Annotated in this window: 199 protein-coding genes, 1 tRNA gene, 3 pseudogenes and 1 riboswitch (2 of these 204 running past the window's edge); of the genes and pseudogenes, 82 read left to right on the top strand and 121 right to left on the bottom strand. The window is 70.3% G+C overall.

The window, feature by feature from the left end:
- Positions 1-665, top strand: the 3' portion of a protein-coding gene (gene pglZ / locus OG718_RS39410; protein ID WP_328846445.1) for a BREX-2 system phosphatase PglZ. 2,245 nt of this gene lie to the left of the window's left edge; the window shows 665 of its 2,910 coding nt (coding positions 2,246-2,910); its start codon lies off the left edge, out of view; its stop codon occupies positions 663-665.
- Between the two features lie 73 nt (positions 666-738).
- Here the strand turns inward: pglZ and OG718_RS39405 are convergent, their stop codons facing one another.
- Together OG718_RS39405 and OG718_RS39400 are read right to left on the bottom strand one after the other, a co-directional pair.
- Entirely contained in the window at positions 739-1,791 is a 1,053-nt protein-coding gene (locus OG718_RS39405; protein WP_328846444.1) for a CBS domain-containing protein, read from the bottom strand.
- A gap of 17 nt (positions 1,792-1,808) precedes the next feature.
- Positions 1,809-3,617: a GmrSD restriction endonuclease domain-containing protein gene (locus OG718_RS39400; RefSeq protein WP_328846443.1), complete on the bottom strand. Its 1,809-nt coding sequence runs from the start codon at positions 3,615-3,617 to the stop codon at positions 1,809-1,811.
- Positions 3,618-3,833: 216 nt separating this feature from the next.
- On the opposite strand from OG718_RS39400, the gene brxD reads away from it, so the two are divergent.
- The 6 genes and pseudogenes from brxD to OG718_RS39375 all read left to right on the top strand — a co-directional run bounded on the left by brxD (position 3,834) and on the right by OG718_RS39375 (position 10,651).
- Positions 3,834-5,165 (top strand): BREX system ATP-binding protein BrxD, encoded by a 1,332-nt coding sequence (gene brxD / locus OG718_RS39395; protein WP_328846442.1) that lies wholly within the window; start codon positions 3,834-3,836, stop codon positions 5,163-5,165.
- Entirely contained in the window at positions 5,162-7,297 is a 2,136-nt protein-coding gene (locus tag OG718_RS39390) for a DEAD/DEAH box helicase (RefSeq protein ID WP_328846441.1), read from the top strand. The genes brxD and OG718_RS39390 overlap by 4 nt, the downstream gene beginning before the upstream one ends.
- 125 nt (positions 7,298-7,422) lie before the next feature.
- The gene (locus OG718_RS39385) at positions 7,423-7,716 is read left to right on the top strand and encodes a Pepco domain-containing protein (RefSeq protein WP_328846440.1); all 294 of its coding nucleotides are present in this window, start codon (positions 7,423-7,425) and stop codon (positions 7,714-7,716) included.
- Positions 7,717-7,728: 12 nt separating this feature from the next.
- Positions 7,729-8,406: pseudogene (locus OG718_RS54480) on the top strand (caspase family protein); the annotation flags it as partial.
- Positions 8,407-8,520: 114 nt separating this feature from the next.
- A pseudogene (locus tag OG718_RS39380) lies at positions 8,521-10,293 on the top strand (DNA/RNA helicase domain-containing protein); the annotation flags it as partial.
- A 61-nt stretch (positions 10,294-10,354) separates the two neighbouring features.
- Entirely contained in the window at positions 10,355-10,651 is a 297-nt protein-coding gene (locus OG718_RS39375; protein ID WP_328846438.1) for a nucleoside triphosphate pyrophosphohydrolase, read from the top strand.
- Between the two features lie 59 nt (positions 10,652-10,710).
- On the opposite strand, the gene OG718_RS39370 is transcribed toward OG718_RS39375, so the two are convergent.
- The 3 genes from OG718_RS39370 to OG718_RS39360 all read right to left on the bottom strand — a co-directional run bounded on the left by OG718_RS39370 (position 10,711) and on the right by OG718_RS39360 (position 13,611).
- Positions 10,711-11,460, bottom strand: a complete 750-nt coding sequence (locus OG718_RS39370) for a nucleotidyltransferase domain-containing protein (RefSeq protein ID WP_328846437.1) — start codon at positions 11,458-11,460, stop codon at positions 10,711-10,713.
- Between the two features lie 151 nt (positions 11,461-11,611).
- Positions 11,612-12,046: a hypothetical protein gene (locus tag OG718_RS39365; RefSeq protein WP_328846436.1), complete on the bottom strand. Its 435-nt coding sequence runs from the start codon at positions 12,044-12,046 to the stop codon at positions 11,612-11,614.
- Positions 12,047-12,453: 407 nt separating this feature from the next.
- A complete protein-coding gene (locus OG718_RS39360; protein ID WP_328846435.1) occupies positions 12,454-13,611 on the bottom strand; it encodes a peptidoglycan recognition protein family protein in 1,158 nt (385 codons plus the stop codon).
- Between the two features lie 140 nt (positions 13,612-13,751).
- Here OG718_RS39360 and OG718_RS39355 point away from each other — a divergent pair, with 140 nt between their 5' ends.
- The 4 genes from OG718_RS39355 to OG718_RS39340 all read left to right on the top strand — a co-directional run bounded on the left by OG718_RS39355 (position 13,752) and on the right by OG718_RS39340 (position 16,783).
- Complete coding sequence (locus tag OG718_RS39355; RefSeq protein WP_143637600.1) at positions 13,752-14,168, top strand: MazG nucleotide pyrophosphohydrolase domain-containing protein; 417 nt, start codon at positions 13,752-13,754, stop codon at positions 14,166-14,168.
- A 253-nt stretch (positions 14,169-14,421) separates the two neighbouring features.
- Complete coding sequence (locus OG718_RS39350) at positions 14,422-15,564, top strand: asparaginase (RefSeq protein ID WP_328846434.1); 1,143 nt, start codon at positions 14,422-14,424, stop codon at positions 15,562-15,564.
- Between the two features lie 172 nt (positions 15,565-15,736).
- Positions 15,737-16,156, top strand: coding sequence for a RidA family protein (locus OG718_RS39345; RefSeq protein WP_328846433.1), 420 nt, complete (start codon positions 15,737-15,739; stop codon positions 16,154-16,156).
- Between the two features lie 9 nt (positions 16,157-16,165).
- Positions 16,166-16,783, top strand: a complete 618-nt coding sequence (locus OG718_RS39340; protein WP_306940559.1) for a gamma carbonic anhydrase family protein — start codon at positions 16,166-16,168, stop codon at positions 16,781-16,783.
- 43 nt (positions 16,784-16,826) lie between these two features.
- On the opposite strand, the gene OG718_RS39335 is transcribed toward OG718_RS39340, so the two are convergent.
- The 3 genes from OG718_RS39335 to OG718_RS39325 form a co-directional block, all read right to left on the bottom strand.
- Positions 16,827-17,837 carry a glycoside hydrolase family 6 protein gene (locus OG718_RS39335; RefSeq protein ID WP_328846432.1) on the bottom strand — a complete coding sequence of 337 codons (1,011 nt, stop codon included), beginning with the start codon at positions 17,835-17,837 and terminating at the stop codon, positions 16,827-16,829.
- Between the two features lie 268 nt (positions 17,838-18,105).
- Positions 18,106-18,822 (bottom strand): aspartate/glutamate racemase family protein, encoded by a 717-nt coding sequence (locus tag OG718_RS39330; RefSeq protein ID WP_143637610.1) that lies wholly within the window; start codon positions 18,820-18,822, stop codon positions 18,106-18,108.
- A 2-nt stretch (positions 18,823-18,824) separates the two neighbouring features.
- Positions 18,825-20,318 carry an NCS1 family nucleobase:cation symporter-1 gene (locus tag OG718_RS39325; RefSeq protein ID WP_328846431.1) on the bottom strand — a complete coding sequence of 498 codons (1,494 nt, stop codon included), beginning with the start codon at positions 20,316-20,318 and terminating at the stop codon, positions 18,825-18,827.
- A 240-nt stretch (positions 20,319-20,558) separates the two neighbouring features.
- On the opposite strand from OG718_RS39325, the gene OG718_RS39320 reads away from it, so the two are divergent.
- Both OG718_RS39320 and OG718_RS39315 read left to right on the top strand, forming a co-directional pair.
- A complete protein-coding gene (locus OG718_RS39320; protein WP_328846430.1) occupies positions 20,559-21,284 on the top strand; it encodes a GntR family transcriptional regulator in 726 nt (241 codons plus the stop codon).
- Positions 21,281-21,688 (top strand): (2Fe-2S) ferredoxin domain-containing protein, encoded by a 408-nt coding sequence (locus OG718_RS39315; protein ID WP_328846429.1) that lies wholly within the window; start codon positions 21,281-21,283, stop codon positions 21,686-21,688. The genes OG718_RS39320 and OG718_RS39315 overlap by 4 nt, the downstream gene beginning before the upstream one ends.
- Before the next feature lie 118 nt (positions 21,689-21,806).
- On the opposite strand, the gene OG718_RS39310 is transcribed toward OG718_RS39315, so the two are convergent.
- Positions 21,807-22,532: a uracil-DNA glycosylase gene (locus tag OG718_RS39310; protein ID WP_306940554.1), complete on the bottom strand. Its 726-nt coding sequence runs from the start codon at positions 22,530-22,532 to the stop codon at positions 21,807-21,809.
- A gap of 66 nt (positions 22,533-22,598) precedes the next feature.
- Here OG718_RS39310 and OG718_RS39305 point away from each other — a divergent pair, with 66 nt between their 5' ends.
- The gene (locus tag OG718_RS39305) at positions 22,599-23,105 is read left to right on the top strand and encodes an RNA-binding S4 domain-containing protein (RefSeq protein WP_143637618.1); all 507 of its coding nucleotides are present in this window, start codon (positions 22,599-22,601) and stop codon (positions 23,103-23,105) included.
- Between the two features lie 99 nt (positions 23,106-23,204).
- Here OG718_RS39305 and OG718_RS39300 read toward each other — a convergent pair whose 3' ends face one another.
- From OG718_RS39300 to OG718_RS39290, 3 genes are all read right to left on the bottom strand, one after another.
- Positions 23,205-23,675, bottom strand: coding sequence for a DoxX family protein (locus tag OG718_RS39300; protein ID WP_328846428.1), 471 nt, complete (start codon positions 23,673-23,675; stop codon positions 23,205-23,207).
- Positions 23,676-23,862: 187 nt separating this feature from the next.
- Positions 23,863-24,555: a class I SAM-dependent methyltransferase gene (locus OG718_RS39295; RefSeq protein WP_328846427.1), complete on the bottom strand. Its 693-nt coding sequence runs from the start codon at positions 24,553-24,555 to the stop codon at positions 23,863-23,865.
- A 135-nt stretch (positions 24,556-24,690) separates the two neighbouring features.
- Positions 24,691-25,632 (bottom strand): acyltransferase domain-containing protein, encoded by a 942-nt coding sequence (locus OG718_RS39290; protein ID WP_260695234.1) that lies wholly within the window; start codon positions 25,630-25,632, stop codon positions 24,691-24,693.
- Positions 25,633-25,763: 131 nt separating this feature from the next.
- Between OG718_RS39290 and OG718_RS39285 the strand changes: the two genes are divergently transcribed.
- On the top strand, positions 25,764-26,027 hold the full coding sequence (locus OG718_RS39285; RefSeq protein WP_143637625.1) for a DUF6343 family protein: 264 nt from the start codon (positions 25,764-25,766) through the stop codon (positions 26,025-26,027).
- 124 nt (positions 26,028-26,151) lie between these two features.
- Here the strand turns inward: OG718_RS39285 and OG718_RS39280 are convergent, their stop codons facing one another.
- The 5 genes from OG718_RS39280 to rpsA all read right to left on the bottom strand — a co-directional run bounded on the left by OG718_RS39280 (position 26,152) and on the right by rpsA (position 31,813).
- Complete coding sequence (locus OG718_RS39280; RefSeq protein ID WP_143637627.1) at positions 26,152-26,532, bottom strand: tetratricopeptide repeat protein; 381 nt, start codon at positions 26,530-26,532, stop codon at positions 26,152-26,154.
- Between the two features lie 49 nt (positions 26,533-26,581).
- Positions 26,582-27,190 (bottom strand): dephospho-CoA kinase, encoded by a 609-nt coding sequence (coaE, locus tag OG718_RS39275; protein ID WP_328846426.1) that lies wholly within the window; start codon positions 27,188-27,190, stop codon positions 26,582-26,584.
- 122 nt (positions 27,191-27,312) lie between these two features.
- Entirely contained in the window at positions 27,313-28,251 is a 939-nt protein-coding gene (locus OG718_RS39270; RefSeq protein WP_143637631.1) for a PAC2 family protein, read from the bottom strand.
- A gap of 166 nt (positions 28,252-28,417) precedes the next feature.
- Positions 28,418-29,944: a flavin monoamine oxidase family protein gene (locus tag OG718_RS39265; RefSeq protein WP_143637994.1), complete on the bottom strand. Its 1,527-nt coding sequence runs from the start codon at positions 29,942-29,944 to the stop codon at positions 28,418-28,420.
- A gap of 357 nt (positions 29,945-30,301) precedes the next feature.
- Positions 30,302-31,813: a 30S ribosomal protein S1 gene (gene rpsA / locus OG718_RS39260; protein WP_143637633.1), complete on the bottom strand. Its 1,512-nt coding sequence runs from the start codon at positions 31,811-31,813 to the stop codon at positions 30,302-30,304.
- Positions 31,814-32,058: 245 nt separating this feature from the next.
- On the opposite strand from rpsA, the gene OG718_RS39255 reads away from it, so the two are divergent.
- Complete coding sequence (locus OG718_RS39255; protein ID WP_328846425.1) at positions 32,059-33,063, top strand: class I SAM-dependent methyltransferase; 1,005 nt, start codon at positions 32,059-32,061, stop codon at positions 33,061-33,063.
- A gap of 4 nt (positions 33,064-33,067) precedes the next feature.
- Positions 33,068-35,692, top strand: a complete 2,625-nt coding sequence (gene hrpB, locus OG718_RS39250; RefSeq protein ID WP_328846424.1) for an ATP-dependent helicase HrpB — start codon at positions 33,068-33,070, stop codon at positions 35,690-35,692.
- On the opposite strand, the gene OG718_RS39245 is transcribed toward hrpB, so the two are convergent.
- The 3 genes from OG718_RS39245 to OG718_RS39235 all read right to left on the bottom strand — a co-directional run bounded on the left by OG718_RS39245 (position 35,682) and on the right by OG718_RS39235 (position 38,743).
- Positions 35,682-36,674, bottom strand: a complete 993-nt coding sequence (locus OG718_RS39245) for a DUF3068 domain-containing protein (protein WP_328846423.1) — start codon at positions 36,672-36,674, stop codon at positions 35,682-35,684. The genes hrpB and OG718_RS39245 overlap by 11 nt on opposite strands.
- Before the next feature lie 74 nt (positions 36,675-36,748).
- Positions 36,749-36,883, bottom strand: coding sequence for an SPW_0924 family protein (locus OG718_RS39240; RefSeq protein ID WP_143637639.1), 135 nt, complete (start codon positions 36,881-36,883; stop codon positions 36,749-36,751).
- Between the two features lie 153 nt (positions 36,884-37,036).
- A complete protein-coding gene (locus tag OG718_RS39235; RefSeq protein WP_328846422.1) occupies positions 37,037-38,743 on the bottom strand; it encodes a lytic transglycosylase domain-containing protein in 1,707 nt (568 codons plus the stop codon).
- A 324-nt stretch (positions 38,744-39,067) separates the two neighbouring features.
- Here OG718_RS39235 and OG718_RS39230 point away from each other — a divergent pair, with 324 nt between their 5' ends.
- Positions 39,068-39,922 carry a DUF4184 family protein gene (locus OG718_RS39230; protein ID WP_328846421.1) on the top strand — a complete coding sequence of 285 codons (855 nt, stop codon included), beginning with the start codon at positions 39,068-39,070 and terminating at the stop codon, positions 39,920-39,922.
- Here OG718_RS39230 and OG718_RS39225 read toward each other — a convergent pair.
- Together OG718_RS39225 and polA are read right to left on the bottom strand one after the other, a co-directional pair.
- Positions 39,843-40,952 (bottom strand): hypothetical protein, encoded by a 1,110-nt coding sequence (locus OG718_RS39225; RefSeq protein WP_328846420.1) that lies wholly within the window; start codon positions 40,950-40,952, stop codon positions 39,843-39,845. The two genes, OG718_RS39230 and OG718_RS39225, sit on opposite strands and share 80 nt — an antisense overlap.
- Positions 40,953-41,234: 282 nt before the next feature.
- Positions 41,235-43,961 (bottom strand): DNA polymerase I, encoded by a 2,727-nt coding sequence (gene polA, locus OG718_RS39220; protein ID WP_328846419.1) that lies wholly within the window; start codon positions 43,959-43,961, stop codon positions 41,235-41,237.
- A 188-nt stretch (positions 43,962-44,149) separates the two neighbouring features.
- Here polA and OG718_RS39215 point away from each other — a divergent pair, with 188 nt between their 5' ends.
- The 9 genes from OG718_RS39215 to OG718_RS39175 all read left to right on the top strand — a co-directional run bounded on the left by OG718_RS39215 (position 44,150) and on the right by OG718_RS39175 (position 54,102).
- Positions 44,150-46,429, top strand: coding sequence for an FdhF/YdeP family oxidoreductase (locus tag OG718_RS39215; RefSeq protein WP_143637997.1), 2,280 nt, complete (start codon positions 44,150-44,152; stop codon positions 46,427-46,429).
- Between the two features lie 62 nt (positions 46,430-46,491).
- Positions 46,492-46,980, top strand: a complete 489-nt coding sequence (locus tag OG718_RS39210) for a PaaI family thioesterase (protein WP_143637648.1) — start codon at positions 46,492-46,494, stop codon at positions 46,978-46,980.
- A 117-nt stretch (positions 46,981-47,097) separates the two neighbouring features.
- Positions 47,098-47,448 carry a hypothetical protein gene (locus OG718_RS39205; RefSeq protein ID WP_328846418.1) on the top strand — a complete coding sequence of 117 codons (351 nt, stop codon included), beginning with the start codon at positions 47,098-47,100 and terminating at the stop codon, positions 47,446-47,448.
- Positions 47,445-48,077, top strand: coding sequence for a Tat pathway signal sequence domain protein (locus tag OG718_RS39200; protein WP_328846417.1), 633 nt, complete (start codon positions 47,445-47,447; stop codon positions 48,075-48,077). Before OG718_RS39205 ends, OG718_RS39200 begins: the two co-directional genes overlap by 4 nt.
- A 280-nt stretch (positions 48,078-48,357) precedes the next feature.
- Positions 48,358-49,593, top strand: a complete 1,236-nt coding sequence (locus OG718_RS39195) for a branched-chain amino acid ABC transporter substrate-binding protein (protein WP_186001180.1) — start codon at positions 48,358-48,360, stop codon at positions 49,591-49,593.
- 111 nt (positions 49,594-49,704) lie between these two features.
- On the top strand, positions 49,705-50,637 hold the full coding sequence (locus OG718_RS39190) for a branched-chain amino acid ABC transporter permease (protein WP_143637658.1): 933 nt from the start codon (positions 49,705-49,707) through the stop codon (positions 50,635-50,637).
- Positions 50,638-50,642: 5 nt separating this feature from the next.
- Complete coding sequence (locus tag OG718_RS39185) at positions 50,643-52,472, top strand: branched-chain amino acid ABC transporter permease (RefSeq protein ID WP_143637661.1); 1,830 nt, start codon at positions 50,643-50,645, stop codon at positions 52,470-52,472.
- A 5-nt stretch (positions 52,473-52,477) separates the two neighbouring features.
- A complete protein-coding gene (locus OG718_RS39180; RefSeq protein ID WP_143637663.1) occupies positions 52,478-53,389 on the top strand; it encodes an ABC transporter ATP-binding protein in 912 nt (303 codons plus the stop codon).
- On the top strand, positions 53,386-54,102 hold the full coding sequence (locus tag OG718_RS39175; RefSeq protein WP_143637665.1) for an ABC transporter ATP-binding protein: 717 nt from the start codon (positions 53,386-53,388) through the stop codon (positions 54,100-54,102). Before OG718_RS39180 ends, OG718_RS39175 begins: the two co-directional genes overlap by 4 nt.
- Before the next feature lie 114 nt (positions 54,103-54,216).
- Here OG718_RS39175 and OG718_RS39170 read toward each other — a convergent pair whose 3' ends face one another.
- The gene (locus OG718_RS39170; RefSeq protein ID WP_055615813.1) at positions 54,217-54,873 is read right to left on the bottom strand and encodes an ANTAR domain-containing response regulator; all 657 of its coding nucleotides are present in this window, start codon (positions 54,871-54,873) and stop codon (positions 54,217-54,219) included.
- A gap of 103 nt (positions 54,874-54,976) precedes the next feature.
- Between OG718_RS39170 and OG718_RS39165 the strand changes: the two genes are divergently transcribed.
- Positions 54,977-55,051, top strand: a tRNA-Leu gene (locus OG718_RS39165).
- A gap of 106 nt (positions 55,052-55,157) precedes the next feature.
- Positions 55,158-55,918, top strand: a pseudogene (locus tag OG718_RS39160) (transcriptional regulator).
- A 10-nt stretch (positions 55,919-55,928) separates the two neighbouring features.
- On the opposite strand, the gene pyk reads toward OG718_RS39160, so the two are convergent.
- Together pyk and OG718_RS39150 are read right to left on the bottom strand one after the other, a co-directional pair.
- Positions 55,929-57,365, bottom strand: a complete 1,437-nt coding sequence (gene pyk / locus OG718_RS39155) for a pyruvate kinase (protein WP_143637669.1) — start codon at positions 57,363-57,365, stop codon at positions 55,929-55,931.
- Positions 57,366-57,497: 132 nt separating this feature from the next.
- The gene (locus OG718_RS39150) at positions 57,498-58,226 is read right to left on the bottom strand and encodes an SIMPL domain-containing protein (RefSeq protein ID WP_328846416.1); all 729 of its coding nucleotides are present in this window, start codon (positions 58,224-58,226) and stop codon (positions 57,498-57,500) included.
- A gap of 151 nt (positions 58,227-58,377) precedes the next feature.
- On the opposite strand from OG718_RS39150, the gene OG718_RS39145 reads away from it, so the two are divergent.
- Positions 58,378-60,189, top strand: a complete 1,812-nt coding sequence (locus tag OG718_RS39145; protein WP_328846415.1) for a bifunctional metallophosphatase/5'-nucleotidase — start codon at positions 58,378-58,380, stop codon at positions 60,187-60,189.
- 51 nt (positions 60,190-60,240) lie between these two features.
- On the opposite strand, the gene OG718_RS39140 is transcribed toward OG718_RS39145, so the two are convergent.
- The 6 genes from OG718_RS39140 to OG718_RS39115 form a co-directional block, all read right to left on the bottom strand.
- Complete coding sequence (locus OG718_RS39140) at positions 60,241-61,674, bottom strand: lysine N(6)-hydroxylase/L-ornithine N(5)-oxygenase family protein (protein ID WP_328846414.1); 1,434 nt, start codon at positions 61,672-61,674, stop codon at positions 60,241-60,243.
- Positions 61,671-63,053: a pyridoxal phosphate-dependent decarboxylase family protein gene (locus OG718_RS39135; RefSeq protein ID WP_328846413.1), complete on the bottom strand. Its 1,383-nt coding sequence runs from the start codon at positions 63,051-63,053 to the stop codon at positions 61,671-61,673. The genes OG718_RS39140 and OG718_RS39135 overlap by 4 nt, the downstream gene beginning before the upstream one ends.
- A 305-nt stretch (positions 63,054-63,358) precedes the next feature.
- Positions 63,359-65,866: an aminopeptidase N gene (gene pepN, locus OG718_RS39130; protein WP_328846412.1), complete on the bottom strand. Its 2,508-nt coding sequence runs from the start codon at positions 65,864-65,866 to the stop codon at positions 63,359-63,361.
- Positions 65,867-65,959: 93 nt separating this feature from the next.
- On the bottom strand, positions 65,960-66,433 hold the full coding sequence (locus OG718_RS39125) for a response regulator (RefSeq protein WP_143637681.1): 474 nt from the start codon (positions 66,431-66,433) through the stop codon (positions 65,960-65,962).
- A gap of 183 nt (positions 66,434-66,616) precedes the next feature.
- Positions 66,617-66,964: a chorismate mutase gene (locus OG718_RS39120; RefSeq protein ID WP_328846411.1), complete on the bottom strand. Its 348-nt coding sequence runs from the start codon at positions 66,962-66,964 to the stop codon at positions 66,617-66,619.
- 105 nt (positions 66,965-67,069) lie between these two features.
- Positions 67,070-67,960, bottom strand: coding sequence for a helix-turn-helix domain-containing protein (locus OG718_RS39115; RefSeq protein ID WP_143637685.1), 891 nt, complete (start codon positions 67,958-67,960; stop codon positions 67,070-67,072).
- Positions 67,961-68,073: 113 nt separating this feature from the next.
- Here OG718_RS39115 and OG718_RS39110 point away from each other — a divergent pair, with 113 nt between their 5' ends.
- Positions 68,074-69,870 carry a glycoside hydrolase family 35 protein gene (locus OG718_RS39110; protein WP_328846410.1) on the top strand — a complete coding sequence of 599 codons (1,797 nt, stop codon included), beginning with the start codon at positions 68,074-68,076 and terminating at the stop codon, positions 69,868-69,870.
- A 171-nt stretch (positions 69,871-70,041) separates the two neighbouring features.
- On the opposite strand, the gene OG718_RS39105 is transcribed toward OG718_RS39110, so the two are convergent.
- A complete protein-coding gene (locus OG718_RS39105; protein ID WP_143637689.1) occupies positions 70,042-70,839 on the bottom strand; it encodes a S1 family peptidase in 798 nt (265 codons plus the stop codon).
- Between the two features lie 174 nt (positions 70,840-71,013).
- Here OG718_RS39105 and OG718_RS39100 point away from each other — a divergent pair, with 174 nt between their 5' ends.
- A complete protein-coding gene (locus OG718_RS39100) occupies positions 71,014-71,910 on the top strand; it encodes a hypothetical protein (RefSeq protein ID WP_328846409.1) in 897 nt (298 codons plus the stop codon).
- A gap of 194 nt (positions 71,911-72,104) precedes the next feature.
- Here the strand turns inward: OG718_RS39100 and OG718_RS39095 are convergent, their stop codons facing one another.
- The 4 genes from OG718_RS39095 to OG718_RS39080 all read right to left on the bottom strand — a co-directional run bounded on the left by OG718_RS39095 (position 72,105) and on the right by OG718_RS39080 (position 77,990).
- A complete protein-coding gene (locus OG718_RS39095; protein ID WP_143637694.1) occupies positions 72,105-73,151 on the bottom strand; it encodes a hypothetical protein in 1,047 nt (348 codons plus the stop codon).
- 114 nt (positions 73,152-73,265) lie between these two features.
- Entirely contained in the window at positions 73,266-76,235 is a 2,970-nt protein-coding gene (locus OG718_RS39090; protein WP_328846408.1) for a LuxR family transcriptional regulator, read from the bottom strand.
- Between the two features lie 73 nt (positions 76,236-76,308).
- Positions 76,309-77,226, bottom strand: a complete 918-nt coding sequence (locus tag OG718_RS39085; RefSeq protein ID WP_143637698.1) for an SDR family oxidoreductase — start codon at positions 77,224-77,226, stop codon at positions 76,309-76,311.
- Positions 77,223-77,990 (bottom strand): SDR family oxidoreductase, encoded by a 768-nt coding sequence (locus OG718_RS39080; protein ID WP_328846407.1) that lies wholly within the window; start codon positions 77,988-77,990, stop codon positions 77,223-77,225. Before OG718_RS39080 ends, OG718_RS39085 begins: the two co-directional genes overlap by 4 nt.
- A gap of 86 nt (positions 77,991-78,076) precedes the next feature.
- On the opposite strand from OG718_RS39080, the gene OG718_RS39075 reads away from it, so the two are divergent.
- The 4 genes from OG718_RS39075 to OG718_RS39060 are packed head-to-tail and all read left to right on the top strand — an operon-like array spanning position 78,077 to position 81,561.
- The gene (locus OG718_RS39075) at positions 78,077-78,856 is read left to right on the top strand and encodes an enoyl-CoA hydratase family protein (protein ID WP_306940524.1); all 780 of its coding nucleotides are present in this window, start codon (positions 78,077-78,079) and stop codon (positions 78,854-78,856) included.
- On the top strand, positions 78,849-79,703 hold the full coding sequence (locus OG718_RS39070) for a CoA transferase subunit A (protein ID WP_143637704.1): 855 nt from the start codon (positions 78,849-78,851) through the stop codon (positions 79,701-79,703). Before OG718_RS39075 ends, OG718_RS39070 begins: the two co-directional genes overlap by 8 nt.
- Positions 79,700-80,506, top strand: coding sequence for a CoA-transferase subunit beta (locus tag OG718_RS39065; RefSeq protein ID WP_143637706.1), 807 nt, complete (start codon positions 79,700-79,702; stop codon positions 80,504-80,506). The genes OG718_RS39070 and OG718_RS39065 overlap by 4 nt, the downstream gene beginning before the upstream one ends.
- Positions 80,506-81,561 (top strand): NAD(P)H-dependent flavin oxidoreductase, encoded by a 1,056-nt coding sequence (locus tag OG718_RS39060; RefSeq protein ID WP_306940521.1) that lies wholly within the window; start codon positions 80,506-80,508, stop codon positions 81,559-81,561. Before OG718_RS39065 ends, OG718_RS39060 begins: the two co-directional genes overlap by 1 nt.
- A 112-nt stretch (positions 81,562-81,673) precedes the next feature.
- On the opposite strand, the gene OG718_RS39055 is transcribed toward OG718_RS39060, so the two are convergent.
- From OG718_RS39055 to OG718_RS39045, 3 genes are all read right to left on the bottom strand, one after another.
- Positions 81,674-82,831 (bottom strand): acetyl-CoA C-acetyltransferase, encoded by a 1,158-nt coding sequence (locus tag OG718_RS39055; protein ID WP_328846406.1) that lies wholly within the window; start codon positions 82,829-82,831, stop codon positions 81,674-81,676.
- An 80-nt stretch (positions 82,832-82,911) separates the two neighbouring features.
- The gene (locus tag OG718_RS39050) at positions 82,912-83,526 is read right to left on the bottom strand and encodes a TetR/AcrR family transcriptional regulator (protein ID WP_143637711.1); all 615 of its coding nucleotides are present in this window, start codon (positions 83,524-83,526) and stop codon (positions 82,912-82,914) included.
- A gap of 15 nt (positions 83,527-83,541) precedes the next feature.
- Positions 83,542-84,327, bottom strand: a complete 786-nt coding sequence (locus OG718_RS39045) for an SDR family oxidoreductase (protein WP_143637712.1) — start codon at positions 84,325-84,327, stop codon at positions 83,542-83,544.
- A 48-nt stretch (positions 84,328-84,375) separates the two neighbouring features.
- Between OG718_RS39045 and OG718_RS39040 the strand changes: the two genes are divergently transcribed.
- Positions 84,376-85,533, top strand: coding sequence for an acyl-CoA dehydrogenase family protein (locus OG718_RS39040; RefSeq protein WP_328846405.1), 1,158 nt, complete (start codon positions 84,376-84,378; stop codon positions 85,531-85,533).
- Positions 85,533-86,540 (top strand): acyl-CoA dehydrogenase family protein, encoded by a 1,008-nt coding sequence (locus OG718_RS39035; RefSeq protein WP_328846404.1) that lies wholly within the window; start codon positions 85,533-85,535, stop codon positions 86,538-86,540. The genes OG718_RS39040 and OG718_RS39035 overlap by 1 nt, the downstream gene beginning before the upstream one ends.
- A 39-nt stretch (positions 86,541-86,579) precedes the next feature.
- Here the strand turns inward: OG718_RS39035 and qcrB are convergent, their stop codons facing one another.
- From qcrB to OG718_RS39015, 4 genes are all read right to left on the bottom strand, one after another.
- Positions 86,580-88,211, bottom strand: a complete 1,632-nt coding sequence (gene qcrB, locus OG718_RS39030) for a cytochrome bc1 complex cytochrome b subunit (protein ID WP_143637717.1) — start codon at positions 88,209-88,211, stop codon at positions 86,580-86,582.
- Between the two features lie 261 nt (positions 88,212-88,472).
- Complete coding sequence (locus tag OG718_RS39025; RefSeq protein ID WP_143637719.1) at positions 88,473-89,195, bottom strand: vWA domain-containing protein; 723 nt, start codon at positions 89,193-89,195, stop codon at positions 88,473-88,475.
- Between the two features lie 36 nt (positions 89,196-89,231).
- Positions 89,232-90,335 (bottom strand): hypothetical protein, encoded by a 1,104-nt coding sequence (locus tag OG718_RS39020; RefSeq protein ID WP_143637720.1) that lies wholly within the window; start codon positions 90,333-90,335, stop codon positions 89,232-89,234.
- 18 nt (positions 90,336-90,353) lie between these two features.
- Entirely contained in the window at positions 90,354-90,572 is a 219-nt protein-coding gene (locus OG718_RS39015) for a hypothetical protein (protein ID WP_143637722.1), read from the bottom strand.
- Positions 90,573-90,647: 75 nt separating this feature from the next.
- On the opposite strand from OG718_RS39015, the gene OG718_RS39010 reads away from it, so the two are divergent.
- The 4 genes from OG718_RS39010 to OG718_RS38995 all read left to right on the top strand — a co-directional run bounded on the left by OG718_RS39010 (position 90,648) and on the right by OG718_RS38995 (position 97,514).
- Positions 90,648-91,487 carry a chitosanase gene (locus OG718_RS39010; RefSeq protein ID WP_328846403.1) on the top strand — a complete coding sequence of 280 codons (840 nt, stop codon included), beginning with the start codon at positions 90,648-90,650 and terminating at the stop codon, positions 91,485-91,487.
- Positions 91,488-91,585: 98 nt separating this feature from the next.
- A complete protein-coding gene (locus tag OG718_RS39005) occupies positions 91,586-96,745 on the top strand; it encodes an HD domain-containing protein (RefSeq protein WP_328846402.1) in 5,160 nt (1,719 codons plus the stop codon).
- Complete coding sequence (locus tag OG718_RS39000; protein ID WP_328846401.1) at positions 96,742-97,071, top strand: hypothetical protein; 330 nt, start codon at positions 96,742-96,744, stop codon at positions 97,069-97,071. Before OG718_RS39005 ends, OG718_RS39000 begins: the two co-directional genes overlap by 4 nt.
- Positions 97,068-97,514 carry a hypothetical protein gene (locus tag OG718_RS38995; RefSeq protein WP_328846400.1) on the top strand — a complete coding sequence of 149 codons (447 nt, stop codon included), beginning with the start codon at positions 97,068-97,070 and terminating at the stop codon, positions 97,512-97,514. The genes OG718_RS39000 and OG718_RS38995 overlap by 4 nt, the downstream gene beginning before the upstream one ends.
- Positions 97,515-97,656: 142 nt before the next feature.
- On the opposite strand, the gene OG718_RS38990 is transcribed toward OG718_RS38995, so the two are convergent.
- The 3 genes from OG718_RS38990 to OG718_RS38980 all read right to left on the bottom strand — a co-directional run bounded on the left by OG718_RS38990 (position 97,657) and on the right by OG718_RS38980 (position 104,807).
- Entirely contained in the window at positions 97,657-99,117 is a 1,461-nt protein-coding gene (locus OG718_RS38990; RefSeq protein ID WP_143637726.1) for a glutamate synthase subunit beta, read from the bottom strand.
- Entirely contained in the window at positions 99,110-103,702 is a 4,593-nt protein-coding gene (gene gltB / locus OG718_RS38985; RefSeq protein ID WP_143637728.1) for a glutamate synthase large subunit, read from the bottom strand. The genes OG718_RS38990 and gltB overlap by 8 nt, the downstream gene beginning before the upstream one ends.
- Positions 103,703-104,075: 373 nt before the next feature.
- Complete coding sequence (locus OG718_RS38980; RefSeq protein ID WP_143637730.1) at positions 104,076-104,807, bottom strand: VIT1/CCC1 transporter family protein; 732 nt, start codon at positions 104,805-104,807, stop codon at positions 104,076-104,078.
- A gap of 274 nt (positions 104,808-105,081) precedes the next feature.
- On the opposite strand from OG718_RS38980, the gene OG718_RS38975 reads away from it, so the two are divergent.
- The 6 genes from OG718_RS38975 to OG718_RS38950 all read left to right on the top strand — a co-directional run bounded on the left by OG718_RS38975 (position 105,082) and on the right by OG718_RS38950 (position 112,270).
- Positions 105,082-106,095, top strand: a complete 1,014-nt coding sequence (locus OG718_RS38975; protein ID WP_143637732.1) for an ADP-ribosylglycohydrolase family protein — start codon at positions 105,082-105,084, stop codon at positions 106,093-106,095.
- A gap of 128 nt (positions 106,096-106,223) precedes the next feature.
- Positions 106,224-107,426 (top strand): ADP-ribosylglycohydrolase family protein, encoded by a 1,203-nt coding sequence (locus tag OG718_RS38970; protein WP_443055370.1) that lies wholly within the window; start codon positions 106,224-106,226, stop codon positions 107,424-107,426.
- 7 nt (positions 107,427-107,433) lie between these two features.
- A complete protein-coding gene (locus OG718_RS38965; protein ID WP_143637734.1) occupies positions 107,434-108,579 on the top strand; it encodes an ADP-ribosylglycohydrolase family protein in 1,146 nt (381 codons plus the stop codon).
- Positions 108,576-110,123, top strand: coding sequence for an ADP-ribosylglycohydrolase family protein (locus OG718_RS38960; RefSeq protein WP_328846399.1), 1,548 nt, complete (start codon positions 108,576-108,578; stop codon positions 110,121-110,123). The genes OG718_RS38965 and OG718_RS38960 overlap by 4 nt, the downstream gene beginning before the upstream one ends.
- 87 nt (positions 110,124-110,210) lie before the next feature.
- Complete coding sequence (locus tag OG718_RS38955) at positions 110,211-111,419, top strand: CaiB/BaiF CoA transferase family protein (RefSeq protein ID WP_143637738.1); 1,209 nt, start codon at positions 110,211-110,213, stop codon at positions 111,417-111,419.
- On the top strand, positions 111,416-112,270 hold the full coding sequence (locus tag OG718_RS38950; RefSeq protein ID WP_328846398.1) for an HpcH/HpaI aldolase/citrate lyase family protein: 855 nt from the start codon (positions 111,416-111,418) through the stop codon (positions 112,268-112,270). The genes OG718_RS38955 and OG718_RS38950 overlap by 4 nt, the downstream gene beginning before the upstream one ends.
- 68 nt (positions 112,271-112,338) lie before the next feature.
- Here OG718_RS38950 and lgt read toward each other — a convergent pair whose 3' ends face one another.
- From lgt to hisI, 11 genes are all read right to left on the bottom strand, one after another.
- Positions 112,339-113,433, bottom strand: a complete 1,095-nt coding sequence (gene lgt / locus OG718_RS38945) for a prolipoprotein diacylglyceryl transferase (RefSeq protein WP_328846397.1) — start codon at positions 113,431-113,433, stop codon at positions 112,339-112,341.
- Between the two features lie 219 nt (positions 113,434-113,652).
- Complete coding sequence (locus OG718_RS38940; RefSeq protein ID WP_328846396.1) at positions 113,653-114,426, bottom strand: DsbA family protein; 774 nt, start codon at positions 114,424-114,426, stop codon at positions 113,653-113,655.
- A gap of 157 nt (positions 114,427-114,583) precedes the next feature.
- Complete coding sequence (gene trpA, locus OG718_RS38935) at positions 114,584-115,399, bottom strand: tryptophan synthase subunit alpha (protein ID WP_143637747.1); 816 nt, start codon at positions 115,397-115,399, stop codon at positions 114,584-114,586.
- On the bottom strand, positions 115,396-116,688 hold the full coding sequence (trpB, locus tag OG718_RS38930; protein ID WP_328846395.1) for a tryptophan synthase subunit beta: 1,293 nt from the start codon (positions 116,686-116,688) through the stop codon (positions 115,396-115,398). The genes trpA and trpB overlap by 4 nt, the downstream gene beginning before the upstream one ends.
- A 167-nt stretch (positions 116,689-116,855) precedes the next feature.
- The gene (trpM, locus tag OG718_RS38925; RefSeq protein ID WP_260695224.1) at positions 116,856-117,143 is read right to left on the bottom strand and encodes a tryptophan biosynthesis modulator TrpM; all 288 of its coding nucleotides are present in this window, start codon (positions 117,141-117,143) and stop codon (positions 116,856-116,858) included.
- 8 nt (positions 117,144-117,151) lie between these two features.
- Complete coding sequence (gene trpC / locus OG718_RS38920; RefSeq protein WP_143637751.1) at positions 117,152-117,961, bottom strand: indole-3-glycerol phosphate synthase TrpC; 810 nt, start codon at positions 117,959-117,961, stop codon at positions 117,152-117,154.
- A gap of 167 nt (positions 117,962-118,128) precedes the next feature.
- Positions 118,129-118,587: a DUF2752 domain-containing protein gene (locus OG718_RS38915; RefSeq protein WP_328846394.1), complete on the bottom strand. Its 459-nt coding sequence runs from the start codon at positions 118,585-118,587 to the stop codon at positions 118,129-118,131.
- A gap of 118 nt (positions 118,588-118,705) precedes the next feature.
- Complete coding sequence (locus OG718_RS38910) at positions 118,706-118,945, bottom strand: HGxxPAAW family protein (RefSeq protein ID WP_143637755.1); 240 nt, start codon at positions 118,943-118,945, stop codon at positions 118,706-118,708.
- 198 nt (positions 118,946-119,143) lie between these two features.
- Entirely contained in the window at positions 119,144-119,785 is a 642-nt protein-coding gene (locus tag OG718_RS38905) for a TIGR02234 family membrane protein (RefSeq protein ID WP_143637757.1), read from the bottom strand.
- A 112-nt stretch (positions 119,786-119,897) separates the two neighbouring features.
- Complete coding sequence (locus OG718_RS38900; RefSeq protein ID WP_328846393.1) at positions 119,898-121,391, bottom strand: anthranilate synthase component I; 1,494 nt, start codon at positions 121,389-121,391, stop codon at positions 119,898-119,900.
- Positions 121,392-121,402: 11 nt separating this feature from the next.
- Complete coding sequence (hisI, locus tag OG718_RS38895; protein WP_143637764.1) at positions 121,403-121,831, bottom strand: phosphoribosyl-AMP cyclohydrolase; 429 nt, start codon at positions 121,829-121,831, stop codon at positions 121,403-121,405.
- 132 nt (positions 121,832-121,963) lie between these two features.
- Between hisI and OG718_RS38890 the strand changes: the two genes are divergently transcribed.
- On the top strand, positions 121,964-122,599 hold the full coding sequence (locus tag OG718_RS38890) for a TIGR03085 family metal-binding protein (RefSeq protein WP_143637766.1): 636 nt from the start codon (positions 121,964-121,966) through the stop codon (positions 122,597-122,599).
- Between the two features lie 21 nt (positions 122,600-122,620).
- Here the strand turns inward: OG718_RS38890 and OG718_RS38885 are convergent, their stop codons facing one another.
- The 10 genes from OG718_RS38885 to hisD form a co-directional block, all read right to left on the bottom strand.
- On the bottom strand, positions 122,621-123,868 hold the full coding sequence (locus OG718_RS38885) for an MFS transporter (RefSeq protein ID WP_328846392.1): 1,248 nt from the start codon (positions 123,866-123,868) through the stop codon (positions 122,621-122,623).
- Positions 123,869-123,897: 29 nt separating this feature from the next.
- The gene (locus OG718_RS38880) at positions 123,898-124,485 is read right to left on the bottom strand and encodes an ArsR/SmtB family transcription factor (RefSeq protein ID WP_143637770.1); all 588 of its coding nucleotides are present in this window, start codon (positions 124,483-124,485) and stop codon (positions 123,898-123,900) included.
- Between the two features lie 142 nt (positions 124,486-124,627).
- Positions 124,628-125,383 carry an imidazole glycerol phosphate synthase subunit HisF gene (gene hisF / locus OG718_RS38875; protein WP_266503221.1) on the bottom strand — a complete coding sequence of 252 codons (756 nt, stop codon included), beginning with the start codon at positions 125,381-125,383 and terminating at the stop codon, positions 124,628-124,630.
- Entirely contained in the window at positions 125,380-125,778 is a 399-nt protein-coding gene (locus OG718_RS38870; RefSeq protein ID WP_143637774.1) for a RidA family protein, read from the bottom strand. The genes hisF and OG718_RS38870 overlap by 4 nt, the downstream gene beginning before the upstream one ends.
- The gene (gene priA / locus OG718_RS38865; protein ID WP_143637776.1) at positions 125,775-126,506 is read right to left on the bottom strand and encodes a bifunctional 1-(5-phosphoribosyl)-5-((5-phosphoribosylamino)methylideneamino)imidazole-4-carboxamide isomerase/phosphoribosylanthranilate isomerase PriA; all 732 of its coding nucleotides are present in this window, start codon (positions 126,504-126,506) and stop codon (positions 125,775-125,777) included. Before priA ends, OG718_RS38870 begins: the two co-directional genes overlap by 4 nt.
- Before the next feature lie 8 nt (positions 126,507-126,514).
- Positions 126,515-127,165 carry an imidazole glycerol phosphate synthase subunit HisH gene (gene hisH / locus OG718_RS38860; RefSeq protein ID WP_143637778.1) on the bottom strand — a complete coding sequence of 217 codons (651 nt, stop codon included), beginning with the start codon at positions 127,163-127,165 and terminating at the stop codon, positions 126,515-126,517.
- Positions 127,156-127,320 (bottom strand): hypothetical protein, encoded by a 165-nt coding sequence (locus tag OG718_RS38855; protein WP_186001182.1) that lies wholly within the window; start codon positions 127,318-127,320, stop codon positions 127,156-127,158. The genes hisH and OG718_RS38855 overlap by 10 nt, the downstream gene beginning before the upstream one ends.
- 4 nt (positions 127,321-127,324) lie before the next feature.
- Complete coding sequence (hisB, locus tag OG718_RS38850) at positions 127,325-127,918, bottom strand: imidazoleglycerol-phosphate dehydratase HisB (protein ID WP_055612125.1); 594 nt, start codon at positions 127,916-127,918, stop codon at positions 127,325-127,327.
- Positions 127,915-129,030 carry a histidinol-phosphate transaminase gene (locus OG718_RS38845; protein WP_306940500.1) on the bottom strand — a complete coding sequence of 372 codons (1,116 nt, stop codon included), beginning with the start codon at positions 129,028-129,030 and terminating at the stop codon, positions 127,915-127,917. The genes hisB and OG718_RS38845 overlap by 4 nt, the downstream gene beginning before the upstream one ends.
- Positions 129,027-130,349 carry a histidinol dehydrogenase gene (gene hisD / locus OG718_RS38840; RefSeq protein WP_143637782.1) on the bottom strand — a complete coding sequence of 441 codons (1,323 nt, stop codon included), beginning with the start codon at positions 130,347-130,349 and terminating at the stop codon, positions 129,027-129,029. Before hisD ends, OG718_RS38845 begins: the two co-directional genes overlap by 4 nt.
- 212 nt (positions 130,350-130,561) lie before the next feature.
- Between hisD and OG718_RS38835 the strand changes: the two genes are divergently transcribed.
- The 4 genes from OG718_RS38835 to ybaK all read left to right on the top strand — a co-directional run bounded on the left by OG718_RS38835 (position 130,562) and on the right by ybaK (position 134,654).
- Positions 130,562-132,145, top strand: a complete 1,584-nt coding sequence (locus tag OG718_RS38835; protein WP_143637784.1) for an oxidoreductase — start codon at positions 130,562-130,564, stop codon at positions 132,143-132,145.
- 151 nt (positions 132,146-132,296) lie between these two features.
- Positions 132,297-133,352 carry a hypothetical protein gene (locus tag OG718_RS38830; protein WP_260695225.1) on the top strand — a complete coding sequence of 352 codons (1,056 nt, stop codon included), beginning with the start codon at positions 132,297-132,299 and terminating at the stop codon, positions 133,350-133,352.
- 11 nt (positions 133,353-133,363) lie between these two features.
- Positions 133,364-134,104 carry an LON peptidase substrate-binding domain-containing protein gene (locus OG718_RS38825; protein WP_143637785.1) on the top strand — a complete coding sequence of 247 codons (741 nt, stop codon included), beginning with the start codon at positions 133,364-133,366 and terminating at the stop codon, positions 134,102-134,104.
- A gap of 49 nt (positions 134,105-134,153) precedes the next feature.
- The gene (ybaK, locus tag OG718_RS38820) at positions 134,154-134,654 is read left to right on the top strand and encodes a Cys-tRNA(Pro) deacylase (protein ID WP_143637788.1); all 501 of its coding nucleotides are present in this window, start codon (positions 134,154-134,156) and stop codon (positions 134,652-134,654) included.
- A gap of 143 nt (positions 134,655-134,797) precedes the next feature.
- Here the strand turns inward: ybaK and OG718_RS38815 are convergent, their stop codons facing one another.
- From OG718_RS38815 to OG718_RS38800, 4 genes are all read right to left on the bottom strand, one after another.
- Positions 134,798-135,430, bottom strand: coding sequence for an AAA family ATPase (locus tag OG718_RS38815; protein WP_143637790.1), 633 nt, complete (start codon positions 135,428-135,430; stop codon positions 134,798-134,800).
- Positions 135,431-135,464: 34 nt separating this feature from the next.
- Entirely contained in the window at positions 135,465-136,307 is an 843-nt protein-coding gene (locus OG718_RS38810; protein ID WP_143637792.1) for an ABC transporter permease, read from the bottom strand.
- A 70-nt stretch (positions 136,308-136,377) separates the two neighbouring features.
- Positions 136,378-137,409: an ABC transporter ATP-binding protein gene (locus tag OG718_RS38805; RefSeq protein WP_186001183.1), complete on the bottom strand. Its 1,032-nt coding sequence runs from the start codon at positions 137,407-137,409 to the stop codon at positions 136,378-136,380.
- A 370-nt stretch (positions 137,410-137,779) separates the two neighbouring features.
- Positions 137,780-139,006: an NYN domain-containing protein gene (locus OG718_RS38800; protein ID WP_143637794.1), complete on the bottom strand. Its 1,227-nt coding sequence runs from the start codon at positions 139,004-139,006 to the stop codon at positions 137,780-137,782.
- A 224-nt stretch (positions 139,007-139,230) separates the two neighbouring features.
- Here OG718_RS38800 and OG718_RS38795 point away from each other — a divergent pair, with 224 nt between their 5' ends.
- Positions 139,231-139,410, top strand: coding sequence for a hypothetical protein (locus tag OG718_RS38795; protein WP_143637796.1), 180 nt, complete (start codon positions 139,231-139,233; stop codon positions 139,408-139,410).
- A gap of 126 nt (positions 139,411-139,536) precedes the next feature.
- Here the strand turns inward: OG718_RS38795 and dnaE are convergent, their stop codons facing one another.
- Positions 139,537-143,076, bottom strand: a complete 3,540-nt coding sequence (gene dnaE / locus OG718_RS38790; RefSeq protein ID WP_143637798.1) for a DNA polymerase III subunit alpha — start codon at positions 143,074-143,076, stop codon at positions 139,537-139,539.
- 248 nt (positions 143,077-143,324) lie between these two features.
- Here dnaE and OG718_RS38785 point away from each other — a divergent pair, with 248 nt between their 5' ends.
- From OG718_RS38785 to OG718_RS38770, 4 genes are all read left to right on the top strand, one after another.
- A complete protein-coding gene (locus OG718_RS38785) occupies positions 143,325-144,653 on the top strand; it encodes a DUF2252 domain-containing protein (RefSeq protein WP_143637801.1) in 1,329 nt (442 codons plus the stop codon).
- 68 nt (positions 144,654-144,721) lie between these two features.
- Positions 144,722-145,405, top strand: a complete 684-nt coding sequence (locus tag OG718_RS38780; RefSeq protein ID WP_143637812.1) for a hypothetical protein — start codon at positions 144,722-144,724, stop codon at positions 145,403-145,405.
- Between the two features lie 46 nt (positions 145,406-145,451).
- Entirely contained in the window at positions 145,452-146,252 is an 801-nt protein-coding gene (locus tag OG718_RS38775; RefSeq protein WP_143637814.1) for a DsbA family protein, read from the top strand.
- A 139-nt stretch (positions 146,253-146,391) separates the two neighbouring features.
- Positions 146,392-148,050: an alkaline phosphatase D family protein gene (locus tag OG718_RS38770; protein WP_328846391.1), complete on the top strand. Its 1,659-nt coding sequence runs from the start codon at positions 146,392-146,394 to the stop codon at positions 148,048-148,050.
- 62 nt (positions 148,051-148,112) lie between these two features.
- Here OG718_RS38770 and OG718_RS38765 read toward each other — a convergent pair whose 3' ends face one another.
- On the bottom strand, positions 148,113-148,682 hold the full coding sequence (locus tag OG718_RS38765; protein WP_306940494.1) for a dienelactone hydrolase family protein: 570 nt from the start codon (positions 148,680-148,682) through the stop codon (positions 148,113-148,115).
- A gap of 180 nt (positions 148,683-148,862) precedes the next feature.
- Between OG718_RS38765 and OG718_RS38760 the strand changes: the two genes are divergently transcribed.
- The gene (locus OG718_RS38760) at positions 148,863-149,984 is read left to right on the top strand and encodes a mechanosensitive ion channel family protein (protein WP_143637820.1); all 1,122 of its coding nucleotides are present in this window, start codon (positions 148,863-148,865) and stop codon (positions 149,982-149,984) included.
- A gap of 157 nt (positions 149,985-150,141) precedes the next feature.
- Here OG718_RS38760 and OG718_RS38755 read toward each other — a convergent pair whose 3' ends face one another.
- The 5 genes from OG718_RS38755 to OG718_RS38735 all read right to left on the bottom strand — a co-directional run bounded on the left by OG718_RS38755 (position 150,142) and on the right by OG718_RS38735 (position 155,414).
- On the bottom strand, positions 150,142-151,728 hold the full coding sequence (locus OG718_RS38755; protein WP_143637822.1) for a Na+/H+ antiporter: 1,587 nt from the start codon (positions 151,726-151,728) through the stop codon (positions 150,142-150,144).
- Positions 151,729-151,934: 206 nt separating this feature from the next.
- On the bottom strand, positions 151,935-152,405 hold the full coding sequence (locus tag OG718_RS38750; protein WP_328846390.1) for a GNAT family N-acetyltransferase: 471 nt from the start codon (positions 152,403-152,405) through the stop codon (positions 151,935-151,937).
- Positions 152,402-153,346: an RluA family pseudouridine synthase gene (locus OG718_RS38745; RefSeq protein WP_143637827.1), complete on the bottom strand. Its 945-nt coding sequence runs from the start codon at positions 153,344-153,346 to the stop codon at positions 152,402-152,404. The genes OG718_RS38750 and OG718_RS38745 overlap by 4 nt, the downstream gene beginning before the upstream one ends.
- Before the next feature lie 95 nt (positions 153,347-153,441).
- A complete protein-coding gene (lspA, locus tag OG718_RS38740; protein ID WP_143637829.1) occupies positions 153,442-154,122 on the bottom strand; it encodes a signal peptidase II in 681 nt (226 codons plus the stop codon).
- Positions 154,123-154,232: 110 nt separating this feature from the next.
- Positions 154,233-155,414, bottom strand: a complete 1,182-nt coding sequence (locus OG718_RS38735) for a TraR/DksA family transcriptional regulator (RefSeq protein WP_143637831.1) — start codon at positions 155,412-155,414, stop codon at positions 154,233-154,235.
- Positions 155,415-156,036: 622 nt separating this feature from the next.
- Here OG718_RS38735 and ileS point away from each other — a divergent pair.
- Complete coding sequence (gene ileS, locus OG718_RS38730; RefSeq protein ID WP_328846389.1) at positions 156,037-159,189, top strand: isoleucine--tRNA ligase; 3,153 nt, start codon at positions 156,037-156,039, stop codon at positions 159,187-159,189.
- A gap of 214 nt (positions 159,190-159,403) precedes the next feature.
- Here ileS and OG718_RS38725 read toward each other — a convergent pair whose 3' ends face one another.
- The 16 genes from OG718_RS38725 to rsmH all read right to left on the bottom strand — a co-directional run bounded on the left by OG718_RS38725 (position 159,404) and on the right by rsmH (position 177,463).
- On the bottom strand, positions 159,404-160,591 hold the full coding sequence (locus tag OG718_RS38725) for a DivIVA domain-containing protein (protein ID WP_143637835.1): 1,188 nt from the start codon (positions 160,589-160,591) through the stop codon (positions 159,404-159,406).
- Between the two features lie 55 nt (positions 160,592-160,646).
- Positions 160,647-160,931, bottom strand: a complete 285-nt coding sequence (locus OG718_RS38720) for a YggT family protein (protein ID WP_055612103.1) — start codon at positions 160,929-160,931, stop codon at positions 160,647-160,649.
- Between the two features lie 50 nt (positions 160,932-160,981).
- Positions 160,982-161,623, bottom strand: a complete 642-nt coding sequence (locus OG718_RS38715; RefSeq protein WP_055612102.1) for a cell division protein SepF — start codon at positions 161,621-161,623, stop codon at positions 160,982-160,984.
- 128 nt (positions 161,624-161,751) lie between these two features.
- The gene (locus OG718_RS38710; protein WP_143637837.1) at positions 161,752-162,471 is read right to left on the bottom strand and encodes a YggS family pyridoxal phosphate-dependent enzyme; all 720 of its coding nucleotides are present in this window, start codon (positions 162,469-162,471) and stop codon (positions 161,752-161,754) included.
- 6 nt (positions 162,472-162,477) lie between these two features.
- Positions 162,478-163,215 (bottom strand): peptidoglycan editing factor PgeF, encoded by a 738-nt coding sequence (pgeF, locus tag OG718_RS38705; protein WP_143637839.1) that lies wholly within the window; start codon positions 163,213-163,215, stop codon positions 162,478-162,480.
- Positions 163,212-164,408, bottom strand: a complete 1,197-nt coding sequence (ftsZ, locus tag OG718_RS38700) for a cell division protein FtsZ (protein WP_143637841.1) — start codon at positions 164,406-164,408, stop codon at positions 163,212-163,214. Before ftsZ ends, pgeF begins: the two co-directional genes overlap by 4 nt.
- A 275-nt stretch (positions 164,409-164,683) precedes the next feature.
- A complete protein-coding gene (locus tag OG718_RS38695; RefSeq protein ID WP_328846388.1) occupies positions 164,684-165,478 on the bottom strand; it encodes a cell division protein FtsQ/DivIB in 795 nt (264 codons plus the stop codon).
- A 23-nt stretch (positions 165,479-165,501) separates the two neighbouring features.
- Positions 165,502-166,590 carry an undecaprenyldiphospho-muramoylpentapeptide beta-N-acetylglucosaminyltransferase gene (murG, locus tag OG718_RS38690; RefSeq protein WP_143637845.1) on the bottom strand — a complete coding sequence of 363 codons (1,089 nt, stop codon included), beginning with the start codon at positions 166,588-166,590 and terminating at the stop codon, positions 165,502-165,504.
- 6 nt (positions 166,591-166,596) lie between these two features.
- Complete coding sequence (ftsW, locus tag OG718_RS38685) at positions 166,597-167,961, bottom strand: putative lipid II flippase FtsW (RefSeq protein ID WP_143637847.1); 1,365 nt, start codon at positions 167,959-167,961, stop codon at positions 166,597-166,599.
- Between the two features lie 214 nt (positions 167,962-168,175).
- On the bottom strand, positions 168,176-169,615 hold the full coding sequence (gene murD / locus OG718_RS38680) for a UDP-N-acetylmuramoyl-L-alanine--D-glutamate ligase (protein WP_143637849.1): 1,440 nt from the start codon (positions 169,613-169,615) through the stop codon (positions 168,176-168,178).
- Positions 169,597-170,667, bottom strand: coding sequence for a phospho-N-acetylmuramoyl-pentapeptide-transferase (gene mraY, locus OG718_RS38675; RefSeq protein ID WP_143637851.1), 1,071 nt, complete (start codon positions 170,665-170,667; stop codon positions 169,597-169,599). Before mraY ends, murD begins: the two co-directional genes overlap by 19 nt.
- The gene (locus OG718_RS38670; RefSeq protein WP_328846387.1) at positions 170,664-172,076 is read right to left on the bottom strand and encodes a UDP-N-acetylmuramoyl-tripeptide--D-alanyl-D-alanine ligase; all 1,413 of its coding nucleotides are present in this window, start codon (positions 172,074-172,076) and stop codon (positions 170,664-170,666) included. The genes mraY and OG718_RS38670 overlap by 4 nt, the downstream gene beginning before the upstream one ends.
- Positions 172,077-172,080: 4 nt before the next feature.
- The gene (locus OG718_RS38665) at positions 172,081-173,769 is read right to left on the bottom strand and encodes a UDP-N-acetylmuramoyl-L-alanyl-D-glutamate--2,6-diaminopimelate ligase (RefSeq protein ID WP_328846386.1); all 1,689 of its coding nucleotides are present in this window, start codon (positions 173,767-173,769) and stop codon (positions 172,081-172,083) included.
- An 89-nt stretch (positions 173,770-173,858) separates the two neighbouring features.
- Positions 173,859-175,814 (bottom strand): peptidoglycan D,D-transpeptidase FtsI family protein, encoded by a 1,956-nt coding sequence (locus OG718_RS38660; protein WP_313904875.1) that lies wholly within the window; start codon positions 175,812-175,814, stop codon positions 173,859-173,861.
- Between the two features lie 5 nt (positions 175,815-175,819).
- Positions 175,820-176,410: an FtsB family cell division protein gene (locus OG718_RS38655; protein ID WP_143637857.1), complete on the bottom strand. Its 591-nt coding sequence runs from the start codon at positions 176,408-176,410 to the stop codon at positions 175,820-175,822.
- Between the two features lie 96 nt (positions 176,411-176,506).
- Positions 176,507-177,463 carry a 16S rRNA (cytosine(1402)-N(4))-methyltransferase RsmH gene (rsmH, locus tag OG718_RS38650; RefSeq protein ID WP_143637859.1) on the bottom strand — a complete coding sequence of 319 codons (957 nt, stop codon included), beginning with the start codon at positions 177,461-177,463 and terminating at the stop codon, positions 176,507-176,509.
- Positions 177,464-177,884: 421 nt separating this feature from the next.
- On the opposite strand from rsmH, the gene OG718_RS38645 reads away from it, so the two are divergent.
- The 4 genes from OG718_RS38645 (at position 177,885) to OG718_RS38630 (ending at position 183,435) form a co-directional block, all read left to right on the top strand.
- A complete protein-coding gene (locus OG718_RS38645; RefSeq protein WP_306940483.1) occupies positions 177,885-178,433 on the top strand; it encodes a beta-class carbonic anhydrase in 549 nt (182 codons plus the stop codon).
- 204 nt (positions 178,434-178,637) lie between these two features.
- Positions 178,638-179,675 carry an AAA family ATPase gene (locus tag OG718_RS38640; RefSeq protein WP_143637863.1) on the top strand — a complete coding sequence of 346 codons (1,038 nt, stop codon included), beginning with the start codon at positions 178,638-178,640 and terminating at the stop codon, positions 179,673-179,675.
- A complete protein-coding gene (locus OG718_RS38635) occupies positions 179,675-181,027 on the top strand; it encodes a DUF58 domain-containing protein (RefSeq protein ID WP_143637865.1) in 1,353 nt (450 codons plus the stop codon). Before OG718_RS38640 ends, OG718_RS38635 begins: the two co-directional genes overlap by 1 nt.
- A complete protein-coding gene (locus tag OG718_RS38630; RefSeq protein WP_328846385.1) occupies positions 181,024-183,435 on the top strand; it encodes a transglutaminase TgpA family protein in 2,412 nt (803 codons plus the stop codon). The genes OG718_RS38635 and OG718_RS38630 overlap by 4 nt, the downstream gene beginning before the upstream one ends.
- A 293-nt stretch (positions 183,436-183,728) precedes the next feature.
- On the opposite strand, the gene OG718_RS38625 is transcribed toward OG718_RS38630, so the two are convergent.
- The 3 genes from OG718_RS38625 to OG718_RS38615 all read right to left on the bottom strand — a co-directional run bounded on the left by OG718_RS38625 (position 183,729) and on the right by OG718_RS38615 (position 186,200).
- Entirely contained in the window at positions 183,729-184,139 is a 411-nt protein-coding gene (locus OG718_RS38625) for a DUF3040 domain-containing protein (RefSeq protein ID WP_143637869.1), read from the bottom strand.
- 289 nt (positions 184,140-184,428) lie between these two features.
- On the bottom strand, positions 184,429-185,256 hold the full coding sequence (locus OG718_RS38620; RefSeq protein WP_186001185.1) for a class I SAM-dependent methyltransferase: 828 nt from the start codon (positions 185,254-185,256) through the stop codon (positions 184,429-184,431).
- A 383-nt stretch (positions 185,257-185,639) separates the two neighbouring features.
- The gene (locus tag OG718_RS38615) at positions 185,640-186,200 is read right to left on the bottom strand and encodes an SAV_6107 family HEPN domain-containing protein (protein ID WP_306940481.1); all 561 of its coding nucleotides are present in this window, start codon (positions 186,198-186,200) and stop codon (positions 185,640-185,642) included.
- Positions 186,201-186,381: 181 nt separating this feature from the next.
- On the opposite strand from OG718_RS38615, the gene OG718_RS38610 reads away from it, so the two are divergent.
- The 5 genes from OG718_RS38610 to OG718_RS38590 all read left to right on the top strand — a co-directional run bounded on the left by OG718_RS38610 (position 186,382) and on the right by OG718_RS38590 (position 192,570).
- The gene (locus tag OG718_RS38610) at positions 186,382-187,197 is read left to right on the top strand and encodes an ATP-binding cassette domain-containing protein (RefSeq protein ID WP_328847908.1); all 816 of its coding nucleotides are present in this window, start codon (positions 186,382-186,384) and stop codon (positions 187,195-187,197) included.
- Positions 187,169-189,253 (top strand): YhgE/Pip domain-containing protein, encoded by a 2,085-nt coding sequence (locus OG718_RS38605; protein ID WP_328846384.1) that lies wholly within the window; start codon positions 187,169-187,171, stop codon positions 189,251-189,253. The genes OG718_RS38610 and OG718_RS38605 overlap by 29 nt, the downstream gene beginning before the upstream one ends.
- 11 nt (positions 189,254-189,264) lie before the next feature.
- Entirely contained in the window at positions 189,265-189,906 is a 642-nt protein-coding gene (locus OG718_RS38600; protein ID WP_143637877.1) for a TetR/AcrR family transcriptional regulator, read from the top strand.
- Between the two features lie 361 nt (positions 189,907-190,267).
- On the top strand, positions 190,268-190,882 hold the full coding sequence (locus OG718_RS38595; protein ID WP_143637879.1) for a DUF4126 domain-containing protein: 615 nt from the start codon (positions 190,268-190,270) through the stop codon (positions 190,880-190,882).
- A 176-nt stretch (positions 190,883-191,058) separates the two neighbouring features.
- A complete protein-coding gene (locus OG718_RS38590) occupies positions 191,059-192,570 on the top strand; it encodes a phytoene desaturase family protein (RefSeq protein ID WP_328846383.1) in 1,512 nt (503 codons plus the stop codon).
- A 57-nt stretch (positions 192,571-192,627) separates the two neighbouring features.
- Here OG718_RS38590 and OG718_RS38585 read toward each other — a convergent pair whose 3' ends face one another.
- The 6 genes from OG718_RS38585 to OG718_RS38560 all read right to left on the bottom strand — a co-directional run bounded on the left by OG718_RS38585 (position 192,628) and on the right by OG718_RS38560 (position 197,626).
- Complete coding sequence (locus OG718_RS38585) at positions 192,628-193,596, bottom strand: SCO2102 family sporulation regulator (protein WP_143637884.1); 969 nt, start codon at positions 193,594-193,596, stop codon at positions 192,628-192,630.
- 57 nt (positions 193,597-193,653) lie between these two features.
- Entirely contained in the window at positions 193,654-194,577 is a 924-nt protein-coding gene (gene metF, locus OG718_RS38580) for a methylenetetrahydrofolate reductase [NAD(P)H] (protein ID WP_143637886.1), read from the bottom strand.
- Between the two features lie 106 nt (positions 194,578-194,683).
- Positions 194,684-195,334 carry a thiamine phosphate synthase gene (gene thiE, locus OG718_RS38575; protein ID WP_143637888.1) on the bottom strand — a complete coding sequence of 217 codons (651 nt, stop codon included), beginning with the start codon at positions 195,332-195,334 and terminating at the stop codon, positions 194,684-194,686.
- A gap of 77 nt (positions 195,335-195,411) precedes the next feature.
- Positions 195,412-195,783 (bottom strand): helix-turn-helix domain-containing protein, encoded by a 372-nt coding sequence (locus OG718_RS38570; protein WP_143637890.1) that lies wholly within the window; start codon positions 195,781-195,783, stop codon positions 195,412-195,414.
- Between the two features lie 202 nt (positions 195,784-195,985).
- Positions 195,986-197,215, bottom strand: a complete 1,230-nt coding sequence (locus OG718_RS38565; RefSeq protein ID WP_443055214.1) for an NAD(P)/FAD-dependent oxidoreductase — start codon at positions 197,213-197,215, stop codon at positions 195,986-195,988.
- A 66-nt stretch (positions 197,216-197,281) separates the two neighbouring features.
- Complete coding sequence (locus OG718_RS38560; RefSeq protein ID WP_143637893.1) at positions 197,282-197,626, bottom strand: hypothetical protein; 345 nt, start codon at positions 197,624-197,626, stop codon at positions 197,282-197,284.
- Positions 197,627-197,678: 52 nt separating this feature from the next.
- Positions 197,679-197,792, top strand: a riboswitch (TPP riboswitch).
- Between OG718_RS38560 and thiO the strand changes: the two genes are divergently transcribed.
- The 5 genes from thiO (at position 197,790) to OG718_RS38535 (ending at position 203,052) form a co-directional block, all read left to right on the top strand.
- Positions 197,790-198,986: a glycine oxidase ThiO gene (gene thiO / locus OG718_RS38555; RefSeq protein ID WP_328846382.1), complete on the top strand. Its 1,197-nt coding sequence runs from the start codon at positions 197,790-197,792 to the stop codon at positions 198,984-198,986. Its footprint overlaps the riboswitch before it by 3 nt.
- 2 nt (positions 198,987-198,988) lie before the next feature.
- A complete protein-coding gene (thiS, locus tag OG718_RS38550; RefSeq protein WP_143638013.1) occupies positions 198,989-199,189 on the top strand; it encodes a sulfur carrier protein ThiS in 201 nt (66 codons plus the stop codon).
- Between the two features lie 3 nt (positions 199,190-199,192).
- Positions 199,193-199,987: a thiazole synthase gene (locus tag OG718_RS38545; RefSeq protein ID WP_328846381.1), complete on the top strand. Its 795-nt coding sequence runs from the start codon at positions 199,193-199,195 to the stop codon at positions 199,985-199,987.
- 142 nt (positions 199,988-200,129) lie between these two features.
- Positions 200,130-202,061: a Stk1 family PASTA domain-containing Ser/Thr kinase gene (gene pknB, locus OG718_RS38540; protein ID WP_328846380.1), complete on the top strand. Its 1,932-nt coding sequence runs from the start codon at positions 200,130-200,132 to the stop codon at positions 202,059-202,061.
- 121 nt (positions 202,062-202,182) lie between these two features.
- On the top strand, positions 202,183-203,052 hold the full coding sequence (locus OG718_RS38535; protein ID WP_143637899.1) for a deoxyribonuclease IV: 870 nt from the start codon (positions 202,183-202,185) through the stop codon (positions 203,050-203,052).
- Positions 203,053-203,102: 50 nt separating this feature from the next.
- Here the strand turns inward: OG718_RS38535 and OG718_RS38530 are convergent, their stop codons facing one another.
- Positions 203,103-203,735: a sulfite oxidase-like oxidoreductase gene (locus tag OG718_RS38530; RefSeq protein WP_200398804.1), complete on the bottom strand. Its 633-nt coding sequence runs from the start codon at positions 203,733-203,735 to the stop codon at positions 203,103-203,105.
- 184 nt (positions 203,736-203,919) lie between these two features.
- Between OG718_RS38530 and bfr the strand changes: the two genes are divergently transcribed.
- Complete coding sequence (bfr, locus tag OG718_RS38525; protein WP_143637901.1) at positions 203,920-204,399, top strand: bacterioferritin; 480 nt, start codon at positions 203,920-203,922, stop codon at positions 204,397-204,399.
- Here the strand turns inward: bfr and OG718_RS38520 are convergent.
- Together OG718_RS38520 and OG718_RS38515 are read right to left on the bottom strand one after the other, a co-directional pair.
- Positions 204,396-204,638: a (2Fe-2S)-binding protein gene (locus tag OG718_RS38520; RefSeq protein WP_260695227.1), complete on the bottom strand. Its 243-nt coding sequence runs from the start codon at positions 204,636-204,638 to the stop codon at positions 204,396-204,398. The genes bfr and OG718_RS38520 overlap by 4 nt on opposite strands.
- A 164-nt stretch (positions 204,639-204,802) precedes the next feature.
- Positions 204,803-206,155, bottom strand: a complete 1,353-nt coding sequence (locus OG718_RS38515; protein ID WP_055612067.1) for a class II 3-deoxy-7-phosphoheptulonate synthase — start codon at positions 206,153-206,155, stop codon at positions 204,803-204,805.
- Positions 206,156-206,250: 95 nt separating this feature from the next.
- Between OG718_RS38515 and OG718_RS54475 the strand changes: the two genes are divergently transcribed.
- Positions 206,251-206,364 carry a trp operon leader peptide gene (locus OG718_RS54475; RefSeq protein ID WP_143637905.1) on the top strand — a complete coding sequence of 38 codons (114 nt, stop codon included), beginning with the start codon at positions 206,251-206,253 and terminating at the stop codon, positions 206,362-206,364.
- 117 nt (positions 206,365-206,481) lie between these two features.
- Positions 206,482-208,374 carry an anthranilate synthase family protein gene (locus OG718_RS38510; RefSeq protein WP_328846379.1) on the top strand — a complete coding sequence of 631 codons (1,893 nt, stop codon included), beginning with the start codon at positions 206,482-206,484 and terminating at the stop codon, positions 208,372-208,374.
- 235 nt (positions 208,375-208,609) lie between these two features.
- Here OG718_RS38510 and OG718_RS38505 read toward each other — a convergent pair whose 3' ends face one another.
- The 4 genes from OG718_RS38505 to OG718_RS38490 form a co-directional block, all read right to left on the bottom strand.
- On the bottom strand, positions 208,610-209,638 hold the full coding sequence (locus tag OG718_RS38505) for a 6-phosphofructokinase (RefSeq protein WP_143637909.1): 1,029 nt from the start codon (positions 209,636-209,638) through the stop codon (positions 208,610-208,612).
- Positions 209,639-209,782: 144 nt separating this feature from the next.
- Positions 209,783-210,460 carry a response regulator gene (locus OG718_RS38500; protein ID WP_143637911.1) on the bottom strand — a complete coding sequence of 226 codons (678 nt, stop codon included), beginning with the start codon at positions 210,458-210,460 and terminating at the stop codon, positions 209,783-209,785.
- Positions 210,461-210,539: 79 nt separating this feature from the next.
- Positions 210,540-211,799: a MacS family sensor histidine kinase gene (gene macS, locus OG718_RS38495; protein ID WP_143637913.1), complete on the bottom strand. Its 1,260-nt coding sequence runs from the start codon at positions 211,797-211,799 to the stop codon at positions 210,540-210,542.
- A gap of 33 nt (positions 211,800-211,832) precedes the next feature.
- Positions 211,833-212,645, bottom strand: a complete 813-nt coding sequence (locus tag OG718_RS38490) for a lysophospholipid acyltransferase family protein (protein WP_186001187.1) — start codon at positions 212,643-212,645, stop codon at positions 211,833-211,835.
- A 308-nt stretch (positions 212,646-212,953) separates the two neighbouring features.
- Between OG718_RS38490 and OG718_RS38485 the strand changes: the two genes are divergently transcribed.
- From OG718_RS38485 to OG718_RS38475, 3 genes are all read left to right on the top strand, one after another.
- Positions 212,954-213,763 carry an alpha/beta hydrolase gene (locus OG718_RS38485; protein WP_143637915.1) on the top strand — a complete coding sequence of 270 codons (810 nt, stop codon included), beginning with the start codon at positions 212,954-212,956 and terminating at the stop codon, positions 213,761-213,763.
- Positions 213,756-214,421, top strand: a complete 666-nt coding sequence (locus tag OG718_RS38480) for a hypothetical protein (RefSeq protein ID WP_143637917.1) — start codon at positions 213,756-213,758, stop codon at positions 214,419-214,421. The genes OG718_RS38485 and OG718_RS38480 overlap by 8 nt, the downstream gene beginning before the upstream one ends.
- A 179-nt stretch (positions 214,422-214,600) precedes the next feature.
- On the top strand, positions 214,601-215,164 hold the full coding sequence (locus tag OG718_RS38475) for an RNA polymerase sigma factor (protein WP_328846378.1): 564 nt from the start codon (positions 214,601-214,603) through the stop codon (positions 215,162-215,164).
- On the opposite strand, the gene OG718_RS38470 is transcribed toward OG718_RS38475, so the two are convergent.
- From OG718_RS38470 to OG718_RS38445, 6 genes are all read right to left on the bottom strand, one after another.
- Positions 215,161-215,937 (bottom strand): endonuclease/exonuclease/phosphatase family protein, encoded by a 777-nt coding sequence (locus tag OG718_RS38470; RefSeq protein WP_328846377.1) that lies wholly within the window; start codon positions 215,935-215,937, stop codon positions 215,161-215,163. The genes OG718_RS38475 and OG718_RS38470 overlap by 4 nt on opposite strands.
- A 260-nt stretch (positions 215,938-216,197) precedes the next feature.
- The gene (locus OG718_RS38465) at positions 216,198-217,151 is read right to left on the bottom strand and encodes an ROK family glucokinase (protein WP_143637921.1); all 954 of its coding nucleotides are present in this window, start codon (positions 217,149-217,151) and stop codon (positions 216,198-216,200) included.
- Between the two features lie 53 nt (positions 217,152-217,204).
- On the bottom strand, positions 217,205-217,684 hold the full coding sequence (locus OG718_RS38460) for a DUF5304 domain-containing protein (protein WP_143637923.1): 480 nt from the start codon (positions 217,682-217,684) through the stop codon (positions 217,205-217,207).
- 92 nt (positions 217,685-217,776) lie between these two features.
- On the bottom strand, positions 217,777-218,958 hold the full coding sequence (locus tag OG718_RS38455) for an ArsA family ATPase (protein ID WP_328846376.1): 1,182 nt from the start codon (positions 218,956-218,958) through the stop codon (positions 217,777-217,779).
- A 154-nt stretch (positions 218,959-219,112) separates the two neighbouring features.
- Complete coding sequence (locus OG718_RS38450; RefSeq protein WP_055618724.1) at positions 219,113-219,556, bottom strand: SRPBCC family protein; 444 nt, start codon at positions 219,554-219,556, stop codon at positions 219,113-219,115.
- 138 nt (positions 219,557-219,694) lie between these two features.
- Positions 219,695-220,519: a metallophosphoesterase family protein gene (locus OG718_RS38445; protein WP_186001188.1), complete on the bottom strand. Its 825-nt coding sequence runs from the start codon at positions 220,517-220,519 to the stop codon at positions 219,695-219,697.
- A gap of 296 nt (positions 220,520-220,815) precedes the next feature.
- Between OG718_RS38445 and OG718_RS38440 the strand changes: the two genes are divergently transcribed.
- Positions 220,816-222,612: an AMP-dependent synthetase/ligase gene (locus OG718_RS38440; protein WP_143637927.1), complete on the top strand. Its 1,797-nt coding sequence runs from the start codon at positions 220,816-220,818 to the stop codon at positions 222,610-222,612.
- A gap of 221 nt (positions 222,613-222,833) precedes the next feature.
- Here OG718_RS38440 and OG718_RS38435 read toward each other — a convergent pair whose 3' ends face one another.
- Positions 222,834-223,976: a glycosyltransferase family 4 protein gene (locus OG718_RS38435; RefSeq protein ID WP_328847906.1), complete on the bottom strand. Its 1,143-nt coding sequence runs from the start codon at positions 223,974-223,976 to the stop codon at positions 222,834-222,836.
- A gap of 139 nt (positions 223,977-224,115) precedes the next feature.
- On the opposite strand from OG718_RS38435, the gene OG718_RS38430 reads away from it, so the two are divergent.
- Positions 224,116-225,348, top strand: coding sequence for a glycosyltransferase family 87 protein (locus tag OG718_RS38430; RefSeq protein ID WP_328846375.1), 1,233 nt, complete (start codon positions 224,116-224,118; stop codon positions 225,346-225,348).
- Positions 225,349-225,463: 115 nt separating this feature from the next.
- Here the strand turns inward: OG718_RS38430 and OG718_RS38425 are convergent, their stop codons facing one another.
- From OG718_RS38425 to OG718_RS38410, 4 genes are all read right to left on the bottom strand, one after another.
- A complete protein-coding gene (locus OG718_RS38425; protein ID WP_443055213.1) occupies positions 225,464-226,687 on the bottom strand; it encodes a hypothetical protein in 1,224 nt (407 codons plus the stop codon).
- Positions 226,688-226,719: 32 nt separating this feature from the next.
- Entirely contained in the window at positions 226,720-227,730 is a 1,011-nt protein-coding gene (locus OG718_RS38420) for a C40 family peptidase (protein ID WP_143637931.1), read from the bottom strand.
- Positions 227,731-227,994: 264 nt separating this feature from the next.
- Positions 227,995-229,026, bottom strand: coding sequence for a C40 family peptidase (locus tag OG718_RS38415; protein ID WP_143637933.1), 1,032 nt, complete (start codon positions 229,024-229,026; stop codon positions 227,995-227,997).
- Positions 229,027-229,448: 422 nt separating this feature from the next.
- Positions 229,449-230,686, bottom strand: partial view of an NYN domain-containing protein gene (locus tag OG718_RS38410; protein WP_143637935.1) — the 3' portion only. It continues 115 nt past the right edge of the window; only the last 1,238 of its 1,353 coding nucleotides appear in the window; its start codon lies beyond the right edge, outside the window; it ends in the stop codon at positions 229,449-229,451.

Raw genomic sequence — 230,686 nt, 5'->3', positions numbered from 1 at the left:
CCCTGTGGGACGCCGACTCGCGTTACACCTCCCAGAAGGCGGGCTACCACGGCGGCGTCGCCCTCTCCGAGTTCAGCATCCCGGTGCTGGCTTTCCTGCCCTTCGGCGCGGAACCGCCGAAGGGCTGGCGCGAGTTGGGCAGTCAGCAGCCCAGCTGGTGGTCGCTGACCCCGTACTCCCCCGAGCAGCCGCAGCAGCCGCCAAAGCCCGTGGCCCTCGCGGTGCCACCGAAGAAGTCCGCCCGGCGGGCCAAGGAAGAGGCCGAACTCGCCAAGAGCCACGACTCGCTCTTCGAGGTCGCGCTGGCTCCCTCCACCGAGGGTGCGCTGCTCTCCGCGGAACTGGTCTCACCGGACGACACGTTGGTCAGCGGCCTGCTGTCCTCCGAGGTCTTCGAGACCCAAGTGAAGCTGCTCGCCCGCAAGCCGGACCTGGCTCGGGTGGAGAGAGCCGTGCACGCCCTCCTCGACGCGCGCGGCACCCTGCCGATGACTGCCCTGGCCCAGCGCATCGGCCTGTCGTCCGCCCAGCGCCCCGACGGATTCGCGGCCGTCCTTCGGCAGTTGCTCAACCACGACGGCGTGCAGGTGCTGGAGACCCTGCCCGACGGTCGCACCCTGCGGCTGAACACCGGATTGCTGCGTGACCAGTTCGGGCTGAGGTGACGTGCGTGCAGTACAGGGAGCAGGGCAGTGGCAGGCATGAGCAGAGGCAACAACCGTAAGGCTACGGAAAGCCTCAGGTGAGCTGCCGCAACAGACCGACGAACTGGCGTAGTTCGTCGGTCAGTTGCTGCGACAGCGGATCAGGGTCGAAGTGCGCGATCTTGTTGCGGATCTGGCGCACCCGGTCGAGCTGATGCACGAACTGAACACGATCCACTCCCGGCCAGCCGAGGTCCAGCCAGTTCTGATCCGCTCGGGCCGCGCGCTGTTGTTCCCTCTGCTTGGCGCTCCTCGGATTCCCGTCGAGCAACTTCACGTAGTCGCCGAACATCAGGTCCGTGATCTGGCCGGTCTGCTTGTAATCCGGCTGAACGGCCAGGATGGCTTCCGGACCGAGCTTCGTACCGAGGCACTTGCGCAGGCGGAACTCAATGTCTCCCACCGCGAAGAACGGCCACGCCGTCGCGCCGAAGCGCTGGGTGACGTCCGCGGCCGTTACGATCCCGCGAAACTTTCCGCTGCTGTCCCGTACGAGGAGATAGCCGTGTTCGCTGACCATCGGGAGCAGTGAGAAGAAGTCCTGGTGCGCCTCGGCGACCGACCAGTGCTCCGCCATGGCGTTCGCCAGAATCGGGTCGGCACCGGTCTCGTACATCCTGGCCACCGAACTCCACGTGACTACTCCGCGCAGGGTGTAGTGCCCGTCGAGGACCGGGAGCTGGGAGTAGTTCTTGGTGCGCATGATGTAGGTCGCCGTCGTCAACTGATCGTCAGGAGTGACGGATTCGACGCCGTGGAGGGCGCCCGGGATGTCGCCGATTCGGAACGAACGCTGGGGCAGAGCTCCCTGCGACAGGCCATACCCGTCTTCGCTCTCGTCCGCATCGGCGCCTTCGATCTCACTCCCGGTCTCCTCGACGACGGAAGCCAGCGCCACGACGTGAATCTTCGCTCGGCGGTTGCAGGTGGCGAAGTACGGAACCGTCGAGAGACCTACGGTCTTGAGCGCTTGCGAGATGTCCAGCACCGTCTGGTCGTTGCGCACGCGTGTGCCGAAAAGCGCGAGGAGATCGGGCACGGGAAGCATGGTGCCCTTCAGGCCGAGAAGCTGCTCCTCGGTCGGCATCTGTGACACGGCAGCGCTCACCAGCCTTCAGCGGTGCGGAACACGGTGCGCTTGCCCATGGCGGACCGCACCAGTTCGAGCAGCTGCTTGGCACGGTTCTCGTAGAAGCGGTCGAAGTCGCCGTCGTGCAGGGCGGACGGGTCGATGAGGTGGGTGGTGATGACGTCGTCGAACCACTCAGGGCGCATACCCGACTCGAGGATGAGCGGTTTGAGATAGGAGGAGGGAGCCCCTGTCATGCTGCGGCTCGCTCGGAGAGACAGGGGGGTCTTGTTGACGATTGAGCTCGCGTGCGCGGCGTGGCTCGAACTGTTCTTGGCGATCCACGCCTTGGGGAAGATCTGCCGGACCTCCACATTGTGCTCGACGAGCCGGGCCGGATTGAGCGGAGCCTCGGTGAAGTACCAGTCCACCGCCCCCTGCTTGACCAGCAGCGCGTAGATCCCCTTGTATGCCGCGCTGTTGCGGGTCGTCAGCGTGTCGAGCCGGTCGGAGAGGAAGGCCGCCTCGGCGACCGTGTCGGGAATGACACCGTCCTCACCCCTGATCCAGCCGATCAACTGCTCCACGTCACGGGTGAACCGGCTCTCCGTCGACCCGCCGTACATCTCGCCCAGCACACCGCACCAGTACCAGTGAGCGATCCGCTCGTCGTCACCCGGACCACCCGCCTCCTCACCGAGAATGGCCCGTACGGCTGCCAGCGGTACAAGCTGTGTGCGATAGGGCAGGTCGGACGCACGGACGATGCACTGCTGCTCCAGGAACGCCCCCACCCAGGCGAATGCCTGCTCCACGCGCGGCGCCAGGCGCTGGAAGTCGGCGAGCGGCAGTTCCAACAGGTCACGTCGCTTACAGGACACCGCGGCCCCAGGACGGTCCCGCTTGCGTTCCCAGGTGCGGACCAGGGCCACGGCCTGCAGGAAGTCACTGCTGATCAGCCCGTCCTCCAGGCCGGCCTCCAGACGGCCCAAGACGGGGTAGGCCGATGCCAGGCCCGTCTTGATCCGCTGCCACTCCTCGGGAAGCCGGTAGTACTCGCCTGTCTCCGCGATGTGCTGTTGATTGCCCGCGTACGTGGCGGTCAACAGCTCAAAGACGTTCAGCGGGACGCCGCCGGTGTTCACCCGCTCGAACACGGCGCACACCGCGTCCATGGTGGTGGAGGCCGCGAGTTTGATCATCGGCACCTGGAACGACTGCACGTTGTTCAGGACGAGTTCTTCGAACTGCGACCAGAGGTCCCAGTTGGCCTCGTCGAGCTTCACAAACGCCTTGTGCCAGGCGTTCATCCGCTGGATGTCGAACACGAGATGGAGCGGGAAATACCCTGCGGCACACTCGAGTTCCGTCGTACTGAGGTCGAGAACGACCCGGCGCGCGAAGTTGGACTTGAGGATCCGCTCCTCGGGCACGGAGACCACCGCGTCGTCACGGTCCGCGGGCGATCCGACCGCCTTGGCGATGTCGATGTAGTACCAGCGTCGGAGGTTCTTGTTCCGGGCATCGACCGTTTCCACCGGATGTTCCCGATGCAGCGCCTGGAACAGTGATGTCAGCCGCTGCTGACCGTCCAGAAGGAGAAGGTCGGGGCCCCTGCCGTCCGCGTCCTCCGCGCCCTTCAACGTGCGGGCCCTGAACGGGGACGTTCCACCCGTCTCGAGCGTCATCACCACACCGAGCGGATAGTCCATCGTCACGGTTGCGATGAGCGCTCTGATCCGCTCGTCGTCCCATTTCCACTCGCGTTGGAAATCCGGAAGCTGCAGCACCCCGGACGCAACGTCCTTGAGGACATCTTTGAGCTTTGGACTGTCGAGCGCCACGCTGCGTATTCCCCCGGCTCATGCCTGAAACGATGTAGCTGACGATTGCACCAAGGTGATCAAACGGACGTCAAGGTTTTCACCCGCCTCCCCTCATACACCGAACAAATCCAGCCACTCAGAGTGCACGAGCGGAGCGTACGAGGGGTAGGAGTCCACAGAGAACGACCTGCAAGTCCGTGCGCCACGACACCAACCGGATGGAAGACTGGCGACGTGAGCACAGACCGCCCAGATCGAGCCCCCCTCGTCAGTCCCGCCCGGCGCCGCGACGTGATCGATGCTCTGCGACGAGGGGCTGTCCCCGAGCGCGGGCTGGACCTGCTGGCCACGGGCCTGGACCGCTTCGAGACCGCACTGGACTCCGAGCTGAACGCGGTGAAGTCGGGGGCTTCCGTCTTCAAGGCGGTGCGTGGCGAGTACGGATCCGGCAAAACCTTCTTCGCACGGTGGCTGGGCGAGCGCGCCAAACGGCTCAACTTCGCCGTCTCCGAGGTCCAGATCTCGGAGACCGAGACACCTCTGCACAAGCTGGAGACCGTCTACCGTCGCCTCACCGAACGGCTGGCCACCTCCGGATTCCCGCCGAGCGCGCTGCGACCCGTTGTGGACTCGTGGTTCTACACCCTGGAGGAGGACGCACTCGCCGACGGTGCCGCGGAAGAGGACCTCTCCACCAGGGTCGAACAGCTGATGACGACTCGACTCACCGAAGTGTCCCGGCACGCGCCCTCGTTCGCGACCGCCCTCCGCGGCTACCGCGCCGCCCTCACCTCAGGCGACGAAGCCACCGCCTCAGCCGTCATGGCCTGGCTGGGAGGACAGCCGCACGTCGCCGCCTCCGCACGCAAGGCTGCCGGCGTCCGCGGTGACCTCGACCACTTCGGCGCCCTGGGCTTTCTGCAGGGGCTGCTCACCGTGCTGCGCGACTCGGGCCATGTGGGCCTCGTCCTCGTACTGGACGAAGTGGAAACACTGCAGCGGGTCCGCTCCGACGCACGCGACAAAGCGCTCAACGCCCTGCGGCAGCTCATCGACGAGGTGCACTCCGGACGTTTCCCGGGTCTGTATCTGCTGATCACCGGGACCCCTGCGTTCTTCGACGGCCAGCAGGGCGTGCAACGCCTCGCTCCGCTCGCTCAGCGGCTGGCCACCGACTTCACGACCGACCCCCGGTTCGACAATCCCCGCGCTGTGCAGTTGCGGCTGTCGGGCTTCACACTGGACTCCCTCGTAAGCCTGGGTATCACCATCCGCGATCTCTACGCAGAGGGCGCCTCGTCGCCCGAGCGCGTCAAGGCTGTTGTGGACGAGGCGTACATCGCCGATCTGGCCAAGGCCGTCGGCGGGGCACTCGGCGGAAAGGTGGGGGTGGCACCACGGCTGTTCCTGAAGAAACTTGTCGGTGACGTCCTCGATCGCGTCGACCAGTTCAATGACTTCGATCCCCGTAGTCACTACGCGCTGACCGTGAACTCGGGAGAGCTGAACGAGATCGAGCGCAACGCGGCAGCAAGCCCCGACGACATCGAGCTGGAGCTGCCGTGACGGTGCCCGGGGCCCCGGATCCGCTTGACCGACTGCACCCCGGCCTGATCCACCACATCGTCAACTCTCTGGGCTGGCCGGGCCTGCGCCCGCTCCAGGAAGAGTCGATCACGCCTTTGCTCGACGGCTCGGACGCCGTGTTGCTCGCCCCTACCGCGGGCGGGAAGACCGAGGCCGCAGCCTTCCCGCTGCTGTCGAGGATGGCGCAGGAGAACTGGACCGGCACTTCGGTGCTGTACGTGTGCCCGCTCAAGGCACTGCTCAACAACCTGCTTCCGCGGCTTGAGACATACACCTCCTGGCTGGGGCGCACAGCCGCGCTCTGGCACGGCGACATCGGCCAGTCTCGCCGCAAGCTGATCCTGCGGGAGCGCCCGGATGTGCTGCTGACCACTCCGGAGTCTCTGGAGGCGATGCTCGTCAGCGTGAATGTCGACCACCGGGCCTTCTTCTCGGGGCTGCGCGCCATCGTGGTGGACGAGGTGCACGCATTCGCCGGCGACGACCGGGGTTGGCATCTGCTGGCTGTGCTGGAACGGTTGGAACGCGTGGTCAAGCGGCCGGTACAGCGGATCGGGCTCTCCGCGACGGTGGGAAATCCACAGCAGTTGCTGAGCTGGTTGCAGGGGTCGAGCGCCGGAACGCGCACGGCACATGTCGTTGCCCCGCACCTGCGGGACGAGTCACCGGTCCTGCCACCGCCAGGGGATGTACAGCTCGATTACGTGGGCTCACTGGCCAATGCTGCAACGGTGATCGCAGCTCTCCACCACGGCGAAAAACGGCTGGTCTTCTGCGAGTCGCGCAGACAGGTCGAGGAACTCGGCGCGAGCCTGCGTGCCAAGGGCGTGGCCACCTTCCTCTCTCACGCGTCGTTGTCCACCGACGAGCGGCGCCGAGCGGAGGAAGCCTTCGCCGAGGCACGCGACTGCGTGATCGTGTCCACCAGCACACTCGAACTGGGCATCGATGTCGGCGACTTGGACCGGGTCATCCAAATCGACGCGCCCGGTACCGTCGCCTCGTTCTTGCAGCGCCTGGGCCGAACCGGCCGACGACCCGGCTCGATGCGCAACTGCCTGTTCCTGGCCCTCGACGAAACCGGCCTGCTCTCAGCGGCAGCGCTTCTGCTCCTGTGGTCACGCGGTTGGGTGGAACCGGTCGTGGCACCTCCGGAGCCGCGGCACATCGTCGCTCAGCAAATCCTCGCGCTCTGTCTCCAGGAGCATCGGGTCGGCGACCAGCTGTGGCAGGAGTGGTGGGGCGGTCTCGGCCCCTTCGGTCCCGGTGCCGAGCCGATCGTGCGCCATCTGCTGGACGAGGGCTACCTGGACCGGGACGGCGGCATGCTGTTCATCGGTCCTGAGGCAGAGCGCCGCTTCGGCTACCGGCACTTCATGGATCTCACCGCCGTGTTCACCGCGGCGCCGGAGTTCACAGTGCTGTCGGGCCGGACCGAGATCGGCACAACGGACCCTGTCCTGCTGACCCAGGAAGTCGCCGGCCCTCGACGGCTGTTGCTCGCCGGACGCAGCTGGCAGGTGACCTACATCGACTGGTCACGGCGCCGCTGCTTCGTCGAGCCCGTGGAGGGAGGCGGCAGAGCCCGTTGGGGTGGGTTCGGTCTTTTCCGCACCGCTTCGTACGAGCTCACGCAAGCAGCGCGAGAAGTTCTGCTCGGCGTGATTCCTCCTGTGGAACTCACCCGGCGTGCCTCGGGTGCCCTCGCCCAGATCCGGGAGGCCGGCGCCGAAGTAGTGCACTCCGACGGCACGGTGATCGTGCGGGGCGGGCGCGACACGAATGTGCGTTGGTGGACCTGGGCCGGCTACCGAGCCAATGCCACCCTTGCCGCCACACTCTCCGGCATCACTGATCCTCTACAGCGCCCCACCGACGCATACCTCCGGCTGCGCGAGGACCTGACCGCGGAGGAGTGGAGCAAAGCCAAGTCTGCGGCTGGTGAACAGCTGTGCCTCCCAGCAGTCGACGAACGCGCACTGACCGGCCTCAAGTTCAGTGTCGCTCTGCCCCAACGGCTCGCGGAGGCCACACTCGCCGCCCGTCTCGCGGACCTTGAAGGCGCGACGGCCGCACTGGCAGCGCCCGTACGCTTCACTTCCGAGCCATGACCGTCGACTGTCGCACACCCTTTCCCATGTCGATCTAGGGTTGGCACACCGCCGCTCAAGGAAAGCAGGGGAAGTTCATGGGTCAGCACACGGAACACGCAAGCCAGCAGACACTTCCTTTCTGGGTGTCACCGGATGACGCTGACGGCTCCACACCCGACGACACCATGGGGATCTTCGGCAACGACTCCGAGGCGGTGCTGCGCTCGGTCCCTCTCGGCCCGCTGCGCAAGAACCTCACCGAGACGGTCGACGCACTCCAGCAGATATTCGCCGACGTGGCCGAGCGCGGAGGCGCACTGCCCCTGGCCGAAGCACAGCTCTCCTTCCAGGTGACAGCCAGCGGAGGGGTCCAACTCATAGGAACGGGCCAGATACAGAGCGCTCGGGGGCTCACCCTCACCTTCAAGCGCGCGTAGGGAGCCGAGTAGATGCAGCGCTTCAAAGCCCTCCTCATCGGGGCGAGTGACTACGACGCCCCCGGCCTGCCCCCTCTCCCGTTCGTGAGGGCTGACCTCGAGCGACTTGCCGGGGCCCTCCGGTCCAGAGGTTTCGAGGCGGTCGATGTCGCCGAGTCCCCACGGGGTGTTACACCGAACTTCGTCGAGGGGAAGATAAGCAGGCTCCTGTCCGGTGCAGGTCGGCACGATGTGCTCTTGATCGCGCTCAGCGGGCACGGGATTCATATCGACGGCGCCGATTACCTGCTTCCTGAAGACGCCGACCTCGACATCGTCGACCGAACCGGCATCAAGATCGACTGGGCCAGAGATCTGGAGAACACTCTGGCTGAACGCGTGGTCTTTCTCATTGACGCCTGCCGTGAAGGCGTCGACCTCGGAACCATGTCTTCGAGCAACAGGCGTTGGGGGAAGCGAAAGATCACAGCGGCCCTCCAGCGCAAGGTTGCCTATGTGTACGCATGCTCTCCAGCGCAGTTGGCTCTCTACGTCCGCAACGACGAAGAAATCGAGGACTCGGCCGCCATAGAGACAGTTCCGGGTGACAGCTTCAGCCTCTTCTCCCGAGCGGCGGCTGACGTCGTCGAACAAGAACCACAGGTGTCAAGCCTCGAAGATCTTGAAGCTGCGATTCAGCGGCGCATTGAAAAATTACATCGCGCATATGCAAAGAAGCGGTCACTGCAAAACATTCGCATTCTGACGGATGTTGACAAAAGAGACTTCCTCGTTCTACCAACACCACCGGCCAGTACATCAGGGCCCTCCAGGGCCGGCTCACAGCAAGAAGAGTCATCCATCACCAAGTTGCTTGCCACGGCCGGCTTGGGGCAGGTCGAAATATTGAAGGACGTCGATCTGCCGCTCAGCAGTATGCGGGCCGCACTAGTACTTGCCGGCCACCACCCAGTCACCAGGGACCCTTCGTACGTCGTGGTCGAACTCAAGGACTGGACCTCGGTCCAGCCGTTTGAGGACAGTTCCACGCTCTGCCAGGTCGACGGCGAAACCGACCCCACCCTCAACCCAGTTGAGGAAGTCCGGGCTTACAGCCACTATCTGGCCGCTTTCAACGGTACCCTCTTCGGCCACTCGGAACAGATCACTGGTGCAACGTTCCTTCCCGACGCGACCGAGTCCAGCGCCAGCGGTCTCTTTGGCACCGACCAGAGCAATCGCGCGATGGTCTTTACCGGCGACAACCAGGAACGGTTCATCGACTTCTTGCGTCACAGGTTCGCTCCGCTCTCCGGGGCGCACGCCGCCGCCACTCTACTTGCCGGAAAGCCCCGGCCTTCCACACAGCTCATGCACACAGCAGTGGACGAGGTACGCAAGGAAGAACAGTTCATTCTCCTCAACAGGCAGCGCCTGGCCTACGAACTGGTACTGAACGCTGTCCGAAAGACGGAAGGGACGGATCAGAAGGAGGTCGTGATCGTCACTGGCGGCCCGGGCTCCGGAAAAAGCGTGATCGCACTGTCTCTTCTGGGAGAACTGGACCGGCAAGGACACACGGTGGCCCATGCCACCGGCTCCCAGTCCTTCACGAAGACCATGCGTAAGGTCGTGGGAGCCGGCAGCCCGCGGGTACGAGGACTCTTCAAGTACTTCAACAGCTTCATGGCCTCGGAGCCGAACGAGCTCGACGTTCTCATCTGCGACGAGGCCCACCGACTCAGGGAGACCTCGGCGAACCGCTTCACCAGGGCTGTGCATCGCACCGGAAAGCCGCAGATCGAGGAATTGCTCGACGTTGCCCGAGTTCCTGTCTTCCTCCTGGACGAACATCAGGTGGTGCGCCCTGGTGAAACCGGAACGGTAGCGGACATCAAGGCAGCAGCCACCGCCAGGGGTCTGACGTCCCACGTGGTCTCACTCACCGATCAGTTCCGATGCGGAGGGAGCGAGGCCTACTTGCAGTGGGTCGTCCGGCTCCTCGAGCTCGCACCGGGCGGGCCCATTCCGTGGGAACCCGACGGCAAAATCACGCTTCGAGTGGCCGACAGCCCCGAGGAGCTTGAGTCCTGGCTCATCGCCCGACGGTTCGAGGAGTACAACGCCCGCATATCTGCTGGATACTGCTGGCCATGGACGAAAAAGGTTCCTCCAGGTCAGAATCTGCCGGAAGATGTCGTCATAGGCGGATGGAGTCGCCCCTGGAACGTATTCGGTGACAAGTCAGTCGCTGGCGCTCCGCCATCGGCCCTCTGGGCAACCGATCCTGCCGGTTTCGGGCAGGTGGGCTGCGTATACACGGCGCAGGGTTTCGAGTATGACTGGAGCGGCGTCATCCTCGGCCCCGACCTGGTCTGGCGCACCGACCGCTGGGTCACCAACCGCTCGGCGTCCAAGGATCCGGCGTTCAAGAAATCCACACCGGACCGAGATGTGGACCAACTCATCCGCAATACCTACAAAGTACTGCTCACTCGCGGCATGGTTGGAACGGTAATCTACTCCACAGACCCTGAAACCCGGGCTAAATTGCGAGAGCTCGTGAAACCCATGGATATTGCCCCGAAACCAGCATAGAGTCTTCGGCGCCTTCCATGGGGCAGTAGATGAAATGAGGTTACTTTTGGAGGGAAAACTGGTGCGCGATCGGATCCCTGACATCATTCGTGGAGCCGGCCTCCAACCGCGCACTCACACAGCGGACCCCGAGGAATATCGCGTTCGGCTACGACATAAACTCGAGGAAGAAGTCACCGAGTTCGTCAAGGCCGACGAGCACAACTCCGCAGAAGAGCTTGCCGACATTCTTGAGGTGGTGTATGCCCTCGCGGCAGAACTGGATCTGACGCCCGAGCAGTTGGAACAGCTCAGGAAGAAAAAGGCGGCCGAGCGAGGCGGCTTCACCAAGGGGATCGTCTGGGCCGGTAACGTTTAAGCGCCCTGCCAGGGACATCTCCAAAGCTGCAAGAGCGACGGTTCGCTCCTCTGTAAGGCTCAGCCAACCTCGAACATTGCCTCGGCCTCGGCAACCGAGCGCACCAGCATCTCCGGCGTCACGGGAAGGTTCCCCAGAATGTCGTCGACCCCCCGCAACCCCGCCCGCTCCAGCAACCGCTTCTCGTTCGTCACCCACTCCCCCCGTCCCGCCAGTACCGCGTGCCCGGCCTGCATGGCGGCCGTGGCGATGGCGCCCGCGGTCTCCGTGCGGCGGCCGTTCGGGGCGTGGTTGGCCTTGGCGTAGGCGAGAGTCATGAGGGCGGTGTCGTGCCAGCGGGCGTGGGCGGTGTGGCGGAGCTTCTCCGGGTAGGCCGCCGGTCGGGGCAGTGTGCCGTGGAGCACCTCGTTGATGGCCAGTTCGGCGACCAGCAGGTAGCTGGGGATTCCGGCGAGATGGAAGAGCAGCGGTTCGACGTGGAAGCGGCCCTCCTCCGCCTCCGCCAGCTCGTGTTCGACGACGTCGAGATCGCGGTAGTGGACGTCGACGCGGCGCCCGTCGACGGTCAGCCACGCGCCGCCGTTGAAGACGCCTCCTCCCCAGCCGCCGATCTCCGAGACCTCGCCCTCCCAGCCGACGGCGCGGAGGGCGGCGGGGGTGAAGTCGCCGCGGTAGTAGACGGCCAGGTCCCAGTCGCTGGTGGGCGTGTGCGTGCCCTGGGCTCGGGAGCCGCCGAGGGCCACCGCCCGGACCGCCGGGAGGGCGGCCAGGCGGTCGGTGACGGAGTCGAGAAATGCGCAGTCGTTCACAGGCGGTCACTCGCAGGGTTGTCGCTCACAGGGTTTTGTTGCTCACAGGGCTCTTGGCCACAGGAACAGGGCGTCATCCACGAGGCGGTCGTTCCAGGTCCAGGTCGCTCATCACAGGCGTCGCTCCCGGGCCGCGCTCCTGAAAGGCGCGTCAGGGTCGCCGCGGGGGCACTCCTATCGTCACGCCGCCCTCGACCGTGTGCGCCTGGACCACGGCGCTGTGCTGCACGTCGCCACTGATGGCGTTGTGGAGGGAGCCCGGGGCGGGGACCGCGGAGGGCGGGGTCAACTCGTCCAGCAGCGCGCGGAGTTCGGCGGCGGCCGCGGGATCGTCGCGCAGTGTGCGCCGGAGCCGGATGCGCCAGGACACCTGGACATCCGCCGCGGCCTCCTCGTCGTCGGCGTCCCGTGCGGCGACGAGATCGGCCCGGGATTCCTCCAACTCACCCACGACGGCCTCTTCGTCCCGCCCCCGTGAGAAGAGAACGACGACCCGATCCCGTACGTTCGCCCAACCGTCGGTCACCATCTGCTGCACGAGCGCCGTCGCCCCGGCCGCCGCCAGCGCCGCCAACTCCGCGTCCATCGGGCCCCCTTCGTCTCGGATACGGGAATCCACGGTAGCCGGAGCTACCGACAACGCCCCCGCACAGCAACCGAGGACTCCCCGGGGCGCGTTCGGGAAGGGGCGGGTGGGTCGCCCATCGGCGCGCCCGGTCCGGCCGGCCGATGGTGTGAGAGCCGGGGCGTACGTCGACTGCCGAGGCCCTGAGGCGGCGCGCATCCGGGGCCTCGTACGCCGTCCGGCCGTTTCCGCGTGCGTCAGTACCGGTCCGTCCTCCCCGTAGCGAGGTCGGGCGGGCACTCCGGTGGGAGTGATCCCCAACGCCCGTACCCGGCGGCCCGGCGGACGTATTGCGTACGGGGAGGGCGGCACGGGAGGCAGCGCCGCAGGGGCACCCGGAGGTACCCCCGCGGCACTGGCGTCGGTGTTCAGCCAGTGCCCGCCGCGGCCTTCCGCAGCTTCGCGAGCTCCCCGTACATCACGTCGCCAGGGCACTCCGTCGACAGCCAGTCGCGGTGGCCGCTGATCTCGTTGACGTCCTTCGTGGTGCCGTTGACCGGGTTGGTGTACGTGACCTTGGCCTCGGGGTCGACCCCGTGGAAGCGGGTCAGGGCACGGACCAGGCTGGTGAGGGACGCGCGGGCGGCGTCGGTCGGGCCCTGGTCCATCAGGTTGCCGAGGAGGGCGATGCCGAGGTTGCCCGAGTTGAAGCCGCCCACATGGAAGGCGGTCACGAGCTTGCCGTCGGCGTCGTGGGCCGCGACGCCGTCGTCACCCGAGTAACGGCCTTCGTAGACAGTGCCCTTGTCGTCGATGAGGAAGTGGTAGCCGATGTCGCCCCAGTCGTTCGTGATCGCGTGGAGCTGGTAGATCGCGCGCACCGTGGCGGCCGGGTCGGGGTCGTCGTTGGCGGTGGCGGTGTGGTGGACCGTGAGCGTCTGGAACGGGAAGTACGCCGTCGGCGTGTTCTCCGTACCGTCCGGCTTGAAGCGGAGCTTCTCGTCCGCGCCCCAGGCCGCCCGCGAGAGGTAGGCGACACCGCGCACCCGGGTCGTGTCCGCCGGAACGGCCACCTTGCGGCTCGGGCCCCGCGTCGTGTCGATGGCCATCGAACGCAGCCCGGTTGATCCGTCCGGTGCCTTCAGCTCGTAACCCGAGGCCTGATCGGCCGGGATGAGCAGCGCGCCGCCGTTGCTGTCCGAACAGCCGTTGCCGCTCAGGGACTTCCAGGCTCCCTTGCCGCCTTCGGCGTCGGTCAGCCGGATGCCGCCGCCGGTGGCCTCATGGGTGCCGGCCCAGCGCACGCCCACGTAACCGATGGGGAAGGCGGCCTCGACGGGCGCCTCGCCCGTGGCCTCCTTGGCGCGGGTCTTCGGGAAGGTCTCGGGGGTCGTGCCGGGCTCGGCGTCGGTGGTGTCCGAACCGACCGCGTCCGAGGTGGTGTTGGCCATCACCACGGGGGTGAGCGCGGCGCCCGCCGCGACCGCGCCCGCCGCACCGATCAGCCCGCGCCGCGTGACGCGGGACCGGGCACGGTGAGACGTGGAAGAAGAGGGAGGGGTGGGGGTGGTGGGGGGAACAGTCATGGGGCTTCCTTAGGTGTTCCTGGTCGTTCCTGACGGCGGCGGGGCCTACGGGGCCCACACTCCAGCCATGCTTGAAGACTCAACGGAGCATAGGGGTTCCGGTTACCGGCCCTGTCCGCACCGCTCGATAAAATCCCCGGATGCACTCCTCCCCCTCCTCCCCCGCACGTCTCGTCCATGAATTTCATCTGGCCTTCGGACTCGACACCCGCACGACACCCACGGAGGTCTCCCCTGAACTCGCCGCCCATCGCGGTGAGTTGCTGGCGGAGGAGGCCGCCGAGGTGGCGGAGGTCGCCGTCGCCGGGCCGCTCGACCGGCTGGCGCACGAACTCGCGGACGTCGTGTACGTCGCATACGGCACCGCGCTCGTGCACGGCATCGACCTCGACGCGGTGATCGCCGAGATCCACCGCGCCAACATGACGAAGCTGGGGCCCGACGGGCGGGTCAGCCGCCGGGCCGACGGCAAGGTCCTCAAGGGGGACCACTACCGGGCTCCGGACGTGTCGGACGTGCTGCGGAACCAGGGCTGGGAGCCTCAGTCCACCGTCTGATCTGGATCTTCTCCTGCGCAGACATGTGAAGGGTCGACTATCTGCGGCAGCGGATCCACGCCGTCATCGCCGAGGCGTACCCGAGGTCCCGGAGGAGTGCGAGCGGCAGGTGCGCGGCCGGCAACTCGGCCCGCCGGCCGGGGAGATCGCCGCGCACAGTGATTGACACGTACACGCAACGCTCGGGAAAACACCGCTCCCTACGGTCGGCGGGCGAGCGCCGATCACCGACCCTCGAGGAGCCGTGTCACCCGTGAAGATCGCCCACCGTACTGCCGCCCTGCTCTGTTCGTTCGCCGTCGCCGCGGGAGCCTCGCTGGCCGGCGCAAGCGCCCATGCCGAGGAGAAGAAGGGTCTGCCCGAAGTGGCGGTGATCGGTACGGGCGGGACCATCTCGGGGGTCAGTACGAACCGCGTCTCGTTCCAGGACTACCGGTCGGGGCAGCTCGCGATCTCCAAGATGGTGGACGAGCTGCGGCCGGAGGTGAACGGGCTGGCCGAGGTGACGACCGAGCAGTTCGGGAACAAGGGGTCGGGCGGATACTCCATCGCGGACTACCGCAAGCTCACGGCATCCGTGGACTCCGCGCTGAAGAAGAACGACGCCGTCGTGGTCACCACCGGTACGGACACGATGGAGGAGTTCGCGTACTGGCTCGACCTGACCGTGCGCAGCGACAAGCCGGTCGTTCTCACGGGGTCGATGCGACCGTGGACCGTCATCGGCACGGACGCGCCTGCCAACCTCTACAACGCCATCAAGCTCGCCGCGAGCCGCAAGACCAAGTGCTACGGGACCGTCGTCATGCTCAACGACGAGATCCAGGCGGCCCGGGAGGTCCGCAAGAGCAACGCACTGCGCATGGACACCTTCGAGAGCGGGCGTTCCGGGGTGCTCGGCGCCGTCGACCAGGACAACATCAGGCTCAACCGGGCACCTGCCCGCGTCCAGAAGTGCGGCAAGGCCGGCTGGCGTACGCCCTTCGACCTGGACCGGATCGTCGGCAGGGTGAGCGCCAAGGAGAGCAAGCCGCTGCCGAAGGTGGAGATCGCGTACTCGTACCAGGACGCGGGCGGTGAGGCGGTCAAGGCGTTCGCGGACGGCGGCGCCAAGGGTGTCGTGACGGCGGGCACGGGCGCAGGGGGCATATCGCCCGCGATGTCGACCGCACGGACGGACGCGGTGAAGAAGGGGGTGACGTTCGCGTCGACCACCCGTACCGGATCGGGCGCGGTGTACGACTCGACCGGCACCACCGGCGTCATCGGTGCCGAGGACCTGAGCCCGCAGAAGGCCCGGCTGTTGCTGCTCCTGTCGCTCGCGGCGACGAACGACGAGAAGCTGATACGGGAGTGGTTCGCGACACTGGGGACGGCCCAGTTCACCACCAGGTGACGGCCGAGCCGGCCACCAGGTGACGGCCGACGGCGGCCGACAACACCTCGCGGAGGATCGGCGGAGGATATTCGGATGCGGCCCCGCAAGCCGGGGCCGCATGATCGGCGGGTTGCCCTCAACAGCCACCGATTCCCTCGACATCCACCGGTCCGTCCGCGGGAGGCCACCCATGCTGAAGCGCGTCACCGTCCCCACCCTCTTCACGCCGCCCACCTACTCCCACGCCTCCGTCGTCGAGGCGGGCACGCGTCTGGCCTTCCTCGCCGGGTCCGTGCCTCTCAACGCCGACGGCGAACTCGTCGGCCCGGGCGATCCCGTACGGCAGGCCGAGCGGGTGATCGCGAACCTGGGCGAGCAACTCCGCGCGATCGGCAGCGACTTCGAGCATGTCGCGTACACCGACGTGTATGTCGTGAGCGGCGACCCCGCGGTGCTCTCCGAGGTGTGGGACGTCGTGGAAGCCTCCCGCCTCAGCGTCGGCCCGCACTCCTCCACCCTCCTCGGCGTCGCGTGCCTCGGCTACACGGGCCAGCTCGTGGAGATCACGGCGACGGCCGTGGTCCCTGACCCCGCCTCCGACCAGGCCTAGAGTCCCCTCATGCTGATCGAACACCGCGGGCAGCGCCCCGTCGTCCCGGCCTCCGCGTACGTCGCGCCGACCGCCGTCCTCTGTGGCGCGGTCACCCTCGGCGAACGGGCCCGTGTACTGCACGGCGCCGTGCTCACCGCGGAGGACGGGGAGGTGAGGACCGGCGAGAACGTCGTCGTCATGGAGAACGCCCTCGTACGGGGACGGCGACGTCACCCCGCGCTCATCGGAAACGCCGTACTCATCGGACCGCACGCCCACGTCAACGGCGCCCGGATCGAGGACGAGGTCTTCGTGGCCACCGGGGCCTCCGTCTTCCCCGGAGCCGTCGCGGGCGCCGGTTCGGAGCTGCGGATCAACAGCGTGCTGCAGGTCAACTCGATCCTGCCGCCCGGCTCGGTCGTACCCATCGGCTGGATCGCCGCCGGCGCCCCGGAAGCCCAGCTCTTCGCACCTGGCCGGCATGACGAACTGTGGGAGGTGCAAAGGGAGTTGGACTTCCCGGGCACGGTGTACGGCGTCCCTCGCGGCACCTCCATGCGGGACATCATGGCCCGGCAGGCGGACCACTTCGCCGCGCACCTCGACGACCGCGTCCTCGACGCCGACCACCCCTCGACCGACTGACGTCCCGGCCCGGACCAGCTCGCCCCACACCTGCCGGGCCCGTTCAACCGCGAGCGTTCCGGGCCAGCCCCAGCGCGTACGACGGCCACCACTGCCCGGCTGCAGGTCCGCCCCGGCAGGTGCCGTCGGACTCGCCCGGACGCTTGATCCACAGGTAGGCGTCGATCAGCGGAGAGCCCGTGGCGGTGGTCGGCGGTGTTCCCAGGGCCCTGCCCGGCGGATTGCACCAGGAATCGGTGCCGGTGTAGGGCCCGTTGCCGTTGCGGCTGGTGTCGATCACGAAGTGCTTGCCGCCGAGAGCCGCCGACAGCCGATTCCCGTACGCCGAACTGGCCGCGTCCGTCTGGAAGTTGGAGACGTTCAGCGCGAAGCCGTCGGCGCGTGCGATGCCCGACTGCGTGAGCGGCTCGACCAGTCGAGAAGTGTCCGGCAGCCAGGCGGAGTTGCCCGCGTCGAGGTAGACACGGGTACCGGGCTGCCGCTTGAGACGGTCCACGGCGTACGCCAGTAGCGCGTACCGTTCCTCGGCCACGACCGAGGCACAGCCCGCCACCGTCTGCGCCACGGCGTCCGGTTCGACGATCACGTACGCGTCCCGGTCGCCCAGCCCCGCAGCGAACTCGTCGACCCACTTCCGGTAGCCCGCGGCGTTCCAGGCCCCGCCTCCCGAGTACGAACCGCAGTCGCGGTGCGGGATGTAGTACGCGACGAGTACGGCCGTACGTCCCTGTCGTGCGGCCGCGGCGGTGCGGGCCCGTACCACCGCCCGGGATGCTGGGCCGTTGAGCCACTCGGCCTGGGGTCGGGTGGCGATCCGGTCCATGAGCAGGGCGTCTGCGGTCCGTCCCGTGAGGCGCCATTCGGCGGCCTGCAGGGCGGCGCGGGAGCGGGGATCCACCCAGAAGGACTCCACGGGACCGGGCCCCCTGATGTGGGACTCGCCCCGCCCGGCCGGACCGACACCAGGCAGCGCCCCGCGCGCACCGGAGGTCCCGGCACCGCACACGACCGCCGACCCGGCGACCGCCAGGGCGGCCAGCGCGACAGCGACCACCCGGCCCCGGAACCGGCCTCTGAACCAACCCCCGGCACAGCCCGGGACCCGGGACCCGGCACGGGCACGGGCGCACAACCGGACGCAAGCACGAGTTGCACAGGCACAGGCACCGACACCAGCGACCACGACCGACTCCGTTCCCACCGCCGGAGGCAACAGCGGCGACTGCTCCGCGGGGCACCGCCCACGCGCCGGCGCCGCTCCTCCGGAGTCTGCGGTCAGCCGCGCCCCGCCGCCTCGTTCGCCGCCTCGGGGGCGGAGAGAATCACTCCGACGGCGGTCCCCAAGTCCGCCGTTTCGGCAGGGGCTTGGCATAGCTCCCCGCCCGGCTCGTCGTCAGGCCCAGCGACACCAGCGACTCGGCGAGTTTCACCGCCGCGCCCACCCCGTCGACGACCGGCAGCCCCAGCTTGTCCCCCACCGCCCGCTGCAGCCCGGTCATCCCGGCGCACCCGAGCACCAGGACCTCGGCGCCCGCGTCCCGGGCCCGCTCGGCGGCGGCCACGAAAGCCGCTTCCGTGCGCTCCGGGTCGCCGAGGTCGAGGACACCGAGCCCCGTGCCCACGACGACGGCACAGTTCTGGGCCACTCCGGCCCCGTACAGACTGTCCTCGATCTGTCCGGCCGACCGCTCAAGCGTGGTGACGACGCCGTACCGCCGCCCGAGCAGGCACGCGAGATGGGCGGCGGCCTCGGTGATGTCGACGACGGGTACGTCCACGAGTTCCCGTACGCCCTCGCGCCCGTGTTCCCCGAAGCCGGCCATGACGACGGCGTCGTACGGGCCCTCGTACGTCCGCAGGGTGTCGATGACGGCGGCCGCCGAGAGATAGCTGTCGAGCCAGCCCTCGGCGGACTCGGGTCCCCAGGCGGGGGTGAGTCCGAGCACGGTGGTGCCCGGGCCTGCGGCGGCCCGGGCACCTCGCACGATCTCCTCGGTCATCCCCTGCGTGGTGTTGCAGTTGGTGACGACGATCCGCACGCTCAGCCCTCCACGGGATCCGAAGTCGGAGCCGGCGCCGGCTCGGTGACGGGGGCCGCGGCGCGCTCGGAGCGGCACAGGAGTGCGTACAGTCCGGCGGCCAGCGCCGTCCCGATGAACCACGAGTACGGGGCGACCTCGCTGAAGGTGGTCACGAGGGCGAGCACCGCCGAGACCGCCGCCGCGGGCAGGAACGCCCACAGGGCCTTGGGGTTGACGCCCTTGCGGTAGTAGTAGCGCGATCCGGGCTCGGCGTTGAAGAGCTCGTTGACGTCGATACGGCCGTGCTTGACCCAGAAGTAGTCGAGCATGATCACACCGAACAGCGGGCCGAGGAAGGCGCCGAGACCGCCCAGGAAGTACTGGACGACGGTGGGGTTGGAGAAGAGGTTCCACGGTGTCACCACCAGCGCGGCCACCGTGCTGATCAGGCCGCCGACCTTGAAGGTGATCTTCTGCGGCCAGACGTTGGCCAGGTCGTACGCGGGCGAGACGAAGTTGGCGACGATGTTGACGCCCATGGTGGCGATGGCGAAGGTCAGCGCGCCCAGCACCAGGACCCATGTGTTGCCGATCTCGGCGACGAGGTGGGCCGGGTCGGTGATGGCCTTGCCGAACACCTCCAGCGAGCCGGCCGTCACGATGACCGACACGATCACGAAGGCCGTCGAGTTGATGGGCAGGCCCCAGAAGTTGCCGCGCTTGACCGTCTTGTAGTTGGGCGCGAAGCGCGAGAAGTCGCAGAAGTTGAGCATCAGCGTGCCGTACGTGGCGAGGATCAGCCCGATCGCACCGAACCACTGGCGCCACTGTTCACCGACGGAGACCGGGTTCGGAGTCGTCGTGAGCGAGATGGTCCAGCCGGCCTTGGCGAGGATCCAGATCGCGAGGGCGATCATCACGAGCCAGATGGCCGGACCGCAGAAGTCCTGGAACTTCCGTACGGATTCCATGCCCTGGCTGATGATGAGCGCCTGGAGCAGCCACAGCGAGAGGAAGGACACCCAGCCGAGCGCGTCGAGGCCGAGGAACGAGCTGTGGGTCCAGGACTCCAGGCCGGGCCAGGCCGCGAGCAGCATGATGTTGACGGCGACGGAGGCCAGATAGGTCTGGATGCCGTACCACATGATGGCGATGACGGCCCTGATCAGGGCCGGGATGTTGGCGCCCCAGATACCGAAGCTGATGCGGCTGATCACGGGGAAGGGCACGCCGTGGCTCTGCCCGATCTTCCCCATCCAGTTCATGCCGACGTAGATGAGCACGAATCCGACGAGCAGCGACGTGAAGATCTGCCAGACGTTCATGCCGAGGACCAGCAGGCCCGCCGCGAACGTGTAGTTGCCGAGGTTGTGGACGTCCGACATCCACATGGCGAAGAGGTCGAAGACCTTCCAGTTGCGCTTGCCCGCGGGCGCGAGGTCTTCGTTGGTGAGCCGGGGGTCGGGGACGAACGCCGGCGTGCCGGTGGCTGTGGCTGGATCGGCGAGGGACACAAGGCCTCCATGAGCGAGGGGACGACGGGAGGGCTGCGGGTGTGTGGGGGTGTCGGCGGTGCGGAGGGGGACGGGGAGCGTGCGGGGCGTGGCGGGGGCTGAGGTCTGAGGCTCGGGGAGCAGCCGCTTGCAGTTTTGGTATACCAAACTGAGGTCATGGTCTCGCCGCCGACGACATCTCGCCATGTCCGTACGGTTACAGCTCGGTAAAACCGTCCCGGGTTCGGCGAGGATGGACCCATGACAACGGTGGAACCGCTCGGGGCGGTGCGCGAGCGGGTCCTCGGCTCGCTGCGGCAGGAGATCATCGCCGGGCGGCTGCTGCCCGGCGACCGGCTGGTCGAGCGTGAGCTGGCCGAGCGGTTCGGGGTCTCCCGCGTACCGGTCCGCGAGGCGATCCGGGCCCTGGTCGCCGAGGGCTTCGTCCTCTTCGAGACCCCGCGCCGCACGGTCGTACGCCGTCTGACCCCGACGGACGTCGCGGAACTCTTCGAACTGCGCGAGGCCCTGGAGGTCTACGCCACCGGGCTGGCCGCGCAGCGCGCCACCCGGGCCGATCTCGCCGAGCTGGAGGAACTCCTCGACCGTGCGGCGGCCGCGACCCGCGCGGACGACGCGGAGACGATCACCGACATCAACACCCGTTTCCACGACCGGATCCTGGCGATGGCCGGAAACAGCCTGCTGATCTCCGTCATGGAGCCGGTCGACGGCCGACTGCGCTGGCTCACCCGCCAGAACGAGGAGTGGCCCCAACTCCTCGCCGAACACCGCGAGTTGTACGCGGCCATCGCCTCCGGCGACCGTGAACGGGCCCGCGCCCACGCCCTGGCCCACGTACAGGCCAACTACCGCTCGACGGTGCGCCACCTCTTCGGCGACAGCGACAGCGACACCGACCCCGGCTCCGCCGCCCACGCCAACTCCGGCTCCGGCTCCGGCTCCGGCTCCGAGGGAGAAGCGTGACCGTCCGTACGGCTGTCGGTGCCGCGAGGACCCGTCCCTGCACGCTCGTCGTCTGCCGCGGCTGCTGCTGTGGCGACGCGCGCAAGTACCCGGACTACGACCACGAATGGCAGCTGGACCGGCTGCGCGCCGCGGCCGAGTCCTCCGGCGGCCGCCTCGCGGTCCGTACGACGGACTGCCTCGGCCCGTGCGATCAAGCCAACATCATCGTCGTACAGCCGTCGGGCGAGGGCCGCAGGCGAGGTGGCCGGCCCGTCTGGATCGGCTGGTCGATGGGCGACGACTGCACCGACGAGATACTCCGCTGGGCGCGGGCCGGCGGCCCCGGTATCGCTCCTCCTCCGGCCACCCTTGAGCTGCAGTTCGTGCAGTCGGCGGGCGAACGGGACCGGGCGCGACGCTGAGCGCTCCGCGGAAACGCGGTGCCTGTACTGCGGTGCGGGCCGTCCGCGGCTGTCGCGCGCGGTCCCAGCCCTCGTACGTCAGCCCTCGTCGGCCCTCGTCAGCCCTCGTCAGCCCTCGTCAGCCCTCGTACGTCCGGGTCGGCAGCTCCGCCGCCTTCGCCGCCGTACGCAGCACGTTTCGCAGCATCTCGGGGGTGAGCCGCCCCGTGAAGGTGTTGCGCTGGCTGACGTGGAAGCAGCCGAAGAGCTCCAGCGGCCGGTCCGGGCCGTCCAGCGCGACCCGTGCCCCGTGTGCGAAGGCCGGCCGGGGCCGGGGCACCGTCCACCCCGCCTCGGCGAACGCGGGCAGCGCGGCCTGCCAGCCGAAGGCGCCGAGCACGACGACCGCGCGGAGGGTGGGCCTGAGCAGCCGCAGCTCGCTCACCAGCCAGGGCCGGCAGGTGTCCCGCTCCTCCGGCGTCGGCTTGTTGGCGGGCGGCGCGCAGTGCACGGGCGAGGTGACGCGTACTCCGTGCAGGGTCAGCCCGTCGTCGATGCTCACGGACGTGGCCTGGGACGCCAGTCCCACATCGTGCAGCGCCGCGTACAGCACGTCCCCGGACCGGTCTCCCGTGAACATCCGCCCGGTACGGTTCCCGCCGTGTGCCGCGGGTGCGAGCCCGACCACCAGCAGTGAGGCGTCCGGCGGCCCGAAGCCCGGCACCGGGCGGCCCCAGTACGTCCAGTCCGCGAAGGCGGCCCGCTTCGTCCGGGCCACCTCCTCCCGCCAGTCGACCAGCCGCGGGCAGGCCCGGCACCCTGCGATCCGCTCGTCCAGCTCGGCCAGGCTGCGCTCCTGCTCCATGCCCCCACGGTATGCCCGGCGGAAAACGGTTCCGGCTGTCCGCCCGTCGAGGACTAAGGTCGGACCATGGCTTCAGGGACTCAGGGGAACGGCAAGGACGGGACCGGCACAGGCGGCTCCGACGCCGCCGTGGCCGACGCGAAGGAGGCCGCGAAAGCGGCCGCGCCCGCGAACGGTGAGACCGTGCGCGTCGACAGCTGGATCTGGTCCGTACGCCTCGTGAAGACCCGTTCGATGGGTGCCGCCGCCTGCCGCGGAGGCCATGTCCGGGTGAACGGCGAACGCGTCAAGCCCGCGCACACCGTCCGCGTCGGCGACGAGGTCCGGCTGCGGCACGACGGCCGGGAGCGGGTCGTCGTCGTGAAGCGCGTGATCCGCAAGCGGGTCGGGGCGCCGGTCGCCGCCGAGTGCCTTGTGGACAACAGTCCGCCGCCTCCGCCTCGCGAGGCCGTGGCCCCAGCGGGAATCCGCGATCGGGGTGCGGGGCGACCCACCAAGCGTGATCGGCGCGAGCTGGAGCGTTTGCGGGGGCTTGGGGCGCCTGATGGCGGCCCCGGGACGCCTGCGTCTTGACCCTGGCCGTGGGAGGGCGAGTGCGCTGGGACAGCTGGTACGCCGGGTGCGGGCCGTCCGTGGCTGGTCGCGCAGTTCCCCGCGCCCCCATGGGGGCGCTCAGGAGCGTCGGCCGATCAGCCTCGGCAGCTCCGCGGCATCCCTCCGCCGTGCCCAGGCTATGAGCGCCAGCGGAAGTATCAGGATGAGCGGGGTCGCCGCGTTCTCCCCTCCGAACACGGTGAGCTGCGTGATGAACGCGCCCACCATCAGCGCGCCCAGCGACACCGCCGCCACCGACGAGAGCACCGGGATCAACAGCGCGACGGCACCGGCCAGTTCGAGCACACCGATGCTGTACATCCCCGCGCTGCCCCAGCCCATCTCGTTGAACCCCTCGGCCGCCGAGGGGTGCGCGATCAGCTTGGGCAGCGCGCTCGCGAACGCGTAGAAGAGGGCGAGCAGCACCTGCAGTCCCCGTAGGGCGAGGCGGGCACGACGGCCACGAGCGGTCGCGGACTCGGCGATGACGGTACGGGTGCCGGTGCCGGTGCCGGTGCCGGAGGTGACGGGAGCGGTGGTCTCGTACATCGAGGTCTCCTGTGTGAAGCGGTGCGCGTTGCTGTCACAGAGGAAGACCGGACCGGTGTCCGAAACTCATCGCCGCACGAGGAATTCTTTGCCCCGCAAGGGGTGTTCGCCCTCTTCAAGCCGTCAGGCCATCACGCCATGACGCGGTCCCGCTGGCCCGCCGGCCCGCCGCCAGCCCATCAGGCCGTCACGCCGGCACCGCCCGAACCCATATCCGGTCCTCCGTCAGATACCGGTCGACCTTCAGCCCCGCCTCCCCCAGCGCCTCCTCGAACGCCTCCTTCGTGAGCGGCCGGGCGAGGAACGTCTGCGTCCAGACCGCGTCCGGGAAGACATACTCCGCCCGCACCGAGTTGACTCCGTTCCCGACCGGGTCCGCAGACAGGATCCGTATCGTGTACCCGCCCGGATCCTCCCGCTCGCGCGGCAGATTCGTGTGGTAGTCCTCGCCCTCGCGCTGGATCAGCACGTACCCCCCGTCCGCGACATGGCTGCGGCAGGCGTTCAGCATTCCGCGCCGCACCTCGTCGTCTCCGTCGTGCACGAGGAACGACGCGAGCATCACCACGTCGAACTTCTCCCCCGCCAGGTCGAGCGTCTCGATGGGGCTGCATATCGTGCGCGCCCCACGCACGCGCTCCAGCATCTCGGCCGACTCGTCCACGGCCGTCACCGTGAAGCCCCGCTCCAGGAGCGGGTGGGTCATACGCCCCACGCCGCTGCCCAGTTCGAGAATGTGCGACCCGGCCGGCACGGCCCCGGCGATGATGTCCGGCTCGTCCCCTACGGACAGCCGTGAGTACAGCTCCACCGCACAGCCGTCCGGCGTGATGGCGCCGGGCCCTGCCCCTTCGTGTCCCTCACGCATCTCGATCGTCATACCAGCCCAACGGCCCGCGCCCGCCGCCCCGTTCCCACCCCCGCTGACACCACTCGTTCGAGTGACACCGTGAACTGGTCAGAAACTGACCGGCAGTTGACCGTCAATGGCGTGAGCTGGTCACAAATCTTTCGGTCACCACGCGAACCAGCCATGTCCGCCGTACCAGTGACCGCCCGCCCGCAGATGGTCCCCGACCGCCCGCTCGACCCTGGTGCGCCGCGGCAACCCGTCCACCGGCAGCTCCGGATCGCCGAAGACGAATCCCACGGGACCCTTGTCGTCCGCCTTTGTCTCCTCGTACGCGATCCGGAACCGCTGCTGGAAACTCACGATGTTGGAGTCCGCCGGAAGGTACCGCTGCAGCTGCCGGTCGAGCAGCCAGGAGTGGCACTCCGCCACCGCGTAACGCTCGTCCGGGTAGTGACGGGCGAAGAACTCCCGTGCCAGGTCCAGCGACTGGTCGCAGGCCTCCGGCGACAGGGGTCCCCGGAAGTCGGCGATGTGCACGCTCAGACAGAGGTCGCCGGGGCCGGTGTCGAGTCCCGCGGCCGAGGCCGCCTCCCCCGTGTGGCCGCCGAGCCGCGCGCGCTGGAACTGCAGCCGCCCCAGCTGGTACAGCTCGCCGTGGAAGTGCAGCCCGATCCACCAGGGCACCAGCAGCCCGCTGGTGCCGACGCGTCGCCGGTGCACGGCCATGTGCCGGCCCAGGTCGGCGAGGGTGCGCCGGGACACGTCCGCCGGAACGCCCCGCTGCAGGTGATAGGCGCGCACATACGGCAGCGCGGCGACGAAGACGAACACATGAAAGGTGCGCCCCAGCGCTCCGGTGGACTCCGGGAACGCGGGCGGCTCCCACCCTTTGCCGATCTCCCCCATGCCGCGTACGAACCGGGCGACGCACCGGCGGAGCAGCGTCATCGCCTCCGGGTCCGCCACCAGCCGGCCGCGCAGCGCGACGAGTTCGTTGACGTACTCGTGCGGCACGGACAGGTCGAGCAGGACGTCCGGCAGCGCGATCGCGTCCGGCAGGACGGCCTCGGCCCGTGGACCGTCGGGCTCGCCCTCGCTCTCCAGGTCCCGCAGCCATCCGGCGAGCCTCTGGTCCGCCCGCAGCTCCTCCACCAGCACAGTCGCTCCCCGTTCGTCCGCCTCTTGGTGAACGTGCACCACGAAGAGTACGTTTCCCCGTAGGAGTAGTGATCCCGATGCGTACGGGCAGTGAACCCACGACTGCGCGCAGTGTGCTGCGAGCGCGCCTCTGGCTCAGTGTGTGGGGGCTGATCTGGGCGATCGCGGGAACGGTCGCGTTCCTCCTCGCCGGGCGGCCTGGCTGGGCGATCGCCTGCGGTGTGCTGTGGCTGATCGTCACCGTCGATCTGGCGATGGTCCTCAGGCACATCCGCCAGGGGCCCCACTACCAGCCCGGCCCCGACATCCCTCCGTACCGACCGCCGGAACACCGGCTCTAGGACGCGCACTTCGCCGCCCGCAGCCTCTCAGCGCCAATGGCCTCGCGTCACGCGCCGACCGGGCTCAGCAAACGGCCCGGCCCGGGTCAGAAGTCGTACCACGCCTCAGAAGCCGTACCGCGCCTCAGGAGTCGAACCGCGCCGCGGCCACGTACTCCGGCTGCGGGTCCAGCGCCGCCGCGAGCCTGAAGTGGCGCAGGGCCTGGTCGGAGCGGCCGGAGCGCTCATAGGTGCGGGCGAGCGCGAAGTGCGCGAACGCGTTGTCCGGCTCACGCTCCAGCACGATGGTGAACTCCAGCTCGGCGGGCCGCAGTTGCGCCGCCGCGAAGAAGGCACGCGCGCGCAGCAGCCGGGCCGCGGTGTTCTCGGGATGTGCGGCGATGACTCGGTCCAGCAGCTTCACCGCACCCCGCGGATCCCGCGCGGCCAGCAACTGCTCGGCGGCACGGAAGTCGATGACATGCGTCTCCGGAGTACGTCCGGTGAATCCGCTGGTCTCGGGCACGGCAGAGTCCTTCCCTCACTGCACGGCATCAACGCCCCCGAGGGGCCCACTATTCCGAGGCCGCCCGGGCCCGCCGGACCAGATCCGCCCACACGTCCCGTACGCGCCGCTGCAGGGCTTCCAGTGGTACGTCGTTGTCGATGACGACGTCCGCGATCTCCAGGCGCTCGTCGCGCGTGGCCTGGGCGGCCATGCGGGCGCGGGCGTCCTCGTCGGTCATGCCGCGCAGCCGCACGAGCCGGTCGAGCTGGGTCTCGGGGCTCGCGTCGACGACGATCACGAGGTCGTAGAGCGGCGCGAGGCCGTTCTCCGCGAGCAGCGGGACGTCGTGCACGACAACGGAGTCCTCCGCGGCGGCCTCTTCGAGTTCGCGGGAGCGGGCGCCCACCAGGGGGTGCACGATCGAGTTGAGCACGGCGAGCTTCTCGGCGTCCGCGAAGACGATCGACCCGAGCCTGGGCCGGTCCAGGCTGCCGTCCTCGGCGAGCACGCCCTCGCCGAAGGCGTCGACCACCGCCGCGAGCCCCGCGGTTCCCGGCGCCACGACTTCCCGCGCGATCCTGTCGGCGTCGATCAGCACGGCACCGTGCTCCACGAGCAGCCGCGACACCTCACTCTTGCCGGCCCCGATCCCACCGGTCAGCCCCACCTTCAACATGCCCACGAGCTTAGAACCCACCACCGACACCGCCCCGTCGGGGCGCCCCAAAGGGGTGCGAGGAACTGCGTGCCCAGCCACAACGCACCCGCAGCCAAAACACAAGCCCTCCAGCGAAGCGCCTACGCGTCGCCTTCCCGCTCCGCCAGGAACCGCTCGAATTCGAGCCCGATCTCGTCCGCCGACGGGATGTCCACCGGCTCGGCGAGCATGTTGCCCCGTGTCTCGGCGCCCGCGGCCGCGTCGTACTGGTGCTCAAGTCCCTGGACGAGCGCGACGAGTTCCTCGTCGCCCTCCTGGATCTGCCGGTCGATCTCGGTCTGGGTGCGGTGCGCCTCGGTGCGCAGGGCGTGCGCGATCCCGGGCAGGACCAGACCGGTGGCCGCCGTGATGGCCTCCATGACGGTCAGTGCCGCGTCCGGGTACGGCGAGCGGGCGATGTAGTGCGGTACGTGGGCGGCGACGCCCAGGATGTCGTGTCCGGCCTGCATCAGGCGGTACTCGACCAGCGACTCGGCACTGCCGGGAACCTGGGCCTCGTCGAAGGGGCTGCGATGGCCCGGGACGAGATCCGTGCGGTTGCCGTGCGGTGTGAGGCCCACGGGGCGCGTGTGCGGTACGCCCATGGGAATGCCGTGGAAGTTCACGGACAGGCGCACGCCGAGGCGCTCCACGATCTGCTGGACGGCCGCGGCGAAGCGCTCCCACTCGACGTCCGGCTCGGGGCCGGAGAGCAGCAGGAACGGCGCACCGGTGGCGTCCTGGACGAGCCGCACGTCCAGCGTGGGCTCCTCGTAGTCGGCCCAGCGGTCGCTCCTGAACGTCAGGAGCGGGCGCCGGGCGCGGTAGTCCACGAGCCTGTCGTGGTCGAAGCGGGCCACGACCTGGTGGGGCAGCGAGTCGAGCAGCCGGTCGACGATCTGGTCGCCGGTCTCGCCCGCGTCGATGTATCCGTCGAAGTGGTAGAGCATGACAAGACCGGCCGACTCCTGGGCGAGCGCCATGTCGACGACAGCCAGGCCCTTCGGCTCCCATGCGTACAAACCCTGCGGATCAAGCACAGTGACCGCTCCTCCTCGTGTTCGTACTCCACAACGCGGACCAGGACACGGGCATTCCCCGCTCACGCTCGTTCGCTGCCCCCTTTTACCGGCTTCTCATACGCTGCCACAGCACTTTGACCTCGCCATGACAGCGCAACGCCGCCATGGCAACCCCATGGTGGCGCTACGACGCGAGCACGCGCGCGTGGAGCGCGGTGACGGCCTTGCGTGCGGACGTGAACGCGCCGTGCTGCCAGGCGTCCGTGTAGCTGAGCCAGTCACCGGCAAAGTAGACACGTCCCGTGGGCTCGTTGAGCGGCTTGTAGCGGGCGTGGTCGGGACCGCCGGCGGTGTCGTGCCAGGCGGCCTCCAGGTGGGGTGTCTGGCGCCAGTGGTGGGAGAAGGAGGACGCCAGTTCGGTGCGGTACTTCGCTCCGTAGATCTTCACTCCCGCGGCGACCGCACGTGTCTCGCGCTCCTTGGGCGTGAGCTTCGCGTACGCGTCCGCGTCGGCCCCGTAGTTGTAGTAGCCGATCAGGACGCCGCGTTCGCCGTGGAAGCCGTGGGAGGGGTGCCAGATGTGGGTGACGTCCTGGTCGGTCTCGGTGATGCCGCCGTAGATCCGGTGGTCGAGCTCCCACCAGCGGGAGCGGTACTCCAGGCCGATCTTGCCCGCGGACGACGGGGTGATCGCCTCCAGCGCGGTCTGTACGCCTGAGCCGAGGTTGTGCGGGATCCTGGCAAGGATGTTGGGCGGCAGCGCGCCGACGCAGTAGTCGGCGTCGATGCTCCTGGTCCGGCCGCCCTGGGTGTACGTGACGGTCACGCCGCTCCCCTTGTCGGTGATCTTCGAAACGACGGCCCCCGTGCGAATGCGATGGCCCCCGATCGCCCTCGTCAGGGCGCGCGGTATCCGGTCCATGCCGCCCACCGGCTGGAACATCAACATCGCCTGGTCGAAGCCGAACTCGAAGGAGAAGTAACGGCCGACGCCGCTCGCGAACACCTCGGAGGCGGCCGGGACGTCGCCGAGGAGCACACCGGGGGTGCCCGCGGCCGCGGGGACGACGTCGTATCCGCGGCGCTCGCCGCCCGTGTAGTCCAGCGTGTCCCCCAGGTCGCCGAAGTCCTTGAGGAACTCGACGAGCCTCTCCCGGTCGGTGACGGTCAACTCCGCGTCGAGGGCGCCCGTGTCGGTGGCCTTGGCGAGCAACTCCGAGACATATCCGTAGACATCGGCCTTCGCCGTTCGGTACCGCATCGGCTCGGTCATGCCGGCCGACTCGTTGAAGAGGTACGCGTCCGCGTTGACGTTGGTGAACACCTCGACCGGGACGCCGAGTTCGCGGCAGTAGTCAAGAGTGACCATCCACTGGGGCAGACGGGCCGGGCCCGCGTTCATGTACTGCCCGTCGCCGAAGCGGGCCGTCTGCCTGTTGCCGTACAGGTCGGTGGTGGTGTCGCCGCCCCGCACCGTGAAGTTGCGGCCACCGGTGCGGTCTCTGGCTTCCAGGACCGTACAGTCGTAGCCCGCCTTGCCGAGTTCGTACGCGGTCGTGAGGCCGGCGATGCCGCCGCCGACGACGACCACCTTGGCCGCGCCGCGTCCGGTGAGCGTGAAGTCGCTCGGCTTGGGGGCGTGGAAGGGCTGTTCGCGCTGGGCGGCCTGGGCCGTGGGGGCGAGGCCTAGGGCTCCCATGGTGGCGAACATCGTGCCCGCGCCGCCGGTGAGGCCCACCTTGCGCAGGAACGAACGCCGACTCGTACCAGGACCGCTCTGAGGCTGTGCCATGACTGGGGCTCCCCTTCTCGATCTTGAACGACCGAGGAAGCCTCCCAATGGCCGGTTACGGCCCGTCAGTTATTCATGTATCCCGCAAGTTTCTGCAACCGCGAGCTTCCGGCCGGCTGAAAGCCTCGGCCTCCGCCGCCGCCGACGACGACGCCGGGCACCGGGCACCGGGCACCGGGCACGACAGAGTCCGGGCAAGGTCAACGCACTGCGGGCCCGCACCCAGAAGGGTGCGGGCCCGCAGTCACCAGCTAGTTACTGCCTAGAGGTGTGCGATCAGCTCTGGCCTCCGGCCAGCTTCTCGCGGAGGGCGGCCAGCGCCTCGTCCGACGCCAGGGCGCCGGAGTTGTCGTCCGACTCCGAGGAGTACGAACCGCCGCCACCGCTGCCACCGGAGGCGGCCGGAGCCGCACCCGGGGTGGCGACACCCTCGGCCTCGGCCTGGGCGTCCGCCTCGCGGGACTTGATGACCTGAGCCTGGTGCTGCTCGAAGCGCGTCTGCGCCTCGGCGTACTGGGTCTCCCACACCTCACGCTGGGACTCGAAGCCCTCGAGCCAGTCGTTGGTCTCGGGGTCGAAGCCCTCGGGGTAGATGTAGTTGCCCTGGTCGTCGTACGACGCGGCCATGCCGTACAGCGTCGGGTCGAAGTCGACCGTGGCCGGGTCGGCACCGAAGGCCTCGTTGGCCTGCTTCAGCGAGAGGCTGATGCGACGACGCTCGAGGTCGATGTCGATGACCTTGACGAAGATCTCGTCGTTGACCTGGACGACCTGCTCCGGGATCTCCACGTGGCGCTCGGCCAGCTCGGAGATGTGGACCAGACCCTCGATGCCCTCGTCGACGCGCACGAACGCACCGAAGGGAACGAGCTTGGTGACCTTACCCGGGACGACCTGACCGATCTGGTGCGTACGGGCGAACTGCTGCCACGGGTCTTCCTGCGTCGCCTTCAGCGACAGGGAGACACGCTCGCGGTCCATGTCGACGTCGAGGACCTCGACGGTGACTTCCTGGCCGACCTCGACAACCTCGGAGGGGTGGTCGATGTGCTTCCAGGAGAGCTCGGAGACGTGAACGAGACCGTCGACGCCACCCAGGTCCACGAAGGCACCGAAGTTGACGATCGAAGAGACGACGCCGGAGCGGACCTGACCCTTCTGCAGGGTGGTGAGGAACGTCTGGCGAACCTCGGACTGGGTCTGCTCGAGCCAGGCGCGGCGGGACAGGACCACGTTGTTGCGGTTCTTGTCCAGCTCGATGATCTTCGCCTCGAGCTCCTTGCCCACGTAGGGCTGGAGGTCGCGGACACGGCGCATCTCGACGAGAGAAGCCGGCAGGAAGCCACGGAGGCCGATGTCGAGGATGAGTCCACCCTTGACGACCTCGATGACGGTACCGGTGACGATGCCGTCCTCTTCCTTGATCTTCTCGATGGTGCCCCAGGCGCGCTCGTACTGGGCGCGCTTCTTCGAGAGGATCAGGCGGCCTTCCTTGTCCTCCTTCTGGAGAACAAGGGCTTCGATCTCGTCGCCGACCTTGACGACCTCGTTGGGGTCGACGTCGTGCTTGATCGAGAGCTCGCGGCTCGGGATGACACCTTCGGTCTTGTAACCGATGTCGAGCAGGACCTCGTCCCGGTCGACCTTCACGATGACGCCGTCGACGATGTCGCCGTCGTTGAAGTACTTGATCGTCTCGTCGATCGCGGCGAGGAAGGCTTCCTCGTTACCGATGTCGTTGACCGCAACCTGCGGGGTGGTGGCGGTGGTCTCGGTGCTGCTCGTCATGTGGGTAAGGGCTCCGGTACGGACAGTGAGTCGTAGGTACTGCTTACGCCGGGAGCCCGTTTCGCTCTGAAGAAGCCGGACAGCCAAGGAAGCGCCGAATCCGGGCGTGTTCGATGACGAACACTTGCCGGTGGCGCCTCGAAAACCGAGGGGACATACAACAGATGCGAGCGCAGCCTGCTACGTCTGAGGAGCGCAGGCCCGCAGCGCAACTTGTAGCATACGGGGGCAGCCGGACAGGGTCAATGCGCGAAGGCGCACACCCGGGGCGGAACGCCGCATACCCGGCACAAGACCCGTCCCACGAGGCCACGAGGGCCCTGCGGCGCCCCTTGCGTGACCGCCGCCGGGACGGGTTCGGACGGAAGAGCCCGCAGATTAGTACGAGGGAGCCGATCATCCAAGAGCCCGAACCGTTCGAGCCCGAGGCGACACGACGGGAGGCGGGGTCCGGCGAAAGCACCCGCGCCAATCGTGGCTGGTGGGACCGGAACGCGGACGATTACCAGGTCGAGCACGGCACGTTCCTCGGCGACGACCGTTTCGTGTGGGGCCCCGAGGGCCTCGACGAGATCGAGGCCGAGTTGCTCGGACCGATGGAGGAACTGGCCGGAAAGGACGTTCTGGAGATCGGCGCGGGTGCCGCCCAGTGTTCGCGCTGGCTGGCCGCCCAGGGGGCCCGTCCGGTCGCCCTGGACCTCTCGCACCGCCAGCTCCAGCACGCGCTGCGGATCGGCGCCAAGGGGGTGGGGCTCGTGGAGGCGGACGCCGGCGCACTGCCGTTCGCGGACGCCTCCTTCGACCTGGCGTGCTCCGCCTACGGGGCGCTGCCGTTCGTCGCGGACCCCGTGACGGTCCTGAGGGAGGTGCACAGGGTGCTGCGGCCCGGCGGCCGGTTCGTCTTCTCCGTCACGCACCCGATCCGCTGGGCCTTCCCTGACGAGCCCGGCCCCGAGGGGCTGAGCGTGGCCTCCTCGTACTTCGACCGCACTCCGTACGTCGAGCAGGACGACGAGGGCAGCGCGGTGTACGTCGAGCACCACAGGACGGTCGGCGACCGCGTCCGGGACGTGGTGGCGGGCGGTTTCCGGCTGGTCGACCTGGTCGAGCCCGAGTGGCCCGCCTGGAACACCCAGGAGTGGGGCGGCTGGTCGCCCCTTCGGGGAAACCTCATCCCGGGGTCGGCGATCTTCGTGTGCGAGCGAAGCGAGACGGGGGCACCCCCGGCCGAAGGCCGGAGGAGAGACTGAGCATGTGATCCGTTACGACGCTCTGGACCTCCTGCCCGTACGCGGCGCGCTGCCCGGCCTGGGCGACGCCCTGGACGCGCACGGCGGTGCCGTGCTGGTCGCGCCGCCCGGCACCGGCAAGACGACCCTCGTGCCCCTCGTGCTCGCCGGTCTGGTCGGCGACGGGCCCGTACGCCGTGTCGTGGTCGCCGAGCCGCGGCGGATCGCGGCGCGGGCGGCCGCGCGGCGGATGGCGTGGCTGCTGGGCGAGAAGGTCGGCGAGAGCGTCGGGTACACGGTGCGCGGGGAGCGGGTGGTCGGGCCACGCGCGCGCGTGGAGGTCGTCACGACCGGTGTGCTGCTGCAACGGCTGCAGCGGGACCAGGAACTGGCGGGCGTCGACGTGGTCGTGCTCGACGAGTGCCACGAACGGCACCTGGACGCCGACACGGTGGCCGCGTTCCTGCTGGACGTACAGGCCGCTCTGCGCCCCGAGTTGCGGTTGGTGGCCGCGTCCGCGACGACCGACGCCGAGGGGTGGGCGAGGCTGCTGGGCGAGGTGCCGGTGGTCGAGGCGGAGGGTGTGTCCCATCCGGTCGAGGTGGTCTGGGCGCCACCCCTGCGCCCCGTGCGGCCGCCGCACGGCATGCGGGTGGACCCGGTGCTGCTGACGCACGTGGCGTCGGTGGTGCGGCGGGCGCTTTCCGAACGCGACGGGGACGTCCTGTGCTTCCTGCCCGGGGTCGGGGAGATCGCGCGGGTGGCCGGGCAGCTCGGCGGGCTCGGAGACGTCGAGGTGCTTCAGGTGCACGGGCGGGCGCCGGCCGCCGTGCAGGACGCGGTGCTGTCCGGGGGTGCGCGGCGCCGGGTGGTCCTCGCGACGTCGGTGGCCGAGTCGTCCCTGACGGTTCCGGGCGTGCGGGTGGTCGTGGACTCCGGTCTGGCGCGGGAGCCGCGGGTCGATCACGCGCGGGGGCTGAGCGCGCTGGCGACGGTACGTGCCTCGCAGGCGGCCGGCCGGCAGCGGGCGGGGCGCGCCGGGCGCGAGGCCCCTGGTGCGGTGTACCGGTGCTGGGCGGAGGCGGAGGACGGGCGGCTGTCGCGTTTCCCGGCGCCGGAGATCAAGGTGGCCGACCTGACGGCGTTCGCCCTCCAGGCGGCCTGCTGGGGCGATCCCGACGCCTCGGGGCTGGCTCTGCTGGATCCGCCGCCGGGAGGCGCCATGGCGGCCGCTCGGGGTGTTCTGGAGGCCATCGGTGCGGTGGGCTCCGCCGGGCGTCCCACGGAGCGGGGTGTACGGATGTCGCGGCTCGGGCTGCATCCGCGGCTGGGGCGGGCGTTGCTGGACGCGGGGCACTCCGTGGGTGCGGAGCGTGCCGCGGAGGTGGTTGCCCTTTTGAGTGAGGAGCCGCCGCGGGAGTACGGGGATGATCTTGCCGCTGCCTTGCGGGCGGCCCGGCGTGGGGGTGACGCCTATGCCGGGCGGTGGCGTACGGAGGTTCGGCGGCTGCGGGCCGCGGCGGCGCCCGCGCCGAGCGCTCCGCGGGATGTGCCGTTCGATACGTGCGGGCCGTCCGTGGCTGGTCGCGCCCACGCGGCGAAGCCGCACATGTCACAGCCCCGCGCCCCTGAAGGGGCGCGGCAGGCCGGTGAAGACCATGCCGTCGGACTCGTCGCCGCCCTCGCCTTTCCCGAGCGGGTTGCCCGGAAGCAAGGGGGCTCCTTTCTCATGGTGTCCGGTACTCGGGCCGAGGTGGGTGACGGGAGTGGGCTGCGGGACGCGTCGTGGATCGCTGTCGCCGTTGCCGACCGGCCCGTTGGTGCGGGGCACGCGCGCGTGCGGCTCGGGGCCGTGGTGGACGAGGGGGTCGCGCGCGAGGCGGCCGGGGCCCTGTACGGCAAGGGCGACGAGGTGCGCTGGGCCGACGGGGACGTCGTGGCGCGGCGGGTCGAGCGGCTGGGCGCGGTGGAGCTGGCGGTGCGGCCGTTGCGGAACGCCGAGCCCGGGCTCGTACGGGAGGCGCTTCTCGAAGGGTTGAGGGACGAAGGGTTCGGGATGCTGCGGTGGTCCCGGGACGCCGAGGTCCTGCGGCAGCGGCTCGGGTTCCTGTACCACCGGCTCGGTGCTCCTTGGCCCGATATGTCGGACGACGCACTGCACGCGCGCGTGGACGAGTGGCTGGAGCCGGAGTTGGGCCGGGCACGGCGGCGGTCCGATCTGGCGCGGATCGACGCCGGGCAGGCCTTGGCCCGGCTGTTGCCGTGGGCGTCCGGGGAGGCTGCCCGGTTGGACGAGTTGGCGCCGGAGCGCATCGAGGTGCCGAGCGGGTCCAGGATCCGGGTCGACTACGCGGATCCCGAACGGCCCGTGCTGGCGGTGAAGTTGCAGGAGATGTTCGGGGCGCGGGAGTCACCGGCCGTCGCCGGGGTGCCCGTGGTCGTGCATCTGCTGTCGCCCGCGGGGCGCCCGGCGGCCGTGACGTCCGACCTGGTGTCCTTCTGGAAGGACGGCTACCGGGGCGTACGGGCGGAGCTGCGTGGCCGGTATCCGAAGCACCCGTGGCCCGAGGACCCGGCTACCGCGGAACCGACCCGGCACACGAACGCGCGCTTCAGGCGCGCTGACGAACGGCCCGGGTTCAGGCGCTGACCGGTTCCGGTTCTCGGCTCTCCGTCGGTGAGGGGTCGCCCGGGCGGCGGCTGCGGGCCTCCAGGTAGAGGGAGAGCGACAGCAGGCCGGCACCCAGGATCAGGAAGCCCCACGGCAGGTACGAGGTCATCAGCAGGACGAGCAGCCGCTGGGACTTGACCAGGTCGACCGTCGAGCGGATGTAGTCCTCGCGCATCTTCACGTGCCCGGCGAAGGCGGTCACCTTTTCACGGCCCCCGAGGAGGGTGCCGCCGCGCAGTTCCTCCTTGTGGATCTCTTCTCCGTAGACGGGTGCTCCGGTGGTGGGTTCGACCCAGAACTTGCGGACCGTGGTGTACCAGCGGGTCGTGCCCGTCTTGGCGACCGACTCCGGGGTGATGCCTTCGACGGGCATGGTCTTCGGGAAGGGCACCTTGGTCCAGGGGATGGTCTGCTCGAAGTAGTAAACGTTTACGCCCCGGAAGTCCCGCTCGCCCTCGTAGTGGATCGGCGCGGTGACGCGGGCCTGTGCGTCGAAGTACTCGTAGTCCCTCTTCTCCGTGAGGAAGGGCCACTTGAACTCGATGCCCTCGCGTTTGACCGGGTCGCCGTCGACCATCTCGCCGGTGGCATGAACGGGTTCCTGGGTGTGCGCGTCGAAGATGTAGCGCTCGGGGATCTTGGAGACCATCTCGCCGTCGGGGCCCTGGACGTAGGAGAGGCCGTCCCAGACGACGACGTCGCGGCCCGCGGTCTTCTCGATCTTCTCGGAGGCCTCGACGTTGCCCTTGAGGGTCTGCACGATGGTGACCTTGTCGACCTTCTTGGCCTTCATCGTGCCGTAGTCGAGGAGGGTCGCGTCCTTCGCCTCCAGGACCATGTCCTGGTACTGGTCGGCCGGGATCTTGGCGAGGCGCGGGAAGGCGTACCAGCGCATCAGCGGGGACAGTGCCGCGAAGAACACGGCGAGGGCGAGCAGGATCAGGCTGGCCTTGCGGCGCATCTCGGCGGCCCTCCCTGTGCGTTGGGGATGTGTGTCATGGGGTGCGCGTCACGGGCGGGTGTTGCGGGCGTGCGTCACGGGTGGCTGGGGATGGTGGTGAGCAGCGGCTTGGGTGACGTCTTGCCCGCCGGTGAGCCCATGGCGGTGATGGTGAGGACGAGCGCGAGCGCGACGGCGAGACCGGTCGCGGCGGCGATCAGGGCACGCATGCGGGGCCTCCCGACTCGGCGAAGCTGATACATCGTCAGGTCGGGCACCGTAGCAACGGGCGGCCGAGATGAGAACACGTTGCACACACAGAACGACGGTGTCCTTCCACCCGGCCGGGTGGAAGGACACCGTCGTTCTGAAGGCCTACGAGGCTACGAGGCGGAGGGGCTCGGCGAGGCGGCGGCTGCCGTCACCTTCAGCTCGACCGTCAGCGTGGCACCGCCGGTGGTGCTGATGCGGAGCAGGAACGTGCCGGCCGTGTCGTCCGCGTACAGCTTCGGCAGCTTCAACAGACCGTTCGCGTCCGTCTTGAGGCCCGCGAGGGTCCGTACGGTCTTGCCGTCCGCGTCCTTGAAGTAGGGGCCCTTGTCGTTCGCGGTCGCGTCGTCCGCCGACTTGATGAGCGTGGCGGTGGCCGCGACGCCGTCCGCGGCGGCGCCCTTGTAGGTGGCCTTCACCTCGACCTGGTTCGCGAACTCGCCGCCCGCGACGCAGGTCAGCGCGGTGTCGCTCGTACGGGCCAGGGCGTCGGCCTGGCGCGCGGTGACCGTCGCCTTGTAGTCGAGGCCGGAGACGGCACGGCCGACGACGGTGGCGCGGACCGTGAAGTCGCCCGTCTTCTCGCCGGCCTTGAGCGCGGGCGCGGTGGCCACGCCGGAGCTGTTGGTGACGACGGTCGCGACACTCTCGCCGCCGGTGAAGACGGCGTCGGTGTCGCCGACGATCGTGAACCGGACCCGGACCTTCGCGACGGCCTTGCCGGCCTCGGTCTCGGTACGGGTGGCGATCCTCTCGGCGAAGGCGTCGCCCGCGGTCGCGGTGAGCTTGGCGGTACCCGCGTCCTCCAGGTGGTCCACCGTTTCGGTGGGCGTGGGAGGCGCCGGAGTCGTCGGCGGCGTGCTCGGCGGCGGGGTCGTGGTGGGCGGCTTCGGGCTCGGGCTCGTGGAACCGCCGCCGCCCGGCGTGGAGCTGGGCGGGGTCGTGCTCGGCGGGGTCGGCGTCGGGGAGGAGCCCGACCCGTTGTTGTCGTCGCTGCGGCCCGAGGGCAGCGTGCCCGTGCCGTCCGGGACCTCGTGGGTGCCCTTGCGGTAGTACTCCAGCCACGACAGGACCGTGTTCAGGTAGTGCGTCGAGTTGTTGTAGCTGAGGATCGCGCGCCTGAGGTCGGCCTTGTCGGACAGGTCCCAGCCGAACCGGCACAGGTAGCCGCCGGCGGCGAGGGCCGCGTCGTAGATGTTGTTGGGGTCCTTCTTGCCGTCGCCGTTGCCGTCGCGGCCCGACCACTCCCAGGTGGAGGGGATGAACTGCATGGGGCCGACGGCACGGTCGTGGGTGGTGTCCCCGTCGTACGCGCCGCCGTCGGTGTCGGTGATCCTCGCGAAGCCGTTGCCGTTGAGGACCGGGCCGAGGATCGGGGAGATCGTGGTGCCGTTGGCGTCGACGCGGCCGCCGCGGGCCTGGCCGGACTCGACCTTGCCGATGGCTGCGAGGAGTTGCCAGGGCAGGTTGCAGCCGGGCTTGGATTCGCCCAGCGCCGCCTCGGCCTTCTTGTAGGCGTCGAGGACGGTCGCGGGTATGCCGGCCTCGGCCTCGCCCGTACCCGTCGGCGTTCCGGTGCCCGTACTGGGCGACGGGGTGGGGCTGTTGAGCGGCGGGAGGTCGGTGTAGTACGGCGAATTGCCGGTGGCGCTGTTGTCGGCGTCGGGGTCGGACGAGGGCTGGGAACCGGTGTTCTGTCTGCCCTGCCCGGTGTCGGTCACGCCCGGCGCCTGGGACGCGGACAGCGCCGCGACCGCGACCGCGGCCACAGCGGTGGTTGCCGCCCCCTTGACAACTCGCCTGCCGAATTGCGCCGCCATTGCGTGAACCCCTCCCGTGGACGATCGTCCGCGCCTCGCGCGTTTCCTGTTGTCCGGCCGCACTCCCCAGTACGGCGGCCCAGGCGACCCTACGACAACTTCCGTTGCGCAGACACCCGTTCGTGCCCGTTTTTCACCGGTTGGCCACATCCCGTTTCACCTGCCCCGGCGTCCTGGGGGCATGCGGGACCGACGGGAACTGCCGACTGCATACTGAGCGTCATCGATCAAGGGATCGCCGGGACCGTTCCGGGATCACCGGGCCGTCGCGTGCGGTCAATGCCGGCCGTCGCGTGCGGTCAATGTCGTTCGCAAGGAGCCCCGTTGCCGTTCACCCTCAGCCATGCCGCGGCCGTTCTGCCTGCCGTGCGCACCGATGGGACCGGACGCGGCCGACTGGTTCCGGCCCTGCTCGTGGCCGGTTCGTTCGCGCCCGACATGACCTATTACGCGGCGAGTGTGCTGCCGGAGGCCATGGAGTTCGGCGACTTCACGCACTCCTTCACCGGGGTGTTCACGGTCGATGTGCTGGTCGCCTGGGCGCTCGTGGGCGCCTGGCTGGTGCTGCGCGAGCCGCTGGCGGCTCTGCTGCCGCGCGGCCGGCAGGCACGGGTCGGGGCTCTCCTGCGCTGCGGTGCGCCGCGCGCCCGCGTCCGGCCCTCACTGGCCCTGTGGTGGTACGTGTCCGCGGTGGTCGGTTCGCTGACGCATGTCGTGTGGGACGCGTTCACGCATCTCGACCGGTGGGGCATGCGCGTCTTTCCCGTCCTCGGGCAGGAGATCGCGGGTTCGCCGCTCTACTGGTATCTGCAGTACGGCGGTTCGGCGGTCGCCGCGGTGGTGATCGCGGCCTTCCTGGTGGTGGCCCTGCGGCGGCAGCGCGACACGGAACCCGTGGGGGTGCCGGTGCTGTCCGTACGGGACCGGTGGCTCGCGGCGGCCGTGATCGGTGGCTGCGCGACGGTGGCCGCGGTGCGGCGGGCGACTCGGTGGTGGGACCAGTGGGCGTCGACCGCGAAGCCCTGGGAGCTGATTCCCACCGTGTGCTTCGGGGCGGGGGCGGGTCTTGCCGTCGGCCTCGCGGTGTACGGCGTGGCGGTCAGGGTGTGGCGTCCGGCTCCGGTTCGTCCCAGCCCGGCAGCGGTTCGTACGGAGCCGAGCCGTCCGACTCCTCGCTGATCGCGGTCTCCGGGGTGAGGTCCCGGCCGATGCCGCGGCCCTGGCCCAGTCCCCGGTGGACGGCCTGGGCTATGCGCTCGATGGTGCGCACGCCGTACGCCATCGTGGGGTTGTCGTGGGACAGGACGACGATGCGGTAGCTGCGGCCCTCGCCGGTGAAGGCGCCGAGGCTGTGGACGCGCCAGCCGTGGGTGGCTCTGGGCAGCCAGCCGTTCTTGACGTGTGCCGTCAGCCCTTGCGGCATGCCCGCGGGGACGCCCCAGCGCTGGTCCGCGCGGACCTCGGAGAGCAGTTTCAGGCCGTATGCGCGGGTGCGGAGGAAGGACTGGGCGTTCGTCAGTACGTCCAGCAGGCGCATCTGGTCGGTGGCCGTGGTGCGGGTGAGGCCCCAGTAGCCGCCCGGGCCCAGGAGGGTGGCGCTGGTGCGGACGCGGGTGAGGAAGTCGTTCAGATAGCTACGGCCCAGGTCGGCCCACAGGCGCACGGCCGAGTCGTTGTCGGAGCTGACGATCATGGGGCGTACGTTCGTCTCTTCCCACTGGGTGAGTCGGCGGCCCAGCTCCTCGGCTCGGCGGAGCAGCCCCTCCATGATCAGGACCTTGACGACGCTCGCCGAGTCGTACTGCCGCTCGCCGGCGCGTGCGCAGGTCACTCCTGAGTCGTCGTGCACCGCCAGGGAGACCGTGCCGTCCCTCCCCGACAGGGCCGCCTGGATGTCCTGTGCCAGTCGGACGGCCAGGTCGGGGGCGTGGGGGGCCTGGCAGGTGACGGTGTCGGTGGGGTCGGCCGAGGAGGCGTGGTGGCCTGTGGCGCCCGGCCGGGGGTGCCGCCGGTCGGTCCAGTCGGTCCAGTCGGCGGTGTCGGCCGGGACGCGTCTCGTCGTGGCGCCCGCCGGGATTCTGGGGCTGGCCGCGGAGGCCGCGACGGCGGGGACCGGGGTGAGGAGCACGGAGGCGAGGGCGGCGACGAGGGCGGTACGGCAGTGTCGTACGTACCGCACGCGCTGTACGTGTCGTATGTGAGGACCCATGCCCGCATCCTTGCGGGGCGCTCCGCCGGGGGCTTCTGGTCGGGGGCCACGCGGGTGACGGCCCCTCCGGGGGTTGGACGGGGATGGGGCGCTGTTTGTCGAGTGCGGGCCGGTGGGGGCTGGTCGCGCAGTTCCCCGCGCCCCTTAAAAGCAAGGGGCTACCGCCCCCTGAAGACAAAAGAAGCAGGGGCGGTAGCCCCGGCTTTTGTCCTCAGGGGCGCGGGGAACTGCGCAGCCAGCCCCCACCGGGCCCGCAGCCGAATACCGCGCCCCCGGAGGGCTCTAGTGGGCCGCCGACTCCCAGTCCGCGCCGGAGCCGACCGAGACGTCCAGGGGTGCCCGGAGATGCACCGCGTTCGCCATCTCGTGGCGGACGAGTTCCTCGGTCTTGGCGCGCTCGCCCGGGGCGATCTCCAGGACGATTTCGTCGTGGACCTGGAGGAGCATGCGGGACTTGAGGTCGGCCTTCCGGAGAGCGCTGTCCACGTTCAGCATGGCGATCTTGACGATGTCCGCCGCCGTGCCCTGGATCGGCGCGTTCAGAGCCATGCGCTCGGCCGCCTCGCGGCGCTGGCGGTTGTCGCTGTTGAGGTCGGGGAGGTAGCGGCGGCGGCCGAAGAGCGTCGCCGTGTAGCCCGTCGCCCGCGCTTCGTCGACCGCGCGGCGCAGATAGTCCCGTACGCCGCCGAAGCGCTCGAAGTACGTGTCCATCAGCGCGCGGGCCTCGCCCGCGTCGATGTTCAGCTGCTGGGAGAGGCCGAATGCGGACAGGCCGTACGCCAGTCCGTACGACATGGCCTTGATCTTGCGGCGCATCTCCGCGTCGACGGCCGTGCCCTCGACGGAGAACACCTGGGAGGCGACGGTGGTGTGCAGGTCCTCGCCGGAGGTGAACGCCTCCAGGAGGCCCTCGTCCTCGGAGAGGTGGGCCATCACGCGCAGTTCGATCTGGCTGTAGTCGGCGGTCATGAGGGATTCGAAACCCTCGCCGACGACGAAGCCGCGGCGGATCGCGCGGCCCTCCTCGGTGCGGACCGGGATGTTCTGCAGGTTCGGGTCCTGCGACGAGAGGCGGCCCGTCGCGGCCACCGTCTGGTGGAACGTGGTGTGGATGCGGCCGTCCGCGGCGATCGTCTTGATCAGGCCCTCGACGGTGACGCGGAGCTTCGCCTGCTCGCGGTGGCGGAGCATGATGACCGGCAGTTCGTTGTCGGTCTGGCCGGCGAGCCAGGCGAGCGCGTCGGCGTCCGTCGTGTAGCCGGTCTTCGTCTTCTTCGTCTTGGGCAGGCCCAGTTCACCGAAGAGGACTTCCTGGAGCTGCTTGGGCGAGCCGAGGTTGAACTCGTGCCCGGCAGCCGCGTGCGCCTCCTTCACGGCCTGCTGGACGGCGCCCGCGAACATCTGCTCCATGGCTTCCAGATGGGCCTTGTCGGCCGCGATGCCGTGCCGCTCCAGGCGGGCCAGGAGCACGGAGGTGGGCAGCTCCACGTCACGCAGCAGGTCGGCCGCGCCGACCTCCTCCAGGCGCTCCGTGAACGCCTCGCCCAGGTCGAGGATCGCGCGGGCCTGCACCATCAGTGCGTCGGCCTCGGCTCCTTCGTCGGCGCCGAAGGCGAGCTGCCCGTCGGCCGTCGCGGCGGGGGCCAGCTCCCGGCCGAGGTACTCCAGGGACAGCGCGTCCAGGTCGAAGGAGCGGCGGCCCGGCTTGACGAGGTAGGCGGCGAGCGCGGTGTCCATGGAGACGCCCTCGATGCTCCAGCCGTGCTCGGCGAAGACCCGCATGACGGCCTTGGCGTTGTGCAGCACCTTGGGCCTGTCGGGGTCGGCGAGCCACGCCGCGAACGCGTTCTCGTCGGCCTCGTCCAGCTGGGACGGGTCGAACCACGCGGCGGCGCCGTCGGCCGCGGCGAGGGCGACCTCGGCGACCGAGCCGGTGCCGAGCGCCCAGGTGTCGACCGTGGCGACGCCGAGGACCGCGGTGCCGTGCTCGGCGAGCCACGGCTTCAGCTCGCCCGCGCCGAGGACCGTGCCGTCCACCGCCACGCCCGCGGCGGCCGGCGGACCGGCGTCCGCCTCCTCCGCCCCGGGGTCGACGGCCAGCAGCCGCTCGCGCAGCGAGGGGTTACGGATCTCCAGGGTGTCCAGGACCATCGCGACGGCCGTGCGGTCGTACGGAGCGCGCTCCAGGTCGGCGGCCGACTTCGGCAGCTCGACGTCGCGCACCATCTCCGTGAGGCGGCGGTTGAGCTTGACCGCGTCCAGGTGGTCGCGGAAGTTCTGCCCGGCCTTGCCCTTGACCTCCTCGGCGCGCTCTACCAGCTCCGCGAACGACCCGAACTGGTTGATCCACTTCGCGGCGGTCTTCTCGCCGACTCCGGGGATGCCCGGCAGGTTGTCGGACGGGTCGCCGCGCAGGGCCGCGAAGTCGGGGTACTGCGCGGGCGTCAGTCCGTACTTCTCGAAGACCTTCTCCGGGGTGAAGCGCGTCAGCTCGGAGACGCCCTTCGTCGGGTAGAGCACGGTGGTGTGCTCGGAGACCAGCTGGAAGGAGTCGCGGTCGCCGGTGACGATCAGCACCTCGAAGCCCGCGGCCTCGGCCTGGGTGGCGAGCGTGGCGATGATGTCGTCCGCCTCGAAGCCGTCCACGGCGAACCGCTCGGCGTGCATCGCGTCGAGGAGCTCGCCGATCAGCTCGACCTGGCCCTTGAACTCGTCCGGGGTCTTCGACCTGTTCGCCTTGTACTCGGTGAACTCCTCCGAGCGCCATGTCTTGCGCGAGACGTCGAACGCCACCGCGAAGTGCGTGGGCGCCTCGTCGCGCAGCGTGTTGGCGAGCATCGACGCGAAGCCGTAGATCGCGTTCGTCGGCTGGCCCGTCGCCGTCGTGAAGTTCTCCGCGGGCAGCGCGAAGAACGCTCGGTACGCCAGCGAATGCCCGTCCATGAGCATCAGCCGCGGGCGTCCGCCGCCGGAGGTCTTCTCGGTCTTCTTCGATGCTGAATCTGCCACGCCCCCGATCCTGCCACGCCCCACTGACAGTCGGACCCGCCCCGCCCTCCACGACCGCCCTCGCGCCGTGTCCGTCACGCCTTTCACACCGTGCACGATCATCGCTTCGGACGGGCCGCGATCGTTGTCACCACCACGTGGGAGGATCGAAGACGTACCTCATACGTGTGCTCGAAGAGGAGGCCGAGATGGCCGGCAAGCCGCCCCAGAGTGATCCGGTTCAGGACGCGCCGCAGGTCGCCGGCCCGAAGCACGCCGCCGCCGGACTGCCCGCAGTCGGGCACAGCCTGCGCATGGCCCAGCAGCAGATGGGTGTGAAGCGCACGGCACTGACGCTGCTGCGGGTCAATCAGAAGGACGGCTTCGACTGCCCCGGCTGCGCCTGGCCGGAGCCTGAGCACCGGCACACGGCGGAGTTCTGCGAGAACGGCGCGAAGGCGGTCGCCGAGGAGGCCACGCTGCGCCGCGTGACCCCGGACTTCTTCGCCGCGCACACGGTCGCCGACCTCGCGACCCGCAGCGGCTACTGGCTGGGCCAGCAGGGCCGTCTCACCCAGCCCATGTATCTCGCGGAGGGCGCCGAGCGCTACGAGGCGGTGCCCTGGGAGCGTGCCTTCGACATCATCGCCGAGGAGCTCACCGGCCTGGCCTCCCCCGACGAGGCGCTGTTCTACACCTCGGGGCGCACCAGCAACGAGGCGGCGTTCCTGTACCAGCTGTTCGCCCGCGAGTTCGGCACGAACAACCTGCCGGACTGCTCCAACATGTGCCACGAGTCGTCGGGTTCCGCGCTCAACGAGACCATCGGCATCGGCAAGGGCAGCGTCCTCCTGGAGGACCTCTACAAGGCCGACCTGATCATCGTCGCCGGGCAGAACCCGGGCACGAACCACCCGCGCATGCTCTCCGCCCTGGAGAAGGCGAAGGCGGGCGGCGCGAGGATCATCACCGTGAACCCGCTGCCCGAGGCGGGCATGGAGCGCTTCAAGAACCCGCAGACCCCCCAGGGCATGTTCAAGGGCGCCGCGCTCACCGACCTGTTCCTGCAGATCCGCATCGGCGGCGACCAGGCCCTCTTCCGCCTCCTGAACAAGCTGATCCTGGAGACCGAGGGCGCCGTCGACGAGTCGTTCGTCGGCGAACACACCCACGGCTACGAGGAGTTCACCGAGGCCGCCCGCGCCGCCGACTGGGACGAGACGCTCACCGCGACAGGCCTCACGCGCGAGCAGATCGACGAGGCCCTGCGCATGGTCCTCGCCTCCGAGCGCACCATCGTCTGCTGGGCCATGGGTCTCACCCAGCACAAGCACTCCGTGCCGACCATCCGCGAGGTCGTCAACTTCCTGCTGCTGCGCGGCAACATCGGCCGCCCGGGCGCGGGCGTATGCCCGGTCCGCGGCCATTCGAACGTGCAGGGCGACCGCACGATGGGCATCTTCGAGCGCCCCGCGCCCGCCTTCCTGGACGCCCTGGAGAAGGAGTTCGGCTTCGCCCCGCCGCGCGGCCACGGCTACGACGTCGTACGGGCCATCCGCGCGATGCGCGACGACAAGGCCAAGGTCTTCTTCGCGATGGGCGGCAACTTCGTGTCGGCCTCCCCCGACACCGAGGTCACCGAGGCGGCGATGCGCCGCGCCCGCCTCACCGTCCATGTGTCGACGAAGCTCAACCGCTCGCACGCCGTCACGGGCGCGCGTGCCCTCATCCTGCCGACCCTCGGCCGCACCGAGCGCGATCTGCAGGGCGGTGGCGAGCAGTTCGTGACCGTCGAGGACTCCATGGGCATGGTGCACGCCTCACGCGGCCGCCTGGAGCCCGCGAGCGAGCACCTGCTGTCCGAGCCCGCCATCGTGTCCCGCCTCGCCCGCCGCGTCCTCGGCGACGAATCCCGCACGCCCTGGGAGGAGTTCGAGAAGGACTACGCCACGGTCCGCGACCGCATCGCGAGGGTGATCCCGGGCTTCGAGGACTTCAACGCGCGCGTGGCCGACCCGAACGGCTTCGCCCTGCCGCACGCCCCGCGCGACGAGCGCCGCTTCCCCACCGCCACCGGAAAGGCCAACTTCACGGCCGCGCCCGTCGAGTACCCGAAGCTCCCGAAGGGCCGGCTCCTCCTGCAGACCCTGCGCTCGCACGACCAGTACAACACCACGATCTACGGCCTGGACGACCGCTACAGGGGCATCAAGAACGGCCGGCGGGTCGTCCTCGTCAACCCCGAGGACGCCCGCGAGCTCGGCCTCGCCGACGGCTCGTACACCGATCTGGTCGGCGAGTGGAAGGACGGCGTGGAGCGGCGCGCCCCCGGTTTCCGGGTCGTGCACTACCCGACGGCCCGCGGCTGCGCGGCCGCGTACTACCCGGAGACGAACGTCCTGGTGCCGCTGGACGCCACCGCCGACACCAGCAACACGCCCGCCAGCAAGTCCGTCGTCGTGCGTCTGGAACAATCGGCAGCCAACTGAGCGTTCGCTTAGCCAGCGCGGCCGCTCGGGGCAGCGTGATCGACGACGAAGGAGCAGGACCCATGGGCGAGCAGCACCACGCGAAATTCCCGCAAGAGGTCATCGACGAGTACGCGGCGCTCGGCGTGGACCTGGTCGCCATGTTCTCCGCCGGACACCTCGGCGCGCGCATGGGCGTCGAGGTCGTCGAGGCCTCCGCGGACCGCGTGGTGGGCACCATGCCGGTCGAGGGCAACACCCAGCCGTACGGGCTCCTGCACGGCGGCGCCTCCGCCGTGCTCGCCGAGACGCTCGGCTCGGTCGGCGCCATGCTGCACGGCGGCAGCTCCAAGATCGCCGTCGGCGTCGACCTGAACTGCACCCACCACCGGGGCGCCCGTTCCGGCCTGGTGACCGGAGTGGCCACGCCCCTGCACCGGGGCCGCTCGACGGCCACGTACGAGATCGTGATCAGTGACGAGGACGGCAGGCGGGTGTGCAGTGCGCGGCTGACGTGCCTGCTGCGCGATGTGAATCCGAGCGACGCGCAGCGCGTCGACGCGACGAACTGACCCACCGGAAGACCCTTGTCCGCGGGCGGCGTTGATCCCGGGCACCCGGCGGCATAGCGTCATGGGATGCGAACGGGTGGGCCCTCTTGGCGGGGTCCGGTGCTTGCGCTGGTGCTCGTGACCGGCGCTCTGGCCGCCGGGTGCGGCGAGTCCGGGCCGCGGGGCGGAGCGGCGAGCACGCGGGCCGCCTCCGGCACGCCGTCGGCCACGCCTCCCGAGGATCTGTGCGCGCGGATCGTCGCCCACTGGTCGCGGGAGGTGCTGGACAGCGACACCTACGGGGACTACCAGTCGATGGGCCTGTCCAACGGGCAGTACGAGATCCTGATGGACGTCGTGGACGCGGCCCGGGCCGAGAAGAAACGCTCGGGCGAACAGGCGGCGCGGGAACTGATCGACCGCGGCGCGCGGGAACGCTGCACGGAGCGGTACCGCGACGGCGATCCGACGGGAGGGCCCTGGAGTTGAGCGGCGTCGGTCCGGTCGAGCCGGGCGAGGGCACGCGCGCGCGGGACACCGTCGAGCCGGTGCCGCCGCTCCTCCCCGGGACCCCACGCGAGCGTCTGACGAGCCTGTACGCCCGGCATCGCCGTGCCGTGCTCGCATCCGCCACGGCGGTCGCCCTCGTCGGGGGCGGCGGCTACCTCTTCGCGACCCGGCCCCACGATCCGCCGCCGCCCGAAGCGCCCTACCCGTCCCAGGCGGTGGCCATCACCTACCTCGGCAAGGAGGGCCCGACCGCGAACGCTCCGGACAGAAGCTTCAGCTTCGCGGTGAAGGTCACCGCACTGTCCGGACCCACGATCACCATCGTGCGCATCTCGCAGCCCTACGCGAGCCTCTCGCTGACGTCGGTTCCGCCCCCGCCGTTCCGGACCAAGCCCGGTTTCGGTCACAAGATCGTCGTCACGATGCATGTCACGGAATGCGCGAATGTGCCGTCAAACGCCGCTCTCCCTTTCCTGGACGTAACTCTGCGTAATACGCGCGCAATAGAAGACCACAGCTTCATCCTGGGCGAGCGCTATGCGCACGACCTCTCAGGGGCCCTTCAAGTAGCCTGTAGCAACGACTCCCGGTCAGCACCAAAACAGTAGGACGCTCCTGAAATGACCGCGGCACGTCCTGCAGGTTCTCACTATGTGGACCGGACGAATCGGCCGGAATTCTGCCCATCCACCCACTGAGTACCGCTCTGCATTACCTCGTGTCATAACAAGAGCGTCACAGCATGAGTCAGACTCTCCTCCACGTTCCCCCGACACGCTTAGAGTCACGGCCAGTCACCGCGCCATCGGATTCGAATTATTTTCGGCCCAGCGCTCGACTCGGCCCGTTCCACGAGGAAGGGCTGTGCCAGGGAAAGGACTGCTGATCGTGCGTCAACGTTCGCTCATCGCCATCACCGCCGCGTTGGCGGCGGGAGCACTCACCCTCACCGCCTGCGGCTCGCGCGACGAGGACGGCGGCGGTTCGGACTCGAACGGCGGTGGAACCACCGTCGTCATCGGCGTCGACGCCCCGCTGACCGGCGACCTCTCCGCGCTGGGCCTCGGAATCAAGAACTCCGTGGACCTTGCGGCCAAGACGGCCAACAAGGAGAAGACCGTCGAAGGTGTCACCTTCAAGGTCGAGGCCCTCGACGACCAGGCGCAGCCCTCCTCGGGCCAGCAGAACGCCACCAAGCTGGTCGCCGACAAGGACGTCCTCGGCGTCGTCGGCCCCCTGAACTCCTCGGTCGCCGAGTCCATGCAGAAGGTCTTCGACGACGCCAAGCTCGTCGAGGTCTCCCCCGCCAACACCAACCCGGCCCTGACCCAGGGCACGAAGTGGAACGGCGGCGAGAAGGCCCGCCCGTACAAGTCGTACTTCCGCACCGCGACCACGGACGCCATCCAGGGCCCGTTCGCCGCGCAGTACGTCTACAACGACGCCAAGAAGAAGAGCGTCTACGTAATCGACGACAAGAAGACCTACGGTGCCGGCCTCGCCGCCACCTTCACCGACGAGTTCAAGAAGCTCGGCGGCAAGGTCGTCGGAACGCAGCACATCGACCCCGACACCAAGGACTTCTCCGCCGTCGCCACCCAGGTGAAGAGCTCCGGCGCCGACGTCGTCTACTACGGCGGCGAGTACCCGCAGGCCGGCCCGCTCAGCAAGCAGATCAAGGCCGCAGGCGCCAAGATCCCGCTGGTCGGCGGCGACGGCATCTACAGCGCCGACTTCATCAAGCTGGCCGGCGCCAGCGGCACCGGCGACCTCGCCACCTCGGTCGGCGCGCCCGTCGAGGACCTCCCCTCCGCCAAGGAGTTCGTCGCCAGCTACAAGGCCGCGGGCTACAAGGAGGCCTACGAGGCGTACGGCGGCTACTCCTACGACTCGGGCTGGGCGATCATCGAGGCCGTGAAGAAGGTCGTCGAGGACAACGACGGCAAGCTTCCGGACGACGCCCGCGCCAAGGTCACCGAGGCCATGCAGGGTGTCTCCTTCGACGGCGTGACCGGCAAGGTCTCCTTCGACGAGTACGGCGACGCCACCAACAAGCAGCTCACCGTCTACTCCGTCGAGGGTGGCACCTGGAAGCCGGTGAAGTCCGGCACGTACACAGGCTGATCCACACCCGCATCACTCAATGAGCCGCGCGGGGCGCTGCACCACAAGCGCCCCGCGCGGACTCGCATCCGGTCACATCCCTCGACTATCCGAACGCTCGGAGGACATGCGGTGAACGAACTGCCGCAGCAGCTGGTCAACGGCCTGCTACTGGGATCCATGTACGGGCTGGTCGCCATCGGCTACACGATGGTCTATGGCATCGTCCAGCTCATCAACTTCGCCCACGGCGAGATCTTCATGACCGGGGCCTTCGGCGCGCTCACGGTCTATCTGTACGTACTCCCCGACGGCACCACCATGTGGATCGCCCTGCCGCTCATGCTCGTCGGCGCCATCTTCGTCGCCGTCACCGTCGCAGTCGGAGCGGAACGATTCGCCTACCGCCCCCTGCGCACCGCACCACGCCTGGCCCCCCTCATCACCGCCATCGGCCTCTCCCTGGCCCTCCAGCAGGCGGTATGGGCCTGGTACCCCAACGCCAAGTCGGCGCGGACCTTCCCGCAGATCGAAGGCGGCCCCTTCGAGATCGGCAGCGTCACCATCCAGACCGGTGACGTCTTCCTCTTCGTCGCGGCCCCCATCAGCATGGCCGTCCTCGCCTACTTCGTCATGAAGACCCGGACCGGACGCGGCATGCAGGCCACCGCCCAGGACCCGGACACCGCCAAGCTCATGGGCATCAACACCGACCGCATCATCGTGGTCGCCTTCGCCCTCGGCGCCGCGTTCGCCGCCGTCGGAGGCCTCGCCTACGGCCTCAAGTACGGCCAGATCGACTTCCGCATGGGCTTCATCCTCGGCCTCAAGGCCTTCACCGCCGCCGTCCTCGGCGGCATCGGCAACATCTACGGAGCCATGATCGGCGGCGTCGTCCTCGGCCTCGCCGAGACCATGGCCACCGCCTACATCGCCGACGTCCCCGGCATGTCACAGCTCGGCGGCCAGTCCTGGGCCAACGTCTGGGCCTTCGTACTCCTCATCCTCGTGCTCCTCTTCAGGCCACAAGGCCTGCTCGGCGAGCGCGTCGCGGACAGGGCGTGAGACCTATGACCACACAGACCACCAGCCCCCAGACGCCCGCCAAGGAGCCGGCCGGCTCCACCGCCGGACTCATCGGCATCCCCCCGAACATCGGACGCGCCCTCGCCACCGGCGGCGGCATCCTCACCATCATCTCCACCTTCCTCGCCTGGACCTGGACCGCCGCATTCCCCGGCGACCTCACCGTCTACGGCTACCCCGGCGGCCTGCAGGTCCTCGTCCTCATCGGCGGCGCCCTCACCACGCTCTTCGGCCTCTCCTCCTACGGCATCAAGGGCCTGCGCTGGCTCACCCCCGCAGGCGCCGACAGCGCCATCAAGCTCGCCGCGCTCGCAGCGTTCGCCACCGCCTGGTACACGATCATCGCGATCAGCACCAAACTCGGCGGCCTCGCCAACCTCGAACCCGGCGGCTGGATCGTGGCCGTCGCCACCCTCGCCGCCCTGGTCGGCTCACTCGCCCTGCCGTTCCAACGGCCGGCACCCGACCCCCACGACCCCGACGACACCGCCTGGGAGCAGTTCCGCCACCAGAGGCGGTACGACGTCACCGTCGTCAAGGCCGCCTTCGCCTCCGGCACCACCAAGCCCCAGGCCCACAAGCTCCCCGCATACGCCGAAATCCTCGTCATCGTCGCCGCACTGGCCCTCGGCCTGACCGTCTTCACCTACGGCATCGGCACCGAATACGACGAACAGTTCATCGGCTTCCTCATCACCGCGGGCCTGGGCTTCGCCGCCGCGGCCAAGGCCGGACTCGTCAACAGGCTCTCCGCACTCACCTCCAAGCACCGCAACGTCACCATGATCGGCGCGTTCGTCGCCGCCGCCGCATTCCCCTTCACCCAGTCCGACGACCAGTACGCGACCATCGGCGTCTACATCCTGATCTTCGCCACCGTCGCCCTCGGCCTCAACATCGTCGTCGGCCTCGCCGGACTCCTCGACCTCGGATACGTCGCCTTCCTCGGCGTCGGCGCCTACACCGCGGCCATGGTCTCCGGCTCCCCCTCCTCCCCCTTCGACATCCACCTGCCGTTCTGGGCCTCCGCCCTCCTCGGCGCAGCCGTCGCCATGGTCTTCGGCGTCCTCATCGGCGCCCCGACCCTCCGACTGCGCGGCGACTACCTCGCCATCGTCACCCTCGGCTTCGGTGAGATCTTCCGCATCACCGTCCTCAACATGGACGGCACCAGCGGACCCGACATCACCAACGGCTCCAACGGCATCTCCTCGATCCCGAACCTCAACATCCTCGGGTTCGACTTCGGCCAAGAACACACCATCGCCGGATTCACCATCGCGCGGTTCGCCAACTACTTCCTGCTGATGCTCCTCATCACGCTGGTCGTCGTGGTCGTCTTCCGCCGCAGCGGCGACTCCCGCATCGGCCGCGCCTGGGTCGCCATCCGCGAGGACGAGACCGCCGCGCTCGCCATGGGCATCAACGGCTTCCGCGTCAAGCTCATCGCCTTCGCCCTCGGCGCCGCACTCGCCGGCCTCGCCGGATCCGTCCAGGCACACGTCACCTACACCGTGACACCCGAGCAGTACCAGTTCGCCCACGTCGTCCCGCCCAACTCGGCCTTCCTGCTCGCAGCGGTCGTCCTCGGCGGCATGGGCACCATCAGCGGACCGCTCGTCGGCGCCGCACTGCTCTACCTGATCCCCGCCAAGCTCCAGTTCCTCGGCGACTACCAGCTCCTCGCCTTCGGCCTCGCGCTCGTCCTGCTGATGCGCTTCCGTCCGGAAGGCCTCATCCCGAACCGGCGCCGCCAGCTCGAATTCCACGAGGAAGCGGAAGCTCCCACAGTCCTCAGCAAGGCAGGGGCCTGACCACGATGACTACCGACATCACCACCAAGGGCGCCGCCCCCGGCGCCACCGCACCCGGCGAAACCGTGCTCGACGCACGAGGCGTCACCATGCGCTTCGGCGGCCTCACCGCCGTACGCAACGTCGACCTCCAGGTCAACAGCGGAGAAATCGTCGGCCTCATCGGCCCCAACGGCGCCGGCAAGACCACGTTCTTCAACTGCCTCACCGGCCTCTACACCCCCACCGAGGGCGAGGTCCGCTACAAGGGCAAGGTTCTGCCGCCCCAGTCCTTCAAGGTCACGGCCGCCGGCGTCGCCCGCACCTTCCAGAACATCCGTCTCTTCTCCAACATGACGGTCCTGGAAAACGTGCTCGTCGGCCGCCACACCCGCACCAAAGAAGGACTCTGGTCCGCACTCGTACGCGGCCCCGGCTTCAAGAAGGCCGAAAAAACCAGCGAAGACCGCGCCATGGAACTCCTCGAGTTCATCGGCCTCGCCGCCAAGCGCGACCACCTCGCCAGGAACCTCCCCTACGGCGAACAGCGCAAGCTCGAAATCGCCCGCGCCCTCGCCAGCGAACCCGGCCTGCTCCTCCTCGACGAGCCCACCGCCGGAATGAACCCGCAGGAAACCCGGGCCACCGAGGAACTCGTCTTCGCCATCCGCGACATGGGCATCGCCGTCCTCGTCATCGAGCACGACATGCGGTTCATCTTCAACCTCTGCGACCGCGTCGCCGTCCTCGTCCAGGGCGAAAAACTCGTCGAAGGCGACAGCGCCACCGTCCAGGGCGACGAACGCGTCATCGCCGCCTACCTCGGCGAACCCTTCGAAGACGCACCCGGCCAGGAGGAGGTCGCCGAGGTCGAAGCCGCCGAGGCGCAGGCCGACGCCTCCACGGACGCCGCGCCCCGCAAGGAGAACGACCGATGACCGCACTGCTCGAAGTCGAGGACCTCCGAGTCGCCTACGGCAAGATCGAAGCCGTCAAGGGCATCTCCTTCAAGGTCGACGCCGGCCAGGTCGTCACCCTCATCGGCACCAACGGCGCCGGCAAGACCACCACCCTGCGCACCCTCTCCGGCCTCCTCAAGCCCGTCGGCGGCCAGATCAAGTTCCAGGGCAAGTCACTGAAGAAGACCCCCGCCCACCAGATCGTCTCCCTCGGGCTCGCGCACTCCCCCGAGGGGCGGCACATCTTCCCCCGCATGACGATCGAGGACAACCTCCGCCTCGGAGCCTTCCTGCGCACCGACAAGGCAGGCATCGACAAGGACATCCAGCGCGCCTACGACCTCTTCCCCATCCTCGGGGAGCGCAGGAAGCAGGCCGCGGGAACCCTCTCCGGCGGCGAGCAGCAGATGCTCGCCATGGGCCGGGCCCTGATGTCCCAGCCCAAGCTGCTCATGCTCGACGAACCCTCCATGGGCCTCTCGCCGATCATGATGCAGAAGATCATGGCCACGATCTCCGAACTCAAGTCCCAGGGCACCACCATCCTGCTCGTCGAGCAGAACGCCCAGGCAGCACTCTCGCTCGCCGACCAGGGACACGTCATGGAGGTCGGCAGCATCGTCCTCTCCGGATCCGGCCAGGACCTCCTGCACGACGAATCGGTCCGCAAGGCGTACCTCGGCGAGGACTGAGCCGGTCTACACGAACCCGGCTTCTCGCATACGGCTGAGGCCCGCACCCGATGACACGGGGTGCGGGCCTCAGCCATGTACGTACATACACGCGCCACTCACGACGCGCGACGCTCAACCCTTCGCGGCCTTCTTCTCGTCGGCGTCCTGAATGACCGCCTCCGCGACCTGCTGCATCGACATACGACGATCCATCGACGTCTTCTGAATCCAACGGAACGCGGCCGGCTCCGACAGGCCGTACTCCGTCTGCAGCACGGACTTCGCACGGTCGACGAGCTTCCGGGTCTCCAGACGCGTCGTGAGATCCTCGATCTCCTTCTCCAGCGCCTTCAACTCCGTGAAGCGGGAGACAGCCATCTCGATCGCCGGAACGACATCGCTCTTGCTGAACGGCTTCACCAGATACGCCATCGCACCGGCGTCGCGGGCACGCTCGACGAGGTCGCGCTGTGAGAACGCGGTGAGCATCAGCACCGGGGCGATGGACTCCTCGGCGATCTTCTCCGCGGCCGAGATGCCATCCAGCTTCGGCATCTTCACATCGAGGATCACGAGGTCGGGGCGGTGCTCCCGGGCGAGCTCGACGGCCTGCTCACCGTCACCGGCCTCGCCTACGACCGTGTACCCCTCTTCTTCGAGCATCTCCTTGAGGTCGAGACGGATCAACGCCTCGTCCTCGGCGATGACGACACGGGTCGTCAGCGGAGGCACGTGCGACTTGTCGTCGTCGGGCGCGTCTACGGGCTGGGGCGACTCGGGGGCGGTCACGGGGGCTCCTCGTTCCAATGCAGGCAAGTACTGCTCCCAAGAGCGTACCTAGCTGCGGTATGGTGGTCAGGCGGCGGGTCGAAGTAAACCTTCGATTCACCGGGCCCCGGTAGCCCAATTGGCAGCAGGCAATGGATTCAAAACCCATACAGTGTCGGTTCGAGTCCGACTCGGGGCACTTTTCCTGGCATTCCAAGGTCACCATTTGGAAGCGGATGTTCACGTTCTCGTGAACATCCGCTTTTTGCTGCGTGTCGCCCCAATCTCGCCCGGACAGTGGCCACATGTACGACGTGGTTGCACGTAAGCGGGTACTCGCGCTGATTGACCAGGGGCGCAGCCTTAACTCGGTCAGTAAGGAGACTGGCGTCTCCCGGTCGGCGATCCGCTCATGGCAGACGCGGATCGAACCGCTCAAGCGCGTCGGCAAGCCGTGTCCTCGGTGCCAGGGCGCGCCCGGACCACCCGAGAACCCGGCAGCGTACGCCTATCTCCTGGGCCTCTATCTCGGTGACGGCTGCATCAACGCTCACCGTAGAGGCGTGTACTTCATCCGCATCGTGTGCGACAACGCCTGGCCAGGGCTCATCGACGCGTGCGAATCCGCAATTCGCTCCGCACGCCCGGACAACAGCGTGTTCCGCGTGAAGAAGGACGGCTGTGTAGCAGTCACCGCGACCAGCAAGCACTGGCCCTGCTTCTCCCCCAGCACGGCCCGGGCAAGAAGCATGAACGCACCATCGCCCTGGAGCCCTGGCAACAGGAGATTGTCGACGCCCACCCGTGGGAGTTCATCCGCGGCCTCGTCCACTCCGACGGCTGTCGCATCACCAACTGGGCCACGCGCCTCGTCGAAGGCGAGCGCAGGCGCTATGAGTATCCGCGGTACTTCTTCACGAACCTATCGGCGGACATCAGGCAGCTCTACACCAATGCACTCGACACAGTCGGCGTCGATTGGAGACAAGCGAACTCACGCAACATCTCCGTCGCCCGCCGCGCCTCCGTAGCCCTCATGGACGCCCACGTAGGCCCCAAGTACTGACCCCACGCCCCTACTTGGGGCTGTCGTCCTCGCCGATGTGGTGGACGCGGACCAGGTTCGTGGAGCCGGAGACTCCGGGCGGGGAGCCGGCCGTGATGACGACGATGTCGCCCTTCTCGCAGTGGCCGTACTTCAGGAGCAGCTCGTCGACCTGGTCGACCATCGCGTCGGTCGAGTCGACGTGCGGGCCGAGGAAGGTCTCGACGCCCCAGGTCAGGTTGAGCTGGGAGCGGGTCGCCTCGTCCGGGGTGAAGGCGAGGAGCGGGATGGGCGACCTGTAACGGGACAGGCGGCGGACCGTGTCCCCGCTCTGCGTGAAGGCGACCAGGTATTTCGCGCCCAGGAAGTCACCCATCTCCGCCGCGGCCCGGGCGACCGCGCCGCCCTGCGTGCGGGGCTTGTTCCGGTCCGTCAGGGGCGGGAGGCCCTTGGCGAGGATGTCCTCCTCGGCGGCCTCGACGATGCGGGACATGGTGCGGACCGTCTCGATGGGGTACTTGCCGACGCTCGTCTCGCCGGACAGCATCACGGCGTCCGTGCCGTCGATGACCGCGTTGGCGACGTCGCTGGCCTCGGCCCTCGTGGGGCGGGAGTTGTCGATCATCGAGTCGAGCATCTGCGTGGCGACGATGACCGGCTTGGCGTTGCGCTTGGCGAGTTTGACCGCGCGCTTCTGGACGATCGGGACCTGTTCGAGGGGCATTTCGACGCCGAGGTCGCCTCGGGCGACCATGATGCCGTCGAAGGCGGCCACGATGTCGTCGATGTTCTCGACGGCCTGGGGCTTCTCGACCTTGGCGATCACGGGGAGGCGCCGGCCCTCTTCGTCCATGATCCGGTGGACGTCCTCGATGTCGCGTCCGCTGCGGACGAAGGAGAGGGCGATGACGTCGCATCCGGTGCGCAGGGCCCAGCGGAGGTCGTCCTCGTCCTTCTCGGAGAGGGCGGGGACGGAGACGGCGACGCCGGGGAGGTTGAGGCCCTTGTTGTCGGAGATCATGCCGCCTTCGACGACGGTGGTGTGAACGCGGGGGCCGTCGACGGAGGTGACTTCGAGGCAGACCTTGCCGTCGTCGACGAGGATGCGTTCGCCGGTGGTGACGTCGGCGGCGAGGCCGGAGTAGGTGGTCCCGCAGGTCTGGCGGTCACCCTCTGTGCCCTCTTCCACCGTGATGGTGAAGGTGTCTCCGCGTTCAAGGAGTACGGGTCCTTCGGTGAAGCGGCCGAGTCGGATCTTCGGGCCTTGAAGGTCGGCGAGGATTCCGACGCTGCGGCCGGTCTCGTCGGAGGCCTTTCGCACGCGCTGGTAGCGCTCCTCGTGGTCGGCATGGCTGCCGTGGCTGAGGTTGAGGCGGGCTACGTCCATTCCGGCTTCGACCAGTGCCTTGATCTGGTCGTACGAGTCGGTGGCGGGGCCCAATGTACAGACGATTTTTGCTCGGCGCATGGTTCGAGCCTAGGCCTTACCAGCGGGTAGGGAATTGGTCGGGCATGACTACTCAACAACCTTTGCGTGAAGGGCTGTTGACAACTGTTGAATTGTGCACGGGGCCGCTCCGATGAGCATTTCGGAGGGCTTTCAGAGCACCGGCGGTGACATTGTGAAGCGGGCGTTGACCTGTGCGTAGACGTGCTGTCGTTCGGGTTCGAGGTCGAGGGCGGGGGCGCTTTCGGGGGCGGCCGCGTCGAATGCCATGGTGCGCATGCTTCGGGCGGATCCTGTTTCCATGCCGTAGGGGTGGGCGTTCTCGGCGCCGATGTCGGCGAGTTCCACGAGGGCCGCGAGTGTGGTGCCGAGGGCTTCGGCGTATTCGCGGGCTCGTTGGACGGCTTCGCGTACTTCCTGTTGCCTGGCCTGGCGGTGGGCGGGCGAGTCGGGGCGCAGGGCCCACCAGGGGCCGTCGACGCGGGTGAGGTCGAGGTCGGCGAGGCGGGTGGTGAGTTCGCCGAGGGCGGTGAAGTCGGTGAGTTCGGCGGTGATGTGGACGCGGCCGTGGTAGGCGCGGATGCGTTCGCCGCGGCCGTGTTTGGTGAGTTCGGGGGTGATGGAGAAGGCGCCGGTCTCCAGTTTTTCGACGGCGTCGCCGTAGGTCTTGACGAGGTCGAGGGCGGTGGCGTTGCGGCGGGTCAGGTCGGTGAGGGCGTCGCGGCGGTCGGTGCCGCGGGCACTGACGGTGATGCCGATGCGGGCGATCTCGGGGTCGACTTCGAGGTGGGCTTCGCCGCGAACGGCGATCCGGGGTGCGTCGGGTGTGCCGTAGGGGACGGCGGAGCGGGTTTCGTCGGAGGCTTCGGAGGGTGAGGTCATACGTCCCACTCTGTCACCGGCGGCCCGTTTCCGGACCGTGCCGGTCATCAGATCGAAACCTGCGGGGGCTGTTGTCGTACGTCATGAGCGGGTCAGAATCTACGCGCGTATCTGCGTGTGTTGTCGACCGTTTCCCGAGGAGTGGCCCGTCATGGCGTTGAACCGTCGGAAGTTCCTGAAGAAGTCCGCCGTGACCGGCGCGGGGGTCGCCCTGGCCGGTGCGGCCGTGGCTCCGAGCGCTCAGGCGGCGGAGGCCGCGGTGGCGAAGGGTGGCAGGAAGCCGAAGCGGTACTCGCTGACGGTGATGGGCACGACCGATCTGCACGGTCACATCTTCAACTGGGACTACTTCAAGGACGCGGAGTACAAGGATGCGGCGGGCAACGCGCAGGGTCTGGCGCGGATCTCGACGCTGGTGAACGCGGTCCGCAAGGAGAAGGGCCGGTGCAACACGCTGTTGCTGGACGCCGGTGACACGATCCAGGGGACCCCTCTCACGTACTACTACGCGAAGGTCGATCCGATCACCGCCAAGGGCGGACCTGTCCACCCCATGGCGCAGGCGATGAACGCGATCGGTTATGACGCTGTGGCGCTCGGCAACCATGAGTTCAACTATGGGATCGAGACGCTGCGGAAGTTCGAGTCGCAGTGCCGTTTCCCGCTGCTGGGTGCGAACGCGCTGGACGCGAAGACGCTGAAGCCGGCCTTTCCTCCGTACTTCATGAAGACGTTCCACGTGAAGGGCGCCCCGCCGGTGAAGGTGGCCGTGCTGGGTCTGACGAACCCCGGTATCGCGATCTGGGACAAGGCGTATGTGCAGGGCAAGTTGACGTTCCCGGGCCTGGAGGAGCAGGCGGCGAAGTGGGTGCCGAAGCTGCGGTCGATGGGTGCGGACGTGGTGGTCGTCTCGGCGCACTCCGGTTCGTCGGGGACGTCCTCGTACGGTGATCAGTTGCCGTACGTGGAGAACTCGGCGGGGCTGGTGGCTCAGCAGGTACCGGGGATCGACGCGATTCTGGTCGGGCACGCGCATGTGGAGATTCCGGAGCTGAAGGTCACCAACACGAAGACGGGGAAGACGGTCGTCCTGTCGGAGCCGCTGGCGTACGCGGAGCGGCTCTCGCTCTTCGACTTCGAGCTGGTCTTCGAGAAGGGGCGTTGGACGGTCGAGTCGGTGGCGGCGTCGGTCCGCAACTCGAACGCGGTGGCCGACGACCCGAAGATCACGAAGCTGTTGAAGGACGAGCACGACGTGGTCGTGGCGTACGTCAACCAGGTGGTCGGGACGGCGACGGAGACGTTGACGACAGTGGAGGCGCGTTACAAGGACGCTCCGATCATCGACCTGATCACGAAGGTCCAGGAGGACGTGGTCAAGGCGGCATTGGCGGGGACGGAGTACGCGTCGTTGCCGGTGCTGTCGCAGGCGTCGCCGTTCTCGCGTACGTCGGAGATCCCGGCCGGTGATGTGACGATCCGGGATCTGTCGAGTCTGTACGTGTACGACAACACGCTGGTCGCGAAGTTGATGACGGGTGCGCAGGTGCGGGCGTACCTGGAGTACTCGGCGCAGTACTTCGTGCAGACGGCCGCCGGTGCCGCGGTCGACGTGGAGAAGCTGACGAACGCGGGCAACCGGCCGGACTACAACTACGACTACGTGTCAGGTCTGACGTACGACATCGACATCGCTCAGGCGGCGGGTTCGCGGATCAAGAACCTCTCCTACAACGGTGTGGCGCTGGACGACGCTCAGCAGTTCGTGTTCGCGGTGAACAACTACCGGGCCAATGGCGGTGGGGCGTTCCCGCATGTGGCGTCGGCGAAGGAGCTGTGGGCGGAGTCGACGGAGATCCGTACGCGGATCGCGGAGTGGGTGACGGCGAAGGGTTCGCTGGACCCGAAGGAGTTCGCCTCGGTGGACTGGAAGCTGACGCGTGAGGGGACGCCGGTCTTCTAGTCGGCTGCTGTTCGGCTGGTTCCAGTCGGCTTCTGTTCGGCCGGCCGGCTTCTATTCGGCAAGTGGTGTGAGCATCCGTGGCTGCTGCCTGGCGGGCGGGATCTGGGGCTGCTGGGTGAGTCCGAAGGTCGTGAAGGCCGTTCGGCTCGGCAGTGGGTAGGGGTCTTTGCCCGTCAGGGAGTTGAGGATGCTCGCGCTGCGCCAGGCGGTGAGGCCGAGGTCGGGGGCGCCGACGCCGTGGGTGTGGCGTTCGCCGTTCTGGACGTAGACGGCTCCGGTGACGGAGGGGTCGAGGACCAGGCGGTGGTGGTCGTCGATGCGGGGGCGTTCGGAGGCGTCGCGGCGCATGTAGGGGTCGAGCCCGGCGAGGATTCGGCCGAGGGGGCGTTCGCGGTAGCCGGTGGCGAGGATGACGGCGTCGGTGGTGATGCGGGAGCGGCTGGCCTGTTGGGCGTGTTCCAGGTGGAGTTCGACCTTGGTGGTGGCGATGCGGCCTGCGGTGCGGACGTGGACGCCGGGGGTGAGGACGGTGTCGGGCCAGCCGCCGTTCAGGGTGCGGCGGTATAGCTCGTCGTGGATGGCGGCGATGGTGTCGGCGTCGATGCCTTTGTGGAGTTGCCATTGGGCGGGGACGAGCCGGTCGCGTACGGGTTCGGGCAGGGCGTGGAAGTAGCGCGTGTAGTCGGGTGTGAAGTGTTCGAGCCCGAGTTTTGAGTACTCCATGGGCGCGAAGGCCTCGGTGCGGGCGAGCCAGTGGATTCTCTCGCGTCCTGGGGGGCGGTTTCTGAGGAGGTCGAGGAAGACCTCGGCGCCGGACTGTCCTGAGCCGATGACGGTGATGTGTTCTGCGGTGAGGAACTGCTCGCGGTGTTCGAGGTAGTCCGCGGCGTGGATGACGGGCACGCCGGGGGCTTCGACGAGGGGGCGGAGCGGTTCGGGGATGTGGGGGGCGGTGCCGATGCCGAGGGCGATGTTCTTGGTGTAGGTGCGGCCGAGTGCTTCGGCTTCGCCGTCGCTGTCGAGTTGGGTGAAGTCGACTTCGAACACGTCGCGTTCGGGGTTCCAGCGGACGGCGTCGACCTGGTGGCCGAAGTGGAGTCCGGGGAGGCTGTCGCTGACCCAGCGGCAGTAGGCGGCGTATTCGGCGCGGTGGATGTGGAGTCGTTCGGCGAAGTAGAAGGGGAAGAGGCGGTCGCGGGCCTTGAGGTAGTTGAGGAAGGTCCAGGGGCTCGCGGGGTCGGCGAGGGTCACCAGGTCGGCGAGGAAGGGGACTTGGAGGGTGGTGCCTTCGATGAGGAGGCCGGGGTGCCAGTCGAAGGTGGGGCGCTGTTCGTAGAAGGCGGTGTCGAGTTCGGCCAGGGGGTGGGCGAGGGCGGCGAGGGAGAGGTTGCAGGGGCCGATGCCGATGCCGACGAGGTCGCGGGGTGCTTCGGGCTCGTGGTGTACGGGGTGCTTGGGGGGTGTGGGGGACGTGGGGGGCGTCATCGCGGTGTGTGTCCTTCCACCAGTTTCAGGAGCGCGGTCAGGTCGTCGGCTCCGGTGTGCGGGTTGAGCAGGGTGGCTTTGAGCCAGAGGCGGTCGTCGAGGCGGGCGCGGCCGAGGACGGCCCGGCCTTCGGTGAGGAGGGTGCGGCGTACGGCGGCCACGGTGGCGTCGGTGGCGTCGGTGGGCCGGAACAGGACGGTGCTGATGGTGGGCCGGTCGTGGAGTTCGAAGTGCGGGTGCCGGTGGATGATTTCGGCGAATTGGCCTGCTCGGGCGCAGACCTGGTCGACGAGTTCGCCGAGTCCGGTGCGGCCGAGGGTTTTGAGGGTGACGGCGATCTTGAGGATGTCGGGTCGTCGGGTGGTGCGCAGGGAGCGGCCGAGGAGGTCGGGCAGGCCCGCTTCGGTGTCGTCGTCGGCGTTGAGGTAGTCGGTGTGGTGGGCCAGTGCGGTGAGGTCGTGTCGGTCGCGTACGGCGAGGAGTCCTGCGGCGACGGGCTGCCAGCCGAGTTTGTGCAGGTCGAGGGTGACGGTGTGGGCGCGGGCGAGGCCGTCGAGTTTGGGGCGGTGGCGGTCGCTGAAGAGGAGGCCTCCGCCGTAGGCGGCGTCGATGTGGAGGCGGGCTCCGTGGGCTTCGCAGAGGTTGGCGATGTCGGGGAGCGGGTCGATGAGGCCGGCGTCGGTGGTTCCGGCGGTGGCGGCGACCAGGAGGGAGCCGCGGGGGCCCTTCAGCGCGGTCAGGGCTTCGCCGAGGGCGGCGGGGTCCATGGTGCCTGCGGGGGCGGGCACGGTGACGGGTTCGGGGAGGCCGAGGAGCCAGGTGGCGCGGCGGAGGGAGTGGTGGGCGTTCGCGGCGCAGACGAGCTGGGTGTGGCCGTGGCGTTCGCGTGCGAGGAGGAGGGCGAGTTGGTTGGACTCGGTGCCGCCTGTGGTGACGAGGGTGTCGCCGGTTGTCGGGGCTTGGTCTGTCTCCCCGTAGACCTCGGCGGTGAGGGCCTTGGTGACCAGGGTTTCCAGTTCTGAGGCGGCCGGGGCCTGGTCCCAGGAGTCGAGGGAGGGGTTGAGGACGGAGGCGGCGAGGTCGGCGGCGGTGGCGACGGCGAGGGGTGGGCAGTGGAGGTGGGCCGTGCAGAGGGGGTGAGCGGGGTCTGCCGCGCCTTCTGCGAGGGCTTGGACGAGGGTGCGGAGGGCGTCTTCGTCGCCGTGGTCCGGGAGGGGGTCGCCGAGGGCCTCGCGGAGGCGGGTGGCGACGGCGGTGGGGCCGCCGGCCGGGAGGGGGCCGTCTCGGGTGGCTGCGCCTGCTTGTAGCGCTTCGAGCACGGTGGTGAGCAGCGGTCGCAGGGTGGCCGGGCCTTGGGGGCCTGATGCGAGCGGGCTCATGGTTGTCCTCCGGGGCGCGGGGCGGGGACTTCCAGCGTGTCTGGGTTTGGGGCCGCGTGCCCGGAGAGTGCGGTGATCAGCACTCGAAAGGGGTATTGGCGCTTCGCGCCGGGGTTGTTGGCGCTCCGCGCCCGGGTTGGGGGTGACGTGCGGGTCGGTGGGGGCTGGTCGCGCAGTTCCCCGCGCCCCTAAAAGATGGCGGTTCGCGGCGCCCCTGTAAGAAACGGGCCCCACGCACATGTAAGAAACGGGCCCCGCGCCCCTGGAGCGAAGGGGCGCAGGGTCGGTCAATCAGCGCTCGTCCTCTATGCCTCTCGTACTCGCAATGCCCTTGCCAGGTCGTCGAGTTGGTCTGTCAGTTTGCGGCGGAGGGCTGGGATGGGGGTGGCCTCTGTCAGGCATTGTTCGCCTGCGTGGAGGGTTTCCGGGGTGATGGCGTAGACCGGGAATGCCCAGCGGCCGGCTGCCTCGGCGATGGCGGGGCCACGGCGGGCGGCGACGGCTGCCGCGTCGTTCCAGTAGAGGTCGACGTACTGGCGTACGAGGTCGGTCTGTTCGGGTTGCCAGAAGCCCTGGGCGGTGGCGGTGAAGAGGTAGTTGGAGAGGTCGTCGGTGGTGAACATCGCCTCCCAGGCGGCGCGCTTGGCGGCCGGGTCGGGGAGGGCGGCGCGGCAGCGGGCGGCGCCTTCCTGGCCGGTGGCGCTGGGGTCCTGGACGAGTTCGGTGTCGATGACGGCGTCGTCGATGGCGCCGAGGACGGCGAGGCGGCCGAGGATGCGCCAGCGCAGTTCGGGGTCGAGTTCGGGGCCGCCGGGGACGGTGCCTTCGGAGAACCAGGCGCTGATGGTGTCGGGCTGGGCGGCGACGTCGATGAGGTGGCGTACGGCGATGAGGCGCAGGCCGGGGTGGTCGCCGTCCTCGGTGCGGCGGATGAGGTCGCGGCAGAGCGAGGTGAGGGTGGCGAGGGCGGCGGGCCGTTCGTGGGCGGGCAGGTAGCGGTCGGCGACCTGGGTGGCGGCGAAGGTGAGGACGCCCTGGACGACGGCGAGGTCGCGCTCCTCGGGGAGGTGGGCGCGGGCGGTCTCCAGGTAGGCGGCGGGGGCGAGGTCGCCGTCGCGGACCATGTCGCGCAGGGTGTTCCACAGGACGGCGCGGGTGAGGGCGTCGGGGACGTCGGAGATGCCACGCAGGGCGGTCTCGGAGGACACCTCGTCGAGGCGGATCTTGGCGTAGGTGAGGTCGAGGTCGTTGGGGACGACGAGGGCGGGGCGGGTGCCGGGGCGGGGTTCGGGGGCCGGCTGTTGCGGGACGTCCGTCTCGTAGCGTTCGCGCAGGAGGAGTGCGCGGCTGTCGTTGAGGTCGCGGTCGTAAACACCGACGGTGACGCGGTGGGGGCGGCTGCCCGCGCGGTCGAGGCTGAGGGTCCACTCCCCCGGCCGGTCGGTGACGGAGGCGGTGAGGGTGTCGACGCCGGTGGTGCGCAGCCAGGAGTCGGCCCAGGCGTGGACGTCGCGTTCGGTGGCCGCGGCGAGGGATTCGATGAAGTCGGCGAGGGTGGCGTTGGAGAACTTGTGGCGGGCGAAGTGGGTGTTGATGCCGGCGAGGAAGTCCTTCTCGCCGAGCCAGGCGACGAGTTGGCGTAGTGCGGAGGCGCCCTTGGCGTAGGAGATGCCGTCGAAGTTGAGCATCGCGGAGGCGGTGTCGGGGACGGCTTCGGGGTCCGGGGCGACGGGGTGGGTGGAGGGGCGCTGGTCGGCGTCGTAGCCCCAGGCCTTGCGGACGATGCCGAAGTCGGTCCAGGTGTCGGTGAAGCGGGTGGCTTCGGTGAGGGTCTGGTAGCCCATGTACTCGGCGAAGGACTCGTTCAGCCAGATGTCGTCCCACCAGCGCAGGGTGACGAGGTCGCCGAACCACATGTGGGCCATTTCGTGGGCGATGACCATGGCGCGGGTCTGGCGTTCGGTGTCGGTGACGGCGGAGCGGTAGACGAACTCGTCGCGGAAGGTGACGAGTCCGGGGTTCTCCATGGCGCCTGCGTTGAATTCGGGGACGAACGCCTGGTCGTAGGAGTCGAAGGGGTAGGGCTCCTCGAACTTCTCGTGGTAGCGGTCGAAGCAGGCGCGGGTGATGTCGAGGATCTCGTCGGCGTCGGTGTCGAGGTGGGGGGCCAGCGAGCGGCGGCAGTGGATGCCGAAGGGCAGGCCGCGGTGTTCGGTGCGCACGGAGTGCCAGGGGCCGGCGGCGACGGCGACGAGGTAGGTGGAGATCAGCGGGGTGGGGGCGGCCCGCCAACGGCCGTCGTCCTGCCGCTCGGTGATGCCGTTGGCGAGTACGGTCCAGCCTTCGGGTGCCGTCACGGTCAGCTCGAAGACGGCCTTGAGGTCGGGCTGGTCGAAGGCCGCGAAGACGCGCTGTACGTCGTCCATGAACAGCTGTGTGTAGACGTATGTCTCACCGTCGGTGGGGTCGGTGAAGCGGTGCATGCCCTCGCCGGTGCGGGAGTAGCGCATGGTGGTGTCGATGCGCAGTTCGTGATCGCCGGCCGTGAGGTCCTTGAGCGGCAGCCGGTTCTCGTCCACGGAGAGGGTGTCCAGGTCGAGGAGGTGGCCGTCGAGGGCGACCGAGCGCAGTTCGGCGGGCTTGAGCTCGACGAAGGTGTCCCCGTCCGCGCGGGTGGTGAAGCGGATGACGGTACGGGAGTCGAAGATCTCGTCGCCGCGCGTCAGGTCGAGTTCGATCTGGTAGCGGTGGACGTCGAGGAGCTTGGCACGGGTCTGCGCTTCGTCGCGCGTCAGTACGGACATGGGTGCCATGCTGCCTGATCGGCGTGATCCGGCACAGGGGTGGCCTGGTCCGGGCGGGGTTGCGCCCCCGGTCGGCCGGCGTCACGATCCCGGTCGGTCGGCTTATGTACCCGGGCCCACGTAGCGAGCGGCCCTCGGCTGTTCCTTCACCAGGGCGCGGAGTTCGCGTACCTCGCGTTCCAGGGACTGGTAGCGCTGGTGGGAGTCGTAGAGGTAGCGGACCTTGGTGCGCAGGGCCCAGGGGTCTATGGGTTTCATGACGAGGTCGGCGACGCCCAGGCGGTAGGCGGTGGTGGTGAGTTCGGCGTCGGGGCCGAAGCCGGTGACCAGGATGATCGGGATGAGGTGGGTCTGTTCCACGCCCCGCATGTAGCGGACCACGTCGAGGCCGCTGACGCCGGGCATGCGTACGTCGAGGAGGAGCAGGCCGATGTGGCCGCGCAGGACTTCCTTCAGCGCTTCGTCGCCGCTGGTCGCCCGCGTCAGGTGGTAGCCGAGCGGGGCCAGGGCGCTTTCCAGGGCGTAGAGCGTTTCCTCATGGTCGTCGACTATGAGGATCTTGGCATCCGGCGGCATGGAGCGAAGTCCCCTCGCTTGGACGACAAGCTTATGTCCGAACCGACCGACAGGGAGTACTCGTGTACTGACAAGGAGTGCTCAGCGCAGGATGCCTCATTTCGGCGCGTACGCCGAGAGGGCGGACTTACAACGGCATGAGAATCGGCAGGGGAAGTGGGGCCTGCCGGCGGGCCGTTGTGGTCATTCCCGGCTGCCCGCGCCGCCCGCACTGTCCGCGATGCTCTCGTGGTGGCGGATGACCTCGGCGATGATGAAGTTGAGGAGCTTCTCCGCGAACGCCGGGTCGAGTCTTGCGTTCTCGGCGAGGCTGCGCAGCCGGGCGATCTGCTGGGCCTCGCGGGACGGGTCGGCGGGCGGCAGCTGGTGGGCGGCCTTGAGGTGGCCGACCTGCTGGGTGCACTTGAAGCGTTCGGCGAGCATGTGGACGACGGCCGCGTCGATGTTGTCGATGCTCTCGCGCAGGCGGGCGAGTTCGGCGCGGACGGCCGGGTCGACGCCGCCCGCGTTTCCGGTGTTGCTGGTGGTCATGGAGGGCAACCCTACGTGGCGTGCCGCGGGTGGTGCGCGGCCGTCCGATCAACGTGTTCCCGAGGAGTCCCGGCCGTCCTGCCCCGGAGAGTTCCGGTGTTCCGGTCATCGTGCGCCCGGGGAACGGAGCATCGGCGGATCTTCGGGGTCGGGGACCTGATTGCTCCAGCCGCCGGGAACGGTCCGTCCCTGTTGTTCCCGGAAGCGCACGGGTGCCGTGCCGACGCGGCGGGTGAACAGGCGGGAGAAGTAGGCCGGGTCGTCGTAGCCGACGCGTCTTGCCACGGCGGCGACGGGGAGTTCGGTGGCGGCGAGGAGTTCCTTGGCGCGGCCGAGGCGGATGCCGAGGAGGTAGTCCTTGGGGCTGCAGCCGGCGCCGCGGCGGACCGCGGTGCGCAGTTCGGCGGGGGTCATGCCGTGGCGGGCGGCGTGGTCGGCGACGGAGAGCGGCTTGAAGGCGTCGCGGGCGAGGGCCTGGAGGACCTGTTCGCCGTCGGGGGCGGTGTCGGCGCGGGCGCGGCGCAGGGTGACGAGGAGTTCGTGGACGGCGGCGCTGGTCTCGACCTCCAGGAGGGGGTTGCCGAGGCGGGCGGCGCGGGCGATGCGGGCGACGGTGGTGCGGGCCGGGCCCGCGTCGGAGAGGGGGACGACGGGCCGGGCCGGTTCGATGTAGCCGAGTTCGGTGTAGGTGTCGGCAGTGGGTCCGGTGAAGTCGACGAAGGCCTCGTCCCAGCCGGTCTCGGGGTCGGGTGCGTAGTGGTGGGGTACGCCGGGGGTGAGCCAGAGCAGGGCGGGCGCGGTGACGGCCGTGCACCGCCCGTCGACGGTACGGAACCAGCCGCGCCCTGCGCTGACCACGACGGCCACGTGGTGGTCGAGGGTGCGGGGTCCGACGGTGGGCAGCGCCCCGTACTGGAGGCCGACGCCGAGGCAGACGAGGCCGAGTTTGTGGTGGGCGGGTCCGGGGCTGAAGAACCGCATCCAGGTGTGGTACATCGGCTGTCCTCCCACCTGGCCGGCAAGCCCGTCCCGCGCTCCGTCAGCTGCGTCCAATCATCGCTGATCTTTGTCCATGGACCCGGTCGCCGCCAGGGGTCAGGGTGGTGCTCATGACCGAGTTCACGGTGGGGGACACCGATTTTCTGCTGGACGGGCGGCCGGTTCGGCTGCTGTCGGGGGCGCTGCACTACTTCCGGGTGCACGAGGGGCAGTGGGGGCACCGGCTGTCGATGCTGCGGGCGATGGGCCTCAACTGTGTGGAGACGTACGTCCCGTGGAATCTCCACGAGCCGCGGCCGGGCTCCTTCCGGGACGTCCAGGCGCTCGGCCGGTTCCTGGACGCGGCCCGGCGGGCCGGACTGCGGGCGATCGTGCGGCCGGGTCCGTACATCTGCGCCGAGTGGGAGAACGGCGGGCTGCCGCACTGGCTGACCGGCGGGGCGGGCGCGCTCGTGCGCACGCGTGACGAGCGGTTCCTGGGCCATGTGGAGCGCTGGTTCGCCCACCTGCTGCACGAGATCGTGCCCCGGCAGATCGACCGCGGTGGTCCGGTGCTGATGGTGCAGGTGGAGAACGAGTACGGGAGTTACGGCTCGGACCAGGTGTATCTGAGCCGGCTCGCCAGACTGCTGCGCGAGGGGGGCGTGACCGTGCCGCTGTTCACGTCGGACGGTCCCGAGGACCACATGCTCACCGGCGGCTCCCTTCCCGGTGTCCTGGCGACCGCGAATTTCGGGTCGCACGCGCGCGAGGCCTTCGAGACGCTGCGCCGGCACCGGCCGACGGGTCCGCTGATGTGCATGGAGTTCTGGTGCGGCTGGTTCGACCACTGGGGCGCCGAGCACGTCGTACGCGATCCCGGTGACGCCGCCGACGCGCTGCGGGAGATCCTGGAGTGCGGGGCCTCGGTCAACCTCTACATGGCGCACGGCGGCACGAACTTCGCGGGCTGGGCGGGTGCCAACCGTGGTGGCGGCGCGCTGCACGACGGGGTGCTGGAGCCGGACGTGACGTCGTACGACTATGACGCGCCGATCGACGAGTACGGGCGCCCCACGGAGAAGTTCTGGCGGTTCCGGTCGCTCCTCGCCGCGTACACGGACGGCCCGCTGCCCGAACTACCGTCCGCACCGGCCCCGTTGGGCGCCCCCGCGACCGTGGACCTCGCCGGCTGGGCGTCCCTGTCCGCCGTGCTCGACGCGCTCGGCGGGCCCGAGACCGAGCGGCCCGTGCCGCCGACCTTCGAGGAACTGGACGTCGACCGGGGGCTCGTCCGCTACACGGTCGACGTTCCGGGACCCCGCCGTCCGTACCCCCTGACCGTGCGCGGCCTGCGGGACCTGGCGACGGTGTACGTCGACGGGGAGCCGGCCGGAGTGCTCACCGAGGACGAGCCGCAGCTCAAGGAGCCGGTCGCGGGTCCCGCGCGCGTGGACCTGTGGGTGGAGTCGCTGGGCCGGGTCAACTACGGCCCGCGCACCGGGGAGACGAAGGGCATCACCGGTGGCGTACTGCACGAACGGCAGTATCTGCACGGAGTGCGGGCGCGGGCGCTGCGCCTGGACGCGTTCGACACCGGTGTGGAGCCGGTGCCGTTCCGCCCGCTCCCCGCTTCCGGTGACCCCGGCCTGTACCGCGGCACGGTCACGGTACGCGGCGCCGGGGACGCCTGCCTCGAACTCCCCGGCTGGACAAGGGGATTCGCCTGGATCAACGGCTTCAACCTGGGCCGCTACTGGTCCGCCGGCCCCCAACGTTCCCTGTACGTCCCCGGCCCGGTCCTGCGCGAGGGCACCAACGAGGTATGGCTCCTGGAGTTCGAGGAGGCGTCCGGCCCCCCGGTCCTGCGGGGCGTGGGCGAGACGAGCGAGGCGGGCGAGGCGGGGGGTGCGGGCAGCGAGGGCTGAGACGGACAGCGGGGACCAGCGAACGCCGAGCACCTTCACTGTGTCACTCGGGCCCGCTCTTAAGGGGCGCGGGGAACTGCGCGACAAGCCCCCACCGGCCCGCACCCGAAAGCAAGCGGGCGCCCACGGCACAAACACCGCGAACGCCCACCCCACCCGCCCCGCCGGAGGCTAAAGCGTCGCCGCAGCCCGGGCTATCGCCGAAGAGAAGGCGGACACCTCGGTGTACACCCCCGGTACGAGCGGCCGAGCACACCCGTCTCCCCAGCTGACGATCCCGACCTGGAGCCACTTCCCGCTGTCGTCCTTGCGGAACATGGGCCCGCCGGAGTCGCCCTGGCAGGTGTCGACCCCGCCGCGCGGAACCCCGGCGCAGATCTCCTGCCCGGCGATGAGCCGGCTGCCGTAGTGCCGCTTGCACTGGCGGTCGGCGACGAACGGCACCTTGGCCTTGAGGAGCTGCGTGGAACCGGAATTCGCGTTCTCCGCCGTGTCGCCCCACCCGGCGATGGTGAACGTGCCCCTGTTGTAGCGGGTGTTCGTCGCGAGCTTCAGCGTGGGCAGGTTGATGGGCCGGGCGAGCTTGATGAGCGCCCAGTCCTTGCCGTTGCCGTTGTAGCCCGGGGCCTGGAGGACCTTGGTGGACTTGACCTTGATCGCGCCGGAGGCGTTGAGGTCGGCGACCCCGGCCGTGGCGGTGATCCGGGTGGTGTTGCCCGAGCCGTCCACGCAGTGCGCGGCGGTCAGGACGACGTCCTTCTTGTAGAGGGCACCGCCGCAGCCCATGGAGAGGCTGACCATGAACGGGAACTCGTTCTGCGCCGCGGGCGTACCGCCAACGACCGGCACGGGCGCGGCGTGCGCGGCGACGGGCTGGAGGCTGGCGGTCGCGAGGGCGACGGCACCGATCGCCGCGGCTCGCTTGAAGGCGGATCTCTTGAGGAGACTGACCGACCTGTTTGTCAACATGATCCCTTTCGTGGGGGGTTGAGTGCGCAGAAGAGCGCACAGAAGTATGAGGATCATGACGCATGGGCGGCAAGGGTGGATCTCACTCGCCCACCGGGCAACCCAACCCAGGAGAATCCGCTCGCGTCCCCTTAAGGTGGAATGGGGGTTCAGGGCCTCTCTGGGGGTACGGACGTGACGAACGGCGGTCCGGTCGAGCACGGCTACCCGCACCTGGACACGGTGCGGGCGGCGATCACCGCGCTGTACAAACGGCTCTCGTACGACACCATCCACACCTTCGACACCAGCGTGGCCCCTGCCGATGTGGCGTTCTGCGACACGGACGATCTCCATCTGGGCGCCCAGCGGGTCGCTCGCGAGCTGGTGCGGCACTTCCGTCTGCCGGATGCCCGCATGATCGTGAGTTTCCGGGAGATGGAGCACGCGGCGAATGTCGAGCTCGCCGCTGGCCCCGAGTACTTCATCGAGCTGAACGACCGGTTCCGTACCCACCGCAGGGACATCGGCGCGGCGCTCGCGCACGAGGTGATGCACGTCTATCTGCACCGCCTGGACCTGTCGTTCCCCGGCACGCGCGACAACGAGATCCTCACGGACACGGCGACGACGTATCTCGGCGCGGGCTGGCTGCTGCTCGACGCGTACCGGGAGGACTCGGCGTCCTCGCAGAAGCTGGGCTATCTGACGCCGGAGGAGTTCGGGTACGTGCTGGCCAAGCGGTCCCTGGTCCTCGGCGAGGACCCGGCGATCTGGTTCACCAGCCCGCAGGCGTACACCGCGTACACGAAGGGCATGGCGCGGGCCCGTCACGACGAGCGGCAGCCGCCGCTGACCGCGGCGGGGTGGGCGGGGCGGCGGCGGTACGCGAAGGATCGTCGTCATGCGCAGGAGCACGCGGTCGGGGCGCCGCCCGCCGACGCCCCGTACGCCTTCACCCCCGACAGCCGCGGGCCGCTGCGGGTGTCGTTTCCCTGTCCGACCTGTCATCAGCGGATTCGGGTGCCGGTGCGAGGGCGGGTTCGGGCGCGGTGCGGGCTTTGTCGGACTGTTCTGGAGTGCGACACGTAGATGGGGTTGGGTCGTCGGGTGCGGGACGGTGGGGGCTGGTCGCGCAGTTCCCCGCGCCCCTGACGGGGCGCTGCAGCGGAAGGGCCGCCGCCCGTCTGTGCCGTTGACGGGCGGCGGCCCTTCCGGCCCCCGCATCCCCCTGTATCCCCCGTGTCCCCCGAGGTTGGATCCGGCCGTACGGCTGTGCGTCTCGCTCAGTCGTACATGCGCCAGTCGTACGTCAGTTGGTAGTGGCCGCCGTGGCCGCGGTAGTCGGCGACCGCCGGGGCGGTGAAGGGGCGGCCCGCCCAGCGGCCGGTGAGGGAGGGGATGACGGCGCTGACGGTGACGGGCTTGAACACCTCGTCGCCGAAGAGGCCCTTGAGCTGGTCGAAGACCCAGCCGACGGCCGCGCCGACGGCCATCCCGATGAGGATGCCGACGGGTCCGCCGGAGGCGCCGATCGCGCCCCCGATGGCCGCGGCGAGGTAGGCGGTGACCTTCTTCTTGATGAGGTCGAGCAGTGCGCCCACGTAGTCGGCGAGGCCGCCCCAGTCGACCTCGGCGAGCACCAGCGTGACGAAGTACGACTTCGGGTACTTGGTGCCCTCGTCGAGGCCGAACCAGTGGAAGCGGCGCGGCGGGTCATACACCTTGACGTCGCCGTCGTCGAAGCTGCGGACCTTGAACTGGCCGATCTTCAGGGTGTCGCCGCTCTCGTCCACGCTGGTTCCGGCGAGATGGATCTCGTCGGATCCCCACTCGGACGTCTCGTCCACGCACTTCACCCGGTGGATGCGCAGTTCCAGCCTGTGCAGGGCGGCCGGCACGGCGGCCAGGCCCTGCGGGGCCGACTCCTCGGGGAGGAGAGAAGTCGGCGGCTTCCTGAGTTCGTCGGCCGGGAACCTCAGCCGCTCGGGAAAGCCGAGGCGCTTGACCTGCGTGTCCACCGAGGCGGGCGAGCGCAGGTCGACACGGGCCAGGTCCCCGAGTCGCCGGGACCGTACGGCACCGGTCTTGAGGTCGGCGAGGACCGCGGCCGCCGCCTTCTTCCTCCTTTCGTCGGTGAGGCTGTCGAAGCGCCGCGCGACGAGGTGCTCGGCGGCCGTCCTGTCCGCGGGCAGTGGGTACTTGGCGGGTTCCGCGTAGTGGGCGGCGACCTTGTCGGCGGCGAGTGTGAGTTCCTGGACGACGCGCTCGGTGACGGCCCGCACCTTGGCATGCGGGACGTCGGTCACCATTCGATGGGTGTTCTCCGGCATTTCTGTTCATCCCCCGTTGGTTACTGCTCCCTTCGCGACTGTTTCCGTGAAGGTCCGACCGACGGTACGGACAGGGGGAGTTCGGGCGCCCCGGGATGTGCCCCGGGGGAATCCCTAGGGTGCGTGTCCGGGCCCGGAGCCGAGCCCGTCTCCGGAGTCGGGCCCGTCGGCGGCCAGCGCCGCCGTGAGCCGCGTACGGGAGTCGACGCCCAGCTTGGGGAAGATCCGGCCGAGATGGTACTCGACGGTCTTGACGCTGATGACGAGTTCGCGCGCCACCTGCCGGTTGGTGAGCCCGGACGCGACGAGGCGGGCGACCGCCAGTTCCTGCGGGGTGAGCAGCGCCGCTCCACGTGTCCGTGGCTCCCGCTCGGCCGCGGACCCGACGGGACCGAGTCCGCAGGCCGCCAACTCCCGTTCGCAGCGCCCGAGATCGGGCGGCGCGTCGAGGCGTACGAGCAGGTCGCGGGCGGTGCGCAGCTGCTCGCCCGCGCGGGTGCGGCGGCCCGCCCGGCGCAGGAAACCGCCGTACGCGAGGTGCAGCAGCGCGCGGTCGAAGGGCGCCTCGACGTGCGCGGCGTGCTTGAGGCCGGAGCGGAAGGCGCGCTCGGCGGCCACCGTGTCGCCGCGCGCGGCCTCCAGGGTGCCGCGGGCGCGGGCCGCGGCGAGCAGCGCCCCGTGGTGGCCTCGCTGGGTGGCGAGGACCTCGTACGGGGCGAGTGCCTGGGTGGCGCGCTTCTCGTCGCCGAGTGCCGTCCAGGCTTCGGCGAGCAGGTCCGCCCACGGGATCGTGCCGGGCTCCTCCAGGTCGCCGCGCGGGGCGAGCGCGAGGAGGGGCCCCAGGGCCGCGAGGACCTCCTCGGGCCGGCCCTGAGCGCGGGCGAGGTGGGCTTCGGCGAGCGCGGCCCACAGGGTGGGGTTCACATGGCCGCCGGCCGCGTAGACGCGGGCCACGCGCGCGTGTGCCTGTGCCTTGGCGAACGTGCCCCGCACCGCGTGTACCTGGGCGGCGAGCATCCGGCAGTACAGGGCGATGTGCGGCTGGTCGGTGTCGGCGGCCAGGGACAGTGCGAGGTCGGTGTGGACGATCGCGTCGTCCCAGCGGCCCGCGCGGTACTCGGCGGAGGCGAGCGCGGTCGCGGCGACCACCCGGAAGGACGCGGCGCGCCCGTGGCAGGCTCCGAAGACGCCGCCCAGGTCCCGTACGGCGCCGGTGAGGTCACCGGTCCACTCGCGCAGGGTGCCGCGGCCGAGGAGTTCCTCCAGCTGGGCGGGGGTGGCGAGTGCCGGGTCTGGCAGCGGGCCGAGTGCGGCGAGCGTCTGCGGGGCCCGGCCGCTCATGGCGAGGCCGCTGAGGCGCAGGACGCGGATCATGTCGGTGGCCGTGTCGTCGGGCGCGAGCCGGATGGCGAGGTCGGCCCATTCGGCCATCTCGGCGCCGTGCGACATGCTGCCGTGCAGGGCGGCGAACTGGCCCGCGATACGTGCTCCGAGGACGGGTTCGGCCGCCGGGTCGCACCGGTGCCAGGCGTCCGTGAGCAGCGCCTCGGCGCGGTCCAGGTCGAACAGGCTGAGCCTTCCCAGGAGATAGCTGCGCCAGCCGCCGGGGGTGAACTGCGCGATCCGCTGCGCGACTTCACTCATGTCGGGCACGTCTCCGGCGAGCAGCGCGCACTCGACGGCTTCGAGGGTGTACTGCTCGTACACCGCCGGGTCCGGGCCGAGCCGTGCGGCGGCCGTCAGCTGTCCGGCCGCGTTCGCCCAGGCGCCTTCCGCGGCGAACCTGCGTCCCAGGGTGGCGAGTTCCGCGGCCAGTTCCGGATCGGGGCCGGCCGCGGCCAGCGCCCGGTGGCGCAGCCGGTGTGCCTGGTCCCGGACGGTGCGGGCGGCGCTCAGGTGCAGGGCGGCGCGGCGGGAGGGGCCGAGCTGGTGGTAGACGGCGGCGTGTACGAGGGGGTGCGGGAAGCGGATCAGCGGATCGCCCGGGGCCTCGGTCAACAGGCCCGTGTGGACGGCCTCTTCGAGTGCTGTGAGGACGTCGGCGGCCCGGCGTTCCTCGTCGAGCAGGTCCGCGCCCGCGACCTCCCAGGCGTCGGCCGGCGTGCAGTGTGTGCCGAGTACCGCGGCCGCGCAGACCAGGGCGTCGGCGGCCGGCGAGCAGGCGGCGAGCTTCGCCAGTACGAGGGCCGTGAACGACTTGGGTGCGGGCGGCGTCACATCGGGCTCCCCGAGCGCCTCCAGGAGTCCGGCTCCTTCCTGTTCCAGGAGTGCCTTCACATGGAGGGGGTTGCCCGCGGTGTGTGCGTGCAGCCGTGCGGCGGCCCGTGCGGTGAGTCCCCGTACGCCCAGTCCTCCGCCGAGTTCGGCCAGTTCGGCGGGCCCGAGCCCGTCGAGCCGCACCCGCACGGCGTCGTCCGCCGTGAACAGCCTCCGCAGCCCCGCGGCCAGCCGCGTGTCCTCGGCGTCCCGCACGACGACGAGAACGAGCACACGGTCGGCCCGCAGCCGGCGCACGGCGAAGGTGAGGGCCTGGAGGGAGGCGTGGTCGGCCCATTGGGCGTCGTCGAGGACGAGGGTGACGGGGGCAGCGGGAGTGTCGGGGGCGGAGGTGCCCGGGGCGTCGGAATCGCGCGTGGCCCGATCGTCGGAGCCGGGGGCGTCGGGGCCGCGCGCGGCCCCCTCGCCGGAGCCCGGGCCACCGCCCGCTCCCTGTGCCTCGTCCAGGGCCTCCAGCAGTGCCGCCCCGGCCGCGTGCGCGTCCGCCCAACGCCCGCCGCCGACACCGGCCCCAGCCCCGGTCCTGGCCCCGGCGCCATTGCCGTCTCGGCCCAGCAGTTGCTCCAGCACTCCGAACGCCAGCCCGGCCTCCGCCTCCTCCCCCGCCCCGTACAGCACGTGTGTGCCGTCGCGCAGGAAGCGGCGTATGAGGGCGGTCTTGCCGATGCCGGCCGGGCCCTCGACGAGTACCCGTTGGGGGTGTCCCGCGCGGGCGCGCTCGCATGCCGCCGCGAGGAGCGCGAGGCTGTCCGTTCGCCCGACGAACTCCACCTGAGCCACCTCCGCCCGGCCCGCCCTGCTGGGCATCCTCGCGAGCACGGGGTGCGGGGTCAAAGGGTTCCCCGCGCGTCGTCCTCCTAGGTGTCGTACGCCGATCGCACTACTGCGCTCCGTAGACCGGTTGGGGTGCCTCCGCCTCGGCGATCAGTTTGAGGGCCGTGTCCCCGGCCTCGGCGGGGGTCCATCGCGCCCCTTTGTCGGTGCTCGGGCCGGGTCGCCAGCCCTCCATGACCGTGATGCGGCCGCCCTCGGTCTCGAAGACGCGTCCGGTGACGCCGGCGCTCGCGGCGGAGCCGAGCCAGACGACGAGCGGCGACACGTTCGCGGGCGCCATCGCGTCGAAGCCGCTGTCGGGTGCCGCCATCGTCTTGGCGAAGGTGTCCTCGGTCATCCGGGTCCGTGCGGCGGGCGCGATGGCGTTGACCTGTACTCCGTAGCGCCCCATCTCGGCGGCGGCCACCAGTGTGAGCCCCACGATCCCGGCCTTGGCGGCGCTGTAGTTGCCCTGCCCGACGGACCCCGACAGGCCCGCTCCGGAGCTGGTGTTGACGATCCGCGCCTGCGGCACGCGCCCCGCCTTCGCCTCCGCCCGCCAGTGCGCCGCGGCGTGCTTCAGCGGCAGGAAGTGGCCCTTCAAGTGGACGCGCATGACGGCGTCCCAGTCGTCCTCGTCAAGGTTCACGAGCATCCGGTCGCGCAGGAACCCGGCGTTGTTGACGAGCGTGTCGAGCCGCCCGAAGGCGTCCACGGCCGTGTGTACGAGGGATGCGGCGCCCTCGGTCGTGGCGATGTCCCCGCCGTGCGCCACCGCCTCGCCGCCGGCCGCCGTGATCTCCTCGACGACCTGCCGGGCCGGGCTGTCGGGGCCGGGCGAACCGTCGAGCCCCACGCCCAGGTCGTTGACGACGACGCGCGCGCCCTCCGCCGCGAAGGCGAGTGCGTGCGCCCGCCCGAGCCCGCGTCCCGCGCCCGTGACGATCACGACCCGCCCGTCGCAGATTCCGCTGCCTGCAGTCATCCCGCTTCTCCTCCCTCTTTCTCCTCGTCGGCCTGTTCCTTGTTGGCGGTCGCCGCGTCCAGGAAGGCGGGCCGCTCGCCGCCGCCGTGCACGAGGAGGCCGGCCCCGGTGATGTACGCGGCGGCGTCCGACGCCAGGAAGACGGCAGCCCTGCCGACGTCCAGGGGCTCGGCGAGCCGCCCCATGGGGACGGTGCGCGCGACGGCCTCGATGCCGTCCTCGCCCCCGTAGTGGAGGTGGGACAGCTCGGTGCGGACCATCCCGACGACGAGGGTGTTCACCCGCACGTCCGGCGCCCACTCCACGGCCATCGAGCGCGCGAGGTTCCCCAGGCCCGCCTTGGCCGCCCCGTAGGCCGCCGTGCCCGGCGAGGGCCGTGTCCCGCTGACGCTGCCGATCATCACGACGGAGCCACGCGCGCGCTTGAGCTGCTCGTACGCCGCCAGGGACGCCGTCAGCGGTGCGGTGAGGTTGAGTTCGATCACGCGCGCGTGCCGCTCGGCGTCCGTCTCCGCGAGCAGCCGGTAGGGGGCGCCGCCCGCGTTGTTGACCAGGACGTCGACGCGGGGCAGCCCGTCGAAGAAGGCGCGCACGGCCGGTGGGTCCCGCAGATCGAGGGGGACGAACTCGACGCCTTCGACCGGCGCTTCGGGCGGTCTGCGCGCACAGACCACGACCTCGGCGCCCGCCTCGACAAACGCGCGGGCGATGCCGGCGCCGACGCCCCGGGTGCCGCCGGTGACCACCACGAGCCGTTTGTCCACAGGGCCTCCCACTCGTCGGTGTTGGCTGTTACCTTCACAACTGGCGCACCTAACAAATGTTTGGTCGAAAGGTAGCTGATGAGCTGATGGGTGTCTCCACCTCGTCCCCGGAAAAGGGGATTTCCGTCGTCACGGTCGACTTCCCGCCCGTGAACGCGCTGCCGGTGCGCGGCTGGTTCGAGCTGGCCGACGCCCTGCGCGCGGCGGGCCGCGACACCGAGGTCCGCTGTGTGGTGCTGGCCGCCGAGGGGCGGGGGTTCAACGCGGGCGTGGACATCAAGGAGATACAGGCGCAGGGCGGCAGCGCGCTGCTCGGCGCCAACCGCGGCTGCGCCGACGCCTTCGCCGCGGTGTACGAGTGCGAGGTGCCCGTGGTGGCGGAGGTGCACGGCTTCTGTCTGGGCGGCGGGATAGGCCTGGTGGGCAACGCTGACGCGATCGTGGCGAGCGAGGACGCGACCTTCGGCCTGCCCGAGCTGGACCGGGGCGCCCTGGGCGCGGCCACCCATCTGGCCCGGCTGGTGCCGCAGCATCTGATGCGCGCGCTGTACTACACCTCGCGCACGGCGACCGCGGCCGAGCTGCACCGGCACGGGTCGGTGTGGCGGGTCGTGCCGCGCGACGAACTGCGTGCCGCCGTCCTGGAGTTGGCCCGTTCGATCGCGAGCAAGGACGGGCAGCTGATCCGGCTCGCCAAGGCCGCGATCAACGGCATCGACCCCGTGGACGTGCGCCGCAGCTACCGCTTCGAGCAGGGCTTCACCTTCGAGGCGAACCTCGCGGGGGTGGGCGACCGGGTCCGGGACACGTTCGGAAGGGATCGGGAAGTCGGAAGGGATCAGGAAGGAGGGGGCGCAGGTGAGTGACAAGACGATGACGGCCGACGAGGTCGTCTCCCGGCTCCGGAGCGGGATGACCCTCGGCATCGGCGGATGGGGCTCGCGCCGCAAGCCGATGGCCCTGGTGAGAGCGCTGCTCCGCTCCGAGATCACGGACCTCACGATCGTGTCGTACGGCGGCCCGGACGTCGGGATGCTCGCCGCCGCGGGGCGGATCCGGGGGCTCGTCGCGGCCTTCGTGACGCTCGACTCGATCCCCTTGGAGCCGCACTACCGTGCCGCCCGGCAGAGCGGGGCCTTCGAGCTGACGGAGGTCGACGAGGCGATGTTCATGTGGGGGCTGCACGCCGCCGCGAACCGGCTGCCCTTCATGCCGGTCCGGGCGGGCATCGGCTCGGACGTCATGCGGGTCAACCCCGGCCTGCGGACGGTCACTTCGCCGTACGAGGACCCGTCGACCGGGATCCGGGAGACCTTCGTCGCCATGCCGGCCCTGCGCATGGACGCGGCACTCGTCCACGTCAACCGCGCGGACCGTTCGGGCAACGGCCAGTACCTGGGCCCGGACCCGTACTTCGACGACCTCTTCTGCGAGGCCGCGGACGATGCGTACGTCTCCTGCGAGCGGCTCGTGGACCGCTTCGACGACGCGGTACCGCAGACCCTCCTGGTCAACCGGCACTCGGTCACGGGAGTCGTCGAGACGCCCGGTGGCGCACACCCCACCTCCTGCGTCCCCGACCACGACCGCGACGAGCCCTTCCAGAAGCTGTACGCGACGACGCCGTGGCCCGAGTTCAGCGAGCGGTTCCTGTACGGGGACGAGAAGGCCTACCAGTCGGCCGCACAGGCCTGGCACGAGGAGCGGCGATGACGGACGCGACCAGCCCCTCCCCTGTCCCGCCCACCGGCGCCCCGCTCCCCCCGCCCGCCCGCACCCCTCTCCTCGCACCCACCCGCGCCGAGTACTGCGTGATCGCCTGCGCCGAGGCCTGGCGGGACAACGGCGAGGTGCTCGCCAGCCCCATGGGTGCAGTCCCCTCGGTCGGGGCCAGGCTCGCCCGGCGGACCTTCGCCCCGGATCTCCTGCTCACGGACGGCGAGGCGATGCTGGTCGGCCCGGACGGCACGCCCGAGGGCTGGCTGCCCTACCGCAGGCATCTCACGATGGTCACCGGCGGGCGTCGGCACGTGATGATGGGCGCGAGCCAGATCGACCGCTTCGGCAACCAGAACATCTCCTGCATCGGCGACTGGGAGCGGCCCGCGCGACAGCTGCTCGGGGTGCGGGGCGCGCCCGTCAACACCCTGAACAACCCGGTCAGTTACTGGGTGCCCAAGCACTCGACACGGGTCTTCGTCGAGAAGGTCGACATGATCAGCGGGGTGGGATACGACAGCGCGGCGGCGGCCGGTCCCACGGCGACCCGCTTCCACCGCATCCCCCGGGTCGTGTCGAACCTGGGAGTGTTCGACTTCGCGACCCCGGACCACTCGATGCGGCTCGCCTCGCTGCATCCGGGAGTGACGGTCGAGGAGATCCTGGCGGCGACCGGGTTCGAGCCGACGGTTCCCGACGAGGTCCCGTACACCCGCGAACCGACCCCGGCGGAGCTGGAGTTGATCCGCGAGGTCATCGACCCGCAGGGGCTGCGCGACCGTGAGGTCCCGGGCTGATGGAGACCGCGCTCACGAAACTGGCCGGCGTCCGGTACCCGATCGTGCAGACCGGGATGGGCTGGGTGGCGGGGCCGCGTCTGGTCTCCGCCTCGGCGAACGCGGGAGCGCTGGGCATCCTGGCCTCCGCGACGATGACCCTCGCCCAGTTGCGGGAGGCGGTCCGGGAGGTCAGGTCCCGTACGGACGCGCCGTTCGGTGTGAACCTGCGCGCGGACGCGGGGGACGCCCGCGACCGTGTCCGGCTGATCGTCGAGGAGGAGGTGAAGGTCGCCTCCTTCGCGCTCGCGCCCTCCCGTGAGCTGATCGCCGAACTCAAGGACGCGGGAGTCGTCGTCATCCCGTCGATCGGGGCCCGCCGTCACGCGGAGAAGGTCGCTGCCTGGGGCGCGGACGCGGTGATCGTGCAGGGCGGCGAGGGCGGCGGTCACACCGGCGAGGTGGCGACCACCGTGCTCCTCCCCCAGGTCGTGGACGCCGTGGACATACCGGTGATCGCGGCGGGCGGCTTCTTCGACGGCCGGGGTCTGGTCGCGGCACTCGCGTACGGCGCGGCGGGCATCGCCATGGGCACCCGCTTCCTCCTGACCTCCGACTCCACGGTCCCGGACGCGGTGAAGGCCCAGTACCTCGCGGCCACGGTGAAGGACGTGACGGTGACGACAGCCGTGGACGGCCTCCCCCACCGCATGCTCCGCACGGACCTCGTCAACTCCCTTGAGGAGGCGGGCCGCACGAGAACGCTGACCCGGGCGATACGCCGGGCCGCCCGCTTCCGAAAGCTCTCTGGCCTCACCTGGCCGCAACTGATCCGCGACGGCCTGGCGATGAAACACGGCAAGAACCTGACCTGGAGCCAGGTCCTCCTCGCCGCCAACACCCCGATGCTGCTGCGCGCCTCGATGGTCGAGGGCCGCACCGATCTGGGGGTGATGGCCTCGGGCCAGGTGGCGGGGCTGATCGAGGACCTGCCGTCGTGCGCGGAGCTGGTAGCTCGGGTGATGGCGGAGGCCCGGGAAACACTCCGCGCGCTCCCAGACCCCGGCTCACCATGAGCGCCCTTCTTTCAGGGGCGCGGAGCTGTGACACTCTGCGGCTCCGCCGCGTGGGCGCGACCAGCCACACCCCACCCGCACCCGCACCCGCACCCGCACCCGACCGAACAACCTAAAGCCGCTCAACAATCGTCACGTTCGCCTGGCCCCCGCCCTCACACATGGTCTGCAACCCGAACCGCCCCCCGGTCCGCTCCAGTTCATGCAGCAGCGTGGTCATCAGCTTCACCCCGGTCGCCCCCAACGGGTGCCCCAAGGCAATGGCGCCCCCGTTGACATTGACCTTGTCGGGATCCGCCCCGGTCTCCTTCAACCAGGCGAGCACCACAGGCGCGAACGCCTCGTTGATCTCGACGAGGTCGATGTCACCGATGGACATCCCGGCCTTCCTCAAGGCGTACGCGGTGGCCGGAATCGGCGCCGACAGCATCCGTATCGGATCCTCCCCCCGCACGGAAAGATGGTGAACCCGCGCCCGAGGCGTGAGCCCGTGCTCCCGCACGGCCCGCTCGGAGGCGAGGAGCATCGCGGCCGCGCCGTCGGAGACCTGGGAGGAACAGGCGGCGGTGATGGTGCCGCCCTCCACGACCGGCTTCAGCCCGGCCATCTTCTCCAGTGAGGTGTCCCGCCGCGGCCCCTCGTCGACCGTGACGTCCCCGAACGGCACGACCTCCCGCTCGAAACGTCCCTCGTCGATCGCCCGGATCGCCCGCTGATGCGACCGCAGGGCGAACTCCTCCTGGTCCCGCCGGCTGATCCCCCACTTCTCGGCGATCAGCTCGGCGCCGTAGAACTGGTTGACGGGCCGGTCCCCGTACCGCGCCCGCCACCCCTCGCTCCCCGCGAACGGCCCCTCCGTGAGCCCCAGCGGCTCCGCGGCCTGGCGGGAGGCGAAGGCGATGGGGATCTGAGTCATGTTCTGGACGCCGCCCGCGACCACCAGGTCCTGCGTGCCGGACAGAACACCCTGCGCGGCGAAGTGCACGGCCTGCTGCGAGGACCCGCACTGCCGGTCGATCGTCACCCCGGGCACCTCCTCGGGCAGCCCGGCCGCCAGCCAGCACGTCCGCGCGATGTCCCCCGCCTGCGGCCCGACGGTGTCCAGACACCCGAAGACGACGTCCTCGACCGCGGCCGGGTCGACCCCGGACCGCGCGACCAGGGCCTTCAGCACATGCGCGCCCAGGTCGGCGGGATGGACCCCGCCGAGACCGCCCTTCCGGCGCCCCACGGGCGTACGGACCGCTTCGACTATGTAGGCCTCGGCCATGACGACTCCTCGGGCTCCTCAGTGGGTCCAATTGGTTCGGCGGGTTCAGTGGGTTCAGTGGGTTCAGTGAGTTCAGTGGGTTACGTCCGTACGGCGATTCCGTCGAGGACCATCGACAGGTACTGCCGGGCGATCTCCTCCGGGCTGTGCTGTCCGCCGGGCCGGTACCAGGACGCGGCGACCCACACCGTGTCGCGCACGAACCGGTAGGTGAGCCGGATGTCCAGGTCGTCCCGGAAGACCTCGCCGGCCACTCCCCGCTCCAGCGTGGCCAGCCACGTCTTCTCGAATCTGCGCTGCGACTCGGCGAGGAACGCGAACCGCTCCTGCGCGACGAGGTGCCTGGACTCCCGCTGGTAGATCGCGACGGCCGCGCGGTGCCGGTCGATCTCCCGGAAGGACTCGGTGACCAGGGCCTCCAGCGTCTCGCGGGGGCCGAGCTCGGCCTCCAGGACGGTGTCGTACCCGTCCCACAGCTCGTCCATGAAGGTCCGCAGGATCTCCTCCAGCATCGATTCCTTGGAGTCGAAGTGGTAGTAGAGGCTGCCCGCGAGCATGCCCGCGTGGTCCGCGATCTTGCGGACGGTGGTGGCGTTGTAGCCCTGCTCGGCGAAGACCTCGGCGGCGGTGTCGAGAAGTTCGCGACGGCGGGCGGGCGCGGCGGTCACCTGGGGCTTCTTCTTCGTAGGAGGCACGGGCCCATTGTGGTCCTAGGCCCGCTGGCTGCTGACGGAGACCGATTCTCCGGTCATGTACGAGGAGTAGTCGGACGCCAGGAAGACGATCACGTTGGCGACCTCCCACGGCTCGGCGTACCTCCCGAAGGCCTCGCGTTCCGTCAGTTCCTCCAGCAGTTCGGGCGAGGTCACCTTCACCAGGTGCGGGTGCATGGCGAGACTGGGCGAGACCGCGTTGACGCGCACTCCGTGCTCCGCCGCCTCGATCGCCGCGCACCGGGTGAGCGCCATGACCCCCGCCTTCGCCGCCGCGTAGTGCGCCTGCCCTGCCTGGGCGCGCCAGCCGACGACGGAGGCGTTGTTGACGATCACGCCACCGTGCCCGCCCGCCCGGAAGGCCCGCAGCGCCGCTCGCGTGCACCGGAAGGTGCCGTTCAAGGTGACGTCGAGCACCTTCGACCACTGCTCGTCGCTCATGTCGACGAGGGCCGAAGTCCCGCCGAGACCGGCGTTGTTGACCACGATGTCGAGCCGCCCGTGCAGTCGCAGGGCGGCCTCGAAGAGCGCCTGCACCTGGGCCTCGTCGGTGACGTCGCACGCGAGCGCCGAGACGCCCTCGAACTCCCCGGCCAGCTCGGCCTCGAACTCTTTGAGTCGTCGCGCGTGCGCGTCGCTGATCAGCACGCGCGCGCCCTCCTCCAGGAAGCGGCGCGCGGTGGCCCCGCCGATGCCCGCGCCCGCGGCGGCGGTCACCACTGCGGTGCGCCCCTTCAGCAGCCCGTGCCCGGGCACGTATGCCGGACTCTCGACGCCTGTCATGACGCCACGCTAACCTACCAAACACTTGTTAGGGAAGGATCGCCGCTGATGGACCTCGACTTCACGGCCGACCAGGACGCCTTCCGCGCCGAGGCGCGCGCCTGGCTGCACGCGCACGTCCCGTCGCCGCCGCTGCCCTCCCTGGAGACCGAGGAGGGCTTCGCCGCACACCGCGCCTGGGAGGCCGAACTCGCCGCGGACCGCTGGTCGGTGGTGTCCTGGCCGGCCGCGTACGGCGGACGGGACGCGGGGCTTCTGCGGTGGCTGGTCTTCGAGGAGGAGTACTACGCGGCGGGCGCGCCGGGCCGGGTCGGCCAGAACGGCATCAACCTCCTCGCGCCGACCCTCTTCGACCACGGCACCGAGGAACAGCGGGCCCGGATCCTGCCGCCGATGGCCTCCGGCGAGGTCGTCTGGGCGCAGGCCTGGTCCGAACCCGAGGCCGGGTCCGACCTCGCCTCCCTCAGGTCCAGGGCGGTGCGCACGGACGGCGGCTGGCTGCTGAGCGGGCAGAAGACGTGGTCGTCGCGGGCCGCGTTCGCCGACCGCGCGTTCGGCCTGTTCCGCAGCGAGCCGGACACCCCGAAGCCCCACCAGGGCCTCACCTACCTGATGTTCGACCTGCGGGCGCCGGGCGTGACCGTCCGCCCGATCGGCCGCCTGGACGGCAAGCCGGCCTTCGCCGAACTCTTCCTGGACGACGTGTTCGTGCCGGACGAGGACGTGATCGGCGAGCCCGGCCGGGGCTGGCGGGTCGCCATGTCGACGGCGGGCAACGAGCGCGGTCTGACCCTCCGTTCCCCCGGCCGCTTCCTGGCCTCGGCCGACCGGCTGGCCGCGCTCTGGCGGGCGCGCGGCCGGGACCCGTTCACCCGGGACCGGGTGGCCGACGCGGTGATCGGCGCCCGCGCGTACCAGCTGTTCACGTACGCGGGCGCCTCCCGTTTCCTCGACGGCGAGCCCATCGGCCCGGAGTCCAGCCTGAACAAGGTCTTCTGGTCCGAGTACGACATCGCGCTGCACGAGACGGCGCTCGATCTCCTGGGCGGGGATGGGGAGTTGACGGACGCGGGCGGGGAGGAGCACGGCGGCTGGGCCGAGGGGTACGTCTTCTCCCTCGCCGGTCCCATCTACGCGGGCACGAACGAGATCCAGCGCGACATCATCGCCGAACGCCTTCTGGGCCTGCCGAAGGGACGCCGCTGATGCGATTCCTCCTGGACGACGAACAACGCGCCTTCGCCCACTCGCTGGACGCCCTGCTGACGGCGGCGGACACCCCGTCGGTCGTACGGTCGTGGGGCGCCGGTGACCATACGGCCGGGCGGGCCCTGTGGACCCGTATCGCCGACGCGGGAGTGTTCGCGCTTGCGGTCCCCGAGGCGTACGAGGGCGTCGGGCCGCTCCCCGTCGAACTGGCCGTCGCCTTCGTGGAGTTGGGGCGGCACGCGGTACCGGGCCCGCTCGTGGAGACGGTCGCGGCGGCCGCGCTGCTGACGGAACCGGGCCTGGCGAAGAGGTTCCTGCCGGGGCTGGCATCCGGAGAGACGATCGCGACGGTGGCCCTGAACGGCTCGTACGCGCTGGACGGAGACGCGGCCACCCTCCACCTCACGGTCGAGAGCGGCGAGGGAGGCCAGGGCGGCGAAGGCAGTGAGGGCGGTTCAGTCGGCAAGTTGAGGCTGGCCCAGGGGCACGGGCACGGGCCGGTCCGTACGTCCATGGATCCGGCCCGCCGTCTCACCCGGCTGGAGGAGGCGGGCGGCGAACTCCTCGCCACCGGCCCCCAAGTCGCCGCGGCCGCCGCCCACGCGCTGACCTGGGCCCGCCTCGCGACCGCCGCGCAGGCGCTCGGTGTGGGGCTGACCCTGCTCGACAGGACCGTGGCGTACGTCAAGCAGCGCAGCCAGTTCGGCGTCCCCATAGGCTCGTTCCAGGCGGTCAAGCACCGACTGGCCGACGCCAAGATCGCGTTGGAGTTCGCGCGCCCGCTCCTCTTCGGCGCGGCTCTGACCATGGACCCGGCCGACGTGACCGCCGCCAAGGTCACGGCCTGCGAGGCGGCGTACAGGACCGCCCGTACCGCGCTGCAACTGCACGGTGCGATCGGCTACACCGCGGAGTACGACCTGTCGCTGTGGCTGACCAGGGCTCGCGCGCTGCGCACCGCTTGGGGCACACCTGGGGAGTGCCGCGAGCTGGTCCTCGAGTAGCCGAGCCCCGAAGCAGTTGGGCCCCCAGCGGTTGCGTGCTCAGTGGTGGTGGTCGTCGCTGCTCGTGAGTTCGCGGTACTCCTCGACGGTCGGCTTGGGAATGTGCGCGTTCTGCCCGTACATGGCCTGGGCGAGCCGAGCCCGTAGCCGCTGGGACGGCTTGACCTTCCGCTCGACGCCGTTCGCGTCGACGAGCGGGCCCACGTCGTAGGGCGGGTCCTGCTCGTGCTGGGTGAGGGTGAACCGCTGGGCCGGGGTGAGGGGTTCGTGCACCTCGACGAACTCGCCGTGCGGCAACCGCTTGATGACGCCGGACTCCCTGCCGTGCAGCACCTTGTCGCGGTCGCTGCGCTGGAGCCCCATGCAGACGCGTCGGGTGATGACGAAGGCCATCACCGGGACCACGAAGAAGGCGATCCGCACGAACCAGGTGATCGAGTTGATCGACAGATGCAGATGCGTGGCGACGATGTCGTTGCCGCCGCCGATCAGCAGTACGCCGTACAGACTCAGCCAGGCGACGCCTAGCCCCGTGCGCGTGGGGACGTTGCGGGGCCGGTCCAGGATGTGGTGCTCGCGTTTGTCCCCGGTGATCCACGCCTCGATGAACGGGTAGACGGCGATCGCCACCATGATCAGCGGGAAGAGGGTGAAGGGGATGAAGACGCCCAGCTGCAGGGTGTGGCCCCAGGCGTTGATCTCCCATCCCGGCATCACCCGGATCAGCCCTTCGGAGAAGCCGAGATACCAGTCGGGCTGGGCGCCTGTGGTGACCAGATCGGAACGATAGGGCCCGAAGGCCCACACGGGGTTGATCGTCGCGATCGCGCCCATCATCGACAGCACGCCGAAGACCAGGAAGAAGAAGCCGCCGGCCTTGGCCATGTAGATCGGCATGAACGGCATGCCCACCACGGACTTCTGGTCGCGGCCGGGCCCGGGGTACTGGGTGTGCTTGTGGTAGAAGACCAGGATCAGATGGGCGACGACCAGGCCGAGCATGATCCCGGGCAGCAGGAGGACGTGGATCGGGTACAGCCTGGCGATGATGTCGTGTCCCGGGAACTCCCCTCCGAAGAGGAAGAACGCGAGGTACGTGCCCACGATCGGCACGGACAGGATCGCGCCCTGCGCGAAGCGGAGGCCGGTGCCGGAGAGCAGGTCGTCGGGGAGCGAGTAGCCGGTCAGGCCGGTGATGATGCCGAGGAACAGCAGGGTCCAGCCGAACAGCCAGTTCAGCTCGCGCGGCTTGCGGAAGGCGCCCGTGAAGAACACGCGCATCATGTGCACGAGCATTCCGGCGACGAACACGATCGCGGCCCAGTGGTGGATCTGCCGGATCAGCAGTCCGCCGCGCACGTCGAAGCTGATGTCGAGGGTGGACTCGTACGCCCTGGTCATGATGATGCCGTTGAGGGGTTCGTACGAGCCGTTGTAGACGACCTCGGCGGCGCTGGGCTCGAAGAAGAGGGTGAGGTAGACGCCGGTGAGGATCAGGACGAGGAAGCTGTAGAGGCAGACCTCGCCCAGCATGAAGGACCAGTGGTCCGGGAACACCTTGCGCATCTGGGTCTTGGCAAGCGAGTAGACCCCGAGCCGTCCGTCGGCCCAGTCCGCCACCTTCTCGCCCTTGCCCGTCTGTGCCGCTCGCCCGTTGCTCCGCGCGTCCATTCGTGGCCCTCCCCATAGGCTCAGTTCAGAGTGTCACGGGGTTCCGCGAAGCCAAAGGGGTTGTGCGGGTCCACGATTCGGCTGCGGCCCGGTGGGGGTTGCTCGCGCAGTTCCCCGCGCCCCTGAGAACGACGTGGCTGGGGCCGTGGGTCGGCCGCGCCCCGTCAGGGGCGCGGGGCTGTATCGATGTGCGGCTCCGCCGCGTGGGCGCGACCAGCCCCCGCCGGCCCGCAGCGAGCCCACCGGCTCAGGCACCGCGTGTCACTCGACGATCCCCGCCGCCCGCGCCGCCGACAGCCACCGTGGGAACTCGCCCAGCAACCGGTCGTACAGCTCACCGTCGGAGACACCCCGGCGGGGGTCCGAACCGGCGTGGAAGAAGCCGGCGTTGTCCACGACCCGCTTCCCCGGAACGGCCAGGTCGTCGAGCCGGCGCAGGAAGTCGAACTGTTTGCTGGACGGGTCACCGAAGCCGATGAACTGCCAGAACAGAGGAAGCTTCGCCGCCTTGCACAGGTACCGCTCCGCGGCGAGCTTGTTGATCGGACCGCCGTCGGTCTGGAAGACGACGAGGGCGGGGTCCTTGGAACCACTGTCGAGGTAGTGGTCGATGACGGCGTCCATCGCCAGGTGGTAGCTCGTCTTGCCCATGTGCCCGAGCCCGGCGACGATCCGCTCCACACGCCCCGCGTGACTGTCGAGCGCGATGTCGGTCACGGCGTCGACGTCCGTGGAGAAGAAGACGACAGGCACGGTCCCGTCGTCGTCGAAGTGTGCGCTCAGACCGAGCACACGGTCCGCGAGCGCCTGCACGCTGCCGTCGGCGTAGTACGGCTTCATCGATCCCGAGTAGTCGACGACGAGATAGACAGCGGCCCGCTGCCCGCTCAGCCCGTGCTTGGTGAGGGAGACCCCCGCGCTCTTGTAGAGGCTGACCAGCGCGGGCGCGGTCTCCTCCACCTTGGTGAGGCTGATCCCGGCCATGCGGGCTCCTTCCGGCCATGATCCGACCGGGTGAGCCTAACCGGCCGCCCGCTCCCGGAACGCCGGCAGCTCGAAGAGCCGCCTCCTGGCCCCGTCGCCCATCAACTCCACCAGCGGAAAGACCAGTTCCCACAGATCTTCCTTCTCGACACCGACGGCCAGCGCGTCGAGGTCGGGATCGGAGAGCGCCCCCGCGGCCTTCGCGACGATCCGCCGGGCGGTCGGCGGCAGTGCCGCCACCATCGGGAGGAACTCCGCCCACAGCCCGGTCGCCACCACCCCGCGGACGAGCCCGTCGAGCACCGCGCGGTCCCGCAGCGCGGGCAGCGCGGCGACGGCCCGCAGCTCGTCCTCGTCGAGCGCGGCCACGATCGGCAGGAGCGACTCCCACAGGTTCTGCTCGGCGGTGGTGCGGACGAGGGAGTCGAGGCGGGCCTCGGGCTGGGCGGCGGTGAGGGAGGCGATCCTGGCCCGCTGCTCACCGGACACCATGCTCGCGACGGCCATGGCCTCCGGCCACAGCCCGCCGTCGGCGGCGGACGCGATGACCGACGACACGCGCGCCTCGCCCAGCAGCTCGACGATGCGGCCGAGCCGTTCGGGATGGTCGATGACGAAGCCGGTGAGCAGCAGGGTCGCGTCGTCGAGCCGCGGCAGGATCCGCAGCAGCGCGGAGTCCCGCAGATGCCCGACGAACCGGCCCATCGTGAGGTGGTCGCGGCGGTCGGCGAGGACGAGGGCGATCCGTACGACGATGTCGTCGTCCAGTCTGCCCATGATCCCGGCGATCCGGCGCGGGTCGACGTGGTGGCAGCAGCGGGCCGTGAACTCGGGCGGCAGCCGCTCGATGATGTCGGCGGCGCGGCCCGGTTCGAGGCGTCCGGCGAGGGCTGCGGCCAGCTGCGGCCCGAGTGCCTTCTGCGAGATGCCCGCTGCGATGCCCGCGGGCAGCAGCTTCGTCTTCGCGGCGATGCGGTCGAGGATCCGGGGGGCGTCGTCGAAGAGCGCGGCGACGGATCTCTCGCGGAAGGCGCGCACGTCCTCGACTGGCAGTTCTTCGAGGAACGCCAGCTGCCGTGGTTCGACGTCCAGCAGGCGGGCGAGCTTCAGGATCTCGGCCCTGCTGCGCAGTGTGTCCATGCGGGAGGGGTCTCCTGGCTAACGGAACAGCATCCGGCGGAGGGGTTCCCTGGTCAGGGCGGGTACGAGGGTCAGCGCGTCCTCGACGGCCTCGTTCAGCCCGGATGCCCGGCGCTCCCGTGCCCGGCGCAGTGCCCGCGTGAGGGTCCGGACCTGTGCGTCGTCCAGCGCTCCGAAGCCCTCCGGCGGTGGAGCGGCCAACTCCGCCCGCAGCAGCGCCAGTTCCTCCGCGCTCACAGGTCCTCCCCCGACGCTCACTGGTTTCTCCACCCGATGCGGCACGGCACTCCGGGCCGATCGTACTCTTTGCCCATGAAACGCGCTGGCCGTCTGATGTTCGTCGCCGTCCCTCTCGTCGCGGTGACGGTGTACGTCGCCGTGCCCGACCAGAAGGCCGACGACGGGCCCTCCGACAGCCGGAGCTCCTCCCCGTCGGCCTCCTCCGGGTCGGCCGCCGCCGACCTGGACTCCCCGGAGAAGAAGGAGCTGGCCCAGCGGATCGTGTCGAGTGCCGAGAACTCCAGCCTCGACTGGCGCGCCCAGTACGACTACATCGAGGACATAGGCGACGGCCGCGGCTACACCGCCGGGATCATCGGCTTCACCACCGGCACGCACGACCTGCTCACGCTGGTCGAGCTGTACACCGAGTCCCATCCGGACAACGCCCTGGAGCCGTACCTCCCGGCCCTCCGCTCCGTCGACGGCTCGGACTCCCACGAGGGCCTGGACCCCGGTTTCACCGCCGCCTGGAAGGAGGAGGCACAGAAGGCTGCCTTCAAGCGCGTCCAGGACTCGCAACGCGACCGCGTCTACTTCGACCCGGCGGTCCGCCTAGCCAAGCGTGACGGTCTGGGCGCCCTCGGCCAGTTCATCTACTACGACGCCATGGTCATGCACGGCCCCGGCGACCCCGGCTTCCACGGCATCCGCGAGCGCGCCATGTCCGAGGCCGACACCCCCGCGGAGGGCGGCGACGAGCAGAGCTATCTCGACATCTTCCTGGACACCCGCCGCGCGACCATGAAGTCCGAGAAACGCGACACGACCCGCGTGGACACGGCCCAGCGGAGATTCCTGTACGCCGGAAACCTGGACCTCCGCACTCCGCTGGAGTGGAAGGTGTACGACGTGACCTACCGCGTGCCCTGACCGGCACCAACCCACCACGGAAACGGGCCACTTCTGGAATCATGTCGCTGTTCGGCGCCGGTCGGCGAGGGGGTACCGAGTGAGGTCCGGGGGACACGATGCACGGTGAGTTCCAAGGACGGCGCCGGGCGCTGCTGATCGGCGTGACGGCGACTCCGTTCCTGGCCGACGATCCGTTGCTCGGCGAGGAGTTCGACACGCTGGACTGCGCGGAGCGCGATGTCGCGCTCGTGTCGGAGGCTCTGGATCTGTCCGGCTACACGGTCACCGAGCACCACGCGGGCCGCGTCTCCGAACTCAAACTGGGCAAGAACGGGCTCAAGGGCGAACTGCACCGCTTCTTCGTCTCGTGCGAACCGGGCGACACGGCGTTCGTCTACATCTCCTGCCACGGGGTCACGCTGGGCGGCCGTGACTTCCTGCTGGCGGCGGACGCACAACCGGGCGATCCACGCTCCGACGGGACCCCCACGCTTCTCATGGACTCGCTACTCGGGGCCGACCCGGTGGGACTGCAACTGAGCGGCCTGAAGAAGGGGGTCACCGCGGTCATCTGCCTGGACACGTGCCGGACGGCGGACGTCCTGCCGGACGAGGAGGTCTCGACAGGAGTGCGGGCACCCGCTCAGGACGTGGTGTGGCTCTACAGCTGCGGTCCCGGACAGCGTGCGTACGCCGACCGGGAGAACGGCAGCTGGTTCGCCCAGGGGTTGGCGCAGGCACTGTCGCCCGACAGTCCGCCGACGACGTTCGGTGACGTCATGCGGCACACCGAGCGGGAGATGCGCCGGCTGGCCGGTGACGAACCGGTCGATCCGCCCACCGTCAAACATCTCGCCCCGCACGGGCGGATCGTGGACACCCTCGAACTGTGCAAGGGGTTCAAGGAGCCGCTCCCCTGGGCCGAGATGGTCACAAAGTCCGCGCTGTGGGAGCACACTTCGGGCGGCGAGGCGGTGCACGCCCGCGTCAAGGCCGGACTCACGGAACTGGTGGAACGCGTCGGGCGGAACCTTCGAGGCGCGGGCGCGCACGAGAACGATCCGTGGCGGGATCCGACGTATCCGGCCCGCTTCGAGCGCAGGCTCGTCGGCCTGGTCGAGCGTGCCCGGCTCAGGGAACTGCGGGCACTACTGTCTCCGGCCGAGACAGCGGTGCTGCTCGCCGCACCCCTGGTGTACGAGGACGTCACCGCCGTCGCCCTGGAGGATCTGCGGCAGGTCCTGGACCGGCACCGACCGGACGGAGCCGAGCCCGACGAGCACCTCGACGCACACGCACAGCTGGTCGCCGCTGCCGTCGAGGACGTACGCCGAGCCCACGTACAGGTGCAGGGCACCTTGGAGACCCTGCGGGCGCGCGGTCTCGCCCCGCAGGCCGAGGCCGCCGAGCACTGGATCCGCCATCGCTTCATCGCGGACTGGGACCCTCTGTGGGAGCGCACCGGGGGGTACGAGTCCGTCAACACCCTCCTCTCCGGGCTGGCCCGGGTCATCGCCGACTCCGCCGAACCTCTGCCGCCCGGGCGGGCGTCCGAGCAGTCGCTGCGACTCATCGACCGCCAAATCCGCCAGGTATTGGGCCACTTGACCGTGGAACCGGGTGACCGCCCCCGAATCAACGACTCCGACAGCGACAGTTGGAGCAGATACGACCCGGTTCCGGGCGGGAAGTGGCGCGGCCAGGAACTCGCTCAGCTGCTGTGGACGGCGGGGCTGCTGTCGGCCGATCCGCGCCGGATGTCCAGCGTGCTCGTCAGCCATCTCGGAGCGCACGAACGGCTCGATCCGCAGACGGTGGTCGACGCGTTGTCCGAGGAGTTCGACTTCGCGGCCGTCGGTGACCTCAGCGCCGACGCGTACGGCCTGGATGTCCGCTTCCACTGCCCGCATCCCGCGCTGCACGCGGCCGTCGAGGAACTCGCGGGCCGGGCCAATGCGGCGGCGGCCTCGATCCGCAGCCGCTGGAGGGAGCAGCGCTCCAGTCCGCCGTCGCTGCTGCGGGGTCTGCCCGAACGCATAACCGCCGGCCAGCTGGTGCCCGAACCCGGGCAGTACACAGTCCCGTTGGAACGCTTTCGTCTCGCCGAGGACGAGATCCGGCCCCTGCTGATGGGCGCGCAGCTGTACGGCGACAAGATGCTGGCCGTCCGCGAGCTGTACCAGAACGCGCTGGACGCCTGTCGGCTGAGGGACATGCGCGACCAGTACGGCCGGTCCCAGGGCGAGGCCACGGAGGACTGGAACGGCGAGATCACCTTCACGCAGCGCTGGGACGAGAAGGGGCTCTACATCCAGTGCGAGGACAACGGCACGGGGATGAGCCGCACCAAGCTCACCTCAATGTTCGCCCGCGCGGGAAAACGCTATGAGCAGGACCCCGAGTTCACGCAGGAACGACGCGAGTGGCGGCGTGCCGGCCTCAAGCCGATCGCGCTCAACTCCCGTTTCGGAATCGGCGTGTTCAGCTACTTCATGCTCGCCGAGGAGGTCGTGGTCCTCACCGCCCCGGTCAACCGCCACGGTCTGCGGAAGTCCCTCGACCAGGCCTCGCGCGCCGACATCCAGTCCGGCTCGGGTCTGCTGAGCATCACCACGGGCAAGGGCGCACCCGCCCACGGCGGCACCAAGGTCCGGCTCTACCTCGCCCTGACCGAGGATGAACAGCCGCCGTCCCTCGTGGAGACCCTCCAGTCGCAGTTGTGGGTGAGCGACTACAAGGTGACGGCGGTGGAGTACGCGAAGGACGACCCGGAACGGGAGGTCCGGAGCCGGTCCTGGACACCTGGCAAGCTGAAGGCCACGGCGGACTGGCGCGGCCATGCGGTCCACGCGGAAGGCACCGACGTCTGGCTCGTCCAGGGCGAAGGACAGCTGCTCCTCGACGGAGTGGTGATCGAGGACGCTCCCCACATGTACGGATGCGTCGTCAATCTCCGGGAACGACACCGGCCGGTACCGAGCGTGGACCGCAACGACCTCCTGTCGCACGACGAGGACGCCGTGCAGATGGAAGTGCTCGCCGCGGTGCCCAAGGCCGCGACCCAGTGGAGGGAGGTGTCGCTGCGGCGTCTGTGGCAGCTCGCCCAGGAGGAGCCGCCTTTGGCGGTGGCGGTCCTCGACGCCCTATCCCCAGAGGTGACGGCGACCCTGGAACCGGCCGGCGATGACGTCCGCCTGCTGCGCGGGCGACTGCCGTTGACGCCGACGGGCTGTCTGCCGATGGATCAGCAGCTTGTCTCCTCGGCACACGATCTGGAGCTGCTGGGAAATAGCCGCCTGTACGAGAACGAGCTGTTCCGCCAGTGGCGGATGGCAAGGCTGGAGCATGCTCCACTCGCTGATCACGAGTTCTCACCACCCGGATATCCCGTCGCGACAGGGCTGGACTCACTGCTCTTCGTCGACACCCCGTCCCAGGAATGGGCATGGGCTCCTGTGGTGAAAGCCGCAGCCATGGCGAGGCTCCCCGTGAGAGCCGCGGTCAAGGCACTACGCCGGTATGCCATCACGGGTGTGTACGTCCCCGCGGCCACCGACATCCGCTCCCAGCTCGCCCTCGAACTCTCGCCCGCCGCAGCCGATCTCTACATCGCCTATCGCGACATCCTGCAGCCTCCTGACAAAGGTGCCGCGGTGCACGCACCACTGCTGGTCATCTCCGAGGAGTACAACCTCCCGCTGGTCGACTGTCTTCCTCTGCTGGATCAGCTCCGAGGGCTCGACCCCGAACTCCCTCCGCTCCCGGAGCTGGACGAATCCGTCGCCGCGGAGCGCTTCACCTACGACGAAGCGCGAATACTGGCCGGCGACGGGGGTTCCGACTGGCTTCCGTCAAGGAGATGGAACGCCGGCGCGATGTCGATCACGCATCTCAAGGATCGCGTCGAAAACATCTTCGTCAACTCTTCGCTGGACGCCGCGGCACTGCTGGCCCGCATCCGTCGTCTGGCTCCCCTCGGCTTCTCCGTATGGGGAGGGGGAGAACCGGAGGCGGCGCCAGGTGACCAGGGCTCTCTGACCGCGGCCGACCATCTGCTCCTGGCAGTCAGGACCGGCCAAGGGAATCCGTGGCTGGACAAGCGTCTGGCCCTCCCGCAAATGCTGCTCGCCTCGTCACGACTCGGAATATCACTGGGCGAGGCAGCACGACTCCTCACCGAGTCATCCTCCGTCACCGCTGTTCGCGCTCCCGACGTCCCCGCGGAAGCCGCCGCCTGGACCCCGCCGTACTGGGTCATCCGTGTCATGGAGCAATGGCCGGAACCAAAGAAGGCGTTCGGGCCCTGGGAACTCATCGACGCCTACCTCTATCAGCACCAGAACCGGACACCACGAGGCGTCGCGGAATTCCGGGAGGCTGCGACGGCACTTGACGCCTGCGGTCTCCTCACGACCGCCCCGTCCTGCGATCACGATTCACTGATACGGCAGGCGATGGATTCATCTCTCGACATCGGCGCGTTTGGATACGAGGGTTCCGCGTTGGACACGGCTCCCGTCTCCCTCGCCTACTGCCTGTCACTCATCAGCAGAACCGGCACCCTGGACGAGGTCCTGGACCAGCTGGAAACCGCGGAGACACACCTGCCCCTACACCTTCCTGAGGTGACGGCGGAGGCCCGTTCGCTGCAATGCAGCATCCACGACCGGCATGCGCTTCTCAACACAGGAACGCTCATCGGCGAAGTCCCCACATTCCGTCGCCTGACGATCCAGGACCTCCTCGAACACGCCAATGACAACGGCGGCACGCTCTCCCAGTCGGTCCACCATCTCTCCCGCTTCACCGCCATCGGCGCCCCGCCCCTGCCCGGCGACTTTACCGGCCCCGACGCCGAGGCCCTCGCCGACTTCGAGCCCGACCGATTCGACCTCGCGGCCTTCGATCCCGGGCTGCTGGGCCCCGGCACACTCGGCCCTCTCGAACTGGTCCTGGTGGCAGGCCGTTTCGGCTGGACGCTGAAGCGGACGTACGACCGATACGCCCCCTTCCGCTGTCTCGGCCTGGACGTCGAGGCCGGCGAACCCACGCGGCACGAGGCCGGGCTGACTCCCACCTGGTACGACGTGGTCATCCTCACCGAGCAGCTGACCGGGCGGACACCAGCCCTGTCCGGAGCCGTCACGGCGGACCACATCGCCCTCTGCGCGGAGGAGACGGACCTGTCGGAGGCCGAGGTACGCGAGCGCCTGGAACGGTACGCCGCTCTCTTCCAGCTCCACCTCCCGCCCGAGGAAGGCCAGGAAGACAGTTGAGCCCTCTCAACCCGTACGACACTGTCCCGCACCACACCACCCCGGTCGTCTTCCAGTGGACGCACGCTGTCTCGGAGGGCAGGGAGCTGCACGAAGCGACCGGCGTGTGCCCCGAGTGCGGCTGTGTGATGACCAAGCGCTACACGACCGGGCAGTACGCCCAGACCAAAGGCGGTTTCCTCGGCCGCCGCAAAGGGCCGGGCCCGAGGCCCTTCAGCACCCTGTGCCAGTGCACCTCCCTGCATACGGACCGTCCTGAAGACGTTCAGGTCGGCTGCGGCGCTCGTATCACCATCGCCTCCTGGCTGGACGGTGCCTCGCAATGACGTACACACGGGCAGAGCTGGACGACGCGGACCGTCGCCTCGACGAGATGTTCGGTTCGGAGCGGCAGCTGGCAGCCGCACTCCACCAGGCCGAGGGCTACCGCAACTTCGTGGCCTCGCTCACCGGTCTGCTCACCGCCGTGTTCGTGCTCAAGGGGCAGGAGGATCTGAGCAAGCTGGATACTGGCCCGCGCTGGGCGGTCGTATCGCTCCTCATCACCGGATTCCTGGCGCTCATCGTCGCTTCGTGGCTCGGTGTGGTCGCCGTGCACGGGCGCCCTGGCGAGGAGTTCTACGGCGAGCCGAACCGTCTCCTGGACTACGAAGCCGGGCGCACCCGGCGCATCTGGGTGCTCGTCGAGTGGTCACGGTGGCTCGCCCTCACCGGTGTCCTCGCGGTGGCGGCCGCTGTGATCGTCACCTGGGCAGCGCCAGGCAAATAGCCGAGACAAGTGGGCCCGCGGAACCCCGGACGCACCACGGCGCCCACCATCGTCCGGTCGGGGACAAAGGGCAGGCGCCGCGCTCAGTTCCGTACGCCGTTGTACGGGACGTCTGTTGGGTGGAGCGTCAGGCCATGAGGGATCAGACCATCAGGGAACGGTCCGTGGGGCGGATCGGAGCCGGCAGTTCGCTCTCCCCGGTCAGGAAGCGGTCGACCCCGCGGGCGGCCGAGCGGCCCTCCGCGATGGCCCACACGATGAGGGACTGGCCACGTCCGGCGTCACCGGCGACATACACGCCGGGGACGTTGGTCGCGAAGTCGGCGTCGCGGGCGATGTTGCCGCGCTCGTCGAGGTCGAGGCCGAACTGGGAGACCAGGCCGTTCTCCTGGTCGGTGCCCGTGAAGCCCATGGCGAGGGTGACCAGCTGGGCGGGGATCTTGCGCTCGGTGCCCGACTGCTGCGTCAGCTTGCCGTCCACGAACTCGACCTCGACGAGGTGCAGCCACTGCACGTTGCCGTCCTCGTCGCCCTCGAAGTGGGTGGTGGAGACGGAGTAGACCCGCTCGCCGCCCTCCTCGTGCGCGGAGGTGACCTTGTAGAGCATGGGGAACGTCGGCCAGGGCTGGCCGGGGTTCCGGTCCTCGCCCGGTCGCGGCATGATCTCCAGCTGCGTGACGGAGGCCGCGCCCTGGCGGTGGGCGGTGCCCACGCAGTCCGCGCCCGTGTCGCCGCCGCCGATGACGACGACGTGCTTGCCCTCGGCGGTGATCGGGGGCGCCACGTAGTCGCCCTCCTGCACCTTGTTGGCGAGCGGCAGGTACTCCATCGCGAAGTGGATGCCGTTCAGCTCGCGCCCGGGGGCCGGCAGGTCGCGGGAGACGGTCGCGCCGGCCGCGATGACCACGGCGTCGTACCGCTTGCGCAGGTCCGTCGCCTTGAGGTCACGGCCGATCTCGATGCCCGTACGGAAGCGGGTGCCCTCCGCGCGCATCTGCTCGATGCGGCGGTTGATGTGCCGCTTCTCCATCTTGAACTCGGGGATGCCGTAGCGCAGGAGGCCGCCGACGCGGTCGGCGCGCTCGTAGACCGCCACGGTGTGGCCGGCCCGGGTGAGCTGCTGCGCGGCGGCGAGGCCGGCCGGGCCGGAGCCGATGACCGCGACCGTCTTTCCGGAGAGCCGCTCGGGGGCCTGGGGCTCGACGTCGCCGCTGTCCCACGCCTTGTCGATGATCGAGACCTCGACGTTCTTGATGGTCACGGCGGGCTGGTTGATGCCGAGGACGCACGCCGACTCGCACGGGGCGGGGCACAGCCGGCCCGTGAACTCCGGGAAGTTGTTCGTGGCGTGCAGGCGCTCCGAGGCGGCGGACCAGTCCTCGCGGTACGCGTAGTCGTTCCACTCGGGGATGAGGTTCCCGAGCGGACAGCCGTTGTGGCAGAACGGGATGCCGCAGTCCATGCAGCGCGAGGCCTGCGTGGGGATGATGGGGAGCAGCGAGCCCGGAACGTAGACCTCGTTCCAGTCCTTGAGACGCACGTCCACCGGACGGGTCCTGGCGACCTCGCGGCCGTGGTTGAGAAAGCCCTTGGGATCAGCCATTGGTCGCCGCCTCCATCATCTTCTCGGTGATCTCGGTCTCGGTGAGACCGGCTCGCTCGGCGGCGTCCTTGGCGGCGAGCACTGCCTTGTACGTACTGGGGATGATCTTGCTGAAGCGGTCCACCGACACGGCCCACTCGGCGAGGAGCTTCTCGGCGACCGTGGAGCCGGTCTCCTCGGCGTGGCGGCGCACGACGTCGTGCAGCCACTGCTTGTCGGTGTCGTCGAGCTCCTCGACCGCGCCGATGTTGCCGACGTTGACGTTGTCGCGGTTCAGGTCGATGACGTACGCGATGCCGCCCGACATACCGGCCGCGAAGTTGCGGCCCGTCTCGCCGAGGACGACCGCGTGACCGCCGGTCATGTACTCGCAGCCGTGGTCGCCCACGCCCTCGGAGACCACCGTCGCGCCGGAGTTGCGGACGCAGAAGCGCTCGCCGGTACGGCCCCGGAGGAACAGCTCGCCGCCGGTCGCGCCGTACGCGATGGTGTTGCCCGCGATCGTCGAGAACTCGGCGAGGTGGTCGGCGCCCCGGTCGGGACGGACGATCACCCGGCCGCCGGAGAGGCCCTTGCCGACGTAGTCGTTGGCGTCGCCCTCAAGGCGCAGCGTCACACCGCGCGGCAGGAAGGCGCCGAAGGACTGGCCGGCCGACCCGGTGAAGGTGATGTCGATGGTGTCGTCGGGCAGACCCGCGCCGCCGAACTTCTTCGTCACCTCGTGGCCGAGCATGGTGCCGACCGTGCGGTTGATGTTGCGGATGGCGACCTGGGCGCGCACCGGCTGCGCACCGGTCGCGGAGTCCGCGGCCAGCGCGTCGGCGGCGAGCTTGATCAGCTCGTTGTCGAGCGCCTTCTCCAGACCGTGGTCCTGCTCGATGACCTGGTGGCGCGGGGTGCCCTCGGGCAGCTCCGGCACGTAGAAGAGCGGGGACAGGTCCAGGCCCTGCGCCTTCCAGTGGGTGACCGCCCGCTCCACGTCGAGGTGCTCGGCGTGGCCGACGGCCTCCTCGATCGTGCGGAAGCCCAGCTCGGCGAGGATCTCGCGGACCTCCTCGGCGATGAACTCGAAGAAGTTCACGACGTACTCGGCCTTGCCGGCGTACCGGTCGCGCAGCACCGGGTTCTGCGTGGCGATGCCGACCGGGCAGGTGTCCAGGTGGCAGACGCGCATCATGACGCAGCCGGAGACGACGAGCGGCGCGGTCGCGAAGCCGAACTCCTCGGCGCCCAGCATCGCGGCGATGACGACGTCACGGCCGGTCTTCAGCTGGCCGTCTGTCTGTACGACGATGCGGTCGCGCAGGCCGTTGAGCAGCAGGGTCTGCTGAGTCTCGGCGAGGCCGAGCTCCCAGGGTCCACCGGCGTGCTTGAGGGAGGTCAGGGGCGAAGCACCCGTACCGCCGTCGTGGCCGGAGATGAGGACGACGTCCGCGTGCGCCTTGGACACACCCGCGGCGACCGTGCCGACGCCGACCTCGGAGACCAGCTTCACGTGGATCCGCGCCTGCGGGTTCGCGTTCTTCAGGTCGTGGATCAGCTGGGCGAGGTCTTCGATGGAGTAGATGTCGTGGTGCGGCGGCGGGGAGATCAGACCGACACCCGGGGTGGAGTGACGGGTCTTGGCGACCCACGGGTAGACCTTGTGGCCGGGCAGTTGGCCGCCCTCGCCGGGCTTGGCGCCCTGGGCCATCTTGATCTGGATGTCGTCCGCGTTGACCAGGTACTCGGAGGTCACACCGAAGCGGCCGGAGGCGACCTGCTTGATGCTGGACCGGCGCGCCGGGTCGTACAGACGGTCCGCGTCCTCGCCGCCCTCACCGGTGTTGGACTTGCCGCCCAGCTGGTTCATGGCGATGGCGAGCGTCTCGTGGGCTTCCTTGGAGATGGAGCCGTAGGACATGGCGCCGGTGGAGAAGCGCTTGACGATCTCGCTCGCCGGCTCGACCTCGTCGATGGAGATCGGCTCGCGGCCGGACTTGAAGCCGAACAGGCCGCGGAGCGTCATCAGCCGCTCGGACTGCTCGTTCACGCGGTCCGTGTACTTCTTGAAGATGTCGTAGCGGCGGGTGCGCGTGGAGTGCTGGAGGCGGAAGACCGTCTCCGGGTCGAACAGGTGCGGCTCGCCCTCGCGGCGCCACTGGTACTCGCCGCCTATGTCGAGGGCACGGTGCGCGGGCGCGATGCCGCTGGCCGGGTACGCCTTCGCGTGGCGGGCGGCGACCTCCTTGGCGATGACGTCGATGCCGACGCCGCCGATCTTGGTGTCCGTGCCGATGAAGTACTTCTGGACGAAGGCCGTGTCGAGACCGACGGCCTCGAAGACCTGGGCACCGCGGTAGGAGGCGACGGTCGAGATGCCCATCTTGGACATGACCTTGAGGACGCCCTTGCCGAGCGCGTAGATCAGGTTGCGGATGGCCTGCTCGGACTCCATGCCGGGGAGGAACGTTCCCGCCCGGACGAGGTCCTCGACGGACTCCATCGCGAGGTACGGGTTGACGGCCGCGGCGCCGAATCCGATGAGGAGGGCCACGTGGTGGACCTCGCGGACGTCGCCGGCCTCGACCAGCAGGCCCACCTGGGTGCGCTGCTTGGTGCGGATGAGGTGGTGGTGGACGGCCGCGGTGAGCAGCAGCGAGGGGATCGGCGCGTGCTCGGCGTCGGAGTGACGGTCCGAGAGGACGATCAGGCGGGCGCCGTTCTCTATGGCGGCGTCGGCCTCGGTGCAGATCTCCTCGATGCGCGCGGCGAGCGAGTCGCCGCCGCCGGAGACCCGGTACAGGCCGGACAACGTCGCGGCCTTCATGCCCGGCATGTCGCCGTCGGCGTTGATGTGGATGAGCTTGGCCAGCTCGTCGTTGTCGATCACCGGGAAGGGCAGGGTGACGCTGCGACAGGACGCGGCGGTCGGCTCCAGGAGGTTGCTCGCGGGGCCGAGGGACGAGCGCAGCGAGGTGACGAGCTCCTCGCGGATGGCGTCCAGCGGCGGGTTGGTGACCTGCGCGAACAGCTGGGTGAAGTAGTCGAAGAGCAGCCGCGGGCGCTCGGACAGGGCCGCGATCGGCGAGTCCGTGCCCATGGAGCCGAGGGGCTCGCCGCCGGACTTGGCCATCGGCGCGAGGATGACGCGCAGCTCTTCCTCGGTGTAGCCGAAGGTCTGCTGGCGGCGGGTGACGGAGGCGTGCGTGTGCACGATGTGCTCACGCTCCGGGAGGTCCTCCAGCTCGATCTCGCCGGCCTCCAGCCACTCCGCGTACGGGTTCTCGGCGGCGAGACCGGCCTTGATCTCGTCGTCCTCGATGATGCGGTGCTCGACGGTGTCGACGAGGAACATGCGGCCCGGCTGCAGGCGGCCCTTGCGGACGACCTTCGCGGGGTCGATGTCGAGGACGCCGACCTCGGAGCCGAGGACGACGAGGCCGTCGTCGGTGACCCAGTAGCGGCCGGGGCGCAGACCGTTGCGGTCCAGTACGGCGCCGACCTGCTTGCCGTCGGTGAAGGTGACACACGCCGGGCCGTCCCAGGGCTCCATCATCGTGGAGTGGAACTGGTAGAAGGCGCGGCGGGCCGGGTCCATGGAGTCGTGGTTCTCCCACGCCTCCGGGATCATCATCAGCACGGAGTGCGGGAGGGAACGGCCGCCCAGGTGCAGGAGTTCGAGCACCTCGTCGAAGGACGCGGAGTCGGAGGCCTCGGGCGTGCAGATCGGGAAGACGCGGTCGAGGCCCTTGTCGCCGAACAGGTCGGAGACGAGCTGGGACTCGCGGGCCACCATCCAGTTGCGGTTGCCCTTGACCGTGTTGATCTCGCCGTTGTGCGCGACGAAGCGGTACGGGTGGGCGAGCGGCCAGCTCGGGAAGGTGTTCGTGGAGAACCGGGAGTGCACGAGCGCGATCGCGGAGGCGAAGCGACGGTCGGACAGGTCCGGGAAGAAGGGCTCCAGCTGGCCGGTGGTCAGCATGCCCTTGTAGACGATGGTCCGGGCGGAGAGCGACGGGAAGTACACGTCGGCCTCGCGCTCGGCGCGCTTGCGCAGCACGAACGCCCTGCGGTCGAGATCGATGCCCTGGCTGGAACCGTCCGACACGAAGATCTGACGGAACAGGGGCATCGTCGAGCGGGCGGTGGCGCCGAGGAGTTCGGGGGCGGTCGGGACCTCGCGCCAGCCGAGGACCGTCAGACCCTCTTCGGCGGCGATCGTCTCGATCCGTGAGACGGCCTCGGTGGCGGTGTCCTCCGGAAGGAAGGCGATACCGACCGCGTACGAGCCCGCCTCGGGCAGCTCGAATTCGGCCACCTCACGGAAGAAGGTGTCGGGCACCTGGGAGAGGATTCCGGCCCCGTCGCCGGAGTCGGGCTCCGAACCGGTCGCGCCGCGGTGCTCCAGATTGCGGAGCACGGTCAGCGCCTGCTCGACCAGCGCATGGCTCGCCTCACCGGTGAGGGTGGCCACAAAGCCGACGCCACAGGCGTCGTGCTCGTTGCGCGGGTCGTACATCCCCTGCGCGGCAGGGCGAGCATCCATGAAGGACCAGTTCTGGCCATTCGCGGAGTGCTGGGACGGCTGGCGCGGCGTACGCATCGGCTCTCCCGTCGTCGTCGTGGCATATGCAAGTGCCGAGGGACGACGTTGGCCCTCTGCGAAAGGTGCAAAATTTCGTGCAGGTTACATGATGGAGCCGTTCTCGGGAACCGGATACGGCGTTCCAACATGCGGACACCGCGGGTCGCGGCGGAGGCCGCTCGTGGCGGCTGAACAAGGGGACCTTTTCGGACAGATCAATGACCGTCGGCCCGATCGCGGCAGGCAACGTCGCCCAACGCTCCAATTGCCGTGCAGGCCTCATTGCCCGCAGCGCTTACGGCTCATGCCCAGTGGTTAAGGATTCGAAACCGCCGAGTAACGACTACTTATGCAGTCCCTTGCATAGCTGCTCGACTCGGCGGCGCGCAGGTCATCCTACGGCCGTACCGAACAGGGTGCCCAGGGCGTACGTCACACCGGCCGCGGCACCGCCGAGCGCGAGCTGCCGCAGTCCGCTGTACCACCAGGACTTCGCGGTCACCCTGGCCACGATCGCACCGCACGCGAAGAGCCCGAGGAACGCGAGCAGCAGGGCGGGCCACAGAGCGGTCGCGCCCAGCAGATAAGGGAGTACGGGGAGCAGGGCACCCAGGGCGAACGAGCCGAAGCTCGACACGGCGGCGACGGTCGGCGAGGGCAGGTCACCGGGATCGACGCCCAGCTCCTCCCGGGCATGTATCTCCAGGGCCTGCTCGGGATCCTTCGACAGCTGCCGGGCGACTTCACGGGCGAGACCGGGCTCGACGCCCCGCGCCTGGTACAGCTCGGCGAGCTCACGCTCCTCGTCCTTCGGATGCTTCCTCAACTCCCGCCGCTCGACGTCGAGTTCGGCCTCGACGAGCTCGCGCTGCGAGGCGACGGAGGTGTACTCGCCGGCCGCCATCGAGAAGGCACCGGCGGCCAGTCCCGCGAGCCCGGTGATGACGATCGTCCGATGGGACACGGCACCGCCCGCCACACCCGTCATCAACGCCAGGTTGGAGACCAGACCGTCCATCGCACCGAAGACGGCGGGGCGCAGCCAACCGCCACTGACGTCGCGGTGGGTGTGGTTGTCACGGTGCGCCTCGTGAAGCGCCGCCTCGGTCTCGATGATGGCCATGCCCGGGTCTCCCAAAATGCTGCTCGAACGCACTACTTGGACTACTTCTACTTTTGGACAACACCCAAGATACGCCCGAAATTTCGCGCTCGCCAGCAAGGAAGGCCGTACTTACCTGGGCCTTCACCGCGCTTCGCTCATCCGTAGGGACCTGCGCACAAATGTCGACCGGGTGACGCTGAGCCGCGCGAGGCTCCGCCGCACCACTTGGTGGGGACAGATCCGCAAAGGGTCCCTCAGACCTTCCGGGACCCCGCGATGGAGAGGCACCGTCATGGCTTCGATTGCCTGCGTTCCCTCGGTCCCCGCCCCCGGGGACGCCGCCGGTCTCCGCGATCGGGCGCGCGGCGCGCTGCTGGGACTCGCCGTCGGTGACGCGCTGGGGGCGCCCGCCGAGAACATGAAGCCGTCCGAGATCCGCGCACGCTGGGGCCGCATCACGGGGTACGTGACCGAGACTCCGGCCGGCACGGACGACACGGAGTACGCCATCTTCTCCGGGCTGCTGCTGGCCCGGCACGGGTCGGCGCTCACGCCCCGGCATGTGGAGGCGGCCTGGCACCACTGGATCGCCGACCTGGACGAGGGTCCGTTCCGGGGCGCGGGCTTCAGCGAGCGGGGCACGCTGGAGAACCTGCGGCGGGGCCTGGCCGCCCCGATCTCGGCCCAGCACCGGCACGCCTGGAGCGACGGCCTCGCCATGCGCGCGGCCCCCTTCGGCGTCTTCGCGGCGGGCCGCCCCGCGGAGGCCGCCCGCCTGGTGGCGATCGACGGTTCGGTGAGCCACGACGGCGAGGGCATCTACGGCGGCCAGGCGGTGGCGGCGGGCGTGGCCGCGGCGATGGCGGGCGCCCCCACGATGGTGGTGGTCGCCTCGGCCCTGGCGGTGATCCCCGACGACTCCTGGACGGCCCGATCGCTGCGCCGCGCCGTCGCCTGCGCCCACCGCGGCGAACGCGCCGTCCGCTCCGCGGTCGTCATCGGCGGCTACCCCTGGACCGACCTCGCCCCCGAGGCCGTCGCCCTGGCGTTCGGCGCGTACGCGGCCGCCGACGGCGACTTCACGGAAGCGGTCCTCACCGCCGTGAACATGGGCCGCGACGCCGACACCACGGCAGCGGTGGCGGGCGCCCTGGCCGGCGCGACGAAGGGCGCCTCGTCGATCCCCCCGACCTGGTCGGCAGCGATCGGCCCGGCAAAAGGCAGCTGCCTCCCATCCATGCAGGGCCACCACATCCTGGACGTGGCCGACCTCCTGACCCCGGACGAGGACGAGGTGACACTGTGAGACCAGAACTGCTCAACGACCCGAACGAAGGTGCCCCTTCAGCGGCGCCTTCGTCAGGATCGATTTCGTCAGGGGCGATTTCGTCAGAGGCGCGGGGAACTGCGCGCTCAGCCCTCGCGGACCCGCACATCACACTCCGGACCCCCACCCCCTCAGGGGCGCGGGGAACTGCGCGACAAGCCACGACGGACCCGCACATCGCAACCCGGACCGACGCCCCACGGCGAATCGAAGGCCTCCTACTGGGCCTAGCCGCAGGCGACGCCGCAGGCTGGCCCGCCGCCAGGCACCGAGCCGCCCGCATGCCCGAATGGACCAGACGCCTCACCCGAGAACTGGACACCTTCGCCGAACAGAACGCCACAACCACCCTCCCCGTCCCCATCGCCCTGAACCAGCCCCCGGAACCCCTGAGACTCGGCCCCTCGGACGACGCCGAATGGGCGGCATTCGCAGCGGAGGCCGTCCTACGCGCCACCGACCCCGGCGCACTCGGCGACCTGAGCCGAGAACGCCGCATGCGCGCGGCCATCGACCTCTCCTGGAACGCCATCGCCAGCGAGGTCGCCGCGGCGGCCGACCGCGCCCCCGAGGTCGAGTCGGCCGTACTCCCCCTGCGCGCCCGCATCTCCGTACGAGCGGGTCTCGGCAACCTCGCCACCGGCCTGCGCCCGCCCGCCACCGGCCACGACAACCCCCACTACTTCGACGACGCGGCCTGCGTACGGGCCTGCGTGCTGGCAGTGGCCCACGCAGGGGACCCCCAACTCGCCGCGGAACTCGCCGAGTTCGACGCCCGCTACACCCAGGACGGCGACGGGGTGCACGGCGCCCGAGCGATGGCCGCGGCGCTGGCACTAGCCCTGGCCGGCGAGGACGCCGACGCCTGCGTGGCGGCCGCGCTCACCGAACTCCCGGAGTCCACGGAGATCGGCCGCAACGCCCGCCACGCACTGGCGCTCGCCCGCGAGGCCGACAGCGCCTTCAGCCTCGTACCGCTCCTGGAGCACCAGATCGTCGACCACGTCTACAGCTACGGCATCGCGGCGGCCGAGACCGTCCCGGTGGCCCTCGCCCTCGCCACCGCCTCGCACGGCCGGATCGCCGAGGCGGTACCCGCGGCCGCGTGTCTGTCCCGGGTGGCGGACTCGGCCCCCGCTCTCGTCGGCGCGCTGACCGGCGCGATCGGCGGCGGCACGGCGATCCCGGCCTCCTGGCGAGACGCGTGCCGCACTCTGTCGGGCTGCGCGCTCCCCCGTCTGACCGGCACGGACCTGGTGGAACTCGCCGAACTGCTGGCAGCCACGGAACTGGCCCTCTCAGGGGGATGATTCGGACATGACGCCCACCGCACCCGCAACCCTGGAAGAACGGATCACCCGCAGCCTCGTGGGAGCCGCCGTCGGCGACGCCCTCGGCGGCCCCGTCGAGGGCTACTCCCCCGAGCAGATCGCCGAACGCCACGGCGGCCGGGTCCACGGCATCGTCGGCCCCTGGAACGGCGACGACTGGCGCACGGCCCGCCCCATCGCCCCGTACCACAAGGGCGACGGCCACGTCACCGACGACACCTTGATGACGCACGCCCTGGTACGGGTGTACGCGAAGGTCCGCGACCACCTGGACGCGTACGCCGTCGCCGACCACCTCGTCCCCGACCTGATGACGACACCGCGCTGGATCCCGGAGCTGGAGGCCGAGGCACTCCCCCTCCAGCGGATCTTCCTGGCGGAGAAGTGGCTGGTGGCAAGGATCCACTACGGCCACGTGGACCCCCGCGAGGCCGGCGCCGGCAACATCGTCAACTGCGGTGCCGCGATGTACATGGCCCCGGTCGGCCTGGTCAACGCGGCCAACCCGGCGGCCGCGTACGCCGAGGCCCTCGACATCGCGGGCGCCCATCAGTCGTCGTACGGACGCGAGGCCGCGGGCGTGTTCGCGGCGGCGGTGGCGGCGGCCTGCACGCCGGGCGCGACCCCGGACTCGGTGGTCGAGGCCTGTCTGTCCCTGGCGAAGGACGGCACACGGGCAGCCATCGAGACGGTCTGCGACACGGCATCGCGCTATTCGGACTTCGAGTCGGCACTACGCCCCCTGCGCGAGGCGGTGGCGCCCTACGACACGGTCGGCCCCGACTACCGCGCCCCGTCCCTGGGCGCCCGTCGCCCCTCCCGCATCCACTCCATCGAGGAACTCCCGGTCGCCCTCGCCATGTTGCTGATCTCCCGCGGCGACTACCGGCACACGGTCCTGGGCTCGGTGAACTACGGCCGCGACTGCGACTCCATCGCCACGATGTCGGGCGCTCTCGCGGGCGCCCTAGGTGCGGAGATCCCGCCCGACTGGGCCAAGACGGTCGCGGAGTCCAGCCGCCTGGACCTGCAGGCCCCCGCGACGACGCTCACAGAGGTGACCCGCGAGATCTTCGCCCGCGACACCGACCGCCGCCGCACCCACGAGACGGCCTACGCGGAGCTGTCATGACCCCCCTCCGCCTGACCTGGATCCAGCCGGAGGACCTCCTGGGCCACGAACTCCACCAGGCAAGCCAGGACGGCCGCGAACCATCGGCCATCGCCGCCCGCTGGCACAGGGCGGGAGGCCCCAAGTCCCCCCGACGAGCAGGCGCCTCTCCACAACCGGCCTCCCCCTACCTACGGGCCCTGGCCCAGGACCTCCTGGACGAACTGGCGGATCTACCAAGCGGGTTGAAGGACAGAGAGCCAACAGCCCTGCCCAAGATCAAGGTCCTGTGCCACAACTGGCCCACAGCAGCCGGCAGCCCCGCGCTTACCGCTGTGGGCAATCGTTCCGCAGGGGCGATGGGGGTCCCGCTCGATCGAAGCCGAGAGTGGGGGAGGGTGGGCACAGCGGACCTCAGCAGCACAGCCGGGGGTCTGGGGGCAGCGCCCCCAGTTTCGGGAAGGGGTGGGTCTGGGGAAGAAAAAGCGCCCCCGACCCCAGCCACACTCCACCCCCGCCTGGAGGCCGCCTGGCTGGGCAGAGCCGCAGGCTGCCTCCTCGGCAAGCCAGTGGAAAAGCTCCCCCTGGACGGCATCAGAGCACTGGCCAGAGCCACCGGCAACTGGCCCCTGACCACCTGGTTCACAGAACGAGGCCTCCCCCCGGACCTCAAGGCAACCCACCCCTGGAACCGCCGCTCCGCCCCCACCTCCCTCGCCGAGAACATCGACGGCATGCCGGAGGACGACGACCTCAACTACCCCCTCCTGAACCTCCTGCTGCTCCAACGCCACGGCAAGCACTTCACCACCACGGACGTGGCCCGCCTGTGGCTGGACGAACTCCCCGCAGGCCGCACGTTCACCGCGGAACGAGTCGCCTACCGCAACCTCCTGGACGGCATCGAGCCCCCGCACACCGCCCGCCATCGCAACCCGTTCCGCGAATGGATCGGCGCCCTGATCCGCGCGGACGTCCACGGCTGGACCAACCCGGGCGCCCCGGCGACCGCCGCGGAACAGGCCCACAGGGACGCCACCCTCACCCACACCGCCAACGGCGTCTACGCGGCGATGTTCACGGCGGCCGCCATCGCCGAGGCGGCCACCGGCACGAGCGACATCCACGCCTGCCTCCGCACGGGCCTCACCGTCGTACCCCCCGACTCCCGCCTCGCCGAAGCCGTCCGCCACGCGATCCAACTGGCCGCGGGACAGAGGGACTTCGAGACGGTCGTCGACGAACTGCACGCCACCCACGCCGCGTACCACTGGGTCCACGCCATCCCCAACACGGCCCTGCTCGCCGCCGCCCTCACCCACGCGGACGGCGACTTCACGGTCTCCATCTGCCGTGCCGTGTCGGGCGGCTGGGACACGGACTCGACCGGCGCGACGGCCGGCTCGATCACGGGCCTGCTCGCGGGCGGCCCCGAAGCGATCCCGTCCCGCTGGACGACCCCTCTGAAGAACCGACTGGCCACGTCCGTCGGCGACTTCAACGGCACGGGCTTCGACACCCTCGCCGACCTGACGGCCCAGCTGGCGACCCGGCCGACCGCCTGACCGAACGCCGGACCCCAGCCCCAGCCCCAGCCCCAGCCCCAGCTCAGCCAACTCCCCATCCCCACCCCGCCAGGAGTCCCCCCACCCATGACCCAAACCGCCGTGACCGCACCGGCACCCCTCACCGGCCTCCGCGTCCTCGACCTCGCCACCCTCTTCGCCGGCCCTCTCGCAGCCACGATGCTCGGCGACTTCGGCGCGGAGGTCATCAAGGTCGAGCACCCCCGCAGACCCGACCCGTCCCGCGGCCACGGCCCGTCGAAGAACGGCATCGGCCTGTGGTGGAAGCTCCTGGGCCGCAACAAACGCACGATGACGCTGGACCTCTCCACCAACGGCGGCCGTGCGACGCTCCTCCGCCTGGCCGCCTCCACCGACGTGATCATCGAGAACTTCCGCCCCGGAACCCTGGAGAAATGGGGCCTCGGATGGGAGGAGCTCTCGGCGGCGAACCCCCGTCTGGTCCTGGCCCGCGTCACCGGCTTCGGCCAGTTCGGCCCGTACGCGCACCGACCCGGCTTCGGCACGCTCGCCGAGGCGATGAGCGGTTTCGCCGCGATCACCGGCGAACCGGACGCCCCGCCGACCCTCCCGCCCTTCGGCCTCGCCGACTCGATCGCGGGCCTGGCCACGGCGTACGCGGTGATGACGGCCCTCGCGGCCCGCGACCGCACGGGCCGCGGGCAGGTCGTCGACATGGCGATCATCGAGCCGATCCTCACGGTCCTGGGCCCGCAGCCGCTCTGGTACGACCAGTTGGGCCACATCCAGCCCCGCACGGGCAACCGCTCCCAGAACAACGCCCCCCGCAACACCTACCGCACCGCGGACGGCAGTTGGGTCGCCGTCTCGACCTCGGCCCAGTCGATCGCCGAACGTGTGATGCGCCTGGTCGGCCGCCCCGACCTGATCGTCGAGCCCTGGTTCACCACCGGCGCGGAACGGGCCCGCCACTCCGACGTCCTCGACGAGGCAGTCGGCTCGTGGATCGCCTGCCACACCCGCGAGGAGGTCATCGAGGCTTTCGAGAAGGCGGAGGCGGCGGTGGCCCCGATCCAGGACGTACGCGACGTCATGACGGACCCTCAGTACGCCGCCCTCGACACGGTCACCACCGTCGACGACCCCGAACTGGGCCCGCTGCGTATGCAGAACGTCCTCTTCCGCCTCACCGACACCCCCGGCGGAATCCGCTGGGCGGGCCGCCCGCACGGCGCCGACACGGACACCGTCCTCGCCGAACTCGGCCTGACGGAGGCCGAGATCAGCACGCTCAGATCGGAGGGCGCACTGTGACCACGGAAGCCACCGGAGTCGCAGGAGCAACCGACGCCTTCCCTCTCACCTGGCTGTACGTTCCCGGCGACCGACCCGAAGTGGTGGCGAAGGCCCTGGTCGCGGGCGCCGACGTGGTCGTCGTCGACCTGGAGGACGCGATCGCCCCCGACCGCAAGGAGTACGCCCGCGCCGCCACCGCCGACCTCCTGTCCGAGCCGTCCTCGCTCCCGGTCCCGGTGCACGTCCGCGTCAACGCCCTGGACAGCCCGGAGTCCGCCGCCGACCTCCGGACCCTCACCACGCTCCCGGCCCTCTCGGGCCTCCGCCTGCCCAAGGTCACGGCCCCCTCCCAGGTCGTACGTACGGCGGACAGGGCCCCGCACATCCCCCTGTACGCCCTCCTGGAATCGGCTCTCGCCGTCGAGCACGCCTACGCGATCGCCACGGCCCACCCCGCCCTGCACGGCATCTCGCTCGGCGAGGCCGATCTCCGGGCCGACCTCGGTGTACGTGACGACGCGGGCCTCGACTGGCCACGCTCCCGAGTGGTTCTGGCCGCCCGGGCGGCGGACCTGGCCCCGCCGCCCCAGTCCGTCCACACCGACGTGCGCGACCTCACCGGTCTGGCCGCGTCCTGCGCCCACGGCCGCGCGCTGGGCTTCCTCGGCCGCGCGGCCATCCATCCCCGTCAGCTCCCGGTGATCGAGACGGCCTACCTCCCGACCCCGGAGGACATCGAATCGGCCGAGTCGGTTCTCAAGGCCGCGGCCACCCACCCCGGCGCCCAGGCTCTCCCGGACGGCCGCTTCATCGACGCGGCGGTGGTTGCGGCGGCCCACCGCACCCTCGCACTGGCCCGCCGCCGCTAGTCGTGCATGCACACGTGGAGGGGGCGCCCCGAACAATCGGGGCGCCCCCTCCACGTACGAACCAGAGGTCAGGCCTTCTTCGCCGACCCGGCTTCTTCGTCCTTCGCCTCGGCGGAACTCGACGAGTCCGCGGTCTCCGACTCGGAGGAGCCGGAGTCGGCCTCGGCCGTCTCCTTCTCGAGCGTTTCCTTCTCGGCCTCGGACTTCTTGTCCTCCGGCTTCCCGGCGTCGGACTTCTTGCCCTCGGACTTCTTGGCCTCGGAGTCCTTGGTCTCGGAGTCCTTTTCCTCGGACTTCTTGTCCAGCTTCACCGCCGCGCCGTCGTCGTCGGTGTCCCCGTCGGAGGCACCGGGTTCGACGACCTCTTCGCGTCCCGGACGGCGCCGGGCCGACAGCACGATGTAGAGGACGGCGAGGAGGAAGACGACGATCGAGGTCCACTCGTTGAGGCGCATCCCCAGGAAGTGGTGGGCCTCGTCGACACGCATGGCCTCGATCCAGAAACGGCCCGCGCAGTACGCGGCCACGTACAGGGCGAAGGCGCGGCCGTGGCCGAGCTTGAAGCGCCGGTCGGCCCAGATGACGAGGACCGCGACACCGATGCACCACAGCGACTCGTACAGGAACGTCGGGTGGTAGTAGCCCGGCACCCGGCCGTCCGTCGAGGAGGTGATGTGCAGCGCCCAGGGAAGGTCCGTCTCCCGCCCGTACAGCTCCTGGTTGAACCAGTTGCCCCAGCGGCCGATGGCCTGCGCGAGGGCGATACCGGGCGCGAGGGCGTCGGCCCACGCGGGCAGCGGGACCCCACGGCTGCGGCAGCCGATCCAGGCACCCACCGCGCCGAACGCGATGGCGCCCCAGATACCGAGGCCGCCCTCCCAGATCTTGAAGGCGTCGACCCAGTCCTGACCCTCGCTGAAGTACAGCTGGTAGTCGGTGATGACGTGGTACAGCCGCCCGCCGACGAGACCGAACGGCACGGCCCACACGGCGATGTCCGCCACGGTGCCTGGCCGGCCCCCGCGCGCGATCCATCGCCTGTTGCCGAGCCAGACGGCTACGAAGACGCCGATGATGATGCAGAACGCGTAGCCGCGCAGCGGAATGACGCCGAATAGTTCGTACACTCCGCGCGACGGGCTGGGGATGTAGGCAATTTCCATGGCGGAGTCGACGCTACCCTGCCGGGCGGCACGAACGGCAACCCGCCCGGGCTACGGCTCCATAACGAGACCGACGAGAACCACGAGGCGCCAGGTGCGGATGGGACACCCGCGAAGCGCCGCGCGGCCCACCGGCCTCACGCCCTACCTCACACCACGGCCTCACACTTCGGCGTCTCGCACCTCGGCTCCTCGCGCCCCGGCCTCAGGCTTCACGACTCACGCCTTGTCGGCCTGCTGCACCATCTGCTTCAGCTTCGCCGGGGTCATCGACTGGTCCTGGTAGATGTTCTTGCCGTTCAGCAGCACCGTCGGGGTGCCGCTGAAACCGCCGCCCTGGAAGGCCTGGTGGGACTTGGCGACCCAGCTGTCGTGCGTGCCGTCGTCGACGCACTTCTTGAAGGTGGCGGTGTCCAGCCCGTCGACCTTGCCAGCCAGCTCGATGAGTTTGCTGTTCTTCGCGTACGCGTCGTCCGTCTCGGGGGGCTGGTTCTCGAACAGCACGTCGTGGTACGCGGTGAACTTCCCGGCGTCCTGGGAGCACGCCGCCGCGTTGGCCGCGCGCAGGGAACCGCTGCCGCCCATGTTCCCGTCGATCAGGGTCGCGAGGTGGTATTCGACCTTGAGCTGTCCGGCGTCCGTCAGCTCGTGGATCGTCGAGCGGTAGGCGTCCTCGAAGCTCTTGCAGGCCGGGCAGCGGAAGTCCTCCCACACGGTGAGGGTCGACTTGGCGCTCTCCTTGCCTACGGGGACGGCGAGACTGTCGTCGCCGTTCGCCCCCGAGGGGGCCGTCACCGGGCCCGCCGTGTCGGTCTTGTCCTTGCCGGCGTTCGCGGCCAGGACACCGCCGACCGCGGCCAGTGCCAGCACGCAGACGACGGCACCGCCGACAATCAGCACGCGCCGGCGCTTCTCCGCCGTCTTCTGCTTCGCTCGCTCTTCCGCCAGCCGCTCGCGGGCGGTGCGCTTTCCGTCACGGTTCTTCTCGCTCACATCCCGCAGAACGAACCGGGGAGGCGCACCGCGCCTCCCCGGCCCCAGGTCCACCCGTTCGAGTGAGCGGATTGTCCGTTACGTACGTGCACAGTCGTACGTACACGACTGCACGCTCACAGCTGTACGTGAACCGCTGTACGTGAACGGCCGTTCGTCACGCCGTGCCGCGCACGCCCTTCGCGAGGTCGGCGGCGAGGGCGCGTACGGCGTCCAGGCCCGCGGCCTCGTCCGGGGCGTCCAGCATCCGCTTCACGAAGGCCGAGCCGACGATGACGCCGTCGGCGAAGCCGGCGACCTCCGAGGCCTGCTCGGCGTTCGAGACGCCGAGGCCGACACAGACCGGGATGTCGGTGGTGGCCTTGGTGCGCCGCACCAGGTCCTGGGCCTGCGCGCCCACGGACTCACGCGTCCCGGTGACGCCCATCAGCGAGGCCGCGTAGACGAAGCCCGAGCCCGCCTCGGTGATCTCGGCGAGCCGGGCGTCCTTGCTGCTCGGCGCGACGACGAAGACGGTCGCGAGGCCGTGCTTCTCGGCGTGCTCCCTCCACAGCGCGGACTCCTGCACGGGCAGGTCGGGCAGGATGCAGCCCGCGCCGCCCGCCTCGGCCAGCTCGGCGGTGAAGCGCTCGACGCCGTAGCGGTCGATCGGGTTCCAGTACGTCATCACGAGGACGGGCTTGCCGGTCGCCCCGTACGCCTCGCGGACCGTGCGCATCACGTCCGCGATCTTGACGCCGCCGCGCAGGGCGATGTCGTCGGCGGTCTGGATGACCGGGCCGTCGAGGACGGGGTCGCTGTGCGGCAGACCGACCTCGACGACGTCCGCGCCGCCCTCGAAGACCGCCTTGATGGCCGCGATGCCACCGTCGACGGTCGGGAAGCCGGCCGGCAGGTAGGCGATGAGAGCGGACCGGCCCTCCGCCTTCGCTCCGGCGAGGGTGTCGCTCAACAGCTGGATGTTGCCGCTCACTTGGCGTCCCCCTCGATCTCCGCGTTGTCGCTGTCGGCGTCCGCCTCGACGACGGCGTCGGCACCCTCGTCGTACAGGCCGAAGTAACGGGCGGCCGTGTCCATGTCCTTGTCTCCGCGCCCGGACAGGTTGACGACGATCAGCCCGTCGGGCCCCAGCTCCCTGCCCACCTCCAGGGCGCCGGCCAGCGCGTGCGCGCTCTCGATGGCCGGGATGATGCCCTCGGTGCGGGAGAGCAGGCGCAGGGCCTGCATCGCCGCGTCGTCGGTGACGGCACGGTACTCGCCGCGGCCGCTGTCCTTGAGGTACGAGTGCTCGGGGCCGATGCCCGGGTAGTCGAGTCCGGCCGAGATCGAGTACGGCTCGGTGATCTGGCCCTCCTCGTCCTGGAGGACGTAGGACCGCGAGCCGTGCAGGATGCCGGGCTCGCCCGCGGTGAGGGTGGCAGCGTGTTCGCCGGTCTCGATGCCGTGTCCGGCGGGCTCGCAGCCGATGAGGCGTACGTCCGCGTCCGGGATGAAGGCGTGGAAGAGGCCGATGGCGTTCGAGCCGCCGCCGACGCAGGCGATGGCCGCGTCGGGGAGACGGCCCGCGCGCTCCAGGATCTGCCGCCTGGCCTCGACGCCGATGACGCGGTGGAAGTCTCGGACCATGGCCGGGAAGGGGTGGGGTCCGGCGACGGTTCCGAAGAGGTAGTGGGTGCGGTCGACGTTGGCGACCCAGTCGCGGAAGGCCTCGTTGATGGCGTCCTTCAGCGTGCGGCTGCCGGACTTCACGGCGATGACCTCGGCGCCGAGCATGCGCATCCGGGCCACGTTCAGGGCCTGGCGCTGGGTGTCGATCTCGCCCATGTAGATGGTGCATTCGAGGCCGAACAGCGCGCAGGCGGTGGCCGTCGCGACGCCGTGCTGGCCCGCGCCGGTCTCGGCGATGACCCGGGTCTTGCCCATGCGCCTGGTGAGCAGGGCCTGCCCGAGCACGTTGTTGATCTTGTGGGAGCCGGTGTGGTTCAGGTCCTCGCGCTTGAGGAACACCCGGGCGCCACCGGCGTGTTCGGCGAAGCGCCGGACCTCGGTGAGGGAGCTGGGGCGGCCGGTGTAGTGGACGAGCAGGTCGTCCAGTTCCCGGGCGAACTCGGGGTCGGACTTCGCCTTGTCGTACTCCACGGCGACCTCGTCCACGGCGGCGACCAGCGCCTCCGGGATGAATTTCCCGCCGAACGCGCCGAAGTACCCCTCGGCGCTGGGGACCTGACCCTCGGGGTCGGGAATGAAGAACTCGCTGGGCATGCGGTTACCTCGCAGGGGCGTCAGCCCCGGTCAACAGGTCGGATGGACGGTCACGTGTGCGCCACGGCCGTCGGCGGTTCACCCATGTGGAGGCGTACCACTCTCCACCGCGGCGGCGCGAGGCCCCACGGCGGTGATCGACGGTGCCGAACCGGGCGGCGCTCCCGTCAGGAGACGGGGCGGAACCCACTGTCGGCGGTGGCGCGTGCGCGCCGACGCCATCGCATGCCGTTGACCTGGCCGGGTTCGTCACCGATGACGTACCGCACCCGGCGACCGTGCACGCGCCGCGCGGGCGCCCGGCAGCCGCGCGGACGGCAGCCGCGGGCGAGCCGTGCGTAGGGGCCACGGGCCACCGAAGGGCCCGCGGCGGCCGACCGTACGCGCGCCGGACCACCGTCGGGGCCTGGGCCCGGACGGGTGGTCGTGGCGGCGAGGGAACGGTCGGCGTACATCCCGTGCGTCAGCCCCGTCCGTGCCGCAGCGCGGGATGGGCTCCCGCGGCGACCAGGTCGGAGACGGCCGTCTTCGGGTCCCGGCCGGTGACCAGGGACTCGCCCACCAGCACGGCGTCGGCGCCGGCGTTGGCGTACGCGATGAGGTCGTGCGGCCCGCGGACGCCGGACTCGGCGATCTTCACGATGTGCGCGGGGATCTCGGGTGCGACGCGCTCGAAGGTGCCGCGGTCGACCTTGAGGTCCTTGAGGTTGCGCGCGTTGACGCCGATGACCTTCGCTCCGGCGTCCACCGCCCGCTCGACCTCGTCCTCGTCGTGGACCTCGACGAGCGGCGTGAGCCCGATGGACTCGGCGCGCTCGATGAGGGACTCCAGGGCGGGCTGGTCGAGGGCGGCCACGATGAGCAGCGCGAGGTCCGCGCCGTACGCCCTGGCCTCCCACAGCTGGTAGGAGGTGACGATGAAGTCCTTGCGCAGCACCGGGATGTCGACCCGGTCACGGACGGCCTCCAGGTCGGCCAGCGAACCGCCGAAGCGGCGCTGCTCCGTGAGGACGGAGATGACGGCCGCGCCGCCCGCCTCGTAGTCGGCGGCGAGTGCGGCGGGGTCGGCGATCGCGGCGAGCGCGCCCTTGGACGGGCTGGAGCGCTTGACCTCGCAGATGACCTTGACGCCGTCACCGCGCAGGGCCGCGACACCGTCCTTGGCAGCCGGAGCCTTGGCGGCGCGCTCCTTGAGCTCGTCGAGGCTGACGCGCGCCTGCCGCTCCGCGAGGTCGGCACGGACTCCGTCGATGATCTCGTCGAGCACACTCACGCGAGCGGCCCCCTTCCCAGACGGTGAACAGTTGAAGCGGTTCTGCGGTTGACCCGGGTTTCGTCGCATCGGACGAAACCGGTGGTCACTGCGATGGTATCCGGAGGAGGGCTTAGGCCTCACATCCGGTTGACGCCGGTCCCACTACCTGGACGTTCCCCAATTGATCAAGGGTGGAGCCAGCCACCGAACGGCAGGTTCCGGACAACCGTGAAGACCAGCAGCAACGCGCCCAGGCCCCACAGGACGGACGGCCGGGGATCGATGCGCAGCGACCGTCCCTGGACGGTACGGATCACCCAGACGGTCCACACGACGGCGAACACCAGATACCCGACGACGGCGACCGCGTTGGCCCCGAGCGCCGCCACGAGGTCCCCGCGCGCGACGGCGTGCGCGCTGCGCAGTCCGCCGCAGCCGGGGCAGTACACGCCGGCGTACTGGAGCAGCGGGCAGGCGGGGTAGTGCCCTGGTTCGTTCGGATCGACGGCTCCCACGTACGCGAAGGCGCCGGCCACGGCCGCGAGGATCCCGCCGGGCACGACGAGCCGCCGCGCCACGGAGCCCTGCGGCACGGATCCGGGAGCGGGCGTCACCCTCTGGGATTCGGCGTTCACCCCACGCATTCTGCCGCGCCGGGGCGCACACCGCACACATGCGCGTACGCGAAGGAGCGCGTCCGTACGCGAAAGAGGCGGGTCCGGCGCTCGAAGCCGGTCCCGCCTCTCGGCACGCCGTGAAGGATCAGCTCTCGGCGGACGCGGACGCCACCTGGTGGGTCCGGGGCGCGGCCTTCTGCTTGCCCAGGCCCGCCGCACGCATCGCCATGCCGACCACGCCACCGAGGGCCACGACGACCATGCCGGCCCAGAAGCCCAGCGGGTTGGCCATCACCATGAAGGCACCGGAGACGCAGAAACCGATGACGGCGATGACGACGCCGGTCCAGGCGGCCGGAGTGTGACCGTGGTTGGTGCCCGCCATGACTTAGCTCCTCATGATCTGTGTTGCTGTGTGCGTGTGTGAGTCGGACGCTCGTCGCCCATTCTCCCGTACTCGCATGCGTGCCCTGAGCCGGGGTGCCCCGTAAGGGGCGCGGGGCTGTATCGATGTGCGGCTACGCCGCGTGGGCGCGACCAGCACCCACCGGCCCGCAGCCCACGTACGGCATCCCGCGGAGTGCTAGGCCCCTGTCGGGTCCTCCCCGCGGTCCAGCGCCTTCCAGATCTCCTCGGGCCGGTCCGGGTCGGCCGGAACCCGGGGCTTGCGCACCCGCGGAGCCCCGTCGCGCTCGTAACGCCCCGACATGGCCGGCCACAGCCGCCCGTACCGCAGGGCGAGGAGCCCGGCGAGGAGCAGCAGCACGCCCCCCGCCGCGGCCACGTACGGCCAGGCGGTGTGGGTCATGGCGTCCACGGTCGCCCCGCTGTCGCCGGAGGCCTGGGCCGCCTTCTCGTCGAGCGCGGAGGTGTCGGAGGCACCGAGGAGCGCCGAGACGACGGTCCCCGCGCCGGAGAGCGCGAGGAGCCCGGCGACCAGGAAACGGCCGGCGCGGCGGACGGCGAAGACGGCGACGAGAGCGGCGAGGCCCACTATGGCGAGGGACGCGGGCACGCCCGTCACATCGCCGCCCTTGGCGCTCAGCGGGAAGTCGCCGCCGGCCACCGTCGCGGTGCCCTCCGACCAGCCCTGCCGCGAGGCGAGCAGCGCGACGACCGCGCCGAGCGCGCCGAACAGCAGGGCGAGGGCGAGGCTTCGGCGGCCGGACCGGGCGGGTCCGGGGGCTTCGGATCGGGGGTGCGGAACAGCAGTCACGTACTCCACTATCGCCTGAACCCCGGGCGAACCGTCACCCGGGGCTCACGTGACTCGCGTCCCACTGTCCGCGTACGTCCGGCTGTACGGGCGTTTCCCGCGGTCCGGGCCGATGTGCGGCCTACGGTCGGCCGAGCCGGTTCGCCGTGTGGACGGCGCGCAGGACGGCTGCCGCCTTGTTGCGGCACTCGGTGTCCTCGGCGACCGGGTCCGAGTCGGCGACGACTCCGGCGCCGGCCTGCACGTACGCCGTACCGTCCCGGAGCAGGGCCGTCCGGATGGCGATGGCGGTGTCGGAGTCGCCGGCGAAGTCGAGGTATCCGACGCAGCCTCCGTACAGCCCCCGCCGCGAAGGCTCCAGTTCGTCGATGATCTGCATGGCGCGGGGCTTGGGGGCGCCGGAGAGGGTGCCCGCGGGGAAGCAGGCGGTCAGTACGTCGAAGGCCGTACGGCCTTCGGCCACCCTGCCCGTCACCGTGGACACGATGTGCATGACGTGCGAGTACCGCTCGATGGACATGAAGTCGACGACCTCGACCGAACCGGGCTCGCAGACCCGCCCCAGGTCGTTGCGCCCCAGGTCGACGAGCATCAGGTGCTCGGCGCGCTCCTTGGGGTCGGCGATCAGCTCGTCGGCGAGGGCCTGGTCCTCCTGGACGGTGGCGCCGCGCGGCCGGGTGCCCGCGATGGGGTGCACCATCGCCTGCCCGTCCTCGACCTTGACCAGGGCCTCCGGGGAGGAGCCCACGACGTCGAAGCCGTCGAAGCGGAAGAGGTACATGTACGGGGACGGGTTGGTGGCCCGCAGCACCCGGTACACGTCCAACGCGCTTGCCGTGCACGGCGTTTCGAAGCGCTGGGAGGGTACGACCTGGAAGGCCTCGCCGGCCCGGATGCGCTCCTTGATGTCCTCGACGGCGACCTGGTAGTCGGGCCCGCCCCACAGCGCGGTGTACTCGGGGAGCTCGGACGGCGGAAGCGCGGCCGGGGGCTGCGAGACGGACCGCGAGAGGTCCGCCTCCATGGCGTCGAGGCGGGCCACCGCGTCCGCGTACGCCTCGTCGACTCCCGTGTCGAGGTCGTTGTGGTTGATCGCGTTGGCGATCAGCAGGACCGAGCCGTCCCAGTGGTCCATGACCGCGAGGTCGCTGGTCAGCAGCATGGTCAGCTCGGGCAGCTTCAGGTCGTCGCGCTCGCCGGGGCCGATCTTCTCCAGGCGCCGCACGATGTCGTATCCGAGGTAGCCGACCATGCCGCCGGTGAACGGCGGCAGCCCCTGGTCGTGGGCGAGGTCGTGGGGGGTGTGGAGGGTCTCGATGGTGGCGCGCAGGGCTGCGAGGGGGTCGCCGTCGGCCGGGACGCCGACGGGCGGGGTGCCCAGCCAGTGGGCCTGGCCGTCGCGCTCGGTGAGGGTGGCGGCGGAGCGGACGCCCACGAACGAGTAGCGGGACCACGAGCGGCCGTTCTCCGCGGACTCCAGGAGGAAGGTGCCGGGGCGCTCGGCGGCGAGCTTGCGGTAGAGCGCGACGGGCGTGTCGCCGTCCGCGAGGAGCTTGCGGCTGACGGGGATGACACGCCGGTCGGTGGCCAGCTTGCGGAAGGTCTCGAGGTCCATGGCGGCTGACCTTACTGATCCACGGCCGGTACGCCGGAATCGGCGCCCTTGGTGTCCACAGGGCCCTCGGCGTCCTTGAGGAGCACGTCGGCGTCGAAGCAGGTGCGGTCGCCGGTGTGGCAGGCGGCGCCCACCTGGTCGACCTTGACCAGCACGGTGTCCGCGTCGCAGTCGAGGGCGACGGACCTGACCCACTGGAAGTGACCGGAGGTGTCGCCCTTGACCCAGTACTCCTGGCGGCTGCGCGACCAGTACGTGCACCGGCCGGTCGTCAGCGTGCGATGCAGAGCCTCGTCGTCCATCCAGCCGAGCATCAGCACCTCTCCGGTGTCGTACTGCTGGGCGATGGCGGGGACGAGCCCGTCGGCGCTGCGCCTGAGGCGTGCGGCGATCTCGGGATCCAGGCTGCTGGGCCTGCTGGGCGGGGGCGTGCTGGTCATGACGACCATTGTGCCGCGCCGGTCCGGCACTCCCGGCGGATGTCCACTGGATGAGAGAAAAGCGGCGCGATCGGGGTGGGTGGCCGGCTCGACGGGTGGGCGGACCGGCGGGCCGGTCGTAGGCTTGCTGACATGTCGACCCATGCCAAGCGTGAACGACTTCTCCTCGCAGACCTGTTGGAGACGGAGGGCCCGGACGCCCCCACTCTGTGCGAGGGCTGGAACACCCGTGATCTCGCCGCCCACGTGGTGGTGCGCGAGCGCCGCCCGGATGCCGCGGGCGGCCTCCTGATCAAGCAGCTCGCCTCACGCCTCGACCGGGTGATGGCCGAGTTCACCGACAAGCCGTACGAGGAGCTGATCCAGCTCATCCGTACGGGTCCGCCGCGCTTCTCGCCCTTCTCCCTCAAGCAGATCGACGAGGCGTCGAACGCGATCGAGTTCTACGTCCATACCGAGGACGTACGCCGCGCCCAGCCCGACTGGGTTCCGCGCGAGCTCGACCCGGTCTTCCAGGACGCCCTCTGGTCCCGCCTGGAACGCACGGCCCGTCTGATGGGCCGCGGCACCCCCACGGGCCTGGTCCTGCGCCGCCCGAACGGCCAGACGGCGGTCGCCCACCGGGGCACCCCGGTCGTGACGGCCACGGGCGAGCCCTCGGAGCTGCTGCTGTTCCTGTACGGGCGCAAGAACGCGGCCGACGTGGAACTGGAGGGCGACAAGGAAGCGATCGCCAAGCTGCACGAGGCGAAGCAGCTGGGCATCTGAACAGCCGCTTCGGGAGTTCGGCTACTTCGGAAGTTCGGCCCGGCGGAGGTCGCGGACGCACAGCGCCAGCACCCCGCCGAGGCCGCACACCGCAGCGCTGACGAGGAAGACGGGGCCCGTGCCCCACGCGCCGATCGCGGCGGCTGACACCGGCATGCTGAGCGGTGCGAGACCGAGGCTGACGATGCCGGACACGGAGCTGACCCTGCCCAGGTAGGCGGGGTCGGACCGGGTCTGCAGCAGTGCTCCGCACAGGGCGCCGCTGAGGCCCGTGAGCAGGCCGATGAGAACGGCGACGCCCGTGGCCGTGACGACGTTCGGCACGTGGGCCAGCGCGCCCATCGCGACCGAGCCCGCCAGGATCGTCACCGCCATGACGCGTCCCGCGTGCGGAAGGCCTCCGCGTACGGCGATCAGCAGCGCGGCGGCGCCCGCGCCCACGCCGAACCCGGCGAGCACCCAGCCCACGCCTGAGGCGCCCCAGCCGCGCTCGTCGGCGAGCAGGGTCAGCCCCACGTTCAGTGGGCCGACGAAGCCGAGGTCCCCGAGGGCGATGGCGACGATCAGCGGAGCGAGGACGCGGTGGCCGCGGATGTAGCGCAGTCCGTCGCGGAGGTCGCTCCAGGCGGTACCGCGCGCGGCGGCCCTGTCGTCCCCGGGGAGGTCGGCGACCCGCAGGGAGACGAGCAGGGGTACCGACACCGCGATCAGCAGCCCGGCCAGTCCGAAGGCCGCGGCCGGCCCGCCCAGCGCGATGCCCAGACCGCCGAGCGGCGCGCCCACGACGTTGGCGGAGCGGATGGCGAGGCCGCGCATGCCCTGGACGCGGGCGAGCTGGTCGCGGCCGGTGATGCGCGCCGGGAGGGCGCCCACGGCGGGCAGGAAGACGGCGTCGACCGTGCCGAAGACGAGGGCGAGCAGCGCGAGCGGCCACAGCCCGGGGGTGGTGGTGAAGAGCAGCGCGGCCACGGCGAGCACGGCCGCGCACCGCACGGCGTCACTGCCGATGACGACCTTCCGGGGCCCGAACCGGTCGGCCAGCACTCCCCCGCCGAGCATCAGCAGGGCGCGCGGCACGGCGCTCACGGCCGCCACGATCCCCGCCTGCGCGGGCGTGCCCGCCTGCACGGCGGCCCAGGTCAGCGCGAGGTAGTAGACGTTGTCGCCGACCATGGACGCGGTGTAGGCGCCCAGCCAGCGCAGGACGTTCGGGTCACGGTGGGCCGGTCCGTGGGAGGCAGGGGCCAGGGGTATGGACGTGGTGGACATACTGGCGTGCCCTCCCGGGCTGCGGACTGTCAGGCGCGGAACGGAAAGCCGTACAGGTGCAGCGCGACGTTCTCGCGCCCCCCGGTGTCACCGGCCGCCTCGGCGGCGCGGCCCTCGTCGTCGTACTTCTTGGCGAGGGCGAGCAACTCCTCGTTGAGCCGCTTCAGTTCGGCGGCGGTCAGACGGAGCGTCGTCTCGGAGTCGGAGGCGGCGCGGTTCCACTCGGGACCCCAGGCGTGGCGCCCGTCGAGGTACGTCCGGTAGAGCTCGCTGCGCTGGTCGACGAGGAGCCGGGCGAAGGCGGTGTGCGCCGCTGCCTGTTCGGGCGCGTCACGGAAGTCCTCGTCCCGCACGCTCACGCCCTCCGAGGCGGGCTGCCACCAGCGCTCCCTGCCGTCCGCGCTGCGCGGCTCGGCCTCCTCGATCAGCCCGTGCTCGGCGAGCTTGCGCAGGTGGTAGCTGACCAGTGACACGGCCTCGTCGACCTGCTCGGCGAGCTGGGAGGCCGTGGCCACCTCCGCGACGAACAGTGACCGGTACAGCCTCAGCCGCAGGGGGTGGGCGATCGCCTTGAGCGTGCCCATGTCCGTGATCCGGCGGTTCTCCTTCTCGACCATGCCCTCAAGGTAGATACAAAAGAAAAGTTGCGCAACATATATTGCACAACTTTCCTTTTCCTTCCCGCCACGAGTAAGCCCCGGCCACCAGATGACCGGGGCTTACTGAACCTCTCCTGTGCGTGAACGAGTCTCCGGGGCGTCACCGCACCGGATGCCCCGCCTCCCGCAGCGCCTGCTTCACCTCGCCGATCCGCAGGTCGCCGAAGTGGAAGACGGACGCGGCGAGCACGGCGTCCGCGCCCGCCGCGACGGCCGGCGGGAAGTCGGCCAGCCGGCCCGCGCCGCCGGAGGCGATCACCGGCACCGTGACGTGCTTCCGTACGGCCTCGATCATCTCGATGTCGTAGCCGTCCTTCGTGCCGTCGGCGTCCATCGAGTTGAGCAGGATCTCGCCCGCGCCCAGCTCGGCGGCCCGGTGCGCCCACTCGACGGCGTCGATGCCGGTGCCCTTGCGGCCGCCGTGGGTGGTGACCTCGAAGGTGCCCTCGGGGGTCCGCCGCGCGTCCACCGACAACACCAGCACCTGCCGCCCGAAGCGCTCGGCGATCTCCCGGATCAGGTCGGGGCGGGCGATGGCGGCCGTGTTGACGCCGACCTTGTCCGCGCCCGCCCGCAGCAGCTTGTCGACGTCCTCCGCGGTGCGGACACCACCGCCCACGGTCAGCGGGATGAAGACCTGCTCGGCGGTGCGGCGCACCACGTCGTACGTGGTCTCGCGGTTGCCCGAGGACGCGGTGATGTCCAGGAACGTCAGCTCGTCGGCGCCCTCGGCGTCGTACACCTTGGCCATCTCGACGGGGTCGCCCGCGTCGCGCAGGTTCTGGAAGTTGACGCCCTTGACGACCCGGCCGTTGTCGACGTCCAGGCAGGGGATGACTCGTACGGCCAGGGTCATGACTCGGGTGCCTCTCGGTACGCCTCCACCTCGACCTCGACCACCAGGCTGGGGTCCACGAAACCGGAGACGATGATCATGGATGCGGCGGGCCGGACGGAGTCGAACAGCTCCTTGTGGGCGCGTCCGACGTCCTCCACGTCCCGGGCGTGGGTGAGGTACATGCGCGTCCGTACGACGTCCTCGCGGCCGAGATCCAGCTGCTTCAGCGCCGCCAGCGCGACGTTGAACGCGTTGACCGCCTGCTCGTACGGGCCGCCTCCGGCGATCTCGCCGTCCACTATCGACGTGCAGCCGGAGACCAGCACCAGCCCGTTCGGCAGCTCCACCGCGCGGGAGTACCCGAAGGCGTCCTCCCAGGGGGCACCGGTCGAAACGCGTCGCAGGCCGCTCACTTGGCCACCGCCTCCAGTGCCTCTTCCAGGGTGAACGCCTTCGCGTACAGGGCCTTCCCGACGATCGAGCCCTCGACACCGAGCGGCACGAGTTCGGCGATGGCACGCAGGTCGTCCAGGGACGAGACCCCGCCCGACGCCACCACCGGGCGGTCGGTCGCCGCGCACACGTTCTTCAGCAGCTCCAGGTTCGGACCCTGGAGCGTGCCGTCCTTCGCAATGTCCGTGACGACGTACCGCGCGCAGCCCTCCTTGTTGAGGCGCTCCAGCGTCTCGTAGAGGTCGCCGCCGTCGCGGGTCCAGCCACGGCCGCGCAGGGTCGTGCCGCGTACGTCGAGACCGACCGCGATCTTGTCGCCGTGCTCGGCGATGACCTTGGCGACCCACTCGGGGGTCTCCAGGGCCGCGGTGCCGAGGTTCACCCGGGTGCAGCCGGTGGCGAGGGCCGCGGCGAGGGTGGCGTCGTCGCGGATGCCGCCGGACAGCTCCACCTTGATGTCCATCGCCTTGGTGACCTCGCCGATCAGCGCACGGTTGTCCCCCGTGCCGAACGCGGCGTCCAGGTCCACGAGGTGCAGCCACTCGGCACCCGCCCGCTGCCAGGCGAGGGCCGCCTCCAGGGGCGAGCCGTACGAGGTCTCCGTACCGGACTCGCCGTGGACGAGGCGGACCGCCTGGCCGTCGCGGACGTCCACGGCTGGGAGGAGTTCGAGCTTCGCGGAAGACATCGAGGGCATCAGAGGGTTCCGATCCAGTTGTTCAGCAGCTGCGCTCCGGCGTCGCCGGACTTCTCGGGGTGGAACTGCGTGGCCCACAGAGCGCCGTTCTCCACGGCCGCCACGAAGGGCTTGCCGTGCGTCGACCAGGTGACGAGCGGGGCGCGCATCGCCGGGTTGGCGACTTCCAGGTTCCAGTCGTGGACGGCGTACGAGTGCACGAAGTAGAAGCGTGCGTCGGCGTCGAGGCCCGCGAAGAGCTGCGAATCCGCCGGTGCTTCGACGGTGTTCCAGCCCATGTGGGGCACGATGTCGGCCTGCAGAGGCTCGACCGAGCCGGGCCACTCGTCGAGGCCCTCCGTCTCGACGCCGTGCTCGATGCCGCGCGCGAAGAGGATCTGCATACCGACGCAGATGCCCATGACCGGCCGGCCACCGGCGAGCCGACGGCCGACGATCCAGTCGCCGCGCGCCTCCTTCAGCCCCTGCATACAGGCGGCGAAGGCGCCGACGCCCGGCACCAGCAGGCCGTCCGCGTTCATGGCCTTGTCGAAGTCACGCGTTATCTCGACGTCGGCGCCCGCGCGCGCGAGGGCGCGTTCCGCCGAGCGCACGTTCCCGAAGCCGTAGTCAAAGACGACCACGCGTTTGGAAGGGGAGCTCAATTCCACACCTCCAGCCTCAGGACGCCCGCGACAAGACACATGCCGGCGCCGATCGACAGCAGCACGATGAGACTCTTCGGCATCTGCTGCTTGACGAAGGAGTAGACGCCGCCGAGCAGGAAGAGCCCGACGACGATCAGTACGGTGGAGAGGCCGCTCATGGCTTTACAGGGCACCCTTCGTGGACGGGAGGATGCCCGCCGCGCGCGGGTCACGCTCGGAGGCGTACCGCAGTGCCCGGGCGAGCGCCTTGAACTGGCACTCCACGATGTGGTGCGCGTTGCGCCCGTACGGCACGTGGACGTGCAGCGCGATCTGGGCCTGCGCGACGAAGGACTCGAAGATGTGCCGGGTCATCGTCGTGTCGTACTCGCCGATCATCGGCGCCATCTTCTCGGGCTCGGTGTGCACGAGGTACGGGCGGCCGGAGAGGTCGACGGTCACCTGGGCGAGCGACTCGTCCAGCGGGACCGTGCAGTTGCCGAAGCGGTAGATGCCCACCTTGTCGCCGAGCGCCTGCTTGAAGGCGGCGCCGAGCGCGAGGGCGGAGTCCTCGATGGTGTGGTGCGAGTCGATGTGCAGGTCGCCCTCGGTCTTCACGGTCAGGTCGAACAGACCGTGGCGGCCGAGCTGGTCGAGCATGTGGTCGTAGAAGCCGACCCCTGTCGACACGTCGACCTTGCCGGTTCCGTCGAGATCGATCTCGACGAGGACCGACGTCTCCTTGGTCACCCGCTCCACACGTCCTACGCGGCTCATGTGCTCTGCTCCTTCTTCAACTCACGTACCGCGTCGAGGAACGCGTCGTTTTCGGCGGGAGTTCCGGCGGAGACCCGCAGCCATCCGGGTACGCCGTTGTCCCGGACCAGGACGCCCCGGTCGAGGATCTTCTGCCAGGCGATGTGCGACCCGTTCTCCCCGTCGAACCGCCCGAACTGCACGAAGTTCGCGTCCGACTCGGTCACGTCGAAGCCGATCGCCCGCAGTTCGAGGACCAGCCGGTCCCGCTCGGTCTTCAACTGCTCGACGTATCCGAGCAGCGTGTCGGTGTGCTCCAGGGCGGCCAGTGCGGTCGCCTGGGTGACCGCCGACAGGTGGTACGGCAGCCGTACGAGCTGGACGGCGTCCACGACCGCCGGGTGCGCGGCGAGATAGCCGAGGCGCAGCCCGGCCGCGCCGAAGGCCTTCGACATCGTCCGCGAGACGACGAGATTCGGCCGATCTTCGAGCAGCGGAAGCAGCGAGTCGCCGTGGCTGAACTCGATGTACGCCTCGTCGACGACGACCATCGACGGCTTCGCCGCCTGCGCGGCCTCGTACAGCGCGAGGACCGTCTCGGGCGGAACCGCGTTGCCCGTGGGGTTGTTGGGGGTGGTGATGAAGACGACGTCGGGCTTGTTCTCGGCGATCGCCTGCTCGGCGGCCGCGAGGTCGATCGTGAAGTCCTCGTTGCGAGGGCCGGAGATCCATCCGGTGCCGGTGCCCCGCGAGATCAGGCCGTGCATCGAGTACGAGGGCTCGAAGCCGATGGCCGTGCGGCCGGGCCCGCCGAAGGTCTGCAGCAGTTGCTGGATGACCTCGTTCGAGCCGTTGGCCGCCCAGACGTTCTGGACGCCGACCGCGTGCTTCCCGGTCTTCGTCAGGTACTTGGCCAGCTCGGTGCGCAGCTCGACCGCGTCCCGGTCGGGGTAGCGGTTGAGGTTCCGGGCCGCCTCGCGAACCCGCTCTGCGATCCGCTCGACGAGCGGCTCGGGCAGCGGGTAGGGGTTCTCGTTCGTGTTCAGCCGTACGGGTACGTCGAGTTGGGGCGCGCCGTACGGGGACTTGCCGCGCAGCTCGTCGCGTACGGGGAGATCGTCGATGCCGGTCACTTGCTGGGCACCTTCCACTCGAACCTTGCCTTGACGGCGGCACCGTGGGCCGGGAGGTCCTCGGCCTCGGCGAGCGCCACCACGTGGTGGGCCACCTCCGCGAGGGCGTCGCGCGTGTAGTCGACGATGTGGATCCCGCGCAGGAAGGACTGGACCGACAGACCCGAGGAGTGGCAGGCGCAGCCGCCGGTCGGGAGGACGTGGTTGGAGCCGGCCGCGTAGTCGCCCAGCGAGACGGGCGCCCAGGGGCCGACGAAGATCGCACCGGCGTTGCGCACACGGTCCGCGACCGCGCTCGCGTCGGCCGTCTGGATCTCCAGGTGCTCGGCGCCGTACGCGTTGACGACCCGCAGGCCCTCGTCCACGCCGTCCACCAGCACGATCGCGGACTGCCTGCCGCTCAGCGCCGGGACGATCCGGTCCTCGATGTGCTTGGTGGCCGCGACCTGCGGCTCCAGCTCCTTCTCCACCGCGTCGGCCAGCGCGACCGAGTCGGTGACCAGGACGGCCGCGGCCAGCGGGTCGTGCTCGGCCTGGCTGATCAGGTCGGAGGCGACGATCACCGGGTCGGCGCTCTCGTCGGCGAGGATCGCGATCTCGGTCGGACCGGCCTCGGCGTCGATGCCGATCTTTCCGGCGAAGTAGCGCTTGGCGGCGGCGACCCAGATGTTGCCCGGGCCCGTGACCATGTTGGTGGGCGCGCAGGACTCGGTGCCGTACGCGAACATCGCGACGGCGGTCGCGCCGCCCGCCGCGTACACCTCGTCGATACCGAGCAGCGCGCAGGCGGCAAGGATCGTCGGGTGCGGCAGGCCGCCGAACTCGGACTGGGCCGGGGAGGCAAGGGCGATCGACTCGACGCCCGCCTCCTGCGCCGGGACCACGTTCATGATCACGGACGACGGGTAGACGGCCCGGCCGCCGGGCGCGTACAGCCCGACCCGGTCGACCGGCACCCACTTCTCGGTGACCGAGCCGCCGGGCACGACCTGGGTGGTGTGCGTGGTGCGGCGCTGCTCGCGGTGGACGATGCGGGCGCGGCGGATCGACTCCTCCAGGGCCGCGCGGACGGCCGGATCGAGCTGCTCCAGCGCGTCGGTGAGCGCCCGCGCCGGGACGCGGACGGACTCCAGGCGTACGCCGTCGAACTTCTCCGCGTAGTCGATCAGCGCCGCGTCGCCACGATGATGCACGGCCTCGCAGATCGGACGCACTTTCTCCAGGGCGGCCGAAACGTCGAAGTCGGCTCGGGGCAGCAGGTCGCGCAGGGCGGAGCCCTCGGGGAGGGCGTCGCCGCGCAGATCGATTCGGGAGATCACGAACCAATTCTCTCAGACGGGGTTCGGGCGCCGGACGGCTGTATCAATCGCTGATACGGGCTGTGGATCACCGGTCGCCACGTGGCCCGATTTCGTGCCTGGCACGGGTTCCGGAAGATCACCTTCACCACTGGTGTTCAGGCAGTCACCCAGCGGGCATCACAGGAACGACTGTACGAAACCCGCGAGTAGCGGGGGAGAAAGGGAAGACCGTGACCCAGGGGGCCGGCGTCCGCGCCGGAGAACTGCCCGATGACCTGACCGCCGCCGAAGCCGGGATGTGGCAGGCGTTCCGCAACGGCAGCGTGTACGACCTGCGCGCCGGGGACACGACCGTCGACGATCCGCACGGCGGCCATCCATGGGGCCCCGAGCGCAGTGTGCGGGCCCGGATAGTGGCCTGGCTGCTGCTGGACGGACCGCCCGCGCTCGACGGCCGCGTCGCCTCCCTCAAGCTGACCGGCGTCCAGATCGTCGACGTCCTCGACCTCGCGGGCGGCACGATCGAGCCGTACGTCGAGATCAAGGGCTGCCGGTTCGAGAAGGAGGTCCTGCTGCCGGAGGCCCGGTTCACGACCGTGCGCCTGGTGGACTGCGCGGTGCCGCGCCTTGAGGCGGCCCGGGTGCACACCGAGGGCGATCTGCATCTGCCGCGCTGCCGCTTCCACAACGGCGTACGCCTCACCGACGCGCACATCGGCACGGATCTGCTGCTCAACCAGGCGATCGTCTACCGGGACCGGCGCGGGCGCTCCCTCACCGGCGACGGGATGACCGTCGGGCAGGACCTCCAGGCCGAGATGCTGGAGTCGCACGGCGAGCTGAGCCTGCGCGGCGCGAAGGTCGGCGTCTCGCTCAGTCTGCGCGGCAGCCGGCTGGCCAACCCGTACGGGAGCCGCCGCGCGCTGAACGCACCGCAGCTGACCGTCGAGCGCACGCTGTACCTGACCCCGGCGAGCGTCGGCGACCCCCTCCACACCAGCGGCCGCACCCCGGCGCGCGGCACCCGCGTCCAGCGGTTCGAGTGCGAGGGCGGGATCCGGCTCGACGACGGCCGGTTCGGGGACGCGGTGGACTTCGAGCAGGCCCGCCTCGTCCTGCGGGACGACCAGGAGGTCTCGCTGCGCCGCGTCCAGGTGCCCGAGCTGCGCTTCCTCGGCGAGCGGCCGCAGCGCGGACGGGTCGTGCTGAACGGCGCGAAGGTGGTCAACCTGATGGACCACGCGACCAGCTGGCCGGGCGCGGGCCAACTGCAGATGGGCGGCTTCCAGTACGAGTACCTCGTGCCACGCGGCCCGTTCCCGCTGTCCCGGCGCCTCGAATGGGTGGCCGCGGCGACTCCGGAGTACAACCCCGAGCCGTACGAGCGGCTGGCGACCGTGCTGCGCAACGGCGGCGAGGACGAGGACGCCCGCGAGGTGCTGCTCGCCAAGCAGCGCCACCGCCGCGAGAACCTGCCGATCGCCGCCAAGCTCTGGGGGTACGCGCAGGACTGGACGGTCGCCTACGGGTACCGGCCCGGGCGGGCGGCCGTCTGGATGGCCGTGCTGTGGGCGGCGACCTCCATAGCCTTCGCACACGCCGACCATCCACCGCTCAAAAGCGGCGAACATCCGCCGTGGAACCCCTCGCTGTTCGCCCTGGACCTGCTGCTCCCGGTCATCGATCTCGGCCAGGTCGGCTACTGGCAGCTGCGCGGCGGCTGGCAGTGGCTGTCCGCGGTGGTGATCCTGCTGGGCTGGGTCCTCGCCACAACGGTGGCGGCGGGCGCGACACGGCTGCTGCGCAGGGGCTGAGCAGGTCTCTCTCCCGGGTCGCGCACAACTGCTTGACACATGAACAACAGTCACCTTTTACCTGGCCTTGACCATTCCGCACGCAACCAAAATACGGTTACAAAAGCGTCACCGCGTATCCTCTGGCACCCGTCCGACCTGCGGGTTTTCAATGGGCACCACCATGGCACTGCTGCGCGCGTTCCTCCGTACGGCACGGATGGCACGGAACACTTCCCGCCTCGCCGCCGGTCTGCCCGCCGACGACGAGGTACTGCTCGACGCGCCCGACGAGCGGCTCGGACCGGCACTCGTCGCCGCGGGCCGCGGCGAGTACGGGACCGCGGCGAAGCTGCTGTCCACCACCCGGGAGGCCGCCGAGTGGGAGAACCGGGACCGGTACGCGACGCGTCTGGCCGCCTTCGCGCGCTCCCGGACGGAATGGTTCGACGACTGGTGCTCCGACGCCCCGCACGACCCGGACGCGCTGCTGGTGAAGGCCGAGCTCGCGGTGTGCCGGAGCTGGGAGTCGCCGGCCCGCGCCGAGCTGCTGCGCCAGGTGGGGCCGCTGATCTCCGCGGCCGCCGAGGGCGACCCGCGCGACCCGGTGCCGTGGCGCATCGCGCTCGACCACGCCCGGGGCACGAACACCCCGCACACCGCGTTCGAGCGGCTGTGGGCCGAGGCCGTACGCCGCTCCCCGCACCACTACGGCTGCCATGCGGCCGCCCTCCAGTACCTGTCCGCGGCCTGGTACGGCTCGCACCGCGAGTGCTTCGACTTCGCCGAGCGGGCCGCGCAGGACGCGCTGCCCGGCTCCCTCGTCCAGGCCCTGCCGGTGCGCGCGGCCTTCGCGTACCTGACCGAGGGCGGTGGAGCGGCCGTGCCGCGCGAACGCCTCGACACGGCGGCCGACCTCGCGATCGCCGTCTCCGGGGAGTACGCGGCCGCCGACCCGTGGCCCGCGGAGGTCCGCAACCTGCTCGTCTACGTGCTGATCCGCCTCGAACGGTGGCAGGACGCGCTGGCGCAGCTGCACCTCATCGGGCCGTACGCCACCTCGTTCCCCTGGGACCGCGTCTCGGACGACCCGCTCGGCCAGTTCCTCGAACTGCGCGACGGAATACGGATCGAGGTGGCCTCGGGCATGCCCCTGAAACTACGCAACGGGGATCTTCCGTATCCACGGAGTGAGCACGGCGGACGTGCGCCCTCCGGTGACCATTAGGCTTTCTCGTCGTGACCACCGTCCGGCTCCCCCTCTTCCCCCTGAACTCGGTGCTGTTCCCCGGGCTCGTGCTGCCCCTGAACGTCTTCGAGGAGCGCTATCGCGCGATGATGCGCGAGCTCCTGAAGACCCCCGAGGACGATCCGCGCCGGTTCGCCGTCGTCGCCATCCGCGACGGCCACGAGGTCGCGTCCACCGCGCCCGGTATGCCGGACCAGACCGCCGTGCCCCAGCGCGGGCCCGCGGCCGGCTTCGGCGACGACCCGGCCAAGGCCTTCCACGAGGTGGGGTGCGTCGCGGACGCGGCGACCATCCGGGAACGGGCCGACGGCAGCTTCGAGGTGCTGGCCACCGGTACGACCCGGGTGCGGCTGCTCTCCGTGGACGCCTCCGGTGCCTTTCTGACGGCCGAACTGGAGGAGCTGGAGGAAGACCCGGGCGAGGAGGCCGGCGCGCTGGCGGAAGGGGTGCTGCGGGCCTTCAGGCAGTATCAGAAGCGGCTCGCGGGGGCCCGGGAACGGTCCCTGTCGACCGGGGCCGAGCTGCCGGACGAGCCGGCCGTCGTCTCGTACCTGGTCGCGGCCGCGGCGATGCTCGACGTGCCGGCGAAGCAGCGGCTGCTCCAGGCGCCGGACACGGCGTCCCGCCTCCGCGAGGAGCTGACGCTGCTGCGGGCGGAGACCGCGATCATCCGCAACCTGCCGTCGTTGCCCGCGTCGGAGCTGACACGGGGGCCGACGAGCCTCAACTGACGCGGACCGTCAAGGGCAAGTGGACCGGCAAGGGCAAAGGGCAGGGGTCGTGGCCAAGAAGTCGAAGAAGCAGCAGCCGGGCGGGACGCCCGCGACCGTGGCGCTCACCGCGGCGGGCGTCGAGTTCACGGTCCACGCCTACGAGCACGACCCGTCGCACCCCTCGTACGGCGAAGAAGCCGCCGAGGCGATGGGTGTCTCTCCGGACCGGGTCTTCAAGACGCTGGTCGCGGACGTCGACGGGGAGCTCACCGTCGCCGTCGTGCCGGTGGCGGGCTCGCTCGACCTGAAGGCGCTGGCCACGGCGGTGGGCGGCAAGCGGGCCGCGATGGCCGATCCGGCCGCCGCGGAGCGCTCCAGCGGGTATGTGCGTGGGGGCATCTCACCGCTCGGGCAGCGGAAGCGGCTGCGTACGGTGCTGGACGCGTCGGCCTCCGCCCACTCCACCGTCTGTGTGTCGGCGGGTCGGCGGGGGCTCGAAGTGGAGCTCGCCCCGGAGGACCTGGCGAAGCTCACGGACGCGGTCCTGGCTCCTGTCGGACGTGCGTGACCCCTTCACGGGGAGCCGGTTCTCGGTTAAGTACCGAGGACATGTCGAAGAAGACGCGCAAGCGGAAGTGGCGGGTCAAGAAGGGTCGCTCCAACCACGGGCACCGGCCGGCGTAGGCGCTCCGCGGGGGTCGCCCGGGGCCGTCAGGCCTGCGGAGGGAACTGAGGCTGGTCGTACGGGTCCGGGTCCCTCGGGGCGAACAGAGCGGTCAGGCCCAGATGGACCAGGAGGGCCGAGACGGACCAGGCGAGCAGGGCGCCCTTGGCGTTGAGGACGAGCGGGGCGTCGAAGGTGACGCCCTTGCCTGCCTCCTTGGCGTGGGCGATCACGTCCTGGGTGGGGCCGAGCCAGATGCCCAGGCGCCAGGCCAGCAGGGAGGCGAGGATGCCTCCGACCGTGAGCGCGACGATCAGCGGGATGCCGCCGCGACGCCGCAGAAGGAAGACGACCACCGCGGTGACCAGGCCGAAGCCGACCGCGAGCAGGGAGAAGGTGCCGTCCACGCCGATGACCTGCTCCCCCTCCACATCCTTGGGGTAGACCGCCGCGCCGTCCGAGACCAGCGGCACCCGCGGCGCCAGCCAGCACCACAGCAGTCCGAGCAGCACCCCGCCGATCGCCGTCGCGACCGTGATGACGGCGGCCTCGCGCAGTTCGGTCTTCATCCCGGGGCCGTCCTCCTCATGACCGGGCGCGTACCCGGGGGGCGGCGCCTGCCAGACGTGGTGCGGAGGCTGGTGGTTCGGCGGTGGCGGCGGAGTCAGCGGTGCGGTCACACCGACATCGTGCCAGGCCCGCCTGTCAGCCGCGTCACCGGACGGCCGCCCGGCGGTAGGCCCAGGTCGCGACGGCCAGCGAGGCGACGCCGACGCCCGCGCACACGGCGAGGTCGAGCAGGACGACACCCCACTCCGGGTTCGCCCCGAAGGTCAGCCCGAAGGCCTCGACGCCGTACGTGGAAGGCAGCAGGTCACGCGCGTACTGGACGACCAGCGGCAGCCGGTCCGGCGGCAGCACTCCGAGCAGCAGTGCGGCGGACATGCCCAACTGGCCGAGCAGTGTGGCGAGTTCGGGCCGCGGGGCGAGCAGTCCGAGCGCCGCCCCGAGCCCGGCGAGCGCGGCGCCCGCGAGCGGGATGACGGCGATGAGGATCCACAGGTGGGTCAGCGGCAGCCCGAAGAGCATGCAGCCGACCACGGCGGTGACGAGGGTCCCGGGCACGGTGAACGAGGCGTACGCGGCGGCCGCGCCGAGCACGACGGCGGCGGGCGGCACGGGCAGTGTCGCGTAGTGGTCGAGGCCGCCGCTGGCGCGCAGCTGGCCGAAGTACTGGGCGAGCAGGTTGAGCGCCACGAACGCGACCACGAGGACCGACGATCCGGCCACCACGGCATGCGCCTCGTCCCCGCCGTCCACGACCCCGCGCATCAGGACCATGATCCCGACGGACTGGAAGGTCGCCACGAACAGCAGCGGGATCCGGGCCACCCGGGCCCGGGAGAGCTGCGCCCGGTAGACGGCGGCCAGGGCGGGCCACAGCCGTGCGCGCGGCCCGAGCCCGGCGACGGCACGGACTCCGTCCTCGGTGTCCACGACCCGGTTCCCGTCCGCACGGGCTGCGCCGGGCAGGACCTCGGCGGGTACGACACTCACGTCGAGCGGCTCCTGTTCGCTTCGGCTGTCGTCCTGTACCTGTTCCGTACGGCTGTGGAGGCCCGCACGCTCATGCCTTGACCAACCCCCGTACGTTTCCGGCGCTGCCGCCCAGCGCCAGGTACACGTCCTCCAGGCTCGGCGTGGCGAGCGTGAAGTCGTCCAGGGCCGCGAAGGCGGCGCCGCCGGTGACGGCCGCCACGGCCGCGCGGGCCTCCTCGGGGGCGAGCCGCAGCGACCAGCGACGGCCCGACTCTACGGCCCGGTCGCGCAGGGCGGCGACCTCGGGCACGTCGAGGGGCGCGCGCTCGCGCCAGACGAGTTCGAGGCGCACCTCGCCGGCGACCTGCTCCTTCAGCCCGGAGGGGGTGTCACAGGCGATGACACGGCCCCGGTCGAGGACGGCGACACGGTCGAGGACCGTCTCCGCCTCGATGACGTTGTGGGTGACCAGGAGGACCGTCGTGGCGTGCTCGACCCGGCGCCGGTCGACGGCGCCCCAGACGGCGCGGCGGGCGACGGGGTCCATTCCGGTGGTGGGCTCGTCGAGGACGAGGAACGGGCGTGCGCCGACGAGCGTGGTGGCGAAGCAGGCGAGTCTGCGCTGCCCGCCGGACAACTTCTTCAGCGGCCGCGAGGCCAGCGCGGTGAGCCCCAGCTCCTCCAGGACCCCGTCCCGCTCGGCCCGCGCGCTGCGTACGTCGAGCCCGCGCAGCCGCCCGGTGGTCTCCGCGGCGAGCGACACGGTCAGCTCGTCGAGCGCGGTGGACTCCTGTCCCAGGTACGCGAGGATCCGCGCCGCCCGCTCGGGATGGCGCACGATGTCGTGCCCGAGGATCTCGACACTGCCGCGGTCGGGGCGCATCAGCCCGGTCAGCTGCCGTACGAGGGTGGTCTTGCCCGCTCCGTTCGGCCCGAGCAGCCCGAAGATCTCGCCCCGCCGGATGTCGAGGCGTACCCCGTCGGTGGCCCGCACCTCGGGCGTCCCGGGTACCCCGCGCCGCCCGCGCACCGCCGGATAGGTCTTGGTCAGATCCCGCACCGCGCACACGACATCCCCACCGTGCCCGTTCCGGACTCCCTGTGCGGTGCGCGTACTCACGAGGACTGAGGGTACGGGGTCCCGCCCTCATGGCGACGCCCGGGGCGGGCATACGCCCAATATCGGCCCCGTCAGAGGCGCGAGGAATGACGCGAGCAACCCCCACGCCCCACAGCCGACAACGCCGCTTCACGCCCCGTCAGGGGCGCGGGAAACCGCGCGCTCAACCCCCGCGAACCCGCGGTCGACGACGCCGGTTCACGCCCCTCCAGGGGCGCGGGGAACTGCGCGACAAGCCCCCACGGACCCGCGGTCGACGACGCTGGATCACCCGTTCTTCAGGGGCGCGGGGAACTGCGCGACAAGCCCCCACCCAGCCGCGGACAACACACACCCTCAGGCCGGCGGCAAGCCAACCTCAGCGAACCCCCTACTCCCCCGCGGGAGCATGCTCCGCCGCGGTCCGCACATCGATCTCCCGCCAGAACCCCGCCCGAATCGCATACCGATCATGCTCATCGATCTGATCGTCCTTGTGTGCGAGCAGCCCGAACCGGGCCGCATACCGCAACAACTCCCCGTCGATGCGATGCGGCACCCGCGGATACATCGTCGACAGCTTCTGCAACTGGGCCTGGTCCGACAACCGCCCCATCCACCGCCGGGCAAACACCTGCCCGACCTCGTACGGATCCCCACCCACCGTCGTGATGTCCTCCTCACGATCGGCCCACCGCTGCTCGGCCGAGGTGAGCTGCGCGAGCGTAGGCAGCAGCGCGGCCTCCGCGGACTCCGCGGCGGTACCGGGCCGGTCGACCCACCCCTTGTCGGAGGACCACCGAAGCGTCGCGTTGGCAGGCTGCGCCTGCGGATGCGGATGCGCCCCCGGCGCACGCAACGCGGCCAGATCCTTCGGCGTCGGAACGCCCCCCTTGGCGGCCGGTGCCCTCTCCTCCGTGCCGTTCTCGCTGGGCGCGGCCTGCGCGTGCTCGGCATCCCGCGAGGGCCGCTCACCCGCGGAGGACAGCGCGGACTCGGGCAACGGCGCGGAGAGGATCGCGGCGATCTCGGGCCGCGGAACGGGCGGCGGCGCGCAGACCCCGCCGAGATCCTTGGCCCGTACGGCCTTGGTGATCCAGATACGGTCGAGCACGCGCCGCTCGTCGGCCTCGGCGACGAGGTCCTCGGACTGGTTGTAGTCGCCGTCGGCAGCCTGCACGGCCCACAGGTGCACGGCCACCCCGTGCTCCTTCGCGGCCATCATGCCGGGCAGCAGATCCCCGTCCCCGGTGACGAGCACGACGTCGGAGCAGGCCCGGTTGCGCGCCAGCTCCGTGAGCTCGGCGTGCATGGCGGCGTCCACGCCCTTCTGCGCCCACCGCCCGTCGCTGCGGGTCAGCGCGCCCAGGCGCACCGTGACCCGCGGCATCACCCGCAGTCTGCGGTGCTCGGGCTGCGGTACGCGGTCGGGGGCGCCGTCGAACCAGTAGATGCGCAACAGGGGCCGTTCCGTGTCGGACTCGGCGCGCTCGCGCAGGCCCTGGATGAGGGCGGCGTGGTCGACGGTGATCCGGGAGCGGGAGGAATCCCCGGCGAGGAGACTGGCAGCAGCCCCGAGCAGGTACCCGGCGTCCACCAGGACAATGCAGCGGTCCACGCGATCCACCCTCTTTCCGGGAGGTTTGCTTCGGGCTTCCTTCGAGTCTGCCCGACCCTGCGGAGGTTAACGGCCGGAACTCGATCTTCGGCGTGGCGGATCGGTGGATCACTCACCGACAGGGCTTATTACGCACGGTAATTCTCCGAAATGCGCTTGTTGTCGCGCTATGTGAGTCTGGTCCCGGCCCTGGCCCCGAGAACCCCCGTAGGAGGCAGATCACCATGGCCAAGAACAAGAACCGCAAGCAGGGCGGGCAGCAGGACCGCTCCTCGCAGGCCGAGCGCGCGCAGGAGCAGGCCGACCGGTCCTCGGCGGAGGCGCAGCAGTCGCCGATGTCGCAGGCCCAGGGCAGCCCCGCCGATGTCGCCCGCAAGCACCAGAAGCGCTTCGGCCACAACTGAGGCCCGCACGAGGCCTGTTGAGGGCTGCTGAAGCCCACGCACACGACGAGGGGCGCATCCGCGACGGATGCGCCCCTCTCGTACCTCGGCTATCGGTTCAGGCCGCCTCGAACGTCGGCCATCGGTTCAGCCCGCCAGGCAGGACGGCCCCAGCAGCACTTTCAAGTCACCGAAGAGCGCGGGGTCCGGCTTCACCCGGTGCCGGTCGAGCCGCAGCACCGTGGTCTTGCTCGGGCCCTGGAGCCTGATCCGCACCTCGCTCTCGCCCTTGTGATGGCTGAGGATCTCGCCGAGCCTGCTGATCATCGGCGGGGTGACCTTCAGCGCCGGGATGGTGAGGATCACGGGTGCGTTGGTGCCCGCGTTCGACAGGTCCGGGACCTGGAGTTCCATCGCGACGAGCCGGGGCACGTCCTCGCGCTTGTCGAGGCGTCCCTTGACGAACACCACCGCGTCCTCGACCAGTTGGGTCGACACCAGCTGATAGGTCGCCGGGAAGAACATGCACTCGATCGAGCCCGCGAGGTCCTCGACGGTGGCGATGGCCCAGGCGTTGCCCTGCTTGGTCATCTTGCGCTGCAGACCGGAGATGATCCCGCCGATGGTGACGACCGCGCCGTCCCCGTGCTCGCCGCCGGTGAGCTGGTTGATGCCCGCGTCGGCCTTGTCGGACAGCACGTGCTCCAGGCCGAAGAGCGGGTGGTCGGAGACGTACAGGCCGAGCATCTCCCGCTCCTGGGCGAGCAGGTAGGCCTTGTCCCACTCGTCGGTGGTGAACTCGACGTCGAGCCCGAAGCCGGGCTCACTGTTGTCGTCCTCGCCCATGCCGCCGAAGAGGTCGAACTGGCCCTCGGCCTCCTTGCGCTTGACCGCGACCACGTTGTCGATCATCGGCTCGAAGTGCGCGGTGAGGCCCTTGCGGGTGTGCCCCATCGTGTCGAAGGCGCCGGCCTTGATGAGCGATTCCGTGGTGCGCTTGTTGCAGGCGGCCGCCTCGACCTTGTCGAGATAGTCGGGGAACGAGCCGTACTTCCCCTTGGCCTTGCGGCTGCGGATGATCGACTCGACGACGTTCGTACCGACGTTGCGCACCGCCGAGAGGCCGAAGAGGATCACGTCGTCGCCCTGCGCGGCGAAGTTCTGCTCGGACTCGTTGACGTTCGGCGGCAGCACCTTGATCTTCATGCGCCTGCACTCGTTGAGATAGACCGCCGACTTGTCCTTGTCGTCCTTGACCGAGGTGAGCAGCGCGGCCATGTACTCGGCCGGGTAGTTCGCCTTCAGATAGCCGGTCCAGTACGAGACCAGTCCGTACGCGGCCGAGTGGGCCTTGTTGAACGCGTATCCGGCGAAGGGGACCAGCACGTCCCACAGGGCCTGGATCGCCTCGTCGCTGTAGCCGTTCTTCCGGGCGCCCGCCTGGTAGAGGACGAAGTTCTTCGCCAGTTCCTCGGGCTTCTTCTTGCCCATCACGCGACGGAGGATGTCGGCCTCGCCGAGCGAGTAGCCGGCGATGATCTGGGCGGCCTTCTGGACCTGCTCCTGATAGACGATCAGGCCGTAGGTGACCGCCAGGACCTCTTCGAGCGGCTCCTCCAGCTCCTTGTGGATCGGTGTGATCTCCTGGCGCTTGTTCTTGCGCTCCGCGTAGTTGATGTGCGAGTTCATGCCCATCGGGCCCGGCCGGTAGAGGGCCGAGACGGCGGAGATGTCCTCGAAGTTGTCGGGCTGCATCTGGCGGAGCAGCGAGCGCATCGGGCCGCCGTCGAACTGGAAGACGCCGAGCGTGTCACCGCGGCAGAGCAGTTCGAAGGTCTTGGGGTCGTCCAGCGGGAGGGCGAGCATCTCCAGGTCGATGCCCTTGTTGGCCTTCACCATCTTGATGGCGTCGTCCATGATCGTGAGGTTGCGCAGGCCCAGGAAGTCCATCTTGAGCAGGCCGAGCGACTCGCACTGCGGGTAGTCCCACTGTGTGATCGTGACGTTGTCGGTGTGCCGCACCCAGACCGGGGCGTGGTCGACGATGGGCTCGCTGGACATGATCACGCCGGCCGCGTGCACACCCATCTGCCGGACCAGGCCCTCGACACCCTTCGCGGTGTCGATGACCTTCTTCACGTCCGGCTCGTTCTCGTACATCCCCCGGATCTCGCCGGCCTCGCCGTAGCGCGGGTGTGAGGGGTCGGTGATGCCGTTCAGGTCGATGCCCTTGCCGAGGACGTCGGCGGGCATGGCCTTGGTGAGCCGGTCGCCCATCGCGTACGGGTAGCCGAGCACCCGCGCGGAGTCCTTGATGGCGTTCTTCGCCTTGATCTTGCCGTACGTGCCGATCATGGCGACCTTGTCGGCGCCGTACTTCTCCGTCACGTACCTGATCACTTCGACGCGCCTGCGCTCGTCGAAGTCGATGTCGACGTCGGGCATGGAGACGCGCTCGGGGTTCAGGAACCGCTCGAAGATCAGACCGTGCGGGATCGGGTCGAGGTCGGTGATGCCCATGGCGTACGACACGATCGAACCGGCCGCGGAACCACGGCCGGGGCCGACCGCGATGCCCTGCTTCTTGGCCCACATGATGAAGTCGGCGACGACGAGGAAGTACCCCGGGAACCCCATCTGGATGATGACGTCCATCTCGTACTCGGCCTGCTTCTGGCGGTCGTCGGGGACGCCGCCGGGGAAGCGGCGCGCCATGCCGCGGCGCACCTCCTCCTGGAACCAGGTGACCTCGGTGAAGCCGTCGGGGATGTCGAACTTGGGCATGAGGTTCTTCGCCTCGAACATGCCCGTCGTGTCGATCTGTTCGGCCACCAGGAGAGTGTTCGCACACCCCTCCTGCCACGCCTCCGAGGAGTCGACGGCGTACATCTCGTCCGTCGACTTCAGGTAGTAACCGGTCCCGTCGAACCGGAAGCGGTCCGGATCGGAGAGGTTCTTGCCGGTCTGGATGCACAGCAGCGCGTCGTGCGCGGTCGCCTCGTGCGCGTACGTGTAGTGCGAGTCGTTGGTCACCAGCGGCGGGATGCCGAGCTTCTTGCCCACCCGCAGCAGGTCGTCACGGACCCGGCTCTCGATCTCGATGCCGTGGTCCATCAGCTCCAGGAAGTACCGGTCCTTGCCGAAGATGTCCTGGTATTCGGAGGCCGCCTTCACCGCCTCGTCGAACTGGCCCAGGCGCAAGCGGGTCTGCAGCTCACCGGAAGGACACCCGGTGGAAGCGATCAGCCCCTCGGACCACTGGGAAATGGTCTCCTTGTCCATCCGCGGCCACTTCTGCAGCCAGCCCTCGGCATACGCGTCCGAGGACAGCCGGAACAGGTTGTGGAGGCCCGTCTTGTCGGCCGCCCAGATCGTCTTGTGCGTGTAACCACCGGAGCCGGAGACGTCGTCCCGCTTCTGATGCGGCTGACCCCACTTGATCTTCCGCTTGTTGCGTCGCGACTCGGGGGCGACGTACGCCTCGATGCCGATGATCGGCGTGACGCCCGCCTTCTTGGCCGAGTGGAAGAAGTCGTACGCCCCGTGCAGATTGCCGTGGTCCGACATCGCGATATGGGTCATGCCCATCTCGTTGCAGGCGTTGAACATGTCCTTCAGCCGCGCGGCACCGTCCAGCAGCGAGTACTGGGTGTGGACGTGCAGGTGCGTGAACGGCGGCTTTGACACGGCTTCGGCCTCCAAGAAGAACTGGCGTCGACAAGCTCCCCAACAGGCTGCGCACAGTCCGGGGGACAGCGTCGAAGTCTATGCCGGAGCACTGACACTCGGAGCGGTCTCCCCCGTACCTTCGTGAGGGGAGAACGGGCACTCCCGCGTACCTTCGTCCGTTGGAAGACGACGGAGGCATCCGCTCCGGCGGACGGCACATTCCGTCCCACTTGTCATGCACCACCTGCACCAGGAGGCACCCAGCGATGTCGGTTCCGCAGCTCAGCGCCGAGCAACGCGGCGAACAGATCCTCGCCGTATTCGACACCGCCTTCGGCGAACTGCTGGCCGCGGACCCGGCCGCGTTCCGCGTGAAGTTCCGGAAGATGGCGGCCTCCGCGTTCGCCTTCTACCGCGGCACGGCCGGCCTCTTCTACCAGGACCTGGAGCAGGAGAAGCGGGGCGGACCGTACCTGGACGAGCGCACCTCGCGCGTGTGGATCCACGGCGACCTGCACGCGGAGAACTTCGGCACGTACATGGACGCCCAGGGGCGCCTGATCTTCAACGTGAACGACTTCGACGAGGCGTATGTCGGCCCCTTCACCTGGGACCTCAAGCGCCTCGCGGCCTCCGTGGCCCTGATCGGCTACGCGAAGGCGCTGAGTGACGAGCAGATCACCGACCTCGTCCGGACGTACGCGGCCGCCTACCGCGAGCGGATCCACGCCCTCGCGACGGGCGCCAAGAGCGACGAGGTGCCCCCCTTCACGCTGGACACCGCACAGGGCCCGCTCCTGGACGCCCTGCGTGACGCGCGCTCGCTGACCCGCTTCGGGCTGCTCGACTCGATGACCGAGATCCGCGACTTCGAGCGCCGCTTCGCGCCGGGCGGCGGCTCCATCGAGCTGGACGCGGCCACGCGCTACAAGGTGCTCGCGGCGTTCGACGGCTATCTGGAGACGCTGCCGGAAGCGTCCCTGTCCCGCCCGGACTCGTACCGCGTGAAGGACGTCGTGGGCCGCCGCGGCATCGGCATCGGCTCGGCGGGGCTGCCCTCGTACAACATCCTTCTGGAGGGCGCCACCGACGCCCTGGAGAACGATGTGGTGATCTACATCAAGCAGGCCCAGACCCCGGCCGTCTCCCGGCACGTCACGGACTCCTCGATCCGTGAGTACTTCCAGCACGAGGGCCACCGCACGGTGATCTCGCAGCGCGCCCTCCAGGCGCACGCCGACCCGTGGCTGGGCTGGACCGAGCTGGACGGCGCGGGCCAGCTCGTCGCCGAGGTCTCGCCGTACGCGGTGGACCTGGACTGGGGCGACATCGACGACCCGGAGGAGATCGCGGCGGTCGTCGCGGACCTCGGCCGGTCCACCGCCACCATGCACGCGGCGGCGGACGACGAGAGCGGCCACTCGGAGCTGGTGCCGTTCTCCACGGAGCGCGCCATCGACGCGGCGATCGCGGGCGACGAGGACAGCTTCGGCGACCTCCTTGTCGACTTCGCGCATGAGTACGGCGCACGGGCGCGTGCCGACCACCAGATCTTCGTGGACCTTTTCCGTAACGGCCGGATTCCGGGTCTGTAGGCATCGCACAACGCACAGGAACCCTTTAGGGACCTCTTACAGGAGTACGTGGGACACTCTCCTCCGCCATGGACATATCCGGGACCCAGCTCAGAGCCGTGCGCGCGGCGCTCTTCACGGCACTCGTCGTGACGCTCAGCACCGCGTCGCACGTCCTGCTGTCCCAGGTCCCTCTGCCGCTGACCACCGTGGCCGTGATCGCGGGTGCCGTCTTCGTCGTCGCGTACGCGCTGGCGGGCCGTGAGCGCGGCTTCGGGCGGATCGCCGCCCTGCTGATCCCGCTGGAGCTGGCCGCCGACACGCTGTTCACCGCCGGCCAGCACGCCTGTTACGGCAAGGCGGGCGGCCCGGTCGCGGGCCCGCTGCGCTCGGTCGGTTTCGACGTGCTGTGCGGCGGCGAGGTCGGCACCCCGCTGGCCCGGGTCACGGGCGGCGAAACCCAGCCCGCGGCGGCCCTGCTCGCGAACGCCGACCCGGCCGCCGCCTGGCTGCTGCTCGGCGCGCACATCGGTGTGGGGCTGCTCGCGGCCGCCTGGCTGCGGCGCGGCGAGCGGGCCCTGGCCCAGCTCCTGGACGCGGTGGCCGCGGCCACCTTCCGGCCCCTGCTGATCGCGGTCGCCGCGGTGACCGTCCACTTCACTCCCGTACGCCGGCTGCCGCGCCCCACGCGCCGGGTCGCCGCCACGCGTACGCGTCTCTTCGTGCACTCCCTGGGACGGCGTGGACCGCCGTGCTCGGCCGTATTCGCCTGAGCACACCAGTCCCCGCACACCTGCCATCACCACGGAGAACACCATCATGAGCAAGCGGAACAGCCAGGCCTCGAAGTCGGCGGCCCGTGAGCGGCTGCGCGTCGAGCGCGAGCGCCAGGCCAAGCGCGACAAAGCCAGGCGGCAGGTCATCGTCGCCGGTTCGATCGTCGCGGTCCTCGCGATAGCCGGCGGCATCGGCTACGCCGTCGTACAGAACAACGAGCCCTCGAAGTGGGACGCCGCCGCCGACGCGAAGGTCGTCGCCCCCGGCAACACCAGCGGCACGAACGGCACGACCGTCGTGGTCGGCGACTCCAAGACCAAGAACACGGTCCACCTCTACGAGGACGCGCGCTGCCCGGCCTGCGCCTCCTTCGAGCAGACCGTCGGCGAGACCGTCAACAAGGGCATGACGGACGGCGACTACAAGCTGTCCTTCACCCTCGGCACGTTCCTCGACGGCAACCTCGGCGGCGACGGCTCGAAGAACGCGCTGAGCGCGCTCGGCGCCGCGCTGAACGTGAGCACCGACGCGTTCCTGGAGTACAAGACCGCGCTGTACTCGACGAAGTACCACCCCGAGGAGACGAAGGACGAGTTCTCCAAGGACAGCTACCTGATCAAGGTGGCGGACACGGTGGACGCGCTCAAGGACAACAAGAAGTTCCAGGACGCCGTCGAGAAGGGCACCTACGACGCCTGGGCGATGAAGATGAGCAAGACCTTCGACGACGCCAAGGGCGTCGACTCGACGCCGACCATCAAGATCAACGACAAGGTGATCAAGAACCCGAGCACCGTCGCCGACTGGGAGAAGTCACTCAAGGACGCGGGCGTCACCAAGTAACGCGGGCAGCGCAAGCAGGGCGTAGACCGAGTAGCGCAAGTAACGCGCGGCATAAGGGCGGGCGAACTCTTCCGAGTTCGCCCGCCCTTCGCGTCTTCTGCCTTACCGAAAGCGCTACCCGTCAGTAATCTGATCGGCCGTGACCAGTCGACTCAGATCCCCCTCCAGCCCCAACTCCCCCGCCCCGCGCCGCCGTACGGTGGTCAAGGCGGCCGCGGCCACCGCCGTGCTCGGAGCCCCGCTCGCCGCCGCGCTGCCGGCCCGCGCCGCCGAGGCCCCCGCCTTCCTGCACGGCGTCGCTTCCGGAGACCCGCTGCCGGACGGCGTCCTGCTGTGGACCCGGGTGACGCCCACACCCGCGGCGACACCCGGTTCCGGGCTCGGCCCCGACGTCGAGGTCGGCTGGACGGTGGCCACGGACAAGGCGTTCACGAACGTCGTCGCGAAGGGCTCCACCACCGCGACCGCCGCCTCCGACCACACCGTCAAGGCCGACATCCGCGGTCTGAGGCCCGCCACGGCCTACTGGTTCCGCTTCTCCAGCGGCGGCACCGACTCGCCTGCCGCCCGCACCCGCACCGCCCCGGCCCATGACGCGGCCGTGGCCGGCATGCGCTTCGGAGTGGTGTCCTGCGCCAACTGGGAGGCCGGCTACTTCTCCGCCTACCGGCACCTGGCCGCGCGCGGCGACCTGGACGCCTGGCTGCATCTGGGCGACTACATCTACGAGTACGGCACCGGCGAGTACGGGACGCGTGACACCGTCGTACGCCCGCACGCCCCCACGCACGAGATAGTCGGCCTCGCCGACTACCGCACCCGGCACGGCCGTTACAAGACCGACCCGGACCTTCAGGCCCTGCACGCGGCCGCCCCCGTCATCGCGATCTGGGACGACCACGAGTTCGCCAACGACACCTGGTCGGGCGGTGCCGAGAACCACACCGAGGGCGCGGAGGGCGCCTGGTCCGCCCGTCAGTCGGCCGCCAAGCAGGCCTACTTCGAGTGGATGCCGGTGCGGCCCGCGATCGCGGGGACCACCTACCGGCGGCTGCGCTTCGGCAGGCTGGCCGACCTCTCGCTGCTCGACCTGCGCTCGTACCGCTCGCAGCAGGTGAAGGTCGGCAACGGCTCGGTGGACGACCCGAACCGTACGCTCACCGGCCGGGCCCAGCTCGACTGGCTCAAGGCGGGTCTGAAGTCCTCCGACACCAGCTGGCGGCTGGTCGGCAACTCCGTCATGATCGCGCCGTTCGCCCTCGGCTCGCTCTCCGCCGAACTCCTGAAACCGCTCGCCGAGCTGCTCGGCCTGCCCAAGGAGGGCCTGGCCCTCAACACCGACCAGTGGGACGGCTACACCGACGACCGCCGCGAACTCCTCACACACCTGCGGGACAACGCGATCCGCAACACGGTCTTCCTCACCGGCGACATCCACATGGCCTGGGCCAACGACGTGCCGTACAACGCCGGTACGTATCCGCTGTCGGCGTCCGCCGCCACCGAGTTCGTCGTCACGTCGGTGACCTCCGACAACCTCGACGACCTCGTCAAGGTCCCGGAGGGCACGGTCTCCGCCCTCGCCTCGCCGCTGATCCGGGCCGCCAACCGGCACGTCCACTGGGTCGACACCGACCGCCACGGCTACGGCGTCCTGGATCTCACCGCCGAGCGGGCGCAGATGGACTACTACGTGCTGTCCGACCGCACCTCCGCGAACGCGACGGCGTCCTGGGCCCGTTCGTACCGCACGCGCAGCGGCACGCAGAAGGTGGAGCGGGTGTACGCCCCGATCTGATCCGGCACCGACGGGACGGAGTCCGTCGCCGCCGGACCACAGCCGCGCTACAGGCTGCCGCGCTACAGGCTGTCGAGGAAGCCGAGCGCCACCTGCCAGGTGGCCTCGGCGGCCTCCTTGTCGTAGTCCGGCAGACCGGGGTCGGTGTAGAGGTGCCCGGCCCCCGCGTATCTGTAGATCTCCACGTCGGCGCCCGCCCTCCCCATCTGGAGATACCAGGCGCTCAGCCAGTCGTCGGGCTCGAAGGCGTCCGGCTCCGCGACATGCAGCTGGACCGGCAGATCGTCCACCGAGGCGTTCGGCGCGATGTCGGACGTGCCGTGCAGGAGCAGCAGCCCGCGGGCCTTGCTGTCGCCGAGCGCCAGGGTCTGGGCGGTCGCCGCGCCGAGCGAGAACCCGGCGTACACGATCCCCCGGTCCGAGTACGGAGCCGCGGCCATGACCGCGCGCTTCAGCAGCTCCTCCCTGCCGAGCTCGTCCTTGAAGGCCCTGCCCTCCTCGACGGTCTCGAAGGTGCGCCCGTCGAAGAGATCGGGCGTCCACACCTCGTGTCCCGCCGCGCGCAGCCGGTCCGCCGCGTCACGCACCGCGGGCCGCAGCCCGTAGGTCGAATGGAAGAGCATGATGTTCATAAGGCCATGGTGCCAGCCGCGACCGACAATGCCCGGGGCTGGGCCGGACCGGGCCGCCGGACGCGGGCTCGGGCTCGGGCTTGGGTTCGGGCCGCCGAGACAGGGGCGAACAGCGCCCTGCGGGCGATGGGGCCGAGGCCACATGTTCATGACGGTCCCGAGCCGGTTACGGTCGAGGGCATGGAGAACGTGCTGCGCCCGCTGATCGTCGTCGGCGGCTCGCTCATACTGACGCTGCTGGTCGGCTGGATCGCCGACCTGCTGCTGAAGCGCGCCGACCAACGCCACCAGGGGGTCCCTCTGTGGGGCCTGCTGCGCCGCTGCCGCCTGCCACTGCAGGTAGTGATGTGCACGGCGCTGCTGAGAGGGTCCTACGACCAGGCCGAGATCGCCGTCGAACACTCCGCCTCGATCGGCCAGATCCTGACGCTTGTCCTCATCGGCTCCACGGCCTGGCTGGTGGTCCGCATCGCGACGGCGATCGTCGACTCCTCCTACTCCCGCTACGCCAACGCCCACCGCGATCCGGCCCGGGTCCGCCGCGTCCGTACGCAGGTGACGCTGATCCAGCGTGTGGTGTCGGCGATCGTCGGTGTGGTCGCGGTCGCCGCGATGCTGCTGACGTTCCCCGCGATGCGCGCCGCCGGCGCCTCACTGCTCGCCTCGGCCGGCATCCTCGGCATCGTCGCCGGTGTGGCCGCGCAGTCCACGCTCAGCAACATGTTCGCCGGGCTGCAGATCGCCTTCGGCGACATGGTGCGCATCGGCGACACGGTCGTGGTGGACGGCGAATGGGGCACGGTCGACGAGATCACCCTGACCTTCCTGACCGTCCGCACCTGGGACGAGCGCCGGATCACCATGCCGGTGTCGTACTTCACGTCCCAGCCGTTCGAGAACTGGTCCCGCGGCGGCGTGCAGATGACCGGCACGGTCTTCTTCCACGTGGACCACAGCGCGCCCGTCGAGGAGATGCGCGACAAGCTCCGCGATATCCTCCGCGAGTGCCCCGCCTGGGACGGCCGCGACTACGGCCTCGCCGTCACTGACGCCACCCCCAGCACCATCGAGGTGCGCGCCCTGGTCACCGCGAAGGACGCGGACGACATCTGGACGGTCCGCGTCACCGTCCGCGAACAGATGGTCCGCTGGCTGACCGCCCACCACCCCTACGCCCTGCCCCGAGTCAACACGGCCGACGCGATCCTCCCCCCGGGCACCCACCCGAACGGCAACGACGGCCGCCCCCAGAGAACAACACGGGGCCGAGCGGTGGAACCACCGAGGACGGGCCGGGGCTGAACCAACAGGCTTCACGAGGGCGCCCCAAAGGGGCGCGGGGAACGGCGCGCTCAGCCACAACGAACGCACACCCGCCTACGAACACGAGCCCCCACAAGAAACCCCACCTTGTAAGCAAGGTTGAAACGGGCGGAGCGGGCGGGAAAACCCCAAAAGATCACCGAAGACTCCGCACATCCAGATGCCGCAACACCCGATCCACCACCTCAGGATCGGCCCCGGCCTCACTCCGCGCAGCCAACACCTCATGCCGAGCCGCGGACAACATCTCCCCCTGAATCCGCCGAACCCGCTTGATCCGCCGCACCCGATGCTCGTGCCCCTCCCGCCGCTCGTCCTCCCCCATGTCGGGACTGATCCGGAACCCGATGTCGAACGCCCGCCGCAACAACTGCTCGGACAGCTCGTCCGGCAGCTCCTCGACCTCCTCGATCTCCCGCAGCCGCCGCTTCGCCGCCTTGGCCGCCCGCAGGGCGAGCGCCTTCTCGAACTCCTGCTCCCGATCCGTGTCGGCCCGCACATCCAGCTTCCGGACCAGCCACGGCAGACTCAGCCCCTGCACCACAAGCGTCGCCATGATCACGCCGAACGCGATGAACACCATCTCGTCCCGATTGGGAAACGGCGCCCCGCTGTCCGTCTCCAGCGGAATGGCCAGCGCGAGGGCGACGGAGGCCACTCCCCGCATCCCGGCCCACCACATGACGACGGTCTCCCGCCAGCTCGTCGGAATGTCCTCGTCGTGGTCCCGCTTCGCGTGCAACCGCTTCGTCAGCCAGGTCGCGGGCAGCAGATACGCCAGTCGTACGAACACGACGACCCCCACGATCGCGGCGGCCCAGCCGAGCATCTCCCCCCACCGCCCGGACGCCGTCCTGATCGCGTTGTGCAACTCGAGCCCGATGAGCCCGAACGCCACCCCGGTGACCAACGTGTCGACGATGTCCCAGAACGTGTGCCCGGCGAGCCGCGTCATCACGTCGTCGGCGTCGTTCGCGTACTCCGCCAGGAACAACGCCGTGGTGAGCACCGCAAGCACCCCGGACCCGTGCAGCTCCTCGGCCAGCACGTACGAGGCGTACGGCACGAGCAGCGTCAGCCCGATCTGCAGCGTCGGGTCCCCGAGGTAGTCCATCAGCCGGTTCGTGCCCCACCCGAGCCCGAAACCCATCGCCACGGCGACGACGGCGGACAGCAGGAAGTCGAGCGCGGCGCTCGGCAGCGAGAAGGTGCCGCTGACGGCGGCGGCGATGGCGACGTGGTACAGCACGATGGCCGTCACGTCGTTGAACAGCCCCTCGCCCTCCAGGATCGACACCAGCCGGCGCGGCAGCCCGAGCTTGCCCGCGACGGCGGTCGCCGCGACCGGGTCGGGCGGCGCCACCAGCGCGCCGAGTGCCACGGCGGCGGCGATCGGCAGCCCGGGCACGATCGCGTGGGCGACCACGGCCACCACGGCGGTGGTGACGAACACCAGGGCCACGGCGAGCAGGAAGATCGGCCGTTTGTTGGCCGTGAACTGCCGCCAGGAGGTACGTCGTACGGCGGCGTACAGCAGCGGTGGAAGCAGCGCGGGCAGGATCAGCTCGGGCGGGATGTCCACATTCGGTACGAAGTCGAGGACTGCCAGCACGATTCCGAGCAGCGTCATCAGCACTGGGGAGGGAAGCCCGAGGCGGTCCCCCAGCGGGACGCTCAGCACAGCCCCGAGCAACATCACGAACAACAGGGCCAACTGATCCACGGTCAGCACTCCGGACTGGGTCTAGACGATCAAGACAGGCCAGACCCCAAGCGTGCCACTGAACCCGCCCGTCATTTCAAACGCCGAGCAACAGACGCGCCCCTTTAAGGGAAGCGGGGAACTGCGCAGTCTTTAGGGGCGCGGGGAACGGCGCGGCCAACCCCCACCGCCCCGCAGCCAAACCCGCAACCGAAACCCAGTCGCCCCTAAAGAACCCTGCGCATCGCCCGATGCGCGATCCCCGCATCGAGAAACTCCGGCCCGTAAGCCACATACCCCAGCCGCTCATAAAACCCGAGCGCATGCGTCTGCGCGTGCAGATCCACCGCCGTCAGCCCACGCGCGCGTGCCGCGTCCTCGATGCCCCGCACGAGCGCGACCCCGACACCGAGCCCACGCGCGGCCTTGAGGACGGCGAGCCGCCCCAGGGACCCGACACCGGGCTCACCGCCGGTCTTGGCGGCCGCCACCTCGCCGTACAGCAGCCGCCCCGCGCCGAACGGCAGCCCGTCCTCGCGCACGGCGACGACATGCAGGGCATCGGCGTCGTACGCGTCGTACTCGATGTCCTCAGGGACTCCCTGCTCGACGACGAAGACGTCCTTGCGCACCGCGAAGCAGGCCTCGCGGTCGGCGGGGTCCTCGGCCACACGCACCACGTAGGACGACGGGCTCATGCGTAGCTTTCCTCCCGGACGCGGTCCAGCGCCTTCTGCAGGTCCTCGGCGTAGCCGCTCTCGAACTCGACCCACTGGCCGTCCCCGGGGTGCTCGAAGCCGAGCTTCACGGCCTGCAGCCACTGCCGGGTGATCCCGAGCCGCTTGGCGAGGGTGGGGTCCGCGCCGTACGTCAGGTCGCCGACGCAGGGGTGCCGGTGGGCCGACATGTGGACGCGGATCTGGTGCGTGCGTCCGGTCTCCAGCTTGATGTCGAGCAGCGAGGCCGCGCGGAACGCCTCGATCAGGTCGTAGTGCGTCACGGAGGGCTTGCCCTCAGCCGTGACGGCCCACTTGTAGTCGTGGTTCGGGTGCCGGCCGATGGGGGCGTCGATCGTGCCGCTGGTCGGGTCCGGGTGACCCTGGACGAGCGCGTGGTAGCGCTTGTCGACCGTGCGCTCCTTGAACTGGCGCTTGAGCGAGGTGTACGCGTACTCCGACTTGGCGACCACCATCAGGCCCGAGGTGCCCACGTCCAGGCGGTGGACGATGCCCTGGCGCTCGGCGGCGCCCGAGGTCGAGATGCGGTACCCGGCGGCGGCGAGCCCGCCGATGACGGTCGGTCCCGACCAACCGGGGCTGGGATGCGCGGCGACACCGACCGGCTTGACGATCACGACCACGTCGTCGTCGTCGTGCACGATCTCCATGCCCTCGACGGGCTCGGCGACGATCTGCACGGGCGCGGGCGCCTGCGGCATCTCGACCTCCAGCCAGGCGCCGCCGTGCACCCGCTCGGACTTACCGACCACCGAGCCGTCGACCGTGACCTTCCCCGCCGCGGCAAGCTCGGCGGCCTTCGTGCGGGAGAAGCCGAACATGCGGGAGATGGCGGCGTCGACACGCTCGCCCTCCAGGCCGTCGGGCACGGGCAGGGTACGGATCTCGGGACTGGTGCTCACCCGTCGAGTATGCCGGACAGGTCCGACGCCCCTGACCAGAGCCCGAACAACAGTGCCCTCCGACGGCCCCGTGGGCGGCCCTCGATCCTTGGCCCTCAGTCCTTGTGGACGGTGCCGTCCGGGTCGAGCCCGCGGAAGGACAGCAGCACGATCAGGATGCCGCCGCAGACGATCGCGGAGTCGGCGAGGTTGAAGACCGCGAAGTGCTTGGGCGCGATGAAGTCGACGACCGCGCCCTCGAAGACGCCCGGCGCGCGGAAGATCCGGTCGGTGAGGTTGCCGAGCGCACCGCCCAGCAGCAGACCGAGCGCGATCGCCCAGGGAAGGCTGTAGAGCTTGCGGGCGAGCCGGGCGATCACCACGATCACGGCCGCGGCGATCACCGTGAAGATGACGGTGAAGGCCTCGCCGATACCGAAGGCCGCGCCCGCGTTGCGGATCGCCTCGAACCTCAGCCAGTCCCCGATGATCTCGATCGGCTCGTGGTGCTCCAGCTTCGCGACCACGATCATCTTGCTGATCAGGTCCAGCGCGTACGCCAGGATGGCGACCGTGAACAGCACGGCGATCCGGCGCTTGCCCCTGGAGGGCTCGGCCGGGGCCGCCGCCTCCTCGGAACCGGAGTCGGAGTCGGAGCCCTGGCTCCCGGCCGGGTCCTGCGCCCCCTGGGCATCGGACCGCTCGCCCGCCGCCGCGTTCTGGTCGGTCTGCTCCGGCTCGGCGCCAGCCGCCTCCGGGATATCCGGCGTACCGATGATCCGCTCCGCCTCTGCCACGTGAGTCCCTCAACCTAGGTGCCTGACTGAGGACGAGAGTACGGCACGGCCTGCCGCGCCCATGTGCTCAGGAGGCGCACCGGGCCGATCAGTACCGGATCATTGGCCGATCAGTAACGGCGCTCCTGTTTCTGCTTGCACTCGACGCACAGGGTGGCGCGCGGGAAGGCCTGCATACGGGCCTTCCCGATGGGGTTGCCACAGCTCTCGCAGAGCCCGTACGTGCCCGCGTCCAGGCGTTCGAGGGCGCGCTCGTCCTGCTCCAGCATCTCCCTGGCGTTGGCTGCGAGCGCCATCTCGCTCTCGCGCGTGATGTTCTTGGTGCCGGTGTCGGCCTGGTCGTCGCCCGCGCCGTCCCCGGAGTCGCGCATCAGGCCCGCCAGGGACTCCTCGGAGTGCGTGATCTCGGCGCGCAGCCGCAGGGCCTCCGACATCAGCCCCGTGCGTGCCTCCGCGACCTCCTCGGGGGTCCAGGGGTCCTCACCGGGGCGTACCGCGAGCTCGCCGGGCTCCGCCGCGACGCCCCGCGCCTTGGGGACCGCGCCGCCCTTGCTGGCCGCCGTGGCTGTGGCCGTGCCAGGAGTCTTCTTCGCAACCACCGTCGTGGCTCCCGTCGTCTTCGCGGCCTCCGCCGCACCCTCGGCCGCGGTAGCGACCGCTTTCTTGGCCGTACGTGTGCCCTTCCTGCCTGCCTTCTGCGGGGGCTCCGCGGCGGAGACGCCCGCCTCACCCGCCCCCTTGCCGGCGGCACTCTTCCTGGGGGCCTTCTTCGCAGGAACCGCCTTGGCGGCCGCCTTCTTGGTGGAGGCCTTCTTGGTACCGGCCCTCTTCGGAGCGGCCGTTTCGGCGATCACCCCCTCCGTGGAGGTCTCCGCCGCGACTGCCCTCTCCGAGACGGCCGCCCCCGCGCCGGCCCTCTTCGGAGCAGCCACTTTCCTGGTGGCCGACTCCTTGGTGGCGACTTTCGTAGTGGCCGGCTTCTTGGCGGCCGCTTTCTTGGTGGCCGTTCCCGAAACGGCCTTCTTCGGAGGAGCGGTCCTCACGGCGTCCTTCTTCGCCGCGGCCTTCTTCACAGCGGCCGTTTTCGTAGCGCCCGCCTTCGTAGCGACTTGCTTCGTAGCGCCCGCCTTCGAAGCAGCTTCCTTCGTGCCGACCGTTTTCCCGCCGGCCGTCTTCGTGCCGCCGACCGTCTTCTTGGCCTCGCCCTGCTTCGCCGCGCCCTTCGCGGAGTGCTCCGCCCCCATGGATCTGCCGGACGCCGACTGCTGTACGGCGGTCTTCTTCGCCACCATGGCCGCGGCCCCTTCACATATTGTGATCTTGCTCGCGAATCGTGCTGGGACGATAAATCGACTTGAGTCCCGCGGCAACGGGGCACGCCGCCCGATTCGCCGGCCCCGCCCGTACCGCGTGGCGAGCCTGCAAGCGTTGTGCCCAGCTCCCCGCCGGGTAATCCGCCGAGTCGGCCGTCCCAGGATGCGAACACGGCCGCCTCGCCATTCGGGTCAGTCCGCACTCCTTCCCGGCGCCCCGCCACCCCTCGCCCGCGGGCCCGGGAAAACCGGTCGGCCGCTGTCCGCCCGGCGCCGTACACTGGGCGGAGCGAGAAGCGTGGATGGGGACGAGTAGCGGCGTACGCAGCCAGGAGCGACCCGGGGACGGTGTGAGCCCGGGGGCCGGCGCGACGTGAAGATCACCCCGGAGCCGCCGGAAGAAAGCCGCAGCCGAGAGGCACGAAAGGCAGCGGTCGGTAGACCCGGCATCGCGACCCCAATGAGGGGGCTCACCGGCGCGCAGGAAGCGGCGGAGAGCCAAGGAGGGTGGTACCGCGGGAGCGCGCCGCACACGGCGTAGGTGACAACACAGCTCTCGTCCCTCCGGACGGAAGGCAGAAAGTCCGCCGGAGGAAGCTCGTTGAATACGCAGCCGAGTACACAGCCGCAGTACCGCCAGGTGCCGGCCCAGGTCGACCTGCCCGCCCTCGAGCACGCCGTGCTCGACTTCTGGCGCGAGCAGAAGATCTTCGCCAAGACCCTGGAGCAGTCCGAGGGCCGCCCGGAGTGGGTGTTCTACGAGGGCCCGCCCACGGCCAACGGCATGCCCGGCGCCCACCACATCGAGGCGCGCGTCTTCAAGGACGTCTTCCCGCGCTTCCGCACCATGCGCGGCTACCACGTGGCCCGCAAGGCCGGCTGGGACTGCCACGGCCTCCCCGTGGAGCTGGCGGTCGAGAAGGAGCTCGGCTTCAACGGCAAGAAGGACATCGAGGCGTACGGCATCGCCGAGTTCAACGCCAAGTGCCGCGAGTCCGTGACCCGCCACACCGACGCCTTCGAAGAGCTCACGACCCGCATGGGTTACTGGACCGACCTGAACGACCCGTACCGCACGATGGACCCCGAGTACATCGAGTCCGTGTGGTGGTCGCTCAAGGAGATCTTCAACAAGGGCCTGCTGGTCCAGGACCACCGCGTCGCCCCCTGGTGCCCGCGCTGCGGCACGGGCCTCTCCGACCACGAGCTGGCGCAGGGCTACGAGACGGTCGTCGACCCCTCGGTGTTCGTCCGTTTCCCGCTCACCTCCGGTCCCCTCGCGGGCGAGGCCGCGCTCCTGGTGTGGACGACGACCCCGTGGACCCTGGTGTCCAACACCGCGGTCGCGGCCCACCCCGACGTCACCTACGTGGTCGCGACGAACGGCGAGGAGAAGCTCGTCGTCGCCGAGCCGCTCGTCGAGAAGGCACTCGGGGAGGGCTGGGAGACCACCGGCCAGACCTTCACGGGCGCCGAGATGGAGCGCTGGACGTATCAACGTCCGTTCGAGCTCGTGGAGTTCCCGGAGCCCGCCCACTACGTGGTGAACGCGGAGTACGTCACGACCGAGGACGGCACGGGTCTGGTTCACCAGTCCCCCGCCTTCGGCGAGGACGACCTCAAGGTCTGCCGCGAGTACGGCCTGCCCGTGGTGAACCCGGTCCGCCCCGACGGCACGTTCGAGGAGGACGTCCCCCTGGTCGGCGGCGTCTTCTTCAAGAAGGCGGACGAGAAGCTCACCGAGGACCTCCAGCAGCGCGGCCTGCTCTTCAGGCACATCCCGTACGAGCACAGCTACCCGCACTGCTGGCGCTGCCACACCGCGCTCCTCTACTACGCGCAGCCGTCCTGGTACATCCGCACCACAGCCATCAAGGACCGTCTCCTCCAGGAGAACGAGAAGACCAACTGGTACCCGGAATCGGTCAAGACCGGCCGGTACGGCGACTGGCTGAACAACAACATCGACTGGGCGCTGTCCCGCAACCGCTACTGGGGCACCCCGCTGCCGATCTGGCGCTGCGAGGACGACCACCTCACGGTCGTCGGCTCCCGCAGCGAGCTCTCCGGGCTGACGGGCACGGACCAGTCGGACCTCGACCCGCACCGCCCCTTCATCGACGACGTCACCTTCGCGTGCCCCCAGTGCGAGAAGACGGCCACGCGCGTGCCGGAGGTCATCGACGCCTGGTACGACTCGGGTTCGATGCCGTTCGCGCAGTGGGGCTACCCGTACAAGAACAAGGAGCTCTTCGAGAGCCGCTACCCGGCGCAGTTCATCTCGGAGGCCATCGACCAGACGCGCGGGTGGTTCTACACGCTGATGGCGGTCGGCACGCTCGTCTTCGACAAGTCGTCGTACGAGAACGTGGTGTGCCTCGGCCACATCCTCGCCGAGGACGGCCGCAAGATGTCCAAGCACCTGGGCAACATCCTGCAGCCGATCCCGCTGATGGACCAGCACGGCGCGGACGCGGTCCGCTGGTTCATGGCGGCCGGCGGCTCCCCCTGGGCGGCCCGCCGCGTCGGCCACGGCACGATCCAGGAGGTCGTCCGCAAGACGCTCCTCACGTACTGGAACACGGTCGCCTTCCAGGCTCTGTACGCCCGCACGTCCAACTGGGCGCCCAGCGAGGCCGACCCGGCCCCGGCTGACCGCCCGGTCCTGGACCGCTGGCTCCTGTCCGAACTCCACGCGCTCACCGACCAGGTGACACAGGCTCTGGAGGCCTACGACACCCAGCGCGCCGGCAAGCTCCTCTCGGCGTTCGTCGACGACCTGTCCAACTGGTACGTACGCCGCTCGCGTCGCCGCTTCTGGCAGGGCGACAAGGCGGCGCTGCGCACCCTGCACGAGGTCGTCGAGACGGTCACGCGGCTGATGGCCCCGCTGACCCCGTTCATCACCGAGCGGGTCTGGCAGGACCTGGTGGTGCCCGTGACCCCGGGCGCCCCCGAGTCCGTACACCTGACGTCCTGGCCGGAGGCGGACCTGTCCGTCATCGACCCTGAGCTGTCCAGGCAGATGGTGCTCGTACGCCGTCTCGTGGAGCTGGGCCGTGCCACGCGCGCGGAGTCGGGTGTGAAGACGCGTCAGCCGCTGTCCCGTGCACTGGTCGCCGCGACCGGGTTCGGGTCCCTCGACCGTGAACTGCACGCGCAGATCACGGAGGAGCTGAACGTGAGCTCGCTCGCGTCCCTCTCGGAGGTGGGCGGCTCACTGGTCGACACGACCGCCAAGGCCAACTTCCGTGCGCTGGGCAAGCGGTTCGGCAAGGGCGTCCAGGCGGTGGCCAAGGCAGTCGCCGAGGCCGACGCGGCCGCGCTGTCCCTTGCCCTGCGCGAGGGCACGGCGTCGGTGGAGGTCGACGGCGAGACCATCACGCTCGCCCCGGACGAGGTGATCATCACGGAGACCCCGCGCGAGGGCTGGTCCGTCGCCTCGGACTCCGGCGCGACGGTCGCCCTCGACCTGGAGATCACCGAGGAGCTGCGTCAGGCCGGCCTGGCCCGTGACGCGATCCGCCTGATCCAGGAGGCCCGCAAGAACAGCGGCCTCGACGTGGCCGACCGGATCGCCCTGCGCTGGACGTCCACGGACCCGAAGGTGATCGCGGCGCTCACCGAGCACTCCGCCCTGATCTCCGACGAGGTCCTCGCCACGGACTTCGGCCAGGGCGAGGCGGACGACGCGTACGGCACCCCGTTCACGGACGAGTCCCTGTCGCTGACGTTCCGCCTCCGCAAGGCGTAGCAGCAGCCTCGAAGGCCCGGTCCCGCCAAAGAACTTGGCGGGACCGGGCCTTCGGCGTTGCGTGCCCGTGTACAGCTGCCCGCGTCCTCCGAACGCGCACACGCCCACGCGTACACAGAGGGGGAAGCACACAGGCACGCAAAAGGGCGGAGCCCCGGATATATCCGGGGCTCCGCCCTGAACGCTGCCGACGCCTAAGGCGTACGGGAGGCCGTCAGTTGTCGTCCTCGTCGATCAGGAAGCCACGCATCGGCGAGGGCGCCTGCTGCATGGGCGAGGGGCCCTGCGGCCGGACCGGCGCCATCGGCTGGGTCATGGCCGGCGACATCTGCTGCTGACCGCCGTAGGACGGCGGGGCGGGAGCCGGGCCACCCATCTGCTGGCCACCGTAGGACGGCGCGCTCGCCCCGGCCGGAGCCATGGACGGGCTCGGCGCCGACGGAAGCGACGCGGCAGCCGGCGCACGCGGCGGGGCCAGCGAGTCGTCGGCCTGGGTCTCCAGCTGACGCAGCTGCGACTCCAGGTAGGACTTCAGACGCGTGCGGTACTCGCGCTCGAAGCCGCGCAGATCCTCGACCTTGCGCTCCAGCGTGGCGCGGGCGGACTCCAGGGAGCCCATCGCGACGCGGTGCTTCTCCTGCGCGTCCCGCTCGAGAGCGTCGGCCTTGGCACGGGCGTCGCGCTCCAGACCCTCGGCGCGGCTGCGGGCCTCGCCGACGATCTTGTTGGCCTCGGAACGGGCCTCGGCGATCGCCTGGTCGGCGGTCTGCTGCGCAAGCGAGAGCACGCGGGCGGCGCTGTCGCCACCGGGGCCCTGACCGGGCTGCCCCATCTGCGGGCCGCCGTGGCCACCCATCGGGCCACCCATGGGACCGCCCATCGGGCCGCCCATCTGCTGGGGCATCTGCTGCTGCATCTGACCCTGCATCTGCTGCTGCATCTGACCGGGACCCTGACCCATGGGGCCCTGGCCCATCGGACCCTGACCCATCGGGCCGGGACCCTGCTGGCCACCCTGGGCGCTGGGGCCCGCGGGCAGCTGCGGCGCACCGCTCGGCAGCTGGGGCGGGCCGCCCATGGGGCCGCCCATCTGCTGCTGCGGCGGACCCGATATGCCGGCGGGTACGGGAGCACCGGGACCGCGCATGCCCTGCGGGGGCCCTTGCTGTTGCTGCGGATCCTGCTGTTCGGGCGGCTTGCGCATGCCCTGCTGCTGGTTCTGCGCGGCGGCGCGCGTGGCAGCGGCCAGCTTGGCGCGCAGGTCCTCGTTCTCGCGGAGCAGGCGGGTCAGTTCGGCTTCGACCTCATCGAGGAAGGCATCGACCTCGTCCTCGTCATAGCCTTCTCGGAGGCGGACGGTCGTGAACTGCTTGTTCCGCACGTCCTCGGGGGTCAACGGCATCTCTTCACCTCAACGTAGTCGTCGGCATCGTCGGCGTTCGGCAAGACCGTATCGTTCACAGCCGGCTCACAACGGAGATCAGGATGTAGACGATGATCATCAGTACGAAGAAGGACAGGTCGAGCGCCACGCCCCCGAGACGCAGCGGCGGGATGAACCGCCGCAGAAGCTTGAGCGGTGGATCAGTGACAGTGTAGGTGGCCTCCAGAACGACCACCATCGCCTTGCCGGGTTGCCATGAGCGGGCGAACTGGAAGACGTAGTCCATGACCAGCCGGAAGATCAGCACGATGAGGAAACACATCAGCGCGACGTACAGAACCTGCGCAACCACGCTCATGATCCGTGCTTCCCTCTCCCCTGTTTCCGTGCCTTGTCCGGTCCTGCGTCTCAGCTCTGGTTGAAGAACCCGCCCTCTGCGATGCGAGCCTTGTCCTCCGCCGTGACATCGACGTTAGCAGGCGACAACAGGAACACCTTCTGCGTCACCCGCTCGATGCTCCCGTGAAGACCAAACACCAGACCGGCCGCAAAGTCGACAAGTCGCTTCGCGTCTGTGTCATCCATCTCAGTCAGATTCATGATCACCGGGGTGCCCTCACGGAAGTGTTCCCCGATGGTACGGGCCTCGTTGTAGGTCCGGGGGTGCAGTGTGGTGATCCTGTACGGCTCTCGTTCCGACACGACCTTGGGCATGATCACCGGTGCGTTCTTCTCCAGGCTTTGACGTTCTTGTGTGATGGACGCCACGGGGGCGATTCGCGCCGGACGCCCTGATTCCGCGGTGAGCGAAGCGGAATGTGACACGGGATCGCGTTGCACGGGCGGTTGCACCACTCGTACCGATTCGTCCCGTTGGGACTGATGCGGCTGGTGTGATTGATGCGACGGCTCGTGCCGTCGGCGGTCCCGCTCGGGCTCCGGGTCAAGCTCGGGCTCGAAGTCGTCGTCGGGGTCGAAGCCCCTGCCGTCGTACCCATCGTCCTCCACGAGGCCGAGGTAGACCGCCATCTTGCGCATCGCGCCGGCCATGCTCTGAGTCCTCCGCTCTGTGGTGGATCGGCTGACTATTGCCAAGTGCCCGCGATCCACGAGGTCGTTATGCCCACCTATGGTGGTAATGACCATATTTTCTGCTGTGGTCCGACTTCTTGGCGACGTTACCCGAGCCTGGGGCGGACTCCGAGTACCGCAGTACCGACGCGCACATGTGTCGCTCCGGCCGCCACGGCCTGTTCGAGGTCCGCACTCATCCCTGCCGAGACCATGTTCGCAGCCGGATGGGCGCTGCGCAGGTCAGTCGACAAATCCATCAGCCGCTCGAACGCCGCCGGTTCGCGCCCCGCGTACGGTCCGGTGAGCGGGGCGACGGTCATCAGTCCGTCGAGCCTGAGCCCCGGAGCCCCGGCGACGAGACCGGCCAACTCCTCGATACCACCGGTCCCTACACCACCGCGCTCCCCCCGTCCAGTCTCGTCGGCATCGAGCGCGACCTGGATGAGGCACCCCAGCTCGCGCTCCCGCCGCACCGCCTCCTTCGACAGGGCGGTGACGAGCCGGGCCCGGTCGACGGACTGCACGACATCCGCGTAACCGACCACGGAACGCACCTTGTTGGTCTGCAACTGACCGACAAAGTGCCAGGAGAGGGGCAGATCGGCGCAGGCCGCCGCCTTGGGCGCCGCGTCCTGGTCGCGGTTCTCTGCGACGTGGCGCACACCGAGTTCCGACAGGATCCGCACATCGTCGGCCGGGTAGGTCTTGGTGACCACGATCAGGGTCACTTCTTCGCGCTTGCGCCCGGCGGCCACACATGCCGCCGCGATACGCTCTTCCACTTTCGCCAGGTTTCCGGCGAGTTGAGCCTTACGGTCCGTCATGCCCCATCAGTCCAGCCACACATAGCCCGCGAGCCGACCCGTGGTGCGGTCACGGCGGTACGAGAAGTGATCATCGGACTCCAGCGTGCACACCGGCGACTGCTCCCGGTCGCGCACCCCGAGCCGCTCCAGTTGTGCGTGCACCCCCGCGGTCACGTCGACCGCCGGCGTGCCCCAGCTCGTCTCGGCGTACGCAGCGGGCTCGACGGCGGCGACCTCGGCGCGCATCGTGTCCGGTACCTCGTAGCAGCGGCCGCAGACGGCGGGGCCGGTGCGGGCGACGATCCGGGCGGGCTCGGCGCCGAGTTCGACCATGGCCGCGACCGCGGCGGGGACGACACCGGCGACCATGCCGGGCCGTCCCGCGTGGGCACCGGCCACGACACCGGCGACGGGGTCGGCGAGCAGTACGGGCGTGCAGTCCGCGGTGAGCACCGCGAGCGCGAGGCCCCGGCGCCTGGTGACCACGGCGTCCACCTGCGGCACCGGACGGTCTCCCCACGGCTCGTCGACGACGGCGACGTCGGGCCCGTGCACCTGGTTCATCCAGACGACCAGGTCCGGGTCGAGGCCGAGCGACTTGGCGGCCAGCTCCCGGTTGGCGCGTACGGAGCCGGGATCGTCGCCGACCGCTCCGCCGAGATTGAGCTCCTCGTACGGAACGGCGCTCACCCCGCCCCACCGGTCGGTGAAGGCGAAGTTCGCGCCGCTCCCAGTGCCCACTACGGAGCGCTGTCCTATCACTTGAGGAAGTCCGGCACGTCCAGCTCTTCGGCCGCGCTGTCGGAGTACGTCCGGGACGGCGGGACCGGCGGGGAGACCGGCGGCAGTTCGTTGCTTACCGGCTCCGGAGCGGGCTCCGGGGCCTCCTTCGGTGTGACGCTGCCCAGCGAGCCGAAGGACGGGCGGCTGTCGCCCGACCGGGCCGGTGTGGGTTCGTCGCGCTTGGCGGAGGACGAGCCGAGCACGGTGTCCCGCTTCGACGGAGGCTGCCCGCCGTCGAAGCCGGCCGCGATGACCGTGACCCGTACCTCGTCGCCGAGCGCGTCGTCGATGACCGCGCCGAAGATGATGTTGGCCTCGGGGTGCGCGGCCTCGCTCACCAGCTGGGCGGCCTCGTTGATCTCGAACAGGCCGAGGTCGGAGCCGCCGGAGATGGAGAGCAGCACGCCGCGGGCGCCGTCGATGGACGCCTCAAGGAGCGGCGAGGAGATCGCCATCTCGGCCGCGGCCACCGCGCGGTCGTCGCCGCGGGCCGAGCCGATGCCCATGAGCGCCGAACCCGCCTCGGACATCACGGACTTGACGTCGGCGAAGTCGAGGTTGATCAGACCGGGCGTGGTGATGAGGTCGGTGATGCCCTGAACACCGGAGAGCAGGACCTGGTCCGCCGACTTGAAGGCGTCGAGGACCGAGACCTGGCGGTCCGAGATGGACAGCAGCCGGTCGTTGGGGATGACGATGAGGGTGTCGACCTCTTCGCGGAGTTCCGCGATGCCGTCCTCGGCCTGGTTGGCGCGGCGCCGTCCCTCGAAGGTGAACGGACGCGTGACCACGCCGATGGTGAGCGCGCCGAGCGAGCGGGCGATGTTGGCCACGACGGGTGCTCCGCCGGTGCCGGTGCCGCCACCCTCGCCGGCCGTCACGAAGACCATGTCGGCCCCCTTGAGGACCTCCTCGATCTCCTCGCGGTGGTCCTCCGCCGCCTTGCGGCCGACGGCCGGGTTGGCTCCGGCGCCGAGTCCGCGGGTGAGTTCGCGGCCGACGTCGAGCTTGACGTCGGCGTCGCTCATCAACAGCGCCTGGGCGTCGGTGTTGATGGCGATGAACTCGACACCCTTGAGACCGACCTCGATCATCCGGTTGATGGCATTGACACCACCGCCGCCGACACCGATGACTTTGATGACTGCGAGGTAGTTCTGCGGTGCTGCCACGTCGAAGGCCTCTCGCCTCGAGTTACGTGTCGCCGCCTCGCACGTTCGCGATCCGACGACTGATGCCGAATGGGACGGTCCGAACGCCGACCCGAACCCTAACGCTGAAGTTTAGGGTTACCAGTGTGTCTGTTCCTTGGACTCTTCCGAACAGGACACTAAGTCGACAAGTGGCGCACGTTCAACGAACACGCCGAACCTCCCGTTTTTCTTTTCACCCTATGTGATCAGCCGTAGCGCTGCCCAACCAGGGTGCTGGCCTGCGCGGATGTGCGTCAACTCCCCGATGACGCAGGGGCGGTGGGAACGCTGACATCGAAGTGCCGCGCCTCTGGAGCGGCTTTCATGAGAGCGCCGAGCGTACGGGCCTTGACGCCGCTCTTCTCGCCACTTCCCCACAGGACGGTCCGGTTGCCGCTCAACTCCAGCAAGATGGAGTCGTACGAACGGACCTTGACGACCTGGGTGTCACGCGCGACCGCGGCCGGAAGGGAACCCGCGACGCGCACCGCCTCACGCATCAGCCGGTCGGTCCCGAATCGGCGCGTGCCCGCGGACCGGGACACCGTCAATTCCAGTGCGGGAACGCCCTTCGGGGCGCGCGAAACCGTGGCATATCGCACGCCCTTGGCGTCCACTTCGACGAACTTTCCGCCCTTTTCGGCAATGAGAACCGGGGTGCGCTCGATCACTTTCAGCCCGATTCCGTGGGGCCAGGAACGGACGACATCAACCGAGTCAATTCGGGGCAATTTCCGGCGCAGTCTTGCCTCAATCACATCGGTGTCGACTGAAATCAACGGCGATCCGACCGGAACGTCGGCCGCCTCGACGACCTGATCGGACGTCAGGACCCGTGTCCCCGAGGCCGATACGCGCTCCACGCGCAGCCACTGCGAACCGTAGAGCACCCAGAGACAGCCCGCGCCGAGCAGGGCGAGGCAGACGACCGGAATGATGAGCTTACGAGGCTTCGGAAGCCTCCTGAGGAGCGGTGGCCGGGGCGGGCCGGAGTCCGGATCCTGTCGGGCTTGCCGTTCGCCGCGTTCGGCGGTGGTCGGTCCGGCCACGCTCCCCTGCCTTCTGCCACGCGCTAACGGCGTGACGCGATCGCCTCGTACACCATCCCGACGAGCAGGTCGTCGGCGTCCCGGCGGCCGAACTCGGAGGCGGCGCGGGACATCTCGAACAGCCGGTGCGGATCGGCGAGCACGGGCAGGACGTTGGTCTGCACCCACTGCGGTGTCAGTTCCGCGTCGTCGATCAGCAGTCCGCCGCCGGCCTTGACCACCGGCTGGGCGTTGAGCCGCTGTTCGCCGTTGCCGATGGGCAGCGGGACGTAGACGGCGGGGAGCCCGACGGCGGAGAGTTCGGCGACGGTCATCGCGCCCGCGCGGCAGAGCATCATGTCGGCCGCGGCGTACGCGAGGTCCATCCGGTCCACGTACGGTACCGGGATGTACGGGGGCATCCCCGGCATCTGGTGGACCTGCGGCAGTTCGTTCTTCGGGCCGACCGCGTGCAGGATCTGGATACCGGCCTGCTGGAGGTACGGGGCGGCCTGCTGGACCACCTCATTGAGGCGGCGCGCGCCCTGAGAGCCGCCGGAGACCAGCAGGGTCGGCAGGGCGGGGTCGAGCCCGAACGCGGCGCGGGCCTGCGGGCGTACGGCGGCCCGGTCGAGCGTGGCGATCGAGCGGCGCAGCGGGATACCGATGTAGCGGGCGTCGCGCAGCTTGCTGTCCGGCGTGGAGACGGCGACCCGGGCGGCGTACCGCGAACCGATCTTGTTGGCGAGGCCGGGGCGGGCGTTGGCCTCGTGGATGACGATCGGGACACCGAGCCGCTTGGCCGCGAGGTAGGCGGGCAGGGCGACATAGCCGCCGAAGCCGACGACCGCGTCGGCCTTGGTGCGTTCCAGGATCTGCTCGGCCGCCTTGATCGTGCCACGCAGCCGTCCAGGGACGGTGATCAGCTCGGGGGTGGGCTTGCGCGGCAGCGGCACCGCGGGGATCAGCGCGAGTTCATAGCCTCGCTCTGGTACGAGTCGGGTCTCGAGTCCGCGCTCCGTGCCCAGGGCCGTGATACCCACGGTCGGGTCCTGCCTGCGCAGGGCGTCCGCGAGGGCGAGCGCGGGCTCGATGTGGCCGGCGGTCCCCCCACCGGCGAGTACGACATGCACCGAAATTCACCGCTCTCCGGACGAACGCGCCGCGGCGCGCCGTCGCATCGTGTTCCATCTCCGAGGCCCCGCGGCCCCTGCGGAGCCTCTCACCGCAGCCCGCTTTCTGCCAAAGCGGGGTTGCCGCATCGCAAGCGCCGCCCGCGCAGCGGGATCCTCACGCGCGAAGGCGATCAGGAGCCCGATGGCGAACATGGTCGGAAGCAGGGCGGATCCCCCGTAGGAGAACAGCGGGAGCGGGACGCCGGCGATCGGCAGCAGCCCGAGCACCGCACCGATGTTGATCACGGCCTGGGCCGTGATCCAGGTGGTCACGCCTCCCGCGGCATACCTCACGAAGGGGTCCTCCGTGCGTCCGGCCACGCGGATACCCGCATAGCCTAGAGCCGCGAAGAGTGCGAGCACCGACAGCGTCCCCGCGAGGCCCAGTTCCTCACCGGTGATGGCGAAGATGAAGTCGGTGTGGGCTTCGGGCAGTTGCCCCCATTTCTCCACACTGGCGCCGAGGCCGGAGCCGAAGAGCCCGCCGGAGGCGAGGGCGTAGATGCCGTGCACGGCCTGCCAGCAGTCGACGGGGCCCGACTGGGGTTCGGTGGCTCCCAGGCAGGAGAGGCGGGCCATGCGGTTGGGGCTGGTCTTGATGAGGATGAAGCCGATGGTCAGGGCGACGGCGAGCACGCCCCCGAAGAGCCGTGTGGGCGCCCCCGCGAGCCACAGCAGTCCGAACAGGATCGCGGTGAGGATGATCGCCGTGCCCATGTCGCCGCCGAGCATGATCAGCCCGAGCAGCATGAAGGCCACCGGAACGAGCGGCACCAGCATGTGCTTCCACTGCGCCAGCAGTCGCTTGTCCTGTTTGCGGGCGAGCAGGTCGGCGCCCCACAGGACGAGGGCGAGCTTGCCGAACTCACTGGGCTGGAGCTGGAAGGGGCCGCCGACCGCGATCCAGTTCTGGTTGCCGTTGACCGCGACTCCTATCCCCGGCACCTGGACGAGGATCATCAGGAAGACCGAGCCGAGCAGCATCGGGTATGCCAGCGCCCGGTGCAGCTTGGACGGCATCCGTGAGGCGGCGAGGAGCAGCAGACCGCCGAGCACGGCGGCGAGGAACTGCTTGCGGAAGAAGTACGACCCGGGCAGCGAAAGCTGGAGCGCGGTGATCTGCGAGGCGGAGTACACCATCACCAGACCGAGGACGGTGATCAGGAGGCTGCCGCCGAGGATCAGGTAGTAGGCGGTCAGCGGCCGGTCCCAGGCGCGGCGTACGCGCGTGTAGAGGCGTCCTACGGGGTTGTCACGAGGGGGGCGGGGCCCGGCGGGCCGGCGGGGGGCCCGCTGGACGGGAGGACGCCCGGTACGGCTACTGGACATCGGCGGCACCTGCCATGCCGTGGGAGGGCGTCCCGCCGGGGGTCTCCCCGGGCCGTTCGCCCCGAATCTCCCCGGACCGTCCGGGCCCTGGGGGCGGGACGGCACGGCACAGTGCCGTGCCACCGGCGGAAAGCCACCGACGAAGCCCCAGCCGGATCCGTGTCACGCGTCCCTCCCAGGTGTGCCCGGCGCCGCCGGGCAAGGCGGACCCGGGTCAGCCGTCGACGGCGCCGAGTTCGCGAACCGCCTCCGCGAAAGCGTCGCCGCGCTTGTTGTAGTTGGTGAACATGTCCATGGACGCACAGGCCGGCGCCAGCAGGACAGTGTCTCCCGGCTCGGAGAGCCGTGCGGCCTCACGAACCGCCGCGAGCATCGCCCCAGTGTCGGTCCGGTCGAGGTCGACCACGGGTACTTCCGGCGCGTGTCGCGCGAGCGCTTCACGGATGAGGGCCCGGTCCGCACCGAACAGGACGACGCCCCGCAGTCGCTTTGCCGACTTGGCGACCAGTTCGTCGAAGGTCGCGCCCTTGGCCAGCCCGCCGGCGATCCACACGATCGACTCGTACGCCGCCAAAGAGGCTTCCGCCGCATGCGTGTTGGTGGCCTTGGAGTCGTCGATGTAGGCGACCCGGTCCACGTCGGCCACGTGCTGGATGCGGTGGGCGTCGGGCCTGAAGGCCCGCAGACCGTCCCGTACGGCCGCGGCGGGCACCCCGAAGGCGCGGGCCAGGGCCGCCGCCGCAAGGGCGTTGGCGATGTTGTGCGGGGCGGGCGGGTTGACGTCCGCGATCTCGGCGAGTTCCTGGGCCTGCTTGTGCCGGTCCTCGACGAAGGCGCGGTCGACCAGGATGCCCTCCACGACGCCGAGTTGGGACGGGCCCGGTGTGCCGAGCGTGAAGCCGACCGCCCGGCAGCCCTCCTCGACGTCCGCCCCGCGCACCAGGTCCTCGGTGGCCTTGTCGGCCATGTTGTAGACGCAGGCGACCCGATTGCCCTCGTAGATACGCCCCTTGTCGGCGGCGTACGCCTCCATGGAGCCGTGCCAGTCGAGGTGGTCCGGGGCGAGGTTCAGGACGGCGGCGGAGTGGGCGCGCAGCGAGGGCGCCCAGTGGAGCTGGTAGCTGGACAGCTCGACGGCAAGTACGTCGTAGGCGTCGTCGCCTTCCTGGACCACGTCGACGATCGGGGTGCCGATGTTGCCCACGGCGGCCGTACGAAGGCCCGCGGCGTCCAGGATCGAGGCGAGCATCTGTGTCGTGGTGGTCTTGCCGTTGGTGCCCGTGACGGCGAGCCAGGGCGCGGCGTCGGGGCCGCGCAGGCGCCAGGCGATCTCCACGTCGCCGACGACGTCCACGCCCGCCTCCGCGGCGGCCTGGAAGAGAGGGCTGGACGGCTTCCAGCCCGGCGAGGTGACCACGAGGTCGGTGCCCTCGGGAAGCGTCTCGGCGTCCGCCAGACGTACCGAAATGCCTTGCCCCTCAAGGGAGGCGGCCCTCTCCCGGTGGGCCTCCGAGGAGCCCCCGTCGACGACCGTGACCGACGCGCCGAGGCCGGCCAGGGCGCGGGCGGCGCTGATGCCGCTCACGCCGAGACCGGCGACGGTGATGTTCATGCTCTGCCAGTCGAGCGCGGTCGTCACTTCTGGGCTGCCCATCCCGCGTAGAAGAGGCCGAGTCCGACGATCACGCACATGCCCTGGATGATCCAGAAGCGGACCACCACAAGGACCTCGGACCACCCCTTGAGTTCGAAGTGGTGCTGGAGCGGTGCCATTCGGAAGACGCGCTTGCCGGTGAGGCGGAACGAGCCGACCTGGATGACGACCGACATGGTGATCAGGACGAAGAGACCGCCGAGCAGCGCGACAAGGAGCTCGGTGCGGGAGCAGATCGCGAGGCCGGCGAGCGCGCCGCCGAGGGCCAGCGAACCGGTGTCACCCATGAAGATCTTGGCGGGCGAGGTGTTCCACCACAGGAAGCCGAAGCAGGCGCCCATCAGGGCCGCGGCGACGACGGCGAGGTCGAGCGGATCTCGTACCTCGTAGCAGGCGGCCGGGTTGGTGAGGGTCTGCGCGTTGGCACAGGACTCCTGGAACTGCCAGACACCGATGAACGTGTACGCGCCGAAGACCATCACGGAGGCGCCGGTGGCGAGGCCGTCGAGGCCGTCCGTGAGGTTCACGCCGTTCGACATCGCGAGGATCATGAACAGCGCCCAGATCACGAACAGCACCGGGCCGATGGACCAGCCGAAGTCCTGCACGAAGGACAGCTTGGTGGAGGCCGGGGTGTTGTTGCGGTTGTCCGCGAACTGCAGCGCGAGCACCGCGAAGGAGATGCCGACGATCAGCTGACCGGCCATCTTGGCCTTGGCCCGCAAGCCCAGCGAACGCCGCTTGACGATCTTGATGTAGTCGTCGAGGAAGCCGACCAGGCCCATGCCCGTCATCAGGCCGAGCACCAGCACTCCGGAGAACCTCGGCGGCTGGCCGGTGATCACCTTGCTGAGGAAGTACGCCAGGAGCGTGGCCAGGATGAAGGCGATACCGCCCATGGTCGGCGTACCGCGCTTGGCGTGGTGCTCGCGCGGGCCGTCGTCCCGGATGTACTGCCCGTAGCCCTTGCGGGCCAGCAGCTTGATCAGCAGAGGGGTGCCCACGAGAGTCAGGAAGAGGCCGATGACTCCCGCGAAGAGGATCTGATTCATCGGACGGCAACCTCACCCTCGGTGCCCTCGACCAGCGCCTCTGCGACCCGCTCCAGGCCGACCGACCGGGACGCCTTCACGAGTACGACGTCTCCCGGGCGCAGTTGACTGCGCAACAGGTCGATCGCCGCCTGTGTGTCGGACACGTGCACCGACTCCTCACCCCACGAACCCTCGTTATATGCGCCCAGTTGCAGCCAGGACGCTTCCCTGCCCCCGACCGCGACGAGCTTGCCGACATTGAGCCGGACGGCGAGCCGTCCGACCGCGTCGTGCTCGGCGAGCGCCTCGTCCCCGAGCTCGGCCATCTGACCGAGCACCGCCCAGGTCCGCCGCCCCTTGCCCATGGCCGCGAGCGCGCGCAGGGCGGCTCGCATGGACTCGGGGTTCGCGTTGTAGGCGTCGTTGACGACCGTCACGCCGTCCGGGCGCTCGGTGACCTCCATCCGCCAGCGGGAGAGGGAGCCCGCCTCGGAGAGCGCGGTGGCGATCTCGTCTGCGGACATGCCCAGCTCATGGGCGACGGCGGCCGCGGCGAGCGCGTTCGACACGTGGTGCTCACCGTACAGGCGCATGGTCACGTCGCTGCACCCGGAGGGTGTGTGAAGCCTGAACATGGGCTGTCCGCTCTCCGTGAGCGTCACGTTCTCGGCCCGTACGTCCGCTTCGCCGGACTCTCCGAAGAGGATCACGCGTGCTTTCGTCCGCGAGGCCATGGCGCGGACGAGGGGATCGTCGGCGTTCAGGATCGCGACGCCGCCGGCCTCTGCCGGAGGCAGGCTCTCCACCAACTCGCCCTTGGCCCGGGCGATTTGCTCGCGGCCGCCGAACTCGCCGATGTGGGCGGTGCCGACGTTCAGGACGAGGCCGACCTTCGGGGGCGTCAGATCCGTGAGGTACCGGATGTGGCCGATGCCGCGGGCCCCCATCTCCAGGACGAGGAACCGGGTCTCCTCGGTGGCGCTGAGGGCGGTGAGCGGCAGCCCGATCTCGTTGTTGAGCGAGCCCGGCGTGTAGACCGTCGGCGCCTTGCGCTGCAGCACCTGGGCGATCAGGTCCTTGGTGCTGGTCTTGCCCGCGGAACCGGTGAGGGCCACGAGGGTCGCGCCGAGCCGTTCGACGACATGGCGTGCGAGGGCGCCCAGGGCCGCCTGGACGTCGTCCACGACGATCGCGGGCACGCCGACGGGCCGTGACGCCAGCACGGCCACCGCGCCCGCCTCGACGACGCTCGCCGCGAAGTCGTGCCCGTCCACGCGCTCGCCCACGAAGGCGACGAAGAGGCTGCCTGGCTCCACCTCACGGGAGTCTCTGACGACCCGTCCGGTGACCTGGACCGACGGATCCGGTATGTCGTGCGTCTGCCCGCCGACAACTGAGGCGATCTCGGCGAGGGAGAGGGCGATCACAAGTTCATCCCTGGGTCTTCTGGATAGCTTCGCGAAGCACCTGGCGGTCGTCGAAGGGACGGACCACTCCGGCGATGTCCTGGCCCTGCTCATGACCTTTGCCCGCGACCAGCACCGTGTCGCCCGGCTGAGCGCGGGCGACGGCCGCTGCGATCGCGGCGGCCCGGTCCTCGAAGACCTGGACCTCTCCGCGCTCGTGCGCCGGCACCTCGGCGGCGCCCGCGAGCATCGTGGCGAGGATCGCGAGGGGGTCCTCGGAGCGGGGGTTGTCCGATGTCAGTACGGCGGTGTCGGCGAGGCGGGCCGCGGCGGCGCCCATGGGCATCCGCTTGGTCTTGTCCCGGTCCCCGCCACAGCCGAGGACGATGTGCAGTTCGCCCTCGGTGACCTTGCGCAGGGCCCGCAGCACGGACTCCACGGCGTCCGTCTTGTGTGCGTAGTCGACCACCGCGAGGTACGGCTGTCCGGCGTCCACGCGCTCCAGCCGGCCCGGCACGCCCGGTACGGCGGCGATGCCGTCCGCGGCGGTCTGCGGGTCGAGCCCGGCGACGGCGAGGGAGACGATCGCGGCGAGCGTGTTGGCGACGTTGAAGGGGCCCGCGAGCGGCGACTTGGCGGTGATGCGCTCGCCCTTGGGGCCGACCGCGACGAAGACCGAGTCCATCGGGCCGACCTGGACCTCGTCGGCCCGCCAGTCGGCGTCCGGGTGGCCCTCCGCGGAGAACGTCACCACGGGCACCGTGGCTTCCTTGGCGAGCCTGCGTCCGTACTCGTCGTCGAGGTTGACCACGCCGAGCCGGCTGCGTTCCGGCGTGAACAACTGCGCCTTGGCCCGGAAGTAGTCCTCCATGTCGGAGTGGAACTCCATGTGCTCCGGGCTGAGGTTGGTGAAGACCGCGATGTCGAAGATGCAGCCGTCGACCCGGCCGAGGACCAGGGCGTGGCTGGAGACCTCCATGGCGACCGCGTCGACGCCGCGCTCGCGCATGACGGCGAACAGCGCCTGGAGATCGGTCGCTTCGGGGGTCGTGCGCTCCGACTTGATGCGCTCGTCGCCGATGCGCATCTCCACGGTGCCGATGAGGCCGGTACTGCGAACCGTCTTCAGGCCGCCCTCGACCAGGTACGCGGTGGTGGTCTTGCCGGACGTGCCGGTGATGCCGATCTGGAGCAGGTCGGGACCCGGGTGGCCGTAGATCGAGGCGGCCAGTTCGCCCATCGTCCGGCGCGGGTCGTCGACGACGAGGACCGGCAGACCGGTGGCCGCCGCGCGCTCGGCACCCGTCGGATCGGTCAGCACGGCGGCGGCGCCGAGGCCGGCCGCCTGCGTCACGAAGTCGGCGCCGTGCATCCGGGCGCCGGGCAACGCGGCGTACAGGTCGCCGGGGCGCACGGCTCGGGAGTCATGGGTGATGCCCGTGACCTCGACGGCTCCCTGCGCGCCCTGCGGCGCCGGGGCCGACATCTGATCGGCGACCACTGCCACAAGTTCCGCGAGGGGTGTGGCGGAGTTCTGAACCGGTCGCGGCGGCCCCGGATATGTCACAGGAACGCCCTTCTGGGTGGTTTGGGACTGATCAGCGTGTGGCACGGCGGTGAGCGTACCGGGCACACCCCCGCCGGAGCGAAGCGAGGGGCGTGGCGGAGTGTGCGGCGTGCCGTGGTTCCCGGGGTCGGGAGTGATCGTTGTCACGAGCTGTTCCTGGTCGGTGATCCGGGGTGCTGGAGCATGGCGTTCCGGTCGGTGCCGATGAGGGCCCGGCCGGGGCTGGTCGGAGCTGGTCAGGGCGTGAAAGTGACGGGAAGTCTGGCGGCCTGGGCCCCGGTGGGCGGCACCTGGAGGGTCTTCAGGGCGAACTCCAGGACCTCCTTGTAGACGGGCCCGCAGATCTGACCGCCGAAGTAGCTCCCCTCGGTGGCGTTCTGGATCGCGCAGTAGACGGTCACCCGGGGGTTGTCCGCGGGCGCGAATCCGGCGAAGGAAGAGGTATAGCCGTGGTAGCGGCCGGTGGCCGGATCCACACGGTTGGCCGTGCCGGTCTTGCCCGCGACGCGGTAGCCGGGGATACGCGCCTTGGTGCCCGTACCCTCCCGGTCGTCCACGACGGACTCCAGCATCTGCGCCAGGGTCTTCGCCGTCTTCTCGCTGACGACCCGTGTCTCCTTGGGCTTGGCGGCCGGGGTGAAGCGCCCGTCGGGACCCTTCGTGCCGCGGACGAGTGTCGGTTCGATCCGTACACCGCCGTTGGCGATCGTCGAGTAGACGGAGGCCGCCTGCATCGCGTTGATCGACACGCCCTGGCCGAAAGGAATCGTGTACTGCTGGGAGGTCGACCACTGGCCGGCGGGCGCGAGGATGCCCCTCGTCTCGCCGGGGAAGCCGAGACCGGTGTAGTCGCCGATGCCGAACTTGCGCAGATACGAGTAGAGGACCTGGTTGGCCTCCTGCTGCGTCTTGCCCAGCTGGCCGGTCGCCAGGATCGTGCCGATGTTGCTGGACTTGGCGAGGACGCCGTTGAGCGTCAGGTACCAGGTCGGGTGGTCGATGTCGTCGCGGAAGAGGCGGTCGCCGCGGTGCAGCCGGTTGGGCACGGTCACGTGCGTCGCGGGCGTGGCGGCTTTCTCCTCCAGGACTGCGGCCATCGACATGACCTTGGCGGTCGAGCCGGGCTCGTAGGCGTCTTCGAGGCCCCAGTTGTGCAGGGCGTTCCCGTCCGCCTTGGAGAGGTCGTTCGGATCGAATCCGGGCGAGTTGGCCATCGCGAGGATCTCGCCGGTCTTGTTGTCCTGCACTATGACGTACCCGCGGTCCGCCTTGGACTCCTTCACCTGCTCGGCGATGGCGTTCTGGGCGGCCCACTGGATGTCGCGGTCGATGGTCAGCTCGACCTCGGAACCGGCCACGGCGGGCTTCTCGGTGGAGCCCGCGGTCGGCACCTGCCGGCCGCCGGACTGGGCGTAGCGGATCTCGCCGTCCTTGCCCGACAGCTCCTTGTTCAGCTGCTGCTCGATGCCGCCGCCGCCCTTGCCGTCGGCGTTGACCCAGCCCAGTACCCCGGCGCCGAGCTCACCGTTCGGATAGACCCGCTTGCTGCTGGGCTCCTGGAGGACACCCGCCAGGATGTTCGCCGACCCGTCCTCGCCGGCCTTGTCGGCGAGCGTGCTCTTCAGGTCCTTGATCTGCGTCCAGACCTGGGGGGTCTGGCGCCGGGCGAGCACGACGTACCGGGTGTTCTTGGTCCGGAGCTTCGCGGCGAGTTCGTCGGGGTCCTTGTCGAGGATCGGGCCGAGCAGGGCGGCGGCCTGCTCGGGGGCGTCGCCGGTCTTCGTCGCCTTCCGCGTGAACAGCGTGGGGTCGGCGGTGATGTCGTTGGCGTCCACGCTGATCGCCATGTCGACGCCGTTGCGGTCGGTGATCCCGCCGCGCTCGGCGGCCAGGGTGCGGCTGAGGTACCGGTTCTTCTCGGCCTTGGCCGTGTACTCGCTCGCGTCGACGGCCTGCACCTGGAGGAGCCGGACGACGAAGGCGATCAGTACGAGGGCCAGGGCGAGGCTGACCAGACGCAGCCGCGGACGGGGGCTGCCGAGACGGATGACACGCGGGCCCTGTCCCTGACCCCGGGACGGGGCCGGACGGCGGGCGGGGCGTGCGCCCGGCCCCGGCCGCCGCTGGCTGCCGGGACGTACGGGCCTGGCGGGCGAGGGCACCCGGCGGCGCGGGGGTTCCCTGTCGGACACTTCCGTCACCTGCCGGGATTCGTAGCGGGCTGCGTGGGCTGGGGGGACGGCTCCGTGACCGTCTCCGCGACCGGTTCGGCCGCCGCGGTCGGCACGGCGGGCGCGGTGGGCGTCCGGGTCTCGGCGGGCGTCGGGGGCCCGGCGGGTCCCTGGCTCTCGGTGGGCGTCGGAGACGGCGAGGGGAGGAGCACGTCGGGCGGGCGGATCACGGGGACCGACACGGAGGACTGCTCGGCGGCCGCGCTGGGAACACCGCGGACGCTGCCGTCGGGGTTGAGGAAGGCCGGGTCGCCGCCGGGCACCATGCCCAGCTCGCGGGCGCGGCGCTGGAGGGCGTCGGGGGCGGAGTAGGCGTCCACGTCCCGCTGGAGCGCCTGTTCCTCGTCGGTGAGGCTCTTGGTGTCCCTCTGGAGGTCGTCGAGCTGGAACGACCCTTCGCTCAGCGCAGAGTTCAGGACCAGGAGTCCGATCAGGCCGCCGCCGAGCAGCAGTACGACCAGGAGCACGAAGGGCGTACGGGCGGCCTGTCCGGGGCCCGTCGGGAAGAGTCGCGCGAGCCGGGCTGCCCGCCCTCTCAGCTCGGGTTTGCTACTCACGTGCCCTCCCGCTGAGCCGGCGTGCCCGGCTGATGGGTCCGGGCCTGCGACCCACACGTCCGGTGAGTTCGGTTGTCCAACTCACGCACCCTCCCGTCACTCGGCGTCCTCCCTGATGCGCTGTGCCCCGCGCAGCCGCGCAGGGGCGGCGCGCCGGTTCTCCGCGACCTCTTCCTCGGTGGGGAGTTCGGCACCGCGCGTCAGAAGCTTGAGCCGGGGCTGATACCGCTCGGGGACGACCGGCAGACCGGGCGGTGCGGTGTTGGCGGCTCCCGCGGCGAACACCTGCTTGACCAGCCGGTCCTCCAGGGAGTGGTAGGACAGCACGGCGATCCGGCCGCCGACGGCGAGGGACTTCACGGCGGCGGGGATCGCCCTCTCCAGGACGGTGAGTTCGCCGTTGACCTCGATGCGCAGCGCCTGGAAGGTGCGCTTGGCGGGGTTGCCGCCGGTGCGCTTGGCGGCCTGCGGCAGGGAGTCGCGGATCAGCTCGACGAGCCGCGCGCTGTTGCTGAAGGGCTCCTTGTCGCGCTCGCGCACGACCGCGGACACGATCCGCTTGGCCTGCTTCTCCTCGCCGTACGCCCTGAGGATCCGGACGAGTTCGCCCGCCGGGTAGGTGTTGAGCACCTCGGCCGCGCTGATGCCTGTCGTCTGGTCCATGCGCATGTCGAGCGGGGCGTCCTGGGCGTACGCGAAGCCGCGGTCCGCCTCGTCGAGCTGCATGGAGGAGACGCCGAGGTCGAAGAGGACGCCCTGGACGCGCGGGAGGTCCAGGCGGTCGAGCACGTCGGGGAGTTCGTCGTAGACCGCGTGCACCAGGGTGGCCCGGTCGCCGAAGGGGGCGAGCCGGTCCCCGGAGAGGCGCAGCGCCTCCTTGTCGCGGTCGAGGGCGACGAGGCGGGCCTCGGGGAAGCGGGCGAGCAGGGCCTCGCTGTGGCCGCCGAGACCGAGCGTGCAGTCGACGACGACCGCTCCCGGCCTCTCCAGCGCGGGTGCCAACATGTCCAGGCATCGCTGGAGCATCACCGGGACATGTCGGCTCTGGGTCAAGGGGCCCTCTCAGGTCCGGCACGGCCCGCACGCACCGCCGGGTCCCCGCCCGCTCCGTGAAGGGGAGGCCTGCCGGCGCCGGAAGCGTCAGCCGACCGGGAGCGGGAGGAGGCCGAGCCGTACGTACGCGCCGCGCACGTGGGGAGATCCCGGCTCGTCACCGGTCCTCCGGGGGTAGCTGTCCAGCAGGGAGAGTGTCCGTCTCCCGCTTCGCGTCACTTTAGTCCACGGTCTCTCGCGGTCAACGAACCGGCCTGCGCGTCGCGGGTCTCGGCCCGGATGAAGCACCAAACCGGGTTTTTCCACCCGTACGGGTGCAGTCGATCCACCCTTGTGGGTTACCTCACAACAACGCTCATTGATGTTCTTTGTCCTCTCTCACAGCAGGCCCGGACGGCGTGTGACCACTACCGTTATAGATATGACGACTTCCGCATCCGTTCCCACTGAGTCCGGAGACGCCATATCCAACGGCGGCACCGTCACCGACCGCCTCGTCGAGGCCAACGAGCGGTACGCCGCCGCGTTCACCGATCCCGGCATGGATGCCCGTCCCGTGCTGCACGTGGCGGTCGTGGCGTGCATGGATGCCCGCCTCGACCTGCACGACGCGCTGGGCCTGGAGCTCGGCGACTGCCACACCATCCGCAACGCGGGCGGCGTGGTCACCGACGACGTGATCCGCTCCCTCACCATCAGCCAGCGCGCGCTCGGCACCCGCAGTGTCGTACTGATCCACCACACCGGCTGTGGCCTGGAGTCCCTCACCGAGGACTTCCGGCACGACCTGGAGATGGAGGTCGGCCAGCGCCCGGCATGGGCCGTGGAGGCCTTCCGGGACGTCGAACAGGACGTGCGGCAGTCCATGCAGCGGGTGCGCACCTCCCCATTCCTTCTGCATACGGACGACGTACGTGGTTTCGTGTTCGATGTGAAGACGGGCCTGCTGCGTGAGATAGACCCCACCTGACGCGAGTTGGACCCTCTCAAAGGCCCCAGGCCGTGACATATCGCGGCCAGTTATCCACAGGCGAGTGACACGAACAGGTAACGGCAACAAGAATGCGGGTGTGGCGTCACGCGGAACTATTCACGCGTGGTGTCCGTGTTTCGGGGTGGGCCGGTCCGCATCGCAGAGCGTCGGCCCGGGAAAGAACGGGCCGAGGAGGGCCGGGTGACGACCTATGACGATCGAGCGAGCCTTACAGATCTGACCGCCACTGTGGAGAGAGTCCGCAGTTCGGTGGAGGAAGTGATCGAGGGCAAGCCTGAGGTCGTGCGGCTTTCGCTGACCGTACTGCTCGCCGAGGGGCATCTTCTGATCGAGGATGTCCCCGGCGTAGGCAAGACCATGCTGGCCAAGGCACTGGCGCGGTCCATCGACTGCTCAGTGCGGCGTATTCAGTTCACGCCCGACCTGCTGCCCTCGGACATCACAGGTGTGTCCATCTGGGATCAGCAGCGCAGGGACTTCGAGTTCAAACCGGGTGCGATCTTCGCGCAGATCGTGATCGGTGACGAGATCAACCGCGCGTCGCCCAAGACACAGTCGGCGCTCCTGGAGTCCATGGAGGAGCGCCAGGTCACCATCGACGGCACGACCTACGAGCTGCCCAGCCCGTTCATGGTCGTGGCCACGCAGAACCCGGTCGAGATGGAGGGCACCTACCCGCTGCCGGAGGCGCAGCGCGACCGCTTCATGGCCCGGGTCTCCATCGGCTATCCCAGCGCGGAGGCCGAGCTGCAGATGCTGGACGTCCACGGCGGTGTGTCCCCGCTGGACGACCTCCAGCCGGTGGCGCACGCGCACGAGATCGTCAAGCTCATCGACGCGGTCCGCAGCGTCCACGTCGCCGACCCGGTGCGGCGGTACGCCGTGGACCTGGTCGCCGCCACGCGCAACCACCCGGATCTGAGACTCGGCGCCTCGCCGCGTGCCACGCTGCACCTGCTGCGCGCGGCGAAGGCGTCGGCGGCCCTCAGCGGCCGGGAGTACGCGCTGCCGGACGACATCCAGGCCCTCGCGGTGGCGGTCCTGGCCCACCGGCTGCTGCCCACCGCCCAGGCACAGTTGAACCGTCGTACGGCCGAGCAGGTCGTCCTGGAGATCCTCCAGCGCACGCCCGTGCCCGCGGCGCCCCAGTCGCCGAGCGGTCTGGCGATGGGCCGGGGCTCGTCCGCCTTCGGCCAGCAACCGCCCCGGAGGCTGTGATGACCACCGGGGGGATGCCGGCGGCGCAGGCCGAGGAGGACAAGGGCGGGCTGCGTACGGCACTCGCCGGTCTCACCACGCGCGGGCGGTCCTTCCTGGCCGCCGGCATCGCGGCCGCGATCTGCGCGTACGTCCTGGGGCAGAGCGATCTGCTCCGGGTCGGGCTGCTGCTCGCCGTGCTGCCACTGGTCTGCGCGACCGTGCTGTACCGCACGCGCTACCGGGTCGCAGGCAGCCGCCGCCTCTCCCCCGGGCGGGTGCCCTCGGGGGCCGAGGCGCGGGTCCATCTGCGGATGGACAACGTCTCGCGACTGCCCACCGGTCTGCTGATGCTCCAGGACCGGGTTCCGTACGTGCTGGGGCCGCGGCCCCGGTTCGTACTGGACCGGGTCGAGGCGGGCGGCCGTCGCGAGGTGTCCTACCGAGTGCGCTCGGACCTGCGCGGCCGCTATCCGCTGGGGCCCCTGCAGCTGCGGCTGAGCGACCCCTTCGGGATGTGCGAACTGACCCGCTCCTTCTCGACGTACGACACCCTGACCGTCATCCCGCGCGTGGAGGCGCTGCCGCCGGTGCGGCTGACGGGCGAGGCGAAGGGGTACGGGGACGGACGGCAGCGTTCGCTCGCCCTGGCCGGCGAGGACGACGTGATACCTCGCGGCTATCGCTACGGCGACGATCTGCGCCGGGTCCACTGGCGTCTGACCGCGCGCTACGGCGAGTTGATGGTGCGCCGCGAGGAGCAGCCGCAGCGGTCCCGCTGCACGGTGCTTCTCGACACCCGGGGCATCGCCTTCGACGGCGCGGGCCCCGACTCGGCCTTCGAATGGGCGGTTTCGGGCACGGCGTCCACGCTGGTGCACATGCTCGAACGGGGCTTTTCGGTACGGCTGTTGACCGACACCGGCACCTCGGTGCCCGGCGAGGGCGCCGACGGATTCGCCGGAGCCAGCCAGGAGTCCGCCGACGCCGCCGGGCTGATGATGGACACCCTCGCGGTGATCGACCACTCCGACGGTACGGGCCTGTCACGGGCGTACGACGTTCTGCGGGGTGGCAACGAGGGGCTGCTGGTGGCCTTCCTCGGCGACCTGGACGAGGAGCAGGCGACCGTGCTCGCCAAGATGCGCCAGCGCAGCGGCGGGGCCGTGGCCTTCCTGCTGGACAGTGAGGCGTGGGTGCGCGGCGCGGCCGACGAAGAGAGCGAGGAGCGGCTTCGGATGCTGCGCGAGGCGGGCTGGACCGCCCTGGCCGTGCCGCCGGGTACAAGCCTGGCCGACCTGTGGCGGGAGGCGGACCGACAGCGCAACGGGGTCGCGTCGACGGGAAGTACGGCAGGGGGCGGTGGCTCATGAGCGGGCGCGCGCGACTCGCGCTGTGCGCCGTGGCGGCGACACTGATGGCGGCCGGCGCACTGCTCCCACTGGTCGATCCGGCGACCTGGATCCTTCAGGCGGCGTTCCTGCTCGGGGTGCAGACCGCGGTGGGCGCGGCGACCCGGCGGGTGCCCCTGGCGCGGGCCGTGACGATCGCCGTACAGGCGCTCGTGACCCTGACCCTGCTCACGCTGTTCTTCGCCCGCGAGCAGGCCATCGCCGGGCTCGTGCCCGGCCCGGACGCGTTCCGCCACTTCGGGGAGCTGCTGCAGGCCGGAGGGGACGATGTCGGGCGGTACTCGATCCCGGCTCCGCTGTCCCCCGGCATCCGGCTGATGCTGGTCGGCGGAGTCGTGGTGATCGGGCTGGCGGTGGACGCCCTCGCGGTGACGTTCCGCAGCGCCGCCCCGGCCGGACTGCCGCTGCTCGCGCTGTACTCGGTCGCCGCGGGTCTCTCCGAGGGCGGTGGCGCGAGCTGGCTGTGGTTCGTGCTGGCGGCGGCCGGCTATCTGGTGCTGCTGCTTGCCGAGGGGCGTGACCGGCTCTCGCAGTGGGGCCGGGTCTTCGGCGGCGGTCCCCGGACTCCGGGGACGGACACCTCGGCGGGCGCGGTCGCGCCGATCCGCACGGGGCGGCGCATCGGTGCCGTCGCGCTCGGCATCGCCCTGGTGGTGCCGCTCGCCCTGCCCGCGCTCGACGGCGGGCTGCTGGACGGCACCGGGACCGGCGTCGGCACGGGCTCCGGAGGCGGCGGCACGATCTCCGCGGTCAACCCGCTGGTATCGCTCCGCGACAGCCTGAACGTGGACGAGGACCGCGAGGTCATGTCGTACCGCACCAACTCCGAGGAGACGCAGGACCTCTATCTGCGGATCGTCTCGCTCGACGAGTTCGACGGCACGGCCTGGAAGCCGGCCAAGCGCCATGTCCAGGACGTCCCCGAGTCGTTCCCGACACCGCCGGGCCTCAGCGACGACGTCCGGCGCACGGAGATCCAGACGAGGATCTCCGCGGCGGACTGGTACGCGCAGGACTGGCTGCCCATGCCCTACCCCGCCAGCGCGGTGGGAATCGGCGGCAAGTGGCGGTACGAACCCGTGGGCCGCACGCTCGTCGGCGACCACGGGCAGACCACGCGCGGCCAGGAGTACACGGTCAAGAGCCTGATAGTGCAGCCGACCGCGGAGCAGCTCGCCGACGCGCCGGACGCGCCCGCGGCGCTGAGGCGCGAGTTCACCAAGGTCCCCGAGTCGCTGCCTCCGGTGGTGGCGGAGACGGCACGCGCGGTCACGGTCGGCTCGGCCAACAACTACGAGCGCGCGGTCAAGCTCCAGGACTGGTTCGCCCTGGACGGCGGCTTCACCTACGACACGGAGGTGCAGGTCGGCAGTGGCTCGCAGGCGATAGCGCGCTTCCTGAGGGACAAGGAGGGCTTCTGCGTCCACTTCTCCTTCGCGATGGCCTCGATGGCTCGCACGCTGGGCATCCCGGCCCGCGTCGCGGTGGGCTTCACGCCCGGTTCACCGCAGGCCGACGGCACGAATTCGGTGGGCCTGCGGGACGCGCACGCCTGGCCCGAGCTGTACTTCGAGGGTGTGGGCTGGACGCGCTTCGAGCCGACCCCGAACCGGGGCACGGTTCCGGAGTACACCCGCACGGACACGCCGGGCACCACGCTCCCCAACCCGGACCTCCCCTCGCGCTCCTCGTCCTCGGCGCCGTCCGCCGAACCGTCGAGCAGCGAGAGCTGCACGGCGGCGGAGAAGAAGCTGGAGCAGCCCTGCGGCAGTGAGTCCCCGCAGGCGGCGTTCGGAGCGACGGACGACGGACCGCCGTGGTTCGCGATCCTCGGGTTCACCCTGGCGGGGCTCGCCGCGCTCGCGGTGCCGCTGCTGCCGATGCTGTGGCGGATGCGGGCCCGGTCCGTGCGGCTCGGCTCGCACGGGCGCACAGAGGACGACGCCGCGGCGGCCACGTTGGCGGCCTGGCAGGAGGTGACCGATACGGCGTGGGACTTCGGTATCGCGCCGGACGACTCCCAGACGCCCCGCAAGGCGGCGGCACGGATCGTCCGCATCGGCCATCTCGATCCGGAGGCCGCGGCCTCCGTCCACCGGATCGCCGACGCGGTGGAGCAGGTCCTGTACGCGCCACGGCCCCGGCCGACCGCGGGTCTCGCCGATGACGTACGCCGGATGACCGCGGGCCTGCAGGCCACGGTCAGCCGCGGTACACGTCTGCGCGCACTGCTCGCACCGCGCTCGGCCGTACGGGTGGCGTGGGCGGCGTCCGAGGGCTGGATCGCGCTGAAGTCCCGGGCCATGGCCCGCTGGACGGCAGCCGTGCATCGCGCGTCGCGACGTCCGTCGGAGCAGAGCAGCGGCTGAGGCCGTCCGGCTCAGGAAGCCGGAAGGGGGTGCCCACCCGGGTCGGGTGGGCACCCCCTTCGCTTCGCTGTGCGGCTTCCGTTTCGCGTGCTCTTTTCCTTTGCTGCCGGGTCGGCGGGATGCAGCTCTGGATACGGCTCGGCCCGCCTCGTTCTCCCTCTCAGCGAGCGGGGCCGGGGCTGGAGTCGGGGCCCTGAGTCTCGGCCGGCCCCGCGGCTGGGCACGCCGAAGGGGCGGCCACCCCAAGGTGGTCACCCCTTACGTGTGTGCGTCTGTCGGCCCGGGCCCGGAGGCTACTGGCCGCCTTCGTCACGGCGCTTCTGCCAGCGCTGTTCGATGCGATCCATCATGGAGCGCCGCTGCCGACCCTGACGACGGGCCTGCGGAGCGCCCGGCGCACTCGGCGCACCCGCGGCGGGCTGTTCGCCCGGCTTGGGGGCCTTGCGCCAACCGGTGACGGCGAGCACCGCGCAGCCCAGCATGACGAGAAAACCCACCACGCTGACCCAGATCTGCTGTGCGACCATTCCGGCCATGAGGAGCGCAATACCTACGAGGAAGCCGGCGACCGCCTGGTAGACCCGTCGCCGGGTGTACGTACGCAGCCCGCTTCCCTCAAGCGCTGTCGCGAACTTGGGATCTTCGGCGTACAGCGCTCGCTCCATCTGCTCGAGCATTCGCTGCTCGTGCTCCGAGAGCGGCACGGCGTCCTCCTCATCGTGCAGTCGCCGGGGCGACCGGGGGTCCCCTTCAGGATAGGCAGGGAATCGCCCCCGTGAAACCCGCCCCTCTGCGCCAATTCGCCAACCGGAACCCGCCATGGCGTTCCGATCCACTGAGGCGTAGATTCCCCAGCGACCGGCCCGTCATGCCGGACGGTCTCCCTCGATCATACGGCTCCGAGCGCCCGATCGGGGGGCCTGTGGCGTACTCCATCTGCCGTCGCGCCCCTGATCAGCGGCGCGCCTCCACAGCTCCCTCACGGGAGGCGGCTCAGGTCTCGGTGGACTCCACGGTCTCACCGAGCACATGGAGCTGCGTCGCCACGGAGTGGAAGGCGGCAAGTTCGGCCGCCGCGGCCTCCAGCTTGAGCAGGGCGTCCAGGGCCCCCGGTTCGGTGTCCACGAGGACGCCGGGCACCAGGTCCGCGAAGATCCGCACGCCGTGCACGGCACCGACGCGCAGGCCCGCGCCCTCGACCAGACCGGTGAGCTGGTCGGCCGTGAAGCGGCGGGGTACGGGATCACCCTCGCCCCAGCGGCCGTCCGGGTCACCGAGGGCGTGCCGGGCCTCCGTGAAGTGGCCGGCGAGGGCGCGAGCGAGCACCGCACCGCCGAGACCGGCGGCGAGCAGGCTGAGCACACCCTCGGGGCGCAGCGCCCCGACCGCGTTGCGAAGGCCCTCGGCGGGGTCGTCCACGTACTCCAGTACGCCGTGGCAGAGCACCGCGTCGTAGCCGCCGCGCTCGACGACGTCGAAGAGGCCGTGGGCGTCGCCCTGGACGCCCTGGACGCGGTCGGCGACGCCGGCCTCGGCGGCCCGGCGCTCCAGCGCGAACAGCGCGTTCGGGCTGGGGTCCACGACGGTGACGCGGTGGCCGAGGCGGGCGACGGGCACCGCGAAGTTGCCACTGCCGCCTCCTGTGTCGAGGACGTCCAGCGACTCCCGGCCCGCGGCCTTGACCCGGCGGTCGAGGGCGTCCTTCAGAACGTCCCAGACCACGGCGGTACGGAGAGAGGCGCGGGGGCGGGAGGGGTCGGAGCGCAGCGACGCCGGCTGAGGGCGGTGGGGGGAGACGGGCGGGCGCATCGGGTCCGACACGGCAGTTGACTCCTCGGCACGGCCGCCGCCCTTGCGTACGGCGGAGCGATGGGGACAGCTCCCCCGCCCTGTTCGGCGCCGGGGAGATGCAGGCGTCCCCAACCCTATTGCCTCGCGCCCCGCCGCCGGCCCTCCGTCTCGCGCGCCGGACGCCGCCCGCCCGGCCGGACGAACCGGCGGACCTGCCCGGCACCGAACCTCACGGCGGACAGCCGCGCCGCACCGGACAAGAGAGTTGCACTGGACGGCCTGGGCGGCCCTCCGCGCCCCCACACCGCCCCGCGACCCGGCACCACAGCCGGCCCGCCCCCGTCGCCCCACAGGCCCGCGCAGGCGGTCTCCGGCGGCTCCTGGCGACACCTCGGCGGCGGCCCCAACGCCGCTCATCCCGCGTCAGGCACGTCCGGTGCCTCCTGGCCGGGCTCCGGGTCGGCCTCCTGCCGTGGCTGTGGCAGGACCGGCTGGAGCACCAGCATGCGCTCGACGAGGCGGAGGAACATCGCCACGTCGCGCAGAAGGTCGTCGGCGTCGCGGGGTGTCGCCGCGCCCTGGATGCCGGCCTCCGCGCGGGCGCGGCGGCGGGCACCGGCGGCGAACAGGGCGCTCCACTCGGCGAGTTCGGGCGCTATCTCGGGAAGCACTTCCCAGGCACTCCGGATCTTGGCCCGGCGCCTCGCGCTGGGCTCCGGCCGCCCGCGGGCGGCGAGCACGGCGGCGGCGGTGCGCAGGGCGGCGAGGTGGGCCGTCGCATACCGCTCGTTCGGCGTTTCCAGCAGGGCCGCCTCGTCGAGTCCGGCACGGGCCTGGGCGAGCAGGTCGAGGGCGGCGGGCGGGGCCGTGGCCCGGCGGAGCACGGGGTGCACGTCGCTCGCCGGACCGGTCAGTGAGGGGGCAGGGCCGGTGGCGCGTCGCCGACGGGCGGCGGCTGCGTGGTAGGTGGCCATGACGAACCTCCTGTCGTCTGTGTGACGGCTCTGTGGCCGTATGTGTCCATCGTGAGGTATGCCACTGACAATCCGTTCTGACCTGGACTTTTGCTTCGATCACAGGTTCGGTATAGCTTTTGCACTGACCAGTCAGTTCAAAAACCCGGTCGGCTCAAGGGCCCGGAGGGTGGGGGAAGTTGTGGACGGTCCGCACGGACTCGGCGTAAGGGCCAAGGACTTCGGGCTCAAGGGGCCCCGCGGGTGGGCGTTCCGCGGTATCGGCATCGATGCGGAGCCCGGCTCGCTGATCGCGATCGAGGGGCCGTCGGGCTCGGGGCGTACGTGTCTGCTGCTCGCGCTCACCGGGCGGATGAAGCCCACCGAGGGGCAGGCGCGGGTCGGGCAGTCGGAGCTGCCGAAGCAGATGGCGGCCGTCCGCCGGTTCAGCGCGCTGGCCCACGTGCCCGGTGTCACCGACCTGGAGCCCGCCCTGTCCGTCGCCGAGCACCTGCGGGAACGGGCCCTGCTCCAGCGGCGGTTCGGCGGTTCCGTACGCGGGCTGCTGCGGCCGCGCTCGGAGCGGGTGACGGAGGCGCGGCTGCGCGTCGACAGCGCACTGGCCGCCGCCGGGCTCGACCGGGAGGCTCTGCCCAAGGGGTCCCGGACCGCGGTGCGGGACCTGGAACGCCTCGAAGCGCTGCGGCTGTCCGTGGCGCTCGCCCTGATCGGCCGTCCCCGGCTGCTGGGCATCGACGACACGGACCTGAAGCTCTCCGAGGCCGAACGGGCCGAGGTCTGGGCGCTGTTGCGCTCCCTGGCCGAGGCCGGGACCACGGTCGTGGCGGTGTGCAGCGAAGCGCCCGATGACGCGGTCGTGGTGTCCACGAGATCCGCCGACGGACCGGCCCACCGAGACCACCGAGAAGGCCGGAAGGTCCAGAAGGACCGGCAGGACCCGGACGACCAGGAAGACAAGGAGACCACGGATGCGCTCGCCGAAGCTGGCCGCGCTTGAGCTCAGGCGCTTCGGCAGGGGAAGGCTCCCGCGCGCGGCCCTGGTCGCGCTCCTGCTGCTGCCCCTGCTGTACGGCGCCCTCTACCTGTGGTCGTTCTGGGACCCGTACGGCCGTCTCGACCGCATCCCCGTGGCGCTCGTGAACGACGACAAGGGGGCGACGGCGGCCGACAAGAAGATCGTGATGGGCGACGAGATCACCAAGGGGCTGCGCGAGAGCAAGACCTTCGAGTGGCACGAGGTGAGCGCCGCCGAGGCCCGCGAGGGCGTCGAGGACGGCAGTTACTACCTGTCGCTGACCATGCCGTCCGACTTCAGCAGGCGGATCGCCTCCAGTTCGGGCGACTCACCGGAGACGGGCGCACTCCAGGTGCGTACGAACGACGCGAACAACTACATCGTCGGGCAGATCTCGCGGACGGTCTTCGCGGAGGTGCGTACGGCCGCCTCGACCAAGGCGTCACGGTCGTTCCTCGACAAGATCTTCGTCTCGTTCTCCGACATCCACGGGAAGACCGAGAAGGCCGCGAAGGGGGCCGACACGCTCAAGGGCGGGATCGGGAAGGCCAAGAAGGGCTCGAAGGACCTCGCGGACGGCCTGAAGGACGCGGAGACGGGCAGCGGCAAGCTCTCCGCCGGCCTGAAGAAGCTCGACAAGGGCGCGGGCGACCTCGAGGACGGTTCACGGCAGGTCTCGGAGGGGACGCAGACGCTCGCGGACAGGGTCAACGGCGTCGCGGACAAGGTGGGGCCCTTCCTGAAGGGCAACGAGAAGGAGATCGGCGACACGGCCCAGCTCGTCGCGGACTCCGCCTCGGCCATCCGCCGCAACCTCGACACGCTGGTGAAGACGGCCCCGACGGCGGCCAAGGACGCCCACACGGCCTCCGACACGCTGAACGGCGTCTACAAGGCACGCTGCGAGACCCTGCCGCTGCCCGACGCCGCCTGTCCCGAGCTGAAGAAGGCGAAGGAGGCCGCCGCCGACGTGGCGAAGGTCGCCGACGACGTCAACACGCTGGTGACCGGCCAGGACGGCGACCTGGACACGCTCGACAAGCATCTGGCCACCCTGGAGAAGCAGGCCCAGGCACTGGCCGACCGCTCGCCGCACCTCTCCGAGGACCTCGCCACGACCGTCTCCAAGGTCAACGCGCTCAACAAGGGGGCCGGAAAGGTCGCCAAGGGGGCCAGGACGCTGCACACGGGGCTCGGCACGGCCAAGTCCGGCGCGGCCGACCTGGACACCGGTGTCGGCGAACTCAGTACGGGAGCGGGCGACCTCGAAGGGGGCATGTACAAGCTCGTCGACGGCTCGGGCAAGCTCGCCGGCGGACTGCACGACGGCGCCGGCCGGATCCCCGACTACGACAAGAGCGACCGTGACCGGCGCACCGAGGTCATGGCCGACCCCGTACAGCTCGCTTCGAAGGACCTGCACAAGGCGCCCAACTACGGCACCGGTTTCGCCCCGTACTTCATTCCGCTCTCCCTGTGGGTGGGCGCGATGGTGGCCTACATGCTGATTCCGCCGCTCAACCGGCGCGCGCTCGCGGCGGGCTCCTCCGCCTGGCGCATCACGCTGGCGGGCTGGCTGCCGGTGGCCGCCCTGGGGGCGCTCCAGACGGTCGCGCTGATGTCCGTGCTGCACTGGGGGATCGGCCTGGAAATGGCGCGGACGGCCGGGACTGTGGGCTTCCTGTTCCTGGTGACGGCCTGCTTCGCGGCGATCGTGCAGTGGCTGAACGCCCGCTTCGGAGCGGCCGGCCGGATCCTCGTCCTCGCCTTCCTGATGCTGCAGCTGACGTCGGCGGGCGGCACGTATCCCGTGCAGACCAGTCCGGGGTTCTTCAACGCGATCCACCCCTTCATGCCGATGAGTTACGTCGTAGACGCCCTCAGGAGGCTCATCACGGGCGGTGGTCTTGGGCCGGTCTGGCAGGCGTGCGCAGTGCTCGCCGCGTTCACCGCCGGTGCCCTCGCGCTCACCGCGGTGTCCGCGCGGCGACGGCAGGTATGGACCCTCGACCGGCTGCACCCGGAGCTGAGCCTGTGACAATCGGGGCCATGGAAAGCAGCAGGACGGTGGACAGCGGCGGCGGCCGGAGACAGGCGACCCGGCAGAAGCTCTACGAGGCGGCGGTGACCCTCATCGCGGAACAGGGCTTCTCGGCCACGACGGTCGACGAGATCGCCGAACGAGCCGGCGTGGCCAAGGGCACCGTCTACTACAACTTCGCGAGCAAGTCCGTCCTCTTCGAAGAGCTCCTCCGGCACGGAGTGGGACTCCTCACCGCCTCCCTCCGGGAGGCGTCGGAGAGGACCGCCCGGGACGGCGGCAGCAAGGTCGACGCACTGGACGCGATGATCCGGGCGGGCCTCGTCTTCATCGACCGCTACCCGGCCTTCACCCAGCTGTACGTGGCGGAGCTGTGGCGCACCAACCGGGCCTGGCAGTCCACCCTGATGGTGGTCCGTCAGGAGGCCGTCGCGGTCGTCGAGAACGTCCTGCGCGACGGGATCGCGAACGGCGAGCTGAGCGACGAGATCGACACCCCGCTGACGGCGTCGGCGCTGGTCGGCATGGTGCTGGTGGCAGCCCTGGACTGGCAGGCGTTCCAGCCTGAACGCTCCCTGGACGACGTCCACTCGGCGCTGTCCCGGCTGCTCCAGGGAAGGGTCAGCGGGGACGGGCTCGGACACAAGTGAAGCGCCGGTCCGAAGTGGCCGCGTCCCCCGCGGGCCACGCCGGACCGGCGCCCCTTTTTGTACTCCCCCGTGTTTCCCCGTACTCCCCCGTTGGTTTCCCCCGTTGCGGTCTCCCCCGGGTCCCCCCGTGTCTCGCTCCCGCCGAGTTTCTCGGCGGAAGGAGCGGACAAGGGCGCTGCACCGTTCCGCCGCCCCGTGTCGGCGGTACCGGAGCCGCGCCCCTTTCCGTGCCTCCACTCTCTCGTTCGCGCAGGTCGGCACCCATCCGCGCGCGTACTCAACTCACTCCCTAGGTACGGATACTCAGCCGTACGCACTCATGCCCAGGACGCGCCGTTGCCGACTGGTTACGATCGCCTCCGTGTCCGTACTCCCCCTGGTCTTCACCAGCGGCTGGGCCAGCGGCGTCAACGCGTACGCGGTGGTGCTGCTCCTCGGCCTCTTCGGCGCGACCGGGCTGACCGACGAGGTCCCCGAGTCGCTGCAGCGCCCCGAGGTCCTCATCGCGGCGGGAGTCCTGTTCGCCTGCGAGGCCGTCGCCGACAAGATCCCGTACGTGGACTCGGTCTGGGACAGCGTCCACACCGTGATCCGCCCGGTGTCCGGGGCCGTCGTCGCGGCGCTCCTTGCCGGGCAGAGCGGTTCGCTGTCCGAGCTGGCGGCCGGCGCGATCGGCGGCTCGTCGGCGCTGGCCAGCCACGTCGTCAAGGCCGGGACGCGGATGGCGGTCAACACCTCGCCGGAGCCGTTCAGCAACTTCGTGCTGAGCACCGCCGAGGATCTCGGGGTCGCCGGGATCATCACCTTCGCGATGTTCAACCCGCAGGCCGCGGCGATCATCGCGGGCGTCCTGCTGGTGGCCGGTCTGGTGGTGCTCTACTTCCTGGTCTCGCGGATCAGACGGTTCCTGCGCCGCAGGGCCCAGCGCCGCGAGGAGAAACGGCTCGCGGAACGGGTGGGGCGACCACCCGGCTGACCGGCGGCCGGCCTGGCGACCGTGCCCGGCCCTCAGCGACGCCTGGTCGGCCCCAGCGGTTACTGGGGCCCGGCCGCCCGTGAGCGGTCGCGCCCCCCTTGGCCGACCGAAGCGACGCACCCTTGCCGCACAGGGCCGGAGACGGACTGTCAGTGGCGGCCGATAAAGTCCCTGGCATGGCACGAATTGCGGTGATCGGCGCAGGCATGGGCGCGATGGCGGCCGCCGCCCGGCTGGCCGTCGCGGGCCACCGGGTGGTGGTGTACGAGCGCACGGCGACGTACGGCGGGGCGGTGGGCCGCTTCGAGCGCGACGGCTTCGCCTTCGACACCGGCCCGGGGCTGCTCCAGCTGCCCGCGGTCTACCGCGACCTGTTCGTCAAGACGGGCAAGGAGCCCTTGGAGGCCTGCGTCGACCTGGTCCAGGTCGACCCGGCGGCACGGCACGTCTTCGCCGACGGCACGGAGGTCTCGCTGCCCAACGCCTCCCGCGCGGGGGTCGTCTCGGCCCTGGACGAGGCCCTGGGGGCAGGCGCGGGCGAGCGTTGGGGCGACTTCCTGGTCCGGGCGCGCGAGGCCTGGGACCGGACGCGGCGCCCGCTCCTGGAGGAGCCGCTGTGGCCCAACTGGCAGGTGCTGGCCGAGCGCGAGCCCTACCCCGCGCTGCGGCAGCGCCGACTGCTGCGCACCCGCACGGCACGCACCCTCGCGGAGGTCGGCGCGTGGGAGCTGGCCGACCCCCGCCTCTCAGCCCTCCTGGAGAGCCACGCGCTCGCGTACGGCCTCGACCCGCACACCGCCCCGGCGAGCGCGGCGGTCCTGCCGTACATGGAGCATGCCTTCGGCACCTGGTATCTGCGCGGCGGAATCCGGGAGTTGGCGCGCGCGGTGTACGAGCGGTGTGTGGCCCGCCGGGTGGAGTTCGTCTTCGACGCCGAGATCGTCTCGGTCACCGAGAAGGACGGCCGGGCGGCGGGCGTGGAGCTGCGCGACGGGACCGTCGCCGAGGCGGACTTCGTCGTGGGCGGCCCGCCGGAGCTGCTGGAGGCCCTGACGGGTCGCGACAGCCTGTACGAGGGTGACGCGCCCGAGTCGCATGCCGGGTCCCTGACCTGCGGCAAGGTCGTGGTCTGTCTCGCGCTGCGCGGCGGGCGCGAGCCCGGCGCCGTACACCGCACGGTGGTTCACACGACGGACCCTGCCGACGAGCGGAACGTCTTCGGGGCCGGGAGGCCGGCGGAGCGGCCCACCGTGTGGGTGGACCGGCCCGACGACGCGCTGCTGCGTCCGGACGACGACCACGAGTCCGTGGTCCTCACGGCGACGGTGCCGTCCCTGGCACACCACGACTGGACCGCCGAGGGTGCCGCCGACGCCTTCGCCGACCGCATGGTCGCGGCCGCCGAGCGGGCCGTACCGGGCCTGCGCGAGCGCGTGCTGTGGCGCGAGGTCCGCACCCCGGTGGACACCGAGCGGGAGACCGGTGCCGGGGGCGGCGCCGTGCCGGCTCCCGCGCTGGCCGGTGTGGGCGGCACGCTGCTGCGGCCGGCCAACAGCACCCGCGTGCCGGGCCTGTTCACGGTGGGCGGCTGGGCGCACCCCGGCGGCGGGCTGCCGCACGCGGGCATGTCGGGCGCGCTGGTGGCCGGACTCGTCGTGGAGGGGCCGGACTTCCGGGGCTCGCAGTGAGGGACAGTGACGGGGCGACGACCGGGGCGCGTTGAGCCCCGGCCGGCACCGGCTCACTCAGAACCGGTACTGCTCGCCGTACCCGCCGCCCTGCTGTCCGTTGCCGCCATTGGTGGCGTTCCCGTTGTCGTCGTACGGATACGGCTGCTCCGGCGGGAGTTCGCCGCCGTACGGGTCCTCGGTGTTGCGCTGCTGCGGCACCCAGACCCCGCCGGCCGGGGTCTCACCGCCGTAGCCGCCGTTGGTGGCGTACGGGTCCTGGGTGTAGCCCTGCTGCGCGTACTGCTGCTGCGAGGCGTCGTAGGGCTGGCCGTATGACGCGGCGTCATAGGCCTGCGTGCCGACGTACGGGTCGGAGTAGGCGGCGTACTGCTGCTGCCCGGCGTCGTAGCCGTACTGCTGCTGGTCGTAGCCGGAGTACCCGTCGTACCCGTAGTTCTGGCCGAGCGGGTCCTGGCCCTGCTGTCCCTGGGCCTGAGCGGCGGCCGCGTACGCCGGGTCGGTGGCTGCTGCGTAGGCGGCGTCGCTGTAGACGCCGTACTGACCCGTGTCGTCGGGGAGCGGCTGCGGTTCGTACACGGAGGTCGACTCGGCGGCGGACTCGGGGCGCTGCCCGAAGACCGAGTCGTCACGCCCGTAGGGGTCGTCCTGGCCGTAGCCCTGGCTGGGAAACGTCGTGGTCTCCGCTGCGTGGAGGTCGGAGACCTCCAGCGTCGGGTCCTTGCGCTCCTCGCCGCGGCGGCGCTTGCTGGAGCCCGGGCGGACGCCGCCGAGGCCGTTGACGGCCCAGCCGGAGGCGAACCCGCTGCGGAACGAGAGCGTGACGTACGTCTGCCCGACGGCGAAGGCCGCGGCACCCAGGCCGATGACCAGCACGTTCGGAATCAGGACACCGAGGACCACTCCGAGGAAGCCGGCGAAGGCCAGCAGCCGCCAGCGCAGCCGCGCCTTGTACTGCAGCAGTACCTCGCCGAGCAGCCATAGCGCGACGATGCCGAATGCGATGTAGAGGACCGTCCAGCCCATGTACGCCCCTCTCCCAGGTGACCGCTACGCAGTGTGTCGTACGACGATGCGACCGGTCTAGGCCTGCTGCGGGTGATGCAGGCCCAGGTTCTCGTAGATTTCCAGCGTCGCGGTGGAGTTGTTCAGCGTAATGAAATGCAGTCCGGGGACTCCCTCGGCCAGCAGCCTCGCGCAGAACTCCGTGGCGAACTCGATGCCAATGGAGCGTACAGCCGCCGGATCGTCCTTGGCTGTGAGGATCCGCTCTTTGAGGGCGTCGGGGAACGAGGCATTGCTGAGCTTGGGCAACCGTTCCAGCATCTTCACGCTGGTCACCGGCATGACCTCGGGGATGACCGGGGTCTCGCAGCCCGCCGAGTCGACCCGGTCACGCAGCCGCAGATAGGACTCCGGCTGGAAGAACATCTGCGTGATCGCGTAGTCCGCGCCGGCCCGGCACTTGTCGACGAAGTGCGCGACGTCACGGTCCCAGTCGGCCGAGCGCGGGTGCATCTCGGGGAAGGCCGCGACGCCCACGCAGAAGTCACCGGACTCCTTGATGAGCCGGACGAGTTCGGCCGCGTAGGTCAGGCCCTGGGGGTGTGCCACCCAGTCGGCCATCGGGTCGCCGGGCGGGTCGCCGCGCACGGCGAGCATGTTGCGGATCCCGGCGTCCGCGAACTGGCCGATGATGTTGCGCAGCTCGGCGATGGAGTGGTTGACCGCGGTGAGGTGGGCGACCGGGGTCAGGGTCGTGTCGGCGACGATCTGCTGGGTCTCCTTGACCGTGCCCGCCCGGGTCGAACCGCCCGCGCCGTACGTCACCGACACGAAGTCGGGGGCCACGGCCTCGACCCGGCGCAGCGCGTTCCACAGGTTCCGCTCACCCTTGGGGGTCTTCGGCGCGGAGAACTCGAACGAGTACGTCGCCTTGCCGGTCGCGAGCATGTCACGCACAGTGCGCGCGCGGTCAGTCCTGGTGGAAGCAGATCCGAGGGCCATACCCGCAGGTTAGTCAGGGGGCGACGGTCCCCCAACCGGATCCAGGAAATTTGCCCGGTTTGTCGATTTGTTGTCCACCACTCGGACAACCGCGGCGCTGCGACACCTACGCGTGGCGCAGGCGCTTCGCGAACTCCGCCGCCGCGGCGCCCGGATCGTCGGCCTCGGTGATCGCCCGTACGACGACCACACGGCGGGCACCCGCTTCGAGCACCTCGTCGAGGTTGCCGAGGTCGATGCCGCCGATGGCGAACCAGGGGCGGTCCGTGGCGAGTGCGGCCGTGTACCGGACCAGTTCGAGGCCCGGCGCGTGGCGGCCGGGCTTGGTGGGGGTCGGCCAGCAGGGGCCGGTGCAGAAGTAGTCCACGCCCTCCTGGACGGCGGCGGCAGCGGCCTCCGGACCGGCGTGCGTGGAGCGGCCGATCAGGACGTCGTCACCGAGGATCGCCCGGGCGGCGGGCACCGGAAGGTCGCCCTGGCCCAGGTGCAGCACGTCGGCGCCCATGGCGTGGGCGACGTCCGCCCGGTCGTTCACCGCGAGCAGCCTGCCGTGCCGGCGGCAGGCGTCCGCGAGGACGGCGAGGTGCTCCAGCTCCTCGGCCGCCTCCATGCCCTTGTCCCGCAGCTGCACGATGTCCACGCCGTTCGCCAGGACCGCGTCCAGGAAGTCGGCGAGGTCGCCCTGGCGCTTACGGGCGTCCGTGCAGAGGTACACCCGGGCGTCGGCGAGCTGGGCGCGTGCGGTGGATTCGGGCATGCGTGGGTCCCCCGTGTCGTGTCGGTGGCGTACGGGCCGTAGGGAACGCGGCCCGTACGCCGGGCGGCCTGATCAGGTCAGACGGCGAGCGCCTGGGCGCGACGCTTCACCTCCGTGCCGCGATTCTCGCTCAGAGCCTGCGCGGGGGTACCGGGCAGGCTCTCGTCGGGAGTGAAGAGCCACTCGAGCATCTCTTCGTCGGTGAAGCCGTCGTCCCGCAGGAGCGTCAGAGTGCCGGTCAGGCCCTTGACGACCTTCTGCTCGGCCCCGTCGATGAAAGCGGCGGGGACGTGCAGCGCGCGGTTCTCACCACGGCGTACGGCGATGAGCTGGCCTTCCTTGACCAGCTGCCGGACGCGGGTCACCTCGACGCCGAGCTGCTCGGCGATGTCGGGGAGGGTGAGCCAGGCGGGGACGAGAGCATCGATCTTTGCGTCAATCTCGGTCACGAACACAAGCCTGCCATCTCGGACTGACAGTCGGTACCCGGGCCGGTACGACCGTGTCACGCCCGCGGCCCCACTGCCCCCTTCGCGTCTGGGCCGCGGCCCCCTCGGGGGCGCGGGGAACTGCGCGCCGGGCCACAGCCGGCCTGCAGACATCGGACGGCCCTGCAACCAGGCGGCCCGGTGGGGCACCAGGGCGTAGCGCTCAGGCGACCGCACCCTTGAGCGGCAACGCGGGGTCAGACAGGAGCCCGGAGTCCATCGGCGTGCCCGCCTCGATCAGCCGCTTGCCCTGTGCCAGGTCCCGAGGCCGTCCCACCGCCAGGACCGCGACCAGGCGGCTCTCCCGGAGCCAGCACACCGACCAGGACGGTCCGGCCGGGTCACCGCGCCGGACCATGGCGTCGGCGGACGCGTGATGGCCCGCGTACTGGACGAAGCGGCCGAACTGCTCGGACCAGAAGTACGGCACGGGGTCGTACGCGGCGGACGTCTCGCCCACGATGTTCGACGCGACCGTGCGCGGGCCCTGGAGGGCGTTGTCCCAGTGGTGGACCAGCAGGCGCTCGCCGTAGCGGCCGGACGGGAACGAGGCGCAGTCGCCGACCGCGTACACGTCCGGGGCGGAGGTGCGCAGGTGGTCGTCCGCGACGATCTCGCGACGGGAGCCGAGCTCGATCCCCGCACCGGCCAGCCAGGCCGTGGCGGGCCGCGCCCCGATGCCGACGACGACGGCGCCCGCGGGCAGCCGCGAGCCGTCGTCGAGCACCACCTCGCCGGGCTCGACGTGCTCCACGCGCGCGTGGGTGCGCAGCACCGCCCCGCTGTCCGCGTACCAGGCGGCCATCGGAGCGGCCACCTCGTCGGGCAGCACGCCGGCGAGCGGCCGGTCGGCGGCCTCCACGACGGTCACCGCGCAGCCCGCCTCGCGCGCCGCCGTGGCGAACTCGGCGCCGATCCAGCCCGCGCCCACCACCACGATGTCGTGCTGCCGGGCGAGGACGGGGCGCAGCCGCTCGGCGTCGTCCAGCGTGCGCAGCAGATGGACGCCGGGTACGCCCTGGGCGCCCGGCAGTTGGATCGGCTCGGCGCCGGTGGCGATGACGAGGACGTCGTACGGAACCGGGCCGTCGACCGTGTCCAGTTCGTGCCGCGAGGGGTGCACGCCGGTCACTTCGAGCCCCAGGCGGAGCTCCACGTCGAGCGCTTCGAAGTCGACGTCGAAGGCGGAGCCCTCGGCCTTGCCGAGCAGGACGGCCTTGGACAGCGGGGGCCGGTCGTACGGCTGGTGGGGCTCCGCGCCGATCAGGGTCACGCTTCCGGTGAAGCCCCGTTCCCGCAGGGCGACGGCCGTCTGTACGCCCGCCATGCCCGCCCCGACGATCACGGCGCTCCGTCGCGCCGCCGGGCTGCGTCCCTGCGTCTGCTCACTCACACGATCACCATAGACACTGCCGAAATCGTCGGTCAGGGGGCGCGATCAGTGAGTTGTTGCACAGCGTCAGCCTTCGGTGACCTCTTCGACCACACTCGTCCCGCTGCCCTCCTGGGACTCCCACTCCCAGGTCTCCTCCAGGCGCAGCCGCCCGTCGGCGAGCGCGACGACCAGGGAGACGCAGTGCCCCGACGAGGTGGTGCCGTCCACCTTCAGCTGCACGTACCGGAAGTCGAGCCGGTCGCCCTCGCGCGTGCCCACGAGATGGCCGCGTACGACGTCGCCGCCCGTGTACTCGGCCCAGATCTCGCCGTCCTTCTCGTGGTAGGCGAAACGGGTGCGCGTACCCACCTGGCCCGGCGCCTGGTCGGCGACCGGGGCGAGGAGGAGTCCGTCGAGCGAGCGGGCCATGCGTGAAGGCTCCCTTACAGGCTGTTGGGGCGAAGGGCTAGGGTGGCCAACGTAAAGCACTCGCGGGAGTCCGGACGCACCGGGCTGAGAGGGAGGCTGGGACGGCCTCCGACCGTACGAACCTGATCCGGGTCATGCCGGCGAAGGGAGGGGCTGGACGCCCATGTCGCGTACACCGGAGACACCCGATACACCCCATACGGGGCGCACGTCAGACGTCCTGGTCGTCGGGGGCGGGATCATCGGCCTCGTCACGGCCTGGCGGGCCGCGCAGCGCGGGTTCACGACCGCGCTCGTGGACCCGGAGCCCGGCGGCGGCGCCGCGCAGGTCGCGGCCGGAATGCTGGCCGCCGTCACCGAACTCCACTACGGCGAGCAGACCCTGCTCGGCCTCAATCTGGCCTCGGCGCGCCGCTATCCGGACTTCGCGGCCGAGCTGACCGAGGCGACCGGCCAGGACATCGGATACCGGCAGTGCGGCGCGCTGGCCGTCGCGCTCGACGCCGACGACCGCGCCCATCTGCGCGAGGTGCACGCCCTGCAACGCCGGTCGGGCCTGGAGTCGGAGTGGCTCAGCGGCCGTGAGTGCCGACGGCTGGAGCCGATGCTCGCGCCGGGCGTGCGCGGCGGGCTGCGGGTCGACAGCGACCACCAGGTCGATCCGCGGCGGCTCTCCGCCGCCCTGGTCACGGCCTGCGAGCGGGCCGGAGTGGCCTTCCACCGGACGTGGGCCGAGCGCCTGACCGTCGTACGGGACCGGGCCGTCGGAGTCGTGACGACGGACGGCACCGCGCTCTCGGCGGGCCAGGTCGTACTCGCCGGGGGCAGCCTCAGCGGACGTCTGACGGGTGTCCCCGACGACGTGCTGCCGCCGGTGCGCCCCGTGAAGGGACAGGTGCTGCGGCTGGCGATCCCGAAGCGGTTCGCGCCCTTCCTGAGCCGTAGCGTGCGGGCGGTCGTGCGCGGCAGCCACATCTATCTGGTGCCGCGGGACAGCGGCGAACTGGTCGTCGGCGCGACCAGCGAGGAGCTGGGCTGGGACACCACGGTGACCGCGGGCGGTGTGTACGAGCTGCTGCGGGACGCCCACGAACTCGTCCCCGGCATCACCGAGCTGCCGCTCACCGAGACGCGGGCCGGACTGCGCCCGGGCTCCCCCGACAACGCGCCCCTGCTCGGCCCCACCGAACTCCCCGGGCTGCTGCTGGCGACCGGCCACTACCGCAACGGAGTACTGCTGACGCCCGTCACCGGAGACGCCATGGCGCACGCCCTGACCACCGGTGAACTCCCGGACGAGGCCCGCCCGTTCACACCCAGGCGGTTCGGCGCCGCCGCACTCTCGGAGCAGCACGCATGAGCATGAGCATCTTCGTCAACGGGGAGCGACGGCAGCTCGACCCGGACACCGCCCTCGACGCCCTCGTCGCCGCGCTCACCGCGGCTCCCTCCGGTGTCGCCGCCGCACTCAACGAAACCGTCGTCCCGCGCGCGCAGTGGTCGAAGACCCTCCTCTCCGAGGGAGACCGGGTCGAAGTCCTCACCGCCGTCCAAGGAGGCTGACCCATGGCCGACGATCCCTTCGTCCTCGGCGGTACGTCCTTCACGTCCCGTCTGATCATGGGCACCGGTGGCGCGCCCAGCCTCGACGTCCTGGAGCGCTCGCTCGTCGCGTCCGGCACCGAGCTGACGACGGTCGCGATGCGCCGCGTGAACCCCAAGGCCCACGGCTCGGTCCTGTCGGTGCTCGACCGGCTGGGTATCCGTGTGCTGCCCAACACGGCGGGCTGTTTCACCGCCGGGGAGGCCGTCCTGACGGCCCGGCTCGCGCGCGAGGCGCTCGGCACGGATCTCGTGAAGCTGGAGGTCATCGCCGACGAGCGCACGCTGCTGCCCGATCCGATCGAACTGCTCGACGCGGCCGAGACCCTCGTCGACGACGGCTTCACGGTCCTCCCGTACACGAACGACGACCCGGTGCTCGCCCGCAGATTGGAGGACGTGGGGTGCGCCGCGGTCATGCCGCTCGGCTCGCCGATCGGGTCCGGGCTCGGCATCCGCAACCCGCACAACTTCCAGCTGATCGTGGAGCACGCGCGCGTGCCGGTGATCCTGGACGCCGGTGCCGGTACGGCGTCGGACGCGGCGCTCGCCATGGAGCTGGGGTGCGCGGGTGTGATGCTCGCCTCGGCCGTGACCCGGGCGCAGGAGCCGGTCCTCATGGCCGAGGGCATGCGGCACGCGGTCGAGGCGGGCCGGCTCGCCCGTCGCGCGGGGCGCATTCCGCGCCGCCACTTCGCCGAGGCGTCGTCTCCCATGGAAGGTGTCGCCCGGTTGGACCCGGAACGGCCCGCTTTCTGACTTTTGGCCTGAACACCTGTCTGAATCCAGGCGCCGCACGTTGTCGGTCACCGTGCGACGTGCGTCACAGCTCGGCTGCAGTACCGCCCCGGAATCGCCCGTGCGGGCGGCGTTGACAGTGGCGGCTCGTACACTCACCTGCGTGGATACGACCCTTCAGGACCCGCTCGTCGGGCACGTGCTCGACGGCCGCTACCGCGTCGACGCGCGCATCGCGGTCGGCGGGATGGCCACGGTCTACCGGGCCGTGGACACCCGCCTGGACCGGGTGCTCGCGCTCAAGGTGATGCACCCGACGCTGGCGGCCGACGGCACGTTCGTCGACCGTTTCATCCGCGAGGCCAAGTCGGTGGCCAGGCTCGCCCACCCGAACGTGGTGCAGGTCTTCGACCAGGGCACGGACGGCAGTTACGTCTATCTGGCGATGGAGTACGTGGCCGGATGCACCCTGCGCGACGTGCTGCGCGAGCGCGGGGCGCTGCAGCCGCGGGCCGCGCTCGACGTCCTGGAGCCGGTCCTCGCCGCCCTCGGCGCCGCGCACCGCGCCGGGTTCGTGCACCGCGACATGAAGCCGGAGAACGTCCTGATAGGGGACGACGGCCGGGTGAAGGTGGCGGACTTCGGTCTCGTACGGGCCGTGGACACGGTCACCAGCACGACGGGGGCCGTGCTCGGCACGGTGTCGTATCTCGCGCCCGAGCAGATAGAGAACGGCACGACCGATCCCCGGGTCGACGTGTACGCGTGCGGCATCCTCCTCTGCGAGATGCTGACCGGCGACCGCCCGCACTACGGGGACTCACCCGCCACCGTGCTCTACAAGCACCTCCACGAGGACGTGCCCCAGCCGTCGGCGTCCGTGCCGGGTCTGGCCCACGAGCTCGACGAGCTGGTCACGACGGCCACCGCACGCAACCCCGACCTCCGCCCGTACGACGCCGTGGCGCTGCTCTCGCAGGTCCTGGACGCACGGAACGCGCTGAGCACCGACCAGCTGGACGCCGTCCCGCCGCAGGCGGTCGCCACGGACCACCAGAACGCCGACGACCGTACGAGTGTGATCCCGCTCTCTCTGTCGGTGCAGCGGCCGCTCCCGGTGAACGACGACGACGAGCTGCACCGCACGAGCTTCCTGCCGTCCCCGCCGCCCGAACCGCCGCGCCGCGGACGTGGCGGCCGTACGGTTGCGCCCCGTCGCGGCCTGCTCGCGATCGTCGCCGCGGTGCTGCTGGCCCTCGGCCTCGGCGCGGGCGTCTGGTACATCAACTCCGGCCAGTTCACCAACGTCCCGGCGGTGCTCTCGAAGACCGAGGCACAGGCCAGGAAGCAGCTCACGAACGCCGGTCTCGACGTGAAGGACGTCAAGCGCAGCTTCAGCGACACCGTCAAGCCCGGCAGGGTCATCAGCAGCGACCCGAAGCCCGGCGCCCGGATCCGGGACAACGACTCCGTGACACTGACGGTCTCCAAGGGCCCGGAGATCGTGCGCGTGCCGGACCTGGAGGGCTACTCGCTGGACAAGGCCAAGCAGCGCCTGAAGAACGAGGGCCTGGTGGCGGGCATGGTCACCAAGGGCTTCAGCGACGACGTCCCGGTGGGCTTCGTGATCCGTACGGAACCGGGGGCGGGCACCGAGCGCCGCGGCGGTTCGGCGATCGCGCTCACCGTCAGCAAGGGCAGTCCGGTGGACGTGCCCGACGTCGTGGGCGACGACCTCCAGGACGCCAGGCAGGAGCTGGAGGACGCCGGCCTGACGGTCGAGGTCGCCTCCAAGCAGGTCACGTCCGAGTACGAGGCCGGCCAGGTCGCCAAGCAGTCACCGGACCCCGCCACCAGGGCGGCCGGCGGCGACACCGTCACGCTGACGGTGTCCAAGGGCCCGGAGATGATCGAGGTCCCGGACGTCGTGGGCGACAGCGTCGACGACGCGAAGCAGGAGCTGGAAGCGGCCGGCTTCAAGGTCGAGGAGGACCGCGGTCTGCTCGGCCTCTTCGGCGACACGGTCAAGGGCCAGTCGGTGGACGGCGGCGACACGGCGCCCGAGGGATCGACGATCACGATCGAGATCCGCTGACACGGACGGGCGCAACAGCACACAGACGGGCAGGCATGCGGACCGGCATGCCGGGCGACACAGGCACCCGCAGGACATGGCCGCCGACCGGGCGACCGGGACCGCGTGACACCCTGAAGGGGTGAGCACTCAGCAGTCCCGCAACCCCGTCGGCGGCCATGTCCCCGTCGCCGGAGGCCTCGCCTCCGTCGGCCTCTCGTACGCGCGCGAGCTGGCCGCCGAGACCGTCCAGGTCTTCGTCGCCAACCCGCGCGGCTGGGCGACACCGCCCGGAAACCCGCTCCAGGACGACGAGTTCCGCGCGGCCTGCGCCGCCGAGTCGATCCCCGCGTACGTCCACGCGCCCTATCTGATCAACTTCGGCTCGCACACCGAGGCGACCGTGGAGAAGTCGGTGGAGTCGCTGCGGCACTCGCTGCGCCGCGGGCGGGCGATCGGGGCGCTGGGCGTCGTCGTGCACACGGGCTCGGCGACCGGTGGCCGGGAACGCTCGGTCGCACTCAAGCAGGTCCGCGAGCACCTGCTGCCGCTGCTCGACGAGCTGACCCACGACGACGACCCGTTCCTGCTGCTGGAGTCGACGGCCGGACAGGGCGCCTCGCTCTGCTCACGGACCTGGGACTTCGGACCGTACTTCGAGGCGCTCGACGCCCATCCGAAGCTGGGCGTCTGCCTGGACACCTGCCACATCTTCGCGGCGGGCCACGACCTCACCGGGCCCAGCGGGATGCACCAGACGCTGGACCTGCTGGTGGACACGATCGGCGAGGGCCGGCTGAAGCTGATCCACGCCAACGACTCCAAGGACGTGGCCGGCGCCCACAAGGACCGTCACGAGAACATCGGTGCCGGGCACATCGGCGAGGACCCGTTCCGTGCGCTGATGACCCACCCCGCCACCGAGGGCGTACCGCTGATCATCGAGACGCCCGGCGGCAAGGAGGGGCACGCGGCGGACGTGGAGCGGCTGAAGAAGCTCCGGGACGGCTGAGCGAAGCCTCCGGAAGCTCCGGAACCCGGGAAGTCCAGGAAGCGCCGGGCTCAGAGCTCGGGGCCGTCCCCGGGCTCCTCCTGGTACGAGTAGCGCTGCTCGCGCCAGGGGTCGCCGATGTTGTGGTAACCGCGCTCCTCCCAGAAGCCGCGGCGGTCCGCCGTCATGTACTCGACACCGCGGACCCACTTGGGGCCCTTCCACGCGTACAGCTGCGGCACGACGAGGCGCAGCGGAAAGCCGTGTTCCGCGGTGAGCAGCTCGCCGTCCTTGTGGGTGGCGAAGATGGAGCGGTCGGACGCGAAGTCGTCGAGGCGCAGATTCGAGCTGAAGCCGTACTCGGCCCAGACCATCACATGGGTGACGGTGGGCGCCGGCGGGGCGATCTCCAGGATCGTGCGGGCCGGGATGCCGCCCCACTCCGCACCGATCATGCTGAACTTGGTGACGCAGTGCAGATCGGCCACCACCGTGGCGTACGGCAGGGCGGTGAACTCCTCGTGGGTCCAGCAGTGCTTCTCGCTGTCGGCGGTGGCGCCGAAGACCCTGAACTCCCAGCGCTCGGGCCGGAACTTCGGTACGGGCCCGTAGTGCGTGACCGGCCAGCCCCGCTGAAGTCGCTGCCCCGGCGGAAGCTCCGACTGCGCTGCTTCTCCAGATTCACGACCCACCGGCTGACCCATGACTCCATCCTGACAGACCCCGGACGATGGGCATGACCAGGTACGCATCGACTCTGACAACTCGGTACAACCAGGACTAAGCAAGTACTTACTTACTAAGCATGCACTTACTGGACGATCTTCTACGCCGGTGCAATCATGCGGCGCAACCCGCCAGTTCCCCCGCTTGGAAGGAGCCTCTGCGATGCAGGGCGATCCCGAGGTCATCGAATTCCTCAACGAGCAGCTGACCGCCGAACTCACCGCGATCAACCAGTACTTCCTGCACGCGAAGATGCAGGAGAACTTCGGCTGGACGAAGCTGGCGAAGTACACGCGGCACGAGTCCATCGACGAGATGAAGCACGCGGAGATCCTGACCGACCGCATCCTCTTCCTGGACGGGCTGCCGAACTACCAGCGGCTGTTCCACGTCCGCGTCGGGCAGACGGTCACGGAGATGTTCCAGGCGGACCGGCAGGTCGAGGTCGAGGCGATCGACCGGCTCAAGCGCGGTATCGAGGTGATGCGGACCAAGGGCGACATCACGTCCGCGAACATCTTCGAGTCGATCCTCGAGGACGAGGAGCACCACATCGACTATCTGGACACCCAGCTGGAGCTGGTGGAGAAGCTCGGCGAGGCGCTCTACATCGCGCAGCTCATCGAGCAGCCGGACAGCTAGGCCGCCTCTTCCAGCTCTTCCACTTCGGAGAGCACGGGCACACCCTGGCCGGCCGGCTCGCGCCGGGGGCACGCCTCCCTGCCCAGCAGGGCCTGAATACGTCGCACGCACGAGCCGCAGTCGGTGCCCGCCTTGCAGGCCGACGCTATCTGCCGAGGCGTACAGGCACCGCCCTCCGCGTGCTTCTTCACCTGCGCCTCGGTCACTCCGAAGCAGTTGCAGACGTACACGCGGTTCACCTCCCGACGGGATTCATTGGGTCGTCGTGCCATCCCGATAATCGGTGAGGCTAACCTAACCTTACCCGCCGGGCCAGAGCCGCAAAAGTGCGATGGGGCGCGGATCGTATGTGATCCGCGCCCCAATGCTTGCCCTTGTAACAGCCGAAACGGCTGTTGACCCACTACTGGTCCCGGTACATCTCCGCCACCAGGAACGCCAGGTCCAGGGACTGGCTGCGGTTCAGGCGCGGGTCGCAGGCCGTCTCGTAGCGCTGGTGCAGGTCGTCGACGAAGATCTCGTCGCCGCCGCCCACGCACTCGGTGACGTCGTCACCGGTGAGCTCGACGTGGATGCCGCCCGGGTGGGTGCCCAGGCCCTTGTGGACCTCGAAGAAGCCCTTGACCTCGTCGAGCACGTCGTCGAAGCGGCGGGTCTTGTGACCGGAGGCCGCCTCGTACGTGTTGCCGTGCATCGGGTCGGTGATCCAGGCGACGGTCGCGCCCGAGGCGGTGACCTTCTCGACCAGCTCGGGCAGCTTGTCACGGACCTTGTCGGCGCCCATGCGGACGATGAAGGTCAGCCGGCCGGGCTCACGGTCCGGGTCGAGGCGCTCGATGTACTGCAGCGCGTCCTCGGCCGTCGTCGTCGGGCCCAGCTTGATCCCGATCGGGTTGCGGATCTTCGAGGCGAACTCGATGTGCGCGCCGTCCAGCTGACGGGTGCGCTCACCGATCCACACCATGTGCCCGGAGACGTCGTACAGGTGCCCAGTGCGGGAGTCGACCCTGGTCAGCGCCGATTCGTAGTCCAGGAGCAGCGCCTCGTGGGAGGCGTAGAACTCGACGGTCTTGAACTCCTCCGGGTCTGCCCCGCAGGCGTGCATGAAGTTCAGCGCCTGGTCGATCTCGCGCGCCAACTGCTCGTAGCGCTGCCCCGACGGCGAGGTCTTCACGAAGTCCTGGTTCCAGGCGTGCACCTGGCGCAGGTCGGCGTAGCCGCCGGTGGTGAAGGCGCGCACCAGGTTGAGCGTCGAGGCGGAGGCGTTGTACATCCGCTTCAGGCGCTCGGGGTCCGGGATGCGGGCCTTCTCGTTGAACTCGAAGCCGTTGACCGAGTCGCCGCGGTAGGTCGGCAGGGTCACGCCGTCGCGGGTCTCGGTGTTCTTGGAGCGCGGCTTCGAGTACTGGCCGGCGATGCGGCCGACCTTCACGACGGGCACGGACGCCGCGTACGTGAGGACGGCGCCCATCTGGAGCAGGGTCTTGAGCTTGTTGCGGATGTGGTCGGCGGACACGGCGTCGAAGGCCTCGGCGCAGTCGCCGCCCTGAAGCAGGAACGCCTCGCCCTTGGCGACGGCTCCCAGCCGGGCGCGCAGCTGGTCGCACTCGCCGGCGAAGACGAGCGGCGGATACGACTCGAGGTCCGCGATCACATCGCGCAGAGCCTCGGCATCGGGGTACTCGGGCTGCTGCGCCGCGGGCAGGTCTCGCCAGGTGTTGCCAGCGCTTGCGCTGGACTTAGCGTTCACGGTCACGACCCCAACATTACGGGGTCGTGTCGGGCGTCCATCTCCATGCTCATCAATTGAGACGGGGCGCGCTCGATCGAAAGCCCCGACGCGTACGCCGTATGTACGCCGTCACACAGGGTGTCGCATGGGGTAGGGTGCGGCGCATGTTCGCGCACTCGATCCAGAACCCGATCCAGAACTGGTGGTGGACCGCTCATCCGGCGGCCCACTGACTGCGCGTACGCAAGACTTCGCGAAGGCCGCCCGAGGGGCGGCCTTCGGTGTTTTCGCGACCGGGACCGTTCCTCTCCACTCCTCTCCAACGAGACGCCGAGAAGGAATCCGGACCCATGAATCTGCTCGACCTGCCGGCCGATCCCCGCCCTTTCGCCCTGCTGCGCCGCCGCACACCGGGCCACGATCACGACACGGTCGAGCTGCTGCTCGGCCCGGTCACCGAGTACGAGCGGCTGGCCGACATCCCCGAGGGCCTCGCCCTCGTCCCGTACCGCCAGATCCGGGAGCGCGGCTTCGACGTCCGCGACGACGGCACCCCGCTCGCCGTGCTCACCCCCGAGGAGTCGTACGAACTCCCCCTGGAACAGGTCCTGTCGGAGCTGCCCGCGCACGACGTGCGGGTCGAGGGCGGTGGCTTCGACGTCGCGGACGAGGCGTACGCGGAGATCGTCGGGCGGGTGCTGCACGAGGAGATCGGGCGGGGCGAGGGCGCGAACTTCGTCATCCGGCGGACGTACGAGGGCGCGATCCCGGGGTTCGGACGGGCCGACGCGCTGGCTCTCTTCCGGCGGCTGCTGGTCGGTGAGCGGGGCGCGTACTGGACGTTCGTCGTGCACACCGGAGAGCGGACCCTCGTGGGGGCGAGCCCCGAGGTGCATGTCCGGATGTCCGGCGGGACGGTCGTGATGAACCCGATCAGCGGAACGTACCGCTATCCCGTCGAGGGGCCGACGCCCGAGGACCTGCTGGAGTTCCTGGCCGACGGCAAGGAGATCGAGGAGCTCTCGATGGTCGTCGACGAGGAGCTCAAGATGATGTGCACGGTCGGCGACATGGGTGGTGTCGTGATCGGGCCGCGGCTGAAGGAGATGGCCCATCTCGCGCACACCGAGTACGAGTTGCGGGGCAAGTCGTCGCTCGACGTGCGGGAGGTGCTGAAGGAGACCATGTTCGCGGCGACGGTCACCGGGTCGCCGGTGCAGAACGCCTGCCGGGTCATCGAGCGGCACGAGGTGGGTGGGCGTGGGTACTACGCGGGGGCGCTGGCGCTGATCGGGCGCGACTCCGGCGGGGCTCAGACCCTCGACTCCCCCATCCTCATCCGGACCGCCGACATCGACGGGGGCGGCCGGCTGCGGGTCCCGGTCGGCGCGACGCTCGTACGCGGGTCGGACCCGGCGAGCGAGGTCGCCGAGACACATGCGAAGGCGGCCGGGGTACTGGCGGCGCTGGGGGTACGCCCCGGCCGGCCCGGCGGGGAGAAGGTACGGGCGAGCCTCGCGGACGATCCGCGGGTGCGGGCGGCGCTCGACGGGCGGCGGGCGGCGCTTGCGCCGTTCTGGCTGCGGATGCAGGAGCGGTCGGCCGAGCTGGAGGGCCGTGCGCTGGTCGTGGACGGGGAGGACACCTTCACGGCGATGCTCGCGCATCTGCTGCGCTCGTCGGGACTTGAGGTGACCGTGCGGCGGTACGACGAGCCTGGGCTGCGGGAGGCGGTGCTCGCGCACGAGGGTCCGCTGGTGCTGGGGCCGGGTCCCGGCGACCCCTCGGACACGACGGACCCGAAGATGGCCTTCCTCCGCGATCTGACCGCGGAGGTGATCCGGGGCCACCGGCACGGCGTGCTGGGGGTCTGCCTCGGGCATGAGCTGATCGCGGCGGAGCTGGGCCTGGAGACCGTCCGCAAGGAGGTCCCCTACCAGGGCGCCCAGACGGACATCGACCTCTTCGGGCGGACGGAGACCGTCGGTTTCTACAACAGCTTCGTGGCGCGGTGCGACGACGAGGCGGCGGTGGAACTGGCGGCCCACGGGGTCGAGGTCAGCCGCAGCGGGGCGGGCGAGGTGCACGCGCTGCGCGGGCCCGGGTTCGCCGGGGTCCAGTTCCATCCGGAGTCGGTGCTGACGCTGCGCGGCGCGGACGTCGTGCGGGAACTGGTGGCTCAGGTGCGGGTGGGAGCGGGGGCGGGCACCGGCCCGTTCTCGGAGCGGCGGCCCGCCGTGTAGTCGAGGACGTTCCGGACCCGCGTGGCGGGGCTTTTCTCGCCCCCGCCGCCCTTACCCTTCCCATCCCTGGGGGCTGCCGCCCCCAGACCCCCGCTCATCGGCCTGAACGGCCTCGTCCTCAAACGCCGGACGGGCTGAAATCAGCCCCTCCGGCGTTTGAGGAGCGGGGGTTCGGGGGCGGAGCCCCCGAAAGGGACCGGAATGGGTAGGGGCGGCGGGGGCGAGGAGAACCAGGTCAGCCGAAGAAGACTCCGACCTCCTCGTAGAGGCGGGGGTCCACCGTCTTGAGGCGGGCCGTGGCCTCGGCGATGGGGACGCGGACGATGTCGGTCCCCTGGAGTGCGACCATCTTGCCGAAGTCGCCGTCCCGCACGGCCTCGATGGCATGGAGTCCGAAGCGGGTGGCCAGCCAGCGGTCGAAGGCGCTGGGGGTACCGCCCCGCTGGACGTGACCGAGGACCGTCGTGCGGGCCTCCTTGCCCGTGCGGCGCTCGATCTCCTTGGACAGCCACTCCCCCACCCCGGAGAGCCGGACATGCCCGAAGGAGTCCAGCGACCCGTCCTTGAGGACCATGTCGCCGTCCTTCGGCATCGCCCCCTCCGCGACGACCACGATCGGCGCGTACGAGGCCTTGAAGCGCGAGGTCACCCACGCACAGACCTGGTCGACGTCGAAGCGCTGCTCGGGGATGAGGATGACGTTCGCGCCGCCCGCGAGGCCCGAGTGGAGCGCGATCCAGCCCGCGTGCCGCCCCATCACCTCGCACACGAGCACCCGCATGTGCGACTCGGCGGTGGTGTGCAGCCGGTCGATCGCCTCGGTCGCGATGCCCACGGCGGTGTCGAAGCCGAAGGTGTAGTCCGTGGCCGACAAGTCGTTGTCGATTGTCTTCGGGACGCCGACCACCGGCACGCCGTACTCGTCCGTGAGGCGAGCCGCGACGCCCAGCGTGTCCTCGCCGCCGATCGCGATCAGCGCGTCGACCTCCAGCTTGGCGAGGTTCTCCTTGATCCGGCGGATGCCGTTCTCGACCTTGAGGGGGTTGGTGCGCGAGGAGCCGATGATCGTGCCGCCACGGGGCAGGATGCCGCGCACGGCGGGAATGTCGAGCCGGACGGCGTCGCCCTCCAGGGGCCCCCGCCAGCCGTCCCGGAAGCCGGTGAAGTCATAGCCGTACTCCTGCACGCCCTTGCGGACGATGCCCCGGATGACGGCGTTGAGCCCGGGGCAGTCGCCGCCTCCGGTCAGTACTCCGACCCGCATGGAAAAGTCCCTTCGCCGCGGTTGGCTGATGGGACTCACGCTAATAGTGATCCAGGTCACTTCAGCAGAGGGCGGAAGGTCAATTCCGGTGAATTGTGCGGGGGTTGATCATGCGTCTTCACTCTTTGGTGGGACGCGGACGGTTTACGCGTCGTCGAGGCCCCGCTCTATGGCATAGCGCACCAGCTCCACGCGGTTGTGGAGCTGGAGCTTGCCCAGGGTGTTCTGGACGTGGTTCTGGACCGTGCGGTGGGAGATCACGAGGCGCTCGGCGATCTGCTTGTAGCTCAGGCCCTTGGCGACCAGCCGGAGCACCTCGGTCTCACGGTCGGTGAGCTGCGGGGCCCTGGGCTCGTCGCCGCCCGTGGCGGGCCCGGGGTCGGAGGCGAGCCTGCGGTACTCGCCGAGGACCAGGCCCGCGAGCCCGGGCGTGAAGACGGGGTCGCCGACGGCCGTGCGGCGCACCGCGTCGATCAGCTCGTCCGTGGACGCCGACTTGAGCAGATAGCCGGTGGCCCCCGACTTGACCGCCTCCAGGACGTCCGCGTGCTCGCCGCTCGCGGAGAGGACCAGGACGCGCAGGGCGGGATTGGCCCCCACCAGCTCCTTGCAGACCTGCACACCGGGCTTGGCCGGCAGATTCAGGTCGAGGACGAGGACGTCGGGGGCGGCGGCCTGCGCGCGGCGCACCGCCTGCTCGCCGTCTCCCGCGGTGGCGACCACGTCGAACCCGGACTCGGCCAGGTCGCGCGCGACCGCGTCGCGCCACATGGGGTGATCGTCCACCACCATGACCCTGATCGGGCCCTGTCCGTCACTCATCGCCGCCCTGCCTTCGCCTTCGCCACGACCTCCGTCGCCTTCCCCGCCGTCTTCCGCGCCGTCTTCCGTGTCGTCCTTGTCATCGCTGCTCCGCCTTCCCCCGTGAACCCTTCGGGTCCTTCGCATTCGTCACGTTCGTCATGTCCGTCTTCGGGACCTTCAGCTCGACCTCCGTGCCCTGGCCCGGCACCGAGATCAGCTCGGCCGTACCCCCGATCTCGCGCAGCCGTCCGCGGATCGACAGGGCCACGCCGAGGCGTCCCTCCCCCTCGGCCTGGGCGAGCCGGCCCTCGGGGATGCCGGGACCGTCGTCGCGTACGGTCACGATCACCTCGTCCGGCTCGTCCTCGACCAGGATCCACGCGCGGGCGTCCACGCCCACGTGCCGGTGGACGTTGTCCAGGGCGGCCCCGACGGCGGCGGCCAGCTCCTTCGCGGCGGCCGGGTCGAGCGGCACCGGGGTGCCCGGCGCGGAGAAGGTCACCCTCGCGGTGGCGTACGGGGCGAGCAGCGAGCGCAGGTCGCAGGGGCCCCCGTCGTCCGGGTCCGGTTCGTCCACCGCGCGCACCAGGGCGCCCTCGGCCTCGTCCTCCGACACGCGTGAGACCGGTACGAGCCCGCCCGAGACCAGTGTGCGCAGCGCGACCTCCTGCTCACCCGCGAGGCGGCCCAGTTCCGCGGCCTCCCCACCGAGCGTGGAGCCGCGCCGCTGCACCATGGCCAGCACCTGGAGGACGCCGTCGTGGATGTCGCGGGCGAGCCGCTCCCGCTCGCGCGTCGCGGCCTCGATCTCCAGGGCGCGGGCGAGGGTGCGCTCGGAGGCGCGGGCCACCTCGACGACGTATCCGATGGCGATGGAGGCGACCCAGACGAGCAGCACGTTGTGGAGGGTGTCCTGGCTGAGCGCGCCGCGCTGGACGACGTTGGCGACGCCGACGAGCGCCGAGGCGAAGGCCGCCCAGCGCCAGCCGCCCTTGATCGCGAACGCCAGCACGGAACCCGCGGTCCATATCGACGGGAGGGTCGGGCCGCCGTCCACGATCCGGTCGTGGGCGTCCGCGACCGGCGTGAGGAGGATGCCGGTGAGTGCGATGGTCAGGTCGGCGGCGAGGAAGCGCTTGGTGCAGCTGACCGCGTTGGCCACCCTGGGCAGGGTCGCGAAGGTCCACGTGATGAGCACCAGGTAGTAGCCGATGGCCACTTCGGGACGGACGAAGCTGTCGTAGTGGGTGGCGAAGAGACCGATCGCGTAGAACATCGTCAGGACGCGGTAGCCGGTCAGCGCACGCCACAGGGGCTGCTCGACCGACATCCTCATGACTCTCTCGCGCTTGGCCATGTCCCCCACTACCCCATCCCCCGACAGCCGCGTCTAGGAGTCGGACCGTTCCTTCTCGTCCTTCTCGGTCTGCTTCTGCGCCTGTTCGGCTTCTCTTTGCGCTTCTTTCTGCGCTTCCTTCTGGGCCTGTTCCGCTTCCTTCTGGGCTTCCTTGAGCGCCTGCTTCTGCGCCTTCGCCTCGTCCGCGATCTGCCGTTTGGCGGCCGTCGCGTAGATGTCCACGTACTCCTGCCCGGAGAGCTTCATGATCTCGTACATGACCTCGTCGGTCACCGCGCGCAGGACGAACCGGTCGTGCTCCATGCCGTTGTACCGGCTGAAGTCCAGCGGCCTGCCGATGCGGATGCCTGGGCGCATCAGCTTGGGCATCACCTTGCCGGGCGGCTGGATCTTCTCCGTGTCGATCATGGCGACCGGGATGACGGGAGCGCCGGTGGCGAGTGCCACGCGCGCCAGGCCGCCGGGCTTGCCCCGGTAGAGGCGGCCGTCGGGCGAGCGCGTGCCCTCGGGATAGATACCGAACAGCTCGCCGCGCTCGATGACGTCCATGCCGCTCTTGATGGCCGCCTCGCCCGCGCCGCGCCCTCCGGAGCGGTCCACCGGCAGCTGGCCGACGCCCTTGAAGAAGGCGGCCGTCATCCGGCCCTTGACGCCGGGGGTCGTGAAGTACTCGGCCTTCGCGATGAACGTCACCTTGCGGTCCAGGACCGCGGGCAGGAAGAACGAGTCCGAGAACGACAGGTGATTGCTCGCCAGGATGGCCGGGCCCTCGGCGGGAATGTTCTCGAGGCCTTCCACCCAGGGCCTGAAAGCGAGCTTCAGGGGCCCTCCGATGGAAAACTTCATTGCGCCGTAGATCAAGCGAGTGCCTCCTGTGTCTGTCGGTCAGACCTTAACCCGGAGCACTGTCAAAGGGCCCGACGGCCCTGGTCGGTGTCAGTGCGGTCGCGTACGGTGAAGTACGCCTCGAAGCTTCGGGGTGATCGTCGCGTCACCCCGGAATGAACAGCGAGCAGTTCTCCCGAATGAACAGTTCTCGATGAACAGCCGTCCCTCTTCATGAGTCGTCCTTCTTCTCGGAGCGTCCTGCTTCCGTCGTCCAAGAGCGTTCTTCTTCCATGAGTCGTCCCTCTTCAATGAACAGGAGACCGAAGGTGCCGGTCCTTCCTGGAGCCGAGCCGTTCCGCCACGAGGGCGGAGAGGTCGGGGTCCTTCTCTGCCACGGGTTCACCGGTTCTCCGCAGTCGCTGCGCCCGTGGGCGGAGTATCTCGCCGAGCGCGGTCTGACCGTCGCGCTGCCGCTGCTGCCCGGGCACGGCACGCGCTGGGAGGACATGCAGCTCACCGGCTGGCAGGACTGGTACGCGGAGGTGGACCGCGAGCTGCGCGCCCTGCGCGAGCGCTGCTCCCAGGTCTTCGTCTTCGGCCTCTCCATGGGCGGCGCCCTCACCCTGCGGCTCGCCGCCAAGCACGGCGACGAGATCAGCGGCATCGTGGTCGTCAACCCGGCGAACAAGGTCCACGGCCTGTCGGCGTACGCCCTTCCGGTACTCCGTCATCTCGTCCGTACGACGAAGGGCCTGACCAGCGACATCGCGAAGGAGGGCGGTATCGAGATCGGCTACGACAAGGTGCCCCTGCACGCGGCGCACTCGTTGCGGAACTTCTTCCGGCTGGTCGACGGCGAGCTGCCGCAGGTGACCCAGCCGATGCTGCTCCTGCACAGCCCGCAGGACCATGTCGTGCCGCCCGCCGACTCGGCCCGCATCCTCAGCCGGGTGTCGTCCACCGATGTCGCGGAGATACTCCTGGAACAGAGCTACCACGTCGCGACGTTGGACCACGACGCGGACCGGATCTTCGAGGAGAGCTTCGCCTTCGTCTCCCGGCTCGCACCCGGCGCCGGCATGGAGACCGGCGCGGGCCAGGCGGGTCAGCAGGAAGGGACGGCCACTGGTGGCTGAGCACGACGCGGACCGCGAACCCGAGGAGAAGGACGCGCCGTCCGGCGAGGAACAGGGCCCGTCGTTCGACGAGGCCGCGGCGTGGGAGGCGATCGTCGCGGGGTACGGCGACGAACCGCCGGACCCGCCCGGCGCCAAGCCCTTCAAGTCGATCGAGGACCTGGCGCTCCTGGAGCCCGAGACGAACGACTCGGGCGACACCGACACGAAGAGCGCCAGCAGCCCCAAGAGCTCCAAGGACACGAAGGGCGCAACGGACACCACCGGGGCCACCGAACCGGCGGCGGAGGAGGACGAGCCCTCCGCAGAGAAGCCGCTCGGCAGCTCCGTCGCCTTCGCGCCCGGAGTCTCCGGCCCGCGCGACTACTCGATGCCCGAACCCGTCGAGGAGGACTTCGACGAGGACGACGAGGGCCACTTCGTGCCGCCCGAGCCGCCCCCGCTGCCCGCCGCGGACGCGACGGCCAAGTTCGCCTGGCTGGCCGTGATCGGCGGCCCGCTCCTGCTCCTCCTCGCCGTCCTGCTCGGCTGGAACATGACCTGGTGGCTCGCCACCATCGGCATCGGCGGCTTCCTCGGCGGCTTCGCCACGCTGGTGGGCCGCATGCGCGGCGACGACGAGGACGAGGACGACCCGGGGCGCGGCGCGGTGGTCTGACGCCGCGCACACGTACGTACGGAAGCCCGCCCGGAGAAACTCCCGGGCGGGCTTTCGCGTGGGTGCGGCCCGCTGCGGAACCCTCGATGGAACTCGATCCCGTCGATCGGCGAAGTAGGGGTGGACAACCCGAACAAGCCTAAGCCTTCGAGGCGTTCAGACGAACGAAAGGAGCCCCGATGACCGTCGGACCGGGCGTCCTCACGCGCGAGGAGAAGCGCGAGGAAAGCGACGCCCGTGTGATCGAACGGTCCCGGGACGAGCCCGAGCTGTTCGCCGTGCTCTTCGACCGTCACGCCGACACCGTGCACCGTTACGCGGCCCGGCGGCTCGGTCCCGAGGCGGCGGAGGACCTGATGGCGGAGACGTTCACGACGGCCTTCCAGCGGCGCCACACGTACGACCTGGAGCGGGCGGACGCCCGCCCGTGGCTGTTCGGCATCGCGACGAACCTCGCGGGCCGACGCCGAAGAGCCGAGGCGCGCCGTTTGGCACTCAGCAGGGTGCCAGGCGTGAAGGTGACCCCCGGGCTCACCGACGCCGAGGGCCGGACGGGCATCGGGATCTCGCTCTCCGGTCCGGGCACCATCGGCAGCACATTCATCTTCGACCCGGAGTCGTACGAGTTGCTCGGCTTCCGCGACAGTCGTACGTCGGGTGACGGCACGGACATGAAGTCCTACAGCCAGCTCACATACCTCGACGGCTGGGCGGTCACCGACCGGGCCAGGCAGCGGCCCTAGTCGACCGGCCAGGAGGCGGGCACCCTGAGGGCCGCCAGGACCGGCAGGTGGTCCGTGGCCGCCCTCAGATCGGCCTCCGTCACTCCGGGGTGGCCGAGCGGCACCCCGCAGCCCAGGACCTCCACGCCCTCCGTGGCGAAGAGCGCGTCGATGCGCTGGTGGGGGTCTGCGGGCGTCGAGGTGTTCTCCGCGCCCCAGGGCGCCACCGCCCAGCCGTCCTGGAGCTCTGCGGCGAGACGCTTGAAGGTGCGGCCGTTCGGTCGTTCGTTGAGGTCGCCGCCCGCGACCGCGTGCGGGGCGCCCAGGGCGGCGAGTCGGTCGAGGAGCATGCCGCCCTGCTCGTGGCGCTCGTCCTTCTGGAGGGAGAGGTGGCAGCTCAGCACGCCGAGGCGGGCGCCGCCGAAGCGGACGACCGCGGTGGCGAAGCCGCGTCTGTGCAGTCCCGGTGTGAGCGGGAGCAGCACGTCCTCGGTGCGTTCGACCGTCGCCCGCAGGGAGCAGAGGAGGGCGGGGCCCGATGCCGTGCCACCGCCGGAGAGGATCACCTGGCCGGACGCGGCTGCCAGGCGGGCCAGTTTCTTGCGCCACCTGAAGAAGCGGGGGGCTTCCTGGACCAGGACGAGGTCCGGTTCGCAGGCGGTGATCACTCGGGCGAGTGCGGTGGTGTCGTCTCGCATGGAGCGGATGTTGTAGCTGAGGACCCTGATGACGGCCGAGCCGTCGGGTTCCGTACGGGACGCTGGTAGCGGACTGACGGAAGGGCTGGTCGGCATGTCGATCAAGATATATGCCCCGCCGGTTCTGGGTCGTCAGATTCACCGCGGGCCGGTGGGGGCTGGTTGCGCCGTTCCCCGCGCCCCTTAGAAGCAGGGGCTACCGCCCCTCTTCAGGGGCGCGGGGAACGGCGCAATCTTTTAGGGGCGCGGGGAACTGCGCGACCAGCCCCCACCGGCCCGCAGATCCCCACGACCCTCACCCCCAAACAGAACCGCCCGCCGCCCCCGGAGGGAAACGGCGGGCGGTCGAAGCGCGACTACATGATCGGATCGGGCTCCCGAGCCAGATCCGCCGCACCGACCAGCCCCGCCTCGTTGCCCAGTCGGGCGGCGATGACGTCGGCGACGGGACGCCAGTTGCCGCCCACGAGCCAGCGCTTGTAGGACTTGCGGATGGGGTCGAGGACCAGCTCGCCCTCGTCCGAGAGACCGCCGCCGACGATGAACGCGGAGGGGTCGAAGAGCGAGGCCAGATCGGCCAGACCGGCACCGGCCCAACGGGCCAGCTCACGGTAGGAGTCGACGGCCACCGGGTCGCCCTGGCGGGCGGCCATCGAGATGTGCTTGCCCTCGATGCCGTCGGGGGAGCCGTCGCCGAGCGACAGCAGGATCTCCGCGTTCTCGGGGGTCGCGTTGGCGCGCTGCTTCGCGTATCTCACGAGGGCGCGCCCGGAGGCGTACTGCTCCCAGCAGCCCTGGGAGCCGCAGCCGCACAGCAGGCCGTCGGGAACCATCCGGATGTGGCCGAACTCCGCGGCCACGCCGAAGTGCCCGCGGCGCAGCTTGTTGCCGATGATGATGCCGCCGCCGAGGCCGGTGCCCAGCGTGATGCAGATGACGTTGCGGTGGCCCTTGCCCGCGCCGAACTTGTACTCGCCCCACGCCGCCGCGTTCGCGTCGTTCTCGACGACGACCGGCAGGCCCACGCGGGCCTCCACCTCGTCCTTCAGGGGCTCCTGCCGCCAGTCGATGTTCGGCGCGAAGTAGACCGTCGAGCGCTGGCGGTTGACGTATCCGGCGGCACCGATGCCCACGCCGACGATCTCGTGCCCCGCCCGGGCGCCCTCTACGGCCGCGGCGATCGCGTCCACGATGGCCTGCGGCGTCGTCGGAGTCGGCACCTTGAAGGTCGAGAGGATGTTGCCTTCCTCATCGACCACGCCGGCCGCGATCTTCGTGCCGCCGATATCGACGCCGATGGTGAGTCCCATGAATCCCTCAGTTTCGGTCGAGCCCCGCTACGGCCAACCGTACCCGAGCAGCTTCAGTCGAGGTCGATGTGTTCACCGGGACCGGTGCCCTCGTCACGGGGGCCCGGGGCGGTGTCACGGGTGGTCCAGCGCCGCTCCTGCGCCTCGACGGCGGAGCGGTAGGCGGCGAGCAGTTCGGAGCCGGCGGTGGCCAGGTGGTCGAACACGTCGGGGTTGCGCTCGATGACGGGCTCGACGGCGGCCTTGGCCTGCTGCACCACCTGGTTGACCATCTGCTGGGCGGCGCCGCCCGCGACCGCGCCGAGCAGCGGCGACTGCAGCCCGGACAGTTTGTCGGCGACGGCGTCGACGAGTTTGCGCAGTTCCTCGGCGGCCGAGCCGGGCGGCTGGCCGTACTGGGTGCGGCGGCGGGCCTTCTCCGCGGCGAGGTCCTCGGCGCACGCCTTCGCCCAGGCATCGGCGTCGGTCGCGCGCACCTCGTCGAGCGCGTCCTTGGCGGCGTCGGCGTCGGACGTGGGGCGCTCATCGCTCATGGCGGACTCCAAGCGTGGGATCTGTATCTCTCGACGTTACCCGAACGGGGGTACGCCGTTCATCGTGTGCGCGGCCACAGAACGGGACTCGGTCACCTTCCCCGGGGCCACAGGTCCGGGTCCGGTGCGAAGCGGACGGCCAGTTCGCCGTCGCGCAGGGAGGCGCCGTCCACCGTGCAGCGGCGCAGGGCGGACGGGAGCGGGACGATCCGGCGGAACTGCCCTGCCGTGACGACGAGTTCGTCGCCGCGGCGTACGAGGTCGAGCTCCTCCCGTATCGCGCCGGGGAGCGGGATGTACCAGACGAGCACGCCGTCGTCGGCGAGGCGGTCGACGACGGGCCACTCGACCCGTCCCGGGGCGTCGCCCGGCGCGGGCACGGGCAGCGCGGCGAGGTCCTCGGCGCCGCGGGGGTCCCGGCCGAGGTGGGGGATCTCGCGTACGTCGAACGTCCGGCCCCACTCGTCGCGCCACTCGTCGAGCGCCTTGCGCTGCTGGACGGCGAGGGCTGCGAGCCAGGTGTCGGGGGACGCGTCGGGCAGGACACGGTTGGCGACCAGGGCGTCGGTGCGCAGGCCGCGCAGGGCGAGGCCGGTGGCGGCGGTGCGTACGGCGTCGGTGCCGGCCGGGCCCGGCTCGGCGACCAGCCGTACGGTCGTGGCCGCGTCCTCGACGGCCAGCTGAACGGCGGCCAGCTCGACGTCCCAGCGGGCAGCCGTCTCGTACAGCCACTCCGAGGGCATCGGGACGCCGGCGAGACGGCCGAGTACGGGGCGCAGCGCGCGGGCGGCCTGGCGCTCCGCGGGGAGCAGGCGGCGGAGGTAGCGGCGCAGCTGTTCGGGGAGGGCGAGGAGGGCGAGTGCCTGGGGGGTGGGCGGCAGGTCGACGACCAGGAGGTCGTACGTGTCCGCCGTGGCCGCGTCGCGCAGGGCGCGGAGCAGGGCGAGTTCCTCGGCGCCGGGCAGGGGGGTGAGTTCCTCGCCGTCCAGACGGGCGGCGCCCAGCAGGTCGAGGCCGGTGGCGGCGCGGTCCTGGAACGCGAGGAGGTCCGTGCGGAAGGCCTCGGTGGCGTCCGGCCGCCAGGTGGTGAGGCCGGGGGCGGCCTCGGTGGGGGTACCGCCGGTGGGGGTGCCGAGGACGGCGCCGAGGGTGTCGGTGCGGTCGGCTGTGAGCACCAGGGTGCGGGTTCCCCGGCGGGAGGCCTCCAGGGCGGTGGCCGCGGCGACGGTGGTGCGGCCGGAGCCGCCGGGGCCGGTGATCAGGATGGTGCGCATGTAGGTGAACGGTACCGGTGCCTGGCCGGCGGGCTGAGCAGAGAGGGTTTCGCCCCCGCCGCCCCTACCCGTTCCCGTCCCCTGAGGGCTCCGCCCCCAGCCCCCCGGTATCGCGCTGACGCGCTCGTCCTCAAACGCCGGACGGGCTGAGAAACTACTTCTCGCCCGACTCCACGCGCTTCTTCAGGCCCGCCAGGGCGCGGTCGATGATGACCTTCTCCGCCTTGCGCTTGATCATGCCGAGCATGGGGATCTTGACGTCGACGGTGAGCTGGTAGGTGACCTGGGTGGCGCCGGTGCCCGCGGGCTTGAGGATGTACGAGCCGTCGAGGGAGCGGAGCATCTGGGACTTGACCAGGGTCCAGGAGACCTCGTGGTCGCCGGTCCAGGTGTAGCCGAGGGTCTGGTCGTCCTTGATCGCGCCGGCGTCCATGACGAGGCGTACCTGCTCAGCGCGGCCCTTCTCGTCCGTGGCGAGCACCTCCGCCTCCTTCACCTCACCGGTCCAGTCCGGATAGCGGGCGAAGTCGGCGATCACCGCCATGACATCGGCCGGTGCCGCCTCGATCGTGATGCTCGAGCTGGTGTGTTCCGCCATCGCCGTGGCTCCTCCAGATGCGGTCCGGACATAGGGGTGTTCGTCGGGGTACGAACGCTTCCTACCTGTGTATGCAGCGTGAAGGCTACCGCGCGGCGGACGGCCCGCCGTCCCCGGCCCTGCGACCTCCGGCAGCCCTCACCACTCCAGCACCCACGGCTTCCCCGTTCCGGCGAAGTGACCCACGTTCACGCACTCCGTGGCGCCGATACGCATCCGCCGGGCGAGTGGTTGATGGACGTGGCCGAAGAGCGAGTAACGCGGCCGGGTGCGCCGGATCGCGTCGAGCAGTGCACGGCTGCCCCGCTCGAAGCGCCGCGCCACCGTGTCGTAGACGAGCTCGGGCACCTCCGGCGGAATGTGCGTGCACAGCACGTCGACCTCTCCGACGGCCTCGATCTTCGCCGCGTACTCCTCGTCGCTGATCTCGTACGGCGTCCGCATGGGCGTACGCAGGCCCCCGCCCACGAAGCCGAAGACGCGGCCGCCGATCTCGACCCGCTCGCCGTCGAGCACGGTGGTGCCGGGCCCGGCGTACTCCGACCACAGTGGCGGCACGTCGACGTTGCCGTAGGTGGCGTACGTCGGAGTGGGGAACGCCGCGAACAGTTCGGCGTACTGCTTGCGCACGGCCTTCTCGATGGCGGGGCCGCGGTCGACGCCCGCCCACAGCCGCGCGCCGAAGGCCCGGGCCTCCTCGTAGTGGCGGGCGGTGCGCAGCTCGACGATGCGGTCCGTGTTCTCGGTGCCGAACAGGTCGGGGAAGATGCCGCGGGAGTGGTCGGCGTAGTCGATGAAGAGCACGAGGTCGCCGAGACAGATCAGGGCGTCCGCGCCGTCACCGGCCCTGGCCAGGTCACGGACGTTGCCGTGCACGTCGCTCACCACGTGGACGCGCGTCTTCCGGGCCTCGCCGCCCGGGCCACCGATGTCGTCGGCGTTGCCGCCTTGTGTGCCTGCCATGGCGATCAAGGGTAAGCCTGTGGAGCAAACGTGTGTAGACGTGGGCGGACCTGCGGTTACCTCCCAGTCAGTAACGTGGTGGACTACTGTGCGCGGAGGAACGCCAACACGTGTGACGCGGGGAACATCTCACCGGCCCCCCTGTCGTAGAGGCAGTACCGGCGGGTAACGTCCGGGCAGTCCAGTCGTGCTCAGGGTTTCAACAACCTGGGTCCCAGAGCACACGCCCGAGCCTTGGACCGCTCCGTCGCATCACACGAAGTCGTGGCGTCGGCGCCCTATGAGGAGCAGCAGTCTTGCGCGAGTTCAGCCTTCCGGCTTTGTACGAGGTCCCTGCGGACGGCAATCTGACCGACATCGTCCGCAGAAACGCCGCGCAGCATCCGGACGTGGCGGTCATCGCCCGTAAGGTCGGCGGCACTTGGACGGATGTCTCGGCCACGGCCTTCCTCGCCGAGGTGCAGGCCGCCGCCAAGGGCCTGATCGCCTCGGGCGTCGCGCCGGGCGACCGGGTCGGCCTGATGTCGCGTACCCGCTACGAGTGGACCCTCCTCGACTTCGCGATCTGGAGCGCGGGCGCGGTCACCGTGCCGGTGTACGAGACCAGCTCGGCCGAGCAGGTGCAGTGGATCCTCGGCGACTCGGGCGCGACCGCCGTCGTCGTGGAACTGGACGCGCACGCGGCCGCCGTGGAGTCGGTGCGTCACGGGCTGCCCCACCTCAAGCACGTCTGGCAGATCGAGGGCGGCGGTGTCGAGGAGCTGGGCCGGGCCGGCAAGGACGTCACGGACGCCGCCGTGGAGGAGCGCAGCTCGCTCGCCAAGGCCGACGACCCGGCGACCATCGTCTACACGAGCGGCACGACCGGGCGCCCCAAGGGCTGTGTGCTGACCCACCGCAGCTTCTTCGCCGAGTGCGGCAACATCGTGGAGCGGCTGCGCCCCCTGTTCCGTACGGGCGAGTGTTCGGTGCTCCTCTTCCTGCCGCTCGCGCACGTCTTCGGACGGCTCGTGCAGGTCGCGCCGATGATGGCGCCGATCAAGCTGGGCACCGTCCCGGACATCAAGAACCTCACCGACGAACTGGCCTCGTTCCGGCCGACGTTGATCCTCGGTGTGCCGCGCGTCTTCGAGAAGGTCTACAACTCGGCGCGGGCCAAGGCGCAGGCGGACGGCAAGGGCAAGATCTTCGACAAGGCGGCGGACACGGCGATCGCGTACAGCCGCGCGCTGGACACCCCGTCGGGCCCTTCGATCGGCCTGAAGATCAAACACAAGACGTTCGACAAGCTCGTCTACAGCAAGCTGCGCGCGGTGCTCGGCGGCAAGGGTGAGTACGCGATCTCGGGCGGCGCCCCGCTGGGTGAGCGTCTTGGCCACTTCTTCCGCGGTATCGGCTTCACGGTCCTGGAGGGCTACGGCCTCACCGAGTCCTGCGCGGCCACCGCCTTCAACCCGTGGGACCGGCAGAAGATCGGCACGGTCGGCCAGCCGCTGCCGGGTTCCGTGATCCGCATCGCGGACGACGGCGAGGTGCTGCTGCACGGCGAGCACCTGTTCAAGGGGTACTGGAACAACGAGGGCGCGACCGCCGAGGCGCTCGCCGACGGCTGGTTCCACACCGGTGACATCGGCACGCTCGACGAGGACGGCTATCTGCGGATCACCGGCCGCAAGAAGGAGATCATCGTCACCGCGGGCGGCAAGAACGTCGCCCCGGCCGTGATCGAGGACCGCATCCGGGCGCACGCGCTGGTCGCCGAGTGCATGGTCGTCGGTGACGGGCGTCCGTTCGTGGGCGCGCTGATCACCATCGACGACGAGTTCCTGGGCCGCTGGGCCGACGAGCACGGCAAGCCGGCGGGTTCCACCGCGGCGTCGCTCGGACAGGACCCGGATCTGCTCGCGGCGATCCAGAGCGCTGTCGACGACGGCAACGCCGCGGTGTCGAAGGCGGAATCGGTGCGGAAGTTCCGCGTTCTCGCCTCCCAGTTCACCGAGGACTCCGGCCACCTGACGCCGTCCCTGAAGCTCAAGCGCAACGTGGTGGCGAAGGACTACGCGGACGAGATCGAGGCCATCTATCGAGGCTGAGCCTCACTGGAACAGCCTTGTGGCGCGGGCCCGGTGATCGTGATGGCTGCGGCCCGGTGGGGGCTGATCGCGCAGTTCCCCGCGCCCCTAAAGGGGCTGGGGCTGCACCCACCGTCCTTTTAGGGGCGCGGGGAACTGCGCGATCAGCCACGACGCACCCGCAGCCACCCGACAACCCTCCCCGCCGAGTTCCAAGAACCAAGAAGCAGCGGGGCGCAGCCCTACAACAGCTCCTTCAGCCTCTCCGCCAGCAGGTCCCAGCGCCACTTCTCCTCGACCCACTCCCGCCCCCGCTCCCCCATCCGGCACCGCAGCTCCGGATCGCCGAGCAGGGCGGTGATGCGATCGGCCGCGTCCTCGGGGGAGCCGCCACGGACGACCCAGCCGGTCTCGCCGTCGAGGACGGCGTCGGGCGCCCCGCCGGAGTCACCGGCGACGACGGGAAGCCCGGTCGCGGAGGCCTCCAGGTAGACGATGCCGAGGCCCTCGACGTCGAGGCCCCCGCGGCGGGTGCGGCACGGCATGGCGAAGACGTCGCCGGCGCCGTAGTGGGCGGGCAGTTCGGACCAGGGGACGGCCCCGGTGAAGCGGACGGAGCCGGCGACGCCGGTCTCGTACGCGAGCCTGCGCAGGTCCTTCTCGTACGGCCCGCCGCCCACGATCAGCAGCACCGCCTCGGGCTCGCTCGCCAGGATCCGCGGCATCGCGAGGATGAGCGTGTCCTGGCCCTTGCGCGGGACCAGCCGGGAGACGCAGACCACGACCGGGCGGTCGGTCAGGCCGAGCCGGGCGCGCACGGCGTCACCGCCCGAACCGGGATGGAAGGTCTTCTCGTCGACGCCCGGCGGCAGTTGGGCCATCCGCGCGGCCGCCTCGGGCGTCAGCGCGGCGGCGATCCGCGAGCGCGTGTACTCGCCGAGATACGTGATCGTGTCCGTCGACTCGCCGATCCGGCGCAGCAGCCCGCGCGAGCCGGGCAGTTGCGCCCACCCCGCCTCATGACCGTGCGTCGTGGCCACGAGGCGCTCCGCACCGGCCTTCCTCAGCGCGGGCGCCAGCAGTCCGAGCGGCGCCGCGGCGCCGAACCACACGGACGTACAGCCGTGCTCCCGGAGCAGCCCCACGGCCCGCTGGGAGACCCTCGGCGTGGGCAGCAGCATGGTTGTTCGGTCGCGTACGATGGCGAAGGGCTGTTCGGCGTCGAAGGCGGCCGTCGCCTCGGCTCCCTCCCGGCCCCGCTTCCACGTGGAGGCGTAGACGACGAGCCGCTCGGGGTCCAGGCGCAACGCCATGTTGTGCAGGAAGGCCTGGATGCCGCCCGGCCTCGGCGGGAAGTCGTTGGTCACGATCAGGGTCTTGTGCATCGCCGTCGACAGTACCGAAAGCACGGAAGTACCGAACCCGCACCTCGCAGCTCCACACGGCCGCGCTTCATGGCTCTCGCACAGGCGCGCGGGGAATCATGGCCGCACACAGGATCCGTACGGAAGAGGACAGGTGGGCATGACGGGAGCGAGGGGGGCGAGGTTCCCGTATCCGCTGGTGGGGACCTGGGGCCTGACCAGGCTGATGCTGCTGCTCTTCGTCTTCAAGGTGTGGATCTTTCCCGGCCCCGATGTCACCAGCGACGTCTCGGTGATCTACCAGGGCTGGTACGAGGTCCTGCGCACCGGCACCTTCCCGCTGGACGACGTGACCTGGCAGTACCCGCCGGCCGCCGCACTCGCGATCCTCTCCCCCGCGCTGCTGCCTTTCCTGGAGTACACCTCGGCGTTCTTCGTCCTCGCCTTCCTCGCCGACCTGATCGCCTTCGGTCTTCTCCTGTACGCGGGCCGGCGCCCCGGCAAGTCGCTGCGCGGCGCCTGGGCCTGGGTGGTTGGCGTGCCGCTGCTCGGCCCGACGGTGTACTCGCGGTACGACGTGATGGTGACGGCCGTCGTCGTGGCCGCGATCCTCGCGGGCGCCCGGCATCCGCGTGCGATGGGCGCGCTCGCCGCGTTCGGCGCGATGCTGAAGGTGTGGCCGGCGCTGCTGCTCGTGGGCACGGCGAAGCGGAGGGCGTGGGGCTCGGCGGCGGCGACGGCCGCGGGGCTGGCACTGTTGTTCGCGGTGTCGATGCCCGGCGCGTTCGCCTTCATGACCTTCCAGCGCGACCGGGGAACCGAGGTGGAGTCGCTCGGCTCGCTGGTCTTCCACATCGCCCGGCATCACGGCTGGGAGGGCCAGGTCCTGCTGAACTACGGCTCGGTCGAGTTCCTCGGCCCGTACGTGGACCTGGTGAGCACGGCGGCCCTGCTGCTGACGGCGCTGGCGTTCGGCTGGCTGCTGATGTGGCGGCTGCTGGCGACGCGTTTCCTTGCGCACACGCTCGCGGACGCCGCCTTCGTGGCGGTGCTCCTGTTCACGACGACCAGCCGGGTGATCAGTCCGCAGTACATGGTGTGGCTGGTCGGTCTGGCCGCCGTGTGCCTGGCCTTCCGCGGCAGTCGGATGGGGCTGCCGGCCGGGATGGTCCTGACGGCGTGCTTCTTCACGGTCCTGGAGTTCCCCATCTACTTCGCGAACGTCGTCGGCAGCGACGGCCTCGGCATCACCCTGCTCGTGATCCGCAACGGCCTGCTGGTCGCCGCGTCCGTCACGGCCGGCACCCTCCTCTGGCGCGACACGGTGTCGTACGCGACCCCGCCGGAGCTGCCCAGCCAGACTCCCCGCGCCCAGAAGACGCTGAGCTCCTGACGGCGGCCTGCGCAACGGGGCGAGGCGGACAGCCTGCAGTGCCGGCAGCGCCCCCATCTTTTAGGGGCGCGGGGAACTGCGCGACAAGCCCCCGCCCACCCGCAGCCGACACACATCACCCAAGCCGATCCCGCACATACGCCCGCCACCGCTCCGTGAACTCCTCCAGCGACGTACCCAGAACCTCCTTCATCCCCGCTTCCACTGCCCCGGCGCGCTTCTCCCGCTCCCCCACGGCCCGGTAGAACTCCCCCAGCCGCACCTCGCCCCACCGCTCGGCGATCAACCGGCAGGCCAGCCAGCCGCCCTCATAGGCCCGCGCCAGCGACCCCGCGTCCCCGCCGAACCCGAAGACCTCGTCGCCCGGCAGCGCGGCGGGCACCTTCCCCTCAGCCACCGCCCTCGCCAGCTCCGGCGCGGCCTGTGGCGCGGTGCGCCCGGTGCCGCGGTAGCCGACCCAGTCCGCGTACCCCTCGGAGAGCCACAGCGGGGTGGCCGCCGAGGTCGACACGCGGGTCGCGACATGGGTCGTCTCGTGCGTGAGGACGACCTGCCGCCCGAAGGCGCCGAGCACCCCGTACGCGTCGGGGTTGACGATGATCCGGTCGGCGGGCGCCTTCGCGGATCCGCCCGCCTCACCCGTGGTGACCGCGGCGATCCCCCGGTACCCGGACGCGGGCGCCCCGAGCAGCCCCGCCATCCCGTCCAGCGACTTCGGTACGAGGACGACGACCCGCCTCGACCAGTCCTCACCCCACGCCTCCCGCACCGCGGGCACCGCCCGGTCGGCCAGTTCCGCGTAGTGGCGCAGCGCGTCGCGCGGGCGGCCGACGCCCAGGACGAGGCTGTGCTCGCCGCGTACGGCCAGGACGGCCCCCTGCTCCCACAGCTGCTGGCTGGAGTCCTTGGCGGGCCGGTCGGCGGTCACGTACCAGCGCCCGTCGGCCCGCGCGAGGCTCAGCGTGCGGGCGGTGACGATGGGGGCCTTGTCGTAGCCCTCTATGCGGTAGCGGAGTTCCGCGTCGGCCGTGGCGCGGTCGCCGGAGCGGTGGAGGCCGGTCACGCGGTACGCCCAGTCGGCCAGCGGGACCGCCCGCAGATTCCTGAACTCGGTGCGTGCGGCGGCCCGTTCCCCGGCGGCGACGGTGGCCGGCGCCTGCGTGGCCACGAACTCCCGCTCGCTGCCGTCGCGCACCGCCGCGGCCCGCGTGTCGAGCACGCGCCGGACGTCGCCGGACGCGCTGTCGGTCCCGGAGCCGCCGCCGCAGCCGACCAGGGCGGTCGAAGCGGCCAGCAGCACTCCCACGATCCACTTCGGCACACGTCCACGACCAGCCACGATCCTGATCGTACGGCGCCCGGCCCGTGGGGTCAGGGGCGCGTCACGGTGTTGACGGGCATCATGCCCACCGGGTCGTAGCGCACCGGGGCGCCCGGGTAGGGCGCGTGGATCACCTGGCCGTTGCCCACGTACATCCCGACGTGGCTGGCGTCACCCCGGTAGGTGACGATGTCACCGGGCTGCGCCTGGGAGAGCGGCACCGGCCGTCCGGTGTGCGCCTGGGCCTGCGAGGTGCGCGGCAGACCGACACCGGCCTGTGCGTAGGACCACTGGGTGAGGCCCGAACAGTCGAACCCGGTGGGCCCGTTGGCTCCCCAGACGTACGGGCGGCCGACGGCCGAGCGGGCCGCGGCGACGGCGGCCGCCGCGCGGCCGGAGGACGGGACCGCGCCGGTGAGGTCGGGGACGCGGCCCGAGCGGGAGGCCCGGTCGTAGGCGGCGCGGTCGGCGCCCGGCATGGCGTTGAGCAACTGCCGTGCCTTGGAAAGTTTCTGCTCGACGGTGCGCTTGTGCCGGGCGACGGCCTTGCGGCTCTTGTCCAGTTCGGTGAGCTTGCGGGTCGCCTCCTCGCGCTCCTGGGAGAGGTCACGCATGGCGCCCTGCAGTTCCTTGAGTTCCCCGGCCTGCCGGGAGCTGATCCGGTCGAGCACGGCAGCCTTGTCGAGGTACTCGTCGGGGTCGTCGGAGAACATCAGCGCCAGCGAGGGATCGATGCCGCCGGAGCGGTACTGGGCGCCGGCGAGCGAACCGAGCGCGTCCCGCATGGTGTTGATGCGGTCCTGCTGTCTGGCGATCCGGTCCTGCGCCCTGTCCACCTGGTCGCGCAGTGTGTCCGTGCGCTCGTCGGCCTTGTTGTACGACTCGGTGGCGTGCTCGGCCTCCTCGTACAGCCGGTCCACCTCGGCACGGGTGTCGTCCTGCGGCGCGGCGCCGGCCGGCAGGACGCCGAGGGCCGCGGCCGCGGCGGTCAGTACGCACAGGGTGGCGCCTCGGGCGCCCCGGTCGAAGCCGGACGGTACAAGGCGGCGATGGGACCCCACAGGAAGCCGCACTCCCTTCCGCTGACGTACCCCCGGAGTTGGGGGAAACGCGGCAGACAGTAGCCGTGCGACTACGCGGTGGCCAAAGACCCATACGGGTACACAACGTGACGCCCCGCCTCAGACGCAGGTCATCAGCGGGGCGTGGGGTCAGCGGGAGTCACGGGAATTCGCCCGTTCGGGCGGCGTGGCGATCAGCCTCCCGGCGGGCCCGGGGGAGATCCGGGCCGGAGATCGCGGACGACCGGACGAGGGAGCCGGGGATCAGACCCGGACGCCGAACTGGAAGGTACCGATCGTGCTCATGGACTCGAGACGGACGACGGCACCCGGCTTCGGGGCGTGCACGATGACGCCGTTGCCCGCGTACAGACCGACGTGGCCGAGGCTGTTGAAGAAGACCAGGTCGCCGGGCTTGAGCTGATCGCGGCCGATCTTCACGCCGTCGTTCTGCTGCGTGTAGGTGGTCCGGGTTATCGACACACCGGCCTGGCCGTACGCCCACTGCGTCAGACCGGAGCAGTCGTACGAGTTGGGGCCGCTGCCGCCGGAGACGTACGGCTTGCCCATCTGGGTCTTGGCGGCGGCGAGGGCGGCGGCGCCGCGCTCGGAGGCGGGCACCTCGTTGCCGAGCTCGATGCGGTCCCCGGCGTCGCGGCTGGCGCGCGTGTCCGCGGTCTTCAGAGCCGCCTGCTCCTTGGCGGTCAGGGTGTTGAGGAGCTTCCGCGCGTCGGCGAGCTTGGTCTGGACTTCCTTCTTCTTCTGACCCAGGGTCTTACGGGTCTCGGAGAGGTCCTTGAGCTTGCCGGCGGCTTCCTGCCGCTGCTGCGCGAGGGTCCGCTGCTTCTCCTGGACCTTCTTCAGCGCCTCGACCTGCTGAGCGCTCAGCTGGTCGATCGTGGACGCCTTGTCGAGGTAGTCGTCCGGGTCGGAGGAGAGGAAGAGCTGGACGGAGGGGTCGATCGCGCCCGTGCGGTACTGGGAGCTGGCCATCAGACCGAGGCTGTCGCGCATGGTGTTGAGCTCGTCCTGGCCTCGCGCGACCTGGTCCTGGATGGTGTCGATCTCTTTTTCGAGCTTTTCCTGCTTCTCCTCGGCCCCGTTGGCCTTGTCGGTGGCGCGCTCCACCTCTTCGTAGAGCTTGTCGACCTTGGCCTTGACCTCGTCCTTGCCCGGCTTCTCGCTGGGGGCGGCGTTGGCCGCCTGCGAACTGAGGGCCACGGCTGCAGCGGCGGCGGTGGTGAGCACGGTCACGCGGGTGCGGCTCGGCTGCTTCGGTCGACGGTGGGACGCCACGGAGGCGAGCTCCTTCATTACCTCAGCCGCCCACCGAGAACACCGGTTGGCGGTGCCCCTCCACCGTCACTCCCAATGAGTGATCACCCGAGTAGAGGTTCGACGGCTGACCCTAGTGATGTTCTTGTGATCAGTTCAAATCCTCCTCGGAAAAATCTCGGTCACCGACCGCATTCTTTGCACTCAACTCACATGCAGTAATGCTCGCTTGACGCTACGTTGCGTGAAGGTTTCGCCAATTCGGGCAAGCTGCGCATGTGTTGCACTTGGGGTGCCTGTTACGTAGGTGACGAACACCATCAGAAGGTCGGCCGCGCGAAATTCCCTTGCCGAGTCGCTTGAAACCCGCTCGGCCGGACGCCGGGAACGTGCTTGCCCGGACGCTTGGGACCCGCTCGCCCAGACACCCGGAAGCCGCTTGCTCAGCCGTGCGAGAAACGCTTCAGGAGCACCGCGGAGGCCACCGGGCGCGCCCCCGCCTTCGCCACCCCGTCGGCCACCTCACGGTCGGTGGAGACGACGATGACGGGCCGCCCTGGCGGCTCGGCGCGCACCAGCTGGCGGATCAACTCGTCGGCGGTGACGCCGGGTTTGGAGAAGAGCACCCGCACCCCGCGCGGCGGAGCGAGCAGCACCGGGGCGGCCAGCTCGGCCCCGTCGAAGACACAGGTGACCTCCGCGCCGGTCTGCGCGGCAAGCTGCGAGAGCTGCCCGAGGAGCCGCAGCCGCTGCTTCTCCAAAGGCATCTGCGGATAGCCGGTCTTGGTGACGTTGTAGCCGTCGACGACCAGATGCGCCTGCGGAAGCGCGAGCAGCTGGTCGAGGATCGCGGGATCGTTTTCGGACAGCGCGCGGGCCGCGATGTCTTTTGGTGTCATCCGTCCCGGTTCGACCGCGTCCACGGTCTCCGCGGGCCGCACCGACACCGGCGGCAGGGCGAGTTCGCGCCGCAGCCCCTGTGCCGCGTCGAGCACGGTGTCCAGCAGCAGCCGTACGCGCATGTCCTCGACGCTGCGCCCCTCGCGGGCCGCGCGGCGGGTGGCCTCCAGGGTGGCCTCGACCTCGCTCAGCCGCGCCTTGAGCCGCCGGGTCTCGCTCTCGGCGGCGGACACCTGGCCCTGCCCCTCGCCGCGGACGGCCTCCATCTCGCCCCGCAGCTTGCGCAGGGCCGCCTCGCCGCGCTTGACGTCACTGAGGGCCCCGCGCAGCTTGCGGTGAAGCGATTCGGCTTCCTTCTTCGCCGACTCCAGCTCCGTCCGCAGCCGCTCCGTCTCGGTGCGGGTCTGGCCGCGCGCCTCTGCCAGCTCCTCGCGCAGCCGGTCCAGCTCGGCGCGGGTCTCCTCGTCGGCACGCTCGGCGTCCGCCCGCAGGGCCTCCTCGCCCGCGGCGGTCACCAGCTTCACCCAGCCCGGGGGGCGCAGCACATAGGCCGCGGCCGCCACGTCCAGCGGGTCCGCGGCCGGGGGCGGCGAGCCTGAGTCGAGGGCACCGGTCAGCTCCGACTGGGCCTCTCTGAGTTTCTCGGCGATGCGCTGTCTGAAAAGCGGGTCCGTCTCCAGGGCCGCCGCCATCGCGTTGCCCGCGAACTTGGCACGACGATTGGGGGCGAAGCGGGCGTACTGCCGCAGTTGTACGGGCAGTTCGGCCACGGTCAGCCCGC

The organism is Streptomyces sp. NBC_00258 (genome assembly GCF_036182465.1).
Lineage (GTDB): Bacteria > Actinomycetota > Actinomycetes > Streptomycetales > Streptomycetaceae > Streptomyces.
The sequence above is the reverse complement of the archived record's forward strand: the minus strand, read 5'-3'. Positions and strand labels throughout refer to the sequence as shown.

Bases quoted from the DNA above. Each gene is read 5' to 3' on its own strand.
- OG718_RS38510 (WP_328846379.1), top strand. From the start codon at position 206,482: ATGAATCTGCTCGACCTGCCGGCCGATCCCCGCCCTTTCGCCCTGCTG.
- OG718_RS38445 (WP_186001188.1), bottom strand. From the start codon at position 220,519: ATGGCAGGCACACAAGGCGGCAACGCCGACGACATCGGTGGCCCGGGC.
- OG718_RS38785 (WP_143637801.1), top strand. From the start codon at position 143,325: ATGTCGGTTCCGCAGCTCAGCGCCGAGCAACGCGGCGAACAGATCCTC.
- macS (WP_143637913.1), bottom strand. From the start codon at position 211,799: ATGGCCAAGCGCGAGAGAGTCATGAGGATGTCGGTCGAGCAGCCCCTG.
- OG718_RS39305 (WP_143637618.1), top strand. From the start codon at position 22,599: ATGGCTTCAGGGACTCAGGGGAACGGCAAGGACGGGACCGGCACAGGC.
- OG718_RS38455 (WP_328846376.1), bottom strand. From the start codon at position 218,958: ATGCGCACCATCCTGATCACCGGCCCCGGCGGCTCCGGCCGCACCACC.
- ftsW (WP_143637847.1), bottom strand. From the start codon at position 167,961: ATGTCCAGTAGCCGTACCGGGCGTCCTCCCGTCCAGCGGGCCCCCCGC.
- metF (WP_143637886.1), bottom strand. From the start codon at position 194,577: ATGGCCCTCGGATCTGCTTCCACCAGGACTGACCGCGCGCGCACTGTG.
- thiO (WP_328846382.1), top strand. From the start codon at position 197,790: ATGTCGCGTACACCGGAGACACCCGATACACCCCATACGGGGCGCACG.
- OG718_RS38645 (WP_306940483.1), top strand. From the start codon at position 177,885: ATGACGACTTCCGCATCCGTTCCCACTGAGTCCGGAGACGCCATATCC.
- hisF (WP_266503221.1), bottom strand. From the start codon at position 125,383: ATGACCCTGGCCGTACGAGTCATCCCCTGCCTGGACGTCGACAACGGC.
- OG718_RS39060 (WP_306940521.1), top strand. From the start codon at position 80,506: ATGGAGACCGCGCTCACGAAACTGGCCGGCGTCCGGTACCCGATCGTG.
- OG718_RS39355 (WP_143637600.1), top strand. From the start codon at position 13,752: ATGCACTCCTCCCCCTCCTCCCCCGCACGTCTCGTCCATGAATTTCAT.
- OG718_RS38910 (WP_143637755.1), bottom strand. From the start codon at position 118,945: ATGGCGGGCACCAACCACGGTCACACTCCGGCCGCCTGGACCGGCGTC.
- OG718_RS38615 (WP_306940481.1), bottom strand. From the start codon at position 186,200: ATGGCCACCTACCACGCAGCCGCCGCCCGTCGGCGACGCGCCACCGGC.
- OG718_RS39025 (WP_143637719.1), bottom strand. From the start codon at position 89,195: ATGGCCGGGATCAGCCTCACCAAGGTGGAGGAGACCGCGCCCGCGCTG.
- OG718_RS39005 (WP_328846402.1), top strand. From the start codon at position 91,586: ATGCACGGTGAGTTCCAAGGACGGCGCCGGGCGCTGCTGATCGGCGTG.
- OG718_RS38885 (WP_328846392.1), bottom strand. From the start codon at position 123,868: ATGTCCACCACGTCCATACCCCTGGCCCCTGCCTCCCACGGACCGGCC.
- hisI (WP_143637764.1), bottom strand. From the start codon at position 121,831: ATGACCAGCACGCCCCCGCCCAGCAGGCCCAGCAGCCTGGATCCCGAG.
- OG718_RS39225 (WP_328846420.1), bottom strand. From the start codon at position 40,952: ATGGGTCCTCACATACGACACGTACAGCGCGTGCGGTACGTACGACAC.
- OG718_RS38830 (WP_260695225.1), top strand. From the start codon at position 132,297: ATGGGCACCACCATGGCACTGCTGCGCGCGTTCCTCCGTACGGCACGG.
- OG718_RS39285 (WP_143637625.1), top strand. From the start codon at position 25,764: ATGCGTACGGGCAGTGAACCCACGACTGCGCGCAGTGTGCTGCGAGCG.
- OG718_RS38715 (WP_055612102.1), bottom strand. From the start codon at position 161,623: ATGGCCGGCGCGATGCGCAAGATGGCGGTCTACCTCGGCCTCGTGGAG.
- OG718_RS38775 (WP_143637814.1), top strand. From the start codon at position 145,452: ATGAGCAAGCGGAACAGCCAGGCCTCGAAGTCGGCGGCCCGTGAGCGG.
- OG718_RS39010 (WP_328846403.1), top strand. From the start codon at position 90,648: ATGAAACGCGCTGGCCGTCTGATGTTCGTCGCCGTCCCTCTCGTCGCG.
- OG718_RS39020 (WP_143637720.1), bottom strand. From the start codon at position 90,335: ATGGACACACTGCGCAGCAGGGCCGAGATCCTGAAGCTCGCCCGCCTG.
- OG718_RS38435 (WP_328847906.1), bottom strand. From the start codon at position 223,976: ATGCACAAGACCCTGATCGTGACCAACGACTTCCCGCCGAGGCCGGGC.
- OG718_RS38760 (WP_143637820.1), top strand. From the start codon at position 148,863: ATGGAGAACGTGCTGCGCCCGCTGATCGTCGTCGGCGGCTCGCTCATA.
- OG718_RS39360 (WP_328846435.1), bottom strand. From the start codon at position 13,611: ATGACTGTTCCCCCCACCACCCCCACCCCTCCCTCTTCTTCCACGTCT.
- OG718_RS39040 (WP_328846405.1), top strand. From the start codon at position 84,376: ATGGACCTCGACTTCACGGCCGACCAGGACGCCTTCCGCGCCGAGGCG.
- OG718_RS38450 (WP_055618724.1), bottom strand. From the start codon at position 219,556: ATGGCGGAACACACCAGCTCGAGCATCACGATCGAGGCGGCACCGGCC.
- OG718_RS38720 (WP_055612103.1), bottom strand. From the start codon at position 160,931: ATGAGCGTGGTTGCGCAGGTTCTGTACGTCGCGCTGATGTGTTTCCTC.
- OG718_RS39125 (WP_143637681.1), bottom strand. From the start codon at position 66,433: ATGCCGCCGGATGCCAAGATCCTCATAGTCGACGACCATGAGGAAACG.
- OG718_RS38600 (WP_143637877.1), top strand. From the start codon at position 189,265: ATGGAAAGCAGCAGGACGGTGGACAGCGGCGGCGGCCGGAGACAGGCG.
- OG718_RS39185 (WP_143637661.1), top strand. From the start codon at position 50,643: ATGACCACACAGACCACCAGCCCCCAGACGCCCGCCAAGGAGCCGGCC.
- OG718_RS39240 (WP_143637639.1), bottom strand. From the start codon at position 36,883: ATGCGTGCCCTGATCGCCGCCGCGACCGGTCTCGCCGTCGCGCTCGCG.
- OG718_RS38545 (WP_328846381.1), top strand. From the start codon at position 199,193: ATGGCCGACGATCCCTTCGTCCTCGGCGGTACGTCCTTCACGTCCCGT.
- OG718_RS38710 (WP_143637837.1), bottom strand. From the start codon at position 162,471: ATGACGGACCGTAAGGCTCAACTCGCCGGAAACCTGGCGAAAGTGGAA.
- OG718_RS38915 (WP_328846394.1), bottom strand. From the start codon at position 118,587: ATGCGTGGGGTGAACGCCGAATCCCAGAGGGTGACGCCCGCTCCCGGA.
- OG718_RS38530 (WP_200398804.1), bottom strand. From the start codon at position 203,735: ATGGGTCAGCCGGTGGGTCGTGAATCTGGAGAAGCAGCGCAGTCGGAG.
- OG718_RS39090 (WP_328846408.1), bottom strand. From the start codon at position 76,235: ATGCCCAGCAGGGCGGGCCGGGCGGAGGTGGCTCAGGTGGAGTTCGTC.
- OG718_RS39085 (WP_143637698.1), bottom strand. From the start codon at position 77,226: ATGACTGCAGGCAGCGGAATCTGCGACGGGCGGGTCGTGATCGTCACG.
- OG718_RS39345 (WP_328846433.1), top strand. From the start codon at position 15,737: ATGCTGAAGCGCGTCACCGTCCCCACCCTCTTCACGCCGCCCACCTAC.
- OG718_RS39255 (WP_328846425.1), top strand. From the start codon at position 32,059: ATGCGCGAAGGCGCACACCCGGGGCGGAACGCCGCATACCCGGCACAA.
- OG718_RS38500 (WP_143637911.1), bottom strand. From the start codon at position 210,460: ATGAGTGACGGACAGGGCCCGATCAGGGTCATGGTGGTGGACGATCAC.
- OG718_RS38505 (WP_143637909.1), bottom strand. From the start codon at position 209,638: ATGCGGGTCGGAGTACTGACCGGAGGCGGCGACTGCCCCGGGCTCAAC.
- qcrB (WP_143637717.1), bottom strand. From the start codon at position 88,211: ATGGACGCGCGGAGCAACGGGCGAGCGGCACAGACGGGCAAGGGCGAG.
- OG718_RS39055 (WP_328846406.1), bottom strand. From the start codon at position 82,831: ATGGCCGAGGCCTACATAGTCGAAGCGGTCCGTACGCCCGTGGGGCGC.
- trpB (WP_328846395.1), bottom strand. From the start codon at position 116,688: ATGCCCAGCGAGTTCTTCATTCCCGACCCCGAGGGTCAGGTCCCCAGC.
- rpsA (WP_143637633.1), bottom strand. From the start codon at position 31,813: ATGACGAGCAGCACCGAGACCACCGCCACCACCCCGCAGGTTGCGGTC.
- OG718_RS38475 (WP_328846378.1), top strand. From the start codon at position 214,601: ATGACCGTCGGACCGGGCGTCCTCACGCGCGAGGAGAAGCGCGAGGAA.
- OG718_RS38590 (WP_328846383.1), top strand. From the start codon at position 191,059: ATGGCACGAATTGCGGTGATCGGCGCAGGCATGGGCGCGATGGCGGCC.
- OG718_RS39120 (WP_328846411.1), bottom strand. From the start codon at position 66,964: ATGACCACCAGCAACACCGGAAACGCGGGCGGCGTCGACCCGGCCGTC.
- OG718_RS38465 (WP_143637921.1), bottom strand. From the start codon at position 217,151: ATGGGACTCACCATCGGCGTCGATATCGGCGGCACGAAGATCGCGGCC.
- gltB (WP_143637728.1), bottom strand. From the start codon at position 103,702: ATGCGTACGCCGCGCCAGCCGTCCCAGCACTCCGCGAATGGCCAGAAC.
- OG718_RS39180 (WP_143637663.1), top strand. From the start codon at position 52,478: ATGACTACCGACATCACCACCAAGGGCGCCGCCCCCGGCGCCACCGCA.
- thiE (WP_143637888.1), bottom strand. From the start codon at position 195,334: ATGCCCGAATCCACCGCACGCGCCCAGCTCGCCGACGCCCGGGTGTAC.
- OG718_RS39215 (WP_143637997.1), top strand. From the start codon at position 44,150: ATGGCCGGCAAGCCGCCCCAGAGTGATCCGGTTCAGGACGCGCCGCAG.
- coaE (WP_328846426.1), bottom strand. From the start codon at position 27,190: ATGTTGAAGGTGGGGCTGACCGGTGGGATCGGGGCCGGCAAGAGTGAG.
- OG718_RS38855 (WP_186001182.1), bottom strand. From the start codon at position 127,320: ATGAGCGGCCTCTCCACCGTACTGATCGTCGTCGGGCTCTTCCTGCTC.
- thiS (WP_143638013.1), top strand. From the start codon at position 198,989: ATGAGCATCTTCGTCAACGGGGAGCGACGGCAGCTCGACCCGGACACC.
- OG718_RS39150 (WP_328846416.1), bottom strand. From the start codon at position 58,226: ATGACCTCACCCTCCGAAGCCTCCGACGAAACCCGCTCCGCCGTCCCC.
- OG718_RS39245 (WP_328846423.1), bottom strand. From the start codon at position 36,674: ATGCGCCGCAAGGCCAGCCTGATCCTGCTCGCCCTCGCCGTGTTCTTC.
- OG718_RS38900 (WP_328846393.1), bottom strand. From the start codon at position 121,391: ATGGACCTCGAGACCTTCCGCAAGCTGGCCACCGACCGGCGTGTCATC.
- OG718_RS38990 (WP_143637726.1), bottom strand. From the start codon at position 99,117: ATGGCTGATCCCAAGGGCTTTCTCAACCACGGCCGCGAGGTCGCCAGG.
- OG718_RS38725 (WP_143637835.1), bottom strand. From the start codon at position 160,591: ATGCCGTTGACCCCCGAGGACGTGCGGAACAAGCAGTTCACGACCGTC.
- lgt (WP_328846397.1), bottom strand. From the start codon at position 113,433: ATGGAAATTGCCTACATCCCCAGCCCGTCGCGCGGAGTGTACGAACTA.
- OG718_RS38995 (WP_328846400.1), top strand. From the start codon at position 97,068: ATGACGTACACACGGGCAGAGCTGGACGACGCGGACCGTCGCCTCGAC.
- OG718_RS39115 (WP_143637685.1), bottom strand. From the start codon at position 67,960: ATGTACCACACCTGGATGCGGTTCTTCAGCCCCGGACCCGCCCACCAC.
- OG718_RS38490 (WP_186001187.1), bottom strand. From the start codon at position 212,645: ATGAAGTTTTCCATCGGAGGGCCCCTGAAGCTCGCTTTCAGGCCCTGG.
- OG718_RS38955 (WP_143637738.1), top strand. From the start codon at position 110,211: ATGACCCAAACCGCCGTGACCGCACCGGCACCCCTCACCGGCCTCCGC.
- OG718_RS39295 (WP_328846427.1), bottom strand. From the start codon at position 24,555: ATGACGATCGAGATGCGTGAGGGACACGAAGGGGCAGGGCCCGGCGCC.
- OG718_RS38750 (WP_328846390.1), bottom strand. From the start codon at position 152,405: ATGAGCCCGTCGTCCTACGTGGTGCGTGTGGCCGAGGACCCCGCCGAC.
- OG718_RS38585 (WP_143637884.1), bottom strand. From the start codon at position 193,596: ATGGGCTGGACGGTCCTCTACATCGCATTCGGCATCGTCGCGCTATGG.
- OG718_RS39075 (WP_306940524.1), top strand. From the start codon at position 78,077: ATGGGTGTCTCCACCTCGTCCCCGGAAAAGGGGATTTCCGTCGTCACG.
- OG718_RS38960 (WP_328846399.1), top strand. From the start codon at position 108,576: ATGACCCCCCTCCGCCTGACCTGGATCCAGCCGGAGGACCTCCTGGGC.
- trpM (WP_260695224.1), bottom strand. From the start codon at position 117,143: ATGTACGCCGACCGTTCCCTCGCCGCCACGACCACCCGTCCGGGCCCA.
- OG718_RS39110 (WP_328846410.1), top strand. From the start codon at position 68,074: ATGACCGAGTTCACGGTGGGGGACACCGATTTTCTGCTGGACGGGCGG.
- OG718_RS39035 (WP_328846404.1), top strand. From the start codon at position 85,533: ATGCGATTCCTCCTGGACGACGAACAACGCGCCTTCGCCCACTCGCTG.
- OG718_RS39210 (WP_143637648.1), top strand. From the start codon at position 46,492: ATGGGCGAGCAGCACCACGCGAAATTCCCGCAAGAGGTCATCGACGAG.
- bfr (WP_143637901.1), top strand. From the start codon at position 203,920: ATGCAGGGCGATCCCGAGGTCATCGAATTCCTCAACGAGCAGCTGACC.
- mraY (WP_143637851.1), bottom strand. From the start codon at position 170,667: ATGAATCAGATCCTCTTCGCGGGAGTCATCGGCCTCTTCCTGACTCTC.
- OG718_RS38890 (WP_143637766.1), top strand. From the start codon at position 121,964: ATGTCGACCCATGCCAAGCGTGAACGACTTCTCCTCGCAGACCTGTTG.
- OG718_RS38430 (WP_328846375.1), top strand. From the start codon at position 224,116: ATGACGGGAGCGAGGGGGGCGAGGTTCCCGTATCCGCTGGTGGGGACC.
- OG718_RS38560 (WP_143637893.1), bottom strand. From the start codon at position 197,626: ATGGCCCGCTCGCTCGACGGACTCCTCCTCGCCCCGGTCGCCGACCAG.
- OG718_RS38630 (WP_328846385.1), top strand. From the start codon at position 181,024: ATGAGCGGGCGCGCGCGACTCGCGCTGTGCGCCGTGGCGGCGACACTG.
- OG718_RS39365 (WP_328846436.1), bottom strand. From the start codon at position 12,046: ATGGACGCGGAGTTGGCGGCGCTGGCGGCGGCCGGGGCGACGGCGCTC.
- priA (WP_143637776.1), bottom strand. From the start codon at position 126,506: ATGTCTTCCGCGAAGCTCGAACTCCTCCCAGCCGTGGACGTCCGCGAC.
- OG718_RS39045 (WP_143637712.1), bottom strand. From the start codon at position 84,327: ATGACAGGCGTCGAGAGTCCGGCATACGTGCCCGGGCACGGGCTGCTG.
- pepN (WP_328846412.1), bottom strand. From the start codon at position 65,866: ATGGCACCCATGTCCGTACTGACGCGCGACGAAGCGCAGACCCGTGCC.
- OG718_RS39175 (WP_143637665.1), top strand. From the start codon at position 53,386: ATGACCGCACTGCTCGAAGTCGAGGACCTCCGAGTCGCCTACGGCAAG.
- hisB (WP_055612125.1), bottom strand. From the start codon at position 127,918: ATGAGCCGCGTAGGACGTGTGGAGCGGGTGACCAAGGAGACGTCGGTC.
- OG718_RS38605 (WP_328846384.1), top strand. From the start codon at position 187,169: ATGCGCTCGCCGAAGCTGGCCGCGCTTGAGCTCAGGCGCTTCGGCAGG.
- OG718_RS38980 (WP_143637730.1), bottom strand. From the start codon at position 104,807: ATGGCCATCATCGAGACCGAGGCGGCGCTTCACGAGGCGCACCGTGAC.
- murD (WP_143637849.1), bottom strand. From the start codon at position 169,615: ATGGGCAGCCCAGAAGTGACGACCGCGCTCGACTGGCAGAGCATGAAC.
- OG718_RS38635 (WP_143637865.1), top strand. From the start codon at position 179,675: ATGACCACCGGGGGGATGCCGGCGGCGCAGGCCGAGGAGGACAAGGGC.
- OG718_RS38470 (WP_328846377.1), bottom strand. From the start codon at position 215,937: ATGCCGACCAGCCCTTCCGTCAGTCCGCTACCAGCGTCCCGTACGGAA.
- OG718_RS38795 (WP_143637796.1), top strand. From the start codon at position 139,231: ATGGCCAAGAACAAGAACCGCAAGCAGGGCGGGCAGCAGGACCGCTCC.
- OG718_RS39105 (WP_143637689.1), bottom strand. From the start codon at position 70,839: ATGTTGACAAACAGGTCGGTCAGTCTCCTCAAGAGATCCGCCTTCAAG.
- OG718_RS39300 (WP_328846428.1), bottom strand. From the start codon at position 23,675: ATGTACGAGACCACCGCTCCCGTCACCTCCGGCACCGGCACCGGCACC.
- OG718_RS39235 (WP_328846422.1), bottom strand. From the start codon at position 38,743: ATGGCGGCGCAATTCGGCAGGCGAGTTGTCAAGGGGGCGGCAACCACC.
- OG718_RS39340 (WP_306940559.1), top strand. From the start codon at position 16,166: ATGCTGATCGAACACCGCGGGCAGCGCCCCGTCGTCCCGGCCTCCGCG.
- OG718_RS38460 (WP_143637923.1), bottom strand. From the start codon at position 217,684: ATGAGCGATGAGCGCCCCACGTCCGACGCCGACGCCGCCAAGGACGCG.
- OG718_RS39065 (WP_143637706.1), top strand. From the start codon at position 79,700: ATGACGGACGCGACCAGCCCCTCCCCTGTCCCGCCCACCGGCGCCCCG.
- OG718_RS39265 (WP_143637994.1), bottom strand. From the start codon at position 29,944: ATGTTCGCCACCATGGGAGCCCTAGGCCTCGCCCCCACGGCCCAGGCC.
- OG718_RS39310 (WP_306940554.1), bottom strand. From the start codon at position 22,532: ATGGAGCAGGAGCGCAGCCTGGCCGAGCTGGACGAGCGGATCGCAGGG.
- OG718_RS39095 (WP_143637694.1), bottom strand. From the start codon at position 73,151: ATGCCGGAGAACACCCATCGAATGGTGACCGACGTCCCGCATGCCAAG.
- OG718_RS39135 (WP_328846413.1), bottom strand. From the start codon at position 63,053: ATGAGCCCGCTCGCATCAGGCCCCCAAGGCCCGGCCACCCTGCGACCG.
- OG718_RS39405 (WP_328846444.1), bottom strand. From the start codon at position 1,791: ATGCCGACCGAGGAGCAGCTTCTCGGCCTGAAGGGCACCATGCTTCCC.
- OG718_RS39145 (WP_328846415.1), top strand. From the start codon at position 58,378: ATGGCGTTGAACCGTCGGAAGTTCCTGAAGAAGTCCGCCGTGACCGGC.
- OG718_RS38965 (WP_143637734.1), top strand. From the start codon at position 107,434: ATGACGCCCACCGCACCCGCAACCCTGGAAGAACGGATCACCCGCAGC.
- OG718_RS54475 (WP_143637905.1), top strand. From the start codon at position 206,251: ATGTACGCCGTCACACAGGGTGTCGCATGGGGTAGGGTGCGGCGCATG.
- OG718_RS38735 (WP_143637831.1), bottom strand. From the start codon at position 155,414: ATGGTGGCGAAGAAGACCGCCGTACAGCAGTCGGCGTCCGGCAGATCC.
- OG718_RS38975 (WP_143637732.1), top strand. From the start codon at position 105,082: ATGGCTTCGATTGCCTGCGTTCCCTCGGTCCCCGCCCCCGGGGACGCC.
- OG718_RS39140 (WP_328846414.1), bottom strand. From the start codon at position 61,674: ATGACGCCCCCCACGTCCCCCACACCCCCCAAGCACCCCGTACACCAC.
- OG718_RS38765 (WP_306940494.1), bottom strand. From the start codon at position 148,682: ATGAACATCATGCTCTTCCATTCGACCTACGGGCTGCGGCCCGCGGTG.
- OG718_RS38880 (WP_143637770.1), bottom strand. From the start codon at position 124,485: ATGGTCGAGAAGGAGAACCGCCGGATCACGGACATGGGCACGCTCAAG.
- pyk (WP_143637669.1), bottom strand. From the start codon at position 57,365: ATGCGCCGAGCAAAAATCGTCTGTACATTGGGCCCCGCCACCGACTCG.
- OG718_RS38780 (WP_143637812.1), top strand. From the start codon at position 144,722: ATGGACATATCCGGGACCCAGCTCAGAGCCGTGCGCGCGGCGCTCTTC.
- OG718_RS39320 (WP_328846430.1), top strand. From the start codon at position 20,559: ATGACAACGGTGGAACCGCTCGGGGCGGTGCGCGAGCGGGTCCTCGGC.